The organism is Pseudothauera rhizosphaerae (assembly GCF_004801305.1).
GTDB lineage: Bacteria > Pseudomonadota > Gammaproteobacteria > Burkholderiales > Rhodocyclaceae > Pseudothauera > Pseudothauera rhizosphaerae.
In genome coordinates this window covers 109552-333479 of the sequence record NZ_SSOD01000001.1, presented here as the reverse complement: position 1 = coordinate 333479, position 223928 = coordinate 109552, and the positions used below count along the sequence as shown (strand labels likewise).

208 protein-coding genes and 1 pseudogene (2 of these 209 only partly in view) are annotated in these 223928 nt (G+C 69.5%); 104 read left to right on the top strand and 105 right to left on the bottom strand.

From position 1 onward, the window contains the following. Positions 1-351, bottom strand: partial view of a hydrogenase small subunit gene (locus E6O51_RS01605; RefSeq protein ID WP_136383216.1) — the beginning only. The gene continues 735 nt to the left of window position 1, outside the view; only the first 351 of its 1086 coding nucleotides appear in the window; it begins with the start codon at positions 349-351; the stop codon falls past the left edge of the window. 338 nt (positions 352-689) lie between these two features. Between E6O51_RS01605 and E6O51_RS01600 the strand changes: the two genes are divergently transcribed. The 4 genes from E6O51_RS01600 to E6O51_RS01585 all read left to right on the top strand — a co-directional run bounded on the left by E6O51_RS01600 (position 690) and on the right by E6O51_RS01585 (position 5191). Continuing rightward, positions 690-983 (top strand): ArsR/SmtB family transcription factor, encoded by a 294-nt coding sequence (locus E6O51_RS01600; protein WP_136383215.1) that lies wholly within the window; start codon positions 690-692, stop codon positions 981-983. A 35-nt stretch (positions 984-1018) separates the two neighbouring features. Then, entirely contained in the window at positions 1019-2131 is a 1113-nt protein-coding gene (locus E6O51_RS01595; protein ID WP_136383214.1) for an alkene reductase, read from the top strand. Positions 2132-2283: 152 nt separating this feature from the next. Further along, positions 2284-4380 (top strand): cation:proton antiporter domain-containing protein, encoded by a 2097-nt coding sequence (locus E6O51_RS01590; protein ID WP_211091294.1) that lies wholly within the window; start codon positions 2284-2286, stop codon positions 4378-4380. A gap of 1 nt (position 4381) precedes the next feature. Continuing rightward, a complete protein-coding gene (locus E6O51_RS01585) occupies positions 4382-5191 on the top strand; it encodes a helix-turn-helix domain-containing protein (RefSeq protein ID WP_136383213.1) in 810 nt (269 codons plus the stop codon). A gap of 50 nt (positions 5192-5241) precedes the next feature. Here the strand turns inward: E6O51_RS01585 and E6O51_RS01580 are convergent, their stop codons facing one another. The 6 genes from E6O51_RS01580 to E6O51_RS01555 form a co-directional block, all read right to left on the bottom strand. Then, a complete protein-coding gene (locus tag E6O51_RS01580; RefSeq protein WP_136383212.1) occupies positions 5242-6411 on the bottom strand; it encodes an ATP-binding protein in 1170 nt (389 codons plus the stop codon). Between the two features lie 118 nt (positions 6412-6529). Continuing rightward, complete coding sequence (locus tag E6O51_RS01575; protein WP_136383211.1) at positions 6530-7462, bottom strand: CysB family HTH-type transcriptional regulator; 933 nt, start codon at positions 7460-7462, stop codon at positions 6530-6532. Continuing rightward, the gene (locus E6O51_RS01570) at positions 7459-8544 is read right to left on the bottom strand and encodes a sulfate/molybdate ABC transporter ATP-binding protein (protein ID WP_136383210.1); all 1086 of its coding nucleotides are present in this window, start codon (positions 8542-8544) and stop codon (positions 7459-7461) included. The genes E6O51_RS01575 and E6O51_RS01570 overlap by 4 nt, the downstream gene beginning before the upstream one ends. Before the next feature lie 14 nt (positions 8545-8558). After that, positions 8559-9443: a sulfate ABC transporter permease subunit CysW gene (gene cysW / locus E6O51_RS01565; protein WP_136383209.1), complete on the bottom strand. Its 885-nt coding sequence runs from the start codon at positions 9441-9443 to the stop codon at positions 8559-8561. Continuing rightward, entirely contained in the window at positions 9443-10300 is an 858-nt protein-coding gene (gene cysT, locus E6O51_RS01560; RefSeq protein WP_136383208.1) for a sulfate ABC transporter permease subunit CysT, read from the bottom strand. Before cysT ends, cysW begins: the two co-directional genes overlap by 1 nt. Beyond that, positions 10300-11307, bottom strand: coding sequence for a sulfate ABC transporter substrate-binding protein (locus E6O51_RS01555; RefSeq protein ID WP_136383207.1), 1008 nt, complete (start codon positions 11305-11307; stop codon positions 10300-10302). Before E6O51_RS01555 ends, cysT begins: the two co-directional genes overlap by 1 nt. A 346-nt stretch (positions 11308-11653) precedes the next feature. On the opposite strand from E6O51_RS01555, the gene E6O51_RS01550 reads away from it, so the two are divergent. Next, a complete protein-coding gene (locus E6O51_RS01550; protein WP_136383206.1) occupies positions 11654-12670 on the top strand; it encodes a sulfate ABC transporter substrate-binding protein in 1017 nt (338 codons plus the stop codon). A gap of 146 nt (positions 12671-12816) precedes the next feature. Beyond that, positions 12817-14886, top strand: coding sequence for a cation:proton antiporter (locus E6O51_RS01545; RefSeq protein WP_136383205.1), 2070 nt, complete (start codon positions 12817-12819; stop codon positions 14884-14886). Between the two features lie 113 nt (positions 14887-14999). On the opposite strand, the gene E6O51_RS01540 is transcribed toward E6O51_RS01545, so the two are convergent. From E6O51_RS01540 to E6O51_RS01515, 6 genes are all read right to left on the bottom strand, one after another. Beyond that, a complete protein-coding gene (locus tag E6O51_RS01540; protein WP_136383204.1) occupies positions 15000-15644 on the bottom strand; it encodes a thioredoxin family protein in 645 nt (214 codons plus the stop codon). A 10-nt stretch (positions 15645-15654) separates the two neighbouring features. After that, positions 15655-16476 carry an ABC transporter permease gene (locus E6O51_RS01535; RefSeq protein ID WP_136383203.1) on the bottom strand — a complete coding sequence of 274 codons (822 nt, stop codon included), beginning with the start codon at positions 16474-16476 and terminating at the stop codon, positions 15655-15657. A 49-nt stretch (positions 16477-16525) separates the two neighbouring features. Beyond that, on the bottom strand, positions 16526-17320 hold the full coding sequence (locus tag E6O51_RS01530; RefSeq protein WP_136383202.1) for an ABC transporter ATP-binding protein: 795 nt from the start codon (positions 17318-17320) through the stop codon (positions 16526-16528). Next, positions 17317-18342, bottom strand: coding sequence for an ABC transporter substrate-binding protein (locus E6O51_RS01525; protein WP_136383201.1), 1026 nt, complete (start codon positions 18340-18342; stop codon positions 17317-17319). Before E6O51_RS01525 ends, E6O51_RS01530 begins: the two co-directional genes overlap by 4 nt. A 270-nt stretch (positions 18343-18612) precedes the next feature. Then, positions 18613-19890, bottom strand: a complete 1278-nt coding sequence (locus E6O51_RS01520; protein ID WP_136383200.1) for an NAD(P)/FAD-dependent oxidoreductase — start codon at positions 19888-19890, stop codon at positions 18613-18615. 18 nt (positions 19891-19908) lie between these two features. Next, positions 19909-20223, bottom strand: a complete 315-nt coding sequence (locus E6O51_RS01515; RefSeq protein WP_136383199.1) for a c-type cytochrome — start codon at positions 20221-20223, stop codon at positions 19909-19911. A gap of 305 nt (positions 20224-20528) precedes the next feature. On the opposite strand from E6O51_RS01515, the gene E6O51_RS01510 reads away from it, so the two are divergent. From E6O51_RS01510 to E6O51_RS01435, 16 genes are all read left to right on the top strand, one after another. Further along, a complete protein-coding gene (locus tag E6O51_RS01510; protein WP_168735149.1) occupies positions 20529-20867 on the top strand; it encodes a DUF2325 domain-containing protein in 339 nt (112 codons plus the stop codon). A 27-nt stretch (positions 20868-20894) separates the two neighbouring features. Next, on the top strand, positions 20895-21110 hold the full coding sequence (locus E6O51_RS01505; protein ID WP_136383198.1) for a TOBE domain-containing protein: 216 nt from the start codon (positions 20895-20897) through the stop codon (positions 21108-21110). An 86-nt stretch (positions 21111-21196) separates the two neighbouring features. Continuing rightward, positions 21197-22204, top strand: coding sequence for a sulfonate ABC transporter substrate-binding protein (locus E6O51_RS01500; RefSeq protein ID WP_136383197.1), 1008 nt, complete (start codon positions 21197-21199; stop codon positions 22202-22204). Positions 22205-22220: 16 nt separating this feature from the next. Continuing rightward, positions 22221-23387, top strand: a complete 1167-nt coding sequence (ssuD, locus tag E6O51_RS01495) for an FMNH2-dependent alkanesulfonate monooxygenase (RefSeq protein WP_136383196.1) — start codon at positions 22221-22223, stop codon at positions 23385-23387. Between the two features lie 216 nt (positions 23388-23603). Next, on the top strand, positions 23604-24476 hold the full coding sequence (locus E6O51_RS01490) for a TauD/TfdA dioxygenase family protein (RefSeq protein ID WP_136383195.1): 873 nt from the start codon (positions 23604-23606) through the stop codon (positions 24474-24476). Positions 24477-24493: 17 nt separating this feature from the next. Beyond that, a complete protein-coding gene (ssuC, locus tag E6O51_RS01485; RefSeq protein ID WP_136383194.1) occupies positions 24494-25279 on the top strand; it encodes an aliphatic sulfonate ABC transporter permease SsuC in 786 nt (261 codons plus the stop codon). Positions 25280-25295: 16 nt separating this feature from the next. After that, positions 25296-26324, top strand: coding sequence for an ATP-binding cassette domain-containing protein (locus E6O51_RS01480; RefSeq protein WP_136383193.1), 1029 nt, complete (start codon positions 25296-25298; stop codon positions 26322-26324). Between the two features lie 37 nt (positions 26325-26361). Next, entirely contained in the window at positions 26362-27795 is a 1434-nt protein-coding gene (locus E6O51_RS01475; protein ID WP_136383192.1) for an amidase family protein, read from the top strand. A gap of 51 nt (positions 27796-27846) precedes the next feature. Then, entirely contained in the window at positions 27847-28266 is a 420-nt protein-coding gene (locus E6O51_RS01470; protein ID WP_168735148.1) for a DUF2946 family protein, read from the top strand. A gap of 212 nt (positions 28267-28478) precedes the next feature. Continuing rightward, positions 28479-28979 carry a heavy metal-responsive transcriptional regulator gene (locus E6O51_RS01465; protein WP_136383190.1) on the top strand — a complete coding sequence of 167 codons (501 nt, stop codon included), beginning with the start codon at positions 28479-28481 and terminating at the stop codon, positions 28977-28979. Positions 28980-29065: 86 nt separating this feature from the next. Next, entirely contained in the window at positions 29066-29275 is a 210-nt protein-coding gene (locus E6O51_RS01460; protein ID WP_136383189.1) for a heavy-metal-associated domain-containing protein, read from the top strand. A gap of 74 nt (positions 29276-29349) precedes the next feature. Next, a complete protein-coding gene (locus E6O51_RS01455) occupies positions 29350-31551 on the top strand; it encodes a TonB-dependent siderophore receptor (protein WP_136383188.1) in 2202 nt (733 codons plus the stop codon). Then, positions 31538-33319, top strand: a complete 1782-nt coding sequence (locus tag E6O51_RS01450) for an ABC transporter ATP-binding protein/permease (protein ID WP_230976664.1) — start codon at positions 31538-31540, stop codon at positions 33317-33319. The genes E6O51_RS01455 and E6O51_RS01450 overlap by 14 nt, the downstream gene beginning before the upstream one ends. Positions 33320-33458: 139 nt before the next feature. Beyond that, entirely contained in the window at positions 33459-34190 is a 732-nt protein-coding gene (locus E6O51_RS01445; protein ID WP_230976663.1) for an energy transducer TonB, read from the top strand. A gap of 2 nt (positions 34191-34192) precedes the next feature. Further along, entirely contained in the window at positions 34193-34912 is a 720-nt protein-coding gene (locus E6O51_RS01440; protein WP_136383186.1) for a MotA/TolQ/ExbB proton channel family protein, read from the top strand. Beyond that, on the top strand, positions 34912-35340 hold the full coding sequence (locus E6O51_RS01435; protein ID WP_136383185.1) for an ExbD/TolR family protein: 429 nt from the start codon (positions 34912-34914) through the stop codon (positions 35338-35340). Before E6O51_RS01440 ends, E6O51_RS01435 begins: the two co-directional genes overlap by 1 nt. Before the next feature lie 123 nt (positions 35341-35463). Here E6O51_RS01435 and E6O51_RS01430 read toward each other — a convergent pair whose 3' ends face one another. The 9 genes from E6O51_RS01430 to E6O51_RS01390 all read right to left on the bottom strand — a co-directional run bounded on the left by E6O51_RS01430 (position 35464) and on the right by E6O51_RS01390 (position 44619). Beyond that, on the bottom strand, positions 35464-36114 hold the full coding sequence (locus E6O51_RS01430; protein ID WP_136383184.1) for a dimethylsulfonioproprionate lyase family protein: 651 nt from the start codon (positions 36112-36114) through the stop codon (positions 35464-35466). Then, a complete protein-coding gene (locus E6O51_RS01425) occupies positions 36111-37118 on the bottom strand; it encodes a class I SAM-dependent methyltransferase (protein ID WP_136383183.1) in 1008 nt (335 codons plus the stop codon). The genes E6O51_RS01430 and E6O51_RS01425 overlap by 4 nt, the downstream gene beginning before the upstream one ends. Beyond that, entirely contained in the window at positions 37115-38401 is a 1287-nt protein-coding gene (locus tag E6O51_RS01420) for an O-acetylhomoserine aminocarboxypropyltransferase/cysteine synthase family protein (protein ID WP_136383182.1), read from the bottom strand. Before E6O51_RS01420 ends, E6O51_RS01425 begins: the two co-directional genes overlap by 4 nt. Positions 38402-38420: 19 nt before the next feature. After that, positions 38421-39233 carry a class II aldolase/adducin family protein gene (locus E6O51_RS01415; RefSeq protein WP_269140094.1) on the bottom strand — a complete coding sequence of 271 codons (813 nt, stop codon included), beginning with the start codon at positions 39231-39233 and terminating at the stop codon, positions 38421-38423. An 87-nt stretch (positions 39234-39320) separates the two neighbouring features. Then, the gene (locus E6O51_RS01410) at positions 39321-40496 is read right to left on the bottom strand and encodes an acyl-CoA dehydrogenase family protein (RefSeq protein ID WP_136383180.1); all 1176 of its coding nucleotides are present in this window, start codon (positions 40494-40496) and stop codon (positions 39321-39323) included. After that, on the bottom strand, positions 40496-41596 hold the full coding sequence (locus E6O51_RS01405; protein WP_136383179.1) for an LLM class flavin-dependent oxidoreductase: 1101 nt from the start codon (positions 41594-41596) through the stop codon (positions 40496-40498). Before E6O51_RS01405 ends, E6O51_RS01410 begins: the two co-directional genes overlap by 1 nt. A gap of 138 nt (positions 41597-41734) precedes the next feature. Next, entirely contained in the window at positions 41735-42340 is a 606-nt protein-coding gene (gene ssuE / locus E6O51_RS01400) for an NADPH-dependent FMN reductase (protein WP_136383178.1), read from the bottom strand. Positions 42341-42414: 74 nt separating this feature from the next. Then, positions 42415-43572, bottom strand: coding sequence for an alpha-hydroxy-acid oxidizing protein (locus E6O51_RS01395; RefSeq protein WP_136383177.1), 1158 nt, complete (start codon positions 43570-43572; stop codon positions 42415-42417). A 120-nt stretch (positions 43573-43692) separates the two neighbouring features. Beyond that, positions 43693-44619, bottom strand: a complete 927-nt coding sequence (locus tag E6O51_RS01390; RefSeq protein ID WP_136383176.1) for a LysR family transcriptional regulator — start codon at positions 44617-44619, stop codon at positions 43693-43695. Between the two features lie 105 nt (positions 44620-44724). On the opposite strand from E6O51_RS01390, the gene E6O51_RS01385 reads away from it, so the two are divergent. Beyond that, positions 44725-46341, top strand: a complete 1617-nt coding sequence (locus E6O51_RS01385) for a rhodanese-related sulfurtransferase (protein WP_136383175.1) — start codon at positions 44725-44727, stop codon at positions 46339-46341. Positions 46342-46486: 145 nt separating this feature from the next. Here the strand turns inward: E6O51_RS01385 and E6O51_RS01380 are convergent, their stop codons facing one another. The 7 genes from E6O51_RS01380 to E6O51_RS01350 form a co-directional block, all read right to left on the bottom strand. Beyond that, positions 46487-46798 carry an STAS-like domain-containing protein gene (locus E6O51_RS01380; RefSeq protein ID WP_136383174.1) on the bottom strand — a complete coding sequence of 104 codons (312 nt, stop codon included), beginning with the start codon at positions 46796-46798 and terminating at the stop codon, positions 46487-46489. Positions 46799-46815: 17 nt separating this feature from the next. Continuing rightward, positions 46816-47733: an ATP-binding protein gene (locus E6O51_RS01375; protein ID WP_168735147.1), complete on the bottom strand. Its 918-nt coding sequence runs from the start codon at positions 47731-47733 to the stop codon at positions 46816-46818. Positions 47734-48072: 339 nt separating this feature from the next. Then, positions 48073-49404, bottom strand: coding sequence for an LLM class flavin-dependent oxidoreductase (locus tag E6O51_RS01370; RefSeq protein ID WP_136383172.1), 1332 nt, complete (start codon positions 49402-49404; stop codon positions 48073-48075). A 31-nt stretch (positions 49405-49435) separates the two neighbouring features. After that, a complete protein-coding gene (locus tag E6O51_RS01365; RefSeq protein ID WP_136383171.1) occupies positions 49436-50629 on the bottom strand; it encodes a c-type cytochrome in 1194 nt (397 codons plus the stop codon). Between the two features lie 6 nt (positions 50630-50635). After that, complete coding sequence (locus tag E6O51_RS01360; RefSeq protein ID WP_136383170.1) at positions 50636-51457, bottom strand: ABC transporter ATP-binding protein; 822 nt, start codon at positions 51455-51457, stop codon at positions 50636-50638. Continuing rightward, a complete protein-coding gene (locus tag E6O51_RS01355; RefSeq protein WP_136383169.1) occupies positions 51451-52524 on the bottom strand; it encodes an ABC transporter permease in 1074 nt (357 codons plus the stop codon). The genes E6O51_RS01360 and E6O51_RS01355 overlap by 7 nt, the downstream gene beginning before the upstream one ends. Positions 52525-52546: 22 nt before the next feature. Beyond that, positions 52547-53593, bottom strand: a complete 1047-nt coding sequence (locus E6O51_RS01350; protein WP_136383168.1) for an ABC transporter substrate-binding protein — start codon at positions 53591-53593, stop codon at positions 52547-52549. Positions 53594-53851: 258 nt separating this feature from the next. Between E6O51_RS01350 and E6O51_RS01345 the strand changes: the two genes are divergently transcribed. Further along, on the top strand, positions 53852-54085 hold the full coding sequence (locus E6O51_RS01345; RefSeq protein ID WP_136383167.1) for a DUF6364 family protein: 234 nt from the start codon (positions 53852-53854) through the stop codon (positions 54083-54085). Beyond that, a complete protein-coding gene (locus tag E6O51_RS01340; RefSeq protein ID WP_136383166.1) occupies positions 54075-54506 on the top strand; it encodes a PIN domain-containing protein in 432 nt (143 codons plus the stop codon). The genes E6O51_RS01345 and E6O51_RS01340 overlap by 11 nt, the downstream gene beginning before the upstream one ends. Before the next feature lie 109 nt (positions 54507-54615). Here the strand turns inward: E6O51_RS01340 and E6O51_RS01335 are convergent, their stop codons facing one another. From E6O51_RS01335 to E6O51_RS01310, 6 genes are all read right to left on the bottom strand, one after another. Beyond that, positions 54616-55221: a DJ-1/PfpI family protein gene (locus E6O51_RS01335; RefSeq protein WP_136383165.1), complete on the bottom strand. Its 606-nt coding sequence runs from the start codon at positions 55219-55221 to the stop codon at positions 54616-54618. Between the two features lie 201 nt (positions 55222-55422). Next, entirely contained in the window at positions 55423-56160 is a 738-nt protein-coding gene (locus E6O51_RS01330) for an alpha/beta fold hydrolase (protein ID WP_211091293.1), read from the bottom strand. Positions 56161-56319: 159 nt separating this feature from the next. Further along, the gene (locus E6O51_RS01325; RefSeq protein ID WP_136383163.1) at positions 56320-56634 is read right to left on the bottom strand and encodes a hypothetical protein; all 315 of its coding nucleotides are present in this window, start codon (positions 56632-56634) and stop codon (positions 56320-56322) included. 93 nt (positions 56635-56727) lie between these two features. Then, positions 56728-57312 carry a DinB family protein gene (locus E6O51_RS01320; RefSeq protein WP_136383162.1) on the bottom strand — a complete coding sequence of 195 codons (585 nt, stop codon included), beginning with the start codon at positions 57310-57312 and terminating at the stop codon, positions 56728-56730. Positions 57313-57364: 52 nt separating this feature from the next. Continuing rightward, positions 57365-57619, bottom strand: coding sequence for a YdeI/OmpD-associated family protein (locus E6O51_RS01315; protein ID WP_136383161.1), 255 nt, complete (start codon positions 57617-57619; stop codon positions 57365-57367). Positions 57620-57789: 170 nt separating this feature from the next. Then, entirely contained in the window at positions 57790-58308 is a 519-nt protein-coding gene (locus E6O51_RS01310) for a hypothetical protein (protein ID WP_136383160.1), read from the bottom strand. Between the two features lie 243 nt (positions 58309-58551). Here E6O51_RS01310 and E6O51_RS01305 point away from each other — a divergent pair, with 243 nt between their 5' ends. Continuing rightward, positions 58552-58809, top strand: a complete 258-nt coding sequence (locus tag E6O51_RS01305; protein WP_408003391.1) for a hypothetical protein — start codon at positions 58552-58554, stop codon at positions 58807-58809. Positions 58810-59083: 274 nt separating this feature from the next. Here the strand turns inward: E6O51_RS01305 and E6O51_RS01300 are convergent, their stop codons facing one another. The 10 genes from E6O51_RS01300 to E6O51_RS01260 all read right to left on the bottom strand — a co-directional run bounded on the left by E6O51_RS01300 (position 59084) and on the right by E6O51_RS01260 (position 70150). Continuing rightward, positions 59084-60115 carry a RelA/SpoT domain-containing protein gene (locus tag E6O51_RS01300; RefSeq protein ID WP_136383159.1) on the bottom strand — a complete coding sequence of 344 codons (1032 nt, stop codon included), beginning with the start codon at positions 60113-60115 and terminating at the stop codon, positions 59084-59086. Between the two features lie 131 nt (positions 60116-60246). Then, a complete protein-coding gene (locus E6O51_RS21730) occupies positions 60247-60411 on the bottom strand; it encodes a hypothetical protein (RefSeq protein WP_168735146.1) in 165 nt (54 codons plus the stop codon). Between the two features lie 309 nt (positions 60412-60720). After that, entirely contained in the window at positions 60721-61737 is a 1017-nt protein-coding gene (locus tag E6O51_RS01295; protein ID WP_136383158.1) for an SDH family Clp fold serine proteinase, read from the bottom strand. A 201-nt stretch (positions 61738-61938) separates the two neighbouring features. Continuing rightward, on the bottom strand, positions 61939-62466 hold the full coding sequence (locus E6O51_RS01290) for an L-2-amino-thiazoline-4-carboxylic acid hydrolase (RefSeq protein WP_136383157.1): 528 nt from the start codon (positions 62464-62466) through the stop codon (positions 61939-61941). Continuing rightward, positions 62463-63680, bottom strand: a complete 1218-nt coding sequence (locus E6O51_RS01285) for a M20 aminoacylase family protein (RefSeq protein ID WP_136383156.1) — start codon at positions 63678-63680, stop codon at positions 62463-62465. The genes E6O51_RS01290 and E6O51_RS01285 overlap by 4 nt, the downstream gene beginning before the upstream one ends. Before the next feature lie 58 nt (positions 63681-63738). Continuing rightward, positions 63739-65040 carry an NAD(P)/FAD-dependent oxidoreductase gene (locus tag E6O51_RS01280; protein ID WP_136383155.1) on the bottom strand — a complete coding sequence of 434 codons (1302 nt, stop codon included), beginning with the start codon at positions 65038-65040 and terminating at the stop codon, positions 63739-63741. Positions 65041-65065: 25 nt separating this feature from the next. Next, entirely contained in the window at positions 65066-66721 is a 1656-nt protein-coding gene (locus tag E6O51_RS01275; protein WP_136383154.1) for an ABC transporter ATP-binding protein, read from the bottom strand. After that, on the bottom strand, positions 66718-67548 hold the full coding sequence (locus E6O51_RS01270; RefSeq protein ID WP_136383153.1) for an ABC transporter permease: 831 nt from the start codon (positions 67546-67548) through the stop codon (positions 66718-66720). Before E6O51_RS01270 ends, E6O51_RS01275 begins: the two co-directional genes overlap by 4 nt. 3 nt (positions 67549-67551) lie before the next feature. Further along, positions 67552-68529, bottom strand: coding sequence for an ABC transporter permease (locus E6O51_RS01265; RefSeq protein ID WP_136383152.1), 978 nt, complete (start codon positions 68527-68529; stop codon positions 67552-67554). Positions 68530-68539: 10 nt separating this feature from the next. Beyond that, on the bottom strand, positions 68540-70150 hold the full coding sequence (locus E6O51_RS01260; RefSeq protein ID WP_136383151.1) for an ABC transporter substrate-binding protein: 1611 nt from the start codon (positions 70148-70150) through the stop codon (positions 68540-68542). Between the two features lie 387 nt (positions 70151-70537). Between E6O51_RS01260 and E6O51_RS01255 the strand changes: the two genes are divergently transcribed. The 23 genes from E6O51_RS01255 to E6O51_RS01145 all read left to right on the top strand — a co-directional run bounded on the left by E6O51_RS01255 (position 70538) and on the right by E6O51_RS01145 (position 92977). Continuing rightward, entirely contained in the window at positions 70538-71431 is an 894-nt protein-coding gene (locus tag E6O51_RS01255; protein ID WP_168735145.1) for a DUF1932 domain-containing protein, read from the top strand. 31 nt (positions 71432-71462) lie between these two features. Next, the gene (locus E6O51_RS01250; RefSeq protein ID WP_136383149.1) at positions 71463-72653 is read left to right on the top strand and encodes a mandelate racemase/muconate lactonizing enzyme family protein; all 1191 of its coding nucleotides are present in this window, start codon (positions 71463-71465) and stop codon (positions 72651-72653) included. Between the two features lie 60 nt (positions 72654-72713). Further along, positions 72714-73388, top strand: coding sequence for a 4-carboxy-4-hydroxy-2-oxoadipate aldolase/oxaloacetate decarboxylase (locus E6O51_RS01245; RefSeq protein WP_136383148.1), 675 nt, complete (start codon positions 72714-72716; stop codon positions 73386-73388). Positions 73389-73415: 27 nt separating this feature from the next. Continuing rightward, positions 73416-74402, top strand: a complete 987-nt coding sequence (locus tag E6O51_RS01240) for a tripartite tricarboxylate transporter substrate binding protein (RefSeq protein ID WP_136383147.1) — start codon at positions 73416-73418, stop codon at positions 74400-74402. Further along, positions 74399-75208 (top strand): RraA family protein, encoded by an 810-nt coding sequence (locus E6O51_RS01235; RefSeq protein ID WP_136383146.1) that lies wholly within the window; start codon positions 74399-74401, stop codon positions 75206-75208. Before E6O51_RS01240 ends, E6O51_RS01235 begins: the two co-directional genes overlap by 4 nt. Positions 75209-75247: 39 nt before the next feature. After that, the gene (locus E6O51_RS01230) at positions 75248-76183 is read left to right on the top strand and encodes an NAD(P)-dependent oxidoreductase (RefSeq protein WP_136383145.1); all 936 of its coding nucleotides are present in this window, start codon (positions 75248-75250) and stop codon (positions 76181-76183) included. Positions 76184-76227: 44 nt separating this feature from the next. Further along, positions 76228-77208, top strand: a complete 981-nt coding sequence (locus tag E6O51_RS01225; protein WP_136383144.1) for a Bug family tripartite tricarboxylate transporter substrate binding protein — start codon at positions 76228-76230, stop codon at positions 77206-77208. Positions 77209-77257: 49 nt separating this feature from the next. Further along, complete coding sequence (locus tag E6O51_RS01220; protein ID WP_168735144.1) at positions 77258-77935, top strand: GntR family transcriptional regulator; 678 nt, start codon at positions 77258-77260, stop codon at positions 77933-77935. A gap of 35 nt (positions 77936-77970) precedes the next feature. Next, complete coding sequence (locus E6O51_RS01215; RefSeq protein ID WP_136383142.1) at positions 77971-79122, top strand: aminotransferase class I/II-fold pyridoxal phosphate-dependent enzyme; 1152 nt, start codon at positions 77971-77973, stop codon at positions 79120-79122. 188 nt (positions 79123-79310) lie between these two features. After that, positions 79311-79769, top strand: a complete 459-nt coding sequence (locus E6O51_RS01210; protein ID WP_136383141.1) for a tripartite tricarboxylate transporter TctB family protein — start codon at positions 79311-79313, stop codon at positions 79767-79769. Positions 79770-79779: 10 nt separating this feature from the next. Beyond that, the gene (locus E6O51_RS01205; protein ID WP_136383140.1) at positions 79780-81285 is read left to right on the top strand and encodes a tripartite tricarboxylate transporter permease; all 1506 of its coding nucleotides are present in this window, start codon (positions 79780-79782) and stop codon (positions 81283-81285) included. Positions 81286-81339: 54 nt separating this feature from the next. Continuing rightward, positions 81340-82395 carry an ABC transporter substrate-binding protein gene (locus E6O51_RS01200; RefSeq protein ID WP_136383139.1) on the top strand — a complete coding sequence of 352 codons (1056 nt, stop codon included), beginning with the start codon at positions 81340-81342 and terminating at the stop codon, positions 82393-82395. 13 nt (positions 82396-82408) lie between these two features. Continuing rightward, positions 82409-84097 (top strand): GMC family oxidoreductase, encoded by a 1689-nt coding sequence (locus tag E6O51_RS01195; protein ID WP_136383138.1) that lies wholly within the window; start codon positions 82409-82411, stop codon positions 84095-84097. 32 nt (positions 84098-84129) lie between these two features. Next, on the top strand, positions 84130-85500 hold the full coding sequence (locus tag E6O51_RS01190; RefSeq protein WP_136383137.1) for a phenylacetate--CoA ligase family protein: 1371 nt from the start codon (positions 84130-84132) through the stop codon (positions 85498-85500). Between the two features lie 15 nt (positions 85501-85515). After that, a complete protein-coding gene (locus E6O51_RS01185) occupies positions 85516-85875 on the top strand; it encodes a hypothetical protein (RefSeq protein ID WP_136383136.1) in 360 nt (119 codons plus the stop codon). Then, positions 85872-86786 (top strand): epoxyqueuosine reductase, encoded by a 915-nt coding sequence (locus tag E6O51_RS01180; protein WP_136383135.1) that lies wholly within the window; start codon positions 85872-85874, stop codon positions 86784-86786. Before E6O51_RS01185 ends, E6O51_RS01180 begins: the two co-directional genes overlap by 4 nt. Before the next feature lie 26 nt (positions 86787-86812). Continuing rightward, entirely contained in the window at positions 86813-87805 is a 993-nt protein-coding gene (locus tag E6O51_RS01175) for a Bug family tripartite tricarboxylate transporter substrate binding protein (protein ID WP_136383134.1), read from the top strand. An 8-nt stretch (positions 87806-87813) separates the two neighbouring features. Then, complete coding sequence (locus E6O51_RS01170) at positions 87814-88761, top strand: glycine/sarcosine/betaine reductase selenoprotein B family protein (protein ID WP_211091292.1); 948 nt, start codon at positions 87814-87816, stop codon at positions 88759-88761. Beyond that, the gene (locus tag E6O51_RS01165; RefSeq protein WP_136383133.1) at positions 88758-89495 is read left to right on the top strand and encodes an enoyl-CoA hydratase/isomerase family protein; all 738 of its coding nucleotides are present in this window, start codon (positions 88758-88760) and stop codon (positions 89493-89495) included. The genes E6O51_RS01170 and E6O51_RS01165 overlap by 4 nt, the downstream gene beginning before the upstream one ends. A 50-nt stretch (positions 89496-89545) precedes the next feature. Further along, complete coding sequence (locus E6O51_RS01160) at positions 89546-90547, top strand: Bug family tripartite tricarboxylate transporter substrate binding protein (protein ID WP_136383132.1); 1002 nt, start codon at positions 89546-89548, stop codon at positions 90545-90547. 161 nt (positions 90548-90708) lie between these two features. Then, a complete protein-coding gene (locus tag E6O51_RS01155; protein WP_136383131.1) occupies positions 90709-91476 on the top strand; it encodes a class II aldolase/adducin family protein in 768 nt (255 codons plus the stop codon). Further along, the gene (locus E6O51_RS01150; RefSeq protein WP_211091291.1) at positions 91473-92405 is read left to right on the top strand and encodes a ketopantoate reductase family protein; all 933 of its coding nucleotides are present in this window, start codon (positions 91473-91475) and stop codon (positions 92403-92405) included. Before E6O51_RS01155 ends, E6O51_RS01150 begins: the two co-directional genes overlap by 4 nt. Beyond that, on the top strand, positions 92402-92977 hold the full coding sequence (locus tag E6O51_RS01145; protein WP_136383129.1) for a cysteine dioxygenase family protein: 576 nt from the start codon (positions 92402-92404) through the stop codon (positions 92975-92977). The genes E6O51_RS01150 and E6O51_RS01145 overlap by 4 nt, the downstream gene beginning before the upstream one ends. A gap of 107 nt (positions 92978-93084) precedes the next feature. On the opposite strand, the gene E6O51_RS22170 is transcribed toward E6O51_RS01145, so the two are convergent. The 9 genes and pseudogenes from E6O51_RS22170 to E6O51_RS01100 form a co-directional block, all read right to left on the bottom strand. Further along, on the bottom strand, positions 93085-95808 hold the full coding sequence (locus tag E6O51_RS22170) for a calcium-binding protein (RefSeq protein WP_136383128.1): 2724 nt from the start codon (positions 95806-95808) through the stop codon (positions 93085-93087). A 181-nt stretch (positions 95809-95989) separates the two neighbouring features. Beyond that, positions 95990-100681: pseudogene (locus E6O51_RS01135) on the bottom strand (calcium-binding protein); the annotation flags it as partial. Positions 100682-101884: 1203 nt separating this feature from the next. Next, entirely contained in the window at positions 101885-102562 is a 678-nt protein-coding gene (locus E6O51_RS01130; RefSeq protein ID WP_136383127.1) for a hypothetical protein, read from the bottom strand. Between the two features lie 12 nt (positions 102563-102574). Next, complete coding sequence (locus tag E6O51_RS01125) at positions 102575-102814, bottom strand: hypothetical protein (protein ID WP_136383126.1); 240 nt, start codon at positions 102812-102814, stop codon at positions 102575-102577. A gap of 15 nt (positions 102815-102829) precedes the next feature. After that, positions 102830-103528: a hypothetical protein gene (locus E6O51_RS01120; protein ID WP_136383125.1), complete on the bottom strand. Its 699-nt coding sequence runs from the start codon at positions 103526-103528 to the stop codon at positions 102830-102832. A gap of 25 nt (positions 103529-103553) precedes the next feature. Beyond that, positions 103554-104813, bottom strand: a complete 1260-nt coding sequence (locus E6O51_RS01115) for a glycosyltransferase family 4 protein (protein ID WP_136383124.1) — start codon at positions 104811-104813, stop codon at positions 103554-103556. A 235-nt stretch (positions 104814-105048) separates the two neighbouring features. Next, positions 105049-106464 (bottom strand): HlyD family type I secretion periplasmic adaptor subunit, encoded by a 1416-nt coding sequence (locus E6O51_RS01110; protein ID WP_136383123.1) that lies wholly within the window; start codon positions 106462-106464, stop codon positions 105049-105051. Between the two features lie 2 nt (positions 106465-106466). After that, on the bottom strand, positions 106467-108605 hold the full coding sequence (locus tag E6O51_RS01105; RefSeq protein ID WP_136383122.1) for a type I secretion system permease/ATPase: 2139 nt from the start codon (positions 108603-108605) through the stop codon (positions 106467-106469). Between the two features lie 257 nt (positions 108606-108862). Continuing rightward, positions 108863-111253: a molybdopterin-dependent oxidoreductase gene (locus E6O51_RS01100; RefSeq protein ID WP_136383121.1), complete on the bottom strand. Its 2391-nt coding sequence runs from the start codon at positions 111251-111253 to the stop codon at positions 108863-108865. A 306-nt stretch (positions 111254-111559) separates the two neighbouring features. Here E6O51_RS01100 and groES point away from each other — a divergent pair, with 306 nt between their 5' ends. The 8 genes from groES (at position 111560) to E6O51_RS01055 (ending at position 121244) form a co-directional block, all read left to right on the top strand. Next, positions 111560-111850, top strand: a complete 291-nt coding sequence (gene groES / locus E6O51_RS01095; protein WP_136383120.1) for a co-chaperone GroES — start codon at positions 111560-111562, stop codon at positions 111848-111850. 19 nt (positions 111851-111869) lie between these two features. Beyond that, complete coding sequence (gene groL / locus E6O51_RS01090) at positions 111870-113507, top strand: chaperonin GroEL (protein WP_136383119.1); 1638 nt, start codon at positions 111870-111872, stop codon at positions 113505-113507. A 68-nt stretch (positions 113508-113575) separates the two neighbouring features. Next, complete coding sequence (locus E6O51_RS22160) at positions 113576-114418, top strand: Fic family protein (protein ID WP_230976662.1); 843 nt, start codon at positions 113576-113578, stop codon at positions 114416-114418. Between the two features lie 406 nt (positions 114419-114824). Beyond that, a complete protein-coding gene (gene fdnG, locus E6O51_RS01075) occupies positions 114825-117878 on the top strand; it encodes a formate dehydrogenase-N subunit alpha (protein ID WP_136383116.1) in 3054 nt (1017 codons plus the stop codon). A 9-nt stretch (positions 117879-117887) separates the two neighbouring features. Continuing rightward, positions 117888-118775, top strand: a complete 888-nt coding sequence (gene fdxH / locus E6O51_RS01070; protein ID WP_136383115.1) for a formate dehydrogenase subunit beta — start codon at positions 117888-117890, stop codon at positions 118773-118775. Then, a complete protein-coding gene (locus E6O51_RS01065; protein ID WP_136383114.1) occupies positions 118772-119392 on the top strand; it encodes a formate dehydrogenase subunit gamma in 621 nt (206 codons plus the stop codon). The genes fdxH and E6O51_RS01065 overlap by 4 nt, the downstream gene beginning before the upstream one ends. 80 nt (positions 119393-119472) lie before the next feature. Further along, complete coding sequence (gene fdhD, locus E6O51_RS01060; RefSeq protein ID WP_136383113.1) at positions 119473-120372, top strand: formate dehydrogenase accessory sulfurtransferase FdhD; 900 nt, start codon at positions 119473-119475, stop codon at positions 120370-120372. Between the two features lie 38 nt (positions 120373-120410). Next, positions 120411-121244, top strand: a complete 834-nt coding sequence (locus tag E6O51_RS01055) for a formate dehydrogenase accessory protein FdhE (RefSeq protein WP_136383112.1) — start codon at positions 120411-120413, stop codon at positions 121242-121244. A gap of 13 nt (positions 121245-121257) precedes the next feature. Here E6O51_RS01055 and E6O51_RS01050 read toward each other — a convergent pair whose 3' ends face one another. Beyond that, entirely contained in the window at positions 121258-123282 is a 2025-nt protein-coding gene (locus E6O51_RS01050; RefSeq protein WP_136383111.1) for a methyl-accepting chemotaxis protein, read from the bottom strand. A gap of 344 nt (positions 123283-123626) precedes the next feature. On the opposite strand from E6O51_RS01050, the gene E6O51_RS01045 reads away from it, so the two are divergent. From E6O51_RS01045 to E6O51_RS01025, 5 genes are all read left to right on the top strand, one after another. Beyond that, on the top strand, positions 123627-124610 hold the full coding sequence (locus tag E6O51_RS01045) for an aliphatic sulfonate ABC transporter substrate-binding protein (protein WP_136383110.1): 984 nt from the start codon (positions 123627-123629) through the stop codon (positions 124608-124610). A gap of 21 nt (positions 124611-124631) precedes the next feature. Continuing rightward, on the top strand, positions 124632-125417 hold the full coding sequence (gene ssuC, locus E6O51_RS01040; protein ID WP_136383109.1) for an aliphatic sulfonate ABC transporter permease SsuC: 786 nt from the start codon (positions 124632-124634) through the stop codon (positions 125415-125417). Between the two features lie 186 nt (positions 125418-125603). Beyond that, a complete protein-coding gene (locus E6O51_RS01035; protein WP_136383108.1) occupies positions 125604-126389 on the top strand; it encodes an ATP-binding cassette domain-containing protein in 786 nt (261 codons plus the stop codon). Beyond that, on the top strand, positions 126389-127783 hold the full coding sequence (gene sauS, locus E6O51_RS01030; protein ID WP_136383107.1) for an acylating sulfoacetaldehyde dehydrogenase: 1395 nt from the start codon (positions 126389-126391) through the stop codon (positions 127781-127783). The genes E6O51_RS01035 and sauS overlap by 1 nt, the downstream gene beginning before the upstream one ends. Positions 127784-127801: 18 nt before the next feature. Beyond that, positions 127802-129322 carry an AMP-binding protein gene (locus E6O51_RS01025; protein ID WP_136383106.1) on the top strand — a complete coding sequence of 507 codons (1521 nt, stop codon included), beginning with the start codon at positions 127802-127804 and terminating at the stop codon, positions 129320-129322. Here the strand turns inward: E6O51_RS01025 and E6O51_RS01020 are convergent. The 3 genes from E6O51_RS01020 to xsc are packed head-to-tail and all read right to left on the bottom strand — an operon-like array spanning position 129310 to position 131902. Further along, positions 129310-129720, bottom strand: coding sequence for a DUF6691 family protein (locus E6O51_RS01020; protein ID WP_136383105.1), 411 nt, complete (start codon positions 129718-129720; stop codon positions 129310-129312). The two genes, E6O51_RS01025 and E6O51_RS01020, sit on opposite strands and share 13 nt — an antisense overlap. Next, positions 129717-130166, bottom strand: coding sequence for a YeeE/YedE family protein (locus E6O51_RS01015; protein WP_136383104.1), 450 nt, complete (start codon positions 130164-130166; stop codon positions 129717-129719). The genes E6O51_RS01020 and E6O51_RS01015 overlap by 4 nt, the downstream gene beginning before the upstream one ends. Positions 130167-130174: 8 nt before the next feature. Further along, a complete protein-coding gene (gene xsc / locus E6O51_RS01010) occupies positions 130175-131902 on the bottom strand; it encodes a sulfoacetaldehyde acetyltransferase (RefSeq protein WP_136383103.1) in 1728 nt (575 codons plus the stop codon). A 170-nt stretch (positions 131903-132072) separates the two neighbouring features. Between xsc and E6O51_RS01005 the strand changes: the two genes are divergently transcribed. The 9 genes from E6O51_RS01005 (at position 132073) to E6O51_RS00965 (ending at position 142659) form a co-directional block, all read left to right on the top strand. Further along, the gene (locus E6O51_RS01005) at positions 132073-133695 is read left to right on the top strand and encodes a GMC family oxidoreductase (RefSeq protein WP_136383102.1); all 1623 of its coding nucleotides are present in this window, start codon (positions 132073-132075) and stop codon (positions 133693-133695) included. A 75-nt stretch (positions 133696-133770) separates the two neighbouring features. Next, a complete protein-coding gene (locus tag E6O51_RS01000) occupies positions 133771-135108 on the top strand; it encodes an aminotransferase class III-fold pyridoxal phosphate-dependent enzyme (RefSeq protein WP_230976661.1) in 1338 nt (445 codons plus the stop codon). A gap of 35 nt (positions 135109-135143) precedes the next feature. Further along, on the top strand, positions 135144-136163 hold the full coding sequence (gene tauA / locus E6O51_RS00995; RefSeq protein WP_136383101.1) for a taurine ABC transporter substrate-binding protein: 1020 nt from the start codon (positions 135144-135146) through the stop codon (positions 136161-136163). Next, on the top strand, positions 136163-137005 hold the full coding sequence (locus E6O51_RS00990) for a taurine ABC transporter ATP-binding protein (RefSeq protein ID WP_136383100.1): 843 nt from the start codon (positions 136163-136165) through the stop codon (positions 137003-137005). The genes tauA and E6O51_RS00990 overlap by 1 nt, the downstream gene beginning before the upstream one ends. Then, positions 137002-137853 (top strand): ABC transporter permease subunit, encoded by an 852-nt coding sequence (locus E6O51_RS00985; RefSeq protein ID WP_230976660.1) that lies wholly within the window; start codon positions 137002-137004, stop codon positions 137851-137853. The genes E6O51_RS00990 and E6O51_RS00985 overlap by 4 nt, the downstream gene beginning before the upstream one ends. 81 nt (positions 137854-137934) lie before the next feature. Beyond that, positions 137935-139422, top strand: coding sequence for an efflux transporter outer membrane subunit (locus tag E6O51_RS00980; RefSeq protein ID WP_136383290.1), 1488 nt, complete (start codon positions 137935-137937; stop codon positions 139420-139422). Further along, a complete protein-coding gene (locus E6O51_RS00975; protein ID WP_136383098.1) occupies positions 139419-140696 on the top strand; it encodes an efflux RND transporter periplasmic adaptor subunit in 1278 nt (425 codons plus the stop codon). Before E6O51_RS00980 ends, E6O51_RS00975 begins: the two co-directional genes overlap by 4 nt. After that, entirely contained in the window at positions 140693-141442 is a 750-nt protein-coding gene (locus tag E6O51_RS00970; RefSeq protein ID WP_136383097.1) for an ABC transporter ATP-binding protein, read from the top strand. Before E6O51_RS00975 ends, E6O51_RS00970 begins: the two co-directional genes overlap by 4 nt. Then, positions 141442-142659, top strand: coding sequence for an ABC transporter permease (locus tag E6O51_RS00965; RefSeq protein ID WP_136383096.1), 1218 nt, complete (start codon positions 141442-141444; stop codon positions 142657-142659). The genes E6O51_RS00970 and E6O51_RS00965 overlap by 1 nt, the downstream gene beginning before the upstream one ends. A gap of 9 nt (positions 142660-142668) precedes the next feature. Here E6O51_RS00965 and E6O51_RS00960 read toward each other — a convergent pair whose 3' ends face one another. Both E6O51_RS00960 and E6O51_RS00955 read right to left on the bottom strand, forming a co-directional pair. Continuing rightward, positions 142669-143724, bottom strand: a complete 1056-nt coding sequence (locus E6O51_RS00960; RefSeq protein WP_136383095.1) for an HD domain-containing phosphohydrolase — start codon at positions 143722-143724, stop codon at positions 142669-142671. Further along, positions 143721-146792, bottom strand: a complete 3072-nt coding sequence (locus E6O51_RS00955; RefSeq protein ID WP_230976670.1) for a PAS domain-containing hybrid sensor histidine kinase/response regulator — start codon at positions 146790-146792, stop codon at positions 143721-143723. The genes E6O51_RS00960 and E6O51_RS00955 overlap by 4 nt, the downstream gene beginning before the upstream one ends. Before the next feature lie 98 nt (positions 146793-146890). On the opposite strand from E6O51_RS00955, the gene E6O51_RS00950 reads away from it, so the two are divergent. Further along, the gene (locus E6O51_RS00950; protein WP_136383093.1) at positions 146891-148327 is read left to right on the top strand and encodes an aldehyde dehydrogenase family protein; all 1437 of its coding nucleotides are present in this window, start codon (positions 146891-146893) and stop codon (positions 148325-148327) included. 19 nt (positions 148328-148346) lie between these two features. Here E6O51_RS00950 and E6O51_RS00945 read toward each other — a convergent pair whose 3' ends face one another. Next, complete coding sequence (locus E6O51_RS00945) at positions 148347-149045, bottom strand: winged helix-turn-helix domain-containing protein (RefSeq protein ID WP_136383092.1); 699 nt, start codon at positions 149043-149045, stop codon at positions 148347-148349. Next, complete coding sequence (locus tag E6O51_RS00940) at positions 149042-150448, bottom strand: ATP-binding protein (RefSeq protein WP_136383091.1); 1407 nt, start codon at positions 150446-150448, stop codon at positions 149042-149044. Before E6O51_RS00940 ends, E6O51_RS00945 begins: the two co-directional genes overlap by 4 nt. A gap of 175 nt (positions 150449-150623) precedes the next feature. Here E6O51_RS00940 and E6O51_RS00935 point away from each other — a divergent pair, with 175 nt between their 5' ends. After that, complete coding sequence (locus tag E6O51_RS00935) at positions 150624-151136, top strand: hypothetical protein (protein ID WP_136383090.1); 513 nt, start codon at positions 150624-150626, stop codon at positions 151134-151136. A gap of 51 nt (positions 151137-151187) precedes the next feature. Here E6O51_RS00935 and E6O51_RS21685 read toward each other — a convergent pair whose 3' ends face one another. The 3 genes from E6O51_RS21685 to E6O51_RS00920 all read right to left on the bottom strand — a co-directional run bounded on the left by E6O51_RS21685 (position 151188) and on the right by E6O51_RS00920 (position 153798). Beyond that, on the bottom strand, positions 151188-151820 hold the full coding sequence (locus tag E6O51_RS21685; protein ID WP_168735140.1) for an EF-hand domain-containing protein: 633 nt from the start codon (positions 151818-151820) through the stop codon (positions 151188-151190). Between the two features lie 284 nt (positions 151821-152104). Beyond that, on the bottom strand, positions 152105-153307 hold the full coding sequence (locus E6O51_RS00925; RefSeq protein WP_136383088.1) for an alpha/beta hydrolase family protein: 1203 nt from the start codon (positions 153305-153307) through the stop codon (positions 152105-152107). Continuing rightward, positions 153304-153798 carry a Spy/CpxP family protein refolding chaperone gene (locus E6O51_RS00920; RefSeq protein ID WP_168735139.1) on the bottom strand — a complete coding sequence of 165 codons (495 nt, stop codon included), beginning with the start codon at positions 153796-153798 and terminating at the stop codon, positions 153304-153306. The genes E6O51_RS00925 and E6O51_RS00920 overlap by 4 nt, the downstream gene beginning before the upstream one ends. Positions 153799-153949: 151 nt before the next feature. On the opposite strand from E6O51_RS00920, the gene E6O51_RS00915 reads away from it, so the two are divergent. Together E6O51_RS00915 and E6O51_RS00910 are read left to right on the top strand one after the other, a co-directional pair. After that, on the top strand, positions 153950-154666 hold the full coding sequence (locus E6O51_RS00915) for a response regulator transcription factor (RefSeq protein WP_136383086.1): 717 nt from the start codon (positions 153950-153952) through the stop codon (positions 154664-154666). A gap of 16 nt (positions 154667-154682) precedes the next feature. Then, on the top strand, positions 154683-155789 hold the full coding sequence (locus E6O51_RS00910; RefSeq protein ID WP_136383085.1) for a HAMP domain-containing sensor histidine kinase: 1107 nt from the start codon (positions 154683-154685) through the stop codon (positions 155787-155789). Positions 155790-155860: 71 nt separating this feature from the next. Here the strand turns inward: E6O51_RS00910 and E6O51_RS00905 are convergent, their stop codons facing one another. The 14 genes from E6O51_RS00905 to E6O51_RS00840 form a co-directional block, all read right to left on the bottom strand. Beyond that, positions 155861-157819 (bottom strand): anaerobic carbon-monoxide dehydrogenase catalytic subunit, encoded by a 1959-nt coding sequence (locus E6O51_RS00905; RefSeq protein ID WP_136383084.1) that lies wholly within the window; start codon positions 157817-157819, stop codon positions 155861-155863. Next, a complete protein-coding gene (locus E6O51_RS00900; protein ID WP_136383083.1) occupies positions 157816-158688 on the bottom strand; it encodes an ATP-binding protein in 873 nt (290 codons plus the stop codon). Before E6O51_RS00900 ends, E6O51_RS00905 begins: the two co-directional genes overlap by 4 nt. A 16-nt stretch (positions 158689-158704) precedes the next feature. After that, on the bottom strand, positions 158705-159463 hold the full coding sequence (locus E6O51_RS00895) for an ABC transporter permease (RefSeq protein WP_136383082.1): 759 nt from the start codon (positions 159461-159463) through the stop codon (positions 158705-158707). Then, entirely contained in the window at positions 159463-160701 is a 1239-nt protein-coding gene (locus E6O51_RS00890; protein WP_136383081.1) for an ABC transporter substrate-binding protein, read from the bottom strand. The genes E6O51_RS00895 and E6O51_RS00890 overlap by 1 nt, the downstream gene beginning before the upstream one ends. Positions 160702-160920: 219 nt before the next feature. Further along, complete coding sequence (locus E6O51_RS00885; protein ID WP_136383080.1) at positions 160921-161706, bottom strand: ABC transporter ATP-binding protein; 786 nt, start codon at positions 161704-161706, stop codon at positions 160921-160923. Next, positions 161703-162797, bottom strand: a complete 1095-nt coding sequence (locus tag E6O51_RS00880) for an acyl-CoA dehydrogenase family protein (protein WP_136383079.1) — start codon at positions 162795-162797, stop codon at positions 161703-161705. Before E6O51_RS00880 ends, E6O51_RS00885 begins: the two co-directional genes overlap by 4 nt. After that, a complete protein-coding gene (locus E6O51_RS00875) occupies positions 162794-163354 on the bottom strand; it encodes a carboxymuconolactone decarboxylase family protein (protein WP_136383078.1) in 561 nt (186 codons plus the stop codon). Before E6O51_RS00875 ends, E6O51_RS00880 begins: the two co-directional genes overlap by 4 nt. A gap of 128 nt (positions 163355-163482) precedes the next feature. Beyond that, on the bottom strand, positions 163483-164391 hold the full coding sequence (locus tag E6O51_RS00870; protein ID WP_136383077.1) for an AraC family transcriptional regulator: 909 nt from the start codon (positions 164389-164391) through the stop codon (positions 163483-163485). Positions 164392-164490: 99 nt separating this feature from the next. Further along, the gene (gene cuyA, locus E6O51_RS00865; protein ID WP_136383076.1) at positions 164491-165501 is read right to left on the bottom strand and encodes a D-cysteate sulfo-lyase; all 1011 of its coding nucleotides are present in this window, start codon (positions 165499-165501) and stop codon (positions 164491-164493) included. A gap of 23 nt (positions 165502-165524) precedes the next feature. Beyond that, positions 165525-166256, bottom strand: coding sequence for a cysteate racemase (gene cuyB / locus E6O51_RS00860; protein ID WP_136383075.1), 732 nt, complete (start codon positions 166254-166256; stop codon positions 165525-165527). Further along, positions 166253-167131, bottom strand: coding sequence for an ABC transporter permease (locus E6O51_RS00855; RefSeq protein ID WP_136383074.1), 879 nt, complete (start codon positions 167129-167131; stop codon positions 166253-166255). Before E6O51_RS00855 ends, cuyB begins: the two co-directional genes overlap by 4 nt. 7 nt (positions 167132-167138) lie before the next feature. Next, positions 167139-168074: an ABC transporter ATP-binding protein gene (locus E6O51_RS00850; RefSeq protein WP_211091289.1), complete on the bottom strand. Its 936-nt coding sequence runs from the start codon at positions 168072-168074 to the stop codon at positions 167139-167141. A gap of 3 nt (positions 168075-168077) precedes the next feature. Beyond that, entirely contained in the window at positions 168078-169112 is a 1035-nt protein-coding gene (locus tag E6O51_RS00845) for an ABC transporter substrate-binding protein (protein WP_136383073.1), read from the bottom strand. 110 nt (positions 169113-169222) lie between these two features. Continuing rightward, complete coding sequence (locus E6O51_RS00840; RefSeq protein WP_136383072.1) at positions 169223-170029, bottom strand: class II glutamine amidotransferase; 807 nt, start codon at positions 170027-170029, stop codon at positions 169223-169225. Between the two features lie 541 nt (positions 170030-170570). On the opposite strand from E6O51_RS00840, the gene E6O51_RS00835 reads away from it, so the two are divergent. Together E6O51_RS00835 and E6O51_RS00830 are read left to right on the top strand one after the other, a co-directional pair. Continuing rightward, positions 170571-171503, top strand: a complete 933-nt coding sequence (locus E6O51_RS00835; protein WP_136383071.1) for a family 2A encapsulin nanocompartment shell protein — start codon at positions 170571-170573, stop codon at positions 171501-171503. Then, positions 171478-173208: a family 2A encapsulin nanocompartment cargo protein cysteine desulfurase gene (locus E6O51_RS00830; RefSeq protein WP_211091288.1), complete on the top strand. Its 1731-nt coding sequence runs from the start codon at positions 171478-171480 to the stop codon at positions 173206-173208. Before E6O51_RS00835 ends, E6O51_RS00830 begins: the two co-directional genes overlap by 26 nt. A gap of 172 nt (positions 173209-173380) precedes the next feature. Here the strand turns inward: E6O51_RS00830 and E6O51_RS00825 are convergent, their stop codons facing one another. Further along, on the bottom strand, positions 173381-174082 hold the full coding sequence (locus E6O51_RS00825) for an MgtC/SapB family protein (RefSeq protein ID WP_136383069.1): 702 nt from the start codon (positions 174080-174082) through the stop codon (positions 173381-173383). 310 nt (positions 174083-174392) lie between these two features. Here E6O51_RS00825 and E6O51_RS00820 point away from each other — a divergent pair, with 310 nt between their 5' ends. The 8 genes from E6O51_RS00820 to E6O51_RS00785 all read left to right on the top strand — a co-directional run bounded on the left by E6O51_RS00820 (position 174393) and on the right by E6O51_RS00785 (position 182699). Continuing rightward, a complete protein-coding gene (locus tag E6O51_RS00820) occupies positions 174393-175154 on the top strand; it encodes a GntR family transcriptional regulator (RefSeq protein ID WP_136383068.1) in 762 nt (253 codons plus the stop codon). 110 nt (positions 175155-175264) lie between these two features. Next, positions 175265-176677, top strand: a complete 1413-nt coding sequence (locus tag E6O51_RS00815; RefSeq protein ID WP_136383067.1) for an ABC transporter substrate-binding protein — start codon at positions 175265-175267, stop codon at positions 176675-176677. A gap of 8 nt (positions 176678-176685) precedes the next feature. Continuing rightward, the gene (locus E6O51_RS00810) at positions 176686-177549 is read left to right on the top strand and encodes an ABC transporter permease (protein ID WP_136383066.1); all 864 of its coding nucleotides are present in this window, start codon (positions 176686-176688) and stop codon (positions 177547-177549) included. Then, on the top strand, positions 177546-178394 hold the full coding sequence (locus E6O51_RS00805) for an ABC transporter ATP-binding protein (protein ID WP_136383065.1): 849 nt from the start codon (positions 177546-177548) through the stop codon (positions 178392-178394). The genes E6O51_RS00810 and E6O51_RS00805 overlap by 4 nt, the downstream gene beginning before the upstream one ends. Before the next feature lie 89 nt (positions 178395-178483). After that, on the top strand, positions 178484-180211 hold the full coding sequence (locus E6O51_RS00800; RefSeq protein ID WP_136383064.1) for a fumarate reductase/succinate dehydrogenase flavoprotein subunit: 1728 nt from the start codon (positions 178484-178486) through the stop codon (positions 180209-180211). Positions 180212-180224: 13 nt separating this feature from the next. Beyond that, positions 180225-180458, top strand: a complete 234-nt coding sequence (locus E6O51_RS00795) for a 4Fe-4S dicluster domain-containing protein (RefSeq protein ID WP_136383063.1) — start codon at positions 180225-180227, stop codon at positions 180456-180458. A gap of 7 nt (positions 180459-180465) precedes the next feature. Continuing rightward, the gene (locus E6O51_RS00790; protein ID WP_136383062.1) at positions 180466-181431 is read left to right on the top strand and encodes a HEAT repeat domain-containing protein; all 966 of its coding nucleotides are present in this window, start codon (positions 180466-180468) and stop codon (positions 181429-181431) included. A gap of 5 nt (positions 181432-181436) precedes the next feature. Continuing rightward, complete coding sequence (locus E6O51_RS00785) at positions 181437-182699, top strand: 4Fe-4S binding protein (protein ID WP_211091287.1); 1263 nt, start codon at positions 181437-181439, stop codon at positions 182697-182699. A gap of 93 nt (positions 182700-182792) precedes the next feature. On the opposite strand, the gene E6O51_RS00780 is transcribed toward E6O51_RS00785, so the two are convergent. From E6O51_RS00780 to E6O51_RS00710, 15 genes are all read right to left on the bottom strand, one after another. Further along, positions 182793-183467: a helix-turn-helix domain-containing protein gene (locus E6O51_RS00780; protein ID WP_211091286.1), complete on the bottom strand. Its 675-nt coding sequence runs from the start codon at positions 183465-183467 to the stop codon at positions 182793-182795. Next, on the bottom strand, positions 183464-184414 hold the full coding sequence (gene epsC, locus E6O51_RS00775; protein ID WP_136383061.1) for a serine O-acetyltransferase EpsC: 951 nt from the start codon (positions 184412-184414) through the stop codon (positions 183464-183466). The genes E6O51_RS00780 and epsC overlap by 4 nt, the downstream gene beginning before the upstream one ends. A 3-nt stretch (positions 184415-184417) precedes the next feature. After that, the gene (locus E6O51_RS00770; protein ID WP_136383060.1) at positions 184418-185212 is read right to left on the bottom strand and encodes a MetQ/NlpA family ABC transporter substrate-binding protein; all 795 of its coding nucleotides are present in this window, start codon (positions 185210-185212) and stop codon (positions 184418-184420) included. A gap of 34 nt (positions 185213-185246) precedes the next feature. Then, on the bottom strand, positions 185247-185798 hold the full coding sequence (locus E6O51_RS00765) for a cupin domain-containing protein (RefSeq protein WP_136383059.1): 552 nt from the start codon (positions 185796-185798) through the stop codon (positions 185247-185249). A 10-nt stretch (positions 185799-185808) separates the two neighbouring features. Further along, a complete protein-coding gene (locus E6O51_RS00760) occupies positions 185809-186609 on the bottom strand; it encodes a MetQ/NlpA family ABC transporter substrate-binding protein (protein WP_136383058.1) in 801 nt (266 codons plus the stop codon). 37 nt (positions 186610-186646) lie between these two features. Next, a complete protein-coding gene (locus tag E6O51_RS00755; protein ID WP_136383057.1) occupies positions 186647-187300 on the bottom strand; it encodes a methionine ABC transporter permease in 654 nt (217 codons plus the stop codon). Beyond that, positions 187297-188526, bottom strand: a complete 1230-nt coding sequence (locus tag E6O51_RS00750) for a methionine ABC transporter ATP-binding protein (RefSeq protein WP_230976659.1) — start codon at positions 188524-188526, stop codon at positions 187297-187299. Before E6O51_RS00750 ends, E6O51_RS00755 begins: the two co-directional genes overlap by 4 nt. Positions 188527-188728: 202 nt before the next feature. Then, positions 188729-189307: a phasin family protein gene (locus E6O51_RS00745; protein WP_136383056.1), complete on the bottom strand. Its 579-nt coding sequence runs from the start codon at positions 189305-189307 to the stop codon at positions 188729-188731. A gap of 101 nt (positions 189308-189408) precedes the next feature. After that, positions 189409-190572, bottom strand: a complete 1164-nt coding sequence (gene metX, locus E6O51_RS00740) for a homoserine O-acetyltransferase MetX (protein WP_136383055.1) — start codon at positions 190570-190572, stop codon at positions 189409-189411. Beyond that, positions 190569-191897, bottom strand: coding sequence for an O-acetylhomoserine aminocarboxypropyltransferase/cysteine synthase family protein (locus tag E6O51_RS00735; RefSeq protein WP_136383054.1), 1329 nt, complete (start codon positions 191895-191897; stop codon positions 190569-190571). The genes metX and E6O51_RS00735 overlap by 4 nt, the downstream gene beginning before the upstream one ends. Positions 191898-192127: 230 nt before the next feature. After that, positions 192128-193120 (bottom strand): cysteine synthase A, encoded by a 993-nt coding sequence (gene cysK, locus E6O51_RS00730; RefSeq protein WP_136383053.1) that lies wholly within the window; start codon positions 193118-193120, stop codon positions 192128-192130. Between the two features lie 53 nt (positions 193121-193173). Next, entirely contained in the window at positions 193174-193680 is a 507-nt protein-coding gene (locus E6O51_RS00725; RefSeq protein WP_136383052.1) for a rhodanese-like domain-containing protein, read from the bottom strand. A gap of 192 nt (positions 193681-193872) precedes the next feature. Beyond that, on the bottom strand, positions 193873-194667 hold the full coding sequence (locus E6O51_RS00720; protein ID WP_136383051.1) for a CoA-transferase subunit beta: 795 nt from the start codon (positions 194665-194667) through the stop codon (positions 193873-193875). After that, positions 194664-195719, bottom strand: coding sequence for a CoA transferase subunit A (locus E6O51_RS00715; RefSeq protein WP_230976658.1), 1056 nt, complete (start codon positions 195717-195719; stop codon positions 194664-194666). Before E6O51_RS00715 ends, E6O51_RS00720 begins: the two co-directional genes overlap by 4 nt. Before the next feature lie 82 nt (positions 195720-195801). Then, positions 195802-196428: an RBBP9/YdeN family alpha/beta hydrolase gene (locus E6O51_RS00710; protein WP_136383050.1), complete on the bottom strand. Its 627-nt coding sequence runs from the start codon at positions 196426-196428 to the stop codon at positions 195802-195804. Positions 196429-196624: 196 nt separating this feature from the next. Between E6O51_RS00710 and E6O51_RS00705 the strand changes: the two genes are divergently transcribed. After that, positions 196625-197440 (top strand): EAL domain-containing protein, encoded by an 816-nt coding sequence (locus E6O51_RS00705; protein ID WP_168735138.1) that lies wholly within the window; start codon positions 196625-196627, stop codon positions 197438-197440. A 133-nt stretch (positions 197441-197573) separates the two neighbouring features. Here E6O51_RS00705 and E6O51_RS00700 read toward each other — a convergent pair whose 3' ends face one another. Both E6O51_RS00700 and E6O51_RS00695 read right to left on the bottom strand, forming a co-directional pair. Continuing rightward, positions 197574-197810, bottom strand: coding sequence for a DUF3079 domain-containing protein (locus E6O51_RS00700; RefSeq protein ID WP_136383048.1), 237 nt, complete (start codon positions 197808-197810; stop codon positions 197574-197576). Positions 197811-197881: 71 nt separating this feature from the next. After that, the gene (locus tag E6O51_RS00695; RefSeq protein WP_136383047.1) at positions 197882-198577 is read right to left on the bottom strand and encodes a hypothetical protein; all 696 of its coding nucleotides are present in this window, start codon (positions 198575-198577) and stop codon (positions 197882-197884) included. Positions 198578-198758: 181 nt separating this feature from the next. On the opposite strand from E6O51_RS00695, the gene E6O51_RS00690 reads away from it, so the two are divergent. Further along, entirely contained in the window at positions 198759-200510 is a 1752-nt protein-coding gene (locus E6O51_RS00690; protein WP_168735137.1) for a putative bifunctional diguanylate cyclase/phosphodiesterase, read from the top strand. On the opposite strand, the gene E6O51_RS00685 is transcribed toward E6O51_RS00690, so the two are convergent. From E6O51_RS00685 to paaN, 4 genes are all read right to left on the bottom strand, one after another. After that, positions 200507-200866: a cupin domain-containing protein gene (locus E6O51_RS00685; RefSeq protein ID WP_136383045.1), complete on the bottom strand. Its 360-nt coding sequence runs from the start codon at positions 200864-200866 to the stop codon at positions 200507-200509. The two genes, E6O51_RS00690 and E6O51_RS00685, sit on opposite strands and share 4 nt — an antisense overlap. 198 nt (positions 200867-201064) lie before the next feature. After that, the gene (locus tag E6O51_RS00680; protein ID WP_230976657.1) at positions 201065-201577 is read right to left on the bottom strand and encodes a YbaK/EbsC family protein; all 513 of its coding nucleotides are present in this window, start codon (positions 201575-201577) and stop codon (positions 201065-201067) included. A 53-nt stretch (positions 201578-201630) separates the two neighbouring features. Beyond that, positions 201631-202236 (bottom strand): phenylacetic acid degradation protein PaaY, encoded by a 606-nt coding sequence (gene paaY / locus E6O51_RS00675; protein WP_136383043.1) that lies wholly within the window; start codon positions 202234-202236, stop codon positions 201631-201633. A 105-nt stretch (positions 202237-202341) separates the two neighbouring features. After that, the gene (gene paaN / locus E6O51_RS00670; RefSeq protein ID WP_136383042.1) at positions 202342-204012 is read right to left on the bottom strand and encodes a phenylacetic acid degradation protein PaaN; all 1671 of its coding nucleotides are present in this window, start codon (positions 204010-204012) and stop codon (positions 202342-202344) included. Between the two features lie 226 nt (positions 204013-204238). On the opposite strand from paaN, the gene paaG reads away from it, so the two are divergent. The 17 genes from paaG (at position 204239) to E6O51_RS00585 (ending at position 220929) form a co-directional block, all read left to right on the top strand. Then, on the top strand, positions 204239-205066 hold the full coding sequence (gene paaG / locus E6O51_RS00665; protein ID WP_136383041.1) for a 2-(1,2-epoxy-1,2-dihydrophenyl)acetyl-CoA isomerase PaaG: 828 nt from the start codon (positions 204239-204241) through the stop codon (positions 205064-205066). 57 nt (positions 205067-205123) lie between these two features. Further along, positions 205124-206605 carry a 3-hydroxyacyl-CoA dehydrogenase PaaH gene (paaH, locus tag E6O51_RS00660; RefSeq protein WP_136383284.1) on the top strand — a complete coding sequence of 494 codons (1482 nt, stop codon included), beginning with the start codon at positions 205124-205126 and terminating at the stop codon, positions 206603-206605. Then, positions 206598-207062, top strand: coding sequence for a hydroxyphenylacetyl-CoA thioesterase PaaI (paaI, locus tag E6O51_RS00655; RefSeq protein WP_136383040.1), 465 nt, complete (start codon positions 206598-206600; stop codon positions 207060-207062). The genes paaH and paaI overlap by 8 nt, the downstream gene beginning before the upstream one ends. A 68-nt stretch (positions 207063-207130) precedes the next feature. Continuing rightward, positions 207131-208453, top strand: a complete 1323-nt coding sequence (gene paaK, locus E6O51_RS00650; protein WP_136383039.1) for a phenylacetate--CoA ligase PaaK — start codon at positions 207131-207133, stop codon at positions 208451-208453. Between the two features lie 54 nt (positions 208454-208507). Further along, positions 208508-209503 (top strand): 1,2-phenylacetyl-CoA epoxidase subunit PaaA, encoded by a 996-nt coding sequence (paaA, locus tag E6O51_RS00645; protein WP_136383038.1) that lies wholly within the window; start codon positions 208508-208510, stop codon positions 209501-209503. 174 nt (positions 209504-209677) lie between these two features. Next, on the top strand, positions 209678-209965 hold the full coding sequence (gene paaB / locus E6O51_RS00640) for a 1,2-phenylacetyl-CoA epoxidase subunit PaaB (protein WP_136383037.1): 288 nt from the start codon (positions 209678-209680) through the stop codon (positions 209963-209965). A 16-nt stretch (positions 209966-209981) separates the two neighbouring features. Next, positions 209982-210752: a 1,2-phenylacetyl-CoA epoxidase subunit PaaC gene (gene paaC, locus E6O51_RS00635; protein ID WP_136383036.1), complete on the top strand. Its 771-nt coding sequence runs from the start codon at positions 209982-209984 to the stop codon at positions 210750-210752. Between the two features lie 5 nt (positions 210753-210757). Then, the gene (paaD, locus tag E6O51_RS00630) at positions 210758-211249 is read left to right on the top strand and encodes a 1,2-phenylacetyl-CoA epoxidase subunit PaaD (RefSeq protein WP_136383035.1); all 492 of its coding nucleotides are present in this window, start codon (positions 210758-210760) and stop codon (positions 211247-211249) included. A gap of 36 nt (positions 211250-211285) precedes the next feature. Continuing rightward, a complete protein-coding gene (paaE, locus tag E6O51_RS00625; RefSeq protein WP_136383034.1) occupies positions 211286-212353 on the top strand; it encodes a 1,2-phenylacetyl-CoA epoxidase subunit PaaE in 1068 nt (355 codons plus the stop codon). A gap of 121 nt (positions 212354-212474) precedes the next feature. Next, a complete protein-coding gene (locus E6O51_RS00620; protein ID WP_136383033.1) occupies positions 212475-213110 on the top strand; it encodes a TetR/AcrR family transcriptional regulator in 636 nt (211 codons plus the stop codon). A gap of 73 nt (positions 213111-213183) precedes the next feature. Continuing rightward, complete coding sequence (gene pcaF, locus E6O51_RS00615; RefSeq protein ID WP_136383283.1) at positions 213184-214386, top strand: 3-oxoadipyl-CoA thiolase; 1203 nt, start codon at positions 213184-213186, stop codon at positions 214384-214386. Between the two features lie 310 nt (positions 214387-214696). Next, complete coding sequence (locus E6O51_RS00610) at positions 214697-215845, top strand: ABC transporter substrate-binding protein (RefSeq protein WP_136383032.1); 1149 nt, start codon at positions 214697-214699, stop codon at positions 215843-215845. A 228-nt stretch (positions 215846-216073) separates the two neighbouring features. Then, positions 216074-217111, top strand: a complete 1038-nt coding sequence (locus tag E6O51_RS00605; RefSeq protein WP_136383031.1) for a branched-chain amino acid ABC transporter permease — start codon at positions 216074-216076, stop codon at positions 217109-217111. Continuing rightward, positions 217108-218922, top strand: a complete 1815-nt coding sequence (locus tag E6O51_RS00600) for a branched-chain amino acid ABC transporter ATP-binding protein/permease (RefSeq protein ID WP_136383030.1) — start codon at positions 217108-217110, stop codon at positions 218920-218922. The genes E6O51_RS00605 and E6O51_RS00600 overlap by 4 nt, the downstream gene beginning before the upstream one ends. Further along, a complete protein-coding gene (locus tag E6O51_RS00595) occupies positions 218919-219680 on the top strand; it encodes an ABC transporter ATP-binding protein (protein WP_136383029.1) in 762 nt (253 codons plus the stop codon). The genes E6O51_RS00600 and E6O51_RS00595 overlap by 4 nt, the downstream gene beginning before the upstream one ends. A 122-nt stretch (positions 219681-219802) precedes the next feature. Then, positions 219803-220393 (top strand): hemerythrin domain-containing protein, encoded by a 591-nt coding sequence (locus E6O51_RS00590; protein ID WP_136383028.1) that lies wholly within the window; start codon positions 219803-219805, stop codon positions 220391-220393. Between the two features lie 257 nt (positions 220394-220650). Then, positions 220651-220929: an HU family DNA-binding protein gene (locus E6O51_RS00585; RefSeq protein ID WP_136383027.1), complete on the top strand. Its 279-nt coding sequence runs from the start codon at positions 220651-220653 to the stop codon at positions 220927-220929. A gap of 62 nt (positions 220930-220991) precedes the next feature. Here the strand turns inward: E6O51_RS00585 and E6O51_RS00580 are convergent, their stop codons facing one another. The 4 genes from E6O51_RS00580 to ribBA form a co-directional block, all read right to left on the bottom strand. Continuing rightward, entirely contained in the window at positions 220992-222155 is a 1164-nt protein-coding gene (locus E6O51_RS00580) for a GGDEF domain-containing protein (protein ID WP_211091285.1), read from the bottom strand. Between the two features lie 76 nt (positions 222156-222231). After that, the gene (gene nusB / locus E6O51_RS00575; protein WP_136383026.1) at positions 222232-222681 is read right to left on the bottom strand and encodes a transcription antitermination factor NusB; all 450 of its coding nucleotides are present in this window, start codon (positions 222679-222681) and stop codon (positions 222232-222234) included. Next, positions 222678-223148 (bottom strand): 6,7-dimethyl-8-ribityllumazine synthase, encoded by a 471-nt coding sequence (gene ribH / locus E6O51_RS00570; protein WP_136383025.1) that lies wholly within the window; start codon positions 223146-223148, stop codon positions 222678-222680. The genes nusB and ribH overlap by 4 nt, the downstream gene beginning before the upstream one ends. Positions 223149-223181: 33 nt before the next feature. Further along, a protein-coding gene (gene ribBA / locus E6O51_RS00565; protein ID WP_136383024.1) for a bifunctional 3,4-dihydroxy-2-butanone-4-phosphate synthase/GTP cyclohydrolase II crosses the window boundary here: on the bottom strand, positions 223182-223928 show its 3' portion. Its footprint extends 345 nt past the window's final position; the window shows 747 of its 1092 coding nt (coding positions 346-1092); its start codon lies off the right edge, out of view; it ends in the stop codon at positions 223182-223184.

Below are 223928 nucleotides of genomic sequence, written 5' to 3'. Positions count from 1 at the left end.
GGCGAGGATGTAGCGGCCCTTGTACTTGGCCTTTACCTCTTCCAGCACGGCCTCCGCCTGGTGGCCGGCGGCGGCCATGATGGTGTCGTCGTAGTCCAGCGACAGCATGGACAGCACCACGTCCTTGGTCAGCGGGTGCGCCGAGCGGATGAAGGACTCGGTGCAGCAGGTGCATTCCAGGCCGTGCAGCCAGACCACCGGCGTGCGCGGCTTGCTCTCCAGCGCGTGGGCGATGCGCGGCGCGGCCGCGGCACCCAGGCCCAGCGAGGTGGCGGTGAGGCTGCAGAACTTCAGGAAGCTGCGCCGGGTGATGCCCTGGCGGCGCAGCAGGTCGTAGAAGGTGTTGGTCATCGAGGCGTCTCCCCTGGCGCGGATGCCTTCGGCCCCGGCCGGGGCGGGCATGCGGTGCGCTGGGCTGTACAACTTCCGTGCCAGCGCGGCGGGCGGCGCCGATCCGGCGTGGAATCAGGGGGAGAGCCGGTCTCTTGCGGATACGGGGTGGAAAGCAGTTTTCCGGATCGGGACCGAGGTGAAAGCCTGTTGACCGGAGCCGGGGGTATCGACTATTTCAGATATAAGCATCGATGAAATTCGATTTATAGTTCGGAAAAATTCGATGTTTAATCCGCCTTCAGTCGATGCGTTTGCGCCGCATCGGCCCGGGGGCACGATGCACACGGTTGCCGGACATGGATCTCGACGAAGTCATCAAGGCGCTCGCCCACCCGGTGCGGCGCGAAATCCTGCAGTGGCTGAAGGAGCCGGAGAAGCACTTCGCCGACCAGGAGTATCCGCTCGAAGTCGGCGTGTGCGCCGGCAGGTTCGAGCGCTGCGGGCTGTCCCAATCCACCGTGTCCGCCCACCTGGCGGTGCTCGCCCGCGCCGGGCTGGTCACCAGCCGGCGCATCGGCCAGTGGGTGTTCTACAAGCGCAACGAAGAAATCATCGCCGAGTTCCTGCGCCAGATCGGCCAGCAACTCTGATGCCGTCCCTGCCACCCTGCCACGGAGAATCTGCCATGCCCACCCTGTTCGATCCGATCGCCGCCGGCGATCTGCAACTGGCCAACCGCATCGCCATGGCCCCGCTCACCCGCAACCGCGCCCGCGGGGCGGTGCCTGCGCCGCTGACCGCCACCTACTATTCCCAGCGCGCCAGCGCCGGCCTGCTGATTTCCGAGGCCACCGCCATCAGCCACCAGGGCCAGGGCTATGCCGACGTGCCCGGCCTTTACGCGCCGGAGCAGATCGCCGGCTGGAAACGGGTCACCGAGGCGGTGCATGCCGCCGGCGGCAGGATCGTCACCCAGCTCTGGCACGTGGGGCGCGTGTCGCACACCTCCCTGCAGCCGGGCGGCGGCGCGCCGGTGGCGCCGTCGGCGATCACGGCCAGGACCAAGACCTACATCATCAACCCGGACGGCAGCGGCGCCTTCGTGCCCACCTCAGGACCGCGCGCGCTGGCCATCGAGGAAATCCCCGGCATCGTGGAGGACTACCGGCGCGCGGCGCGCGCGGCGCTGGAGGCCGGCTTCGACGGCGTGGAAATCCATGCCGCCAACGGCTACCTGATCGACCAGTTCCTGCGCTCCGGCAGCAACCACCGCACGGACGCCTACGGCGGCTCCATCGAAAACCGCGCCCGCCTGCTGGTGGAGGTGCTGGAGGCGGTGACCGGCGAAATCGGTGCCGGCCGCACCGGCATCCGCATCTCGCCGGTCACGCCGGCCAACGACGCTTCCGACCCGAATCCGCAGCCCCTGTTCACCCACGTGGTGGAGCAGCTCGCGCGCCGGCCGCTGGCCTACGTACACGTCATCGAAGGCGCCACCGGCGGCGAGCGCGACTTCCAGCAGGGCGACCAGCCCTTCGACTACGCCGCGCTGCGGGCCGCCTACCAGCGGGCCGGCGGCAAGGGCGCGTGGATGGTGAACAACGGCTACGACCGCGAACTGGCGCTGGCCGCGGTGGAGCAGGGGCGCGCGGACATCGTCGCCTTCGGCAAGGCCTTCATCTCCAACCCCGACCTGGTGCGCCGCCTGCACGACAACGCTCCGCTCAACGAGTGGGACACCGGGACCTTCTACGGCGGCGGCGAACACGGCTACACCGACTATCCGGCGCTGGCCTGAGGCTGCGTAGCGGCCGGCAAGGCCGGGCGGGCGTCCGGCCGCGCTGCTTGACAGGGGATTACGGTGAAGTGTTAAGTTAGCACTTAACGCTTCACCGCCCCGGGCCGGCTTCCCCATGCGGAGGCCGGCCGCGGGCCTGAAAAGGACGCCGCGTGCCCAGTCTGGAATTCAACCCCCTCACCCTGCTGCTGCTGCAGATCGCCGCCGTGCTGCTCGTGTCCCGCTCCCTCGGGGTGGTGACGCAGTGGATAGGCCAGCCGCTGGTGATCGCCGAAGTGCTGGCCGGCATCGTGCTGGGGCCGTCGCTGCTCGGCTGGCTGTGGCCGGAGGCCATGGCGACGCTGTTCCCGCAGCAGTCGATGCCGGCGCTGCGGATGCTGAGCCAGGTCGGCCTGGTGCTGTTCATGTTCCTCGTCGGCCTGGAATTCGACCCCCGCCTGTTGCAGGGGCGCGCCCGCGCCTCGGTCATCATCAGCCACAGCAGCATCGTGGTGCCGTTCGCGCTCGGCGCGGTGGCCGGCTGGTGGCTGTACGACGCCTACGCGGCCGAAGGCGTGTCCTACGTCTCCTTCGTGCTTTTCCTCGGCGTGGCCATGAGCGTGACCGCCTTCCCGGTGCTGGCGCGCATCCTGTCCGAACGCAACCTGCTCGGCTCCCGGGTCGGCGCGCTGACCATGACCTGCGCTGCGGTGGACGACGTCACCGCGTGGTGCCTGCTCGCCTTCGTCGTCGCGGTGGCGCGTGCGCACGGATTGGAGCAGGCGCTGTGGACCACCGTGCTCGCGCTCGCCTACATCGCGCTGATGCTCAAGGTCGTGCGCCCCTTCCTCGGCCGCCTGGGCATGCGCGTGGCGAGCCGCGAGGGGCTGACATCCACGGTGGTGGCGCTGATCCTGCTGCTGCTCATCGCTTCCAGCACGATCACCGAGATGATCGGCATCCACGCCCTGTTCGGCGCCTTTCTGTTCGGCGCCATCCTGCCCAAGGAAGGGCGCCTGGCCGAGATGCTCGCGGAGAAGCTCGAAGCGGTCGCGGTAGTGCTGCTGCTGCCGCTGTTCTTCGCCTACAGCGGCCTGCGCACCGAGATCGGCCTGCTCCAGACCCCGGCCGAATGGCTGGTCGCCCTGGGCCTGATCGGCGTGGCCTCGCTGGGCAAGTTCGGCGGCAGCACTCTCGCCGCGCGGCTCACCGGCATGCGCTGGCGGGAGGCGAGCGCGCTCGGCATCCTGATGAACACGCGCGGGCTGATGGAACTCATCGTGCTCAACATCGGCCTCGACCTCGGCGTGATCTCGCCGACGGTATTCACCATGCTGGTCGTCATGGCGCTGGTGACCACCTTCACCACCACGCCCGTCCTGGCCCTGGTCTACCCGGACCGCGAACTGGCGCGCGACCGCCTGGCCGCGCCGCCGGAGACCGAAGTTGCCGGCGCGGCGCCCTTCACCGCGATGGTCAGCCTGTCCCACAGCGACCGCGGCCCCGGCCTGGCGCTGCTCGCCGGCGCGCTCGCGGCGCAGCGCCAGGCACGCGTCTATGCATTGCACCTGCGCCTGCCCAGCGACCGCCCCTCGGCCGTGCTGCGCGACGAGCAGGATGCCGACGAGGGGCCGCTCGGGGCCTTCCTGCGCCAGGCCGGCGAGCTTGCCCTCGCGGTGAAGCCGCTGAGCTTCGTCTCCGCCGAGCCGGCCACCGACATCTGCCGCACCGCGCGCGCCAAGCAGGCATCCCTGGTGCTGCTCGGCGCCCACAAGCCGCTGCTGCTGGAAGGCAGCTTCGGCGGCACCGTCAGCGAAGTGCTGGAGCAGGCGCCGGGCACCGTCGGCGTGCTGATCGACCACGGCCTGACGAAGATCGAGCGCGTGCTGGTGGCCTGCGCCGGCAGTACCGCGGACGTGGAGGCCCTGCGCCTGGCCGCCCGCATCGGCGCCGCGCCGGGCGTGCGGATCACGACCTTGTGCGTGGCGCCGCCCGGGGGCGGGAAGAACGCCGAGCCGTGCCCGGCCTGCGCGGCCGTGCCGGAGGTCGCCGCCGGCATGCGCACGGTCGAACATGCCTCCCCGGCCGCCGCAGTGCTCGACGAGGTCCGGCGCGGCTACGACCTGGTGATCCTCGGCATGCACGAGGACTGGGGGCTGTCCGGCAGCCGCTTCGGCTTCCGCCGGCGCACGCTGGCGGAATCCCCGGCATCCATCCTGGCCGTGCACAGCGCGGAGGCCGGGCAGATCTCCGCTGGCCGGAGTGCCTGACATGCATTTCGGTGCCACGCTCCGCCTGATCCGTCTCGATTCCGGCCTCAGCCTGCGCGACCTGGCGCGCCGCCTCAAGGTGTCCAGCACCTACCTGAGCCGGGTCGAGAAAGGGCTGGATGCCGTCCCCACGCCCGCGCGCCTGAGCGCGATGGCGCGCGAACTGGGTGTGCCGCCGACCGAGCTGATGGACCTGGCGCACCGCATCAGCCCGCTGGTGGCCGACTATGTGGAGCGGGTGCCGGAGGCCGGGTCCCTGTTCCTGGAGATTGCCCACCGTGGCCTGGACGCGGCCCAGCTCGCCGAAGTGCGGGCCTTCGTGGCCGAGCGTTTTCCACCCGCAGTCGGCGCACCGGCCCCGTCCGGGGGCGGGCTGGCCGCCATCCTGCGGCCCGACCGGGTGGTGTTGGGCCTCACCGGTTCCGGTATGGACGACGTCCTCGACCTGGCCGCCGGCCGGCTGGCCGATGCCTGCCCGCGCGTCGACGCGGCATACGTGGCCGCGGCGCTGCATGCGCGGGAAGCCGAGGTATCCAGCGCCATCGGCGGCGGCGTCGCGGTGCCGTGCGCCTACGTTGCCGGCGCCGAACCGGCGGCCGCGGTGATCGTGCTGGACGAGGCGCTGGCCTACGACACGCCGGACGGCCGGCCGCTGAAGGTGGTCATCGTGCTGGTCGGCCCCCGGGACGATCCGGGGCGCCGCCTGGTGCTGGCGCAGATTGCGCGCCTGGCCGGGCGGGGGCTGGCCGACCGGCTCGCCGGCGCGGATTCGGTGGAGGCGGTGCTGCGCTGCTTCGAGCGGGCGCGCTGAGCGCCCGCAGATATTGGTTGGTATCGGTGTCGTGTCCGGGCTGACGGCGTTCAGCCGAAGGCGAAATCGAGTGCCTGGCCGATGGTGCGCCAGCCGAACACGGTTGCCTCGGTGCGGGGCTGGCCGGATTCGCCGCCGTAGACGAGCAGGCGGCGCGGGTTGTCCGCCAGCGCGGAGAAGCGCGCAAGTGGCGGGAACCAGTCCTCGGCGACGGTGCGGCCCGACTTGCATTCCACGGCGGCAAGTACCTGTTCGCCGCGGGTGACGAGGAGATCGATCTCGTGGCCGGCGGTGTCGCGCCAGAAGTAAAGTTCCTCGCCGCGCAGGGCGTTGCGGCGGCGTTTGGCGAATTCACTCACTACCCAGGTTTCGAAGATCGGCCCGCGCAGATTGCCCGTCGCCAGTTCGTCCGCGCCGCGCACGCCGGCGAGCCAGGCAGCGAAGCCGGCATCGAGAAAATAGAGCTTGGGCGTCTTGGTCAGGCGCTTGCCGAAATTGCGATGGAAGGGCGCAAGGCGCAGCACGAGGTAGCTGGCTTCGAGCACGCCGATCCAAGCCTGCGCAGTATTGTGGGTGATGCCGCAATCGGCGGCGAGCGCGGACAGGTTGAGCAACTGGCCGGTGCGCGCGGCGCACATCAGCACGAAGCGGTGAAAGGCATCCAGGTCACGTACCTGCAGCAGGCGGCGCACGTCCCGTTCCACGTAGGTGGCGAGGTAGTCGGCGAACCATACGTGCGGCGGGATGTTGCGGTCGAAGAGCGGGGGATAGAAGCCGCGCCATAGCCAGTCTTCGAGACTGTCGTTCGGCCGCGTGGCGCCTACTTCATCGTAGGCGAAAGGCAGCAGATGCAGCAGGCCGACGCGTCCGGCGAGGGATTGGGAGATACCTTCCATCAGGCCGAACTGCTGTGAGCCGGTGAGGACGAACAGCCCCATGCGCCGTTCTCCGTCTACGCGCGTCTGCAGATAGGAGAACAGTTCCGGCACACGTTGCGCCTCATCGATGATGGCGCCGTCCGGGTATTGGGCGAGAAAGCCGCGCGGGTCGCCCATGGCGAACGCCCGCACGTCGGGGTCTTCCAGGCTGGAGTAGGGTTTGCCGGCGAAGACCGCGCGGGCGAGGGTGGTCTTGCCCGACTGGCGCGGTCCGGTGATGGCGACGATGGGATAGTAGCCGGCCAATTCGGCCAGCCGAGGGGCTGCGTGGCGGGGAATCATGAGGGGAGTCTAGGAATCTGCCGTGAAAATTGTCAATTGAATTCTCAATTTCCACTCCCCGCGCTCCTGTGGCCGGAGGATGCCGTGCCGGGGCACAAGCTGCGGGCACCGCGGCGGATCACTCCGCCACGGCGGGGAACAGGGCGGCCTTGATCTTGGCCTCGTTCAGTTCGGGGGCGCAGTACTCGATGAAGCGCAGCGCGTAGTCGCGCAGGTAGTGGCCGCGGCGCAGCGCGATGCGGGTGGTGTTGAGTTCGAACAGGCCCTTGCCGTCCAGCAGCACCAGGCCGGCGTCGCGCTGGGGATGGAAGGCCATGGCGGCGATGATGCCCACGCCCAGGCCCAGTTCCACGTAGGCCTTGATCACGTCGGCGTCGAGGGCCGACATGACGATGTCGGGCGTCAGCCCGGCCGCGGAGAAGGCCGCGTCGATGCGCGCGCGTCCGGTGTAGCCCTCGTGGTAGGTGATGATGGGGTAGTCGGCGACCGCCTCGATGGAAAGCCGCGGCTCGCGCGTGAGGGGATGCCCTTCCGGCACCACCAGCGAGTGCTGCCACTGGTAGAAGGGGAAGCTCACCAGGTCTTCCTCGTCGCCCAGGGCCTCGGTGGCGATGCCGATGTCCACCTGGCCGTCGCGCAGCATGGCGACGATCTCCCGCGGACCGCCCTGGTGCAGTTCCAGGTGCACCCTGGGATAGGCCTGCTTGAAGCGCGTGACCACCGGCGGCAGCGCGTAGCGCGCCTGGGTGTGGGTGGTGGCCACGGTCAGGTGGCCCTTGTCCTTCTGCGCGAACTGTTCGCCCAGGCGCTTGATGTTGTGCGTGTCGAGCAGAATGCGCTCGACGAAGGGCAGCAGTTCCTTGCCCGGCTCGGTGAGCCCCAGCAGGCGCTTGCCGCGGCGCACGAAGAGCTCCACGCCGAGTTCGTCCTCCAGGTCCTTGATGTGCTTGGAGACGCCGGACTGGGCGGTGAACAGCGCCCCCGCGACCTCGGTGAGGTTGTAGTTGCGCCGCACCGTTTCGCGCACGATGCGCAACTGTTGCAGGTTCATGCTGCCTCTCGCGGAAAGACGCGCAGCGACGAAGGCACCAGGCGCACCTGCTGGCCTTCGGTGAGCGCCAGTTCGGTCACTCGTTCCCGGGTCAGGACGACTTCGTAATGGGTCGGTTCGCCGCGCTCGGCCGCGCCTTCCAGGGCGTCCAGTTCCACCCGCGCGCTGGCGCCGAAGGCCAGTACGCGGCTGACCACGGCGGCCACGCCGGCGGTGGCCGCCGGGTCGGTGACGATGTCCAGTTCGTGGGGGCGGGCGAAACCCACCACCTCGGCGCCGTGGTCGGCATCGCGGCCGTCGTGGGGCAGCACGGCGTCGCCCACCTGGACGTGCTCGCCGTCCACGCGGCCATGGAAGAGGTTCACCGCGCCCAGGAAGCCGTACACGAAGGGTGTGGCCGGGTGTTCGTACACTTCCTGCGGCGTGCCCACCTGCTCCACGCGGCCCTTGTTCATCAGCACCACGCGGTCGGCCACTTCCAGCGCCTCTTCCTGGTCGTGGGTGACGAAGATGGAGGTCACGTGCAGTTCGTCGTGCAGGTGGCGCAGCCAGCGCCGCAGTTCCTTGCGCACCTTGGCGTCCAGCGCGCCGAAAGGCTCGTCCAGCAGCAGCACGCGGGGTTCCACCGCCAGCGCGCGGGCGAGCGCGATGCGCTGGCGCTGGCCGCCGGACAGTTGCGACGGATAGCGGTCGGCCAGCCAGTCGAGCTGCACCAGTTCCAGCAGGCGATGCACGCGCTTCCTGATCTCCGCCTCGTTGGGGCGCTCCTTGCGCGGCTTCACCCGCAGGCCGAAGGCCACGTTCTCGAACACGGACATGTGGCGGAACAGGGCGTAGTGCTGAAACACGAAGCCCACCTGGCGTTCGCGCACATGGGTACCGGAAGCGTCCTCCCCTTCCAGGATGACGCGGCCCGAGTCTGCGGTCTCCAGCCCGGCGATGACGCGCAGCAGCGTGGTCTTGCCGCAGCCGGAGGGGCCCAGCAGGGCCACCAGTTCGCCGGTGGGAAAGTCCAGCGTGACGTGGTCCAGTGCGGTGAAGTTGCCGAACTGCTTGTGGATGTCCTGTACCTGGATGCTCATCGGGGGTGTTTCCTTTAATCCGTTTCCTTGACGGCCTGGCTCGCCTTCCATTCGATGAAGGTCTTCAGGCCCAGCGTCACCAGCGCCAGCAGGGCCAGCAGGGAGGCCACCGCGAAGGCGGCGGCGAAGTTGTACTCGTTGTAGAGGATCTCCACGTGCAGCGGCATGGTGTTGGTCAGGCCGCGGATGTGGCCGGACACCACGCTCACCGCGCCGAACTCGCCCATGGCCCGCGCGTTGCACAGGATCACCCCGTACAGCAGGCCCCACTTGATGTTGGGCAGGGTCACGCGCCAGAAGGTCTGGAAACCGTTGGCGCCCAGCACCGTGGCGGCCTCTTCCTCCTCGCGGCCTTGGGCCTCCATCAGCGGAATCAGCTCGCGGGCGACGAAGGGGAAGGTGACGAACACCGTCGCCAGCACGATGCCCGGCACCGCGAAAACGATCTTGATGTCGTGCGCGGAGAGCCATTCGCCGAACCAGCCCTGGGCGCCGAACAGCAGCACGAAGATCAGGCCCGCGATCACCGGCGACACCGAGAACGGCAGATCGATCAGCGTGGTCAGGAAGTGCTTGCCGCGGAACTGGAACTTGGCGATGGCCCACGCGGCGGCCACGCCGAACACCAGGTTGAGCGGCACCGCGACGAGGGCGGTGATCAGCGTGAGCTTGATCGCCGCCAGCGCATCGGCGTCCGACAGCGCGGTGAGGTAGGTGCCCCAGCCCTTGCGCAGCGCCTCGAAGAACACCGCCACCAGCGGCAGCAGCAGGAACAGGGCGAAGAAGGCCAGCGCCGCGCCCAGGATGGTGCGCCGCACCCAGGGCGATTCGCGCGTGGCGGCATTGGTCTCGAAGCGGCGGGCGTCCACGCGCCCGTGCAACACGCCGGCGACGGCCATCAGCGGTTCCTCCCGGTGGCCTTGGCGCTCCACGCCTGCAGCAGGTTGATGACCAGCAGCAGCACGAAGGAGAGCACCAGCATCACCACCGCGATCGCGGTGGCGCCCACGTAGTCGTACTGCTCCAGCTTGGTGATGATCATCAGCGGGGTGATTTCCGACACCATGGGCATGTTGCCGGCGATGAAGATCACCGAGCCGTACTCGCCCACGGCGCGGGCGAAGGCCAGCGCGAAACCGGTCAGCAGGGCCGGGGTGAGAATGGGCAGGATCACGCGGCGGAAGGTGGTCCAGCGGTGCGCGCCCAGGCTGGCGGCGGCCTCTTCCAGCTCGGTTTCCAGGTCTTCCAGGATGGGCTGCACGGTGCGCACCACGAAGGGCACGCCGATGAACACCAGTGCCACCAGTACGCCCAGCGGGGTGAAGGCCACCTTGATGCCCAGCGGCTCCAGCAGGCTGCCGACCCAGCCGTTGCCGGCGTAGAGGGCGGTCAGCGCGATGCCGGCCACCGCCGTGGGCAGCGCGAAGGGCAGGTCCACCAGCGCGTCGATGAGCTTCTTGCCGGGGAATCTGTAGCGCACCAGCGCCCACGCCAGCGCCAGGCCGAACACCGCGTTGATGGCCGCGGCCAGCAGGGAGGCGCCGAAGGACAGCTTGTAGCTCGCCACCACGCGCGGCGCCGTGACCACGTCCCAGAACTGGGCCAGGCTCAGTTCGGCGCTCTTCAGGAACACCGCGGAGAGCGGGATCAGCACCAGCAGCGACAGGTAAACCAGGGTGTAGCCGATGGACAGGCCGAAGCCCGGCAACACCCGGGTCTGCCGGGTGGGGTTGAAGAAGGCGGCGACTGCGCTCATCAGCGATTCACCACGGTCTTGTCATACAGCCCGCCGTCGGCGAAGTGCTTGGGATGCACTTCCTTCCACGGCCCCAGCAGTTCCTCCACCTTGAAGGTCTTGATGGGCGGGAAGCGGTCGGCGAACTCGGCCAGCACCTTCTCGGAGCGGGGGCGGAAGTAGTGCTTGGCGATGATGCGCTGGCCGTCCTCGGAGAACAGGAAGTCCAGGTAGGCGCGCGCTTCCGCCGCGGTGCCGCGCTTGGCGGCCACGCTTTCCACCACCGCCACCGGGGCGCTGGCGTCGATGGAGATGGACGGATACACCACCTCGAACTTGTCCGCGCCCAGTTCCCGCGCGATCAGCGCCGCCTCGTTCTCGAAGGTCACCAGCACGTCGCCCACGTCGCGCTGGGTGAAGGTGGTGGTCGCGCCGCGGCCGCCGCCGTCCAGCACTGGCACGTTGGCGAACACCTTGCTGACGAAGGCCTGCGCGTCCGCGTCCGAGCCGCCCTGGGCCTTCACGCTGCCCCAGGCGGCGAGCCAGGTGTAGCGGCCGTTGCCGGAGGTCTTGGGGTTGGGCACGATCACGCCCAGGCCGGGACGGGCCAGGTCCGCCCAGTCCTTGATGTTCTTCGGGTTGCCCTTGCGCACCAGGAACACCGAGGTGGTGGTGTAGGGCGTGGCCTGATGGGGGTAGCGATCCCGCCAGTCGGCCGCCACCAGGCCGCCGCGCTCGACCAGGATGTCGATGTCGGTGGACTGGTTCATGGTCACCACGTCCGCTTCCAGCCCCGCGGCCACCGACATGGCCTGCTTGCTGGAACCGCCGTGGGACTGGTTCACCGTGACGTCCTTGCCCGTTTTGGCCTTCCAGGCCGCGCCGAAGGCCGGGTTCACGTCCTTGTAGAGCTCGCGCGAGACGTCGTAGGAGGCGTTGAGCAGCGTGCTCTGGGCGGCGGCGCCGAAGGACAGGGAGGCGATGGCGGCGGCCAGCAGGCTGCGCAGGGTGAGGGATCGGGTGTTCATGTAGACAGGTGCTCCATCAAGACGGATGTGCGGAGGGTATTGCAGCGCAAAAATAACTTGAAGCACTAATCTGTAATTTTGATATTACTAAATGGGTATATAGATCGGCACAGAAGCCGTTTTTATCCGCGTTTTTGCAGATTAGCTTTTGCACATCAATGCGTTACAAACTGCTGCCGGCAGGCTGGATGGGGATGGTGTGCTTGTGAGGTTTTCTACGTTGCTTCGCAGTTTTTCTGCTAAGCGGCTTGTCGGGCAGGCGGATAAGCAATGCAGATTTTGTTATTTCAGTTATAACCGGGTCGCCCCTAAATTCGTCCTCACTTATAACCAGCGAGGAATCGTCATGCACACCCCCTTCCGTCTCAAGACGCTGATCGCCGGCGCCGCGCTCGCCCTGGCGCTGCCGTTCTCGGCCGCCCACGCGCAGACCGAACTGCTCAACGTCTCCTACGACCCCACGCGCGAGCTCTACAAGGAGTTCAACGAGGCCTTCGCCAAGCACTGGAAGGCCCAGACCGGCGAGAACGTCACCATCAAGCAGTCCCACGGCGGCGCCGGCAAGCAGGCGCGCTCGGTCATCGACGGCCTGGAAGCCGACGTGGTGACCCTGGCCCTGGCCTACGACATCGACGCCATTGCCGAGAAGGCCAAGCTCTTCCCCGCCGACTGGCAGAAGCGCCTGCCCCACAACTCCTCGCCCTACACCTCGACCATCGTTTTCCTGGTGCGCAAGGACAACCCGAAGAACATCAAGGACTGGAACGACCTGGTGAAGCCGGGCGTGAGCGTGATCACCCCGAACCCGAAGACTTCCGGCGGCGCGCGCTGGAACTACCTGGCGGCCTGGGCCTACGCCCTCGCGCAGCCGGGCGGCACCGAGGAGAAGGCCAAGGAATTCGTCCGCCAGATCTACGCCAACGTCCCGGTGCTGGACTCCGGCGCGCGCGGTTCCACGACCACCTTCGTCGAGCGCGGCATCGGCGACGTGTTCCTGTCCTGGGAAAACGAAGCCTTCCTGGCGCTGAAGGAGCTCGGCCCGGGCAAGTTCGAGATCGTCGTGCCGTCGCTCTCCATCCTGGCCGAGCCGCCGGTGACCATCGTGGACAAGAACGTGGACAAGCACGGCACCCGCAAGGTCGCCCAGGCCTATCTGGAATACCTGTATTCCCCGGAAGGCCAGGAAATCGCCGGCAAGAACTTCTACCGTCCGAACGATCCGGCCGTCGCGGCCAAGTTCGCCAAGCAGTTCGTCAATGTCAAGCTCATCAACATCGACGACGTCTTCGGCGGCTGGCAGAAGGCCCAGAAGACCCACTTCGAGGACGGCGGCACCTTCGACCAGATCTACACCAAGCGCTGAGCGCGGCTGAACCCGGCCCCCGTGGATGCACGGGGGCTTTTTTTCGTCCGTGCCGTGCGTTTGCTGCGCCGCCGCAGGACGGGCATACTCCCCGCTCCGGCTTCGCCGGCGCCCGGCGCCGGCCACCCAACCATCCAGAAAGCCCCATGACCGACCACCTGCCGATCAACAACCCGGTCCTGGTTTTCGCCATCGTCGCCACGCTGATCCTGCTCGCCCCCATCGTCATGGGGCGCTGGCGGTTGCCGGGCATGATCGGGCTGCTGCTGGCCGGCGCCATCCTCGGGCCCAACGCCCTGGGCGTGCTGGCGCGCGACCAGTCCTTCGTGCTGTTCGGCACCGTGGGGCTGCTGTACATCATGTTCACCGCCGCGCTCGAGATCGACATGGCGGTGCTCAAGCGCTACCGCCTGCACAGCGTGGCCTTCGGCCTGCTCACCTTCAGCATTCCGATCGGCATCGGCCTGTTCGTCGCGCGCGTGCTGCTCGGCTTCGACTGGCCGGCGGCGATACTCCTCGCCAGCACCTTCTCCTCGCACACCCTGCTCACCTATCCCATCGCCAGCCGCCTGGGGATAACCCGCAACCAGGCGGTGACCACGGCGGTGGGCGGCACCATCATCACCGACACCCTGGCGCTGCTGGTGCTCGCGGTCATCGCCAGTTCCACGCGCGGCGAGGTGGACGATCTGTTCTGGTACAGGCTGGCGTTCAGCCTGGCCGTCTACGTCGGCGCCATCCTGATCGGCCTGCCCATCGTCGCGCGCTGGTTCTTCCGCAACGTGGCCCACGACGGCGTGGCCCAGTTCGTGTTCGTGCTCGCCACGGTGTTCGCCATCGCCGCGCTGTCCCACGTGGCGGGTTCCGAGCCCATCGTCGGCGCCTTCCTCGCCGGGCTGGCCTTCAACCGCCTGATCCCCCACCACGGCACGCTGATGAACCGCATCCAGTTCACCGGCGAGGCCCTTTTCATCCCCTTCTTCCTGCTCTCGGTCGGCATGCTGCTCGACCTGGGCATCTTCCTCGGCGGCCTGCGCGCCTGGCTGGTCGCCATCGCCATGGTGGTCACCATCCTGGTCACCAAGTGGCTCGCCGCCGAAGCCACGCGCCCGGTGCTGGGCTACAGCCGCGACCAGGCGCGGCTGGTGTTCGGCCTCAGCCTGCCGCAGGCCGCGGCCACGCTGGCCGCGGTGATGGTGGGCTACGACCTCGGGCTGTTCGACGATACGGTGGTCAACGGCGCCATCCTGACCATCCTGGTGAGCTGCGTGGTGGCGCCGGTCATGGTGGACCGCCACGGCCGCGCCCTTGCGCTGGCCGCCGCCGCGGAGCCGGCGGAGGTGGCAGTGGCGCCGCAGCGCATCGTCGTGGCCTGCTCGACGACCGCGGCGGCGCGGCCGCTGCTGGAACTGGCGGTGCTGATCCGCGACCCCGCCCAGCAGCAGCCGGTGTTCCCGCTCACGGTGGTGGAGGAGAGCGCGCACAGCGCCGCCGACGTGGCCCAGGCCGAGCGCACGCTGGCAGCCGTGGTGGGGCAGTTGTCCGCGGCCGAGGTGCCGGCCCAGCCGGTGACCCGCATCGCCTTCAACACCGCGACCGGCATCCTGCACGCCCGCCGCGAACTGCGCGGCTCCGAGGTGGTGATCGGCTGGCGCGGCCGCGCCACGCCGCACGAGCTGTTCTTCGGCTCCACGGTGGAGCAGTTGCTGCGCGACCGCCATTACACGCTGGTGCTGGCGCGCCTGACCGAGCCGCTCAACACCTGCCGCCGCATCCTGCTCGCGCTGCCGCCCCATGCCGAGCGGGAAGAGGGCTTCGCCGCCGCGCTCGCCATCGTCAAGCGCCTCGCCCAGCAGCTCGGCGCGCCGGTGACGCTGTTCGCCCAGCAGGCCGGCGACGAACGGCTGCATGCCGCCATGCAGCGCATCAAGCCGGTCGCCGAACTGCGCCCGGCGCCGCTGGCGCGCTGGGCCGACGTGATGGCGACGCTGCGCGCGCAGCATGCCGACGGCGACCTGGTGGTGGTGTATGGCGTGCGTCCCGGCGGCCTGGCCGCCGAGGCGGTGGGCGCCGCCCTGCCGCACCGGGTCGCGGAGCAACTGCACGCGGCCGGGCTGCTGGTGATCTATGCGGCCGAACCCCATCCGCAGGATGAGCCGGTGGTGGATACGGGCGAAGCGGCGGAGCCCGGCGGCGCGCCGATCAGGTGGGCGTGAGCGGTTCCTGTCTGCTTGGCAATCCGAGGCCGTAGGAGCGGGCTTGCCCGCGATGCGGCGCTCGTTCTCCCACAGGCCGCAATCGCGGGCAAGCCCGCTCCCACCTCATGGTCTCAGTCGGCCGGCTGCCAGTGGCTGAAGGGTGCGTCCTCGTAGCCCTGCTCGGCGACGTAGCGGCCCAGGCGCAGCCAGTCCGCCACTTCGCCGGCGCTGCCGAGCTGGCGCGTCACCGGCAGGCCGTCCAGATCGTAGAACACCAGCGTGGGCAGGGCGAAGACGCGCTCGCGGCGGGCGAATTCGGTCTGTTCGGTGGCCTGGCCGTCGAAATCCACCAGCGGCAGCGGATGGTCGGCGAGCAGGCTGGCGGTGACGAAGTGTTCCCCGTACCACTTGCGCAGCGTCCCGTCCTTGAAGGTGGTGGCGCGCAGCTTGGCGCATTCGCCGCAGCCTTCCATCTCGAACAGCACGGCCACGCCCTTGCGCCCGCTGCGGCGCGCCTCGTCCAGGGCGCGGACGAGATCGTCCCGCGGCGGGAAGAACCCGCCGTGGTCCTTGACGGCGGCGGGCGCGGCCGCCCCGCTCTGGCCGGCGGCCTGCAGTGCGCTGGCGGCCACGCCGAGCAGGAAGAGGCCCGCCAGCGCCAGCACGAACCACGGCACAGTGCGCGGGGGCCGCTGCGGCGGCGCGTCGGCGGCGTCGGGCACGGTGGGGTCGGCGAAGACTTCGCGGTGGGTTTGCGGCGCGGCGGGGCGGGTCATGGCGGCCTCCTCAGCGCAGCCAGAACAGCGCGCGGTGGCGCAGTTTGTCGAGCAGGCTCATGGCCGCCCAGGTCACCGCGCCGGTGTACAGGATGCCGGCCACCATGCGCGGGTAGTCGGCGAAGTCGGCGTAGTACTGTACGAAGCGGCCCAGGCCGGCGTTGGCGCCGAAGAGCTCGGCCACGGTGAGCAGGATGAAGGAGAAGCCCAGGCCGACCGCCATGCCGGAAAAGATGTGGGGCAGGCTGGCCGGGAAGACCACCTTGCGCAGGTATTCGAAGTGGGAGAAGCCGAGCACGCGGGCGTTGTCCCGGTGGCGGCCTTCCACGGACAGCGCGCCGGAGGCGGCGTTCTGGAAGATGGGCCAGAACGCGCCCAGGAAGACCACGAAGGTGGCCGACAGGTGAAAGGTGGGCAGCACCGCGATGGCGTAGGGGATGAACACCGTGGGCGGAATCGGCGCCGCGACCTTGGCGAAGGGGAAGAAAGCCCGCGCCAGCCGCGGCGTGGTGCCGGCCAGCAGGCCCAGGGCCACGCCGAGCACCAGGGCGAAGCCGTAGCCCGGAACCAGGATCAGGAAGGACGACACCGTGCCGCGCCCGAGTTCGGGCAGGGAATCCCACAGGGCGCGCAGCACCACCGCCGGCGGCGGCAGCAGCGGGTTGCCTTCGCCGGCGAGCGCGTTGCCGGTGATCTGCCAGGCCACCAGCAGCGCGGCGGCCAGCGCCCAGGGCTCCCAGGCGAAATCGGCGAAGAGCCTGCGGCGGGCGCCGCCGCCGGTGTCGCCGCGGACCGTGGAGGGGAGTTCAAGAGCCTTCTGTTCGGCGCTCATGGGGGATTCCTTCAACTGCTTGCTCGATGCAAAAAAGCGAGGCCGCGGGTCAGGCGGCTTCGAGATGCGCCAGGGTGTCGGCGTCGAGGGCGTCGGCGATCTCCTCGCGCAGATGGTGGAAACCCGCGTCCTTGAACAGCGCGGCGCGCTGGCGCGGGCGGTCGAAGGCCACCGGGTATTCGGCGATGACGCGCCCCGGGTTGGCGCCCATGACCGCGACGCGGTCGGCCAGCAGCAGGGCCTCGTCCACGTCGTGGGTGACGAACACCACGGTGCGCCGCGGGCTGCTGCCCCGCCAGACCTCGACCAGCAGGTCCTGCAGGCGCGCGCGGTTGATCGGATCGAGCGCGCCGAAGGGCTCGTCCATCAGCAGGAAGGGCGACTCCAGCGCCAGCGCGCGGGCGATCGCCGCGCGCTGCTGCATGCCGCCGGACAGTTCGAAGGGATGGTGGCGGCCGACCTCGCCCAGGCCGACGCGGGCCAGTTGCGCCTGCGCCCGCTCCCGGCGTTCACCGCGGGACAGCGTCGGATGCGCCTTGGCGACCGCTTCGGCGACGTTGTCGACGACCGTCATCCACGGAAACAGCGCGTAGTGCTGGAACACCACCGCGCGGTCGGTGCCGGGGCCGGCCACCGGCCGGCCGCCGGCCGACACCAGGCCGGCCGTGGGCGCCTCCAGCCCCGCGATGAGCCGCAGCAGCGTGGACTTGCCCGATCCGCTGGGCCCGAGCAGGGCCAGGAATTCGCCTTCATGCACCGACAGGTCGATGCCGTCGAGAATCGTGGCATCGCCGTAGGCGAACTTCAGCCGCTCGATGCGCAGCGAATGGCCGGCGTGGGTCACAGGGTGTTCCTCGCCGCGACTTCCTTCAGGCGTTCCTGCCAGAAGGGTTCGTTGGGCTGCTCGGCGGCCAGGCTCTTCAGCGCGCGGTCGTAGACGTCGAGGGCGAAGATGGGCCCGAGCTGGCGGGTGGAATCGATGAATTCGGAGGCCAGCAGCGTATCCCAGAACTTGGTCGTGCCCTTCACGTTGGCGTCGGAGCGCTGGTCCAGGTAGGGCGAGTAGTAGCCGGCTTCGAGGATGTCGCGGTCGAGCTTGACGTACTTGCCGATGGCGTCGATGGTTTCCTTGCGGTGGCCGGCGGTGTACTGCTCGGCACGCAGGATGGCGCGCAGGAACTTCTCCAGCGTGGCCGGGTTGTTGAGCTTGTCGGACTTCACCACCAGGCGGCAGCACGGGTGGCCGGGCTGCAGTTCGGTGGAGCGGATCACCACCTTCAGGCCCTGGCGTTCGGCGCGGATGTCGTGGGGACCCCACACCACGCCGGCGTCCACCTGGCCGGACTTGACCGCTTCGATCACGGCCGGCGGGTTCTTCAGTTCAAAGATCTGGGTCTGGGTCTTCCAGTCGATCTTGGCGTCCTTGAGCGCGCCGCGCAGCACGGCGTCGCCGGTCGCCAGGCGGATGGTGGCGATCTTCTTGCCCTTCAGGTCGGCGATGGTGCGCACCTTGCCGGCGTTCTCCGGCGTGACGACGATGGCCGCGTCTTCGCCCATGATGCCGCCGATGATCTTCAGGTCGGCGCCGCGGGCGTAGTGCACCAGCGGCGCGGTGGTGCCGAAGGCGCCGATGTCGAGCTTGCCGGAGGTGACCGCGTGCAGGCCGTCGGCGGAGTTGACGAACTCGACCAGTTCGACCTCCAGCCCTTCCTGCTTGAAGAAGCCCTGCTCCTGGGCGACGAAGAACTTGGCGTGGCCGGTCACCGGCAGGTAGCCGACCTTCAGTTGCTCGGCCTGGGCCAGGCCGGCGGCCGCGGCGAGAGACAGCGCAGCCAGTCCGGCGCGCAGCAAGCGGGTTGCTTTCATCGTCTATCCTTTGTCAATGGAAATAGGCGCCGCACGATGCAGCGCAGCAATGGCGGATGTTAAGAAGCGGTTCCGCTATAGCGAACCAAGAAAAATTCAGTTGGAAATCAGAAAAAAGACATAGGCCGGCCCAAGGGGCGGATTAGCAGGTTCCTTCCCCTTGAAGGGGAGGGAGGTTTCATGCCGTTCCATCGCCTATCGGCGCCCCCATGGCTTGCAGACGAAAAGGGGCGCCCGGAAAGGCGCCCCTCGTGAAACGAACGGCTCGTCCTACAGCAGCGCGTCGGCCCAGATGTTCTTCGCCCATGCGTGCGCGTACTTGCCTTCCAGCTCGTTGGCGGCCGACGACAGCCCGCCCGCGCCCTGCACGGCCACCAGCGTCTTCTTTTCGGCGTCGTACTTGTGCACCGAGGCCACGTGCACCACGTCGGTGTCCGAGACGAAGCTGTAGCAGGTGTTGGCGATGATGGGGCTGGGGTTCACCGCGCGCCCGGTCAGCAGCGCGATCACCGCATCGGCCGCGATCTTGGCGTGGTTGTTGGCCATGAAGCCGGACTTGGGCATGCCCGGTGCGGACAGGGTGGCGTCGCCGAGCACGTGGATGCCCTTGACCGCGAGGGACTCGGTGGTCAGCCAGTCGATGCCGGCCCAGCGGTTGTTGGCGGTGATCAGCCCGGCCTGCTTGGCGATGTCGCCGGCGCGCTGCGGCGGCACCACGTTGAGCACGTCGGCCTTGACGTCGCCGCTCACCAGCTTCGCCGTCAGCGTGCGCGCATCCACGTCGATCAGCTCGCTGTTGGGGCGGTACTCGACGATGCCCGGGTAGCGCTCGTTCCACGCCTTGAGGAACAGCCCCTTCTTGGAGGTGATGTCCGGGTTGGAGTCGAGGATCAGCACCTTGGAGCGAGGCTTGTGCTGCTTGAAGTAGAAGGCCACCTGGGCGGCGCGCTCGTAGGGCCCCGGCGGGCAGCGGTAGGGCGCCTTGGGGATGTGCAGCGCGTACACGCCGCCGTCGCGGATGGCTTCGAGCTGCTTGCGCAGGGCCACCGTCTGCGGGCCGGCCTTCCACGCGTGCAGCACGCGGGCCTGGGCGTCGGCGCCGGCCAGGCCGGGGATGTCGTCGTACAGGAACTCGATGCCCGGGGAGACGATCAGGCGGTCGTAGGCGAGCGGGTCGCCGTTCGCCAGGCGCACCTGGCGCTTGTCCGGGTCCACGGCGGTGGCGGTGTCGCGCACCAGCTTCACGCCGTAGCGCTTCACCAGGGCGTCGTAGCCGGTGGTCAGGTCCTCGATCGTGCGGCTGCCGCCCAGCACCAGGTTGGACAGGGGGCAGGACACGAAGGCCGGGTTGCGTTCCACCAGGACGACCTCGATCTCGGGCGCCCACAGGCGGAGGTACTTGGCCGCCGTGGCGCCGCCGTAGCCGCCGCCGATCACCACCACGCGGGCGATGGGCTTGCCGCTGCCGGGAGTGGCACAGGCGGTCAGGGACAGGGCGCCGGCCGCGGCCGCGGCTTTCAGAAAGTCACGTCGATTGAATGCGGTCATGGTCTGGATTCCTTGCGGTCACGGGCGCTGGCGCGAGAAATAGGCGGCGAGGCGCTGCAGCTCCTCGTCGGTGTAGCCCTTGGCGTGCTGGTGCATCACCGTGGCCGGGCGGGAGCCGTCCTTGAACTCCTGCAACAGCTTGTAGAGCTTGTCGCCGGGTTCGCCGGCGATGGTCGGCACGCCGCCGGCGCTGGCGCCATGGGTGCCGTGGCAGGTGGCGCAGGCGGCCGCCCACACGCGCACTTGCGGGTCTTCCGCCCCGTGGGCGGCGCCCGCGCCCAGCACCGCGGCGCCCAGCAGGGCCGCGGTCAGGGTCCGGTTGGTTCTGGTCATGGGTCTTACTCCTGGCACTGGAAAAAACGGTTGCCGGGCGGCGGAACAAGCATCCGCGCGGCATTTGCCGGCAATGCTAGGGAGGCGGACGGCGGGCGGGAACGAAGGAATCGTGAAATGTATAGCACGAATAGTAATAAGAAGTGCTTTCCCACCCCATGGTGCAGGCCGCAAAAGATGCTTTATTGGAATATACATCTCAAAAAATAGTATTGGAGGTTATATCCACGTCGCTGCAGAGTGTATTCCGTGCCGCGGCGCACAAAAGACGTGCGGGCCGCCGGCGGGATCTGGGGAGAGCGTCGATGAGAGCATTGGTGGTAGGGGCGGACCGGGTGCGCCCGATCTGTGCCGAACTGGAGCAGACCTCGCCCTTGGGCGTGACCTGCACCGAGTGCTGGTCCGGCCGCCAGCCCGGCGACGCGCGGCGCCCGCTGCCGGCCGACACGCGCGTGGTGGTGGTGCTGTGCGACCGGGTCAATCACAACCTGCTGTTCAGCGTGCGCCGCCAGGCCGAGGGCCGCGGCGTACCGGTGGTGTATTGCCGCCATTCGCTGGTGGACGTGCGCGCCAAGATCGCCCGTCTGGTCGTGGCCGACGCCGAGCGGCGCGAGCGCACTGGCGAAGTGCGCCGGCGCGCCTGAACCCGAACGAATCCAGGAGAGAAGTTCATGAGCATCCATTCCATCAACGTGCGCAACCAGTTCCGCGGCCGCATCAAGGAAATCATCCACGGCCCGGTGGTCTCCGAGATCGACGTGGAGACGCCCCACGGCATCGTCACCTCGGTGATCACCACGCGCTCGGTCGAGGAACTCGGCCTCAAGCCCGGCACCGAGGTGGTGGCGCTGGTGAAGTCCACCGAAGTGGCGATCGCCAAGATCTGAACCGGATTTTCATGCCGTACGCCGATGTCCCCGCCGCCGGGGTGGGGGGATCGGCCCGTCCATCGACACAAAGGGGAGTGAGCAATATGAGCATCGGGAATCTTTCGCTGCGCGGGCTGGCCGCGCGTCTGGGCATAGTCGCGGCGGCGGCGCTGGGCATCCTGGGCAGCACCCAGGTGCACGCCCAGCAGGACAAGGAATTCCGCATCGGCTGGCAGAAGGGCGCCAGCATCGCGCTGGTCAAGGCGCTCGGCTATCTGGATGAAAGGCTGACCCGCGAAGGTGTCAAGGTGCGCTGGATCGAGTTCACCGCCGGCCCGCAGATGCTGGAAGGGCTCAACGTCGGCAGCATCGACTTTGCCTCGGTCGGGGAAACGCCGCCGGTGTTCGCCCAGGCGGCCGGGGCCAATCTGGTTTACGTCGGCAACGAGCCGGCGGCGCCGCGTGCGGAAAAGCTGCTGGTGCCGAAGAACTCGCCGATCAAGTCGGTGAAGGAACTGAAGGGCAAGCGCATCGCGCTCAACAAGGGCTCCAACGTGCATTACCTGCTGGTGAAGCTGCTGGAACGCGAGGGCCTGAAGTATTCCGACGTGAAGGTTGCCTTCCTGCCGCCGGCCGATGCGCGCGCGGCCTTCGAAAGCGGGTCGGTCGATGCCTGGGTGATCTGGGATCCGTTCGGCGCCGCGGCCGAGGCGCAGATCGGTGCGCGCATCCTCGCCGACGGCACCGGCGTGGTCAATAACTACATCTTTTACCTGGCTGCGCGGCCATTCGCCGAAAAGCATCCGGAGGTCCTCGTCTCGGCCATCGAGGAGGTCAACCGCAGCGGTGCGTGGACGGTTGCCAACTACGACGAGGCGGCCAGGATTCTCGCGCCGCAGATCGGCCTGACCCCGGAGATCGCCAGGGTTGCGGTGGAGCGCTACGCCTACGGGTTGAAGCCGCTGACCGCCGACGTGATCAGGCAGCAGCAGGAGATCGCCGACGTGTTCTTCGAGCTGAAGCTGATCCCGAAGAAGCTCGACGTGGCCTCCGTGGTGTGGCAGCCGAAGAAGCTGGACGTGGCTGCCACGGCCGGGCAGAAGAAGAACTGAGGTGGGAGCGCGCGACATGAGCGACAAGAAGCTGAACGTCTTCTGGTTCCTGCCCACCCACGGCGACGGTCGCTATCTGGGCAGCGCCAAGGAGGCGCGCGTGGTGGACCAGGCCTACCTGCAGCAGGTGGCCCAGGCCGCGGACAACCTGGGCTACGGCGGCGTGCTGATCCCCACCGGGCGCTTCTGCGAGGATTCGTGGATCGTCGCCTCCAGCCTGATCCCGGTCACCAAGCGGCTGAAGTTCCTGGTGGCGCTGCGCCCGGCCACCATCTCGCCGACCGTGGCCGCGCGCCAGGCGGCGACGCTGGACCGCCTCTCCGGCGGGCGGCTGCTGGTGAACATCGTGGCCGGGGGCGACGCGGACGACCTGGCCGGGGACGGCATCTTCCTCGGCCACGACGAGCGCTACGACCACGCCGACGAGTTCATCGAAGTGTGGAAGCGCGTGCTGTCCGGCGAGACGGTGGATTTCGACGGCAAACACGTTCAGGTCAAGGGCGCGCGCCAGCTCTTCCCGCCGGTGCAGCAGCCCCATCCGCCGCTGTTCTTCGGCGGCTCCTCGGACCGCGCCCACGACACCGCGGCCAAGCACGTGGAGCTGTATCTGTCCTGGGGCGAGCCGCCCGACGAGGTGGCGCGCAAGTTCGCCGACGTGAAGAAGCGCGCGGAGAAGGAAGGCCGCCAGGTGCGCTTCGGCGTACGCCTGCACGTGATCCCGCGGGAGACCGAGGCCGAGGCCTGGGCCGCGGCCGACCGCCTGATCAGCGAACTGGACGACGAAACCATCGCCGGCGCGCAGCAGACCCTGGGGCGCATGGACTCCGAAGGCCAGCGCCGCATGCGCGAACTGCACGGCGGGCGGCGCGACAAGCTGGAAGTCTCCCCCAACCTGTGGGCCGGCGTCGGCCTGGTGCGCGGCGGGGCCGGCACCGCCCTGGTGGGCGACGGCAAGATCATCGCCGAACGGCTCAAGGAATACGCCGCCATCGGCGCCGACACCTTCGTGCTGTCCGGCTACCCCCACCTGGAGGAAGCCTACCGCTTCGCCGAACTGGTGTTCCCGCACCTGCCCCTGGCCGGCAGCGGGGACAACGTGGTCGGGCTGCGCACGCCCAAGCTGGTCAGCCCCTTCGGCGAGATCGTCGCCCACGACCGCTTTCCGAAGGCGGCGCAGAGCTAGGGGCTCCCGAGGTGCCGGCGCCTTAGTTCCTCCCCCTTCAAGGGGGAGGTTAGGAGGGGGATGGGTTTCGGTTCAGCACCGCAAGAAACCCATCCCCACCCCAACCCGGGAGCCTGCGCTTCGCTCCGTCGTTCAGCAGGCGGCAAGCATGCCTGCCGAAACCCCTGCTTCACCCCCTTGAAGGGGGGAGTACGTCATGAACCCAAGGAGCACCCCATGTCCGTTCGTGAAAACCCCGTCCCCGGCTACAAGCTGCTGGACCTCGAACCCTACACCCCCAACATCGGCGCCGTGATCCACGGCCTGGACCTGTCCCTGGGCGCGGACACTGCGCTGGCCGACGAGCTGCGCCGGGCGCTGGCGGAATTCCAGGTGCTGTTCCTGCGCCGCCAGACCCTGACCCCCGAGCGGCACGTCCAGGTGGCGCGCATCTTCGGCGATCCGGACAAGGCCAAGGCCTTTTTCCCCCGCCACGAGACCCAGAACCTGATCGAGCTGATCGAATCGAAGCCCGGCGGCCATCGCTACGGCACCGACGCCTGGCATGCGGACATCACCTTCCAGGCCAACCCGCCTACCGCGGTGGTGCTCTACTCCCGCGTGATCCCGGCCGTGGGCGGCGACACCGTGTGGTCGAGCGCCACGCGCGTCTACGATTCGCTGCCGGCCGAACTGCGTTCCTACCTGGAGACGCTGGAAGGCGTGCATTCCTTCGAGCACAGCGGCTGGCCGCGCTTCTTCCTGTCCCAGCCGGACGGCGAGGCGCTGTACCGCAAGGCGCGCGCCGAACACCTGCCGGTGGTGCATCCGGTGGTGCGCACCCACCCGGTCACGGGCCGGAAGCTGGTGTACGTGAACCCCAACTTCACCAGCCACATCAAGGGCCTGCCGCGCCAGGAGAGCGACCAGTTGCTGAACCTGCTGTTCGCCCGCTTCACCCGCCCGGACTTCCATGCCCGCCTGCGTTGGGAAAAGGACACCGTGGCGATCTGGGACAACCGCGCCACCGTGCACTACGCGGTCGCCGACTACGCCCCGCAGCACCGCCTGCTGCACCGCGTGACGGTGGGCGAAGAGCGCGCGTTCTGACGCCGGGGGATGGTGCAGTGAGTGCAAACGTCAATTGGCGCCGCGGCGCCCGCCAACTGCTGCCGTGGGCGGTGCCCATCGGCCTGCTCGTGGTGTGGCAACTGGCCGCCCAACTGGGATGGCTGTCCACCCGCGTGGCGCCGGCGCCTTTCGATGTACTGCGCGCCGGCTGGGAGCTGGCCGCCAGCGGAGAACTCTTCGTCCACCTGTGGGCGAGCTTCGTGCGGGCGGCCATCGGCTTCGCCATCGGCGGCGGCCTGGGGCTGGCCTTCGGCCTGCTCAACGGCGGCTTCCGCGTCTTCGAGCAGCTCTTCGATACCTCCATCCAGATGGTGCGCAACGTGCCGCACCTGGCGCTGATCCCGCTGGTGATCCTGTGGTTCGGCATCGATGAGGGCGGCAAGCTGTTCCTGGTCGCGCTGGGCACGCTGTTCCCCATCTACCTGAACACCTTCCACGGCATCCGCTCGGTGGACGCCGGGCTGGTGGAGATGGGGCGCTCCTACGGCCTCTCGAACTGGCAGCTCTTCCGCCGCGTGATCCTGCCCGGCGCGCTGCCCAACATCCTGGTGGGCGTGCGCTACGCGCTGGGCTTCATGTGGCTGACGCTGATCGTCGCGGAGACCATCTCCGCCACCTCCGGCATCGGCTACATGGCGATGAACGCGCGCGAGTTCCTGCAGACCGACGTGGTGGTGCTGGCGATCCTGCTCTACGCCCTGCTGGGCAAGGCCGCCGACGTGGCCGCCCGCGCCCTGGAGCGGCGCTGGCTGCGCTGGAACACCGGCTTCCAGCCGGCATGAAGGAGAAACGACGACGATGACCGCCCCCAACCAGGAAGAACTCGCCCGCGTGGCCGAGTCCGCCACCCTTTCCACCGCTCTTTCCACCACTCGTCCCGCCAGCGGGCTGGCCCTGCAACTGGACGCCGTGCAGCGCCGCTTCGGCGAACGCGTGGTGCTGGACGATCTCTCCATCTCCTTCGCGGCCGGCGAATTCGTCACCGTGGTGGGCAAGAGCGGCTGCGGCAAGAGCACGCTGCTGCGCCTGCTGGCGGGGCTGGACGCGGCCGACGGCGGCCGCATCGAGTCCGACGGCCGTGCGCTTGCGAGCCTCAAGGAAGACGTGCGCATCATGTACCAGGACGCCCGCCTGCTGCCCTGGCAGAGCGTGGCCGACAACGTGGCCCTGGGGCTGCCCGGCCGCCGTGCCACCGTGCGCGCCCTGGCCCTGGAAGCCCTGGCCCAGGTTGGCCTCGCCGACCGCGCGGACGAATGGCCCAGCCAGCTCTCCGGCGGCCAGCGCCAGCGCGTGGCCCTGGCGCGCGCGCTGGTACACCGCCCGCGCCTCTTGCTGCTGGACGAACCCCTGGGCGCCCTGGACGCGCTGACCCGCATCGAGATGCACCGCCTGATCGAGCAGATCTGGCGCGAGCATCGCTTCACCGCGGTGCTGGTGACCCACGACGTCAGCGAGGCGGTCGCCCTGGCGGACCGCATCGTGCTGATCGAGGACGGCCGCATCGCGCTGGACCAGGCCGTGGATCTGGCACGCCCGCGCTCCCGCGGCGACGCCGCCTTCGCCGCCCTCGAAGGCCGCGTGCTCGACCGCCTGCTGGCCGTGCAGGCGCTCAACCCGCGCAACCAGATCCGCGGCCGGGTGAGCGCGATCCGCGTCGGCGACGTGCTGGCCGAAGTGGAGGTCGCGGTTACCGACGTGTTCGGCAACCCCGGCACGGTCGTGTCCACGCTCACCGCGCGCAACCTGCAGGAGCACGCGCTGGAAGTCGGCGCCGAGGTGCTGGCGGTGTTCAAGTCCAACGAGGTAGCGCTGGCTACCCCGCGCTGACGGCGGTGCCCGCCGGCGGAGCCGGCGAGGAAACGGCATGTCCACCCATCCGGATCTCTGGCGCCTGTCCGCCGCCGAAATCGCCGCCCTGGTCCATCGCCGGGACGTCAGCGCCGAAGCGATCGCTTCGGCGGCACTGGCGCGCCTGGAGGAGGCCAACCCGGCCATCAACGCCATCGTCGAGCACCGCCCGGAGGAAACCCTGGCCCGCGCCCGTGCCGTCGACCGGGCCCTGGCGCGGGGCGAGGCGGTCGGCCCGCTGGCCGGCGTGCCGGTCACCATCAAGATCAACCTGGACCAGGCGGGCTACGCCACCTCCAACGGCCTGCGGACCCAGCGCGACCTCGTCGCCCGCGAGAACAACCCGGTGGTGGATGGTCTGCTGGCCTCCGGCGCCGTGCCGCTGGGGCGCAGCAACGCGCCGGCCTTCAGCTACCGCTGGTTCACCGACAATCTGCTGCACGGCGCCACCCGCAACCCGCGCAATCCGGCGCTGACGCCGGGCGGCTCCTCGGGCGGCGCGGCGGCGGCGCTGGCGGTGGGCATCGGCGCCATCGCGCACGGCAGCGACATCGCCGGATCGATCCGCTACCCGGCCTACGCCAGCGGCGTGCACGGCCTGCGGCCGACGCCGGGCCGGGTCGCGGTGCATAACGCCACCGCCGTCCAGGGGCGCAGCATCGGTGTGCAGATCATGGCCGTATCCGGGCCGCTGGCGCGCACCGTCGCCGACCTCCGCCTGGGCCTGCATGCCATGGCCCGCCCCGACGTCCGCGATCCCTGGTGGGTGCCGGCGCCGCTGCAGGGGCCGCCCGTGCCGCACCGCGCCGCGCTGTGCCTGGCCCCGGACGGCATGGACACGGCCGCGGAGATCCGCGCCGCGCTGCTCGACGCGGCCGACAAGCTGCGCGACGCCGGCTGGACCGTGGACGAGGTGGACGCCCTGCCGCCCCTGCGCGAGGCGGTGCCCATCCAGATCGCCCTGTGGATGGGCGGCGACTACGACAACCTGCTCGCCGCCGCGCGGCGCGAAGGCGATCCGGGCGCCATCGACGCACTGGCCGGGCAGGAGGACTTCATCCGCGGCCTCGGACTGCAGGACTACGCCCGGGCCCTCACCCGGCGGGAGATCGTCGCGCGGGCGTGGGCGCTGTTCGTCGAACGCTATCCGGTCGTGCTGCTGCCCAACTCCGCCGAGCTGCCCTTCCCCGACGGCCTCGACCTGCAGGGCCCGGAAGCCTACCGCCGCGTGTGGAACGCGCAACTGCCGATGATCGCCCTGCCCGTCACCGGCCTGCCGGCCCTGACCCTGAGCACCGGCCTGCTGCGGGACGGCACGCCGGTCGGCGTGCAGATCGTCGCCGGGCGCTTCCGCGAAGACCTGTGCCTGGAGGCGGCCGCCGCCATCGAGGCACGCGGCGCGGCCATTCCCCTCGCCGCGGCGCCGCCGTTGCCCCAATCCGTGTCGTGACATGATCCAGCTCAATGCTTCCGAGGGCGCGTCCTTGCTATCCTTGCGTCCGTGAAACCGAGCGGCGCACTGACTTCCCGGCAATGGCGGCTGGCCTTCAGGCTGGCGCTGCTTGCCGTCCTCGCGCACTGGCTGCTGGGTTTCGCCGCGGCCCAGCACTGGGCCCGCATGCTGGGTGCAAGCCCCGCAGCCTGGGCCGACATCTGCTCGCCCAGCGGCATCCAGTACGGTGCCGCCGATCTTCCGTTCGCCGCGTCGTCCCCCGGCGATGAAGAGGGCACGCGCCTGGCCGGCGGCACGTACTGCGCGGTGTGCGCGGCCACGCTGTCCGCGCCGCTGCCCGCGCCCACCGCACAGGCGGCCGTCCCGGCCGCTGCCGGGCCGGTGCGGGCGGGCCTGCCGTCCGTCTCCGCACTGCCTTCCCCGGCACTGCTGCGTCCGCCGCCGCGCGGACCTCCCGTCATCTCCTGACGCCTTTCCTTCGCCCGTTCCACTGATGCCGCCGGCCCCATGGCCGGTGCGCATCCGCGCAGCCATGCGCCGCGGCGACCGGTTCGTGCACGCCGTTTCCGCCGGCGCCGCACGGGCGGCATTGCCCGCGGTGCAAAGGGGAGTCCGGCTGATTTGCTTAGCAGGAATCGGTTGTTGACTCTGGAGTTCGGTCAGTTCTTACGCTGGATCCCATGAATATTCGCCACGCCACGTCCCACTTCACGATCGGCACGCTGTCCCGCGAGACGGGCGTGCCGGTCGACACCCTGCGCTTCTACGAGCGCGAGGGGCTGTTGCCGGCGGCGCGGCGGCGCTCGTCCGGTTACCGCGAGTACGACGACGAGGCGGTCAAGCGCGTGCGCTTCATCCTGCGCGCCAAGGAACTGGGGTTCAGCCTGGACGAGATCGCCGATCTGCTGAACTTCTCGGCCGATCCCGAGCACGGCGTGCAAGGCGTCAAGGCCAGGGCCAGCGCACGCCTGGCGGAAATCGAGCGGCAGATCGCCCACCTCGACACCATCCGCCAGCGGCTGACGCGACTGGTGGCCGCCTGCCCGGGCAGCGGTTCCCCGGAGTGCTGCCCGATCCTGGCCGACATACGGGCCGAGGAACAAGGTTCCGGCACGGCGGCCGCCGGATCGTCCTGCTGCGGTAACGGCGCTGCAGGGCGTTCCGATGCGGACAAGGGATGAGCGGGCCGCCCGTCGCCCGCACGCGCTTCGGCAGGTCGGGAGGCATGGTGGTTTCATCAACGCAGAAACATGACGGGGGGATTCATATGAGTTCGATAGTGCTGACCGTGGATGGCATGAAATGTGGTGGTTGCTCCGGGCGCCTGAAGCGCGTGCTGGAGGAAAGCGACGGCATCCATGCCGCCGAAGCCGTGCTCGAAACCCGCCGCGTCACGGTGGATTTCGACGAACGGCGGGTCGATCCGCAGGCCATCCGGCAACGCATCGAGGACAGCGGCTTCTCCGTGGTGGGGTAGGCCGCGTTGCAACCGGCATGCGGCGCGGCGGGGAGCCGTGCCGCATGTACGCAAACATGTTCAGGGAGTAGCTCATGCAGTACAAGAAAGCATCCAAAGGGGAATCCGTTCGTCGCCATTGCGCGCTGCCGCGCCTGCGCATCGTCGCAGCCATGCTGCTGATGGCGCAGGCCCAGGCCGGCCTGGCCCAATCGACGGACGGGACGGATGAAAAGGCGGACGGGAGCGCGCCCAAGCTGCTCGCGCCGGTCCTGGTCGAGGACGAGGCGGTGGGGGGCTACGTGGAAAGGGCCTCGGTCGGCAAGGTGCCCCTGACGGCACGGGAGATTCCCCAGTCGGTCTCCGTGCTGACCCGCAAGCAGATGGACGACCAGGACATGGTCACCATCACCGAGGCGATGCGCCAGGTGACCGGCGTCAACGTCATCGCCAACGATACGGTGAACAACCAGTATTTCGTCCGCGGCTACGGGCTCGGCGTCATGTATGACGGCGTACCCTCCTACAACGGCATGACCCCCTCGCACCAGCTCGACCTGGCTGCCTATGAACGCATTGAGGTGCTGCGCGGGCCGGCGGGCGTTCTGCGCGGCTCGGGCGAACCCGGCGGCGTGGTCAACTTCGTCAAGAAGCGGCCGCAGGACAAGTTCGGCTTCTCGTGGGAAGCGAGCGCGGGATCGTGGGACAACTACCGCGCCGCGGGCGATGTCACCGGGCCGCTGAACCAGGACAAGACCCTGCGCGGGCGGCTGGTGGTCTCGAACGAGGACCGCCGCTATTTCTACGACCATACGCAGAGCAAAAAATGGCTGGGCCTGGCCGCTTTCGAATACGACGTCACGCCGCGGACGACCCTGTCCCTGTCCTTCGTCGCGCAGGACCAGGACGTGGATGCGCCGTGGTCCGGCCTGCCCGCCTCCAGGAACCCGGACGGCAACGGAGTGTATCCGCTGCTGGATGTGCCGCGCTCCACGTTCAACGCTCCGGACTGGGGCAGGATGCGCTATCAGACTGAGGAAACCACGGCCGGTGCCGAGCACCGCTTCGACAACGGCTGGGTGGCCAAGGCGGTCGTCAATCATCGGAAGCAGAACCAGTACTACAAGTACGCCTTCACTTCCACGGGCGTGCACCCGGTCACCAATCTCGTCGATTACAGAAGCTTCCGCGGCGACTATCACTACACCCGCGACGGCCTGGACCTGTATGCCAGCGGCCCGTTCGAGTTCCTGGGGCGGACCCACAACTTCCTCGTCGGCTGGAATACGGAGGTCTACAACAGCAAGGGGAAATTCGGCAACGGCCCCAACTTCACCAACATTCCCTTCGGCGACACCAGCAGCCTGATCGAGCCGACCATCAATTACGCCTCCGGCAGCGAGAGCGAAACGGCCCAGCACGGCCTCTACTCCCAACTGCGTCTGAGCGTGGCGGACCCCGTGACCCTGGTCTTGGGTGCGCGCACCACGACGTTCAAGGCCAAGACCCGCAACCGGGCGCCCTCGACGCCGACCGCATGGCGCGATGGCGCCGAGGCCGACGACGAGATCACGCCCTATGGCGCCTTGCTCTTCGACCTGAACCGGTACGTTACGCTGTACGGCAGCTACACGAGCATCTTCGTACCGCAGACCCAGTTGAAGGCCGACGGCGGCACGCTGGAACCGCGCACCGGCCACCAGTACGAACTAGGCAGCAAGGCAGAGTTCTTCGACGGCAAGCTTGCCGCATCGCTGGCCCTCTTCAACATCCGCGACAAGGACCGCGCCTATGCCGACCCCGATCGCCCGACCGACAACTTTTACCTCAATGCCGGTGAGATCGAGAGCAAGGGCTGGGAGGCCGAAGTCAGCGGTTCGCCCCTGCCGGGCCTGGACCTCGTTGCCGGCTATACCCGCCTGACCACGCGCTACCTGAAGGATCGGAACAACCAGGGGAAGGACTACTCCATCGCATCCCCCAAACATCAGTTCAAGCTGTGGGCCAACTACCGCTTCGCCCCGGACAGCGACCTGGCCGGCGTCAGCGTCGGTCTCGGCCTGCTGGCGCAGAGCAAGGCGCAAAGCTCGCGCGGCTGGCGCGACGAGCTGCTGAACAGCGGCTACGGCGTGGTGAATGGGCGCATCGCCTACCAGATCGACAAGACCTACTCGCTGAGCCTGCTGGTCAACAACCTGCTCGACCGTAAGTACTACGCTTCCGTCGGTACCCCGAGCATGTACAACTTCTACGGTGAACCGCGCAATTTCCTGCTGACGCTCCGTGCCCAGTACTGAAAACGTGATCGGCAACGACCGGGGCGGGGCCGACATGGTCCAGCCCGCAGCGGCCGCCGACGTCGCGCGGCGGCCGCTGCGCCAGTGGCTCGGCGGCGCCTGGCAGTTGCTGCGGCCCTACTGGGTGTCGGAGGACCGCTGGCCGGCGCGGGCGCTGCTCGCGCTGATCATCGCCACCGATCTGCTGCGCACCTATGTCGCGGTGCGCGTCACCTACTGGCAGCGCGACTACTGGGATGCGCTGGCGGCCCACGATGTCGGCGCGTTCTGGCAACTGATGTGGGTTTTCGTGGTCATAATTTGCTTTAGCAGCGTGTTCGACACCGCGCGCATCTGGTTCTTCCAGATGCTGGAAATGCGCTGGCGGGCCTGGCTGACCGAGGTCTTCGTCGGCCGCTGGCTGGATGACAGGGCGTTCTACCGCATCGCTCGCGCCGGCGGCATCGACAACCCGGACCAGCGTATCGGCGAGGACCTGCAACTGCTGGCGAGCGACAGCCTGCGCCTGTCGCTGGGCATGCTCGACAGCCTGGTCAAGCTGTTCTCCTACTCGGCGATCGTGTGGAGCCTGTCGGGCAGCCTGTCCTTTGCCCTGGGCGGCATCGGCATCGAGATTCCCGGCTACCTGCTGTGGGTGGCGGTGCTCTACGCGCTGCTCGGCTCGCTGCTGCTGGAGAAGATCGGCCATCCGCTGGTGCGGGTGGATTACCACCAGCAGCGCTGCGAGGCGCATTTCCGCTACCTGATGATGCGGGTGCGCGAGAACGCCGAGCAGATCGCTTTCTATTCCGGCGGCCGCGCCGAGACCGTGCGCCTGCGCGCCGCGTTCACGACCATCCGCGAGAACTGGCGGCGCATCATGGATTACACCAAGCGCATCACCCTGTTCCACGAAAGCTACATCGAGCTCGGCGCCTTCCTGCCGCTGCTGATCATCGGCCCGCGCTACTTCGCCGGGGCTATCACGCTGGGCGCGGTGCAACAACTGACGCTGTCCTTCTCCCGCGTGCGCGGGGCGCTGTCCTGGTTCATCTTCGCCTACAAGGATCTGGCCCTGCTGCGCTCGGCCTTCCAGCGCCTGCTCGAATTCGAGGCGGCGATGGGTGAGCCCGAGCAAAGCGGCATCGCCCTCGCGCGCAGTCCGCGGCCGGACAGCCTGCGGGTCGCCGCGCTGAACCTGCGGCTGCCGGACGGCACGCCGCTGGCGCACATCGACGACCTGGAGATGCGCGCCGGCGAACGCTGGCTGATCCGCGGCCCCTCCGGCGTCGGCAAGAGCACCCTGCTGCGCGCCCTGGCCGGGCTGTGGCCCCACGGCAGCGGCGAGATCGCCATGCCGGCGGGGCGGGAGATGTTCCTGCCCCAGCAGAGCTATCTGCCCATCGGTTCGTTGCGCGCCTGCCTGTGCTATCCCAGCGACGAGCAGTGGTTCGGCATCGGCGAGTGCATCGAGGTGCTGCGCGCGGTGCGCCTCGAATCCCTGGCCGACGAGCTGGACGTGCACGACAACTGGACCAAGCGCCTGTCGCCCGGCGAACAGCAGCGCCTGGCCTTCGCCCGCGTGCTGCTGCACAAGCCGGACTGGCTGTTCCTCGACGAGGCCACGGCCTCCCTCGACCCGCGCAACGAGGCGCTGCTGTACCGGCTGCTGATCGAGCGCCTGCCCGGCCTGACCGTGGTCAGCGTGGCCCACCGCGAAAGCCTCGCGGCTTTCCATACCAGGGTACTGGAGCTTGCCGATGGGCACGCACGCATTGCCGATCTTTGAGATGCCGGCAGGCGGGGGTTTCGTTGCCGGGCAAGGCCGGGCTGCGCCCGTCGGTGGCAACGCCCCCGCGGGCGGAGCACCGCCGCGGGAAGACGGTCGCGCGCCGCACTCGCGGTACGGCTTGCGGCGCGCGGGGGAGGTGAGGGCCGCCGGACGCTGTCTGGCCGCCCTGCTGGCCTTGGCGCTGCACGGTGCCGGCCTGCTGGCGATCCTCGCCACGTGGCCGGAGCGGCAGACGGCGGGGGAGAGCAGCGTGATTGAGGTTGCGCTGATCTCCGCCCCGCTGCCCGCGCCCACGCCGGCTCCCGCCCCGGCACCGCCAGCCGCCGCGCCGGCTCCGCCCGAACCCCGGGCGGTGGCGACCCCGCCGCGGAAACGGGCACCGGCCCCGGTGCGGAAGCCGGAGGCGAAGGTGGAAAAGCAGGCGGAGGCGGTGGAGACGCCTTCGCCGACCGCACTGACGGCGGCCGATTCCGCCGCCCCGCCGGAGGAGGCGGCACCGGCGCCCGCCGCGGCGGATGCCGCGCCGGCCCCCGCCGGCGGCGGCGTGCCGTCCGCTCGCGGCACGCCGGCGGACGAGGCCCTGGTGGCGCCGCGCTTCGACGCCGACTACCTGAGCAATCCCGCGCCGGCCTACCCGCTGCCCGCTCGCCGGCAGCGGCACGAAGGACAGGTCACGCTGCGGGTCGCCGTGTCCGCCGAGGGGCGGCCGCTGCGCATCGAGGTCGTCGCCGGCTCGGGTTCCGAGCACCTGGACCGGGCGGCGCGCGAGGCGGTGGCCGGCTGGCGCTTCGTCCCCGCGCGGCGGGGCGGCCGGGCCGTGGAGGCGGCCGTCCTGGTTCCCATCATCTTCAGACTTGGAGCACGTTGAGCATGGAAAGCGGTTCTTTTGGCCTGGCCCACCTGTGGGCGCAGTCGGACGCGGCGATCCGCGCGGTGGCGGCGATGCTGCTGTCGATGTCGGTCCTGAGCTGGTACCTGATCGGCCTGCGCGTGCTGCACTCGGTGCGCGGCCGGCGCAGCGTCCGCGCGGTGGACCGCTTCTGGGCGGAAACCTCGCTGGGCGCGGCGCTGGCGGTGCTCGACGCCGAGGCGCGGCATTCGTCCTTCGCGGCCCTGGCCCGCCAGGGCGTGGCGGCGGCCGAGCATCTGGGCCGCCCCGTGGATTCACGGACGCTGGCCGCGACCCTGGATGCGGACGAATTCCTCGTGCGCGCGCTGCGCCGCTCCATCGCCGCTTCCACCGCGCACCTGGAATCCGGCCTGACCGCGCTCGCGTCCATCGGCTCCACGGCGCCCTTCATCGGCCTGTTCGGCACCGTGTGGGGCATCTACCATGCGCTGGTGAACATCAGCGTTTCCGGCATGGCGACGCTGGACAAGGTGGCCGGGCCGGTGGGCGAGGCGCTGATCATGACCGCCTTCGGCCTGTTCGTGGCGATCCCGGCGGTGCTGGCGTACAACGCCGCCAGCCGGGCGAACCGCCTGGAACTGTCCGAACTCGACGCCTTCGCCCACGATCTGCATGCCTGGCTGACCACCGGCGCGCGGCTCGCCGCCGCACCCGTCCGTACCCCGCGGGGGCAGGACTGATGGCGTTCGGCGGTCTGGGTCCCGGCAGCGGGACGGAGCCCGTGCGCGAGATCAACATGGTGCCGCTGATCGACGTGATGCTGGTGCTGCTGATCGTGTTCATGATCACCGCGCCCCTGCTCACCCACGCGGTGCGCATCGACCTGCCCCAGGCCGCCGCCACGGCGGACCCGGAGCGGCCGGAAACCGTGACGCTCGCGCTCGACGCGCAGGACAGGCTGTACTGGAACGGCGAGGAACTGCCCGCGGAGGTGCTCGACGCCCGGCTGGCGCAGGCCGCCGCCGCGCAGCCGCAGCCGGAGCTGCACCTGCGCGCGGACCGCGCCACGCGCTACGAGCGGCTGGCCCAGGTGATGGCGGCGGCGCGCAACGCGGGTGTGAGGAAGATGGGCTTCGTCACCGTCGCGGGCGAAGGGGATGACTATTAACCCGGCAACCATTCAGGCAACACCGTTCGCCCTGAGCCCTTCGGCTTCGCTCAGGACAGGCCTGTCGAAGGGCGTTGCATCAAGCGGGCTTCGACAAGCTCAGCCCGAACGGTTGTGGTGTATTCAGTTGCCGGGTTGATAGCTGACTTCTGCCGCCTGCGGATAGACCGACGGCGAGACGATGTCCCCGCTCCAGGTGTAGGCGGCCAGCAGGGGTTCGTCGCCGGTTTCCATGACGTGGATGATGTCCGAGGGGTGCAGGACCCAGTCTCCGGGCACGCGTTCGTGGGTGACGCCGGCGGCGGTCCAGCGGGCGGTGCCGCTGAGGACGAAGTAGGTTTCCACCGCCGGGTGGAAATGCTCCGGGTAGCGCGTGCGGGGGGCGATGAAGGTCAGGCCCAGGCATGCGCGGTCGCTGCGGAAGGGGGCCAGCGGTCCGACCAGCTCGGCCCACGCCATGCGCGTTTCCAGGCCGGGGAAGTCGGGCCGCGGGGTGTAGCCGTAGCGCCAGGGCAGGGCGGCGAAGAGGGGGCGGAAGGCGGCCACCACGTCGGCCACGCGGCCGTTGCGGGACGGCAGCTCGCCATCCAGCAGCGCGGCCACCGGATGGCCGCTGCCGTGGGCGAGGCCGTCGCCGAACCCGACTTCGCGCAGGTGGTGCAGGATGCCGGCCAGCTCGTGGCCGAGGGCGTCGTCGCCGGGCGCGCGCCGCTCCAGGTGGCGGCGCAGGACCTGGACCGCGGCGGCGGCGTGCGATAGCGAATACGTGCTCATGCGCTGCGCTCCGGTCGGGAGCGCAGCACGACGAAGGTGTGGCCGATGGGCTCGCCGCGCTGCAGCGCGTCCCAGGCCTGCTGCGGGTCCAGGCGGGCGGGGGCGAGGCGGGCCTCGATGGCGTGGGCCTGTTCGCCCGAGGTGGCCAGATCCACGCCGGCGAAGGCGTCGGCCAGGTGCCCGGCCCGGTAGAAGTGGAAGGGCCCGTAGCCGGCGCGCTGCTGGGCGGCGTGGCCCTGGAGCACGGCTTCCGCGTCGGCCTGGAGCTTCCAGCCGTAGGTGTAGATTTCGCCGCGATGGCCGGCCAGGCGCGCCATCTCCTCGTACACCGCGAGCGGGATGCGGCTGCCGAGCATGGAAAGCACGGCGCCGCCGGGTTCGAGGAAGTCGTGGGCCTGCTGCAGGGCGAGGTAGTGCAGGGACAGCAGTTGCGCGCGCACCAGCGCCGGGATCTCTTCCGTGCGGGGCGGCAGGTGGCTGGAACTGGTGCGGGCGTGGGCGATGCGCTCGGCGTCCTCGATGGGGATGTTGGGCAGGTTCTCGTAGATCAGGTCGTAGCGCGGACGCAGGTCGCGCAGGGGCTCGAACAGGTCGCCGTGGCCGGATTCGACGCGGACGGGATGGGTGGGCTGCAGGTTGGCGAGGATGTTGGCGCGGGCGGCGGCGACCACTTCCTCGTGCACGTCGGTGATGCCGACCCGGGTGGCGCCCAGGGTCTCGATGGCGGACAGGGCGTCCAGGCCGACGCCGGTGCCGATGGCGCAGAAGGCGGGCTGCACGCCCTGGCGCTGGCGGACCAGCTTGAAGGCCGGCACGGCCACGCTGGCTACCCAGTCGCTGCGCAGGTCGTCGATCTCGGGCAGGTAGGCGCGCGGGCTGACCGCGATGGACAGGCGCCGGGCGATGCGCTCGGGCGCCGCGGCGAGGCCGAGATAGTGCGCGCCGTCGATGTTCAGGCGCAGGGCCGCGCCGGTGGCGGCCACGTTTTCGAAGGGTTTGTTCATGGGGTCGGGTCCGTAGCCAGGGCCTGGGCGAAATCCGCGACGATGTCGGCGGTGTCCTCGATGCCCACCGAGACGCGGATCATCTCCGGCGCGATGCCGGCGCTGCGTTGCTGTTCCTCGTCGAGCTGGGCGTGGGTGCTGGACGCGGGATGCAGCACCGAGCTGCGGGCGTCGCCCACGTGGATGACCAGGGCCGCGAGCCGCAGCCGCTTGACGAAGCGGTCGATGGCCGGGAGCCCGCCGCGCAGGCCGAAGGTGAGCACGCCGCTGCCGTTGCGGGCGTTGAAATGGCGGGCGATGCGCCGCCGGCCCGCCGGGTTCAGGCCGGGGTAGTTGACCCACGCGACCTGCGGATGCTTTTCCAGGAAGCGCGCCAGGGCCAGCGCGTTGGCGCCGTGGCGTTCCATGCGCAGGTGCAGGGTTTCCAGCCCCAGGTTGAAGAAGAAGGCGTTGTGCGGGTTCAGGCAGGCGCCGAAATCGCGCAGGATCTGCGCCCGCGCCTTGATCAGGAAGGGCGAGTTCGGGAACTGCCCGGTGTAGCTGACGCCGTTGTAGCTGGGGTCCGGTTCGGTGAAGTCGGGGAACTTGCCGTTGTTCCAGTCGTAGTTGCCGCCGTCGATGACGATGCCGCCCACGCTGGTGGCGTGGCCGTCGATGTACTTGGTGGCCGAGTGGGTGACGATGTTCGCCCCGTGGCGCAGCGGGTTGCACAGCAGCGGTGTGGCCAGCGTGTTGTCCACCACGAAGGGCAGGTCGAAGCGGCGCGCCAGCGCGGACAGCTTGGCGAAGTCCAGCACGTTCAGGCCCGGGTTGCCGATGGTCTCGCCGAACAGCACGCGGGTGTTGGGCCGCACCAGGCGGGCGATGGCGCGGGGGCTGGCCTGCGGGTCGAAGAGGGTGGCCTCGATGCCGAACTTGGGCAACGTGGTGTGCAGCAGCGAGTACGAACCCCCGTACAGCGTGGCCGGCGCCAGGATGTGGTCGCCGGCGCGGCAGATGTTGGTCAGCGCGAGCAGGTTGGCGGCCTGGCCCGAGGCGGTCGCCACCGCGGCGGTGCCGCCTTCCAGGGCCACCATCTTCTGCTCGAAGCCGGCCACGGTGGGGTTGCCGGTGCGGCTGTACTTGAAGCCGAACTCCTGCAGCGTCATCACCCGCCGCACGTGCTCGATGTCGTCGTACTTGTAGGTGGTGCTCTGCACGATGGGCAGGATGCGGGGCTCGCCCACCCCGGGGCTGTAGCCGGCCTGGATGCACAGCGTGCCCTTGCCGAAAGCGGTGCTCATCGTGTCGTTTCTCCCTGCCTCAATCCAGGAAGTCCGGTTCCTCTTCCACCAGCGCCTCCCACAGGCTGTGGAAGCCCAGCGCCGCGCTGCGGTGTCCGCCCACCTGGCCGGCGGTGAGGCTGGCCACCTCGTGGGACAGGGGCTTCGGCGTGCCGGCGGCTTCGGCCAGCAGTTGGGTGTGGGCGGCGTTGTCCATGGAAATGAACCACCACGCCGCGGCCTCCACCGACGGGCCGGTGGTGAGCAGGCCGTGGTTGCGCAGGATGGCGGCCTTCTTGTTGCCCAGCGCGGCGGCGATGCGCTGGCCTTCCGACTGGTCCCACACCACGCCGGTGTAGTCGTCGAACAGCACGTGGTCGCCGTAGAAGGCGGTGGCGTCCTGGGTCAGGGGGTCGAGCAGCCGCCCCAGGCTGGACCAGGCCTTGCCGTAGGTGGAGTGGGTGTGGGCGGCGGAGACGATGTCCGGGCGCGCGGCGTGCAGGGCCGAATGGATGGCGAAGGCGGCCTTGTTCACCGGCTGGTCGCCCACCAGGATGTTGCCCTGGTGGTCCACCAGCAGCAGGTCGGAGACGCGGATGCGGCCGAAGTGCTTGCCGAAGGGATTGACCCAGAACCGGTCCGGGTATTCCGGGTCGCGGGCGGTGACGTGGCCGGCCAGGCCGTGGTCGTAGCCCTGGCGCGCGAACAGGCGGAAGGTGGCGGCCAGGCGTTCCTTGCGGTAGCGGCGCTCTTCCTCGATGGTGGTGCGCGGGGCCGGTTCGTTGAGGGTGAAGTTGCGTTCGGGGGCGTTCATGGGGGTCCTTCGGTGGCGTTTGCCTGGGAAAGCTTCGATCTGCTCGCCACCGTTCGGGCTGAGCTTGTCGAAGCCCTCTATTGCGGGCCAATCGCCCTTCGACAGGCTCAGGGCGAACGGTATCGGTTACAGCAGGCCGAGCGCGGCGCGGCCGGCCTGGATCAGGATCATGTCGTTCTGGGGCGAGTGGATGCGGCTGCAGAGCACGTCCCGGTGCAGGCGTTCGAGCGGGTTGGCGCGCATCAGCGCCGGGTTGCCGGCCGCTTCCACGGCCAGTTCCACGGCGCGGATGGCGTTGCCGGTGACGGCCTGCTTGACGAACCCGGCCTCGATGCTCGCGCGCACCGGGTCGCCGGGCCGGCCGGCGTCGAAGTCGGCGGCGGCGTGCTGCAGCAGGCGGCGGTTGACCGCGATCAGCGCCTCGATCTCGCCCACCACCTGCTGGAAGCGGTACAGGCTGGAGAGCGGTGCGCCCAGGTTGGTGGGCGTGCGGCCGTTGAGCCACTGCACCAGCCAGTCCCGCGCCGCTTCCGGGATGCCCGCGTAGGCGGCGGAGATCAGCACCGGGTTCCAGGTGGCGATGAGCGGGTCGGGCGCGGCCCATTCGGCGGCCGGGCGCAGGTCCACGGCGTGGTCGGCCGGCACCCGCACGTCGTCCAGCACCACGTCGTCGCTGACCGTGGCGCGCATGCCCAGGTGGTCCCAGGTGGGCACGATGCCGATGCCTGCCGCGTCCATCGGCAGCAGGAAGTAGCCCAGCAGCGGTTCGCCGCCATCCTCCGCGTCCGCCGCCGCCCACACCACGGCGTGGTGCAGCAGCGCGGCGCCGGTCGAATAGATCTTGCGCCCGCTGAGGCGCCAGCCGCCGTCGGCGCGCCGGGCGCGGGTGGCGGGCAGGCCGCCGCGCACCGGGGTGCCGAGTTCCGGTTCCACGCGCAGGGCGTTGATGAGGCCGCCATCCACCGCCACGCGCCCCACACGGGCGCGCAGGGCGGCCGGCCAGCGGGTCGAGGCGGCGATGAGCGCGTGCCACTGGTAGTGCAGGGACAGCAGCAGCGCGGTGGAGGCGTCGCCGCGGCTCACGGTGGTGATCACCGCGAGCGCGTCGGCGAGGCCCCCGCCCAGCCCGCCCTCGCTCTTCGGCACGGTCAGGCCGAGCAGGCCCGCGGCGTGCAGGTCGGCGATGTTCTCCAGCGGCAGGCGGTTGTCCCGGTCGTTGGCCGCGGCGCGGCCGGCGAAGGTCTCCACCAGCGCCGCGGCGCGGGCCGCGGGCGTGAGCAGGACGGTGTCGACGGCGCCCATCAGCCGACCTTGCGCAGGCCGCCGGTTTCCCGTGCGGCGACCAGGGCGCGGATGCGCGGAATCAGGTCCTGGCCGTATTCCACCGCGTCGCGCAGGGGGTCGTAGCCGCGGAACAGGAAGGTGTCCACGCCCAGGTCGTAGTACTCGGCCACCGCTTCGGCGACCTGGTCCGGCGTGCCCACCAGGGAGGTGGAGTTGCCGGTGGCGCCGGTCAGCGCGGCGATCTCGGTCCACAGGCGCTTGTCGTGCACCCTGCCGGCGTGGGCCAGGTCCACCAGGCGTTCGGAGCCCACGTTCTTGTTGTGGGCGCGGAAGCGGGCATGGCTCTCGGCCTTGATCAGTTCCTTGGCGCTGGCGAGGATGCGTGCCGCGCGCCCCCAGGCTTCCTCCTCGGTGGCGCCGAGGATGGGGCGGAAGGAGATGGAGAAGCGGATGTGCTTGTCGCGGCCGTACTTGGCGGCTTCGGCACGCACCTGGGCGACCCGGGTGCGGATCTGCTCCAGGGTCTCGCCCCACATCATGTAGACGTCCGCATGCTTGGCGGCGACGCGCACCGCGGCGTCGGAGGCGCCGGAGAAGAACACCGGCAGGTGCGGCTTCTGCACCGGCTTGACCAGGGTGTGGTTGTCCTGGATGCGGTAGTACTGGCCCTCGTGGTCGAAGGGCTTGTCGCTGGTCCACACCTTCCTGACCACGTCCAGGTATTCGTCGGTGCGGGTGTAGCGCTCGTCGTGGGGGAGGTAATCCCCGTCCCGCTGCAGGTCGCCGCCGTCGCCGCCGGTGATCACGTTGATGGAGGCGCGTCCGCCGCTCAACTGGTCCAGCGTGGCGAACTGGCGGGCGGCGAAGGTGGGGGCCTGGAAGCCGGGACGGTGGGCGACCAGGATGCCCAGGCGCTCGGTGGCCGCGGCCACCCAGGCGCCGATGGCGAAGGAGTCCGGCCACGCGGTGTTGACGGCGATCAGCGCCTTGTCGAAGCCGCCGTATTCCTGCGCCTGGGCGAAGGCCTTGATGAAGCCGGGGTCCACGTTGGGGCCGCGCGGGGCCAGGGATTCGCTGCTTTCCGTCGGGGCGATGAAACCGATGAATTCCAGGCTCATGATGTCTTTCCTCGCTTGAAGTGCGGCGGCCGGTCCGTGGCCGCCCACGGGTACATCCGCCATGTTAGGGATTTTGGATAATTAACCAATCGAATAAAGTTGCTATCGATATATGAGAACTACGGCTTTCCAGCCGTCTCAGGCGCTGTAGCGCACCGTGGGGCGTTCCCGGTCGCCGGCCGCTACGTGGTCCAGCACCTGGGGCGAGGCGGTGCGCTCGCGCACGGAGAGCGTTTCCTGCAGGCGGAACAGGCCCTCGCCGATGCGCTCGTCCACCGCCTGGTCCAGTTCCAGCAGTTCGCCGTCGATCTTCACTTGGCTGTCCACCACGTAGATGCTGGCGAGCAGATGCCGGGCGCCGAGGGCGGAGAGCACCGGCTTCAGCGCGTAGTCCAGCGCCAGCGTGTGGGCCAGGCTGCCGCCGGTGGCCAGCGGCAGGATGGTCTTGCCGGCCAGGCCGTCCTGGGGCAGCACGTCCAGGAAGGTCTTCAGCAGGCCCGAATAGGACGCCTTGTACACCGGCGTGCCCACGATCACCGCGCGGGCTTCCGCGACGCGGCCGATGGCCTTGGCGATGGCCGGGTCCCTGGTGTCGGCGGCCAGCAGCGCGGCGGGGGGCAGGTCGCGCACGGCGATGCTGTCCACGCGCTCGCCGCGGGCGCGCAGTTCGGCGGCGAGGTGCTGCAGGATGCGGTGGCTGCGGGAGGTGGCGGAAGGGCTGCCGGAAATGGTGAGGATGGTCATGAATCTTGCTCCGTTTGCGGGTTGTCCGGTGCGGATGGGTCCGGGCCGGGAATGGGGAGATCGGAAAGGGGCGCTTATCCGTACAGCCGGGTGCGCCGGATGTCGGCCACGGTGGCGGCGCCGGCGAGCTGCATGACGGTGCGCAGTTCGTCCTCCAGATGCTGGAACACCGACTGCACGCCCTGCCAGCCGCCCAGCGCCAGGCCGTACAGCACCGGCCGCCCGAGGGCGACCACGTCGGCGCCGCTGGCGAGCGCCTTGAACACGTCGGCCCCGCGGCGGATGCCGCCGTCGAGGATCAGCGGCACACGGCCCTGCACCGCGGCCGCCACTTCCGGCAGCACGGTGAAGGCGGCCGGCGCGCCGTCGAGCTGGCGTCCGCCGTGGTTGGAAACCTGGATCGCCGCGGCGCCGGCATCGAGGGCCAGCAGCGCGTCTTCCGCGGTGGCGATGCCCTTGACCACCACCGGCAGGCCGCCGTGGCGGCGCACGAAGGCGATGCTGTCCGCGTCCAGGCGGGGCTGGAAGGCGCGCTCGATGGGGCGCAGGCGGCCCGCTGCGTCGAGGAAGTTGCGCGGCGCGGCGGCCGGCGGATAGACGAAGCCGTTGCGGCGGTCGCGCTCCCGGTTGCCGACGATGGGCACGTCCACGGTGAGCACGATGGCGCCGTAGCCCGCGGCGCGGGCGCGCTGCAGCAGTTCGGCATTGAAGCCGTCGTCCCGGGTCAGGTAGATCTGGAACCACTTCGGACCATCGGCGGCGCGCGCCGCGTCCTCCAGGCTCAGGGTGGCGACGGTGCTGACCGTGTGCAGCGTGCCGGCCGCCGCCGCGCCGCGGGCGGTGCCGGCTTCGGCGCTGACGTGGGCGATGGCCTGGCCGCCCATGGGCGCGACGATGGTTGGCAGGGCGATGGGGGTGCCGAGGATTTCCGTGGCGGTGTCGGCGACCACCTTGCCGGTGAGCACGCGCTGGACGATCTGCCTGCGTTCGAAGGCGGCGCGGTTCTCCCGCAGCGTCCATTCGTCCCCGGCGCCGCCGGCGATGTAGTCGAAGCCGGCGGCGGGAATCACCCGGGCGGCGGCCTCTTCGAGTTCGAGCAGGTTGACGGGCTGCAGCGGACGTTCTGCGCTGCCGCTCCGCCACGGTGGAGCCGAGGCGTCGGCGGTGTAGTTCGCCCCGGTGGCGGCGCCGCCCTGCGCCCAGCCCGGGCGCGCCGGGAATGTGGCGGTCATGGCATCGCTCCTGAACAGGAAACGCGATGCTAGGAGTCGCCAGTCAATGAGGCAAACGAATTAAATGTATATCGTTATATGCAGCGATCGCATGATATGGCGTTTGCCATAGATGCTTATCTACGCCGCCAGCGCATCCGCGCCGCCCACGGTAAACGTCGCCACCGCCGCCTCGGCGAACAGCTCGATGGGCCGCTTCAGGTTGCCCGGCGCCGCGGTGTGGATCAGCCACATCTCGGTGGAGGGGTTGAAGTCGGTCACCGGTAGCACGCGGATGCGGTCCCGGTAGCGGCTGCGTTCGATCTGCGCGCGGGTCGCCAGGCCGAGGCCGAGGCCCTCGGCGACGAGCTGGAGCTGCAGCTCGGTGCCGAAGGCGTCCATGGCCACGTGGAAGGGCAGGCCCAGATCGGCCAGCGCGCGCTGCAGGCGGGCGCGGAAGCCGCAGCCGTCCGGGTTGACGATCCACTTGCTGTGGCGCAGGTCGTGCAGGCGGTAGGGCTCGGGCCGCTCCGGCCAACTGCCGGCCATGCTGACCACCACCATCTCCACGGCCATCAGGTGGCGGGCGGCGAGGGCGGGCGGGAAGTCGGTGCCGCGCGGCAGCATCACCGTGGCGGCGTCCAGGTCGCCGCGCTCCACCTGCTTCACCAGATCGCCGCTCCAGCGCGTGCTGACGGTCACGTCCAGCGCGGGATATCGGGCGCGGAAGGCTTCCAGCAGTTCGCCGATGCCGACCTCCGCCGCCGACTGGGTGACGCCCAGGCGCAGCCGGCCCTGGGGCACGGCTTCGGTTTCCACCAGCGCCTTGAGGTTGTCCACCTCGCGCAGCACCTGCTCGCACTGGGCGAACACGCGGCGGCCCAGCGCGTTGGGCTTGGGCGGCTTGGTGTCGCGGTCGAGCAGCACCGCGCCCAGGCTTTCCTCCAGGCTCTGGATGCGGCGGGTGACGGCGGGCTGGGTCAGCCCGAGCGCCTCCGCGGCACGCGACAGGGACTGGTGATGGACGGTGGCGACGAAGGAAACGAGGTCGTCTATCTTGATGTTCATGCGCGCTCGGTGGACGGATTGTTAGCAGAAAAACGAATATGGCTGATAGTTGAACATCTATATCATGCGAACCTTGCATGTTTATCCTACAGGATATCGCTACACATGAACGCACCCGCTAGCCGGCAGGAATCGCTTCGTGACATTCCCCGCGCCACCTACGCCGACGTTCGCGCTGCGCTGCTCGAACGCCGCGAGATCGCGCTCCTCGACGTGCGCGAGGAAGACCCCCACGCCCAGGCCCATCCGCTGTTCGCGGCCAACCTGCCGCTGGCGCGCATCGAGCTCGACGCCTGGTCCAAGCTGCCGCGGCGTGACGTGCCCATCGTCACCCTCGACGACGGCGAAGGCCTTGCCGAACTCGCCGCGCAGCGCCTGATCGGTCTCGGCTACACGGACGTGCGCGTGTTCCAGGGCGGCGTCGCTGGCTGGCGCGAGGCCGGCGGCGAGCTGTTCCGCGACGTGAACGTGCCCAGCAAGTCCTTCGGCGAACTGGTGGAGGCCGAGCGCCACACCCCTTCGCTCGCGGCCGAGGAAGTGCAGGCGCTGATCGACTCGAAAGCCGACGTGGTGATCGTCGACTCGCGCCGCTTCGACGAATACCAGACCATGAACATCCCCGGCTCCACCAGCGTGCCCGGTGCCGAACTGGTGCTGCGCATCGCCGAACTCGCGCCGCGCCCGGAGACGCGGGTCATCGTCAATTGCGCCGGGCGCACGCGCAGCATCATCGGCACCCAGTCGCTGGTCAATGCGGGCATCCCCAACCCGGTCGCCGCACTGCGCAACGGCACCATAGGCTGGACGCTGGCCGGGCAGAAGCTGGAGCAGGGCGCGGACCGGCGCTTCCCCGAAGTCTCCGCGGCCACCCGCGAACAGGCCGCGGCCCGTGCCCGCGCCGTGGCCGACCGGGCCGGCGTGCGCCGCACCACGCTGGCGGAAATCCAGGGCTGGCAGCGCCAGCAGGGGCGCACCACCTACTTCTTCGACGTGCGCACGCCCGAGGAGTACGAGGCCGGCCACCTGCCCGGCTTCCGTTCGGTGCCCGGCGGCCAACTCGTGCAGGAGACCGAGATGGTGGCGCCGACCCGCGGCGCCCGCATCGTGCTCGCGGACAGCGACGGCGTGCGTGCCGACATGAGCGCCTCCTGGCTGGCGCAGATGGCCTGGGACGTCCACGTGGTGGATGGCATCGCCGCGGCGGACCTAAGCGAGCGCGGCGCCTGGCGCGCCCCCGTGCCGCCCCCGCCGCCCGCCCGCCGCATCCTGCCGGAAACCCTGTCCCGCAGCCTCGCCGCCGGCGAGGACGTCGTGATCCTCGACTTCACCACCGGGGCCAACTACCGCAAGCGCCACATCCCCGGCGCCTGGTGGGCGCTGCGCTCGCAACTGGCCGACGTCCTGCGCCAGGTGCCCCGCGCCGCCCGCTACGTGCTGACCTGCGGCAGCAGCCAGCTCGCCAACTACGTGGTGCCGGAGGTCGAGGCGCTGGTGGACGGTGAAGTGTGGCTGCTGGAAGGCGGCAACGCCGCCTGGTTCGCCGCCGGCCTGCCGGAGGAGAGCGGCGAAACCCGCCTCGCCTCCCCGCCCATCGACCGCTACCGCCGCCCCTACGAGGGCACCGACAGCCCGCGGGAAGCCATGCAGGCCTACCTGGACTGGGAATTCGGACTGGTGGCGCAGCTCGGGCGCGATGGGACGCACCATTTCAGGGTAATCTGAGAGGCGCGCACCGCGCGCTTCCGGCAAACCCGCTAATAGAATAGGCGTTTGGCGCATGCGCCGACAAAGCGACGTTTATTTGCCGTAGGCCGCCAGGCAGGCGTGCAAAAGCCCGCAAGAAGCGGGCTGCCGACGAAATGCTGCGTTAGTGGACAGGTCGGCTCTGGCTGAGTTGGTCAAGCCGGTCGCTGACCACGAAATGCAGGATCGTCTGTGTATCGGGGGAGCAGTTCCTAAAAACGAGACTCTGGAGTACATCCTCCCCTCGTTCAAGCACCAGCACGCCGACCAATTCGTCAATGAACGACTGGGTGACGTCCGTCCCGGCAAAATCGAGCACTACTTGATCACCAGCTTGCAGCGTTGCTTCGATCAAATCTCGGATGGCGTGGGCAGATGGCCTGGACCCAAGCAAGCGGCCGCCGACGGCCCGCTCGGCAAGCATGACAGTGGTCATCGCGCGCTCCCTGTACGTTACTGAAAATGAAGTCCGGGCACCTGCCTGAACCCTGGCAAGGCCGCGACTACCTGTGATACGTCTATGGTCGGCAGTCGTTCGGAGCAGAACTCGATAAAGACACCGGTACCGTCCCACCCCGCCGTCCGCCAGGTTGCCGCACGCCCGTTAGCGTCTTCATTGTAGGCAGAATCGCCGGAATATATCGTGAATTCTCCACCGGATGCCAGCGCCAGCCGGGTGCTGACGGTGAGTCCCACCCCCTGGTTTGCCGAGTCATGCGCATAGCGGAGGTCACGATTGCAGCTTACCCGCGGTTCGAGCGCGAGGCGAATCGCGGCTTCATGAGAGTGTCCATCCTGCAAACGGGGGTGGCTTTGGAGCGACTGGAGCAGACCGCACCCGTCGTCCACAATGGCTATCTGGAGGCGTTTTCTTCGTGGGAAGTACTGGGCGGCGACCGTCGCCTGTGCATGGGTATAGCCTCTCCGGCGGCCATGAATGAGGGCGTTGTCGAGCAATTCGGAGAACACGTATGCGATGGATTTGTCGGCCTTCTCTGCATCTGACGGGCACATGCCGTCGGGGTCAGTGGCCGTCGAGATGGTGGGAATCTGAGCCACGATCGTTCGTGCGATCCGTAACGCAGTCGCGTCCGAATCGTCGACCCGGGTCACGTCATGCAGTTCGACCAGATTGCCTTGCAGATCGTTGCGGGCATAGCTCCCAGTCCGGTCATCGAATCGGAGATTTGGTGCATCAGCAAACAAATCCATGCGTCGCATGTAGGACTCCATCTCCAACGGCAGATCACGTAGATGGACGATGACATTGCGCTCGTTCAAGCTTTGAATCAGATGCCTGAGTAGGCATAGTCCCGCAGGATCAACCCACCTGAGGCCGGCACAATCGAGGCAGAGCTCTTCGTCGGTCATAGCTGAGGTGCGCGTCCGTATCTTAAGCATTTCGCCTAGCCGGCGATGGGTGATCATCGGAGGAATAGTCAGATTTGATCGCATCCGGCGGCCTTGATAGCGGATGTGGCAAATGCCGATGCCAATGCCTCAAAGACACTGGAAACGTGCTCAATGATAACCGCTTATCGAGCAAAGTAAGGAGTCTGTCATATGGCGAGAGACGGTTGAAGCGTCTGCTGGCCGATGGCAGTTGAGCAGGCCACTATTGATACCAACGACCTGCTGCAGATCGCCCCGCTCGATGGCCTGGAAATACTCGCTCCGGCACAGGCGCTGGAGCGAGTGGCGATGCCCTGATCACACGAAATGCCGGTTCGGCCGGTGCGGCAGGCCCAGGTTCTCGCGGAAGGTACGTCCCGTGTATTCCGTGCGGAACAGCCTGCGGCGCTGCAGTTCGGGCACCACCAGGTCCACGAAGTCGTTCACGCCGCCCGGCGCGGACGGGAACATGATGGTGAAGCCGTCGGAGGCGCCATTCGTAAACCAGTGCTCGAAGTCGTCGGCGATGCTCTCCGGCGTGCCCACCAGGATGCGGTGGCCGCCGATGGTGAAGCGGGAGTAGAGCTGGGCCACGGTGGGGCGGTGCTTGCGGATGTAGTCCAGGATCAGCGCCTGGCGGCTCTTGTGGCTGTTGGTCTCGGCGACCTTGTCGGGCAGCGGCACCAGGGCGTCCAGGGGCAGGCCGGCGAGGTCCACGCCCAGGCTGGCGTAGGCGGCCAGGGCCTGCAGCGTGGCGTTGCGGTCGCGGTAGCGCAGGAGTTCGCCGTACTTGTCCTCGGCCTCGGCCTGGGTGCGCCCCACGATGGGCGAAACGCCGGGCAGGATGTTGATGTGATTGGGGTTGCGGCCGATGCGGTCGGCGCGGGCCCGCACGTCGGCGCGGAAGGCCTGGGCGTGTTCCAGTTCGGTTTCGGCGGTGAACAGCACCTCGCCGACGCGCGCGGCCAGATCCTTGCCCGATTCGGACGAACCGGCCTGGGCGATCACCGGCCAGCCCTGGGGCGGGCGTGCGGCGTTGAGCGGGCCGCGCACGCGGAAGAACTCGCCCGCGTGGTCGAGGGTGCGCACCTTGGCCCGGTCCACCCACTGCCCGGTGGCCTTGTCGGCGACCACGGCGTCGTCGGCCCAGGTGTCCCACAGGCCGGTCACCACGTCGAAGAACTCGTGGGCGCGGCGGTAGCGCTCGGCGTGGTCCGGGTGGGCGTCCAGGTTGAAGTTCTCGCCGCCGGCGGTGGAGGTGACCACGTTCCAGCCCGCGCGGCCGCCGGAGAGGTGGTCCAGCGAGGCGAAGCGGCGGGCCACGTTGTAGGGCTCGCTGTAGGTGGTGCTGGTGGTGCCGATGAGGCCCAGGTGGCGGGTGGTGACGGCCAGCGCGGAGAGCAGCACCAGCGGGTCCCAGCGCGGGGAGATGGTGTGGAACGGCAGGGCGTCGATGTCCGCGTAGACGTTGTCGTAGAAGAAGATGGAGTGGAACCGGCCGCGCTCCAGGGCGGCGGCGATGTCCCGGTAGCGTTCGAAGTTGCGGTAGGCGTCCACGTCCACTTCGGGATGGCGCCAGCTGTCGCCCTGGACGCCGGAACCGCTCATGTAGGCGTTGAGCTTGATCTGACCGGTAGCGGGTTGGCTCATGGGGTTTCCTCGCGGGTGATGGGTGGGTGGGTCAATGGATGTAGGCGCCGCGTATTGCACGCACCGGTTCGGCATCCATGCGGGCGATCAACGCGCCCAGGCCGTCCTCGCCGGCGGCGGCTTTCGGCGCTGGGGCGGCATCGCTGCGGCACACCATGTCGGCATCGGACCAGCCCGCCAGGGGCGGTCGTCCGAGGGCACGCAGCCAGCCTTGGCGGTCGGCGATCCACTGGGTGCCGGCGAGCTGCTCGGGGGCGACGCCCGCGATCAGCGCGAAGGTCTTCCAGGCTTGCGCCGAGCGGCTGACGCAGTCGGCCGCCGCCGTGTCGGTGCCGGCATCCGCATCGGGGGGCAGCAGCAGCAGCGTGTCCAGGCGTGGATCGGGCAGCGGCACGTCCGGCCCGGCCACCACGCGCAGGCGCACGCCCGCGCGTTCCGCGAGCGCCGGGCCGCTGCCGCAATCCACGTCCAGCGCCGGCAGGGGCACCGGCGTCACCCAGCGTCCCGTGCGCAGCAGGCTCTGGCCGGCGGCGAGCGCCTGCAGGTAGGCCAGCGTGGCCCAGATATCCCGGTCGGACAGGGTGTCCGCGAAACCGTGCAGGGCGGATTCTCCCGCGCTCCCGGGCCGGCGGCCGGTGACCGTGCCGTGGCGGACGTGCCAGAACAGCTCGCCGTCGCTCTTCTGCCACAGCAGGCCGCGCGAGAGATCGGGCGGCCACATGGGCAGGCCGGCCGCGCGCGGCCCCTCGCCACGGCCGTCGCTGCCGTGGCAGGCGGCGCAGTGGGCGGCGTAGAGCGGCTCGCCGTCAGCGACGGCGGTGCTGTCGAAACTCAGCGGCGAGCGGTGGAAGTGGGTGGGTGCGGCCTCGGCCAGCACGGCGGCGCGGCTGGAAGGCTGGAGCAGCAGGGCGCCCAGGAAGCCCGCGCCGATGCCGGCCGCCAGCGCGCCGACGACGAGCGCCGGGCGCCGCAGCGGGCGCCACAGGGCGAGCAGCAGGGCGAGGGCGACGACGGCTGCCGCCGCCAGCGCCAGGGCCAGCCGGCGCGCCACGCCGAAGTCCACCCGCAGCATCTCGCTGGCGAAGCGCCACGGCAGCGGCCACAGGGGCTGGCCGTCCAGGCGCCGGGTCAGGCCGAGGGCATCGGCCAGACCCAGCAGTCCGGTCTGCAGGCCTTGCAGCAGCCAGAGCAGGAATTCCAGCCAGGCAGGGGCGGTGGCAGCCACCGCGCCTTACCAGGTGGCATCCAGCCCGAGCAGGCCGAGGGCGTGGTGACGCAGTTCGGCCAGGCGCGGGCTGCCGCGGTGGCGCGGGTAGGGCAGATCGACTTCGAAATCGGCCTTGATCTTCGCGGGCCGTTCGCTGAACACGACGACGCGCTGGGCGAGGAAGAGGGCTTCTTCCACGTCGTGGGTGACCAGCAGCACCGTGAAGCCGGTGCGCTGCCACATGGACACCAGTTCGCTCTGCATCGCGAGCCGCGTCAGGGAATCGAGCTTGCCCAGGGGTTCGTCCAGCACCAGCAGGCTGGGCTCGTTGACGATGGCGCGGGCCAGCGCCACGCGTTGCGCCATGCCGCCGGAAAGCTGGTGGGGATGGGTCTTGGCGAATTCGGACAGGCCCACCAGGGACAGGGCCTCGTCCACGCGGCTGCGCTCGCGGCTCAGCACGCCGCGGGCCTGCAGGCCGAGGGCCACGTTGTCCCACACGGTGCGCCAGGGGAACAGCGTCGGATCCTGGAACACCACGATGCGCGACGGGTCCGGCCGGGTGATGCTGCGGCCGTCCTGGCGGATGCTGCCGTCGCTGGGCGGCTCCAGCCCGGCCACCAGGCGCAGCAGGGTGGACTTGCCGCAGCCGCTGGGGCCGAGCAAGGCCACGAACTCGCCCGGCTTCACGTCCAGGCTCACGTCGTCCAGCACCGGCAGCGGCCCTTCCTTGAGGTCGAACCGGTGGCTGACGCCGCGGATGTCGATGTGGGAGCCGACGACGCCGGCCTTGTCCGCCGCCGGCGCTTCGTGTTCGCGCTTGCGTTCAATGACGGCGCTTACCATTTCAGGGTTCCTTTCTGCCACGACAGCACGCGGTCGCGCACCCCGAACAGCAGCGTGATGAGGCCCGAGCACAGCAGCGCCATGATGATCAGCGCGGCGTACATGTTGGTGTAGGAAGCCCAGCCTTGCGCCCAGGTGAGATACCAGCCCAGGCCGGACTTGACGCCCATCATCTCGGCCACGACGAGCACGGAGAACGCGCCGCCCAGGCCCATGAACAGGCCCACGAACACCTGCGGCAGCGCCGCCGGAATCGCCACCCGCAGCACCAGGAACCACTCGGAGGCGCCCATGGTGCGGGCCACGTCGTAGTAGTTGCGGTTGACGCTGGCCACGCCCGACCAGGTCAGCACCGCGACCGGGAAGCCGGTGGCGAGCGCGATCAGGAACACCGCGGCTGCGTAGCTGGAGGGCGAGAAGAAGAAGGCCAGCGGCAGCAGCGCCGTGGGCGGGATGGGGCCGATGAAGCGCACCAGCGGATGAACCCAGTAGCCCACCACGCGGGACCAGCCCATGCCCACGCCGGTCAGGAAGCCGATCGCGGCGCCCAGAAAGAAGCCGTGGGCGAGGAGCTTGAGGGAGTTCCAGAAACTGTCGGCGAGCCGGGCGTAGTCGTCCAGATAGACTTCCACCAGCGCCTGCGGCGGTGCGAAGAAGGGCGCGGGCAGCACGGCGTACTTGGCGGTGAGCAACTGCCACACGGCCGTGAGCGCCGCCAGGGCGATCAGCCACGGGCCGCTCCCGCGTACCGGCGCGACCGCCCCGAGACGGGGGCCGATCACCGCCAGGGCCAGCAGCAGGCCGCCCACGAGGGCGGTGCCGGTGCCGAACTCGGCGGTCAGGTTCCATTCGGTGAAGCCGATGGACGCGTTGGGGATGAAGCGGGTGACGGCGCCGACGGCGATCCAGATCAACGCGGCGATCGCCCCGCTCCACCAGACACCGGGGTTGCCGGCCGATGTACGGGCGCGCCGCGTTTCCTCGGCCGGCGCGGCGACAGCGGCGGGAGCCGCAGCCTCGGCGCCCGGCGGGACGACACCTGTGGAAGTAAGGGTGGCGGACGACATGGCCGGATTCCTCCCCACGGGCTCAGGCGAGTACGTCTACGAACACGTGGTCGGCCAGCTTGGCCGGACTGGTGCTCGCCTTGAGCACGCCGATGGTGCGGAAATCCTTGGCGTAGAACTCGATCTCGTCGCGCAGTTGCTTGCCCAGCGGATGGTGGTTGTGGGTGAGCGTGCCAAGCAGCTTGCGCAGGTCTTCCAGGCTCACCTTGGGCGAATACTTGGCGAACACCTCGGCCGACTCGTTGGGGTTGTGGGAGGTGAAGTCGGACGCCTCGACGATGGCCCGCGCAATGGCCGCCGCCACCGGCTTCTCTTCGCGCACCAGCTTGCCGCCGGCGCCGATGAAGCAGCACACCTTGTCGGCGTACTCGCCGGAAAGGTTGGTCGCCAGCTCCACGTACACGCCGGGCTTGCGCTTTTCCAGCAGGAAGAGGTTGGGGTCGCCATCGGCGATGGCCTGGATCTCGCCCTTGTCCACCGCCACGCCCAGCAGGTCGGCTGGGTACTGGCGCCAGGTCACGTCCTTGTCCGGGTCGATGCCGTTCTTGCCCAGCAGGATGGAGAAGAAGTTCTTGCCCGGCGCGGCCAGGTCGCTCACGCCGATGGTCTTGCCGCGCAGGTCCTTGAGCGTGGTCACGCCCGCTTCCTTGGCGCCGATCAGGCGCACGCAACCGCCGTGGGAGCTGCCGATGAGCTTCACGTCCAGCCCTGATTCCAGCGGCTTGATCCAGCGGTGGATCATGCCCACCGCGGCATCCGCCTTGCCGGTGGCCAGCGATTCCAGGAGCTGGTCGGTGGAGCCGGTGTAGTTGATCAGGTCTACCTCCAGGCCGTGCTTCTCGAAGAAGCCGCGCTCCTGCGCCACCACGATGGGGGTCAGGCAGAAGGCGTTGGCGTTCCAGGCGAAGGTGATCTTGCGCAGCTTGGGCGCGGCCCACACGCCCGTGGCGAACGGGGCGGCGGCTGCGCCCAGCGCGACGGCGCCGGCGGCACGCAGCAGGCGGCGCCGGCCGGGCGCCTGAACGGTTTCCTGCGGCAGGACGATGGAGGACTCAACGGGTTGCGTCATGGTGGCGGGCTCCGGGATGGGAATGGAACAAGGAAAAGCGCGCCGGCAAAGGGCGCACTAGATGCGATGGACGCATGATAGTGAAGCCCTAATATCAGGGAAGTGAATTTATCGGATAAGGATTGCGCCCTGAGGGATAACCATCGGGCGGGGAGGGGCAAGGGCCGCCGAGGTGGCGGGCTGCAGGCCTCCCGCCGTTTGTCCAACACGTAAATTACGTGCAAAATCCCCTCATCCTGACAAACGGGACCGGACACCATGAAGCAGAACATCACCGTCTCGCTGGACGCCACCACCCTCCAGCGCGCGAAGAAACTTGCCGCCCAGCGCAACCTGAGCGTCAGCAAGCTCCTCGCTGCCGACTTGGCCGAACAGGTCGATGCCGAGCAACGCTACGACCAGGCCCGGCGCCAGGCGCTCGCCTGGCTGAAACATGGCACTTTCGACCTCGGTGGCAAGTACCCGGGCCGGGACGAAGTCCATGAACGTTAAGGCGTCTCTCGCCTTCGTCGACACCAACATCCTGCTCTATGCCCACGACCGCAACGCGGGCGACAAGCAAGTCCGGGCGGCGGGCCTGCTCGCCAGCCTGTGGGACACGCGCAGCGGCGTCCTGAGCCCGCAGGTATTGCAGGAGTTCTTCGTCAACGTTACGCGCAAGCTCTCCCCGCCCGTGGGCATCGCCCAGGCGCGCGAGATCGTGCGCACCTACAGCCTGTGGGTGCGCCGCGACAGCACCCCGGCCGACATCCTGCGTGCCAGCGAAATCATGGAACTTACCGGCTACAGCTTCTGGGACAGCCTCATCCTCGCCGCCGCCGAAAAAGCCGGCGCCGAAGTGCTGTACAGCGAAGACATGCAGCATGGACAGCGGACGCTCGGACTTGCCATCGTCAATCCTTTCGCCGGATAAGGCCGAACGCCCACAGCCGCGCAGGACGCGGTAGGTGCAAGTCGTATTGCGCCGCATGGAAACTCGGTCATCCGGCGCACTACCCGCAGGTTTTGCGCCCTGTTCGGGCTCAGGCCTCCACCCGATACGGCACATCCATCTGCCGCGCCGTCGCCTCGGCCAGTTGCTGTCCCGCGAAGCGCGCCACCAGATGAAGGCTCATGTCCACGCCGGCCGCGATGCCGGCCGACGTGACCACCGCCCCCTCATCCACCCAGCGCACGTTCTCGCGCACGTCGAGCTGCGGAAACGCCCGCCGCAGGTCTTCCACATCTTCCCAGTGCGTCGTGGCCGCCTTGTCCGTCAGCAGCCCCGCCCTGGCGAGGATGAAGGCGCCGGTACACACAGAGGCGGTGAGTGCGGCGGCCCTGGATTGCGAAGCGACCCAGGCGACGAGTCCGGGGTCATCCACTTCCGCATCCACCACACCGCCCGGGATCAGCAGGATGTCCGGCTGCGGGCAGTCATGGATCGTGTGATCGGGCAGGACGCGCAGGCCGGCCCGTGCGGTGACCGGCTGTTCGGTCCGGGCGACGGTGAAGACTCGAAACGGGGCCGGATCGCCCGGTTTGCGCCGTCCATGAACCCGGCTGGCGGTCGTGAACACCTCGAACGGGCCGGCGAAGTCCAGGACTTCCACGTTCGGGAAGATGTAGATGGCGACGGTGAGGGTCATGGTGAGGCATCCAGCCCGGTTGATGGAAACGTCAGGCCGAAAGCCCGAAGGCACTGCCGTACTTATTAACCCGGCAATGAAATAAGTAACACCGTTCGCCCTGAGCTTGTCGAAGGGCGTTGGTCTCAACCGGGCTTCGACAAGCTCAGCCCGAACGGTATTTGATTGCCGGGTTAATAGTCCCCGGGCCGCCGCTGCATGTTACTGCGTGCCTTCCAGGATGAGCCGGACCACGCCTTCAGGATCGACCCACATGGGGACATGCCCCCAGTTGCGCGGGAAGACCCATCGCGTCTGCAAGGGGAGTTCGTCGCGCCTCTGCGATGATTTCGGGAGTATCCAGTCACGTCCCCCGAATGCGACAGTGACCGGGACGGAAATGGACTGCCCCGACGCAAACCGGTGAAGGTTGGCAAACGTGGCATCGAACGACCGGGCGCCGGAAAAATCCTCCATGACCCGGATCGCGTCGCTCGCAGGCATCTTCCTGCTGCCGGGGGAGAGAGGAATGGCAAGAATCGCTTCGCGCGTGAGGGAAAACCTCAGCGCCGCCCGCGCGAGGGCGGGAAATGTCTGGGCGCTCCACCGCAATCCCTGGAAAACATGCCGGACGTGGGGCGATATGCTCTCTTTCCATAGCCCCGCAGGAGAGAGGGCCACCACACTTCGCGCGATCCCCAGCTTCGCTGCTTCCAGCGCCATCAGGCCCCCCAGGGAATTGCCCGCGATGTCGACGGGAGTCGTTATCCCCAATTCGCCCAAGGAGTCGGCCAGCGTAGCGACCAGATTACGGACCGTGGGCACCACGCCGTCCGGCAGCGGCGGTGTGTCGCCGAAGCCGGCCGTGTCGAAAGCAATCACCTGCCGTTCCGCTGCCAGCAACGGGATGACGGGATTCCAGGCCGCGTGGGACATCCCGATCCCGTGCAGCAGTATCAACGGCCGCCCGTTTCCTTCTCGTCTATGGCGCCACATGGGCGGTTGACGTCCTTCGGCGCGTAACGGGAAATTGAACAGGGAGCAAATTGGGGGGCTGCTTGATCTTGCGGGCGGGGGAAGTGGTCTGGTTCTCCATATGTCCAATGACTTGATGGCTGGTTATTGGCTCTTCAACTCGGTCCTGTGGCCGGCCTTGCAGATGAGAATCAGCACGTTCCGCTCCTTGTCGAATTCCTTGTGAACGATCGATTCGCCACACTTTCGGCCCCTCAGCGGCCGGTGCTTCTGGCACGCCAGTTCCGAGCGGGCGCGGGGAGGATTCCAGTACGCGTACAAGGCCACCAGAAGCGACGTCAGGGCAATCGTCTCCGCAACCCCGAACGTTGCCACGACCTGTTGGATTTGCGCGCGGGTCGGGCGGCGTTTGGCCCCGTGCCTTTTCTCGATCTCGTCCAGAACGGGCTGAATGTCCATCTCTCCCTCCGCAGCGTTCCAATCGTGTCCGGAGCCGATTGATCGGGGGCCGCCAAGCACAGCCAGCAGAACCCTCAGAGACCAGGCGGCGCGCTATGGGTGCTCCTTCTGCATGCGCACGATGGCGTCCAACTGGCGACGATGGATCATCGTGTGCAGCGCCGCCAGCGTGTGCCACCCCTGGCCATCCAGCGGACCAAACCAAGGATGCGCGTGGCGGCGCACCGTATGCAGGTTCTCGACCGCCCCCACCCGCTCCAGGTAGGTCTTGAGGGCATCCTCCAGTTGCTCCAGTTGTTCCGGCCCCGCATCCGGGGTCGGCTTGACATCGGCGATGCGCACCTCACGCCCGAATGTCCTGTCCTCGCTCAAAGCGCCCAGGAGCTCGCCAATCCCGGTATCGACGATGACGAGATGCTGCAAGACCATTGCCGCGGACCAGTCCCGGCTATTGTCCTCGAGTCCGGTGAGCCTTGGAATGAGCACCTGACGCTTCATCTGCTCCAAAGGGAGCCTCCGCGCCGTCTCCAACACTCTTCCGGTTTCGGCGCACAACCAATCCTGGATTCTGTGCCGGGCGAGAGCGCTTCGCAGGAAGCGGAAGCCCAACCGGGACAGCAGAAGCTCCACGGTCGGCAGGCCGGCGCCGGGCGGAGCCAGCAGGGTCTTGTCATTCATGGCTGAGTCGTCGAGTGTGATGGGAACGGGTTGGTATTCCAGAGCCAGACGTTCATTGCTTTCGTGATGCCGCGTGCTTCATGTTCATATAGACGCCGCCGGCCTTGAGTTCATCAAGCATCCGGGCAAGCCTCTTCTCCTTCGTCTCCTGCCGTCTTGCCTGATTTATCCAGCCGATGTAGTCATTCTGCTGATACGCAGGCCGCTCCTCATAAGCACCCATCAGGCCACGGTCATTCAACGCCCGCTTGACGAATTCCGGCATTGGATGCCTGGGGCGCTTCAGGCTTGAAAAATCGGTACTCATCGTTTCCTCTACACTCCGCGATCCAACGCTCCGGTTCAGGCACGACGGCGCGTTGGCGCCGGGGTTGCCGGAGCCTGCCCCTATTGCCACGCTGACCCCTATTACCACTATTGCTACCGATGTCTGGCCAACGGAATCCCGTGGTCCGTTTCATCGCGCCCCGGCGGCGACTAGTGCTCGACATACTTCTCGCCACCGGGCAATTCATTGAAGTGGATGAATCGGATGAAGGCGTGTCCGAACTGATCGAGCTCTTCGTCGAAGAGTTCACGGACCCGCGGATGCCGGAACCCCTGCTTGATGTATCGCTGCCAGGCACGACCGTCGTCGGTAGTGCTTGCAAAGATACCCTGGGTGGCAAAGAAGACCTCTTCATAGATGTTGAGCCGGAAGAGGACATAACCGCGAAGTGCATAGTAGCCCTCGTCCCGCGGGATACCTATCGGCACGAAATATGGCGTGTCTCGGTGGGACTGGTCGAAGAACGCCTTCGCCACCTTGGGATGCTGAACCGCCAGTTTGTTCAGCTCCAGAAGCCGATCATGAACCTTGCCGATTAGGGTTCGCTTGTAGTACCAGCGTGCGGCAAGCAGCGCCACGAAAGCGACCGCGACGCCGGCTGCCGTCGCGATGGGGCCGGCGAGTGACGGTGACAAGAGACATGCATTGGCGGCCGAGGAGGTGGGCATGTTCGTGCTCCCTGTCAGGTGATAGTGGGAGGGATTATTAGAAGGAGGACCTTGGCATTCAAAACTCTAGAAGCTCAGATGACACTGACCCCTTTTGTCCCCTGATCCTGTCCGCGCTGCGGCTTTTATGCGCCCGATTCGGGCTGTCCATGCACGCGGTCATCGCCGCACTGAGCCCCGCTCCAGTCGATCACCGACCTGCCTGCGGCTGACAACGGAATTGTTCAGGGCGGACTATTGAGGATGCGGCTGACCCATGGCGCCCGGGCCGTGTTGCGGGCTGCGGTGCTGGCCCGCAACGCGAGTCGGCCGCTGGATCGCTTGCGCGCCTGGGTCACCGGGGTGCAGCAACGCACCAACCACAACAAAGCCGCCTGCGCGCTGGCGAACAAACTCGCCCGTATCTGCTACGCCGTGCTGCGTGACCACGCGCCCTATGGCAACCCCCAACCTCGTCCGAACAGGAAACTCGAACGTACCGCCTTCGCCATCGCAGCCTGATCGGCTCACCGTTCCTTCCTCACCCTTGCGTCGAGACTGATCGCTCATCATGGCAAACCGGGCCACACCCATACGAAACGACGCCGATAACTCTTCCGGCTCTCCAGCAGCCGCTTGTAACGATTGGCGCTTCGCGGGCAGATTCCATGTCGGCACGGGTCATGCAGAACCCACACCAGATGCCGGATATACGACTGCAGGTGATTCACCCCGGAAAGTCAAAACCACGATCAGACTTGATTTACGGGGGAGTCCATATATGAATTGTTAGACGTCATTTGATGGCCTGCTCAAGCGCTGCAAGGAAGGCTCGTGTGTCCAAAAAGTAGTTTGGATAAGCTTTCTTCAGAGCCGCGATTGAGTCGACAGATACGAGTACCGCCTCTGCACCCGCAGCCTCGTCGAGTGATTTTTCAACTGTGAGATAGTCTTTGGCAGCTCTGTCAAGATCGGCGCGTCGATAGCTGCGGATCGTAACGGTGTCGGCCTGCGGATCTAGGGCCATCAAGAAGTATTGACCATCAACAGTGGTCGTCTCTTCTAGTGCCTTTAGCGTATCTCCATAAGCTTGCAGACGCCTCCTAACATCAAGAGATGTTGAGAGCTTTCTCAGCTCCGCCTTTACCTCGCTTGGGGTTGTCGATGTCCCTGGAACGGTTGTGGACTTTTCTCTAAGAGCAATGGCGGAGCTCATGACAACAAAAAATCTAAGCCACTCGTCATGCCCTTGGCTCGACTTTAGAGACTGCTTCAAGAAGGTTCCAACTGTTTCCACCGCTGTAGCCCAGGCATGCTGCAGGATAGAGCGCATCTGTATCTCAATTAACAGCCCGTTGTAACTGTCACTGCGGTCACTGAAGTATCTGTAAATCAGATGGATGCCTCTGTAGCCAGAGGCCTTCGGTGCCGATATGTAGTCATCCGTTCTCAGAGCCTTATGTTTAATTGAAGACTTACGGTACGACTGCTCCAGTTCTCTGACATGAGCAATATTTTTTAGGACAGCGCGACATCCCCCAATGTCCTGCATTTGAGATACTTTCATCGTTGGGAAGCGCGAGAGCTTCAGTTCAATAGAGCTCAATCGCTTGATGCGCTGGGCAACCAATACCTGGTCATCTATCCGCCTGGCTTTAGTCCGCAAACTGACTTGAAAGGTATTGAGCGGGAAGCTGTGGGAAGCGCGCCAATTGTTAATAATTGTTAATGCGTTTTGAAGATCAGCCTCATAAACGCCCTCGGTAGTGAGCAATTTTCCGGCTCGATCAACTTCACTCTTGCTATGCTCTGGAACTGTCCAAGTCATGGTCTTTCCTGATGACGTTTAACGTGGAAGTATGCCGACGGCAAAAGCGTAGCTTTTGACGGTCGGCTTGACTGCAGGGTTAGGCTGATGGCTGCCCATAGAGGAAAGGTGCCAGCACAACGGCAAAGTGCTCATGAGTACTTGAACATAAGGTAAATGAGACCGGCGATAGTCACAATAAGGAGAAAACCGATGATTGCTCGGAGGATACGCACCCAACGATGTCTCTTCGCGGCCTTCTCGGCTTCGACATCAATTGCGGCTGCAACCGCAAACTCAACAACGTCGTCGATCATTTGGATAGCCTAACGTTTAACATCCACCATTCCGTTGGAGATGCCCCGCATCCGCTCCGTGTGAGGGGCGCCGTGCCTTGCAGGAGTCTAATATTGATTTCACAGGTTTCATCTAGCCGTGTGTCGCGCTGCATGACGCCTATCACGTTTACATCCGCCATTCCGTTGGGGATGCCCTGCACCCGCTCGGCGTGCGGCGCACCGTGCCTCGCAGGAGTCTCAGACCTGTCAAAGGGATCAGAATCATTTGCCCTGTAGTAGGCCAAGGGATTATGCCTAAGTCCTGCATGGTCCGTCATTCAAGCATACTCACGCCACATGCATGATCGTCCGCCGCAGTCGGCCGCGGACGTTTTCGATGCGGCGCCAACTGCTGTCGTCGTTCATGGTGATCCAGCGCCGTTCCTCGCTGCGGTAGAACCAGTCCTTGTCGTGCTGGTAGAAGACCTGCAGGTCCTTGCATTCGAGGATGTTCAGGATTTCGTTGCCGTGGGCGCGGAATTCGTCGAAGTCCGTGGTCGCCTTCTGCCCCATTTCGCTGTATAGGCCGTTGAGTTCGATGAGCTGGGTGTTGACCTCGGGGGCGAGGGGGACGGCGTTCAGGCCGATATTGCGGGCTTCGTTGAGCAGGATCGGGTAGCTGTGGGACGGGTATTTGGAGTTCAGCGTGGCGGCGATTTCGTGGGCGCGGGCTTCGTCGCTGATGTGGTAGGCGAGCAGTTCGCGGCACAGCATCACGGACAGGGATTCCGCCCGGTCCACGGCGCCGATCACCAGGGGATGCACGTACTCGAAAAGGCTCTTGTAGGGGTTGTCGGTGGCGTCGTGCTGCTCGTTGCGCCAGCGGCGGATCACCCGGTTCAGTTCGTCCAGACTCACGCTGACCCGGTCGTTGTCCCGGTCCAGCGGCGACAGGGCGTGGTTCAGCGAGGTGTCCACGGCGGTGAGATAGGCCGTCGGCCCCATGCGGATTTCGTCGGCGCCCAGGGTGATCATGGTGGCGGCGGAGGCGCATTCCAGGGGCACCAGGGCCACCAGCCGGCGGCAGTGCTGGCGCAGCAGGTTGACGAAGCGCAGGGCCACCTGGCCGCTGCCGCCGTCGGACTTGATGAAGAGGAAGACCGTGTCGTGGTGGCCGATCCGTTCGAGCACTTCGTAGAGGGCGACCACGTCGTCCGGGCACACGGAGCCGCGGGGATTGTTCCAGTAGGTGACGACCGGCCCGCCCAGCCGGGCGCTGAGTCTTTCGAGAACGGCCTGGGTCCGGGCGAAGAGGATGGGGGGCTGCTTGACCTTGCGGGGCGGGGGGGTGGGTTGGTTGTCCATGGGCTGTCGGGCTGTCGGGTGTGGGCAGTCATGGGGGCGCACGGGGCGGCCATGACCGATGGAGGCAGGACGCACGATACCCCATCCGGACCGCATGAATCCATACGCGTGGCATGGGTGCGGAACGTTTGCTGGCCCGAGGCGAGGGCGCTGCTACCAGCACGGGGCGGGCAGCCTTCCGCTGCGGGTTGGGGGGCTTTCTCAACTTTCCTTGTCCGCCCCGTCCCGATATCGGAAGTCGCAGTGCGTCGCCCCTTCCATGATGGTCTGCGTGCGGCCGAAGCGGATGTCCGGCGCGTAGCCGGCGATGAAGACGCTGTCGCGGTTGCAGGAGAGCAGGTGGCCGATCTTGCTCAGGCCCAGTTCGCGGTACATCTCGGCGTAGCGGCAGCGGGTGACGTTGAAGTCGTAGCGCTGGCCGTCGTTGGCGATCACGTCCACTTCCAGGGCGTTGTCGCGGGTCCACATGGGGAACAGGGCGACGAAGCTCTTCAGCGTGGCGCCGTCCGGTTCGCGGGCGGCGAGTTCGCGGGCGGTGCGGACGGCGGCGTTGGACACGGCTTCGTCGATGATGCGGGCGGCCCGGTCTTCGCCAAGTTCGCGCACCAGCACGTCGTAGATGGGCTTGATGATCTCCGCTTCGATCCGGCGCCGGGTGAGGATGCCGAGTTCGGCGGGAATGGGGACGGAGGAGGCGGCAGGCGCGGCGGGGTCGGTCTTGGCGGTCATGGCTGGGCTTCGGAAACTTCCGCGGGCTGGGTTTGGGACGTGGGGGTGCCGAAGGGCAGGGCGTGGCGCACGACCTGTACCCAGTAGCTGGCACCCACGCCCAGCACTTCGTCGTTGAAGTCGTAGCCCGGGTTGTGGAGCACGCAGCCGAGCTGGCCGATGCCGGCGCCGAGCCAGATGTAGGCGCCGGGGCGGGCCTGCTGCAGGAAGGCGAAGTCTTCCGCGCCCATGGAGGGGACGGGGTCCAGTTCGACCCTTTCGGCACCGACCAGCGCGGTGGCGGCGGCGATGGCGATGCGGGTGGGGGCGTCGGCGTTGATGGTGGGCGGGTAGCGCCGTTCGTAGCGCAGGTCCGCCTCGATGCCGAAGGTGGCGGCCACGCCGTGGGTGATCTCGCGGATGCGCTGTTCGGCGAGATTCTGCACGGCGGGCGAGAAGCTGCGCACGGTGCCGCGCAGCACGGCCTGCTGGGGCAGCACGTTCCAGGTGTCGCCGCCGTGGAGCTGGGTGACGCTGACCACCAAGGCGTCCAGCGGGTTGATGTTGCGGCTGGCGATGCTCTGCAGGGCGACGATGAGGTGGCCCGCGGCCAGCAGCGCGTCGCGGCCCAGGTGGGGCATGCCGGCGTGGGCGCCGCGCCCGTTCAGGGTGATCTCGAAGATGTCGTAGGCGGCCATCTGCGGGCCGTGGCGGATGGCGAAATGCCCTTCCGGCAGGCCGGGCCAGTTGTGCAGGCCGTACACCGACTCGATGGGGAAGCGCTCGAACAGCCCTTCCTCCACCAGCACGCGGCCGCCGCCTTCGTTCTCCTCGGCGGGCTGGAAGATCACCGCCACGGTGCCGGCGAAATCGCGCGTTTCGGCCAGGTGGCGGGCCGCGCCGAGCAGCATGGCGCTGTGGCCGTCGTGGCCGCAGGCGTGCATCTTGCCGGGGTGGCGGGAGCGGTGGGGGAAGTCGTTGGCCTCGTGCACGTCGAGGGCGTCCATGTCGGCGCGCAGGCCGATCCAGGGGCCGGGCTCGCGGCCCTGGATGATGCCGACCACGCCGGTTTTCGCCAGCCCGGTGTGCACCTCGATGCCGAAGGATTGCAGCAGTTCGGCGATGAAGGCGGCGGTGTCGACTTCCTCGAAGGCGGTTTCCGGGTGGGCGTGCAGGTGGTGGCGCCAGCCGCGCATGGTCTCGTGCAAGGTGGCGATTTCGGCGAGGACGCTCATGGGTGGGGCTCCCGACAGGTCGTTGCGGGGAAGGGCGGTGGGGCGGGCTTCATTGCTTTCAGACCTTGACTTCACGGAGGTCGCGCCAGCGGTAGCGCAGCAGTTCCAGGCCGGCGATGCGCTCGATGAGCCCGTGCAGGGGCAGCGGGCGCAGCGCGGTGGCAGGGATGTCCAGGTCGTCCACCGGATGGCCCTGGGCGGCCTGGGCGAGCACGCGCCCGGCGGCGACCGCAAGGGCCACGCCGCGGCCGTTGTAGCCGGTGAGGGTGATGAGGCCGGGCGCGAGCTGGTGCAGGTGGGGGAGGAAGTCGGCGGTCATCGCCACCTTGCCGTCCCAGGCGTAGTCGAAGCGCGTGTCGGCGGCCAGCGCCGGGAACATGCGCCGCAGGCGCTGCAGCACGTGCCCCGGCAAGCGCCGTCGCCAGGCCTGGCCGAACACCAGCGCGCCGCCACTGACGAGGCGGCCGTCCACGGTGGGGCGGGCGAAGTAGAGGTCCGCATGGGTGTCGGACAGGGCGTGCCCGCCCGGCAGCGCGGCGGTGCGCACGTCCTCGGGCAGGGGCGCGGTGGCGAGCTGGAAGAAGCGCACCGGCACGATGGAGCGCCGCAGGCGCGGCAGCAGGCGGTCGGCGTAGGCGTCGGTGGCGACGACCACGCTGCCGGCGCGCACCGCGCCTTGGGGCGTGTCGATGCGCCAACCCTCGTCCGTGGGGACCAGCGCCTGGGCGGGCGAGCGGGTGTGGATGCGCGCGCCGGCGTCGATGGCCGCGCGGGCCAGGCCGCGCACCAGCTTGAGCGGATTGACGTGGCCGCCGCTCTTGGCGAGCCAGGCGCCGTGGTAGAGGGGCGAGCCGGTGAGTTCGGCCGTGCGGCTGCGGTCCAGGTGGGCCACGTCCGCGCCCAGGGCGGCCCACTGCTCGTAGCGCTCGCGCACCTGCCAGGCGCGGCCGGGGGAATGGGCGGGCTGCAGCCAGCCGTTCTGCACCGCGTCGGCGGCGATGCCGTGGCGGCGGGTGAGTTCGAAGGTGTCGCGGGCGGCGTTCGCCACCAGGCGGGCGAAGCGCTCGCCGCGCTCGGGGCCGAAGCGGGCGCGCAGGTCGGCGGGGTAGGCGCGGCTCAGGGCCGGGATGACCATGCCGTTGTTGCGCCCGGCGCCGCCGTGGCCGATCTCGAAAGCCTCCAGCACCACCGCGCGGCGCCCCGCTTCGGCCAGGTGCAGGGCGGTGGAGAGCCCCGCGTAGCCGGCGCCGATGATGGCCACGTCGGCGTCGACGGGGCCGTCCAGCGCGGCGGTGGCCGGCGGCGGGGCGGCGGTGGCTTCCCACAGGGTCTGCGTACGTTCGGTGCCGGCGGCGGTCATCGTGGTCTCCGGTGGCGTGGTGGGTTCAGGCGGCGGCGAGAGCGTCGTCGGCCCCGGTGGTCGGCGGCGTCCAGTGGCGGCCGGGCACGGCATCCAGCAGGCTGCGCGTGTAGGGGTGGGTGGGCGCGCCGAAGACCTGGGCGGCGCTGCCGTACTCGACCACGCTGCCGTTCTTCATCACCGCGATGCGGTCGCAGATCTGTGCGGCCACGCGCAGGTCGTGGGTGATGAAGAGGAGCGACAGACCGAGGCGCTCGCGCAGGCTGGCGAGGAGATCCAGCACCTGGGCCTGCACCGAGACGTCCAGGGCGGACACCGGTTCGTCGGCCACCAGCACGCTGGGCTCCAGCGCCAGGGCGCGGGCCAGGCCGATGCGCTGGCGCTGGCCGCCGGAGAACTCGTGCGGGTAACGGCGGACGGCCTCCGGGTCCAGCCCCACCAGTTCGAACAACTGGCGCGCGCGGGCGAGCGCCTCGCGGCGCGGCACGCCGTGGGCGACCGGCCCCTGGGCGACCAGATCGCCCACCCGCCGGCGTGGGTTCAGCGATCCGTACGGATCCTGGAACACCATCTGCACATGGCGGCTGTGGGCACGCACGGCGCGATGGGACAGGGTGGCCAGGTCCAGCTCGCCGAAGCGGATGCTGCCGGCGTCCGGGTCCAGCAGGCGGACGATGCAGCGCGCCAGCGTGGACTTGCCCGAGCCGCTTTCCCCCACGATGCCCAGCGTGCCGCCCTTGGGCAGGGTGAGGCTGGCCTCGCGTACGGCGTGGGTAACGCGCTTGTGGCGCTTGAACAGGCCGCCGCTGCGGTAGGTCTTGGAGACCTTGTCGAGGGTCAGCACCGCCTCGCCCGCCACCGGGCGTTCCGGTGGCGGGGTGAGGGCCGGCACCGCGGCGATCAGGGCCCGGGTGTAGGGATGGCGCGGGGCGTTGAGGACGTCGGCCGCGGCGCCTTGCTCCACCAGCACGCCGTGCTGCATGACCGCGACCCGGTCGGCGATCTCGGCCACCACGCCGAAGTCGTGGGTGATGAACAGCACTGCGGTGCCGCGGCGTTCCTGCAGTTCGCGGATCAGGCGCAGGATTTGCGCCTGGGTGGTGACGTCCAGCGCAGTGGTGGGCTCGTCGGCGATCAGCACCGCCGGTTCCAGCGCCAGCGCCATGGCGATCATCGCCCGCTGGCGCTGGCCGCCGGACAGTTCGTGGGGATAGGCCCGCGCGGCGGCGGCGGGATCGGGGATGTGCACGTCGTCGAGCAGGGCCAGCACGCGCTTCGAAATCTCGCGCGAGGTCAGCGCGGTGTGGATGCGGAAGGGCTCGCCCACCTGGTCGGCTATGGTGCGCAGCGGGTTGAGCGCGGTCATCGGCTCCTGGAAGATCATGCCGATGCGCGCGCCGCGGATGCGGCGCAGTTCGTGCTGGCCGAGTTCGAGCAGGTTGCGGCTGTCGCCGGCCGCGCCCGTGGTCAACTCGATGCGCCCCTGGGTGGCGCGCACGCGCTCGGGCAGCAGCCCCATGACGGCGCCGGCGGTCATGGACTTGCCGGAGCCGCTCTCGCCCACCACGCAGAGGATTTCGTTGGCGCCCAGGTCGAGGGACACGTCCCGCAGGGCGTAGGGGCGGTCCGCGCCGGGCGGCAGGGCAACGCTGAGGTTGCGGATGGACAGCACCGGGTTCATCGGTTCTTCAGCTTGGGGTTGAGGGCGTCGTTGAGTCCCTGGCCGACCAGGGACACGGCGAGCACGGTGAGCAGGATGGCGAAGCCGGGGATGGCCGACACGTACCACTGGTCGCGCAGCACCGCGCGCCCGCCGCCGATGAGGTTGCCCCAGGAGGGCACGTTGGGGTCCGACAGGTTCAGGAAGGCCAGCGCGCTTTCCAGCAGGATGGCCACGGCCATGATCACGCTGGCATAGACGATGACCGGCGGCAGGGCATTGGGCAGGATCTCGCCGAAGATCAGCCGCGCGTCGCCCAGCCCCAGGGTGCGGCCGGCCTGGACGAATTCCCGGTTGCGCAGGGTGAGGAACTCGGCCCGCGTCAGGCGTGCGGCAGGCGGCCAGGACACCACGCCGATGGCGACCACGATGGTCTCCATGTTCGAGCCGAACACCGCCACCAGCACCAGCAGGAGCAGGAAGTTGGGCAGGATCTGGAAGGCTTCGGTGACGCGCATCAGCAGGTCGTCGATGACGCCGCCGTAGTAGCCGGCCAGCGCGCCGATCAGCACGCCGATGAGGATGGCGATGACGGTGGCGACGAAGCCGATCACCAGGGACACGCGCGCACCGTGGAAAATCTGCGCGGCGATGTCGCGCCCGGTGTGGTCGGTGCCGAGCCAGAAGCGGGGGTTGGAGAACGGCCATTGCAGCGGGCGGCCGGCGAGCCCCAGCGGGTTGTCGGGAAACAGCAGCCCGGCGGTGGCGGCGAGCGCGAGCACTGCCGCGAGCAGGACGAGGCCGAAGGCGGCGGCGGGGTTGCGCAGGTAGGCCTGGAGGAATTGCATGGTTCAGTGCGTGGCGTTGATGCGCGGGTCGAGACGCGCGTACAGCAGGTCCACGATGAAGTTGATGGCGATGACCAGCAGCGCGGAGATGAACACCACCCCGAGCAGGGTGTTGAGGTCGCGCTGCATGACCGATTCATAGGCCAGGCGCCCCAGGCCGGGGAGTGCGAACACGCATTCCACCACCACCGAACCGCCCAGCATGGTGCCGGTCTGCAGGCCGATCAGCGTGACCATGGGCAGCAGCGCGTTGCGCAGCACGTGGCGGGTGACCACGCGGCTCTCCGGCAGGCCCTTGGCGCGGGCGGTGCGCACGAAATCCAGCGTGGACACCTCCAGCATGGAGGCGCGCATGATGCGCAGGTAGATGGCGAGGAAGATCAGCGCCAGAGTGACCACCGGCAGGGTGAGGTGCCAGGCGATGTCGGCGATGTGGGCCCAGCCCGCGAGGCCGCTGGCGATAGTGCCGTAGCCCCCCGCGGGCAGCCAGCCCAGGTACACCGCGAACACGAAGATGCCCATGAGGCCGAACCAGAACGAGGGCGTGGCGTAGAACACCAGGCCCAGGGTGGAGATCAGCGTGTCCGGCCAGCGGTTGACGCGCAGCGCGGCGACGATGCCCAGCACCATGCCGAAGCCGAAGGCCAGCGCGAGCGCCGAGCCCATCAGCAGCAGGGTGGGCGGGATGCGCTCCACGATGACGTCGATGACCGGCTTGCCGTAGATGGCCGATTCGCCCAGGTCCAGGTGCACCAGGCGCCACAGGTAGTCGAGCAGGCGGGAGGACGCGGAGCGGTCCAGCGCGTAGTGGCGGCGCAGTTCCTCGATCACCGTGGCGTCGGCGCCGCCGATCTGGGCGACCAGCGCATCCACGGTGTCGCCGGGGGCGAGCTGCAGCAGCAGGAACAGGCCGGCCAGGATGATCAGCAGGGCCGGCAGGGCGGCGGCCAGCCGCCGCCCCGCGAGGGTCAGGAAGCGCATCGTTCCCGGATCAGGCGGACAGCCAGGTGTCGTGCCAGCTGCTGGAGGGCCAGCGCGCCACGTTGTGGCTGTTCTGCACCTTCTTGCTGACCACGGAGTAGAAGTCGCGCTCGGTGGCGAACCAGATCGGGAACTGCTCGTTCACCTCGCGCACCAGCTCGGCGTAGAGGGCGCGGCGCTTGGCCGGATCGACCTCGGAGGCCGCGTCGTCGATGAGCTTGTCCACCTTGTCCGACTGCCAGCCGTACTGGTTGGTCCACGGCGCGCCGGCCGGGCTGCCGGAGCGCAGCCACACGGTGGTGGACACCGCCGGGTCGCCCCGGTACTGGTGCCAGCCGGTGGCGATGTCGAAGTCGTGCGTCTTGTACACGGCGGCCAGCGACGCGGCGTAGTCGAAGTTGGTGATCTCCACCTTGATACCGATCTGCGCCAGGGACTGCTGGATGAAGGTGGCGAAGAGCGGCACGTCCTCGCCGTTGTTGATGGGCACCAGCTTCAGCGCGAAGCGTTCGCCGCGGGCGTTGCGCTTGTAGCCGGCCTCGTCCAGCAGGGCCTCGGCGCGGGCCTTGTCGTAGGCGTAGGGCACCTTGCTGTCGGCCGGGTAGAAGCTCTTGGACACAGAGGGGATCAGCCCGGTGGCCGGGCGGCCCTGGCCGTAGAGGAAGTTCTCGATGAAGAAGGGCACGTTGATGGCGTGGGCGAGCGCGCGGCGCACGCGCACGTCGGCGATCTCCTTGCGGCGGAAGTTGAATTCCAGCGTGTTGTTGAACTGGTTGGCTTCCGAGCCCTTGGGGGTGACGACGAAGTCCGGGTTCTTGCCCAGGCGGTCGATGTCCGACAGGGCGAGCTGGGAGTAGGCGCTCAACTGCACCTGGCCGGATTCCAGCGCCGCCGTGGCGGCGGTCTTGTCGGTGATGAAGCGCCACACGATGCGGTCCAGGTGGGGCTCGCCCTTGCGCCAGTAGTCCGGGTTGCGCTCCACGATGATGTACTGGCCGCGCTCGTACTGCACGAAGCGGTAGGGGCCGGTGCCGATGGGCGCGTTGTTGGCCGGGTTCTCCAGCACGTTGGTGCCCTCGAAGACATGGCGCGGCACCACGTAGCCCAGGTCGGCCAGCGCGCGCAGCAGCAGGTCGAGGGGAATGGGCCGCGAATAGCGGAACACCGCGGTGTGCGCGTCCGGCGTGTCCACCGCCTGCAGGTTGAGCTGCAGGGCGGTGGAGAAGTTGAGGTGCTTCTTCCACAGCTCCAGCGCGTTGTACTGCACGTCGGCCGAGGTGAAGGGCTTGCCGTCATGCCACTTCACGCCTTCCCGCAGCTTGAAGGTGATGGTCTTGCCGTCCTTGGACGACTCCCAGGCGGTGGCGAGCTGCGGCACGACGCGGCCCGCGTCGTCCAGGTCCACCAGGGATTCGATGATCTTGCTGGTGACGATGTACACGCCGGTGGAGGCGCGCAAAGAGGGGTTGAGGATGCGCTGCTCGGAGGCGACGTGCACGTTCAGCACGCCGCCCTTGCGCGGCTGGCCGGCGGCGGCGTGGGCCCAGGCCAGCGGCGGGAACAGCGCGGAGGTGGCCAGCGCGCCGGAGGACAGCAGCAGTTCGCGACGGGTGAGTTTCATGGGTTCTTGCTCCGGGGGAGGAATCGACCGGGCCGAGTCTAGGTCCGCCCCGCGCGGCGGCGGAACTGAGGAAAAGTGCAGTCCATATACAAATAAGCGCATCGCTGCTTTCGCCCGGATGCACCCGGACGGGCGACCCGGCCGCAAGGCGCCGGGGTGCCGGGCGCTCTGCCTTGCCCGGCGGTCCTGGTTCGGGCGGTACGGCCCGGTACGACGGGCTAATGATTTTTTTATGTATCCAAAGCAGAAAAAATTAGAGAAAAGCGCCGTAGAAAAGTACAAAAAAAAGCCAATAATGCCGCCCGTGTCTCATCGCCGGGCGGCCCGCGGGCCGCGGCGGCGGATGGGCGAGTGTGGATGGCGACACAGGGAGCACAAGGGAGCGGCATGGCAGCGAATCCGTCCATCGGTTTCATCGGTTTCGGCGAACTGGGCGAATGCCTGGCGGTCGGGCTGCGGGGCGCGGGCGTGGCGCAGCTGCTGGCGCTGGACCTGCTGGAGTCGCCCGTGAAGCGCGGCTGGGTGCTGGACCGCGTGGCGCGCACCGGGGTGGAGTTGCTCCCGGAACCGGCCGGACTGGTCCGCTGCGACGTGGTGCTCGCCTGCGTGCCGCCGGGCGCGGCGCTCGACGCGGCGCACCGCTGCGCGCCCTGGCTGAGGCCGGATGCGCCCTACGTGGACCTGGCCTCCGTGGACGGCGACACCAAGCGTGCGCTGGCGGGCGTGGTCGGCGGGGCGGGCCGCCTCTTTGCCGGCGGGGCGGTGACCGGCGTGCCGGCGGAATCCCTGCACCGGGTACCGATGCTGGTGTCCGGGCCGGGCGCGGAGCGGGCGATCGCGCTCCTCGCGCCGCTGGGCATGCGGCTCGACCCCTGCGGCGCCGATCCCGGCGCGGCGGCGGCGATCAAGATCCTGCGCAGCCTGCTCGCCAAGGGGCTGGAGGCCCTGTACGTGGAAGCCCTGGGCGCCGCGCGGCGCGAGGGGCTGGCGGAACGGGTGCTGGACAGCTTCTGCGCCTTTCTCGATGCCCGTCCGGCACGGGAGACGGCACGCCTGCTGGTGTGCTCCCACGTGGTGCACGCGGCCCGGCGCGCCGACGAGATGAATCTGTGCGCCGCCGCGCTGGAACGCGCCGGCCGCTCGCCGGTGCTGGCGCGGGCGGTGGCCGCCGTGATGGAACGCAGCGCCGCGGGCGGCGTGCGGGAGCGGCTTGGGGCGCGTCCGCCCGCGACGCTGGAAGAGGCGCTGGAAGTGCTGGCCGCGGCCGGGGCCGCGCCGTGAAGGCCGAATGAATCGAATGGAGTGTGCAGCGATGAAGATCGCCCGTATCGAGACTTTCCTGTTCCACCCGGGCAGCGGCAAGAACCTGCTGTTCGTGCGCATCGAGACCGAGAGCGGCCTGCACGGCTGGGGCGAGGCCTATGTCAGCGTCAACAAGGAGAAGGTGGTCGCCGAGTACCTGCAGGCGATGACGCCCTACCTGATCGGCCGCAGCGCCTTCGCCATCCGCCACAGCGGGCAGGTGATGTTCGACGACTTCGCCATCCGCCGTTCCTCGGTGGATTTCCTGTGCGCCTGGAGCGCGGTGGAACTGGCCCTGTGGGACATCGTGGGCAAGAAGGCCGGCCTGCCCCTGTACAACCTCCTCGGCGGCCCTTCGCGGGAGGCGGTGCGGGTGTATGCCAACGGCTGGTGGTACGGCGCGAGCGGCATCGACCAGAGCGTGGAGCGGGCGCTGGCGGTCAAGGCCCAGGGCTATACCGCGCTCAAGTGGGACCCCTTCCCCGGCCCGTGGCGCACCTTCGTCACCCAGGCCGAAGAGGATTACGCCGTGGACCACGTGCGTGCCATGCGCGCCGCGCTGGGGCCGGAGGTGGACCTGCTGATCGACGCCCACCGCCGCGTGGCGCCCTTCCACGCGGCGCGGGTGGCCCGCCGCATCGCCGAGTTCGGCGTGTATTGCTACGAGGAGCCCTGCCTGTCGGACAACCTGGACCTGGTGGCCGAGGTGCGGCGGCAGATTCCCGTTCCGGTGGTCACCGGCGAGACGCTCTACACGCTGGAAGACTTCAAGGAAGTGTTCGAGCGCCGCGCCGCCGACATCATCAACCCGGACATCTGCGCGGTGGGCGGGCTCACGGCCATGCTCGACATCGCCTCGGCGGCCCGCCCCCACGCCGTGGCGGTGAGTCCCCACAACTACAACAGCAGCATCGTCGGCCTGGCCGCCACCGTGCACCTGTCGGCGCTGATTCCCAACTTCACCATCGCCGAGCTGTTCGTGAACCTGCAGCCGGCCTGCGACGAGATCGTCGTGGAGCCCCTGCGGGTGGCCGACGGCTACGTGGAGCTGCCCACCGCGCCGGGCCTGGGCGTGGACATCGACCGCGAGCGCCTGCTGGCGCATCCCTACAAGGCTTTCCCCCACAAGGGCGTGCGCCAGTACTGGGAAGAGTTCCCGCGCAAGCACTACGTGTGGGGCGCGGCCAACGTCACGCGCTGAAAGCGCGCCCGCCATCCAACAGAAACACCGCCAAGAGTCCGCAACCATGAGTCCGCAGCCATGAGTCACATCGACCGAGACTTCCCCCGCCCGGCGCCCGAGCGCATCCGGGCCTACCACGGCGTCACCGCCGCCACCGCCCACGAAGCCTACGGGCGGCGCGGGGCGCTGGATTCGGCCATCAAGCCCCTCTACCCCGGCATGAAGCTGATCGGCCCGGCCTTCCCCCTGGGCTGCCCGCCCGGCGACAACCTCACCCTGCACGCGGCGCTGAAGCTCGCGCGCCCCGGCGACGTGCTGGTGTGCGACGGGGCCGGGTTCAGCGAGCAGGGCCTGTTCGGCGACGTGATGGCGAGTTGCGCCAAGGGCCTGGGACTGGCGGGCCTGGTGGTGGATGGCGGCGTGCGCGATGCCGAGACCATCCGCGGGATCGGTTTTCCCGTGTTCTCCCGCGCCATCTCGATCAAGGGCGCGGTCAAGGAGAACCTGGGCCCCATCGGCCGTGCGGTGGTGGTCGGCGGCATCACGGTGCATCCCGGCGACCTGGTGATCGGCGACGACGACGGCGTGGTGGTGATTCCGCTGGCCGAGATCGAACCCGTGCTGGCCGCCAGCCGGGAGCGCGAGGCCAAGGAGGTGCGCTTCCGCGAAGCCCTGCTGGCGGGCAAGACCACCTGGGACATGCTCGACCTGAACCGCATCCTGCAGGCCAAGGGTGTGGATTTCCAACTTTAAGGAACCCTTCCGAACCCGGAGTCCGGGATGAACGCAAGAACCCTGTTTGCCGCATCCATCCGCCTGCTGTCCGCCGCCGCGCTGGCCGCGGGCCTCGCCCTGCCGGCCCACGCCCAGGGCTACCCGGCCCGCACCGTGCACCTGGTGGTGCCCTTCCCGCCCGGCGGCAGCACCGACATCGTCGCCCGCGCCTTCGGCGAGGAACTGCAGAAGCGCCTGGGCCAGCCCTTCGTGGTGGAAAACCGCCCCGGCGCCAGCGGCAGCATCGGCATCGGCTCCGTGGCCCGCGCCGCGGCCGACGGCTACACGCTGCTGGTGACCTCCAACACCCTGGTCACCACCCCGGCGCTGAACCGCAAGCTGCCCTACGACGTGCTCAAGGACTTCGCCCCCGTCTCCCTGGTGGCGGACATGCCCATCGCACTGGCGGCCGTGCCCAGCCTGCCGGGGGCGAACCTGGCCGAGGCCATCGCCCACATCAAGAGCCATCCCGGCAAGTACAACTACGGCTCCGCCGGCATCGGCGCGCCCCAGCACCTGACCACCGAGTACCTGCGCGCGCTGGCGGGCATCGACATCATCCACGTGCCGCTGCAGGGGCAGGGGCCGATGATCAACGAGATGCTCGGCGACCGGGTGCATCTCTCCTTCCTGGTGCTCAGCACCGCCAAGCCCCACTTCGAGCGCGGCAGCCTGCGCAGCCTGGGCGTGGCCGGTGCCCAGCGCAGCCCGCTGGCGCCGGGCGAACCCACCATTGCCGAAGGCGGCGTGACGGGCTTCGCCGTGTCCTGGTGGCAGGGCCTGCTGGCCCCGGCCGGCACTCCCGCGGAGGTGGTGCAACTGCTGGAAAGGGAGATCCGCGAGATCGGCCGCCAGCCCGCATTCCACGCCCGCCTGGTGGAGCTGGGGCTGGACTTCGTCGGTTCCACGCCGGCCGAGTTCGGCCGCGCCATCGAGAACGACCTCAAGCTGTGGACCCGCATCGCGGACGACGCGGGACTGGTCGCCAAATGAATGTGCTGCCCTTCCTGCCCGCCACGCCCCATCCCGACGTGGCGCGCGACCTGGCGGCGCTGCAGGAACCCCTGCAGGGACTCCTGCCGGCGCGGCTGATCCGCCGCGTGCACATCGAACGTCCGCCGGCGGCCCTGGTGGAGGGCTACCGGGCGCTGCCCGACCTGTGCTCCCTGGTGGCCGACGTGCTCGACGGCCTTGGCTACGACACCGCCGTTCCCGCCGGCCGGCTGGCGCCCCTGGCGTCCGGCCAGCGGGTGGTCGGCCCGGCCGTCACCGTGCGCCACAGCCGGGTGCGCCGGGCCGCGGGCGTGGGTCTCGCCCGGGGCGACGTCCCGCGCCTGGGCGGGCTGGACCAGATCGCCCTGACCCGTTCCGGCGACGTGCTGGTGATCGATGCCGGGGGCGAAGGCGAGGCGTCCAGCTTCGGCGGCCTGATGGCGAACGCCGTCCGCCACGGTGGGCTGGCCGGCGTGGTGGTGGACGGCGCGGTGCGCGATGCCGCCAACATCCGCGCACTGGGGCTGCCCCTGTGGTCGCGCACGCTCACGCCCCGCACCGGCAAGCACCGGCTGGAACTGGTGGAGTTCAACGGGGTGGTGGACATCGGCGGCGTGCAGGTGTGGCCCGGCGACCTGCTGCTGGGTGACGACGACGGCCTGCTGGTGGTGCCGGCGGCCATCGCCGCCGACGTGCTGGACCGGGCGCGGGCCGCCGCCGGACTGGAGCACAGCGTGCTGGCGGCCATGGCGGCCGGCGCCTCGGCGGGGGAAAGCCTGGCCATCCTGCCGCCGGAAAAATGGTGACGCGGTGACGGGCGGCCAGCCGCCCCACGGGAACGGAACATGACGACAACGGATACTCCAAGAATCGGCATCATCGGCTTCGGCGAAGTCGGTTCGAGCTTTGCCCGCGGTCTGCGGGAGCAGGGCGCCTTCGACATCCTGGCCTACGACGAGCCGCCCGGGCCGCGGCAGAAGGAACTGGCCGAACGCCGCTCGGTGGAACTGGCCGTGCCCCTGCTGGCCTCGCCGTCGGGCTTCATGGACCGGGACATCGTGTTCAGCTCCGTGCCCCAGGACGCGGCGCTGGCGGCCGCCGGCTTCTGCGCGCCGCGCATCGGCCCGCGCCCGCTCTATGTGGACGTCAATTCCCTCAGCCCCGCCGTCAAGCGCCAGGTGGCCGAAGTGGTCGGCGGGGCGGGGCGGGACTTCGTGGACGCGGCCATCGTCGGCATGCCCATCCGCGACCTGCACCGCGCCCAGATCCTCGCTGCGGGCGCCCGGGCGGAGGCCTTCGCCGGGCTGATGACGCCCCACGGCATGCGCATCCAGGTGGTGGGCGATGCGCCCGGTGCCGCGGCCGGCATCAAGATCGTCCGCAGCCTGCTCACCAAGGGCCTGGAAGTGCTGCTGGTGGAAGCCCTGGTGGGCGCGCGCCGCTACGGCCTGACCGAGGACATCGTGGCGAGCTTCTGCCAGTTGTGCGAGGAGCGCCCCATGCGCGAGCTGCTGGAATTCCTGGTGCGCTCCCATCCCGTCCATGCGCGCCGCCGCAGCCTGGAAGTGGCCCAGACCGTGGAAACTCTGGAGGAGGCGGGGGTGGAGCCCCTGATGGCGCGCGCCGTGTTGCGCCGCCTGCAGGAGACCGCCCAGGGGGACTACGCCACCCTGGTGGGCGGCGTGCAGCCCGCCACGCTGGACGATGCCCTGGCGGTGTTCGACCGGAAGTGGGGAGACAGTCGCCAGGACGCCGCCTCCGCACCGGCGGTTGCCGGGTGAGCCGGCCGTCCCACGCCATTGACGGCGCCCCTGGAGAACATTCCATGAACATCGTGCAACTCTTCCGTGCCGCCGCGCTGGCGCTGCTGGCCGTTTCCGCAGTGGCGCACGGGCAGGCGCCGGCCGCCTACCCGAACCAGCCCATACACCTGCTGGTCCCGTTTTCCGCGGGCGGTGGGCAGGACATCTTCGTGCGCCAGTTGCTGCCCCGGCTGCAGGAAAGGCTGGGCCAGCCAGTGGTGGTGGAAAACCGTCCCGGGGCCAGCGGCAATATCGCCGCCGAGGCGGTGGCGCGGGCCGTGCCGGACGGCTATACGCTGCTGCTGGGCACCGCGGCGACCCACGGCATGAACCAGGCGCTGCAGCCGGTGCTGCCCTTCGACGCGCAGAAGAGCTTCGAGCCCGTGGCCCACATCGCCGACGTGCCGCTGGTGCTCGTCGTCCATCCGTCCGTGCCCGCCAGCAACGTGGATGAACTGGTGAGCTGGCTCAAGGCGGATCCGGGCCGGGCGACCTACGGCTCCTCCGGCACGGGCGCGCCCCTGCACCTGGCCGGCGAACTGTTCAAACGGGTGGCCGGCGTGGAAGCCCTGCACGTGCCCTACAAGGGTTCGGCCCCCGCCATCGTGGACCTGATCGCCGGGCGCATCCATTTCATGTTCGACACCTTCGCCGCCACCAACCCCCACGTCCGCTCCGGTGCCCTGAGGCGCATCGGCGTGGCCGCGCCCCGCCGCGCCCGCGGCGACCCGGACCTGCCGACGCTGGGCGAGCAGGGCTATGCGGTGGATGCCTATTCGTGGAGCGCGGTCTTCGCCCCCGCCGGTACGCCGCCGGCGGTGGTCGCCCGGCTCGCGGACGCCTTCGCCGTGGCGGCCAACGACCCCGCCCTGGGGCCGAAGCTGGGCGAGATCGGCTTCGAGCCGGTATCCGGTTCGGGGCCGGACGAGCTGCGCGCCTTCGTCGCCAGCGAACTGAAGAAGTGGGCGGACGTGGTGCGGGCCGCCGATATCAAGCGCGAATGAGCCCGGTGCGCATATGCTCCCACGATCCGCAACCGCACCGGGGGAACGCATGAGCAGAATCGGCGGCAACGTCTACACCACCATCCGCAAGCGCATCACGCTGGGCGAGTACCCGCCCGGCATGCAGCTCAAGGAGGAACACCTGGCGGCCGAGCTGGGCGTGAGCCGCAGCCCGGTGCGGGCGGCGCTGCGGCGCCTGGAGAGCGACGGGCTGATCTGCGTGGAGGCCCACCGCGGCGCCTTCGTCGCCGAATGGACCGACCGGGACGTGGACGAGGTCTTCGACCTGCGCGCCGTGCTCGAAGCCCACGCCGCCGCCCTGGCGGCGCGCCGCCGGCAGCCCGGGCAACTGGCGCGGCTGCAGGCGCTCAACGAGGAAACGGAGCGCCTGCTGGCGAACCGGGGGGAGGATTTCCTGGCGGAACTGCAGCGCATCAACCTGGCCTTTCACGAAACCATCCTGCAGGCGTCCTGCTCGCCGCGGCTGATGGCGATGGCCCGGCAGTTGCACGAAGTGCAGCGCGTCACCGGCTCCTTCTACTACTACGGCGAGGACGACCTCCTGCGCAGCCTGTTCCAGCACCGGGAACTGACCGAGGCCATCGAGCACCAGGACGAGCGCATGGCGGCCGACCTGATGGGCAGCCATGTGCGGGGCGCCTTCGCGCGCCTGCGCCGGCAGCGCAAGGGCGTGGCCGCGTCGGGCGGCAACGCGGGAGAAGACTGAACGATGGAATCCACGAGCATGGAGCGGCGTGCCGCATGAAACCTTTTGCCCACCGGACGGACCCGCTGCGGGAGTCCATCTTCACCACCATTTCCAACCGGGCGAGGGAACTCGGCGCCGTCAACCTGGGCCAGGGCTTCCCCGATTTCGACGGTCCGCAGTGGCTGGTGGAGGCTGCGCGGGCGAGCCTGGGCGGCGAGGGGCTGGCCAACCAGTACGCCCACACCAGCGGTGCCCCCGCGCTGCGCGCGGCCATCGCGCGCCAGCAGCGGGAGGACTGGGCGGCGGAGTTCGACCCCGACAGCGAGATCACCGTCACCGTGGGCGCCACCGAGGCCCTCTACGCCACCCTGCAGACCCTGGTGGACGCGGGCGACGAAGTGGTGGTGTTCGAGCCCTTCTACGATTCCTACGTGGCGACGCTGCAGATGATCGGCGCCGTGCCGCGGCCGGTCACCCTGCGCTGGCCGTCCTTCGGCTTCGACGACGGCGAACTCGCCCGCGCCTTCGGCCCGCGCACCAAGGCGGTGATGATCAATTCGCCCCACAACCCCACCGGCAAGGTGTTCAGCCGGGAAGAACTGGAACGCATCGGCGCGCTGGCCATCCGCCACGACTGCTGGATCGTCACCGACGAGGTGTACGAGTACCTGACCTACGAGCGCTCCCACCGGGAATTCGTGCAGTGGCGCTCGCAGCCGGCCATCCGCGAGCGCTGCATCGCCATTTCGAGCGCCGGCAAGACCTTCGGCATGACCGGCTGGAAGGTGGGCTGGGCCATGGCGCCGGCGGACGTGAGCCGCCGCCTGCGCCTGGTGCACCAGTTCATTCCCTTCTGCGCGCCGCACCCCTTCCAGCATGCCTTCGCCCACGCGCTGGAGCGGCGCCACGAGTACCTGGAGGATTTCCGGCGGGAATACCGCCACCGCCGCGACCTGCTGGCCGAAGGGCTGCGGGCGCTGGGCCACGCGGTGCTGCCGAGCGAGGGCACCTACTTCCTGCAGGTGTACGTGGAGGAGGGCACGGAAGCCTTCTGCCGGCGCCTGCTGGAACGGCATCGCGTCGCCGTGCTGCCCACCGCGCCCTTCTACCTGGACGCCGCCTCCCAAGGCGCGAATATCGTCCGTCTGTGCTTCGCCAAGCGGGAGGAAACCCTGCGCGAGGCCCTGCGCCGGCTGGGGGAGTGAAGGCGCTCCCGATCCCGGCCGGCGCGGTCTTCGGGGGCTATGACCTTGGGGATACGGGTCCGTGATAGCGCGAAACGCAGAATTTGTGGATAGCAGCGCCGAAATCCAGATTTGGCGGGCTTTCGCCGGGTGATAACTTCCCCGGTCGACCGCCCTCCGCTTCCATTTGCCATCACGCCCGAATCGCCATGAAACTCCGCATCCTCAATCGCCGCGACGCCTTCGCGGGGGCCCTGTTCCTGTCCTTCGGTCTGGCGGCCGGCTTCGTTTCCTCGTCCTATCCGCTGGGCAATGCGATGCGCATGGGGGCGGGGTATTTCCCGCTGCTGCTGGGTGCGGTGCTCGTGCTGCTGGGCAGCGCGATCCTGTGGCGCAGCCTGCGCCTGTACGGCGAGCGGGTGCCGGACGAGGAAGCGCCGGCGCTGCGTCCGGCGGCCTGCGTGGGGGCGGCGGTGGTGGCCTTTGCGCTGCTGGTGCCGCAACTGGGCCTGCTGATCGCCACCGTGGTGCTGACGCTGGTGAGCGGCCTGGCACGCAGCGATCTGCACGTGCGCGAACTGGCCGTGCTGAGCGCGGTGCTGGCCGCGTTCGGCGTGGCGGTGTTCTCCTACGGCCTGGGGTTGCCCTTGCCCGTGCTGCCGGCCTGAGGGGCGCGGGATGGAACTGCTGGAGCACCTGCAGGTCGGCTTCGCCTCGGCGCTGACCTGGAGCAACGTGCTGTACTGCTTTGCCGGCGTCACGCTGGGCACCCTGGTGGGCGTGCTGCCGGGGATCGGGCCGGTGGCGACCATCGCCATGCTGCTGCCCATCACCTACGGCCTGCCGCCCACGGCCGCGCTGATCATGCTGGCGGGCATCTACTACGGTGCCCAGTACGGCGGGTCCACGGCGGCGATCCTGGTGAACCTGCCCGGCGAGTCGTCGTCGCTGGTGACCTGCATCGACGGCCACGCCATGGCGAAGAACGGGCGCGCCGGCGCGGCGCTGGGCATCGCCGCCATCGGGTCGTTCTTCGCCGGCACCGTGGCCACGCTGGTGATCGCCGCGGCGGCCGCGCCGCTGGCGGAGCTGGCGCTGAAGTTCGGCCCGGCGGAGTACTTCTCCCTGATGGTGCTGGGGCTGATCGCCGCGGTGGTGCTGGCCCAGGGGGACATCCTCAAGGCGGTGGCGATGACGCTGCTGGGCCTGCTGCTGGGCCTCGTCGGCATCGACGTGAATTCCGGCGAGGAGCGCTTCACCTTCGGTATGCCCCAGCTCGCGGACGGCATCAGTTTCGTCGTGATTTCCATGGGCATCTTCGGCCTGGGCGAGATCATCTACAACCTGGAGCGGGAAAGGCAGAAATCCCGCGAGGTGGCTATCCGCGGCGTCGGCCGCGTGCTGCCGACGCGCGAGGACTATGCCCGCTCCTGGAAGCCGGTACTGCGCGGCACCACGTTGGGTACGGTTCTTGGCGTGCTGCCGGGCGGCGGCGCCATGCTGGGGTCGTTTACGTCCTACATGGTGGAAAAGCGCCTCGCCCGGGACCGTTCCCGCTTCGGCAAGGGCGCCATCGAAGGCGTGGCCGGGCCGGAGTCGGCCAACAACGCGGGCGCGCAGACTTCCTTCATCCCGCTGCTGGTCATGGGCCTGCCGTCCAACGCGGTGATGGCGCTGATGATCGGCGCGATGATGATCCACGGCATCGTGCCCGGTCCGCAGGTCATGGGCGAGCGCCCGGAGCTGTTCTGGGGCCTGATCGCCAGCATGTGGATCGGCAACGCCCTGCTGCTGCTCCTCAACCTGCCGCTGATCGGCGTATGGGTGAGGCTGCTGGCGGTGCCCTACCGCATGCTCTACCCGGCCATCCTGCTCTTGTGCTGCATCGGCGTGTTCAGCGTGAACAACAGCCTGTTCGATGTGCTGCTGATGGTGGGCTTCGGTTTCCTCGGCTACCTCTTCATCCGCCTGCGCTGCGAGCCCGCGCCGCTGCTGCTGGGCTTCGTGCTCGGCCCGATGATGGAAGAGAACCTGCGCCGCGCCATGCTGCTGTCCCGCGGCGACGCCACGGTGTTCTTCACCCGCCCCCTGAGCCTGACCCTGCTGCTGATGGCCCTGGCGCTGGTCCTGGTGATGGTTCTGCCCAGCATTCGCGCCACCCGCGAGGTGGCCTTCCAGGACTGAGGCGCCCGCGCTCCGCTGCGCCGGGCGTCCCCCGATCTTTTCAGGAGAAACAGCATGAACAATCACAAGAAAGGTATCGCGGTGCGGCTTTCCGCCGTCCGCCGCGCTTGTTACGCGCTGGCGCTGGTTCTGGCCCTGGGCGGGAGCACGGCGGCGGCGGCCGACACCCTCAAGGTGGGCTTCCTGCCCATCAGCACCCACGGCAAGTTCATGATCGCCCAGGAGAAGGGCTTTTACGCCCAGGAAGGGCTGGAGGTGGAGCTGATCGAGTTCCACAACTCCGCCGACGGGCTCCATGCGCTGACCTCGAACAAGATCGACGTGGGGGCCTTCGGCACCTCCGCGCCGCTGATCCACATCTCCAAGGGCGCCGACATCAAGATCATCGGCGGCATCACCAGCGGTGGTTCGTCCTTCATCGCCAGGCCGGAAGTGGCGGCCACGATCAAGACCCCGGCCGACCTCAAGGGCAAGAAGATCGCCACCGTGCGCCTGTCCACCGTGGACGCCATCCTGCGCGGCGCGCTGCAGGACGCCGGGCTGGACTGGAAGAAGGACGTGGAGATCTTCGAACTGAAGAACGCGCCGGCCGTCACCGCGGCGGTCAAGTCCGGCCAGGTGGACGTGGGCGCGACCTGGGGGCCCCACGACCTGCGCGCGGAGAAGGAAGGCATGAAGATCGTCTTCTACTCCCACGAACTCTACCCGTCCCACGTGTGCTGCCGGCTCATCGTCGGCGGCAAGGCCGATCCGGTGGTCAGCGAGAAGTTCCTGCGCGCCATCCTGCGCGCCGAGAAGTACGCCGCCGAGAACCGGGAAGGCACGCTGGACGTGCTCGCCAAGTACGTGCGCATCGACCGCGCCACGCTGGAAACGGACTTCTACGACCCCTACAAGGACAACAGCACCGACCCCTACCTGAAGGGCCTGCGCCAGTTCTGGACCGTCATGGACGGCAGCGGCTTCATCGAGGCCAAGGGGCGCAGCATCGACGGCGCGGTGAACCTCGACCTCTACCGGAAGGCCCTGCAGGGCCTGGTCCGCGAACAGCCCAACGAGCCCTACTGGCAGAAGCTGCTTGCCGACTTCAAGGCCAAGAACAGCGTCTGAGCGTGCCGCCGCCGTGAGCGAAACCTACGACTTCATCGTCATCGGCGCCGGCAGCGCCGGCTGCGTGCTGGCCAACCGCCTGTCCGCCGACGGCCGCCACCGGGTGCTGCTGGTGGAGGCGGGCGGCGCGGGGCGCCATCCGTCCTTCCACATCCCGGTGGGCTACGTGTGGAACCGCGCCCACTCGCGCGGCAACTGGCTGTACCGCACCGAACCGGAAGAGAGCAGCGGCCACCGCGCCATCCTGTGGCCGCGGGGCAAGGTGCTGGGCGGCTCGTCGGCCATCAACGGCCTGCTCTACATCCGCGGCCAGGCGCGGGACTACGACGAGTGGCGCGACCTGGGCAATCCCGGCTGGGGCTGGAACGACGTGCTGCCGTACTTCCGCCGCGCCGAGGACCAGGCCCGCGGCGAGGACGCCTGGCACGGCGTGGGCGGGCCGCTGGCGGTCACCGATCCCGGCGAGCGCCATCCCCTCTCCGACGCCTGGCTGGCCGCGGCGCGGGAGGCGGGCTACCCGGTGCTGGACGACTTCAACGGCGACCGCCAGGAAGGGCTGGGCTACTTCCAGATGACCGTGCGGAAAGGCATCCGTGCCAGCACCGCCAACGCCTACCTGCGTCCGGCGAGGAAGCGCCGCAACCTCACCGTGCTGACCGGGGCGCGGGCCACCCGGCTGCTGTTCGAGGGCCGCCGCGCCGTGGGCGTGCGCCTGCTGGTGCAGGGGCAGGCCCGGGAGTTCCGCGCGGGCCGCGAGCTGATCCTCAGCGCCGGTGCGGTGGCTTCGCCCGCGCTGCTGCAGCATTCCGGCGTCGGCGACGGGGCGCACCTGCAATCGTTGGGCATCCCGGTGACGGCCCACCTGCCCGGCGTCGGCCGCAACCTGCAGGACCACTACATGGTCAGCCTGGTGTACCGGGTGCAGGGCCTGAACACCTTCAACGAGGCGGCGCGCGGCTGGCGCGCGGTGCGGGAGGGGCTGCGCTACGCGCTCTTCCGCCGCGGCCTGCTGACGGTGTCGGCGGCACAGATCAACGCCTTCCTGCCGACCACCGCCGACCCGGCCCATCCGGACGTCCAGTTCCACGTCATGCCCGGTTCCTTCAACTTCGATACCGGCGCGGTGGAGCGCATCCCCGGCATGACCTGCGGCGTGTGCCAGCTGCGGCCCAGGAGCCGCGGCAGCATCCTCATCGCCGGCACCGACCCGCTCGCCGCGCCGCCCATCCGCCCGAACTACCTGGCCGCAGAGGAAGACGTCCGCGCGCTGATCGAGGGCCTGCGCCACGCCCGCCGCATCGCCGCCCAGCCGGCGCTGGCCCGCCATATCGCCGAGGAACGCCAGCCCGGCCCGGAGGCGGACGACGACGCGGCCCTGCTCGACTTCGCCCGCCGCACCGGCAAGACCCTCTACCACCCGGTCGGCACCTGCCGCATGGGCCGCGACGGGGATGCCGTGGTGGACGAATCCCTGCGCGTGCGCGGCGTGGACGGACTGCGCGTGGTCGATGCCTCCATCATGCCCACGCTGGTCTCGGGCAACACCAACGCGCCGACGATCATGATCGCCGAGCGCGCCGCCGATCTCATCCTCAACAGCCCCGCAATCGAATACACCACACCCGTTCGGGCTGAGCCTGTCGAAGCCCGCTCTGGGCAACGCCCTTCGACAAGCTCAGGGCGAACGGTGGGTGCCATCTGATTGGCGGCCCGACAATTCAGAGAAACCACTCCATGAGCACCATCCACGATTTCCAGGTCCCCACCCGCGACCCCGGCGAGTACCTCGCCATCCTCAACGCCCGCCGCTGGGAGAAGCTGCAGCACCAGATCCGCTACGTGTGGAGCAACGAGGACTACTTCCGCCTGCGCTTCCGCGAAGCCGGCATCGAATCGCCGGACGACATCCGCAGCCTGGACGACTTCCGCCGCCTGCCGGCCTTCATGGACAAGGCCAGCCACCGCCAGTCGCAGGAGGATTCGCTCGCCCGCTACAACCACCCCTTCGGCCTGCATCTCACCGCGCCGCTGGAAAGCGTGGTGCACCTGGCCGGCACCTCCGGCACCACGGGCAAGCCCACGTTCTACGCCTTCACCAAGCGCGACCTGGATACCTCGCACCAGACCCTGGCCCGTCTGTTCGCCGCCGCCGGCATCCGGCCGGGCGAAACCACCTTCCATGCCTTCGGCCTGTCCCTGTGGCTGGCCGGCGTCACCTACGTGCAGGCGCTGGAAGCCTACGGCGCGCGTCCGGTCGCCCTGGGGGCGGAGGCCGGCGTGCCGAAGATTCTCAACTACATCGATTTCACCCGGCCCACCACGCTGTTCGCCACGCCCTCGATGGTGAATCAGTTGATCGAACGCGCACCGCGCGAGATCGGCAAACCCGTCGGCGCGCTCGGCATCCGCCGCGTGCTGTGCGCCGGTGAACCGGGCGCCGGCCTGCCGGCGTTCCGCCAGCGGGTGCGCGAGCATTTCGGCGCCGAGGTGTTCGACATGATGGGGGGCGCCTGGCACAACGCGCTGATCTCCTGCGCCAGCCCGGACTACCACGGCATGCACTACCTCACCGATGACACCTGCTTCCGCTACGACCTGGTGGACCCGGAAACCAAGGCCCCGCTGCCGCTGGTGGACGGCACCGTGGGCGAGGCCCTGCATACCGCGCTGGACTATCAGGCGGCCCCCGCCTTCCGCTACGCCACGGGCGACATCATCAAGATCAACGTGGGCGAATGCCCCGGCTGCGGCACCTTCGGCACCCGCCTGCAGATCGTCGGCCGGGTGGACGACATGCTGGCGATCAAGGGCGTGAAGGTCTACCCGGCCGCCATCCAGAGCGTCGTGCTGCAGTTCCAGCCGGACATCTCCGGCGAGCTGCGCATCCGCCTCGACGGGCCGCCGCCCCGCGTGGAGCCGCCCCTGCGGCTGGCCGTGGAAGCCGGCGCGGACCTGCCGCAGGCGCACTGGGCCGACCTCGCGCAGCGCATCGAGCAGCGCATCCGCGAGCTGCTCACCTTCCGCCCCAAGGTCGAGATCCTGCCCTTCGGCAGCCTGCCCCGCAGCGGCGCCAAGACCAAGCTGATCGAGATCGCCCAGCCCTGAGGGACGGGCCCGACCATGACCCAGGCCACGACCTCCCCGCCGCCCATGCTCGACCGCCCTGCGGTGGTCGCCGCCATCGCCGACTACCTGATGGAAGCCAACCATGGGGGCTATCGGCCCGACGCGCGCAAGGTGCTGACCGTGCGCAAGTCCGACCGCAGGGCCACCGTGCGGGAGGCGGCGGCCCCGGTGCGCGGGGAGGTGTTCTACTTCATCGAGGGGGAACTCTTTTCCCGGGCCGAGGCGACGCGCCTGGGCGACGGGGAAAGCCCGCTCGAAGGCGCCGAGCGCCTGGTGGACGAAATCTGGGACCGGCTGTGGGTGTGGAACGCCTACGATTTCGCCCGTTCCACCAGCGGCTGGAAGGCACCGTGACGACCCCGCAGCAGACGGCCGCCACCGCGCCGCCCTCTCCGTGGCTGGACCTGCAATCGACCCCGGCCTCGTCTCCTTCCACGGCGCTGGCGCGGGAGGACGTTGCCGCCTTCCTCGCCGGCCTCGTCCGCGACGATCCGCGCAACGCCATCCCCGAAAGCGGGCATCCGCCCATCTGGGAAGCGCCGCTGGTCCACGTCGCCGCCGCGGACGACCCGCTGTGGGAGACGCTCAAACAGCCGGACGTGGTCGGCCCGCTGCACCGCTCGCCCGGCGAATGGCTCGCCGGGGCGAGATCGGTGATCGTCTATTTCCTGCCCTACACCACGGTGCTGCGGCGCGGCTACCCGAAGAAATCCTTCTTCCCCTCGCTGGAATGGGTATCGGGCCGCCGCAACGGCGAAGTGTTCAACAACGTCACCCGCCGCGCCCTCGTCCGCCTCGTGGAACGCCACGGGGGCCGCGCCGTCGCGCCCAGCAATGAGGAAGACTACCGCGCCGAGAAGATGCGGCCCATGTGGTCGGAGCGCCATGCCGGCTTCATCGCGGGCCTGGGGACTTTCGGCATCCACGGCGCGCTCATCACGGAGAAGGGCTGCTCGGGCCGCATGGGCAGCATCGTCACCGACCTGGAACTCGCGCCCACGCCCCGCCCCTACAGCGACATCTACGAATACTGCCCCTACCCGAGCTCGGGCAAGTGCGGCGCCTGCATTCCCCGCTGCCCGGCGGACGCCATCGCCCCGCAAGCGCGGGACAACCAGAAGTGCGTCGTGCACGGCCGCGACACCGTGGGCGAGCACTTCCGCCCCTGGGGCTACCACTCCTGCGGCCACTGTCTCACCTGGCTGCCCTGCGTCGACCGGATTCCGCCGGAATCGCTGCGGCTTTCCAAGACCCCGTCGGCATGACATTGCCTTTCACCAAGGATATTCCCATGCGTTCCTTCCGCCCCTTTGTCCGCACCCTCGTTCCGGCGCTCTTCGCCGCGGCCTTCGTCCTGCCCGGCGCCGGCTTCGCCCAGGACGCCGACTGGCCGCAGAAGCCCATCAAGCTCCTCGTGCCCTACCCGCCGGGCGGCGCTTGCGACACGGTGGGGCGGCTCTTCGCCGAGAAGCTCTCGGAGCGCCTGAAGCAGCCCGTCGTGGTGGAGAACAAGCCCGGCGCGGGCACCGCCATCGCCGCGGAGCAGATCGCCAAATCGGCCCCCGACGGCTACACGCTGGAAGTCACGCCCACGGGGCAGCTCACCATCCTGCCCCACGTGGCCAGGGAACTGCGCTTCGACGCGGCGAAGGATTTCACCCCCATTTCCCAGCTCGCCTACACCTCGGTGGTCATCGCCGCCGCGCCCAACTTCCCGGCTTCCAGCCTGCCGGAGGTGGTGACGCAGGCCAAGGCGCAGCCGGGCGGGATCAGCTTTTCCTCTTCCGGCAGCACGACCATCATCCACCTGGCGGGCGAGTATTTCGCCAACACGGCGGGCATCTCGCTGCTGCACGTGCCGTTCAAGGGCAGCGCGCCGGCGGTCACGGCGCTCCTGGGCAGTGAAGTGAATCTCTCCTTCGACACCCTCACCATCCTCGCGCCCCAGATCAGGGCGGGCAAGGTGAAGGGGCTGGCCATCGCCGCCGCGAAGCGCTCGCCGCTGCTGCCCGACGTGCCCACCGTGGCCGAGCTGGGCTATCCGGGCTTCGAGGTGCCGTCCTGGTTCGGCCTCATCGGCCCCGCCGGCCTGCCGCCCAGGGTGGTCGAGCGCCTGAACCGGGAAATCGCCGAAATCCAGAAGCTGCCGGAGGTGCAGGAAAAGCTCGCGGCCCAGGGCCTGGAAGCCTGGCCCTCCACGCCCGGACAGTTCGCCCGGCGCCTCGCGGACGACTCGGCCAGGTACGGCAAGGTCGTGCAGGCGGCCGGCATCCGCTTCGATTGAGCGCGGCCGTGGATAGCTCCCCCATCCCCTACATGGCCCGCACCCGCGCCTGGTACCTGGCGCTGGGCTACGACAACCCCTACGTGTGGGCGCACTACGCGGACGTGCCCTTCGCGCCGCTGAAGAAGCCGCTGGCGAAGAGCCGCGTGGCCATCGTCACCACCGCCGCGCCCTTCCAGCCGGGCAAGGGCGAGCAGGGGCCGGGGGCGCCCTACAACGCGGCGGTCAAGTTCTACCGCGTCTACACGGGCGACACGGCGCGGGACCACGACCTGCGCATCGCCCACGTGGGCATAGACCGCAAGCACGCGGACCTGGCCGACAGCGGCTGCTGGTTCCCGCTGCCGGCCCTGCGCCGCGCGGTGGCCGCTGGGCGGGTGGGGGAACTGGCACCGCGCTTCTTCGGCGCGCCCACCAACCGCAGCCAGCGCCACACGCTGGAGGTGGATGCGCCGGAGATCGTCGCCGGCTGCCTCGTGGACGGGGTGGATGCGGTGCTGCTGGTGCCCAACTGCCCCATCTGCCACCAGACCCTGAGCCTGGTGGCGCGCCGGCTGGAAGCGGCCGGCATCGCCACCGTGGTGCTGGGCGCGGCCAAGGACATCGTGGAGCACGCGGGGGTGCCGCGCCTGCTGTTCTCCGACTTTCCGCTCGGCAACGCCGCCGGCAAGCCGCGGGACGCCGCCTCCCAGGCCCAGACCCTGGAACTGGCGCTGCGGCTGCTGGAATCGGCGCCCGCGCCGCGCACCACGGTGCAGTCGCCCCAGCGCTGGTCGGCCGGTTCCGACTGGAAGCTGGACTACGCCAACCCCGGGCGCCTCTCCGCCGAGGAACTCGCCCGCCGCCGCGCCGAAGCCGAGGCCGTCCGCGTCGAGGCCCGCGCACTGCGCGTGGCGACCCTGGGCAGCGATCCCGAAGAGGCGCTCCCCCGACACAAACAAGGAAATCCCGCATGAGTACCGTCCGCTACACCTCGAACAACGGCGTCGCCGAAATCGTCATCGACCGCGCCGACAAATACAACGTGATCACCCACGACGTGGTGCGCGAACTCGCCGCCGCCTGGCGCCGCTTCCAGGACGGCGACGACCGCGTCGCCATCCTGTCCGGCGCGGGCGAGCGCGCCTTCACCGCCGGCGCCGACCTGCGCGACATTCCCCACGACCTGTGGAAGGCGATTCCCGGCGTGGGCGTGCAGGTGGAGAAGCCCATCATCGCCGTCACCGCCGGCCTGGTGGTGGGCGGCGGACTGGTCTTCGTGCAGATGGCGGATCTGGCCGTCGCCGCCGACAACACCGTGTTCTCCTACCCCGAGGCCAAGGTGGGTTTCGCCGGCGGGCTCATCAGCTCGCTCGCCGCGCGCATCCCGCACAAGGTGGCCATGGAGCTGCTGCTGGTGGGCGGTTCCATCACCGCCCAGCGCGCCTACGAGGTCGGCCTGGTCAACCGGGTCGTGCCCCTGGGCCAGCAGCTCGACACGGCGCGGGAACTGGCCGCGCAGATCGCCGCCAACGCGCCGCTGGTGCTGAAAGTGCTGAAGAACTTCGTCGGCCAGGTCATCCCCAAGGGGCCGACCGAAGCCGCCGGCATCGCCCGCGCCCATATCGAGACCATCAACACCTCCGAGGATTTCGCCGAAGGCATCGCCGCCTTCACCCAGAAACGCGCGCCGCAATTCACCGGGCGCTGAACCCGACCCGAACCCCGCACCCGACCCCCGTTCTTGCCCAGGAGCCTTCCATGTCCCTGCCTTCCACCGCCAAACGTCTTCTCGCCGCCGTCGCGGCCTTCGGCATCCTCGCCGGCCCGTTCGCCGCCGCGCCCGCCCATGCCCAGGCCGCGAACTGGCCCGCCAAGCAACTGACGCTGATCGTCCCCTTCCCGCCGGGCGGCGGCGCCGATACCATCGGCCGCTTCTACGCCGAGCAACTGTCCGCCGCACTGGGCCAGCCCGTGGTGGTGGAGAACAAGCCCGGCGCCGGCACCGCCATCGCCGCCGAGTACGTCGCCAAGGCGGCGCCGGACGGCTACACCCTGTCGCTGGCCACCGCCGGCCAGCTCACCATCCTGCCCAACCTGGCCAAGGAACTGCGCTTCGACCCGGAGAAGTCCTTCGCGCCGGTGTCGGTGGTGGCCTCCATCCCCAACGTCATCGCCGTCAACGGCAACCTGGGCGTCAACAGCCTGCAGGAGCTGATCGCCGCCGCCAAGGCCAAGCCGGGCGCGATCACCTACTCCTCGTGCGGCAACGGCACCCTGTGCCACCTGGCCGGCGAACTGTTCAAGAGCCTGGCCGGCGTGGACCTGCTGCACGTGCCCTACAAGGGCAGCGCCCCGGCCATCACCGCCCTGCTGGGCGGCGAGGTGGACGTGTCGGTGGATACGCTGACCATCCTCTCGCCGCAGATCCGCGCCGGCAAGGTCAAGGGCCTGGTGCTGAGCACTGCCGAGCGTTCCCCGCTGTTGCCGGACGTGCCCAGCGCCGCCGAAGCTGGTGTGCCCGACTTCATCACCTCGGGCTGGTTCGGCATCGTCCTGCCGGCGGGCACGCCGAACGCCATCGTCGAGCGCCTGAACGGCGAGATCGCGAAGATCGCCAAGGCGCCGAGCACCAGCGAGCGCTTCGCCCAGAACGGCATCACCGTGGAATACACCTCGCCGGCCCAGTTCGCGTCCCTCATCCACGACGACCGCGTGCGCTGGGGCAAGGTGGTGGCCGCCTCGGGCGCGAAGATCGAGTAAATCCGTGGCGCGGTGGTTTTTGCCCCTCCCCCTTCAAGGGGGAGGATGGGAGGGGGATGGGTTTCCGTTCAGCATGGCCACAAACCCATCCCCACCCCAGCCCTCCCCTTGAAGGGGAGGGAGTGCATCACCGCACCGGGCCTCACCACTGGAGCACGAACATGAACGCACCGCTCGACCCCGCCACGCACGAAGCGATCCACGCCGCCCGCGTCGACCTCGCCGCCGCCTGCCGGCTGATCCACCTCTTCGGCTGGACCGATCTCCTCGCCACCCACGTCAGCTACCGCGTGCCGGGGCGCAACGACCGTTACTTCATCAATCCCCTCGGCCTGCTGTACGAGGAAGTCACCGCTTCCAGCATTCTGGAGGTGGACCTGGACGGCCGGGTCGTGGGCGGCGAGGGCGACGTCAATCCCGCCGGCATCATCATCCACGGCGCCATCCATGCCTCGGCGCCCCAGGCCGAGGCGGTGATCCACCTGCACAGCCGCGAGGGCGTGGCCGTGTCCGCCCAGGAAGGCGGCCTGCTGCCGCTCACCCAGATGGCGCTGATGGTGTACGGCCAGATCGCCTACCACGACTTCCAGGGCGTGGTGCTGGACGAGCGCGAGCGTGCCGACGTGCTCGCCAACCTGGGCGACAAGCACACGCTGATCCTGCGCAACCACGGCACGCTCACGGTGGGCCGCGACATGGGCGAAGCCTTCGCCCGCATCTGGCGGCTGGAGCGCGCCTGCCGCTTCCAGCTCGCCGCCCAATCGGCCGGCGTGCCCCTGCGCCAGTTGCCGCCGGAGGTCATCGCCCGCACGCTGGAACAGGCCCAGGCCATCTATGGCCCGCAGGCGAGCTTCTTCCCCTCCGGCAAGCGCGAATGGGCGGCCCTGCGCCGCCGGCTGGACCGGGAACTGCCGGGTTACGAGCAGTGAGGGGCAAGTCCATCGCCGTGCTCGGCGGCGGCAGCCTGGGCCTCTACCTGGCCGGACGGCTCGCCCTGGCCGGCCACCGGGTGACGGTGGCCCTGCGCCCCGGCACGCCCGCACCGTCCGGCATCGTTGCGGAAGGTGACGAGCAGTGGAGCGCCGCGGTGGAGTACGCCGATATCGGGCGGCTGCGCGGACCCTATGCGCAAGTCATCGTGGCGGTGAAGTCCCACGACCTGCCGCCCCTGCTGCCGGCGCTCGCGGCGCTCGGCGACGGCGCCACGGAATACGTCTTCCTGCAGAACGGCATCCCCTGGTGGTGGCGGGGCATCGCCGGCGACGGCCTGCCCCGCGCGCGGCAGGTGGTGGGCGTGGTGGTGCAGCATTCCGCCGAGCGCACCGCGCCCGGCCGCATCCGCGTGCGCCGCACCGCCGGCGACCGCTACCTGTGCGGCCGCCCCGACGGTTCGGTGGACGCCGCGCTGGAGTCCCTGGCCGCGGACTGGCGGCATGCCGGAATCCCTGCCGAGACCACCCCGGCGCTGCGCCGGCAGGTATGGACCAAGCTGATGGGCAACGCCACCCTCAATCCGCTCTCGGCGATCACCGGCGCCACGGTCGGCGAACTCGCCACCGAGCCCGCCACGCGCGCGGTCCTGCTTGCCGGCATGGCGGAAATCGCCCGCCTCGCCGAGCGTGACGGCGCGGGCGTGGACAACACGCCGGAACAGCGCGTGGCGCGCTCCGCCGAGGTCGGCGGGGTGCGCACCTCCATGCTGCAGGACCGCCTGGCCGGCCGCCCGCTGGAAACCGAAGCCCTGCTCGCCGCGCCCATCGCCATCGCCGAGGAGTACGGTGAGGCGGTGCCGGTGCTGCGCACTCTGTACGGTTGTCTCGCCTTTTCTTCCACCTCCCCTGAAAGGAACCCGACATGAGCACTGTTGCCCCGCTGCGCGAATTCGTCGTCGCGCTCACCGACCTGATCGAAAGCGGCGCCGACGAGGCGCGCATCCTCAAGGACGGCCGCGAACTCGTCGGCAAGCTGGTCGCGAAGGACGACTGGCTGCCGGACGCCTTCGCCCAGCCCCATCCCCAGTACTACCAGCAGTACCTGCTGTACGCGGACCCGCGCGAACGCTTCTCCGTGGTGTCCTTCGTCTGGGGCCCGGGGCAGAAGACCCCGGTGCACGACCATACGGTGTGGGGCATCGTCGGCGTGCTGCGCGGCGAAGAACGCGAGGTGACCTACCGCAAGACGGCCGCCGGCGCCTACGAACAGAGCGGCAACGGCGTGCTCGGCGCGGGTGGGGTGACCGCGGTGTCGCCCACCATCGGCGACGTGCACACGGTGGAGAACGCCCTCACCGACCGCGCCTCCATCAGCATCCACGTCTACGGCGGCAACATCGGCCGCATCTCGCGCCACGTCTTCGACGCCGCCACGGGGGAGGCCAAGCCCTTCGTTTCCGGCTACGTCAGCGACGTGGTGCCCAATCTGTGGAGTTGAGGCGCTAGGGCACGATCGAGCGAAACGAACCAGGCCAGGCTGCGGGCAGCCTGGCCTGGTCTTTTTACGGCCGCGATCGGGTTTGAACCCGCCCGTGCAGCCCCTACCTACTGCCAGTTCGCCGCGATCACCGCGTTCAACTGGTCGCGCTGCACCGGCGTCAGCTCGATCTCGCCCCCGGCGGGCGCGCCGAAGGCGGCCATGGCGTTGACCAGGTTGTCCACCTGGCTGGCGTACAGCGCCGAGCCGCCGGCCTGGATCGCGTCGAGCTGCTGGGCCGGGCTGGCGTACCAGTCCTGGAGGGTGACGCTGTCCTCCGAACCCGTCACGTCGATCACCAGATCGTCCCCCTGCCGCGACAGCCACAGGTCTTCGCGCACGATGCCCTCGATGCTCAGCACGTCGGTGTCGGCAGCGGGCGTGTTGGACAGGTTGTTGATCACGTCCTGGCCGTCGCCGGCGGCGAACACGTAGGTATCGCTGCCGTCCCCGCCGATCAGGTAGTCGTTGCCGGCATTGCCGCGCAGGGTGTCGTTGCCGGCGCCGCCGTCGATCAGGTCGGCATCGGAGGAGCCGAGGATGATCTGGTCGCCGGCCCGTCCCGCCAGCAGGGTGCCGAAGGCGCGTTCGTCGGGCAGGTTCTGGTAGGCCGGCGAACCTGCCGGGTCGGGGTTGCCCAGGCCGAAAGCGCCGAACAACTGGTCGGCCGTGATCTGCCCGCCGGAGGCGAAGGTGATGGTATCCACCACGTAGTCGCCGCCCAGGAACCAGTTCCTGATCGTCACCTTGTCGCTGCCGCCGCTGACGTTGAGCACCAGGTCGTTGCCGCTCTTCATCAGGCCGCTGGCGACCTGGTTGAAGCTGATGCCCTCGAAGTGCAGCGTATCGGCGCCGCCGCCGCTGTTGTCGATCACGTCCTGCCCGCCGCCGGCGGAGAACACGTAGGTATCGTCACCGCGGCCGCCCACCAGCGTATCGTTGCCCGCGCCGCCGTCCAGCGTGTCGTTGCCGTTGCCGCCCTCCAGGCGGTCGGCCCCGGCATCGCCGAACAGCGCGTCGTCGCCGTTGAAGCCCTGCAGCAGGTCGTTCCCCGCGGTGCCGTCGAGCGCGCCGTCGTCGCCGGTCGAACCCTGGACGGTATCGTCGAAGGGCGCGGCTGGCGTCGGCACCGCCAGACCGAAAGCGCCGAAGATCTGCGCCGCGGTGATCTGGCCGCCGGTTTCGAAGGCGATGGTTTCCACCAGATTGTCGCCGCCGAGGAAGAAGTCCTTGAGCGTGACCTGGTTGGCGGAACTGCCGTTCACCCGCAGGATCAGGTCGTTGCCCGACTTCATCAGCCCGGAAGCCACCTGGTTGAAGGTGATGCCGTTGGCGAACACCAGGGTGTCGTCGCCGCCGATTTCCTCCAGCACGTCCTGGCCGGCGGTATACACGTAGGTGTCGTCGCCTACGCCGCCGATCAGCGTGTCGTTGCCGGCTGCGCCGTTCAGGGTGTCGTTGCCGGCGCCACCGAGCAGGATGTCGTTGCCGGCGGTACCGGTCAGGAGGTCGTCGCCACCGAGGCCGGGTGCCGGAGGTTCGCCCGGATCGGTCGGCTCTCCGGGGTCCCCCGGATCGCCGGGGTCCCCCGGGTCCTCGCCGCCGCTGCCGTCCGGCAGCGGCGTGAGCAGGCTGGCGATCTGCGCAGTGGTCAGGTAATAGCCGCCTTCGGGCTGCACGTAGTCGATGGCGTAATCGCTGCCGAGGAAGTGGCCGGTGACGCGCACCTGCTGGCCGAGGTCACCATCGACCAGGATCACCAGGTCGTCGCCGTCCCGGTGGAAGCCCAGGCGGTTCTGCGCGACGTCCAGGAAGAACACCCCGTCGAAGCCGCCGCCGCTGTTGTCGATGACGTCCACACCGCCGCCCGCACGGTAGTAGTAGGCATCGTCGCCGGCACCGCCGACCAGCGTGTCGTCGCCGTCCTCGCCAACCAGCACGTCGTTGCCGCCGCCGCCGATCAGCAGGTCGTTGCCCGAACCGTTGTGCTGGCCGTTGCCGCCCGACAGGTAGTCGTTGCCGTCGCCGCCTTCGATCTGGTCGTCGCCGCCCATGCCGAACAGCGTGTCGTTGCCCGCCAGACCGCGCAGCAGGTCGCGGCCGTCGTAGCCGGCCAGTTGCTCGCCAGCGGCGGTGCCTTCGATCAGCGCTTCGAAGTCGCCTTCCACGCCTTGCGCCGCGACGATGTGACCGATGCGTTCGGCGCTCAGCAGATAGCCGCCGGAAGGCTGCACGTAGCTGATCGCCTTGTCGCCGCCCAGGAAGTGGCCGAGTACGCGTACCGACTGCGCGGCGTCGTCATCCACCAGGATCAGCAGGTCGTCGCCGTCGCGGCTGAAGGTGAGGCGATCCTGGCCGATGCCGTCGGTGAAGAACACGCCGTCGTAGCCGCCACCGCTGTTGTCGATGGTGTCGGCGCCGTCGCCGGGGGCATGGACGTACTTGTCGTCGCCCGTGCCGCCCACCAGGAAGTCATCACCGGTGCCGCCGTCGAGCTGATCGTCGCCGCTGCCGCCGTAGAGGCTGTCGTTGCCGGTCTCCCCTTCCAGGTAGTCATCACCGCCTTCGCCATGAATCTGGTCGTTGCCGGCCCGGCCCCAGGCCAGGTCGTCGCCGTCGCCCAGGCGGATGTGGTCGTCCAGTTCGCGGTAGCCGATGAAGCTGTCGGCTTCGGCGGTGCCGTACCAGACCACGCGGTTTTCCACGTCGGCCTGGCTCAGCGAACCGCCGTCGGCAAACAGGAAATGCTCCAGCTTGAAATGATCGGTAGGTTCCTGGAACCAGTTCTGCACCGTGACCGAATCGGTGCCGTTGGCATGCTCGATGATGAGGTCGTTGCCGCGGGCGCACGAAGCCGAGGTCGGTTTCGCCGATGCCGGCGCCGAAGCTCAGCGTGTCGGTGCTCGGCTCGATGTTGCCGTAAGCCTCGCCCGGCCGGCGTTCGATCAGCAGATCGTGGCCGTCGCCCAGATTGAAGACGTAGGTGTCGTCACCGAACGAGCCGTAGAGCGTGTCGTTGCCGGTGCCGCCGGCCAGCGTGCTGGTGTTGTCGGCCCACGGGTTGCTGTAGGCCTCCAGCACATCGTCGCCCGCGCCGCCCAGCAGCGTATCGTCGCCCTGGCCGCGCAGGGTGTCGTTGCCCTCGCCACCGATCAGTTCGCCGCTGCCTTCGAGCAGGTCGTTGCCCGTACCTCCGTCGAGCAGGCCGTGGCCCTGCAACGTGTCGTTGCCGGCTTCGCCATGCAGTTCGTCAAAGCCGCCACCGCCGACCAGTACGTCATGCCCTTCGCCGCCATGCAGGGTGTCGCTGCCCCAGCCGCCATCGAGCACGTCGTCGCCGGCATCGCCGCTCAGCAGGTCGTCGCCATCGCCGCCGTACAGCGAATCGTTGCCCGCACCGCCGGCAAGCTGGTTCTGCCCGGTGATGCCGTACAGCACATCGTCCCCGTCACCGCCGCTGAGCGTGTCGTTGCCCCATCCGGCATCCAGGGTGTCGTTGCCGTCGCCGCCGCTCACCAGGTCGTCGCCATCCCCGGCATGGACTAGGTCATTGCCGGCGCCGGCATCGATCACGTCGTCGTCGGCGTGGCCCTGGATGGTGTCGTCCTGGGCCGTGCCCTCGATCGCCTTGAGCTTGATCGCTTCGAAGTCCCAGGTCGTGGTGCCGTCGAACACGAACTGTTCGATCGCCGTCGCACCCGCCTCGCCGGCCAGGTAGGAGAACTGCCCCTGGATGCGCAGCCGGTCGCCGGTGGCCTGGTTGAGCACCACCAGATCGGTGCCGTCGCGGCGCAGCAGCAGGTCGGCCGGAGCCACGCCGGTGAAGTGCACGCTGTCGCTGCCGGCGCTGTCGAGGATCGCGTCCTCGCCCCATCCGGCCGCGAGCAGGTACTGGTCGTCGCCGGCGCCGCCTTCCAGGCGGTCGTTGCCGCTGCCGCCGTCGAGCGCGTCGTCGCCGGCACCGCCCAGCAGGGTGTCGTCGCCGCTGCCACCCAGCAGCACGTCGTTGCCGTTGCCGGCGTTGATCAGGTCATCGCCCGCGCCGCCCTCGATCAGGTCTTCACCGTTGCCGGCGTGCAGGCTGTCGTTCCCGTCGCCGCCGTAGATGCTGTCGTCGCCATCACCGGCATGCACCACGTCGTTGCCGCCCAGAGCCTCGATCAGGTCGTTGCTGGAGTAGGCGTGGATCAGGTCGGCCGCCTCGGTGCCCGCCAGCGTCAGCAGCCGCAACTGCGCCGGGTCGATCACGGTTTCCAGGCCCTCGCCGTAGCGCAGGCGGATGCCGCTGAGCGGGATTTCGTCGCGGAAGAAGGCCGACAACGACAGCTTGTCATCGGGGCTGTCCGGGAAGGTGACTTCCAGGCTGGTGCCGTTGCGCCGGAACACCAGGGTCTCCAGCGGCAGGTCGGACAGGTAGATGGTCACCACGTCCTCATAGGCGTCCCGGATCACATCCTGCCCGTCCCCACGGGCGAACAGATAGCTGTTGGTGCCGGTGCCACCATCGAGCGTGTCGTTGCCCTGGCCGCCGGCGAGGAAATCGTCGCCCGCACCACCGATCAAGGTGTCTGCGCCGGCCCCGCCCCAGAGGCTGTCGCGGCCGGCGCCACCGTCCAGATGGTCGCTGCCTTCACCGCCAATCAGCGTATCGTCGCCGGCCCCGGCATCGAGCCGGTCATTGCCGTCGCCACCATCCAGATGATCGTTGCCTTCGCCTCCACGCAGGGTGTCGTTGCCGGCCTCGCCAAACAACTGGTCGTTGCCGACGCCCCCGTCGAGGGTGTCGTTGCCCTCGCCGCCTAGCAAGGTGTCGTTGCCGCCATGCCCGGCCAGGCTGTCATCGCCGCCCAGGCCGTTCAGCACGTCGTCGGTGGCATAGCCCACGAGCACGTCGTCGCCGGCCCCGGCTTGCAGCACCAGGTCCTTGACGTCCGCGATGGTCCAGACGGTGCCGTCGTGGAAGACGATCTCATCCACCGCCGTACCGTTCGCCGCTTCGCCGGCGAAGTAGTTGGTCAGATGGATGCTGTCGTCGGCCGAAGTGTGCAGCAGCAGGTGGTTGCCCACGCGCTTGGCGGTGACCGCGGCCGGGTCGATGCCGGCGCCGAACACCACGCGGTCGAGCTTGGCACCGGCCGCATCGGCAGCATTGTCGATCACGTCGTGGCCGTGCCCGGCTTCGAACAGGTAGGTGTCGCTGCCGCGCCCGCCGACCAGCGAATCGTTGCCGACACCGCCGGTCAGCGTGTCATTGCCGTCGTCCCCCATCAGCACGTCGTCGCCGGCCCCGCCGGACAACTGGTCGTTACCGCCCAGGCCGTGGACGCTGTCGTTACCTGCCAATGCGTCGATGGTGTCGCCCGCGGCGGTGCCGAACACCAGATCGTTCCCTTCCGTGAGGGAGGACGCGGTCAGAATGTTCAAAATCTGCTGCTGGCTCAGGCTGCTGCCGTCGGCGAAGCGGATCAGTTCGATGGCGCCGAAATCCACCGTGCCGTCGAAGTCGAAGAAGTTGTCGATGCGCAGCGAGCCCGCAGCGCTGCCGTCGGCGTTCTTGACGTGAATCCAGACCGTCGTAGCATTCCGCGAGAACACGAGGTCATCCAGGCCAATGCCCTCGCCAAACACCACCTGGTCCAGACCGCCGCGGTCGAGGATGGTGTCGTTGCCATGCTCGCGCGCAAAGTGGTAGCTGTCGCCGCCGGTGGAGCCATACAGGCGGTCGTCGCCCTCCAAGCCATAGAAGATGGTGCCGGCGCTCACACCGCTCAGCGTGTCCTTGCCGGACGTGCCGATGCGGCTGGAGAAGTCGAAGAACGGCGCCAGATCGGGGCTGGATGCGGCAACGGCTTGGAAAGCCGCATCGCGCTTGTCCCGATAGCTGGGTGAATAGGTGCCCAGATCGGTCAGCACCGTGATGACTTCCCGGATGCGATCGGTCTGGCCATCGGCGAGCAGCACGTTCAGCTTGCCTTGCAGTGCGTCCCAATCGACCGTGATGCCATGGGCGTCGGAGCCGAACGCGGACTTGATGATGTCCAGTTCCTGCGCGTATTCGGTCTGAACCAGAAGCTGCGCGGCCGTGAAGCGCTTGAACTCCAGATACTCGGCAACCAGGATCGGCGCGGCTTGCCCGTGCGGATTCGGGTCGCGCTCGCCCCAGCACCAGATGCCCATGTAGGGCCGGCCCACCAGGTTTTCCAGCGTCACCAACTGGCGGGCGTCCATCACGTGGCCATAAACCTTCTTCGGATCGCGGCTGTATGGGTCCACGTCGGCCGCGCCGGCCCAGCGGTAGATCAGGTCATCGAGCAGCGCGTCGCGGCTGGCGGTGTCGGTGGCCGACACGTACTGATTCAGCAGGTTCTTCAGTTCGGGGTCGAGCGCCATGGCTTGCCAGAGGTCGTGCACCTTGCCGAAGCCCTTGGCATTGGCGAGGAAATAGATGTCCGGCGTCAGTTCGATGGTGCCGCTGTTGACCCTGCTGGTCGCGTCCACCTTGAACCACACGTCGGCCGCGGTGGAGGCGGTACCGTCGGCCAGCATGACGGTACCGACCTGGCGGTGCTCATGGCCGTGGGCGTCCACATAGGTGGAGTTGCTATAGCCGGTGCTGATCGACACCACGCCGGCATCGGCCAGGCTCTGCAACTCGCCCACGTCGCTGATGCCGTTGCCGTTGAGATCGCGCCAGACCTGCAGCGTGGCGTAGGAGGCGTCCTGCGCGTCGATCACCCCGTCGCCGTTGTTGTCGTACTCTGCCAGCGCCTGGAAGCCGTTCTCGGCCGTCTCGCCGTTGTTCAGGATGCTGTGGTTGCCGAACAGTTCGGTACCGTTGCTGATGCGTCCGTCGCCGTTGCGGTCATGCACCAGCAACCCGTCGTCGGGGCTGACCCAGCCGGATAGCTCGCTCAGGCCATCGCCATCCAGGTCGAAGTAGCTTGAGCCCAGTTCCAGGGTTTCGATGCCGTCGCCGTCCAGGTCGATGACGATGGGGGAGGTGCGGGTTTCGGCTTCGCCAGTTTCGGGCTTTTCCTCTTCTTCCTCCTCCTCTTCTTCGCTCAAGACGATACGCAGGGAGCTTTTATCCTTGTCGTAATTGAGGATGGTAAGGCCACCATTGACGGTCAGCGTGCTTCCATTCAGCACATAGACGTTGCCGCCGCCGTAGTAGGTGTTCTCCGGGTCGTCTTCCTTCCGCGTTCCACCGGTCAGGAGCCGATTGCCGAGGACGACCTGACCACTGCCGGAAGCGTCATCCTCTACAACATCCTGTGCATCGACATAGTAGGTATCGAAGCCGGAACCTCCTCTCAGGACGTCCTGGCCTTCGCCGCCACGAAGGTAGTCGTTGCCTTCGCCGCCGTCGAGGGTGTCGTCGCCCCCTCCGCCGATCAGGGTGTCGTTGTCGTCGCCGCCATCAAGACGGTCGTCGCCCGCGCCGCCTTCCAGGTAATCGTTGCCCGCGTCCCCCGACAGCGTGTCGTTGCCGCCCATGCCATAGAGGCGGTCCGCGAGTTCTCCACCCGCTGCCGTATTGGCTTGCTCGTCGCCGAAGATGATGTGATGGCTTTCCAGGGTGGTGGGATTGACGCCGTCGATGTCCAGGGTCAAACCAGTAGCGAGATCCTGGTACAGGTAGTCGCCATCGACCGGCGTGGGCATCAAGCCGCCGAGACTGTTCAGGCGCTCGGTATAGGGGACGTTGCGCTGGTCGAACAGACTTTTCCAGGTCAACATCTCGGAACGGGCCTGTATCCACGATTCGGTGATCTGGCCGCTCCCGGTTTCGGGATCATACAGATCGAGTTCGCCGTTCTGGTTGGGTGCGATGCTCTCGAACGCCACGTAGCGCAACTGGCTCAGTGCATAGCGCCATGCCAGCCCTCCCGCATCGTCGGCCTGCGCGGCAGCAGCGATATCGGATACCGTGGAGGACAGCGCCTCGATGCTGCCGGCGTAGTCGGCCGGGGCGTCGACGCCCGCGGCAAGCTGCCCGGCATTCATCAGATGGCTGAGACCACCGCCCGTGCCAGCCGCAGGCATCGGGTTGTAGGGGTGCGCTCCGCCGCTGGTCCGGATGTTCCACAACTCCTCCATCTTGGCCTGCCCCAAGTTGATGAAGGTCACATAAAGGGCATCCTTGAATACTTGGGGCAGCGCGGACCAGTCGTCGCCATAGGCATTCTTCGACTCGAACCAGGCATCGGCCTCCCGGATGTAGAGCCCGTAGAGCTTGGCGGTGAGGCCGTTCGTGGGGTTGATCAGATCGGCGACGAGGCTTGGATAGTCGTTCAGGTAAATTTCAAGCCCCAAGGCCGGTTCGCTCGCCGCGTAGGTCTGTACCAACCGGATTGCGGTCCAGATCTTGAAATTGGCCGGCCCGACGTCCATCAAGACGGGGTTCAGCACCTTCTGATAGAGGCTCGAATCGGTATCGCCGTCGGTGTCGATCCAGGGCAGAAACGGATAGGCAGCATAGTTTGCCGCCCATTCGTCATGCGTTCGAGTTGTTTGCAGGGCTTCCGCGTGCAACTGCCGCCATGCTTCAATGGGCGGCGTCCCGACCACTCGTGCAGCCAACAAACTCGCCCAAAAATCTATGCCTGCGCCCGACGCCGAAGTGATCGACGAGCGCGCGAACTGATCCAGGGCATCGTCTTGCCATGCATGGGAGTAATAGCTGTTTGCTTCCTCCGCCATGGCGCCGGCAATAGCGGTGGCGGAGACGCCAAGAATGCTTGCGGTACTCGTTATGTGAGGAGATACCAATGGGTCTGAAATATAGGTAAGCGCAGCCGAGCCATACTGGATGCCTTTCCCTGTTGAAAAATAGGAAATCTGGAAACTCATGGCAATTCTCCTGGATCAGTAGAGGGTTCTGCACATTTGAACGAACCATTGCGGCTCGATCTGACGATAGGCACAGGTGTCGCGCTCCACATCGGGTGGTTCGTTGTTCAGCGTGGGGAAAACGCGTTGGTGGCTATGTCTGCCCAAGTGATCTATTGGACCAATCAGGATGCCATCCTCGATTCGAGGGGCGACAGGCATGAAAACAAGATCCTTCCATACCACATTGTGATAAAACCTCGTATCGAGTGGTCGGATGGCCAGGGTGCGGTACTTGGCGGCCTCACGCCAGTTGGCCACGATTCCCTTATCGCGTTGTCGCGCTTCCAGTGAATAGGGGTTTGGCAGCCACGTTGGGCTTATCTCTATCAAACGTTTCACGCCAGCCCGCTTAAAGAGTTCGGGTGTATCGCCCAGTTTCCTCCATTCGCCGTGCTGAGTCCCCGGCGGTGGCACATAATTTCGATAGCGACGTACCAGCTCTTCGATATCTGCCCGATGTTCGTAAAAATGGGTGATCAATTCCTCGTCGGGCGGCAGTGTGTTGATGCGTAGTGGCGGGGTAATGGCGAGCAGGAATAGGACGCGTATGACCCAAATGCCAAGCACGGCAAGAATCAGGGTGACGCCCCATCGCAGGATGCGCGGCCGTTTTCTCTTGGTTTCTGCACTTTGTATTATTTTATTGATCATCTCAAATTTCACTCATCCGATCTCAAGAATGTTTTCGAGCCTGATGTCAAACGGGAGGCGATCACGTGAATGTGTGTAATAACTGTTTGCTCCCGCCGTCATCGCGTCGGCAATGGCGGTGGCGGATACGCCAAGAGTATTTGCGGTATTCGTGATGTGAGGAGATACCGATGAGCCTGAAATATAGGCAAGCGCAGCCGAGCCATACTGGATGCCTTTCCCTGTTGAAAAGTAGGAAATCTGGAAACTCATGGCAATTCTCCTGGATCAGTAGAGGGTTCTGCACATACGAACGAACCATTGTGGTTCGATCTGGCGGTAGGCACAGGTATCGCGCTCCACATCGGGTGGTTCGTTGTTCAGCGTGGGGAAAACGCGTTGGTGGCTGTGTCTGCCCAAGTGATCTATTGGACCAACCAGGACACCATCCGCGATTCGAGGGGCGACGGGCATGAAAACAAGATCCTTCCATACCACATTGTGATAGAAGCTCCTGCTATCGAGTGGCACGATGGCTACGGTGTGGTACTTGGCCGCCGCACTCCAGCCGGCCACGATTCCCTTACCCTTATCGCGTTGTCGCGCTTCCAGCGAATAGGGATCGGGCAGCCACGTTGGGCCTATATATTTCAAACGTTTTACGCCAGCCCGCTTGAAGAGTTCTGGTGTATCGCCCAGTTTCCTCCATTCGCCGTGCTGAGCCCCCGGCGGTGGCACATAACTGCGATAGCGGTGCACCAGTTCTTCGATGTCCGCCCGATGCGCGTAAAAATGGGCGATCAACTCCTCGTCGGGTGCCAGTGTGTTGATGCGTCGTGGCGGGCCGGTGAGCAGGAGCAGGGTGTATATGACCAAAATGCCAAGCACGGAAAGAACCAGGTTGATGCCCCATCGCAGCATGCGTGGCCGTTTTCTCTTGCTTTCTGCGCTTTGTATTATTTCTTTGATCATGTCAATTTCACCCATGCGATCTCAAGACTGTTTTTCTTAGTCACGATATCTCCTCAATCTGGTGAACTTTGGCCTGAATAGTGGCGAAAGAATGACCAAGCAGCCGTTCCATCTCCGTCAGATACCCCCGGATACCTTTGTCAACCGAATAGTCCCGCACGCTACGCCGTGCCCGCTCCCTCAGTCCATTGCCGTCCCGCGGGTCGGCCAAGGCGTGCAGCATGCGTTCCACCAGCGCATCCCCATCAAAGAAATCCACCAGCCACCCGTTGTCCCCATGGCGGATGACCTCGCGCACCGGCGCGGTGTCCGAGGCGATGACCGGGCAGCCGCAGGCCAGGGCTTCGAGCAGCGACCAGGAAAGGACGAAGGGATAGGTGAGATAGACGTGCGCGGCGGAGACCTGCAGGGCGCTGCGGTAGGTGGCGTAGGGCACCTTGCCGAGGAAGTGCACGCGGGCGGGATCGACGGGGTTTTCCCGCAGCAGCTTGGTGCGCCAGTCGGGGGCGTCTTTGGGCCGGCTGCCGTAGCTGACGTCGTTGCCGCCGATGACCACGATCTGGCAGTCGGGGTGGGCTTGCAGCAGTTTGGGCAGGGCGCGCATGAAGCGGTGGAAGCCGCGGTAGGGTTCCAGGTTGCGGGCGACGTAGGTGATTACCGGGTCGCCGGCTTTGAGTTGCCGGCCGTCGGGCAGGGTGAGGACGGCGTTGGGGTTCGGCCCCAGGTTGGCGGTGTCGATGCCTTCGTGGATGACGCGGATCTTGTCGCGGTAGGCGGCGGGGTGCAGGCCGTGCTGCCAGCGGGTGGGGGTAACGCCCAGGTCGCAGTTTTCCAGGTTGAGCAGGTGCAGGGCGTTGCGGCTGTGGATGGCGGCGGCGCTGTGCAGGGCCAGGGGGAATTCGGGGTCGAAGCCGGCGTCGGCGCCCTGGGTGCGGTAGTAGTACTCGCAGAAGTGGATCAGTGGGGTGTGTGGGAAAGCCTGCTTGAGGTAGAGGGTTTCGCCCCAGCCGGGGTGGGCGATGACGAGGTCCGGGCGGTAGCCTTCCTGGCGTTGCAGGTCGAGCAGCAGACGCAACACCTGCTGGCCGTGCAGCACGCCTTCTTCGAAAGTGCGGGCGTAGGGGTGGGTGTTCTTGCCGGCGCGGCGGTGCGGGCGGTAGCGGTGCAGGCGGATGCCGGCGAGGCCGGGCGCCTGTTCGCGGCCGATGGCGCGCACGTGGATGCCGGGCTGGCGCGCCAGGTGGGCGGCCAGGTGGCGGAACTGGCCGGGGAAGTTCTGGTGGATGAAGAGGATGTTCATGCGGCGGGTTTGCTTTGTGTGCGGTTTCTTCATTGGGGGTACGGATTCCGTAGGCGCCAGCGCCTCGGACTCCACCCCCTCGCGCCCCTGCGGGGCGCCCCCCTCTCCCCGACCCTCCCCCGCGAGGGGGGAGGGAGATTGCCGCCCGGTCGTAGGGGGCAACTCCGACAAACTCCTCTCCCGCCTCACCGGATCTGGGGCCAAGTCCTTCTCCCCTTGCAGGAAGGAGCTTGTTTCAGCGTTCGGCCAGGCTTTCATCGACGTATTGCTTGAGTGGGCTGAGGAAGTAGTCGATGACGCGGCGGCGGTCGGTCTTGACTTCGGCGCGCACGGCCATGCCGGGGGAGAGGGCGATGTCCTGGCTGCCGACGCGGATGCGGTCCTGGGCGAGCTGGATGCGGGTGCTGTAGACCAGCCCCAGGCGCTCGTGCTCGATGGCGTCGCTGGAGATGCTGAGCACGGTGCCGGGCACCACGCCGTATTTGGTGAAGGTGAAGGTCTCGACCTTGATCTCGACTTCCTGGCCTGGGTAGACGAAGCCGATGTCCTTGTTTTCCAGCAGGGCTTCCACTTCCACCGGCTGGTCGCTGGGCACGACCACCATCAGCGGCTGGGCTTCGGTGACCACGCCGCCGGCGGTGTGGATGGCGAGTTGCTGCACGGTGCCGTCCACCGGCGCGGTGAGGCGGGTGAGGCGGTCGCGCTGTTCGGCCTTCTTGAGTTCCTGGGCGAGGCTGGCGGCGCGCTGGTCGGCTTCGTGCAGCAGGTCGAGCATGGCGCGGCGGTTCTGTGCGAGGATGCCGTGGCGCTGGCGTTCGGCGGCGCTGCGGGCGGCGGTGAGTTCCACTACCCGGGCCTGCTGCACGGCCAGTTCGCGTTCCTGGTCGAGGCGGGCGCGTTCCTTTTCCAGCCAGGCGTGCTTGGCGATGAAGTTCTTGTTCGTCAGGTTCTTGTAGTCGTCGGCCAGTTGGCGGGCGATGGGCAGGGATTCCTGCAGTTTGGCGACCCAGGCGCGGGCGGCCTGGATTTCCGCCTGGCGCTGTTCGATGGCGGCGTCGCTTTGCGACAGCAGGCTTTGCAGTTCCAGGTACTGGCCTTGCAGCCAGCGCTGGGCGGCTTGCAGGCGTTCGCCGTTGACGTGGGGAATGAGCGTGGCGAGCGAATCGGGTTCGCGCCCGTGGGCAATGGCGTCGAGCAGCGCACGGGCGCGGGCGCTGTCGATTTCGGCGGCGATCAGGTCGTTTCCGAGGCGGTCCACGTCGGCACCCGTCATGCTGGCGTCCAGTTCCACCAGAAGGTCGCCGGCCCGCACGCGCTGGCCGTCATACACGTGGATGGCCTTGACCACGGCCACTTCGCTGGGCTGGATGAGCTTGCTCTTGCCGCTGGGCACGATGCGCCCGGTGGCGGTGGCGACCACGTCGATGTGGCCGAACCAGGCCCACAGCAGGGCCAGCACGGCGAAGGCCATGATGGTCCATTGGATGAGGCGGGGCGCGGGATGCACCGGGGTGTCCTGCAGCGCCAGCGCGGGGGGCAGGAACTGCGCCTCGTGGGCGAAGCGCAGCGGCGCGTCCATGGTGCGGCGGCGTTGCCAGGCATGGCGCCAGGCGGCGGCGTAGCGGCGGAGCAGGTCGGTCCGGGCGCCCATGGTCAGCCGTGCTGCAGCCGGTGCAGGCGGGTGTAGTGCCCGGCCTGGTGGGTGAGGAGTTCGGCATGGGTGCCGCATTCGACGATCTGCCCGCGCTCCATGACGATGATGCGGTGAGCCTCGCGCACGGCGGACAGGCGGTGGGCGATGATGATGACGGTACGGCCCTGGCAGATGGCTTTCATGTTCTGCTGGACGATGCGTTCGGATTCGTAGTCCAGCGCGCTGGTGGCTTCGTCGAAGATGAGGATGCGCGGGTTGCCCATCAGCGCGCGGGCGATGGCGATGCGCTGGCGCTGGCCGCCGGAGAGCGAGGCGCCGTGTTCGCCGACCACGGTGTCGTAGCCTTCGGGCAGTTCGAGGATGAAGTCGTGCGCGCCGGCGAGCTGGGCGGCCTGCATGACCGTTTCGACGGGGGCGCCGGGATCGGTGAGCGCGATGTTCTCGCGGATGCTGCGGTTGAACAGCATGTTGTCCTGCAGCACCACGCCGATCTGCCGGCGCAGGGAGGAGACGTCGGCCAGGGCCAGGTCCATGCCATCCACCAGCACGCGGCCGCGCTCCGGGGTGTAGAGGCGCTGGATCAGGCGGGTGAGGGTGCTCTTGCCCGAGCCGGAGCGGCCGACCACGCCGATGATCTCCCCCGCTTCGATGGTGAGGCTGATGCCGCGCAGCACTTCCGGGCCGTCCGGCCGGTAGCGGAAATGCACCTGGTCGAATTCGACGCGGCCCTTGAGCGGCGGCAGGGTGCTGCGGGTGTTCTGCGCGGCTTCGGTGCGGGTGTTGAGGATGTCGCCCAGGCGCTGCACCGACACGCCGGTCTGCTGGAAGTTGGTCCACAGTTGCGCGAGCCGCATGATGGGCTGCGCGACGCGGCCGGCCAGCATGTTGAAGGCGATCAACTGGCCCACGGAAAGATGCCCTTCGATGACCAGCCGGGCGCCCAGCCACAGCGTGGCGACGGTGACCAGCTTGCCGACCAGGCCGACGCTTTCGTTGGCGAGCGTGGACAGCGTTTGCGTCTTGAAGCTGGCCGCCACGTAGGCGGCGAGCTGGTTGTCCCAGCGGCGGTTGATCTGCGGTTCCACCGCCATGGCCTTGAGGGTGTCGATGCCGTTGATGGTTTCCACCAGAAAGGCCTGGTTTTCCGCGCCGCGGTTGAAGCTTTCCTGCAGGCGGGCGCGCAGCAGCGGGGTGATGAAAAGCGAGATGACGAAGTACAGGGGGAGCGAAAGCACCACTACCAGGGTCAGCCAGCCGCTGTAGAAGAACATGACGGCGATGAACACCACGGAGAACAGCACGTCCAGTACCAGGGTGATGGCGTTGCCGGTGAGAAAGGCGCGGATGTTCTCCAGCTCGCGCACGCGCGCCACGGAGTCGCCCACGCGGCGGGCCTGGAAGTAGGCGAGCGGCAGGGTGACCAGATGGCGGAACAGGCGCGAGCCCAGTTCCACGTCGATGCGGCTGGCGGTGTGGGCGAAGACGTAGCTGCGCAGGCCCGAGAGCACCGTTTCGAACAGCATCACGCCCAGCAGGCCCAACGCGATCACGTCCAGGGTGGTGAGGCCGCGATGCACCAGTACCTTGTCCATCACCACCTGGAAGAACAGCGGGGTGAGCAGGGCGAAGAGCTGTAGCGCGAAGGAGGACAGCAGCACTTCGCCAAGCAGCTTGCGGTACTTGACGATGGCGGGGATGAACCAGGTGAAGTCGAAGCGTGCCAGATCGCCGGCCAGCGAGGCTTCGGAACGCACCAGGATCAGTTCGCCGTTCCAGCGCGCGTTCAGCGCGGCGAATTCGACGACCTCGGGGCGCTGCGCGGCGGGGTCGTGGATCAGCGCCTTGTCGCCGTCGATGCGGGCGATGATGAAGAAGCGGCCGTCGTGGCCCAGCGCGATGGCCGGCAGCGGGCTGTGGGACAGGCGTCCGGCGGTGCTGCGCACGGGTTTGGCCTTGAGCCCGAGTGCGCGGGCGGCCAGCAGCAGTTCGGCCTTGCCGAAGGGCTGGCCGGACTCGGTGTATTCATGCGCGAGTTGCTCGGGCGCAGCGGCGATCTTGTGGAAGCGCGCCAGCATGACCAGGCAGGCGAGGCCGGTGTCGGGGGCGTCTTGGTCGTGCTGCGCGGGGTCGTTTGCCATCGTCTTCCATGCATGAATGAAACGGCGTGCCGGTGCGCCCCCGCCGCTGCGCCGTGAGGCACAGACTGTCCATTCAAGATGACGTTTGGCTGTCGGTCAATCTTGTTTTTCAGTCGAAGAGAATTTCACGACGCCAAATGGATATGCCGATCGCGCTATATGGCGAGCAGAGGGATGCAGGTGTTTCAGGCCATCCGTGGCGATCGATCCGTCGATGGTCGTACGTGGCCGGTGGCGGCGAGAACCGGCTGCGGGACTCAGCCCATCCGGCGCGGCGGATCGAAGGCGCTCAACTCGGGCACCGGGCCGGCGTGGCGTTCCACTTCCACCAGGCAGGTGTGGGCGGTGCAGCCCTGGCCCAGGCGCGAGCTGCCCACGTCGCGGGTCAGCACGTTGGGGTTGCCGTGCTTGTCCAGGTTGGCCGGGTCGTGGGCGCCGGGGCGCAGCGGGTCGTACCAGGCGCCGGTGGACAGGCGCGCCACGCCGGGCATCACCGCCGCGTCCAGGCGCGCGCCGGCCAGGCAGGCGCCGCGGGCGTTGTGGACGCGTACCAGGTCGCCGTCGGCGATGCCGCGCGCGGCGGCGTCGGCGGGGTTGAGGTGGATGGGCTCGCGGCCGGCGATCTTGCTGGCGCGGCTGGCCGGGCCGTGGTCGAGCTGGCTGTGCAGGCGGGTGGCGGGCTGGTCGGAGATCAGGTGCAGGGGATACTGCCGCGCGGCGGCGGCGCCCAGCCATTCGCCCGGTTCCCGCCACACCGGGTGGCCGGGGCAGTCGGCGTAGCCGAACCCGGCCACGGTGGCCGAATGCAGTTCGATGCGTCCGCTCGGCGTGGGCAGCGGATGGGCCGTGGGGTTGCGGCGGAAGTCGGCCAGCAGCAGCACCGGCGCCTGGGCTTCGATCTCGCGCAGGTCCAGCCGGCCGGCGGCGCGGAATTCGGCGTAGGCCGGCCAGCGGCTGCCGCGTTCGGCAGCCCGCTGAGCCGCTTCGCCATACAGGTGGGCGAGCCAGGCGGCGGCGTCGCGGCCTTCGGTGAAGGCCTCCGCGATGCCCAGCCGTTCGGCCAGAGCGGCGAAGATGGCGTAGTCGTCCCGCGCCTGGCCGGGCGGTTCGACGATGCGGCGGGTGGCCGCCAGCACGGGTTCGCGGGTGGCGAACGCGATGTCGTCGCGCTCAGGCGCGGCGGTGGCCGGCAGCACCAGGTCGGCCATGCGCGCGTGGGCGTTCCAGAACTGTTCGTGGGCGATGACCGTCTGCGGCCGCTTCCAGGCGCGGACCAGGCGGTTCAGGTCCTGATGGTGGTGGAAGGGGTTGCCGCCGGCCCAGTACACCAGGCGGATGTGGGGGTAGGGCTGGCGCTTGCCGTTGTAGTCGAAAGGCTCGCCGGGACGTTCCAGCATGTCGGTGAGGCGTGCCACCGGGATGAAGGCGTCTACCCCGTTGCGCCCCTGGGGCAGCGTGGGGCCGGGCACGCGGGCGTGGGGGCTGCCCATCTGGTTGAGGGCGCCGTAGGCCAGGCCGAAGCCGCCGCCGGGCAGGCCGATCTGGCCGAGCACGGCGGCCAGCGCGATGGTGGCCCAGAAGGGTTGTTCGCCGTGCTCGGCGCGCTGCAAGGCCCAGGCGCAGTTGATCAGGCAGCGCGTGGCGGCCATCTCGGCGGCCAGCGCGCGCAGCCGCGCCGCCGGCACGCCGGACAGGGCCGCCGCCCACTCGGCGTCCTTGGCCACGCCGTCGTCGGCGCCGAACAGATAGGCCCGCCAGCGCTCGAAGCCCACGCAATGGCGGGCGAGGAAGTCCTCGTCGTGGCGGCCCTCGGCGATCAGCGTGTGGGCCAGCGCCAGCATGACCGCGGTGTCGGTGTTGGGGCGGATGGGAATCCATTCCACCGCGTGGGCCGGGGCGTCCAGGTTGTCCGCCACCGGGCTGAAGTTCACGAAGCGGCAGCCCGCCGCGGCCAGTGCGGCCAGGGCGGGGCGCAGGCGGTGTTCGAGGGCGCCGCCGGCTGCCACCTGGGCGTTCTTGGCCGGCACGCCGCCGAAGGCGACGAAGAGCCGGGTGTGGGCGGCGAGCACGTTCCAGTCGCTGTGGCTGGCCATCAGCTCGTCCATATCCATGACCACGTGGGGCAGCAGTGCACGGCCGGCGCCCAGGCTGTAGCTGTCCACGTGGCGCACGTAGCCGCCGAAGCAGTTGAGGAAGCGGTGCACCTGGCTCTGGGCGTGGTGGAAGCGCCCGGCACTGGACCAGCCGTAGGAGCCGCCGAAGATCGCCGCGTTGCCGTACTCGCCGCGCACGCGGGAGAGTTCGCGCGCGGCCAGGTCCAGGGCTTCGTCCCACTCCAGTTCGACGAATTCCTCGGCCCCGCGCCGTGGGCGGTCGTCGTCCGCGGCGGCGCGAGCCGGATCGCGCAGGCGTGCCAGCCAGCCGGCGCGCGCGGCCGGGCGCAGCACGCGCAGGGGCGAGCGGTAGGCTTCCAGCATGCCTTCGCCGATCAGGGAGGGGGCGGGGTCGCCGGCGTCGGGGAGCAGTTGGGGCGCGGCGGGCGTGCCGGCGGCGCGGTACAGGCCCCAGTGGAAGGCGGTCAGCCGGGCATCCGCCGCGGGAGGGGCGCCGTGGGTGTCGTTGGCGGTGTGCTGGTCGGTCGGGGGCATGCCTGTCAGGGGAAAGGAGGCCGGCGGGATGGGGCCGCGCTGCTGCGTCGGGCGCGACTTTGCCGGTAACGGGTTGGCGGGCCAACCAATCTATTCTGCGGAGCATTTCGCCGTCCGCGCTCGTATATCAAGCAGCGTTCTACGCAATTCAGAATTTCTCGATTAGGTCCGGGGCCGTGCTGCGCTAAGGTGTGCGGCCTTGGCACTCGCCGGTTGCGAGTGCTAACAGGCGCGGGTGGAGATTCCGCCGCGCCGCTTCCCAAGACCTCCGCGCCGCTCGGCGTGCTCAACGATGGAGAATTCGACATGGCCCTGCGCCCCCTGCACGATCGCGTGATCGTCAAACGGCTGGAAGCCGAACGGACCACCGCGTCCGGCATCGTCATCCCCGATTCCGCCGGCGAGAAGCCCGACCAGGGCGAAGTCCTGGCCGTCGGCAACGGCAAGATCCTCGAAAACGGCCAGGTCCGTCCGATCGCCCTGAAGAAGGGCGACAAGGTGCTGTTCGGCAAATACGCCGGCCAGTCCGTCAAGGTGGACGGCGAGGAACTGCTGGTGGTGCGCGAAGAGGACATCTTCGCGGTGATCGAGAACTGAGAGCAAAAGGGAGACACAGATGGCAGCCAAACAAGTACTGTTCGCTGACGACGCGCGCGCCAAGGTTGTGCATGGCGTCAATATCCTGGCCAACGCGGTCAAGGTGACCCTGGGCCCCAAGGGCCGCAACGTGGTGCTGGAGCGTTCCTACGGCTCGCCCACCGTGACCAAGGACGGTGTGTCCGTGGCCAAGGAAATCGAACTGAAGGACAAGTTCGAGAACATCGGTGCGCAACTGGTCAAGGAAGTCGCTTCCCGCACGTCCGACAACGCCGGTGACGGCACCACCACCGCCACCGTGCTGGCCCAGGCCATCGTGCGCGAAGGCTTCAAGTTCGTCGCCGCCGGCTTCAACCCGGCCGACCTCAAGCGCGGCATCGACAAGGCCGTCGCCACCATCGTCGAAGAACTGAAGAAGATCGCCAAGCCGACCACTACCAGCAAGGAAATCGCCCAGGTGGGCGCCATCTCCGCCAACTCGGACGCCGACATCGGCCAGATCATCGCCGACGCCATCGACAAGGTGGGCAAGGAAGGCGTGATCACCGTGGAGGACGGCAAGAGCCTGAACAACGAGCTGGAAGTGGTGGAAGGCCTGCAGTTCGACCGTGGCTACCTCAGCCCCTACTTCATCAACAACCCGGACAAGCAGGTCGCGGAAATCGACAACCCCTACATCCTGTTGTTCGACAAGAAGATCTCCAACATCCGCGACCTGCTGCCGGTGCTGGAACAGGTGGCCAAGGCCGGCCGGCCGCTCTTGATCATCGCCGAGGACGTGGAAGGCGAGGCGCTGGCGACCCTGGTGGTGAACACCATCCGCGGCATTCTCAAGGTGGTGGCCGTGAAGGCGCCGGGCTTCGGCGACCGCCGCAAGGCCATCCTGGAAGACATCGCCATCCTCACCGGCGGCCAGGTCATCGCCGAGGAAGTGGGCCTGACCCTGGAGAAGGCCACCCTGGCCGACCTGGGCCAGGCCAAGCGCATCGAGGTGGGCAAGGAGAACACCACGGTGATCGACGGCGCCGGCAGCGTGGACGCCATCAAGGCCCGCGTGACCGCCATCGACGCCCAGATCGGCGCGGCCACCAGCGACTACGACCGGGAGAAGCTGCAGGAACGCAAGGCCAAGCTCGCCGGCGGCGTGGCGGTGATCAAGGTCGGCGCGGCCACCGAGGTCGAGCTGAAGGAGAAGAAGGCCCGCGTCGAGGACGCGCTGCACGCCACCCGCGCCGCGGTCGAGGAAGGCATCGTGGCCGGCGGTGGTGTGGCGCTGCTGCGCGCCCGTTCCGCCATCACCAGCCTGAAGGGCGACAACCACGACCAGGACGCCGGCATCAAGATCGTGCTGCGCGCGATCGAGGAGCCCCTGCGCCAGATCGTCGCCAACGCCGGCGACGAAGCCTCGGTGGTGGTCGCCAAGGTGCTCGAAGGCAAGGGCAACTTCGGCTACAACGCTGCCACCGGCGAGTACGGCGACCTGGTGGAGCAGGGCGTGCTCGACCCCGCCAAGGTCACCCGCTCCGCGCTGCAGAACGCCGCCTCGGTGGCCTCGCTGATCCTCACCACCGACGCCCTGGTGGCCGAGCAGCCCGACGACAAGCCCGCGCCGGCCCTGCCGCCGGGCGGCCCGGGGGGCTTCGGCGGCGATTTCTGACATCGATTGATAGCTTTGCCCGGAGAAGCAGGAAAAGGAACAGCCCGCATGTTGCGGGCTGTTCCTTCATGGAAATCACCCCTGGCAAACCATTGGGCGAATTCACCGTATCTCCGCAGTCGGGCTGGCGCAGAATTGGCCGCGAGATGGTGCCCGGCGAAATCGCGCTGATCGAAGGCGGTTCTGCCCTTGTTGCGAGCACCACCGCGTGCGACGATGCCACCCATGACACCCCAACAGATTCACCGGATCGATCAGCGACTCAAGGAATGGCGCGCTCGCCACGCGGACGCGGCCAGCCTGCGCGCCGCCTATCGGGCGAAGGTGCTGGAGTTCACGCTGAACTCGATGGCGCTGGAGAACGAACAGGTGGACCGGGAACGGGTACAGGCATGGCGGACTCGACCCAGCCGCTAGACGCCACCCGCGCACTCGCCAGTTCGGAGGGCGTACTCACCTACACCGAGGTATCCGAGCGGCTTGCCGCCAAGGTCGCCGACTGTATCGACGAATTGCTCGATGCCGAGCCTGCCGCCATGGAGTTCTCGGCGGACTGGCTGCGCGACGTCCATCGCCGCGTTGCCGGCGACCTGTTCCCCGATTGGGCCGGGCGTTTCCGCACGACCGCCGTGCAAGTCGGCACTCATACCCCACCGTCCGCCCACGACGTGCCCGTGCGCGTGCGGGACTTCTGCCTCGACCTTGAAGAGCGGTTGCGGCATGTCGATAACGCCGAATCCATCGCGGAATTATTCATTCGCCTGGGCCGACTGGCGGTTCCAGTGGATTCATCCGTTCAAGGATTTCAATGGCCGGGTTGGGCGCATTCTGCTGGTCGCGTTGGCCTTCAGATTGGGATTGCCGCCCATGGATCCCGCAGGCAACGCAAGAAAGAGGCAGAAGTATTTTGAAGCGCTGCGTACTGCGGATGCGGGCGACTTGCGGCCATTGGCAGCAATCTGGCTGGGCAGGCTCTGAAGTGTAAGGTGTAAGCGATACCAACCCATTTCCGCTCTGAGCCGCCGCACGGTTCGCCGTCAGCAGAAGGCCGGATGCCCCACGGGCATCCGGCCTTTTTCGTCGGTGCGGCAGCAGGGCCATGCCGTCCCCGAAACGGGGTTCTCGGCGTGGGACAAAATGTCCCATTCGACCTCTTGATCGGGACATAAAGTCCCAGCAGATATGCTGTTGCGTTGCAGCAAAACCATATCCCTATTGGAGTAGTGGTCATGGTCCGGAATTTGCTGTCCACAGCGACGACAGCACCTTTGGAGTGGCCGGTCCGGTCTACGGGTAGCTGGAGAGGGGGTTATAAAAATGCACGTCTCACGACGGCAGTTCTTTAAGATTTCGGCGGCGGGTTTCGGGACTTCCAGTCTGGCGGTGCTGGGCGCTGCGCCCTCCGAGGCGCGCGCCGAGGTGCGCCAGTACAAGCTGGCGCGGGCGCGGGAAATCCGCAACATCTGTACCTACTGTTCGGTGGGCTGCGGCCTGCTGATGTACAGCCTGGGCAGCGGCAGCAAGAACGCCCGGGCGGAGATCATCCACATCGAGGGCGATCCCGACCACCCGGTCAGCCGCGGCGCGCTCTGTCCCAAGGGTTCGGGCCTGCTGGACTTCATCCACAGCCCGAACCGCGTCAAGTACCCGGAAGTGCGCGAACCCGGCAGCAAGGAATGGAAGCGCATCTCCTGGCACGAGGCCGTCGAGCGCATCGCCCGCCACATGAAGGACGACCGCGACGCGAACGTGGTGGCGAAGAACGCGGACGGCGTGCCGGTGAACCGCTGGCTCTCCTGTGGCGTGCTGACCTGTTCGGCCGCCTCCAACGAAACCGGCATCCTGACGCAGAAGGTCATCCGCGCGCTGGGCGTCGTCGCCACCGACACCCAGGCGCGCATCTGCCACTCGCCCACGGTCGCGGCGCTGGCGCCCTCCTTCGGGCGCGGGGCGATGACCAACAACTGGGTGGACATCAAGAACGCCGACCTGGTGCTGGTGATGGGCGGCAACGCCGCCGAGGCGCACCCGGTCGGTTTCCGCTGGGCCGTGGAGGCCGTCAAGCAGCGCGGCGCCAAGCTCGTGGTGGTCGACCCGCGTTTCAACCGCACCGCCGCGGTGGCCGATCTCTACGTGCCGATCCGTGCCGGCACCGACATCGTCTTCCTTGGCGGCGTGATCAACTGGCTGATCGCCAACGACAGGATCCAGAAGGAATACGTCCTGGCCTACACCAATGCCAGCTCCATCATCGCGGAGGGCTACGGCTTCGAGGACGGCCTGTTCTCCGGCTTCGACAAGGAACAGGGCCGCTACGACCGCAGCACCTGGAACTACGAGTTCGACGCCGACGGCAAGGTCAGGACCGACCCCACGCTCCAGCATCCGCGCTGCGTATGGAACCTGCTCAAGGCCCACTACGCCCGCTACACCGAGGACGTGGTCGCCAACCTGACCGGCAGCCCCAGGGAAGGCTTCCGCAGGATCTGCGAACTGCTGGGCGCAACCTCCGCGCCGGACAAGGTGGCCACCGTGCTCTACGCCCTGGGCTGGACGGAGCACACGGTGGGCGTGCAGAACATCCGCACCATGGCCATCATCCAGTTGCTGCTGGGCAACATCGGCATGGCCGGCGGCGGCATCAACGCGCTGCGCGGCCACGCCAACGTGCAGGGCATCACCGACCTGGGCCTGCTTTCCACCAACCTGCCGGGCTACGTCCCGCTGCCCAGCGAAAAGAACCATCCGACCTTCGCCGACTACGTCAGGAAGGTGACGCCCGCGCCGCTGCGCGACGGCCAGCTCAACTACTGGAGCAATACCTCCAAGTTCTTCGTCAGCCAGCTCAAGTGGTTCTGGGGCGACAAGGCGACGCAGGAGAACGACTGGGGCTACGACTGGCTGCCCAAGTGGGACAAGCTCTACGACACGCTGCACCTCACCGAGCTGATGCAGCAGGGCAAGATGAACGGCCTGATCGTGCAGGGCTTCAACGCCATGGGTTCGTTCCCGGATTCGAACCGCGTGGTGCAGGCCTTCTCCAAGCTCAAGTACATGGTGGTGATCGACCCCATCGCCACCGAGACGGCGAGCTTCTGGCAGAACCACGGCGCATCGAACAACGTGGATTCCTCGCAGATCATGACCGAGGTCTTCCGCCTGCCCTCCACGCTGTTTGCCGAGGAGGACGGCTCCACCGTCAATTCCGGCCGCTGGATGCAATGGCACTTCAAGGGCGCGGAGCCGCCGGGCGAGGCCAAGCCCGACCTGGAATTCCTCGCCGAGCTGTTCCTGAGGCTGCGGGAGATGTACGAGAAGGAAGGCGGCAGCGTGCCCGAGCCGATCCTGAACCTGGCCTGGCCGTACAAGGATCCGCTCTCGCCCTCTCCCGAGGAGCTGACCAAGGAAATGAACGGCCGCGCGCTGGCCGACGTGGTGGACGCCAAGAGCGGCGCCGTGCTGGCGAAGAAGGGCGAGCAACTGGCCTCCTTCGCCCACCTGCGCGACGACGGCAGCACCCTGTGCGCCTGCTGGATCTACACCGGGAGCTGGACCCAGGCGGGCAACATCATGGCCCGGCGCGACAACACCGACGTGGGGCTGGGCAACACGCCCGGCTGGGCCTTCTCCTGGCCGGCCAACCGGCGCGTGCTCTACAACCGCGCCTCCTGCGACCCGTCCGGCAAGCCCTGGGACCCGAAGCGCAAGATCATCGGCTGGAACGGCGAACGCTGGACCGGCGGCGATGTGCCGGACTTCAAGGTGGATGCCGCGCCGGGCAGCGGCATGGATCCCTTCATCATGACGGCGGAGGGCCAGGCGCGCCTGTTCGCGGTGGACAAGCTGGCCGACGGCCCCCTGCCGGAACACTACGAACCGATGGAGTCCCCCATCGGCACCAATCCGCTGCACCCGGAGGTGGTCACCAGCCCGACGGTGCGCCTCTTCAAGGGCGAGAAGGAGCGCCTGGGCACCTCGGCGGAGTTCCCCTACGTCGCCACCACCTACCGCCTCACCGAGCACTTCCAGTTCTGGACCAAGCAGGTGCGCCTGAACGCCATCGCCCAGCCCGAGCAGTTCATCGAGGTCGGCGAGGCGCTGGCCAGGGAGAAGGGCATCGCCGCCGGCGACACGGTCAGGGTCAGCTCCAAGCGCGGCCACATCGAGGCCAAGGCCGTGGTCACCAAGCGCATCAAGGCGCTGACGGTGAACGAGCAGACCGTGCACCAGATCGGCATCCCGGTGCATTGGGGCTGGGAAACCCTGGCGAAGAAAGGCTACCTGACCAACGTGCTGACCCCCGCCGTGGGCGACAGCAACACCCAGTGCCCGGAATACAAGGCCTTCCTCGTCAACATCGAGAAGGCATGAGGAGATGACATGGCTCTGCAATCGCTCGACATCCAGCGCCGTTCCGCCACCACCACGCCCCAGCCGGGTGCGCGCAACCCGGTGGAAGTGGCCAAGCTGATCGACGTCACCACCTGCATCGGCTGCAAGGCCTGCCAGGTGTCCTGTTCCGAGTGGAACGACATCCGCGCCGAAGTGGGCAGCAACATCGGCGTCTATGACAACCCCATCGACCTCGACGCCAAGGCGTGGACGGTGATGCGCTACAGCGAGGTGGAAGAGAACGGCAAGCTCGAATGGCTGATCCGCAAGGACGGCTGCATGCACTGCAGCGACCCCGGCTGCCTCAAGTCCTGTCCCTCGCCCGGCGCCATCATCCAGTTCAAGAACGGCATCGTCGATTTCCACCAGGAGAACTGCATCGGCTGCGGCTACTGCGTCACCGGCTGCCCGTTCAACGTGCCGCGCATCTCCAAGGACGACGGCAAGGCCTACAAGTGCTCCCTGTGCTCGGACCGCGTCGCCGCCGGCCAGGAACCCTCCTGCGTCAAGACCTGCCCCACCGGGGCGATCAGCTTCGGCAGCAAGGCGGACATGAAGGAGGTCGCCGCCCGGCGCATCGCCAACCTCAAGGAGCGCGGCTACGCCAACGCGGGGCTGTACGACCCGCCGGGCGTGGGCGGCACCCACGTCATGTACGTGCTGCACCACGCGGACAGGCCGGAGCTGTACGCCGGCCTGCCCAAGGACCCGTCCATCAGCCCGCTGGTGGGCCTGTGGAAGGGCGTCGCCAAGCCGCTCGCCACGCTCGCGCTGGCCGGCGTCGCGCTGGGCAGCCTGTTCCACTACGTGGTCAAGGGGCCCAACGAGATCTCCAAGGAGATCGAGGACGAAATCGAGAAGGAGGACGCGCAATGATCCGCGATCCGAAAGACCTGCAACGCTACACCGCGTCCGAGCGCGCCAACCACTGGGTGGTGGGCATCTGCTTCATCCTGCTGGCGCTCTCCGGGCTGGCCTTCTTCCATCCGGCCTTCTTCCCGCTCTCGCAGTTCTTCGGCGGGCCGGTGTGGGCGCGCATCCTGCACCCCTTCATCGGCGTGGTGCTGACGATCTCCTTCCTCGGCCTGTTCTTCCGCTTCTGGAAGCTGAACAGGATCGGTGCGGCGGACCGGGAATGGCTGAGCCGGGTGGGCGAGATGGTGAATGGCGACGACCACGGCATGCCGGAACAGGGCAAGTACAACGGCGGGCAGAAAGTGATGTTCTGGGCACTGGCCGTCTGCGTGCTGCTGCTCTTCGTCTCCGGCATCCTGCTGTGGCGCGCGTACTTCAGCTTCCCGGTGGACGCGGTGCGCCTCGGCGCCGTGGTGCATGCGGCGGCGGCGGCGCTGATGATCGGCTTCATCCTCGTGCACGTCTATGCCGCCATCTGGGTCAAGGGCACCATCCGCGCCATGTGGTACGGCACGGTCACCCGCGCCTGGGCCAAGCAGCATCACCGCGGCTGGTATCGGCAGGTGACGGGCAAGTGAGCCGCTTCTGAGCCACGGTGCCGGGGCGGCGGCGCGCCGCCCCGGCACCGGCCCTCATCACCGGATAGCGGAGACCACCGATGCTGACACCCGAGCAGAACCCTTTCCGTCCGGCGCCGCCGGACGACGAACTGCCCGCCGCCACCGCCCTGTGCGAGGTGCTGCGCAGCCGCCACGACGACACGGTGCAGGAGGAAGACCAGGTCATCGAGGAGGTGCCGGTGGCGCTGGCCTACAACGGCATCTCCCACGCGGTGATGCTGGCCTCGCCCGCCGACCTGGAGGATTTCGCCGTGGGCTTCAGCCTCGGCGAAGGCATCGTCGGGCACGCCGGCGAGATCCACGACCTGGAGATCGAGGCCGGCTGCCACGGCATCACCGTGGACATGACCATCGCCACGCCGCGCTTCCTCGCCCTCAAGGAGCGCCGCCGCAGCCTGGCCGGCCGCACCGGCTGCGGCCTGTGCGGCATCGACAGCCTCGCCGCGCTGGCGGCGCACGCCGCGCCGTCCGCGGTGCGCGATGCCGGCGCACGGCTGAACACGGCGGCCATCGACGAGGCCCTGCGCCAACTGCCCCACTGGCAACCGCTGCGCGAGCGCACCGGCGCCAGCCACGGCGCCGCCTGGGTGGATGCCCGGGGCAACATCCGCTGCCTGCGCGAGGACGTGGGCCGCCACAACGCCCTCGACAAGCTGCTTGGGGCGCTGGCGCGCACGGGCGAGGGGGCGCAGAGGGGGGGCGGGGGTTTCGTCCTCATCACCAGCCGCGCCTCCTACGAGATGGTGCAGAAAGCCGCCCGCGCCGGCGTGTCCGCCCTGGTGGCCGTGTCCGCCCCCACCGCGCTGGCGATCCGCCAGGCCCAGGCCGCCGGCCTGCTGCTGGTGGGTTTTGCCCGCGACGGCCGGCGCGTCGCCTACAGCCATGCCGAACGCCTCGACTGCACGCCGTCCGCGGTGGCCGCCCAGTCCTTCATGTGAGCGCCCGCGCTCCATCCTTCCATTCGAGACCCACACCGATGCTCGCCGAACAGACCCTGCCGTCCCGCATTGCGCCGCCCCTGCTGCTGGCGCCGCCGGCCGACCTCTTCATCCGCCGCGCCGCCCGCCTGCGCCATCTGGCGGCCGGCCACGCACTGGCGCCCTGGCTCGGCTGGCTGGCCGAACTGTGCACCGCCCAGCAGCAGGTGCTCGACCAGCTCTCCGTCGCGGCAGGCGCCGCCCCCGCGGCACTGCGGGAAGCGGTGCCGGCCGCCTATGCCGCGCTGCTGTCCGCCACCCCCGACGCCCCGCCCGCGCTCGCGCCCGAGGCGCTGGGCCGGCGCATCGAGCGCAACCTGCTGCTCGCCGCCGGGGAAGCCGTCGCGGCCGGGCGCGATCTCGACGACCTGGTGGTCGCCGCCGCCATGCAGGCGGTGTGGACCGCCGCCGCCCGCCGCGCGGGCGAACCCGCCGCCAACCCCTCCAACGCCGAATCCTGTCCCCACTGCGGTAGCGCCGCGGTCGGCAGCATCGTGCTCGCCGGCGACGGCAAGGAGGGCCTGCGCTACCAGGAGTGCTGCCTGTGCGCCACGCGCTGGAACGTGGTGCGCGCCCGCTGCACCCTGTGCGCGGACGGCGCCGTGGTGGATTACCTGAGCCTGGACGGCGGCAACGGCGCCATCGCCGCCGAGACCTGCGACCACTGCCACGGCTACGCCAAGATCTGCTTTGCCGCCAAGGATCGGGACGCGGACCCCTTCGCCGACGACCTCGCCACGCTGGCGCTCGACGTGCTGGTCGGCGAACAGGGCCACGCGCGGGCGGCGCCGAACCTCTTCCTGTGCGAAGGCGAGGTCGTCGCGCGGGACTGACCCGGGGGCGCCGTCACACCCGGAAGCGCTCCACCTTGGCGGTCAGGCTGGCCGCCAGGTCCTGCAGCGAGGTGGCGGTGCCGGCGGTCTCCCGCACCGCCAGGCTGTTCTCCTCCGCCATCTGCGCGATGCGCTCCACGTTGCGGGCGATCTCGGCGCTGGCGGTGCTCTGCTCGCGCAGGGCCGCCGAGATGTCGGCCACCGCCAGCAGCACCTCGCCGGCGCGCCCGCCGATCTGGCCCATGGACTCGCCGGCACGCTCGGTCAGGGCCATGCCGCCCTCCACCTGGGCCACCTCCGCTTCCATGCGCCTCACCGCCTGGTCGGTGCCCTGCTGGATGGACGCGGCCACCACGGTGATTTCCTCGGTGGCCCGGGCGGTACGTTCGGCGAGCTTGCGCACTTCGTTGGCCACCACCGCGAAGCCGCGCCCGGTTTCCCCGGCGCGGGCGGCCTCGATGGCGGCATTGAGGGCGAGCAGGTTGGTCTGGTCGGCGATCTCCTTGATCGCCCCTACCATGCCGCCGATGCTGCGGGCGCGCTCGCCCAGCTCGCGCACCACCGCCGCGGAGGTGTTGGCCTCGCGCACGATGCCGTGCATCTCGGCGGTGGAGCGCGCCATCACCCGCCCGCCTTCTTCCGCCAGCCGGCCGGACAGCTCGGCCAGTTCGTGGGCGGTGGCCGCATGGCGGCTGATCTCGTCGATGCCCACGGTCATCTGCTCCACCGCCGCGGCCATGCCGGAGGCGGCCTCGCTCTGGGTGCCGGAGCCGCCGGCCACCTGCTGCGCAGATACCGACAGCCGGGTCGATGCCTCGTCCACCTGGCGGGCGCCGCCCTGGATCTCGCCGATCAGCGCGGCCACGTCGCGGGCCATGGCGTTGAAGCGGTCGGCGACGTCGCGCAGCTCGTCGCGGGCGGAGAAGGCGACGCGGGCGCGGTAGTCGCCGCTCGCCAGGCGCTGCGCGCCCGCGCCCAGTTCGCGCACCGAGCGCAGGATGGACAGGTAGATGCCCGCCAGCAGGTAGGCCACCACCAGCAGGGCCGCCGCCGCGAGGGCGATGCCGGCCAGCATCTGCCGGTGCAGTTGCCCCAGGCGGGCGTCGAGCAGCGCCGCCAGGGTCGGATGGAACTGCCGCCGGTAGCCCTCCACCACCTTGTCGATGGCCGCGGTGCCGAGGGCGAAGAAATCCCCCGGCTGCATGCCGAAGCGGCCGCCCAGCAGTTCGCTGCGGATGGCGCCCGTGAAGGCGTCGAGGCCGGTGCCCACCTCGCCCAGGACGCGGCCGAGGCCGGCGGCCAGCGCCGGCGAGGCGGCCGCGGCGCGGTCCAGGCGGTCGCGCAACTGCCCGTGGCCCAGTTCCAGTTGCCCGGACAGCACGAGCAGCGCGTGTTCCTCCTCGCGGGTCATGGCGGCCCGCGCCATGATGCCCGTGCCGCGGGCGCGCAGGCGTCCGAGCTGCTCGGTGAGGTCCGGCACCGCATGCAGCATCACGCCGCCCAGCGCCACGCCCTCCGCATCCGGGTCCCGCGAGAGGCCGGAGACGTCGCCGAGGCGGCCCAGCCATCGGAGGAGGACTTCGATGGTCCCCGTGTGGCGGGTGAAGTTCTCCGCCGCGGTGAGGCTCAGGCCGTCGGCGGCGAGCGCTTCGAGCTGGCCGCGCACGCCCGTCCAGTCGTCCTGCAGCGGCCGCCAGCGTATGTCCGCCGCGAGCGCCCGCGACACCTCGGCGAGCGCCTCGCGCAGCGCCGCCGCTTTCTCCTCGCGCGGGGCCTTCAGCGCCGCGCTGCCCCCCAGCACGCCGGCCGAGAGGCCGCGGTGCTGCTGCGCCAGCAACAGCGCGTTCAGCGAGCGGTCCAGCAACTGCAGGCCGGCGACTTCGCGCTCGGTGGCGACGATGCTGTCGTTGAGCCTGCTGTACACCTGGTACAGCAGGGAGGCCGAGGCCAGTACGAAGACCAGGGCCACGAGCAGGAACTTGAAGGGGTAGCGCAACCTGTCGAGCAGCAGGATGGCCGGCGCGAAAAAGGTAGTCATGACATCTCCGGTGACGGTCCGCCGCGAACGGCAACGGCATTTACGGAAAGATGTCTCCTGCTGCCCTGCTTCCTTGTTCTTGTAGGCACGGCCGGATGCTGGGCTGCCTGCCGTGGGGCGTCATTGACTGGCATCAAGGCGCCCATGGCGCCTGATGGCCGGCGCTTCCGCCCGGTGCCGCTCCCGCGGGCGGGCGGATAAGGTTTGCAGATTTTCTTCGTTCTGCGCCCTCTAGCCCTTTCGTACTATCCATGGCGTCTTCGCTGGCGGACACCCGTCCGTTCCGGCGGGCCGGTCCGCCCGGTCCGGCGAGCTTCCATCCCCTTTCCAGACGGAGCGTCATCATGAGCAAACACACAATCAATCCGCTGCGCCGCAAGGTCCTGGGCGCGGCCGTGGCGGCCGGTGCGGCAGGCCTGGCGCTTCCCCTGCGGAGCTTCGCGGCGGGCGACGAAGTCCTGCGCATCGGCTTCCAGAAATCCTCCAGCCTGCTGATCATCCAGAAGGGCCAGGGCTCGCTGGAAAAGGCGCTGGCGCCGCTGGGCGTCAAGGTGCAATGGACCGAGTTCTCCTCCGGCCTGCCCATGCTGGAAGGGCTCAACGTGGGCAGCATCGACCTGTCCGCCGACGTGGCCGAGACGGTGCCGCTGTTCGCCCAGGCCGCCAAGGCCCAGCTCACCTACTTCGTGCAGGAAACCCCGTCGCCCCCGGCCCAGGCCATCGTGGTGCCGGACGAATCGCCGATCAGGAGCCTCGCCGACCTGAAGGGCAGGAAGGTCGGCTTCGCCAAGGCCGCCGGCGTGCATTACCTGACCGTGAAGGCGCTGGAGAAGGCCGGGCTGAAGTTCACCGACATCGAGGCCGCCTACCTGCAGCCCGCCGACGGCCGCGCCGCCTTCGAGAAGGGCGCCATCGACGCGTGGGCGATCTGGGACCCGCATCTCGCCAACATCCAGGGCAAGCGCAAGGTGCGCGTGATCGCCGACGGCAACGACGTGGGCGTGGCCTATCGCCGCTTCTACCTGGCCTCCACGCCTTACGCCAAGCGCCGCCCGGACGTGCTCGCCGTGGTCGCCGAGGAACTGCGCAAGACCGGCGAATGGGTCAAGAACAACCCCAGGGAAGCGGCCGCAATCCATGCCCCGCTGGTGGGCCTGGACCCGGCCACGGTGTCCGTGGTCAACGGCCGGCGCAGCTATGCCGTGCGCCCGGTGGACGACGTGGCGCTGGACGAGCAGCAGGTCATCGCCGACGTGTTCGCCCGCGAGAAGCTGCTGCCGGTGCGCCTGGACGCGCGCGCCAACGACGTGTGGAAGAAGTCCGCCTGAGGGCGGGCGGCGGGGGCGGGCATGAACCTCCAGCGCCATCCCCTGCTGTATGGCAGCATCCCCTGGGTGCTGCCGGTGCTGCTGCTCGCGGTGTGGGAGGCGGGCACCCGCGTCGGCTGGATCTCCGACCGGGTGCTGCCCGCGCCCTTCGCCATCGTGCAGTCCTTCGTCGCGCTGACCCTGTCCGGCGAGCTGTGGGGCCACCTGAAGACGAGCTGTTGGCGGGCGCTCAGCGGCTTCGGCATCGGCGCTGGGGTGGGCATCGTGCTGGGCTTCTGGACCGGCACCTCGCACCTCATGGAGCGCTTCCTCGACACCTCGGTGCAGATGATCCGCAACGTGCCCCACCTGGCGCTGACGCCGCTGGTGATCCTGTGGTTCGGCATCGGCGAGGAGGCCAAGATCTTCCTGATCGCCCTGGGCGTGATGTTCCCCGTGTACCTCAACACCTTCCACGGCATCCGCTCCGTGGACCGGCAACTGATCGAGATGGGCCGCGCCTACGGCCTGGACCGCTGGAAACTCTTCCGCGACGTGATCCTGCCCGGCGCGCTGCCCTCCATCCTGGTGGGCATCCGCTTCGGCCTGGGCGTCATGTGGCTGACGCTGATCGTCGCCGAGACCATCGCCGCCAGCAGCGGGCTGGGCTACATGGCCATGAACGCCCGCGAGCTGCTGCAGATCGACATCGTCGTGCTCGCCATCCTGCTCTACGCCCTGCTGGGCAAGCTGGCCGACTATCTCGCCCGGGTGCTGGAGGAGCGCTGGTTGCGCTGGCATCCGAACTACCAGCGCGCAGCCGGTTGAGATGAAACGACCTCCACGTCTCGAGGCTCGGCTCCCCTCTCCCCGACCCTCCCCCGCGAGGGGGGAGGGAGAAAACCCGTGCCCGGCTGGACGTCGCGGGAGCGAATCCCCCCTCTCCCCCTGCGGGAGAGGGGTTGGGGGAGAGGGGAGCGGCCGTGGGGGCCGCCACTGCTGGTGGCATCCGGCATGAAGATGAGCGAAACCGAGGAAGCCCGCCTGGGCGAGGCCGGCTCCGCCCACGGCGTGGCCGTGGACGCGCGCGCGCTGTGCAAGCGCTACGGCGCGCTGACGGTGCTGCACGAGCTGGAACTGAACATCGCCCCCGGCGAGTTCGTCGCCATCGTGGGGCGCAGCGGCTGCGGCAAGAGCACGCTGCTGCGCCTGCTCGCCGGGCTGGAGGCGCCGGACGGCGGCCGCCTCGAAGTCGCCGGCGAGGAGCGCCGCGGCCTCAGCGACCACACCCGGGTGATGTTCCAGGAAGCGCGCCTGCTGCCGTGGAAGACCGTGCTGGCCAACGTGGGCCTGGGCCTGTCCGGTGACTGGCGCACGAAGGCGCTGGACATCCTGACCCAGGTCGGCCTGGCGGAGAAGGCCAGCGAATGGCCCGCCGTGCTCTCCGGCGGCCAGCGCCAGCGCGTGTCGCTCGCCCGCGCGCTGATCCACACCCCCCGCCTGCTGCTGCTCGACGAACCCCTGGGCGCGCTGGACGCGCTCACCCGCATCGAGATGCAGAGCCTGATCGAGGATCTGTGGCGGCGCTACGGCTTCACCGCGGTGCTGGTCACCCACGACGTGTCCGAGGCCGTGGCCCTGGCCGACCGGGTGGTGCTGATCGAGGAGGGCCGCATCACGCTCGACCGCCGCGTGCCCCTGGCGCGCCCGCGGGAGCGCGGCAGCCCCGAGTTCGGCGCGCTGGAAAAGGAAGTGCTCCATCGCGTGCTCGGCCGGACCGCGCCGGGCGGAGAAGCCTGATGGCTGGGGGCATCGTCGCCGGACTGCTGGCCCGCGCCCGCGCCGCCCAGGCCCTGTTCGCCGACGCCGACCAGCGCCGCGCGGACACCGCCGCGGCGGCCGCGGCCTGGGCCATCCTGGAGCCGGCGCGCAACCGCCGTCTGGCGGAACTGGCCGTGCGCGACACCGGCTTCGGCGACGTGGAAGACAAGGTGCGCAAGAACCACCGCAAGACCCTGGGCCTGCTGCGCGACCTGCACGGCGCGGCGAGCGTGGGCGTGCTGCGGGAGGACCCGGCCCTGGGCCTCACCGAGATCGCCCGGCCGGTGGGCGTGGTGGCCGCGGTCACGCCCTCCACCAACCCGGCGGCCACGCCGGCCAACAAGGTCATCAACGCGCTGAAGGGGCGCAACGCCATCGTGCTTGCCCCCTCGCCCAAGGGCGCCTCCACCTGTGCGCTGCTGGTGGGCTACATCCGCCACGAACTGGAAAAGGCGAGCCTGCCGGCCGACCTGGTGCAGCACCTGCCGCCGCCGGGCTCCAAGGAGCAGGTGGCCGAACTGATGGCGGGTGCCGACCTGGTGGTCGCCACCGGCTCGCGGGCCAACGTGCGCGCCGCCTACGCCAGCGGCACACCGGCGCTGGGCGTGGGCGCCGGCAACGTGGCCGCCATCGTGCTGCCGGGCGCGGACCCGGCGACGACGGCGCGGCGCATCGCCGCCTCCAAGACCTTCGACAACGCCACCAGTTGCTCCTCGGAAAACGCCCTGGTGCTGGTGGGCGAGGCCGCGCAGCCGGTGCTGGACGCGCTGCAGGAGGAGGGTGCGGTGCTGCTGGACGCGGCGCAGAAAGCCCGCCTGCAGGCCACGCTGTTTCCCGCCGGCAGGCTGTCCGCCGAATGCGTCGCCCGCCCGGCCGCCGAGATCGCCGCGCGCGCGGGCCTGGAGGGCGAAGCCTTCCGCAACGCGCGCATCCTGCTGGTGGAAGAAGAGGGCGTGGGGCCGGATTTCCCCTTCTCCGGGGAAAAGCTCTCGCCGGTGCTGACCCTCTACCAGGTAGCGGATTTCGCCGCCGCCCGCGATCTGGTGGGGCGCATCTACGACTACCAAGGCAAGGGCCATTCGGTGGGCATCCACGGCGGCAGCGCGGACGAGATCCGCGCGCTGGCCGAGACCCTGCCGGTGTGCCGGGTGATCGTGGACCAGGTGCACTGCGTGGCCGTCGGCGGCGCCTTCGACAACGGCCTGCCGTTCTCCCTTTCCATGGGCTGCGGCACCTGGGGCGGCAACGGCTTCTCGGACAACCTCAACTACCGCCATTTCCTCAACGTCACCCGCATCGTCCGGCCGATCCCCGAACGCGTGCCGCGCGTGGAAGACCTGCTGGGGGAGTACTGGCGGGAGCATGGCAAGTGAGCGGGAAGTAAGCGGGAAATGAGCGGCGTGGACAGCCTGCGCGCGCTGCTGCACGCGCGTGCCGCAGCCCATCCGGCGCGGGTCTTCGCGCGCTTTCCCGAAAGCGGGCGGCAGATCGACTTCGCCGGCCTGCGCGCCAATGCCCTCGGCCTGGCCGCCGAACTGGCCGCGCGCGGCATCGCGCCGGGCGAGCGGGTCGCCTTCCTGCTGCCCAACGGCTATCAGGCGCTGAGCCTCTTCATAGGCCTGCAGGCCGCGGGTGCGGTGGCCGTGCCCCTCAGCCTGCTGGCCCAGGGCGCGCAACTGGCCCACGTGCTGGAGCATGCCCGGGTGCGGCGGGTGTTCGTCGCCCCCGATCTGGAAGAACGCCTGCGGGAAGCCCTGGCGCTGGTGGCGGACGGCGCCGCGATTCAAGTGACCACCCTGGACCCGGACGCGCCTGCGCCCTGGGACGGCACTCAGGCTGCCGCCTGGCCCTGGCCCGCGCCGGCCGCGGGGGACGACGCCCTGCAGATGTACACCTCGGGCACCACCGGCAAGCCCAAGGGCGTGGTGCTCAGCCACGCCAACCTGCTCGCGGGGGCGCGCTTCGTCAGCGAGGCCCATCGCCTCGGTGCGGACGACCGCGTGCTGGCGGTGCTGCCGCTCTACCACATCAACGCCCAGGTGGTCACCGCGCTCGCCCCCCTGTGGCACGGCGGCAGCCTGGTCATGCCGCGGCGCTTCAGCGTGCACGCCTTCTGGGAACTGGCGGAGGATCACGCCTGCACCTGGATCAACCTGGTGCCGACCATGATCGCCTACCTGCTCGCCGCCCCCGGGGCCGCCGCGCCCGACCCCCGCCTGCGCTTCTGCCGCTCGGCCTCGGCGCCGCTGCCGCCGGCGCAGCATCGGGCGTTCGAGCAGCGCTTCGGGCTGGGCATCATCGAGACCATGGGGCTCACCGAAACCGCCGCGCCCTGTTTCTCCAACCCCCTCGATCCGGCGCAGCGCCGCATCGGCAGCCCCGGCCGGCCCTGGGGCAACGAGGCGCGCATCGCCGACCCGCGCACCGGCGAGGTGCTGGGCGACGAACGGACCGGCGAGATCCAGGTCCGCGGCCCCAACGTCATGAAGGGCTACCACCGCGATCCGCAGGCCACCGCGCTGGCCTTCGCGGACGGCGGCTGGCTGCGCACCGGCGACCTGGGCCACCGGGACCATGAGGGCTACTACTTCGTCACCGGGCGCATCAAGGAGCTGATCATCAAGGGTGGGGAGAACATCTCGCCGCGGGAGATCGACGAGGCCCTGTTGCGCCACCCGGCCGTGCTGGAAGCGGCGGCCGTGGGCATTCCCGATCCGCTCTACGGGCAGGACATCGGCGCCGGCATCGTGCTGCGCGCGGATGCGCGCTGCGAGTTGGAGGAACTGCTGGATTTCTGCCGCGCCGAACTGGGCCCCTTCAAGACCCCGCGTGTCTTGCGCGTCCTCGCCGAACTGCCGAAAGGCCCGTCCGGCAAGGTGCAGCGCCTGCGTTTGCTGCCTTATTTCGACTGATCCCGCGCCGCTCCGCGCGCCAGCCAGCGCTCGGTGATCCACAGCCCGGCGAGCAGGGCGGGCAGCATGACCAGCGCGGCAGGGGAGAGGGCGCCGGCGGCGACCACCACCGGGCCGGGGCAGTAGCCGGCCAGGCCCCAGCCGAGGCCGAACAGCACGCTGCCGAGGATCAGGCGCCCGTCCGCCCTGCCTTCCCGGGCGAGCCGGCCGGTGGCGCGGAAACCGATGTGGGCCACGGCGATGGCGCCGGCCATCACCAGCGCGAGGGACGGGTCCCAGGCACCCGCGAAGTCGAGGAAAGCCAGCACCTTGGCCGGGTCGGTCATGCCGGAGACGATGAGCCCCACGCCGAACAGCAGACCGGCGGCCAGCGCCCCCAGGGTTTCCCGCGCCTTCATGCGCCGGCCCCCGGCACATGGCGCACGGCGAACACCACCAGCCCCGCCGTGCCCATGAACACCGCCACCGCCCACAGGGAGCGCAGGGACAGGCGGGCCAGGCCGCACACGCCGTGGCCGCTGGTGCAGCCGTTGGCGAGCCGGGTGCCGATGCCGACCAGCAGGCCCGCCACGATCAGGCGCGGGTAGTCCGCCGCCGACCAGTGCGTGCCGACGAGCGGCCATTGCGGCGCCAGCGCGCCCACCAGCCAGGGCGCGGCCAGCAGGCCGGCGACGAAGGCGATGCGCCAGGCGGAAAACCCGTCGCGCCGCGCGAAGCCGGCGAGGATGCCGCTGATGCCGGCGATGCGTCCCGCGCTCCACACTAGCAGTGCGGCGGCCGCGCCGATCAGCAGCCCGCCGGCCAGCGCGGACCAGGGGGTGAAGACCTGCCAGTCCACAGTCATGGCGGGTTTCAGCCGCGTGCGCTGTAGGCGGCGTACTTGGGCAGCAGGCGGCGCGGCGGCTTGAAGGCGTCGCGGCGGAAGGGGTCGCCCAGGGCGCGGGTCAGGCGCAGGTTGATGACCGTGGGGCGGTTGGAGGCGATGGCGGCGCGCAGGGCGTCGCCCACCTGGTCCTCGTGCTCCACGGTGATGCCGTGGCCGCCCATGGCCCTGGCGACTTCGGCGAAGTTGGGGTTGGCCAGTTCGGTGCCCAGGAAGCGGCTGTCGAAGTAGTCGATCTGGTTGCGCTTCTCCGCACCCCACTGGGCGTTGTCGAACACCACCGCCACCACCGGGATGTTCTCCCGCACGCAGGTCAGCACCTCGGCCAGGCTCATGCCCCAGGCGCCGTCGCCCACGTAGGCGATGGAGGGGCGGTCCGGGCGGCCCACCTTGGCGCCGATGGCGGTGGGGAAGGCGTAGCCGCAGTTGCCGAAGCTCATGGCGGCGAAGAAGGAGTTCGGCGCGTCGAACTGCAGGTAGCTGTTGGACACCGAGCACACGTTGCCGATGTCGGTGGCCACCATGGCGTCGGCCGGGCGGGCGCGGGCCAGCGCGGCGAGCGCGCGGCGCGGGTCGACGCGGCCCGCTTCGTTGGCGCCGGCCTGGGCGTCGAGTTCGGCAGCCCAGGCTGCACGCTCGGCGGCGATTTCGGCGATGCGCGCGACGTCGGGCGCGCGGGCGGGCAGTTCGGCGGTGATGGCCTGCGCGGCGGCGCGGGCGTCGCCGTGGATGCCCAGGGCAATCTTCTTCACCAGGCCCAGGACGCGGGCGTCGGCATCCACCTGGATGATCTTCGCCTGCGCCGGCCAGTAGTCCAGGCCGTACTGCGGCAGCGTGCCGAAGGGCCCCAGCCGGGTGCCCAGGGCGAGCACCGCGTCGGCCCTGGCGAGCAGGCGCATGGCGGCTTTCGAGCCCTGGTAGCCGAGCGGCCCGGCGGCCAGCGGGTGGCTGGCGGGGAAGCTGTCGTTGTGCAGGTAGGAATTGACCACCGGGGCGGACAGGCGCTCGGCCAGCGCGGTCAGTTCGGCCACGCCGCCGGCCATGGCCACGCCGCCGCCGGCGATGATGACGGGGAACTTCGCCTCAGCGAGCAGGCGGGCGGCCTGGCGGATCGCCCCGGCGTCGCCGGGGCCGCGGTCCACCTTGAAGGGGCGGGGGATCTCGGTCTCGATCTCGCCGTAGAAGTAGTCGCGGGGGATGTTCACCTGCACCGGGCCGCGTTCGAGCTGGGCGTAGTGGAAGGCGCGCCCGGTGAGTTCGGCGATGCGCGCCGGGCTGTTCACGTGGGTCTGCCACTTGGTGATCTTGGAGAAGATCGGCAGTTGCTCGGTTTCCTGGAAACCGCCCAGCCCGGCGGTGGCGCTGCCGGCTTCCGGGGTGATCGCCACCACCGGCGAGTGCGCCCAGTAGGCCGCGGCGATGGCGGTGACGAAGTTGGTGATGCCCGGCCCATTCTGCGCGATGCACACGCCGTGGCGCCCGGTGGCGCGGGCGTAGCCGTCGGCCATGTGGGCGGCGTTCTGCTCGTGGGCCACGGAGATGAAGCGGATGCCGGCGAGCGGGAAGAGGTCGTGGGCGTCCATGTAGGCCGAGCCGACGATGCCGAACACGTCGGTGACGCCCTGCGCCACCAGGGTCTCGACGAACGCCTCGGAGGGCGTCACGCGCTGCCTGCCTTCGTATACGGATGCGGACATCTTTCCAGGCTCCCGAGCCATGCAAAAGGCGGAAGTCTAGGCAGGGGTGCGGGGTGCCGGAACGAAGGAAAAGTGCGTAGCTAAGACGAATTAGTGCATGAAGCGGGCGGGGGCATTGCTTAGAGTGGGCCCCTTGTTTCAGGGGCCGGCCCCTGAATGGAGAGAACGGTTTGAGTGACGAAACCTGCGACTACGTCATCGTCGGCGGCGGCACGGCCGGCTGCGTGCTGGCCGAGCGCCTGTCGGCCGGCGGGCGCTTCGGCGTGGTGGTGCTGGAGGCGGGGCCGGCCGACCGCTCGCCCTGGATCCACCTGCCCATCGGCTACGGCAAGACCATGGTGCACGAGGAACTGAACTGGGGCTTCCACAGCGAGCCGGAGCCCTTCCTCGACCAGCGCCGGGTATATACCCCGCGCGGGCGCTGCCTGGGCGGCAGCAGTTCCATCAACGGCCTGATCTATATCCGCGGCCAGGCGGCGGATTTCGACGCCTGGGCGCAGGCGGGCAATCCCGGCTGGGCGTGGAAGGACGTGCTGCCCTACTTCCGCCGCGCGGAAGCCAACGTGCGCGGCGAAGACGAATGGCACGGCGGCAACGGCCCCGTACACGTGGACGACATCGGCGAGCGCCATCCGCTGATGGACGCCATCGCGGCCGGCGCGCGGGAACTGGGCGTGGCCCACAACCCGGATTTCAACGGCGCCGCGCAGCAGGGCGTGGGCTATTACCAGCTCACCAAGCGGCGCGGCCTGAGGGTATCGGCGGCCACCGCCTACCTGCGGCCGGCGCGGCGGCGGGCCAACCTGCGCGTCGTCACTGGTGCCCACGTGGGCCGCATCGAGTTCGACGGCGGGCGCGCCACGGGTGTGCGCTACCGCCGCGGCGAGCATGAATTCCGCGTCAACGCGCGGCGCGAGGTGATCCTCGCCGCCGGCGCGCTGCAGACGCCGCAACTGCTGCAATGCTCGGGCGTGGGTGATTCCGGGCTGGTGTCCGCGCTGGGCGTGCCTCTGGTGCATCACCTGCCGGGGGTGGGCGAGAACCTGCAGGACCACCTGCAACTGCGCCTGATCTACCGCGTGGCGCGGCCCATCACCACCAACGACGACCTGCGCACCCTGCACGGCCGGCTGCGCATCGGCCTGCGCTGGCTGTTCGCGCGCAGCGGGCCGCTGGCGGTGGGCATCAACCAGGGCGGGCTGTTCGTGCGCGTGCTGGCCGAATCGGCGTCGCCGGACGTGCAGTTCCACTTTGCCACCCTGTCCGCCGACACGGCCGGCGGGCAGGTGCATCCCTGGTCCGGGTGCACCTTCTCCGTGTGCCAGTTGCGTCCGCGCTCCCGCGGCCACGTGCGCGCGCGCAACGCCTCCACGCGCCATGCGCCGGCCATCCTGTTCAACTACCTGGAGCATGAGCTGGACCGCCGCGCCGCGGTGGCCGGCATCCGCTTCGCCCGCCGCCTGGCCGCCACCGCGCCGCTGCGCGAACTGCTGGAAGGCGAATACCGCCCCGGCCCGGAGTGCGCGGACGAGGACGAGGCCCTGCTCGCCTTCGCCCGCGCCCACGGCCAGACCATCTTCCACCCGGTGGGCACCTGCCGCATGGGCGACGACGAACTGGCGGTGGTGGATGCGCGCCTGTGCGTGCACGGCCTGGCCGGGCTGCGGGTGGTGGATGCCTCGGTGATGCCGACGCTGGTCTCGGGCAACACCTGCGCGGCCACGGTGATGATCGCGGAGAAGGCCGCGGACCTGATCCTGGAGGACGGCGCCGCTTCGCGGGCGGCCGCATAAGCAAAGCACAATTGCTTGGTTCCGGCGCGCGGCGCGGCTCCCTAGCATGGCGCCATTCCGCTGCCGGAGCCGATCGTGAGCCTTTCCGCCGCTGCGCCGAACGGCGCGTTGCCGACGCTGGACAACTACTGGCTGCCCTTCACCCCCAACCGGGACTTCAAGCGCGCGCCCAGGCTCTTCGCCCGGGCGCAGGGCCTGTACTACTACGATCCGGCGGGGCGGGCCATCATTGACGGCGTGTCGGGCCTGTTCGCCACCGCCGCCGGGCACGGGCGGGAGGAGATCGCCCAGGCCGTGCACGACCAGCTCCGGGAACTGGACTTCACGCCCAACTTCCTGCGCAGCCACCCGCTGGCCTTCGAGGCCACCCGGCGCCTGGCGGCGCTGCTGCCCCAGGGGCTGGACCGCCTGTTCCTGGTCAATTCCGGCTCCGAGGCGGTGGACACGGCGATCAAGATCGCGCTGGCCTGGCACCGCGCCCGCGGCGACGGACGGCGCTCCCTGCTGGTGAGCCGCGAGCGCGCCTACCACGGCGTCAACATCGGCGGCACGGCGCTGGGCGGCATCCTCAACAACCGCAAGGCATTTGCGGACGTATTGCCGGCGGTGGCCCATCTGCGCCACACCTGGCGCGCGGAGAGCGTCTTCTCGCGCGGGCAGCCGGAGACCGGCGGCGAGGAACTGGCCCACGACCTGCAGCGCATCGTCGAACTGCGCGGGGCGGAGAACATCGCCGCGGTGTTCGTGGAGCCCATCGCCGGCTCCACCGGCGTACTGGTGCCGCCCAGGGGCTATCTGGAGAACTTGCGCGCGATCTGCGACCGGCACGGCCTGCTGCTGGTGTTCGATGAGGTGATCTGCGGCTTCGGCCGCACTGGCAAGGCTTTCGCCGCGCAGAGCTTCGGCGTGCGCCCGGACATCATCACCGTGGCCAAGGCCATCACCAACGGCACGATACCCATGGGCGCGGTGGCGGTGGACCGCCGCATCCACGACGACATCCTGGCCGCAGCGCCGGAGGACGGCATCGAGTTCTTCCACGGCTACACCTGGGGCGGCAACCCGGCCGCGTGTGCGGCCAGCATCGCGGCACTGGACATCTTCGAGCGCGAGCGGCTGTTCGAGCGCGGCGAGGCGCTCGCGCCCCGATTCGCCGAACGCCTGCACGCGCTCGCCGACCTGCCCGCGGTGGCTGACATCCGCAGCTACGGGCTGCTGGGCGCCGTGGAGCTGAAGCCGGAGGGGCAGCCCGGCCGGCGCGGCTACGAAGTGCAGAAGACGCTGTTCGACGCCGGCCTGCACCTCAAGAGCACCGGCGACGCGCTGATCCTGGCGCCCGCGCTGGTGGCGGAAACCGCCCACCTGGACGAGATCTTCTCGATCCTGCGCCGCGTGCTGGCGACGCTGCGCTGACCTTTCCTCTTTCCCCCCTTGTACGGAGCAAGCAGATGAACAGCAGACGGCAGTTCCTGATCGGTGCCGCGGCACTGGCGGCCAGCGTGGGCATCGCCGCGCCGGCGCTCGCCCAGCAGAAGGAAGTCACCATCGCCTACCAGGACATGCTGGTGCCCTGGCGCGTGGCCCACGCGGCCGGCGAGGTGGAGAAGGCCACCGGCTACAGGATCAACTTCCGCCAGTTCTCCGGCGGCGGCGACGTGATCCGCGCGCTGGCCTCCGGCCAGGTGCACATCGGCGAGGCCGGCTCCGCGCCCATCGCCTCCGGCCTGTCCCAGGGCCTGCCGGTGGAGCTGTTCTGGATTCTCGACGACATCAACGATGCCGAGGCGCTGGTGGTCAGGAACGGCAGCGGCGTGAACACCGTGGCGGACCTGAAGGGCAAGCGCATTGGCGTGCCCTTCACCTCCACCACCCACTTCCACACCCTTGTGGCCCTCGAACACGCGGGCGTGAATCCGTCCGACGTGCGCATCGTGAACCTGCGCCCGCCGGAGATCGCCGCCGCCTGGGAGCGGGGCGACATCGACGCCACCTTCGTCTGGGAGCCGGTGCTGTCCCGCGTCAAGGCCAGCGGCAAGGTGCTGGTGTCCTCCGGGCAGATCGCCAAGCAGACCGGCAAGAGCACCTTCGACGGCATCGTCGTCAATCGCGACTGGGCGAAGCAGAACGGCGCCTTCCTGGAGAAGTTCGTCCAGGTGCTGGCCGCGGCCGACGAGCGCTACCGGCGCGACCGCGCGAAATGGACGCCGGCCTCCGCCGAGGCCGCCGCGGTGGCGAAGATCACCGGCGCCAAGCAGGAGGACGTGCCGGCCGGCCTCGCCCTGTACCGCTTCCCGACCCCGGCCGAACAGGCCTCGGCCACCTGGCTGGGCGGCGGCGCCAGGAGCGGCGCGGCGCAGTCCCTGGCGGCCACGGCGGCCTTCCTGAAGAGCCAGGGCACCATCGCCAACGTGCTCGGCGACTACTCCGTCGGCGTCAACCCGTCCTACGTGGAGCGGGCGGCGCGCTGATGCCGGCGTCCGCCCTGGCGCTCGCGGCCGCGCGGCCCGCCGTCGAGGCCGCCGTGCCGTCCGCCACGGGCGGGCTCGCCGTGCGCGGCCTTTCCGTGCGCTTCGAGGGCCAGGGCGGGGCGCTTGCCCTCGACGGCATCGACCTGGAGATCGGCGCGGGCGACTTCGTCGTCGCGCTGGGAGCCTCAGGCTGCGGCAAGACCACGCTGCTGTCCTGCATCGCCGGCTTCCTGCGCCCGTCGGCGGGGGAGATCCTGCTCGACGGACGGCCGGTGGCGGGGCCGGGCGCGGACCGGGGCGTGGTGTTCCAGAAGCACGCGCTGATGCCCTGGCTGAACGTGCAGGAGAACGTGGAGCTGGGCCTGCGCCTGCGCGGCATTTCAAAAGCGGCACGGCGCGAACTGGCGCTGGCCAAGCTCGCCGCCGTGGGCCTGGAGCACGTGGCGCAGCGCCCGGTGTGGCAGCTCTCCGGCGGCATGCAGCAGCGCGTCGGCATCGCCCGCGCGCTGGCCTGCGATCCGGCGGTGCTGCTGATGGACGAACCCTTCGGCGCGCTGGATGCGCTCACCCGCGAGCAGATGCAGGAACTGGTGCTGCGCCTGTGGGCGGCGGAGAAGAAGATCGTGCTCTTCATCACCCACGGCGTGGAGGAGGCGCTCTTCCTCGCCACCCGGCTCATCGTCATGACGCCCTCGCCGGGGCGCATCGCCCACCGCTTCGAGCTGCCCTTCGCCCGGCGCTACGTGGAATGCGGCGACGCGCGCAAGGTCAAGTCCGACCCGGAGTTCATCGCCTGGCGCGAACGCCTGGTCCGCCTGATCCAGCACGAGGGCGGGGCGTGAAGCCCTTCGACGGGCCAGGGCCGGCCACGGCGGAAGGCGGCCCCGCCGCCCTGCCGGCCGCGCGCTTCTACCTCTTCCCCGAGCCGGGGCGGGCGAGCGCCATCTCGGCGCTCACGGTGCTGGCGCTGCTGCTGTCCTGGTGGCTGGCCACCGCGTGGGGCTGGCTGCCGCCGCTGGTGCTGCCCGCGCCCGCGGCGGTGGGCGAGGCGTTGCTGGCCGCGCACCGGGGCGAACTGCAGGGCGGGCGCACGCTGCTGGAGCACTTCCTGTGGAGCTTCGGGCGCGTGCTGGCGGGCTTCGGGCTGGCCTGCGCCACGGCGATTCCACTGGGCATTCTGATGGGCGTGTCGCGGGTGGCGCGGGGGGTGTTCGACCCGCCGCTGGAGTTCTACCGCCCGCTGCCGCCGCTGGCCTACCTGCCGCTGATCGTGATCTGGTTCGGCATCGACGAGACCTCCAAGATCCTGCTCATCTACCTCGCCTGTTTCGCCCCGCTGGCGGTGTCGGCCCGCGCCGGCGTGCGCGCCGCCCATCCGGAGCAGATCCACGCCGCCCTGTCCATGGGCGCCTCCCATGCCCAGGTGGTGCGCCACGTGATCGTGCCCGCGGCGCTGCCGGAGATCCTCACCGGCATGCGCATCGCCGTCGGCTTCGGGTGGACCACGCTGGTGGCCGCGGAACTGGTCGCCGCCACCGTCGGCCTCGGCCAACTGGTCATGAACGCGTCCAACTTCCTGCGTACCGACGTGGTGGTCATGGGTATCTTCGTCATCGGCGCGGTGGCCTGGCTGTTCGACCTCGCCATGCGCGGGCTGGAATCCCGCCTGGTGCCGTGGAAGGGACGCTGAGCGCCGCCATACTCTTCAAGCTTTCTCCACATTTGCGGTCTACGGTGGCGGGCATTCCCTCGCCGGACTCACGACGTGTCGATGTTCGTTTCCCCACCCCCGGCTGCGCGCCGGACTCCAGGCTGCCTGGCGGCCGCCCTGCTCGTGGCCCTGGCCGGCTGCGCCACCCGGCCCTATGCGCCGGCCGCGGGCGATCTGCCCGCGGTGCCGCCGGCCTGGACCGAGTCCGCCGTCCCGGCCGGTGGCGATGAAGAGCGCCTGGCCCTGTGGTGGCGCCATTTCGGCGATGCCGAACTGAGCGCGCTGGTCGAGCTGGCCCTGGCGCGCAACACCGACGTGCGCAGCGCCCGCGCCGCGCTGCGCCAGGCCCGCGCGCAGCGGACGGTGAGCGCCGCGGGCCTGCAGCCCACGCTGGATTTCACCGGCTCCGCCCAGCGCGCCCGCACGGACAGCCAGCCCGCCAGCAACCAGTTCCAGGTCGGCGTGGATGCCGGCTGGGAGCTGGACCTGGCCGGCGGGCTGCGCGCCGGGCTGGCCGCGGCCGAGGCCGACCTGGGCGCCAGCGCCGCGTCGCTGGAGGACACCCGCGTGTCCATCGCCGCCGAGGTGGCGCTGGCCTACATCGACCTGCGCGGCAACCAGCGGCGCCTGGCGGTGGCCCGCGCCAACCTCGCCAACCAGGAGGAGACCCTGCAGATCACGCGCTGGCGCGAGCAGGCCGGGCTGGTCACCCTGCTGGAAGTGGAGCAGGCCCGGGGCACGGTGGAAGAGACACGGGCGAGCCTGTCCAGCCTGGAGTCGGCGATCGTGCAGGCCCTCAACAGCCTGGCGGTGCTCGGCGCGCAGACGCCCGGCAGCCTGCACGCGCGCCTGGATGCACCGGGCGAAACTCTGCCGGCCGTGCCGCGGCCGGTGGCCGCCCTGGCCGTGAGCCTGCCGGCCGACACCCTGCGCCAGCGCCCGGACGTGCGCGCCGCCGAGCACCGCGTCACCGCCGCCCGCGCCCGGGTGGACGAAGCCCAGGCCGCGCGCTACCCCAGCCTGAATCTCACCGGCTCCCTCGGCCTGTCCGCGCTCACCTTCGGCGCGCTGGACAGCGCCGGGGTGGCGAGCAGTCTGCTGGCCAGCCTCGGCCTGCCGCTCTTCGACGGCGGCGCGCGCGCCGCCCAGGCCGAAGTCCGCGACGCCGAACTGGAACAGGCCTACCACGCCTACAGCGCCGCGGTGCTGGAGGCATTGCGCGAGGTGGAGAACGCCCTGACCGCCCTGCGCACCTCGCGGGACGCGCTGGCCAGCTTGGAGCAGGCCGCCGAGGCCGCCGCCACCGCCGACACCCTGGCCGGCCAGCGCTATGCCAGCGGCCTGGTGGACTTCCAGGTGGTGCTGGACACCCAGCGCACCCGCCTGAACGCGGAGGACGCCGTCGCCAGCGCCGCCGCCCAGCTCGCCGCCAACCACGTGCAGCTCTACAAGGCGCTCGGCGGTGGCTGGTCCGCCCAGGCCGAGTCCCCCGCCGCGTCCACTCCCGCGCCGCCTTCCACAACCGGAACCCCATCCCCCGCGCCATGAACGCCACCCGCTCCGACGCCTCCGCAAGCCTTCCGCTCGACGCAACCTCCGGCCGCCCCTGGTGGCGGCGCCCCGGCACATGGATCGCCGCCGCGCTGATCCTGCTCGTGCTGCTCGCCGTGCGCCTCTGGCTGGGGGGCGGCGGCCCTGTGGCGCCCCAGTACGTCACCGAGGAGATCGTGCGCGGCACCCTGCGCCTGTCCATCAACGCCACCGGCACCCTGCAGCCGACCCGCACCGTCGAGGTCGGCAGCGAGCTGTCCGGCACCGTGGCGCGCGTGCTGGTGGACGTCAATGACACGGTGAAGGCCGGCCAGGTGCTGGTGGAGCTGGATACCGCCAAGCTGCGCGACGAGGTGGCGCGTGCCCGCGCCAGCCTGACCAGCGCCCGGGCCGCCGTGGCCGAGGCGGTCGCCACGGTGGGGGAGAACCGCAGCACGCTGGCGCGCCTGGAAGAGGTCGCGCGCCTGTCCGGCGGCAAGGTGCCCTCGCGCACCGAACTGGATACCGCCCGGGCCGCGCTGGCCCGCGCCGAGGCCGCCGAGCAGTCCGCCCGCGCCGACGTGGTCGAGGCCGAGGCCGCACTGGCCACCAACGAAACCAATCTCGCCAAGGCGTCGATCCGCTCGCCCATAGACGGCGTGGTGCTGGCCCGCGCCGTGGACCCCGGCAACGCCGTGGCCGCCTCCCTGCAGGCCGTGACGCTGTTCACCCTGGCCGAGGACCTGTCGCGCCTGAAGCTGGAGGTGAACGTGGACGAGGCGGACATCGGCCAGGTCGCGGTGGGGCAGCAGGCCACCTTCACGGTCAGCGCCTGGCCCAACCGGCGCTACCCGGCGACCGTCACGCGGGTGGATTTCGGCTCCACCACCACCGACAACGTGGTCACCTACACCACCACGCTGGAGGTCGCCAATGCGGACCTGTCCCTGCGCCCCGGCATGACCGCCAGCGCCATCATCACCGCCACCGAGCGGGAGAACGTGATCCTGGCGCCCAACATGGCGCTGCGCTTCACGCCCCCGCCGGCCGCGAGCGCCGGTGAGGGGCGCGGCCTGGTCGCCAGCCTGCTGCCGCGCCCGCCCCAGCAGACCACCGTGCCCCGCGCGGGCGGCGCCGATGCGCGCCAGGTGTGGGTGCTGCGCGACGGGCAGGCCGTGGCCGTGCCCGTGACCACCGGGCTATCGGACGGGCGCATGACGGAGATCGTGGACGGCGACCTGCAGCCGGGCCTGCAGGCCATCGTGGACCAGCGCAGCGGAGCCGCGCGGTGAGCGGGACGCCCGGCGAGGCCGTGCCGCTGATCCGCCTGCGCGGGCTGACCAAGGTCTACGGCCAGGGCCAGGCCGCCTTCCAGGCCCTCAGGGGCGTGGACCTGGACATCGAGGCCGGCGAGTTCGTCGCCATCATGGGGCCGAGCGGCTCGGGCAAATCCACCGTGATGAACACCCTGGGCTGCCTGGACACGCCCACCGGCGGGGAATACCTCTTCCACGGCCTGCACGTGGAACGCCTGGGCCGCGACCAGCGCGCGCTCCTGCGCCGGCGCTACCTGGGCTTCGTGTTCCAGGGCTTCAACCTGCTGGCGCGCACCTCGGCGCAGGAGAACGTGGAACTGCCGCTGCTCTACCGGGGCGAGCCCGCCGCCGCCCGCCATCGCGCGGCCCGCGCCGCGCTGGCCTCGGTGGGCCTGGCGGGCTGGGAGCACCACACCCCGGCCGAGCTCTCCGGCGGGCAGCAGCAGCGCGTGGCCATCGCCCGCGCCATCGTCACCGCGCCGGAAGTCCTGCTCGCCGACGAGCCCACCGGCAACCTGGACACCCAGCGCAGCCACGAGATCATGGAACTCCTGTGGCGGCTCAACGACGAGCGGGGCATCACCGTGCTGATGGTGACCCACGAGCCGGACATGGCCCGCTACGCCCGCCGCATCGTGCATTTCGTCGACGGGCGCATCGACAGCGACACGCGCAATCCCGAACCCGCGGCGCTGGCGGACCATGCGGCGGAGGCCCGCTGATGCTGCTCAACACCCTGCTCCTGGCGCTGCGCGAGATCCGCCGCAACCTGCTGCGCTCCTTCCTCACCATCCTCGGCATCGTCATCGGCGTGAGCGCGGTGATCACCATGGTCACCCTGGGCAACGGCGCCACCCTCGCGGTGCAGCAGCAGATCGCCGCGCTGGGCACCAACCTGCTGATGATCATGCCGGGCCAGCGCCTGGGGCCGGGACGCAGCAGCGCCGGCGCGCCCACCTTCAAGGAGGCCGACGTGGAGGCGATCCGCCAGCAGATCGGCGGCGTCCATGTGGTCGCCCCGCAACTGATGTCCAGCGTGACGCTGGTGGCCAGCGGGCGCAACTGGTCGTCCACGATCAACGGCACCAGCAACGAGTACTTCATCTCCAACAACTGGAAGCTCGTCTTCGGCCGCCAGTTCGAGGAGGCCGAGGAGCGCGCCGGCAGCGCCGTGTGCGTGATCGGCGAGACCGTGCGCCGGGAACTGTTCGGCGCCGCCAGCGCCGTGGACGTGCTGGGCCAGCCGCTGCGGGTCAGGAACTTCTCCTGCGAGATCATCGGCGTGCTGCTGTCCAAGGGCCAGTCCGGCATGGGCAGCGACCAGGACAACATGGTGGTCATGCCGCTGCGCACCGTGCAGCGGCGCGTCTCCGGCAGCCAGCGGGTGGACGTGCTGCTGGTGTCCCTGCAGGACGGCAGCGACAGCGAGCGCGTCAAGGCCAGCCTGACCCACCTGATGCGCGAACGGCGCAAGCTGTCCGACACGGACGAGGACAACTTCAACATCCTCGACACCCGCCAGTTCGCCGACGCCATGGCCGGCACCACCCAGGTCATGACCATGCTGCTCGGCGCGGTGGCCGGCGTGAGCCTGCTGGTGGGCGGCATCGGCATCATGAACATCATGCTGGTGAGCGTGACCGAGCGCACCCGCGAGATCGGCATCCGCCTGGCCATCGGCGCGCTGGAGCGGGAGGTGCTGCTGCAGTTCCTCATCGAGGCGGTGGCCCTGGCCGCCCTGGGCGGGCTGATCGGCATCGCGCTGGCCACGCTGGCCTCGCTGGCGCTCTCCGCCGTGATGCAGGTGCCCTACGTGTTCGATGCGGGCATCAACGTGCTGTCCTTCGTGTTCTCCGCCGCCATCGGCGTGGTGTTCGGCTACTTCCCCGCCCGCCGCGCCGCGCGCCTGGACCCCATCGAGGCGCTGCGGCACGAGTAGCCGCCCGGTTCAGCCGGGTTCCCGGTAGCGTTCCCGGATGTGCTGGACCTCTTCCAGGCTGGACAGGAAGGCCTCGATGACGTCGGGATCGAAATGCTGCCCCGCCTGGTCCCGCATGTGGGCCACCGCCCGCTCGACGGACCAGGCTTCCTTGTAGGGGCGGGCCGAGGTCAGCGCGTCGAAGACGTCGGCCACGGCGGCGATCCGTGCCGAGTGCGGAATGCCGATGCCGGCCAGGCCGCCGGGGTAGCCGCTGCCGTCCCATTTCTCGTGGTGGCCGAGGGCGATCTCCCGCGCCATGCGGAGCAGGCTGGAATCGTCGCCGGCCAGGAGTTCGGCGCCGATCACCGCGTGCCGCTTCATGATTTCCCATTCCTCGCCGTCCAGCTTGCCCGGCTTGAGCAGCACGGCGTCGGGGATGCCGATCTTGCCGATGTCGTGCATCGGGCTGGCGTGCAGCATCAGTTCGACTTCGGCGCCCTCCCAGCCCAGCCTGCCGGCGAGCAGGGCGGCGATGTTGCTCATGCGCAGGATGTGCTGGCCGGTCTCGTTGTCGCGGTATTCGGCGGCCCGCCCCAAGCGCTGGACGATCTGCAGGCGGGTGGCGACGACTTCCTCGGTGCGCAGGTGGACCATCTCCTCGAGGAAGGCCTTCTGCTCGTGGGTGCTGCGGTGCGCCCGCCGGGCGTCGAGCAGGTTGCGCACGCGCATCAGCAGTTCGGTGCGGTCGAAGGGCTTGCTCAGGTAGTCCCGTGCGCCGGCGGCGAGCGCCTTGAGCAGATGCCCGCGGCCGTGCTCGGCGGTGAGGATGACGATGGGCGGCAGCAGCGGGTCTTCGAGCGCGCGCAACTGTTCCATGACCTGGTAGCCGTCCAGGTGGGGCATGTTGATGTCGAGCAGGATCAGGTCGGGGCGCTGGCGGAGGTAGAGCGGCAGGACCTCGCGCGGGTCCTCGACGCAGCTCAGCCGGGTGTAGCCCTGTCCGCTCAGCAGCTTGTCCAGGAGCTTGAGGTTGGCCGGTTCGTCGTCGACGATCAGAATCGGCGAGTCGTCGGGGGTGCTCATGGGTGTTCTCCCTCGGGAAGATGCCGGTCGATGCTGGCCAGGAAGCGTCCGACGTCGAGCGGTTTGGTCAGGTAGTCGGCGAATCCGGCCGCGATGCCGCGCTCGATGTCCCTCGGCATGGCGTTGGCCGACACGGCGAGGACCGGCACGTGGCGCAGTTGCAGGTCGGCCTTGAGCACCTGCAGCATCTCATAGCCGTCCATGCCCGGCAGGTTGATGTCGAGCAGGATCAGGTCGGGCTTGCCAGCCAGCGCCAGCTCGATGCCCAGCTCCGGCGTATGGGCGGTGACCAGGCGGATGTGGCGCAGCCTGCCGAGAATCTGCGCGACCAGCTTCAGATTGACCGGATTGTCGTCCACGTAGAGGATGTGCCGCTGCAGGCCGTCGGCGCCGGACTCCGCCCGGCGCGGCGCGTCCTGCCCGCCGGCTTGCGCCGTTTCCGGGGCGGCCTGCGGCAGTTCGACCCAGAACCGGCTGCCCTCGCCCGGCGCGCTGTCGACGCCGATCCTGCCGCCCATGGCCTCGATCAGCCGGCGCGAGATCGCCAGGCCGATGCCGGTGCCCTCGATCGTGCCGTGCTCGGCGCCCAGCCGGTTGAAGGGCTGGAACAGCCCGGCCAGATCCCCGGCGGCGATGCCGGGGCCGGTATCGGCCACCGTGATGCGCAGGCGCGGCCCGGCCGTGTCCACGGTCAGGCGGACCTCACCCTGCGAGCGGTTGTACTTGATGGCGTTCGACAGCAGGTTGAGCAGCACCTGCTTGAGCCGCACCTTGTCCGCCCGCACGGCCCCCGGCGGGCCGGCCGGCACGTGCAGGGAAATCTCCCGCTCGGCGGCCAGCGGCCGCAGCAACTGCTCGCATTCCTCGACCACGGTGCCCAGCAGGACGGTTTCGAGGGACAGGGCGATGCGGCCGGATTCGATCTTGGCCAGGTCCAGCACCTCGTTGATCAGCCCCAGCAGGTGGCGCGCCGCTTTGAGGATTTCCTGCACGCTGTCCTGCTGGTCCGCGTCCAGGCGCTCGTCGAATTCGAGTATCTGGGCGAAGCCGAAGATGGCGTTCATCGGCGTGCGCAGTTCGTGGCTCATGCTCGACAGGAACTCGGATTTCGCCTGGTTGGCGCGTTCGGCCTCGGTCTTCGCCGCCTGCACGGCGAGTTCGTTCTCCTTCTGCCGCGAGATGTCGAGAATCGAGGTCAGGCGCAGCTCGCGGCCGCCGAATTCCAGATTGCGCCCGCGCACGACGGCGGGAAAGGTCGTGCCGTCGTGGCGCAGCATCACCGATTCGTAGGATTCGGCCCACCTATCCCCGATCAACTGCAGCGCCATCGGCACCGCGCTCGGCGCGGTGAAGGACATCACCGGCCGGCCCAGCGCGTCGTCGCGCCGGCAGCGGAACAGTTCGAGCCAGCGGTCGCTGACGTCCACGATCATGCCCTGGTCGCAGACGACGACGCCCTCCTCCACGTTGTCGGCAAAGAATTTCAGGCGCTCCGTGATCTCCCGCAGCTTGCGTTCGGTCTCCTTGAGATCGGTGATGTCCAGATAGGCGCCGAGCACGCCGGTGACCTGGCCCTGGTCGTCGAACTGCGGCATCTTGCCGGTTCTCAGCCAGCGCTCGCCGCCGCCGGGCAGCACCAGCCTTTCCTCGAACGGCGGCAGCGGCCGCCCGCTTTCCAGCACCTCGCGGTCGCACCGGCGGTAGGTCTCGGCCACCTCCGGCGCGAACAGCCCGGTATCATCCAGACCGTTCAAATGTTCGGGATCGGCCACCCCCACGTCGTCCAGAAAGCGCCGGTTGGCGCCGCGATAGCGCAGTTCGCGGTCCTTCCAGAAGATGCCGACCGGCAGGCTGTCGAAAATGGCCTGGATGCGCTGGGCGTCGTGCGCCGCCTGCTGCCGGCTGGCGAGCAGTTCGTCCTGGATCTTCTTGAGCAGCGTGATGTCGGTGCGGGTCGACACGTAGCGGAGCGGTTTCCCGGCTTCGTCCATGACCGGCACGATGGTCGCGCTGACCCAGTACGGCTCGCCGTTCTTCTTGCGGTTGCAGACCTCGCCGTGCCAGATCTCGCCGCGCGTGATGGTGCGCCACAGATCGGCGTAGAACTCGCGGGAATGCCGGCCGGACTTGATGAGGCTGTGGTTGGCGCCGAGCAGTTCCTCGCGGCTGAAGCCGCTCAGTTCGCAGAACCTGTCGTTGGCATAGGTGATGCGGCCGTCCGCGTCGGCCATGCTGATGATGACATGCTGATCGATGGCTCCGCGCAGCAGTGTGAATTCCTGGTGCTGGATCGCCAGTTGCCGCAGGAACAGCCGTTCGAGCCGCGCCCGGGCGCGCGCGGCGCGGACCACCGGGCGGACCAGCGCGGCGAGTTGGCCGGCGGCAGCGGGCACGTGCAGCCAGAATTCGTCCTCGGCCGTCGTTTCCGGCACCGCCGGCCACGTTTCGGCCGGCGCCAGGAAGATCAGCGGCAATCCCCGGCGGGCCGCCGTCGCGCGCGCCGCCTCCACCAGGGCCCGTCCGGCCTCTCCCGGCGCCACATCCACGATCAGCGCCACGGCCTCCGGCACCCCGGGCAGTGTCGCCAGATCGTCCGCCGCCAGGAAATGCGCCGTGCAGCGCGCGGCCTGCAGTTCCCGCTCGCGTGCCGGCACGGCGTCGGCCGGGCAGGCGATGACGGCGGCCGGCAGCGGGCGGCCGAGCAGGTCGTCGCGGAGGCCGTCGATCAATTGCGCCACGGCCATGGCCTCGGCCGGTGCCTGCAGGACGCGGCGGCAGGAGGGCAGCGGCTCCACCGCGCCGGCATCGCCGAGCACGATCAACGCCGCCGCTCCGGCCAGGCTTTCCCGCAAGGCGGCCCGCGCGGCCGCGGGCTGTTGCGCCAGCCAGGCCGAATCGGCCACGGCAAGGTCCGCGGCGCCCGCGCCGGCGGGCATTTCCGCCGGCGACGCGGCGTCGACGAAGCTGAAACGCCCGTCCGCGAGCAGGCCCCGCAGTGCCATCCGCAGCGATGGCGCGAGGCCGAGCAGCACCAGCCGCATGGTTTCCGATCCCCGGTCGTCCGACATACCTTCCACGTTTCTTCCCTTCACCCACATTGGGAAACGTCGGGTGCGATCGCTATGATGCATGGGCGGGCTGCTCACCGCCAGCAAGGGAGAACATCATGACCGCATATCATGAACTTTTCGCAGACCGTTTCGCCCGCCTGCGCATCGGCAGCGCCGGCATCCGCACGCCGGCGCGCCGGCCGGTGATCAATCCGGCCACCGGCGCCGCCTTCGCCAGCGTACCGCTGGCCGCCCCGGAACACCTGGAAAGCGCCGTCGCGGCCGCCCGTGCCGCCTTCCCGGCCTGGCGCGCGCTGCCCTGGGAAGAACGCCAGGCGCGGCTGGAGGGCCTGGCCGGGCGCATGGCGCAGGCGCGCGGCGAACTCGCCGATCTGCTCACGCTGGAACAGGGCAAGCCGCGCCATTCGGCCGCCGCCGCCGAGGTCGACTACGCCATCGGCTGGCTGCGCGAGGTCGCCGGACGGCGCCTGGCGGACGAAGTGCTCGAAGACGCGCCCCAGCACCGGGTGGAGAAATCCTACGTCCCGCTCGGCGTGGCCGGCCTGATCGTGCCGTGGAATTTTCCGCTCTGCCTCGCCGCGTGGAAGTTCGCCCCTGCGCTGATCACTGGCAACACGGTCATCCTGAAACCCTCGCCCTACACGCCGCTGACCGCCCTGCGGCTGGCCGAACTGGCCGAGGACGTCCTGCCGCCGGGGGTATTCACCGTGCTCACCGGCGACGACGAACTGGGCCAGTGGATGGTCGATCACCCCGGCATCGCCAAGATCAGCTTCACCGGCTCGGTCGCCACCGGCCGCCGGGTCATGGCCGGCGCCGCCGCCGGCCTCAAGCGCGTGACGCTGGAACTGGGCGGCAACGACCCGGCCATCGTGCTGCCCGACGCCGATCTCGACGCCTGCATCCCCAAGCTGTTCTGGGGCGCCTTCGGCAATTCCGGCCAATGGTGTGTCGGCATCAAGCGGCTCTACGTGCATGACGACATCTACCCGCAGTTGCTCGATGGGCTGGTCGCCTACGCCCGCGGCGTGCGCATGGGCGACGGCATGGACCCGGCCAGCCAGCTCGGGCCGCTGCAGAACGCCCGGCAGTATGAAAAGGTGCTCGGCATCCTGGCCGACTGCGCCGAACGGGGCCTGCGCATCGCGCTCGGCGGCGGGGCCGCTCTCGGCCCCGGCTATTTCGTCCCGGTCACCATCGTCGACAACCCGCCGGACGACAGCCGCGTGGTCGCGGAGGAGGCCTTCGGCCCGGTCCTGCCGGTGCTGCGCTACCGCGATTTCGACGACGTGGTGCGCCGCGCCAACGATACCGAGTACGGCCTCGGCGCCTCGATCTGGGGCCGGGACACGGCGCTGGCCGAGGCACTGGCCGACCGCCTCGAAGCCGGTACGGTCTGGATCAACGAAGTCTATGTCCATGGGGTGGATTTCCCGTTCGGCGGCCACAAGCTGTCGGGCCTGGGCGTCGAGCACGGCGCCGAGGGGCTGGCCGCCTACGCCAATCTGAAGATCCGCATGACGGCGCGCTGAGCCCGGCGTCGTCCAGGCCCTAGGCCTCGAAGCGGTAGCCGACGCCATAGACCGAGTGAATCCACTCGCGCCCCGGCGTCACCGCGTCGAGCTTGCGGCGCAGGTTCTTGACGTGGCTGTCCACGGCGCGGTCGGTCACCGCGCGCTGGTCGTCGTGCACGTGGTTGAGCAGGCTGTCGCGGGAGAACACCCGCCCCGGCGCGTTGGAGAAGGCCCTCAGCAGGCGGAATTCCACCGGCGTCAGGTCCAGCGCGACGCCGTTCAGGGTGGCGCGGTGGCCGGCGTCGTCGATGACGAAGGGCGCGGCGCCGCCGTCCGGCGCGGGCTTGCGGCGGCTGCGGCGCAGCAGCGCGTTGACGCGGGCGACCACCTCGCGGGGGCTGAAGGGCGTCTTGCAGATGTAGTCGTCGGCGCCCGCGTCCAGGCCGGCCAGGCGGTCCACCTCTTCGACCCGCGCCGTGAGCATGATGATGGGCACTTCGCTGAAGCCGCGCAGTTCGTGGCAGATGTCCATGCCGTCGCGGCCGGGCAGCATCAGGTCGAGCAGGAGCAGGTGTGGTGGGCGGGCGCGCACGGCCGGCACCACCTCCCGCCCGTCGGCGATCCACTGGGTGGCGTGCCCCCCGGCGTGCAGGTAGTCGATCAGCAGGGCGGCCATCTTGGGCTCGTCCTCGGCGATGTAGATCAGGGCCGCGTCGGGCTGGGCGGGCAGGGTCATGGCCGGGCCCGCGGCAGGTGGATGGTCAGGCGCAGGCCGCCCAGCGGCGAAGGCGCCGCATCGATGGCGCCGCCGTGGGCCTCGACGATGTTGCGGCAGATCGCCAGCCCCAGGCCGGCGCCGCCGCTGGCGCGGTTGCGCGAGCTGTCCACGCGGTAGAAACGCTCGAACAGATGGGGCAGGCGCTCGGGCGGCACCGCCGGGGCCGTATCGTCCAGCACCACGCGCAGCGGCTCTCCACCATCTTCCACCGCGATCCGCAGCACGCCGCCACGGTCGGTGTAGCGGCAACTGTTCTCGAACAGGTTGCCGAAGAGTTGCCGCAGGCGCACCGCATCGGCAAACAGCGTCACGGGTGCTGCGGGCAGCGCCATCTCCAGGGCGATGCCGGCATCGGCCAGGCGCTCCCGGTACTGCTCGGCGGTGGCGGAGAGGACATCGCGCAGATCCACGTCCTGCTTGCGGTAGGCCAGCGCGCCCACGTCGGCCAGGGACAGATCGTACAGGTCGCTGACCAGCTTGGAGAGCATGGCCACTTCCCCCTGCAGGGAAGCCAGGGCGTGGGCGTCGAAAGGGCGCAGGCCGTCCTCGATGGCTTCCAGTTCGCCGTGCAGCACGCCCAGCGGGGTGCGCAGTTCGTGGGACAGATCGGCCATGAAGTCGCGCCGCATGCGTTCGTTGCGCTGCAGGGTTTCCGCCAGGTGGTTGAAATCTTCCGCCAGGCGGCCCACTTCGTCGCGCGAGCCCACCGGCACCCGCAGGGCGTAGTCCCCGCCGGCGAGGCGGTGGGTGGCCCCGGCCACCTCGCGCACCGGGCGCAGCAGCGTGCGCGCCAGCCACCACGCGATGGCGGCCGCCAGCGCCGCCGCCGCCAGGCCGATGGCCGCCAGAGCGTGCTTCTGCGCGATCTCGAAACGGGACGCGCCGGCCGCCGCCACGCTCTCGAACTGGGCCAGGGACACCCAGCCCACGGTGCGCCCTTCCACGATCACCGGGCGTTCCTCGGTGCGCGCGTCGGCAATGACGAAACCGGCCAGCAGCTTGCGGTCGGCATCCAGCAGCGCCATGCGCATCACCACCCCGGTCAGGTCGGAGACGGGCGGCGACGGGGGGCCGGACGGAGGGCCGCTGGCCGCCGGAACGTCCAGGCCCGGCACCGGGCGCAGGATTTCCATCCAGCGCATGCGTTCCCCGCGGATGAAATCCCAGTCGCCGTGCGCCGCGTAGGCGCTGGCCGTGCGCGCCACCACCGCCTCCATGCGGGCCAGGGCCAGATCGTTCAGGTAGCCGAGAAAGCCCTGCGAAAAACTCCAGCGCGCGGCCTCCCCGGCGGCGGCGACCAGGACGATCGCGGTGGCGAACACCGCGAGGAAGATGCGGGTGGTGAGCCCCGGCCGCTTCATGCCCGTTGCGGGGCGCCGCCGTTCGAGGCGGGCATGTCACAACCGGAAACTTCTTCCCGCGGCATCTCCACTTTTCCTCCACGGTTCGCCCGCATCGTCAAACCGGCGCCGAAACGCGTCCGGTGCCCGGCGAAACGCCGAGGTCTTCAATGCTACAACGAACGGGAGGTGCATCATGCGAGCATCCACAGTCAGCCGCCGGCTCGTCACCCTGCTGGCCGTCCTTTCCATCGCCGTGCTGGTCGCGGGCCCGGCCGGCGCACGGGAACCCGATCAGCGCCACCATGCCGCCGAACGCGGCGGACACGATCACGAGCAGGGCCGCGGCCAGCGCGGCGAGCGCCGGAGCGCGGAGCAGCGGCCGCGCCAGGCCGAACCGCAGCGGGCCGCTCATCCGGGTGCGCAGGGCTATGCCTTCCGCGCCCAGGACCGGGAGCGCCTGCAGCGGCACTACCGCCGCGCGCTGGACCGTACCGACAGGCACCATCGCCCGTCATTCGTGGCCGGCCAGCCCATCCACAAGTCCTACCGCGGCTACATCACTCCCGCGCCGGCCGGTGTCGTGCATCACCTGCCTCCGCTTCCGCACGGCCATGCCGTGGGCTATTACCGGGGCTACACGGTGGTCTACGACCCCGTGAGCTTCATCATCCTGGGCATCATCGACCTGCTCGACGACCGGCGCTGACGCGGGCATCGAGCGTATCGCGCCGCCCGGCATGCCGGGCGGCGCCGCGCTTTATGCGCTCACCGAGAGGAGCGGCAGGCCGGACTGCCAGCTCGATGCGTCGTAGGTCTGCGCCAGCCGCAGGATCTGCGCCAGCACCTGCTCCTGCTCCACGGTACCGCTCCCGGTTGCCGCGGTCGCCGCACCGGTGCCGCTGGTGCTGCCGGAGAGCGATTCCTGCAGGGCGATCGCTTCCTCGAACGTCACCTTGCCGTCGCCGTCGCTGTCGGCCGTGTCGAAATTCTCGATCACGCTGGACAGCAGGCCGGCACGTGCCGAATCGGTGTCGCCGGTTTCCTCCAACTGGGCGGTGAGTTCATCCAGCGTGAAGCCGCTGTCCTCACCGGCCTGCGGCGGCGGGGGCGGCGGCATGCCGCCCGCCCCGCCGGGGCCCTGCGCGGGGCCGCTGCCGAGCTGGCCGTTCAGTTGCGCCAGCACGCTGGACAGCGCGTCGCTGAACTCCTGCTCGCTCACACTGCCGTCGCCGTCGCTGTCCAGCGTGGCGTACAGCTCGCTGGCCGCGTCGGTCTGCGCCGTTTCGTCGGCGTAGGTGCCGGTGGCGGCGCTGCTGCGGCTGTTCTGCAGATAGGCGGTGGCCAGCGTGCCGTAGCTGCCGGTGCTGCCGATGCCATAGATGCTGCTCATGATGATCTCCAAAGATGGAAAGGGCTGTGCGCCGTACCGCGCGCACATCCGCCTTATGCAAATTAGCGGCCGGAAACCCCGGAAAACAGAGGGTGGAGAGGTAAAACCGGGTAAAAACGGGTTAACGGATATGCATGTCCGATGACCCCGGGCCGTTCCCGCGTGCCGGATGGGAGGGCCCGGGCGCCGCGCCGGCAGGTTCTGCCTCCCCCGTTGCCGGCGGCAAACCCGCCCGGGCACGGGGCCGCACGCGGGCGGGCGGCGAAATCTGCCGCCCCGTCCGCTCACTTGGCCTGCCACGTACCCGCATCGCCGATCCAGTGCGATACGTCGCGCGCCAGCCATTCGCGTGCCCTCCCGCCGTCCTTGAGCGCGGCATCGAGAAAGGCCAGCGAGACCTGGGTGAGGATGGTCTGCTCGCGCCGCGCGTCATCCGCGCCGTCCGGGGCGCCACCCCCGGGCGGCCTGCCGCCGCGCGAGCCACCGGGGCCGCCCGCCCCGCCGCCGAAGCCGCCTGCGCCGCCACCGGGAGGACCGCCCGCCCCGCCGCCAGGGCCCCGCCCGCCGGAGGGGCCGCCGGCCGGCCGTTCGTCCCGGCCGGCCGTGGGCTGGGCGGAGCCCGACAGGGTGCGGTGCGCGCCCTGGGCGAGCACCAGCAGGTACTTGTCGCCGGGCGGCAGGTAGCGGTAGGGCAGTTGCCGCTGCTGCGGCGCGAGGGCGGGGTCGAGGGGGTCGGCATCGTCCCGGCCGGTGAGCAGCAGGAGCGGCAGGCGGATGGCGCCGAAGCGCCCTTCCGGTTCGTCCTGCGCGCCGCGTACCGGGGGACTGAGGGCGATGACCGCGTCCAGGGCCGGCAGCGCCAGTGCGGCGTTCGCCTCCTCCGTCAGCCCGGTGTGGCGCTCGCCGGCGAAGGCCAGCGCGGTCTGCGCGCCGAGGTCGAAGCCGGCCAGGGCGATGTGCCGCAGGTCGATGTGCCGGTAGGGCGGCTGGCCGGAGCGCTGGGCGATGCCGTCGAGGACGAGGCGGGCTTGCCGGATGCGCCGGGCCAGTGCCGCGCTGCCGAACTGCTCGCGCGCGATGGCGGAGAAGTCTCCCCGCCGGGCCGCCGGCGAGGACCACACGCCCGTGCCGGCGGCGCTGTGGAAGCTGGCGACGGCGTAGCCCGCCTGCGCCCAGGACTGCCGCCACGCCTGGCCGGCGCCCGGCGGCTCGCCGAGCCCCGGCAGGTACAGGACCAGCGGGGCATGGCCGAGGCCGCGCGGCAGCAGCAGTTCCAGCGTGAGGTCTTCGCCGTCCACCTGCCAGGTGTCGCGGAAGGACTCTTCGCGATGCGGCAGGGTCGGCAGGTAGCCGCGTTCGGTGAAACGGCGCCGCGCCTCTTCGTCGTCGGGGCGTTGCGGCGGCCGTCCGGCGCAGGCGGTGAGCAGCAGGGCGGAGGCGAACTGCAGCAGGCGCCGCCGGCCGGGCAGAACGGTCGGCGCGCTCATGGGCGTTGCGGTGGCGCGCCCCGGGGGCCGCCCCTGTCATCGCGTGCTTGGTCGTGCGCAGCGGAAGCTGCCGCGAGGGCCCTGCGCTGCTCGGGCGTCAGCACCGCGCGCGAGCGCGCCTCCAGTTCGGCGTGCGCCAACTGCAGCGCGGCCACCGCGCGGCCGTGGCGGTCGGCGAGCGTGCGGGCCTTGGCGGCGTCGAAGGTCTCGGCCCCGGCCAGCGCCCGCAGGGCTTCCCGGGTCGCGGAAATTTCACGCTGCAACTGGCGCAGGCGCGGCGCCTGGGCGTGGGTGAGTTCGAAGAGCTGGTCCTGCTGCGCTTCGCTCAGATCGGGCAGGCGGACAAAGTGCGGCGGCGCCTGGAAGGGCGCTTCGAAGGCGCCCTCGGGGCCGGGCTGGGGGCCGAACGCGGCGGCGGGGCCTGCGCCCAGCAGGGCGACGGACAGGGCCGCGGCCAGCCAGTGCAGCGGGGGGCGGAGGTACTTGGGCATGGTGTCGTTCCTGTATGAAGTCATGCGCCGGCCGGGAAAGGCGGCGCCGGGCGGATTCTCGCCACGGCTGCCGTCAAGCGCGGTTGCGGCGGCGTAAAAACGGGTAAAGGGGCATGGTTCCGCCCGCCGCGCCTGGCCTATGATGGGCGGCATGAAATCCATGGAATCCGCCGCCGTCCGCCAGGCCAGGGTGCTGCTGGTGGACGACGACGCCGAACTGCTCGAACTGCTGCGCGACTATCTCGAAGGCGACGGCTTCGCGGTCGACTGCGTGCACGACGGCATCGGCGGCGTGGCCGCGGCCCTGTCGGGGCACCACGACATCGTGGTGCTGGACGTGATGCTGCCGGGCCTGGACGGCATCCAGGCCCTCAACCGCATCCGCGCGTCCAGCCCGGTGCCCGTGCTGATGCTGACCGCGCGCGGCGACGACACCGACCGCATCGTCGGCCTGGAACTGGGGGCGGACGACTACGTGCCCAAGCCGTGCACTCCGCGCGAACTGTCGGCGCGGCTCAAGGCCATCCTGAAACGGGTCGACGCCGCGCCGAAGGCCGAGGGCGGGCGATTGCTGGTCGCCGGCGAGCTGCGCCTGCGCCCCGACCGGCGCAGCGCCGAGCTGGGGGGCGTGCCGCTGGAACTCACCAGCACCGAGTTCTCGCTGCTGGAAACCCTGGTGCGCCACGCCGGACGGCCGGTGGGCAAGCAGACCCTGTCGGAGGAGGCGCTCGGCCGGCCGCTGGCGCGCTTCGACCGCAGCATCGACGTGCACATCAGCCGCATCCGCCACAAGCTGGGCACCCTGGCCGACGGCCGTTCGCGCATCCAGACGGTGATCCGCCGCGGCTACCAGTTGATCGGCGAGTAGCGGGGGCGCGGGCGGCATGGGGCGTCTGTTCTGGAAGTTCTTCTTCTTTTTCTGGCTGGCGCAGTTGATCACCTCCGCGGGGGTCGGAGTGACCGTCTGGCTGCTGCGGCCGGAGGGCGACGGGCCGCGCCCGGTGTTCCAGCCACCGCCGCCCGGCGGGTTCGGCGTGCCGGGCGAGCACGCCGGGCCCCCGCCACCGCCGCCCATGGCGCCGATGCGTCTGCCGCCGTGGGTGCCGCCGCTGATGCCGCTGACGGCCGGCAGCGTGGTCAGCCTGCTGTTCGCCGCGCTGCTGGCCTGGTATTTCGCCCGTCCCATTCGCAAGCTGCGCGGCGCCTTCGAGGCGGTGGCGGGCGGACGGCTGGAGACCCGCATCGGCGCCTCGCTGGCCAACCGGCATGACGAACTGGCCAGCCTGGGGCTGGATTTCGACCGCATGGCGGAGCGCCTGCAGAGCCTGCTGGACAGCCGCCAGCGCCTGCTGCACGACGTCTCCCACGAGCTGCGCTCGCCCCTGGCGCGCCTGCAGGCCGCCGCCGATCTGGTGCGCCAGCGTCCTGAACGCGGCGAGTCCTTCGTGGACCGGGTGGAGCGCGAGACCGTGCGCATGGACCGCCTGGTGGGCGAGCTGCTGACCCTGGCGCGCCTGGACGCCGGCATGGCGGAAGGCCTGGGCGGGCGCGTGGATCTGGCCGAACTGATCGCCCGCATCGCCGAGGATGCCCGGCTCGAAGGGCAGCCGCGGCACTGCGCCGTGGACACGGCGGTGGACGAGCCGCTGTGGGTGACGGGCCACCGCGACCTGCTCCACCGCATGCTGGAGAACGTGGTGCGCAACGCCCTGCGCCATTCTCCCGACGGCTGCCATATCCGCATCGAGGCGCATGCCGATGCCGCCCGCCGGGCGGTCCTGATCGGCATCGCCGACGAGGGGCCGGGAGTGGCCGAAGGCGACCTGGAGCGCATCTTCCAGCCCTTCCAGCGCGGCGCGGCCGGCGGCGGCCATGGGCTCGGCCTAGCCATCGTCCGGCGGGTCGCCGAGGCCCACGGCGGCAGCGTGCAGGCGGCCAACCGGCCGGGCGGCGGGTTGGTGGTGTCGATCACTTTGCCGGCCTTGTCCTAGCCTGGCTAGATACTGCCCCCTCTCCTGCGAGGGGAGAGGGGCTTGCCGGGCTTGACTGAACCGTATTGTGGTCAGCCGGCCGTGGCTTGCGTGGCGATGGCGCGGCGGCGTGCTTCCAGGTCGGCGACGATGGTTGCGCCCAGGGCCACCGGGTCGGTATCCACCACCATGCGGCCGCCCAGCAGCGCCGTGGTGTCGTGCTCGAAGAAGGACTGTACGGCCTCCGAGCCGGCGATGGGGGCGGGGATGCAGTGGTAGGAGTCCAGCCCCAGCAGGCGGAAGCCGAGGGCGGCGCCGACGCCCTTCTCGTTGCTCCACTCGGGGCTGGAGAAGGCGAAGGGCATGGCTTTCAGGGGCTGGCCGCAGGCGTCGGCCAGCGCGCGGAACAGGCCCGAGGCGCGGGCGTTGTCCAGGCATTCGCCCATGTGCCACACCGGCGGCAGGTCCAGTTCTTCGAGCAGGGCGCGCAGCGCCGGGCCGGTCTTGGCGGCCGCGGCGCGGCGGCAGTAGCCGAGGTTGAGGAGCGGGAAGGAGGCGCAGCCGTTGGTGAGGATGATGACGTCGTGGGCCAGCAGCACGTCGGCCACGTCGGTGATGGCCTTTTCATACACCACCTTGGGGTTGTTGCAGCCCACCAGGTTGACGATGCCGCGGATGGTGCCTGCGCGCAGGTGGCGGAGCAGGCCGTCCGCGCCGCCGAACTCGGGCAGGATGTTCTCGATGGAGAAGCCGACCTCGGCCTCGATGGAGGTGCGCGGGATGAACACGTTGGCCTTGCGGCGCAGGGGAAAGTTGTCGATGCCCACGCGCACGATGGTCTCGGCCAGGTGATGCACTTCGCCCAGGTTGGAATTGGCATGGTCGAAGCCGATGTGCAGCGCGCCGGGCAGGCGACCGGAGTCGCTGGTGGTGATGACCTGGGTGTGGAAGCACTTGGCCACTTCCATGATGCTCGGGTAGACGTCCTGCACGTCCGCCACCCAGGCGTCCAGCGCGCCGGTGCCGAGCACCAGTTCCGCGCCGATGGCGTTGGTCAGCGGCGAGACGCCGCCGTAGCGGTACAGGCTGGAGAGCCCGGAACAGCAGATGCCGTAGAAGCGGATGCCCTGGGCGCCCTTGCTGCGCGCCAGGGCGGCCAGTTCGGGCGATTCGCCGGCGTGCACGATGGCCGAGGGCAGGATGGGCGAATGGCCGTGCAGGGCAATGTTGACGCAGTCCGGGTCGAGGGCGCCGAAGCCCGCGTCGATGCGTGTGCGCTGGGGCGGGCCGTACAGGCAGTCCTGGGCGATGGCCGAGCCGAGCACGCTGCTCCAGGCGAAGGCCAGCCCGCAGCGCAGCAGTTGCTGCATCAGGTTGCGCCAGTCGCCGTCGGTGCCGATGCCGGTGCGGTGATAGGCTTCAAAAACTTCGTGGTAGGCGCTGATGGGCAGGATGTCGAGGCTGCGCCACAGGGCGATCCGCTCCGGCGGGGCCATGGCTTCGAGGGTGCGGTGGGCGGCCGGGTGGGTGCGCGACAGGTCTTCGAGGAGGATGTCGGCGATCTGGCCGGCCAGTTCGGTGGTGCCCTGTTCCGGGTCGAGGCGGAAGGCGCGGGCCACTGCGCGGACCTTGGCTTCGCCGCGGATCGGCAGGTCCACCCGGCCTGCGGCGGCGGCCTTGAGCGCCAGCATCACCTCGCGCCCGCGCGCGCCGTGGGCGGCCACGCCGGCGGCGATCCAGCGCAGGATGTTGCGCGCCACGATGACGTGCTCGTCGGCGCCGCAGATGCCGCGCGGGCTGCGCGGGGTGATCTGGCAGGGCCCCATGTTGCAGATCTGGCAGCACACGCCCTTGAGGCCGTGGCCGCAGTGGGTGACGGTGTCGAAGCGGTCGAACACGGTTTCCATGCCGCGCTCGGCCATGTGGCGCAGCATCACGCGCACGTTGGGGTCCGGGGTGTGGGCGAGCACGTCCGCCTTCCTGGGGTAGACAGGGCGCTGCCATTTTTTCTTGTCCGGCGCGGGCGGCGGGGTGTCCGTGGGTTCGCTCATGGCTGTTCTCCGTCGAGGATGCGCGCGGCGATGCGTGCCAGCGGGGCGCGCAGGGCGTCGGTCAGGGCGGGGGGACGGCCGGCCAGGTCGGCGCGGCGCAGGGCGTCGTCGTAGGGCAGGGCGGCGGCCAGGGGCCAGGGGGCCAGGGCCTCGGCGACGAAGGCCCGTTCCTCGTCCGAGCGGTGGCCGCACAGCACCGGGAAGACATCGGCGATGCCCAGGTCGGCCGCCAGCCGGCGGATGTCGCGCGCGGTGTCCAGGCTGCGCTGGCCGGGCTCCACGACTACCGCCACCGCGTCGCAGGCCGCCGGCATGCCGCGGCTGAAGTGCTCCAGGCCGGCTTCGCTGTCCACCAGCACCACGTCACCGGGCTGGGCCAGCACGGCGTCCAGCACGCGCCGCAGCACGCCGTTTTCCACGCAGTAGCAGCCGGCGCCGCCGTGCTTGTGCCAGCCCAGGGTGACCAGGCCCTGGCCTCTACCCCAGGGCAGGCGCAGTTCCGGCAGCACCGCGGAAACGTCCGGGTTGAGCAGGAACATGCCGCCGGGCAGGCCGTCGTCCTGCCCGGCGAGGCGGCGGAGGGTGGCTTCCTGGGCGGCCAGCGGCACCACGGCGGCGGCATCCACCGGCAGCATGGAGGCCAGATTGGCGTCCGGGTCCGCATCCACCGCCAGCACCCGGTAGCCCTGTTCGTCGAGCAGGCGCGCCAGCAGGCCGCACAGGGTGGTCTTGCCCACGCCGCCCTTGCCGGCGATGGCGAGTTTGACCCCGCGGCGCGGCGGGAGGGCATGTGTCCGCGTGCCGGCCGGTGCGGGGCGTGGCCGTTTCAGTGGGCGGTAGGCCGTGGTGCAGCCGCAATCCAGGCACATGGGGCGGCCCTCCCGTTCATCGGCCGTGCAGCCACAGCCGGTGCAGCCAGCGGGCGGCGAAGTCGAGCAGGAAGCCCAGGCAGCCCACCAGCACCACGGCGGCCATCAGTTCCGCGTAGGCCAGGCGATCGCGGGTGTCGAGGATGAAGTAGCCCAGACCGGCATCCACCCCCAGCATCTCCGCCGGCACCAGGATGATCCAGATGATGCCGATGGCCAGCCGCACGCCGGTGAGGATGTGGGCGGTGATGCCGGGCAGGATGACCCGCGCTACGGTCTCGAAGCGGGTGGCGGACAGGCTCCGCGCCAGCAGCAGCCAGTTGCGGTCGAGCTGGGCCACGCCGGCGGCGGTGTTGAGCAGGATGGGCCACACGGCCGCGAAGGCCAGCAGGAAATACACGGGCGCGTCGCCGATGCCCAGCACCATGACCGCGATGGGCATCCACGACAGGGGCGAGACCATGCGCAGGAACTGGAACAGGGGGCCGCTGGCCTGGGCGAACAGGGTGGAGAGGCCGGTGAGCACGCCCAGCGGCACACCCATGCCCACCGCGAAGGCCAGCCCCACCGCGACTCGCTTCAGGCTCACCGCGATGTGCTCCCACAGCAGCGCTTCGCCCAGCAGGCCCACGAGCGCCCGCAGGGCGCCCAGGGGCGCGAAGTGGGTGGCGATGGGCACGCTGCGGGCCAGCAGCGCGGTGCCCAGGGACCACAGCGCCACCGCGGCGGCGAGCCCGCCCAGCGGCAGGAGCAAACGCAGGCGGCGGGAGGCCATCAGACCACGATGGTTTCGCGGCGGGTGAAGTCCGCCGACAGGCCGAAGGCGGCCGGTCCGCCCAGGTCGGCGATGGCGCGGCGCACGAAGCGGTCGTCCACCAGGTCGAGGGCGGCGAAGGCCGGGTCCAGCTCGCGCAGGAAGGCGTTGTCGCCTTCCACGTGGGTCTCGCGCAGGGCGCGCACCAGCTCTTCTGTGTAGGAGGGGAAGGGATAGGGCTGGAAGGTGATGCGGCGCTGGTGCCAGCCCTTGTTGCGCACGATGCCGCTGGCCTCGTAGCGGGTGTAATCGGCGGTGGAGAACACCTTGGCGAGGGTGTCCACCGGATGCGGGGTGTAGCGGTCCGGGCCGTCGGCGGACAGGGCCTTGGCGGTTTCGAGCTGGTTGTCCCGCGCCCAGAGCTGGGCCTTGACGATGGCGCTGGTGACCCGCTGGGCCCATTCTGGGCGCTCGGCGATGTCGCGCTCGGCGAGGAAGGTGACGCAGCAGGCGTGGTCCTTCCACACGTCGCCGGAGAAACGCAGGATCTTGCCCACGCCCTTGACCTCGGCCGCGGCGTTGAAGGGTTCGGCGACCACGTAGCCGGCGATGGCGCCGCCGGCCAGGGCGGAGACCATCTCCGCGGGCGGCTGCACCACCAGGTTCACCTCGTTGGGCGCGATGTTGCCGCCGCGCGCACGGCTCACCGGGGTGAGGCCGTTGGCCCGCAGCAGCTTCTGCAGCAAGATGTTGTGGATGGAGTACCAGAACGGGATGGCGAAGCTCTTGCCGCCCAGGTCGGTGATCTTGTCGATGTTGTTGGCCACGGTGATGCCGGAGCCGTTCACGTGGTTCCAGGCCACCACCTTGGCGGGGAACCTGGTGCCGTAGCGCACCCACAGCGTGGACGGCGACAGCAGGTGGATGACGTTGACCTGGCCGGCGACGAAGGCTTCCACGATCTGCGCCCAACTGCGGAACAGCCGCGGCTTCTCGGTGCTGAGCCCTTCGGCCTCGTACAGCTTGCGGGCGTGGGCGATCAAGAGCGGCGTGGCGTCGGTGATCGGCAGGTAGCCGATCCGCACCGGCACGTCGTCGCCGCGCGCGGACTGGGCCAGCACGTCGCCGGCGCGCAGCAGCGGTGCGGCCACGGCGGCCGTGGTCAGCGCGGACAGGCGCAGGAAGTCGCGCCGGGTCAGGCCGCAGCCGCAGTCGGGGGAGGTGCAGATGTGGGGGCGGTCGGATTTGCGTTGGCTCATGGTCGGGACCTCATGCGGATTGAAGGGGCGAGGGTGTTCTCCCTCCCCCCTCGCGGGGGAGGGTCGGGGAGAGGGGGGCGCCCCGCAGGGGCGCAAGGAGGGCGCTGGCCGAACCAAGCCCGGTATTGCCGCCGCACCCCCTCTCCCCCAGCCCCTCTCCCGCGAGGGGAGAGGGGAGTGTCCAGGGTGGAAATGAGCGGTTTCCGCACGGCGGGCGCATCAGGCGACGTCGGCTGTTGGTTGAACGAAGGTGTCGCGCAGCGCGGAGAGGATGTCCAGGCGCAGCGCGGTCACCGCGCCGGGGTGATCCTCGCGCGGGCGCGGGATGTCCACCGTCCATTCGGCGAGGAGCGTGCCGGGCCGGCCGCCCATCAGCAGGATGCGGTCGGCCACCAGGATGGCCTCGTCGATGTCGTGGGTCACCAGCAGCACCGCGGCGTGCCAGCGGTGCACCACCTCCACCAGCAGGTTCTGCATCTCGGCGCGGGTGATGGCGTCCAGCGCCGAGAAGGGCTCGTCGGCGAACAGCAGCTCGGGTTCGCGCGCCAGCGCCCGGGCCAGGGCCACGCGCTGGGCCTGGCCGCCGGAGAGTTCCGCCGGCCAGGCGCTCTCGCGCCCGGCCAGGCCCACCGCGGCCAGCGCCTCGCGCACCCGCTCGCGCCGGGTCGCGGCGGCGATGGCCGGTTGGTGGCGGAAGTCCAGCCCGAAGGCGGCGTTGGCCTCCACCGTGAGCCAGGGCAGCAGGCTGGCTTGCTGGAAGATCAGTGCGCTGCGCGGGTGGGGGCTGGCGAGGGCCTGGTCGAGAAAACTCACCTGCCCGGCCGCGGGCGATTCCAGCCCGGCGAGCGCGCGCAGCAGCGTGGATTTGCCGCAGCCGCTGCTCCCCAGCAGGGCGACGATTTCGCGCCGCCGAATCGCCAGGGCCACACCGGCGAACACGGGTTGCGCGCCGTAATGGAACGCGAGCCCGCGGGCGGCGAGCAGGTGCTCGGCCGGCGCGTTCATCCCTGCCCTTGCGCGGCGTGGCGCGCCAGTTCGCCCTGCAACTGGGTCAGGCTGGGGGTGATCACCGGCACGAAGGCGCCTTCGGTCCAGCGCCGGGCGAAGTCGCGGTTCTGGTCGAGCAGGTAGGCGCGCCCGCCGGTGGCGTCCAGTTCCAGGCCCAGGGCGGTCTGCACCAGCTCGGCGAGGCGGATGCGGAGGCGGAACAGCGCCGGCGCATCCGCCAGGAAGCGGCCTGCGGCGAGGCCGGCATGGAGGGTGCCCACCAGGGCCTCCAGTTCGGTGGAGACCTCTTCCACCCGCGGCAGCACGACGCCGTGGGCCGCCCCGGCCAGTTCGCGGGCGGTGCGCAGCGCCACCCGCGCCAGACCGATGGACATGCCCAGTTGCAGCGACAGGAAGGCCGGGCGCACGGCCGGGCAGAAGTTGCGTGCGTCCGGATGGATCAGCCATTCCGGGCCCAGGTCCACCGCGTCCACGTCGATCGCGGCGGTGTTGCTGCCGCGCAGGGCCACCAGGTTCAGGTCCTCGCTGCGCCGCACGCCGGGCAGGGTGTCGGCGATCGCGACGATGGCCGCGCCGCCGTCCTCCCGCGCCACCGCGGCGGCGGCCAGGAAGCCGGCGCGGCGCAGGTTGGTCACCCAGGGCAGGCGCCCGCTCACCCGCAGGCGGTCGCCGTGGGCGGTGGCCGCGAGTTGCAGCGACTCGATGCCGGAGAGGTACTTCATGGCGTTCGACAGCCCGGTGGCGCCGGCGAACTCGCCCGCCAGCAGCGCGGGCAGCCAGCGTTCGCGCAGGGCCGCGTTGGGGCTGGCGAGCAGGTATTCGATGAAAGTGCGCTGGCCCCAAAACACGAAGGCCGCCGTCAGGGAACGCTCGGCCACCGCGGCGATGGCTTCCAGCGCGTCGGAGGTCGTGCCCCCAGCACCGCCCAGGGCCGTGGGCACGCCGATGCGCAACAGGCCGCGGCGGCCCAGTTGCGGCAGCAGTTCCTCCGCGTGGGCCGCGCCGTTGTTCAGGGCCTCGGCGTGTTCGGCGAACCAGGCGAGCTCGGTGCCCTGGGCCGGGGCGAGGGTGGCGGCAGGGGCGCTCATGGCTGGAAGACTCCGGGGCGGAAGGGCTGCAATTCGGCGTTGATGTCGTTGCGTGCCAGGTTGTTGGCGAAGTTGCACAGGGTGGCGAGGCTGACCCCCAGCACCACTTCCAGCGCCTGTTGGGCGTCGAAGCCGGCGCCGTAGAAGGCTTCCAGTTCGCCGTCGCCCACGTTGCCGCGGGCAACGATGAGCGCGCGGGTGAAGTCCGCCACCGCGTCCAGGCGGGTGTCGCCGGTGCGCCCCCGTTGTTGCAATGCCTGTGCGGCGGCCGGCGCGAGGCCGGCCTTCTTCACCGCCAGTGCCGTGTGGCCGCTGACGCAGAATTCGCAGCCGTGAATGCCGGCCGCGGTGATCTGCACCACCTCGCGCTCGGCCAGGGTCAGGCTGGCGCGGCCGTTGATCTCGCCGACGGTGAGATAGGTTTCCAGCGCCACGGGCGCATTGGCGAGGGCGGCCACCAGGTTGGGGAGGAAGCCGTTGTTGGCGATCACGCGCTCCACCAGCGCACGGCTGGCTTCGGGCGCGCTGGCGGCGGTTTGTAGGGGCAGGCGGGACATGGTCGTGGAACGTGATGGGAGACGGGGCCATTGTCCGCGGCTGGGGTATGGCCCTCTATGCCGCGGCGTCGCGTTGTTTTGTCCGATCGTCCAGCCTTGCGCGTGCGGCGCTGCTGGTGCCGACGGCGTCAATGCAGGTCGCGCCGCGCGCGCTGGTAGGCGCCGGGCTGCTCGCCGATGACCTTCTTGAACGCGCGGGTGAAGGCGGCCTGGGACTGGTAGCCCACGTGCTCGGCCGCGCGCAGCACGCTGTCGCCGCTGCGCAGGCGGCGGGCGGCGATGCGCATGCGCAGGCCCAGCAGGAACTGCGCCGGGGGCTGGCCGCAGGCGTCCACAAAGTGTTTGAAGAAGCTCGCCCGCGACATGTTGGCGATGCGCGCCATGTCTTCCACCGACCAGTCCCGCCCCGGCTCGCGCAGCAGGCGTTCCACCAGCGGGGCGAACTGGGGCTTGCGCCACACCGCCCACAGGCCGGCTTCCACGTCCCGGTGGTGGGCGAGTTCGCGCACCAGGTAGAAGAACAGCAGTTCGGTGAGGCGTTCCATGAGGGGCGAGGCGGCGGCGTCGCGCTCGGCCTCGGCCAGCAGCAGGTCGAAGAGCGGCGCCACCGCGGCCAGGGCGGGGTTGCCGGCGCGCAGCAGCAGGCAGTCCGGGAAGGAGGCGACGAGCATGTCGCCCGGCAGTTCGCGGAAATCGAAAAAGCCGCAGGCCAGCGTAGTGCCACCGTCCATGGCCGGCCGCGCGGGCAGCATGGGGCGCGGGCCGCAGGCGGGGCCGGGGTCGCGCTCGGCGGTTAGGGAGTGGGGCAGGTCCCGCAGCAGGAACACCGCTTCGCGCGGACCGAGCTGCAGCGGTTCGGCGCCGGGGCGGTGCAGCCAGCAGTGGCCGCGCAGCACCAGATGGAAGCTCGCCCGTGCCCGCCCGGCGGTGGAGGCGCGCCAGTCACTGCCGCAGTACTGGCCCACGTGGAACACCGAGGCCTGGGGCTCCAGGCCGCTGACCAGCCAGTCGACGATGCGGTCGGTCTCGGCGTGCATGGGAGGCGTCTCCGCTAGCTTGGACGGAGAGCGATTGTCGTGCGCGGGCGGCGGCCGGCGAACCAAGAAATTCGGCTGAGCTTTGCAGCTTTCCGGCGGCTAGGAGGCGTGCAGCGCATCAAAGGTGTCGCGATAGCCGAACAGGCCCACGGCGCCGCCGGTGTGCACGAAGACCACGTTCTCGTCCTTGCCGAAACGGCCTTTGCGGATCAGGTCGAGCAGGCCGGCGAAGCCCTTGCCGGAGTACACCGGGTCGAGCAGGATGCCTTCGGTGCGGGCGAGCAGCTTCACCGCGTCCACCATCTCCGGGGTGGGGCGGCCGTAGCCGGGGCCGACGTAGTCGCTGTTGGCCCGCACGGCCTCGCGCGCCAGGGGGGTGGCGACGCCGAGCAGTTCCAGTGTGCGGCCGGCGAGCTGCCAGACCTTGTCCTCCTGCACGCTGCGTTCGGCGCGCACGCTGATGCCCAGCACCGGCACGCCGCTGCTGTGGCCCTGGAAGCCGGCCACCAGCCCGGCCTGGGTGCCGGTGCTGCCGGTGGCGTGCACCACGTGGTGCACGACGATGCCGGCGGCGTCCGCCTGCTGCAGGATTTCCTGGGCGCAGGCGACGTAGCCCAGCGCGCCGACGGGGTTGGAGCCGCCGCCGGGGATGGCGTAGGCGGCCTCGCCCCGGTCGTGCAGGCGGGCGGCGTGGGTTTCGACCTCGGCGTTCATGTCCAGCCCGGCGGGGCGGGCTTCCAGCGTGGCGTCGAACAGGCGGTCCAGGAAGACGTTGCCGCTGTTGCGGTATTCCACGCTGCCGTCGGCGATGCGGGCTTCCAGCAGCGCGGTGCACTTCAGCCCCAGGCGGGCGGCCGCAGCGGCGGTCTGGCGCACGTGGTTGGACTGGGTGGCGCCGTGGGTCACCACGTGGGTGGCGCCGCGCGCCAGCGCGTCGCCGAGGAGGAATTCCAGCTTGCGGGTCTTGTTGCCGCCGGTGGCGAGCCCCGTGCAGTCGTCGCGCTTGATGTACAGGCGCGGGCCGCCGAGCAGTTCGGTCAGGCGCGGCAGAGGCTCCAGCGGGGTGGGGGCGTGGACGAGGCGGACGCGGGGGAAGCGGGCGAGGTGCATGGGGGCTCCGGAAATATCGGGATTCAGGCGGGATGGTGGTGTTCCTGCCACCAGCGCACGCAGGCACGCGCGAGCGCCCGGGTGGCGTCCACCTGCGGCGGCAGGGTGGTGGCATCGAGGCGGGCCAGCGCGGGTGGGACCTCGGTGCAGGCCAGCACCAGGCGTTCGGCGCCGCGCTCGGCCAGGTGCGCCGCGGCTTCGCCCAGCAGGCGGGCGGCGCGGGGGAGGTCGCCGGCCTTCACCGCGTAGCAACCGGGGGTGAACAGGGTGTCGAATTCCTCGTCGCTGTTGGTCAGCGCAAGAATGCCTCGCGCGGCGAAGCGGTTCTGGTAGAAAGCCGCCCGCAGCGTGCCCTGGGTGGCGAGCAGGCCGACGCGGGTCACCGGTGCACCGTCGTGCAGGTCTTCCGCGGCGGCGTCGGCGATGTGGATCAGCGGCGCGCGGCTGCCGGCGGCCAGTTCGTCGAACCAGATGTGGGCGGTGTTGCAGGGGATGGCGATGCAGCCCGCGCCGATGGCGTCGAGGCGGGCGATGCCGGCCAGCATGGCGGGCAGCGGCGAAGGGCCGGTGCCGGCGACGAAGCGCTGGCGGTCAGGGATCTGCGCGACGTTGTGGGCGACCACTGGTACGTGGTCCTGGTCGAACGTGGCCGGGGTTTCCTCGATGATCTTGGCCAGCAGGTCCACGGTGGCGAGCGGCCCCATACCGCCGAGCACCCCGACAAAAGGCCCGAGGCCCGCGAACGCTGCGCTCATCCCTGCCGCTGCATGCCCCAGCGCCGCACGGTGAGGCGTTCCAGGCTGTTGAACACCAGGTTCTCCACCACCAGGCCGATGATGATCACCGCCACCAGGCCGGCGAACACCCGGTCGGTGTACAGCTCGTTGCGATTCTGGAAGATGTACCAGCCCAGCCCGCCCTGTCCCGACGAGGCGCCGAACACCAGCTCGGCGGCGATCAGCGTGCGCCAGGCGAAGGCCCAGCCGATGCGCAGCCCGGCCAGGATGGAGGGCAGGGCGGCCGGCACCAGGATCTGCAGCACGTAGCGCAGGCCGGTGAGGCCGTAGTTGCGCCCGCCCATGCGCAGCGTCTCCGATACGCCGAGGAAGCCCGCGTAGGTGTTCACCGCCAGTGCCCACAGCACCGAGTGCACCAGCACGAAGATCAGGCTGCCTTCGCCCAGGCCGAACCACAGCAGCGCCAGCGGCAGCAGGGCGATGGCCGGCAGCGGGTTGAACATGGCGGTGAGCGTGGACAGCAGGTCGCGCCCGAGCTGGGTGGAGACCGCCAGCGTGGTCAGCACGAAGGCCGCGACGATGCCGGTCAGGTAGCCCTTGAGCAGCACCAGCAGCGAACGCCCGGCGCGGTCGGGCAGCTCGCCGCTGGCGAGGCTGTCCACGAAGGCGGCGGCGGTCTGCAGGAAGCCGGGCAGCAGCAGGTCGTTGTCCTGCCAGCGCGCGGCGAGTTCCCACAGCAGCGCCAGCACGGCCAGCACCAGCGCGGTGCGCAGCCAGCCCTGCTGCCACAGGCGCTCGCGCAGGGTCAGCGGGCGCTCGGCGGGCAGGTCGTCCAGGGGTTCGAGGGGCAGTTCGTATTCCGGCCGCTGGGCGGCGCTTGCGGGTGTGGTCATGGGCTGATCAGATGGCGAAGCGCAGGTCGGTGGGTGAGAGCGTCCGCCCCTCTGCACCTTCTCCGCCCTGGCCGGGTGGGGGCGAATCGGGAAACAGCAGGTGGTGGATGCGTTGCACCGTGGCCTGGAAGCGGCTGCTGCCCAGCCCGGCGAGGCCGAAGCCGGCGGTGTCGAGCTCCGCCCGCACCCGCCCCGGGTGGGGCGAGAGCAGCAGCACGCGGTTGCCGATCACCACCGCCTCCTCGATGGAATGGGTGACGAAGAGCAGCGTGAAGCGCACCTCCTCCCACAGGGCCAGCAGTTCTTCCTGCATGCGGCGCCGGGTCAGGGCGTCCAGCGCGGCGAAGGGCTCGTCCATCAGCAGGATCTTGGGCTGCATGGCGAGCGCGCGGGCGATGGCCACGCGCTGCTTCATGCCGCCGGACAGGGTGTGCGGGTAGGCGTCGGCAAAGGCCGCCAGCCCGACCTTGTCCAGGTAGTGCAGGGCGCGCTCGGCGGCTTCGCGCCGGCCCAGCGTGCGCGAGGCCAGCAGCGGGAACATCACGTTCTGCTTGACCGTCTTCCACGGCGGAAGCTGGTCGAATTCCTGGAACACGACGATGCGGTCCGGGCCGGGGCCATGCACCGGCTTGCCTTCCAGGCGGATTTCGCCGTCGCGCGGGGTGAGGAAACCGGCTACCGCTTTCAGCAGTGTGGATTTGCCACATCCGGACGGGCCCAGCAGCACGAAGCGGTCGCCGGGCAGCACGTCGAAGCCGACCCGGTGGGTGGCGCGCACCACGCTCCGGGCGGTGCGGTATTCCAGGCTGACGCCATCCACCTGCAGCAGCGGGGCGGTCGTCACCGCCGCCGCGCTGGCGGGAACGCTGCGCAGCGCGGCCTGGGGCGCGGCGGCGGGTACCGCATGAAGGGCGGTGCTGGTGCGCAGGAGCGGGGCGGACACCGCTCAACTGCCGGCGGCGGTGAGCGGGTCGTCGAAGAAGTAGTCCTTCCACGAGGCCGGCTTGTTCTTGATGGCGCCCACTTCGTGGAGGAATTCGCCCAGCACGTAGGTGTTGCGCGGCGCGGTGTTGAAGCGGATCTCCGGGTTTTCCAGGATGCGCAGCAGGAAGTCGCGGTCGATCTTGGCGCCGGTGACGCGGATGTAGGCGTCGGCGGCGGCCGGCTTGTTGGCGGCGGCGAATTCGGCGGCTTCCTTCAGCGCGGCCTGGAAGGCGGCGTAGGTCTTGGGGTTTTCCTGACGGAATTTCTCGGTGGAATACAGCACCGTGGGCGAGTTGGGTCCCAGCACGTCGTAGGACTTGAGCACCACGCGTATGTTGGGGTTCTCCAGTTCCTGGTACTGGAAGGGCGGGTTGGAGAAGTGGCCGGTGAGTTCGGTGCCGCCGGAGATGATCGCCGCGGTGGCGTCCGGGTGGGGGACGGCGACGGTGAACTTGTCCAGGCGGTTGTACTGGTCCTTGCCCCACTGTTTGGCGGCGGCGTACTGCAGGAAGCGTGACTGCACCGACACGCCGACGGCGGGCACGGCGATGCGGTCCTTCTCCGAGAAGTCGGAGATGCTCTTGACGTTGGGGTTGTTGGTCACCAGGTAGTACGGGAACTCGCCCAGCGAGGCCACGCCGCGCACGTTCTGCTTGCCGTGGGTGCGGTCCCAGATGGTCAGCAGGGGGCCGATGCCGGCCCCGGCGATGTCGATGTTGCCCGACAGCAGGGCGTCGTTGACCGCCGCGCCGCCGGAAAGCCGCGTCCATTCCACGGCGATGTCCAGCCCGGCGGCCTTGCCGTGCTTCTCGATCAGCTTCTGGTCGCGGGCGACGTTGAGCAGCAGGTAGACGATGCCGAACTGCTCCGCGATGCGGATCTTGCCTTCGGCGTGGGCCGGCGTGGCGGCGCCCAGGGTGCCGGCGGCCAGCGTGAGGCTGAGGCCGAGGGCGCCGAACAGGCGGCCGAGCTTGCGCGAGGGGGTCGAGGCTTGCATTGGGCTGGTGCTCCTGCGTTGAGAGTGCGGCCGATTCTAGGAGCGGACAAAACCTGTCTTCCAGCAATAAAAAGAGCGCTTGTTATATCTCTGCGTGATTTGCAGCCGGTTCACACCGCGAGCAGCAGCGGCGCCGCGACGGGCACGCCGTCCGGCAGGTCCTGGCCACCGCGGAAGTATTTCAGTTCGCCGGGGCGCAGCGCGGTCCAGTCCTCGTCCTCGGTCAGGGGGGCGGTCGCCGCCAGGACCATGCGGTCGTCCAGGTGATTGTGGCGGCCCAGGTCTATGGTCACGCCGTCGTCGATCCGCCGCGCGCGGGCGAAGGGGTAGCGGCGCTGCAGGGTGTGGAGCTGGGTCGAGCAATGGGCGAACAGCCCGTCGCCGTTCGAGAGCAGGAAGTTGAAACTGCCGAAGCCGGAGATTTCGCACGCCAGTCCGGCCAGGGCTTCGAACAGTGCCGGCGTGGGCGGGGGCGTGTGGCCGAAGCGGCGGAAGAGCGCTTCGAGCAGGTAGCAGAAGGCGTGCTCGCTGTCGGTGCTCCCCACCGGAGTGAAGCGCCCGCGCAGGGGCAGGTCGAAGTCCTTGAGGTGGCCATTGTGGGCGAAGGCCCACTGGCGGCCCCACAGCTCGCGCACGAAGGGGTGGCAGTTTTCCAGCGCCACCGCGCCGCGGGTGGCCTTGCGCACGTGGGCGATGATGTTGCGCGAGCGCAGCGGCTGCTCGTGCAGCCAGCGCGCCAGCGGCGAATTGGCGGAAGGCCGGCTTTCCACCAGCAGGTGGCAGGCGTGCCCCTCGAAGTAGGCCGCACCCCAGCCGTCGCTGTGCTCGCCGGTACGCCCGCCGCGGCACATGAAGCCGGCCAGCGAGAAGTGCAGCGAGGCGGGTTTGTTGGCGTTCATGCCGAGCAACTGGCACATGAGGATTGCTCCCGGGGGCGTGCACCGGATTCTTGCGCGCACGCGCGGCGCGGCAAACGAAGCAATCGCGCATTCCATATTCCGTAGGCCGAATTGGAAGGCGGGTGCCCGCCGCGGAGCCCTCCGGGCATTGCGCCGTCGCGGCATTGCTTATCCGAAATCATTGGTTCAGGCGCGGCCGCCGTCAGGGGAATACTGGGGCGTGCCTGCGGTTGCCGCGAACCTCGCGGCGAGCGCGGGCATGCCCTGACGGGCCTCTTCCTCCCCACGTGCCCGTGCACGTGTTCGTCCGGCGGCCGCGGGGGCCGCCGGCTCTTTTCGCCGCAGGGGGAGATTCCGCGATTGCGGAGGTGCGGACGAGCGCCGCGAAGGCGAGTCCGCGATACCGGAAATTTGTCCGGTATCGCGGATGAAAATGCTTATAAAACAATGAGATAAGCTTTACACTAAAAATTCTTAGGCATATCCTGAAATTCGCATTTGATCCCCCGCACGACCCGTGTCGGGGGGCCGAACATCGTGACCGTAACGGAGCAACATCATGGCCCAAGGACCGCTGATCCACCACACCGCGCTGGGCGACGTCGCCGCCCGCCAACTTGCGAATGCGACCAAGACCGTACCGCAGATGTCCAGCATCACCCCGCGCTGGCTCACCCATCTGCTGCACTGGCTGCCGGTGGAGGCCGGCATCTACCGCGTCAACAAGGTCAAGGACGCCACCGCGGTGGAAGTGGACTGCTCCGCCCGCGACGAGCGCGAACTGCCGCAGACCTTCGTGGACTACGTGGAGAACCCGCGCGAATACATGCTCTCCGCGGTCAACACCGTGCTCGACGTGCACACCCGCGTGTCCGACCTCTACAGCAGCCCGCACAACCAGATCGCCGAGCAGCTGCGCCTGACCATCGAGACCATCAAGGAGCGTCAGGAAAGCGAGCTGATCAACAACAAGGAATACGGCCTGCTGAACAACGTGCATCCCAACCAGCGCGTGAGCGCCCGCACCGGGGCGCCCACGCCGGACGACCTGGACGAGCTGCTGACCAAGGTGTGGAAGGAGCCCGGCTTCTTCCTCGCCCATCCGCGCACCATCGCCGCCTTCGGCCGCGAATGTACCCGCCGCGGCGTGCCGCCCCCGACGGCTTCGCTGTTCGGCTCCCAGTTCATCACCTGGCGCGGCGTGCCGCTGATCCCCTCGGACAAGGTAGGCATCGAGGACGGCAAGAGCCGCATCCTGCTGATCCGCACCGGCGAGTCCCGCCAGGGCGTGGTCGGCCTGTACCAGCCCAACCTGCCGGGCGAGCAGAGCATCGGCCTGTCGGTGCGCTTCATGGGCATCAACGACCGCGCCATCGCCTCTTATCTGGTCTCCCTGTACTGCTCGCTGGCGGTGCTGACCGACGACGCGCTGGCGGTCCTCGATGACGTCGAAGTGGGCAAGTACCATGTCTACGACCATACCTACGCTTGATTCCGCGGGCTTCGGCCTGCCGGACGTGGACACCCTGGCCCGCCTGGCGAACGAGTTCTTCGCCGCGCTGCCGGGGGGCGCGGCCGGGCAGGTGCCGGCGCCGGAACGCTTCGCCCAGGTGCCGCAGCCGGCCGTGCCGGGCGCCGACGCGCTGACGCCCGACGCGCCCGGCCCCCTGCCGGCCGTCCCCGACGCCATCGGCCTGGAAGGGCGGCGTGCGGTGGATGCCCCGTCGCAGCTCGATGCCCACCAGCCCGCTTCGCCTCCGTCCCTCGGCGGCGCGCCCGGCGAAGCCGAACTGCGCAGCCTGCTCGCCCCGGTGCTGTCGCCGGGTTTCGGCGCCCTCACGCCGCAATCGGCGGCCAGGCCGGCCTACTACTTCCTGGAAACCGCGCAATACGGCAATCCCGGCATCCGGGTGCCGGGGCAGGTGTTCTCGCCCGCTGCGGTGCCGGAGCTGGCCGGCGCGCGTCCGCCCTTCGACGTGAACCTGATCCGGCGCGACTTCCCCATCCTCGGCGAGCGCGTCAACGGCCGTCCGCTGGTGTGGCTGGACAACGCCGCCACCACGCAGAAGCCCCAGGCGGTGATCGACCGTCTCGCCCACTTCTACCGCCACGAGAACTCCAACATCCACCGCGCCGCGCACGAACTGGCGGCGCGCGCCACCGATGCCTACGAGGAGGCGCGGGAGAAGGTGAGGGGCTTCCTCAACGCGCGCTCGGCCAACGAGATCGTGTTCGTGCGCGGCGCCACCGAGGCCATCAACCTGGTGGCGCAGAGCTGGGGCCGGGCCAACGTGGGCGAGGGTGACGAGATCGTCCTCACCCAGTTGGAGCACCACGCCAACATCGTGCCGTGGCAGCAACTGGCGGCGGAGAAGGGGGCGAAGCTGCGCGTGGCGCCGGTGGACGACACGGGCCAGATCCTGCTCGACGAGTACGCCAGGCTGCTGGGGCCGAAGACGAAGCTGGTGGCCTTCACCCAGGTCTCCAACGCGCTCGGCACCATCACGCCGGCCAGGCGCATGGTGGAGCTGGCCCACGCGGCCGGCGCCACGGTGCTGGTGGACGGGGCCCAGTCGGTGTCCCACATGGCGGTGGACGTGCAGGCGCTGGACGCGGACTTCTTCGTGTTCTCCGGCCACAAGGTGTTCGCCCCCACCGGCATCGGCGTGGTATACGGCAAGGAGGCGCTGCTCAACGCCACCCCGCCCTGGCAGGGCGGCGGCAACATGATCCGCGACGTCACCTTCGAGCACACCGAGTACCACGACGCACCGGGCCGCTTCGAAGCGGGTACCGGCAACATCGCCGACGCGGTGGGGCTGGGCGCGGCCATCGACTACGTGACCGCGCTGGGGATGGACAACATCGCCCGCTACGAGCACGAGTTGCTGGCCTATGCCACCCGCCTGATCCGCGACGTGCCCGGCCTGCACCTGGTGGGCACGGCGGCCGACAAGGCCAGCGTGCTGTCCTTCACCCTGGACGGCTACAAGACCGAGGACGTGGGCGCCTTGCTGAACAAGGAAGGCATCGCGGTGCGGGCCGGCCACCACTGCGCCCAGCCCATCCTGCGCCGCTTCGGCCTGGAGGCCACGGTGCGTCCGTCGCTGGCGTTCTACAACACCTGCGCGGATGTGGATGCGCTGGTGGCGGCCCTGTACCGGCTTGCCGGCAGCCGCAATCCGCTGCGTAGCTGAGGCTTCGGGGCAGCGGTCCATGAACGGCGCGCGGGAGCGATCCCGCGCGCCGTTCGTTTCACTTCCAGCAGCGAGCCTGTAGGAGCGGCCTTGGCCGCGATGGGGCGGTTCCGGGCGCAAATGACGCTGCCATCGCGGGCAAGCCCGCTCCCACGGCCCGCAGGCCGCGCCCTCAGTCCCCCGTGGGCGAGATGCGGAAGGAGCGTACCCGCTCCAGGCCGAGCAGATACTCCGACAGGGCGGTGGAACCGGCGCCCTTCGACGAGCGGATCACCATGCGGTACTCGAAGGCCGTGCCGTCGTCGTCCAGGCGGTAGCTCAGGTTGTGCAGCGTGAAGCCGTGGCGGGTCAGCAGTTCCCGCAGCTCCGGCTCGGACATCACGTCGTCGCGGGCGAAGCGGAGCATGCAGTGGGCGTAGGCCTGGGACGGCATGCGCGCCTCGATCCAGCGGAACGCCGAGAGGATGCCCAGCGTCATCACGGTGGCGAGCAGGGCGGGGAACAGGAAACCCACGCCGAACAGGATGCCGATGGCCGCGGTCATCCAGATCGACGCCGCCGTGGTCAGCCCGCGCACGGAGAGCCCCTCCTTGAAGATCACGCCGGCGCCGAGGAAGCCGATGCCGGTCATGATCCCCTGCGCCATCCGCGTCGGGTCCGTGCGCACCGTGTCCAGCGGCACTCCCGGCAGCCACTGCCACTGGAACAGCGTCACCAGCATCAGCAGGCTCGATGCCAGGCACACCAGCGTGTGGGTGCGGAATCCCGCGGGACGGGCGTGGAAGCTGCGTTCCAGCCCGATCACCGCCCCGGCGGCGAGGGCGGCACCGAGGTGAAGCGCGACGACCGGGTAATCGGCGAAATTCGTATTCATGGCGTGCTCCGTACGGCAGGCGATGAATCTCCGCCCGGGGATGGGTGGGGTCGGCGGGTAATGGAACTGCACATACGATATTACCTTATTACCATTCTATCGACCCGGCAACCGAATACCGTTCGGGCTGAGCCCGTCGAAGTCCGTTCGCAACCATCGCCCTTCGACAGGCTCAGGGCGAACGGTATTCGGTTGCCTCATTGCCCGGTATTTCTCCGTACGGAATTAGCTTCGCAGAACTTCTTGGTTCGGCCGGAAAACCGGCCTGCCTACACTCGCGGCATCTTGTCATTACAAGTTATGCCAGAAAGTGCAAAGCAAATCGAAACTCCAGCTCGTCTCCGGTGCGCCGACGCCCCTGTACACCCAGCTCAAGGACCTGCTGCGCGGGCGCATCCTCGACGGCACCTATCCTCCCCACAGCCGCATGCCGTCCGAGCACGAGCTGTGCGCGAGCTTCGGCGTGAGCCGCATCACCGTGCGCCAGGCCCTCGGCGATCTGCAAAAGGAAGGGCTGATCTTCCGCATCCACGGCAAGGGCACCTTCGTCTCGCGCCCCAAGGCCTTCCAGAACGTCACTTCCCTGCAGGGCTTCGCGGAGGCGATGTCGTCCATGGGCTACGAAATCATCAACCGGGTGCTGGATTTCTCCTTCGTGCCGGCCGATGCGCGCGTGGCAGCACGCCTGGACATCGCCGAAGGCGACGAGGTGGCGGCGATCCGTCGCGTGCGCCTGCTCAACCGGGAGCCGGTATCCCTCGAACTGACCTGGATTCCATCGCCCCTGGCGCGCCGCCTGGAACATGCCGACCTGGTGACGCGCGACGTCTTCCTGATCCTGGAGAACGACTGCGAGACGCCCCTCGGTCACGCCGACCTGGCCATCGACGCGGTGCTCGCCGACGACGAGCTGACCGAAGCCCTGCGCATCGAGGAAGGCGCGCCGGTGCTGCGCATCGAGCGCCTGACCCACGACGCCGCGGGCAGGCCGATCGACTTCGAATACCTCTACTTCCGCGGCGATGCCTTCCAGTACCGCCTGCGCACCGACCGCCAGCGCAACGGAGCCTGATCATGTGCGAGACCGAATCCTGTCCCCGCCGCTGTCCGACCGGCACCGCCGCGCGGTGTCGGTAGGCCTCACCCAACTCGACGACGAACCATCGCATTCAGGGGATTTCCATGAAGATTCGCTTGCTGCTCGCCGGCGCGACGCTGTCGCTGACCGCGCTCTCGGCCTCCGCGGAGACCATCCGCGTCGCCATCGGCACCCAGGACACCACCATCAACTGCGCCACCGCCGGCCTGCTGGTGCGCGAACTGGGCCTGCTGGAGAAGTACCTGCCGCGCGACGGCAAGTACAAGGACGCCCAGTACGACATCCAGTGGAAGAACTTCACCTCCGGCCCGCCGCTGACCAACGAGATGGTGGCCGACAAGCTGGACCTGGGTGTGATGGCGGAATTCCCCGGCACCCTCAACGTGACCGCCTTCCAGAAGGCCGGCAAGCGCAGCTACTTCATCGCGCCGATCTCCGGCAGCGTGATCGGCAGCGGCAACGGCGTGGTGGTGCCGGCCGACTCGCCGGTGCAGTCCTTCGCCGAACTGAAGGGCAAGACCATCTCCGTACCCTTCGGCTCCACCGCCCACGGCGTGCTGCTGCGCGCCATCGACGCCCAGGGCTGGGACCCGGCGCGGGATGTGAACCTGATCTCCCAATCGCCCGAAGTCGGCGGCTCCGCGCTGCAGAGCGGCAAGGTGGATGCCCACGCCAACTTCGTGCCCTTCCCGGACCTGTTCCCCTTCCGCGGCTTCGCGCGCAAGATCTTCGACGGCTCCCAGACCAATGCGCCCACCTTCCACGGCGCCCTGGCGAGCGCCGCCTACGCGGAGAAGTACCCGGAAGTCGTGGTCGCCTACCTGCGCGCGGTGCTGGAAGCCGAGCGCCTGTTCGTGGCCGAGCCGGAGAAGTACAGCGAGCTGATCGCCAAGGTGACCGGCATCGACGCCGAGGTGAACTACCTGTTCCACGGCCCGGTCGGCCTGCAGACCCGCGACTACACGTGGAAGCCGGAGTTCTACACGGCCATCGGCACCGCCATCAAGACGCTGCGCCTGCTCGACCGCCCGGTCACCGACCTGAAGCCGCAGGAACTGGTCAACGAGCGCTACATCCGCGAAGCCTACCGGCTCTCCGGCCTGGACTACGACGCCCGCCTCAAGGTCTATGACAAGCTCCCGCTGCGGGCCAAGGATGCTTCCAGCGGCGCCCCCATCACCGACTTCAGGAACGCCGCCCACCTGTGGCTGAAGGGCGAGGCCACCGCGCAGCACTACGCCTCCCCGCAGGCAGCCTTCGCCGCGCTGAAGAAGGCGGAAGCGGCCGGCAAGGAAGCGCGCGTGGTGTTCGTGCATGACCGCAACACCGGGCTCAAGCTCTTCGCCAACCAGGCGTGGTACGTGCGCGACGGCCAGGGCGGGATCGCCGCCTTCCTGCTCAAGGCGGATGCCGATGCCTGGGCGCAGGCCCATGGCGGGCAGGTGAACGGCTACGCCGACGCCCGCAACGCCGCGCTGGCCGTCGCCAGCAAGTGAGGCGGGGGATGGGCAGCGCGAAACTCGCCATCGCCCCGGCCGTCCCGCTGTCCCTGCCCGCCGGTGGCGCCAAGGCGCCGCCGGCCTGGGTGGGTGGCGCGCTGCGCTGGCTGCTGCGGCTGGGCTCCCTGCTCGCCTGCGTGGCGCTGTGGGAGCTGGCCGCAGCCAAGCGGCTGGACCTCGGCTTGGTGACCTTCGCCCACGTGCCGCCGCCCAGCGAGGTCGGTCCGGCGATCTGGAAACTGGTCAATTCGCCCAAGTTCTTCAACCACGTGAACAGCAGCCTGCTGCGGGTGTTCTCCGGCTTTCTCGCTGCGGCCGTGGCCGGCGTGGCCCTGGGCCTCATCATCGGCCGCTCCCGCGCGGCGGAGGACGCGGTGCTGCCGCCCCTCGAGGCGCTGCGGCCGATCCCCGCGGTGTCGTGGATTCCGCTGGCGATATTGATGTTCCCGTCCTCGGAGCTGTCGATGATCTTCATCACCTTCATCGGCGCGCTGTTCCCGGTGCTGCTCAACACCATCCACGGCGTGCACGCGGTGGACGGCCGTCTGGTGGCCGCCGCCCGCAGCCTGGGGGCCGGGCGCCTCGCCACGCTGCGGGAGGTGATCCTGCCGGGCGCCGCGCCCAGCATCGTCACCGGCCTGACCATCGGCATGGGCACCTCCTGGTTCTGCCTGGTCACCGCGGAGATGATCGCCGGGCAGTTCGGCATCGGCTACTACACCTGGGAGTCCTACACCCTGCAGAACTACGCCGACATCGTCGTCGGCATGGTGTTCATCGGCCTGTTCGGCATGGCCAGCAGCGCTGCGCTGCGCCGCCTGGGCACGCTGGCCATGCCGTGGTACCGGCTGCGGGAGAAGCAGTCATGAGCGCGAACGAAGCGGTGCAGGGCCACATCGACATCCGCCGTCTCGACATCCACTTCGGCCGCGGCGCGGCGCGCTTCCAGGCCGTCAGCGACGTGAACATCACCGTGCCGGGCGGGCAGTTCGTCTGCCTGCTGGGGCCCTCGGGCTGCGGCAAGTCCACGGTGCTGGGCGCGCTGGCGGGGCATCTCGCCCCCAGCCGCGGCGAACTGCTGCTCGACGGCGCGCCGATTTCCGGGCCGCACCCGGAGCGCGGGCTGGTGTTCCAGCACCACACCCTGTTCCCGTGGAAGCGGGTGCTGGACAACGTTGCCTTCGGCCTCAAGATGAAGGGGCTGGCGCGCGCCGAGCGGGAGACGAAGGCGCGCGAACTGCTGCACCTGATGGGGCTGGAAGGCTTCGAGCGCCACTACCCGGCGCAGTTGTCCGGCGGCATGCAGCAGCGCGTGGAGATCGCCCGCTCGCTGATCAACCGCCCCCGCGTGCTGCTGATGGACGAGCCCTTCGGCGCGCTCGACGCCCAGACCCGGCTGCTGATGCAGGAACTGCTGCTCGACGTGTGGACCCGGGTGCGCACCACGGTGCTGTTCGTCACCCACGACATCGACGAGGCGCTCTTCCTCGCCGACCGCATCCTGGTCATGAGCGCGCGCCCGGGGCGCATCATCGAAGACCTGGCGGTCGATTTCCCGCGCCCGCGGGATGCCCTGCTGACCACCACCGAAGACTTCAACCGCCTCAAGCGCCACTGCATGGACCTGCTCCACCACGACCGCGGCGAGCGGGTGCTGGAACGCCTGTCGCCCATCGGCGATGGCGGGGCGGCATCCGTGAGCTTCGCGGTGTGAAACTGCCACCCCGTTCGCCCTTCGACAGGCTCAGCCCGAACGGACTTGGGTTGTCGGATCCATAACATCCCCACCGGAACCACAGAAACATGGAAACACGCCACATCGACGCCGACATCCTCGTGATCGGCGGCGGCACCGCCGGCCCCATCGCGGCCATCAAGGCCAAGGCGAAGAACCCGCAGCTCAAGGTGCTGCTGCTGGACAAGGCCAACGTCAAGCGTGCCGGCGCCATCGCCGAGGGCATGGACAGCGTCAACAACGCCATCGTCCCCGGCTACGCCACGCCGGAGCAGTACGTCAAGGAAATCACCATCGCCAACGACGGCATCGTGAACCAGGCCGCCATCAACGCCTACGCGGTGCGCAGCTACGCCATGATCCGCGAGCTGGACGAGTGGGGCGTGAAGTTCGAGAAGGATGAAACCGGCGACTACGCGGTCAAGAAGGTGCACCACCTGGGCGCCTACGTGCTGCCCATGCCGGAGGGCTACGACGTCAAGAAGGTGATCTTCCGCCAGTTGCGCAAGCACGGCGTGCAGGTCTCCAACCGGCTGGTCACCACGCGCCTGCTGGTGGGCGAGGGGGGGCGAGCGGCCGGTGCGATGGCGCTGGATTCGCGCAGCGGCGAATTCGCCGTCATCCGCGCCAGGGCCGTGGTGTTATGTACCGGCGCCGCCGGGCGGCTGGGGCTGCCCAGTTCCGGTTATCTCTTCGGCACCTACGAGAACCCCACCAACGCCGGCGACGGCTACAGCATGGCCTACCACGCCGGCGCGGAGCTCTCCGGCCTGGAGTGTTTCCAGATCAACCCGCTGATCAAGGACTACAACGGCCCGGCCTGCGCCTACGTCACCGGCCCGTTCGGCGGCTACACGGTCAATGCGAAGGGCGAGCGCTTCATCAAGAGCGACTACTGGAGCGGGCAGATGATGCTGGAATTCTGGCGTGAGCTGGAAGGCGGCAACGGCCCGGTGTTCCTCAAGCTCGACCACCTCGCCGACGAGACGGTGACCCGCATCGAGAACGTCCTCCACGTCACCGAGCGCCCCACGCGCGGGCGCTTCCACGAGGGGCGCGGCACGGACTACCGCAGCGACCTGGTGGAGATGCACATCTCCGAGATCGGCCTGTGCGGCGGCCACAGCGCTTCCGGGGTGTGGGTGGACGAGCACGCGCGCACCACGGTGCCGGGCCTGTACGCCGCGGGCGACCTGTGCAACGTGGCCCACAACTACATGCTGGGCGCCATGGTGTACGGCCAGATCGCCGGCGAGGACGCGGTGGATTTCATCGCCGGCAGGGACTTTGCCGCCTTCGACGCGGCCCAGGTCGAGCGCGAGCGGGAGCGGGTGTTCGCACCCCTGCTGCGCGAGGACGGCCTCGCGCCCACCCAGGTGGAGTACAAGCTGAGGCGCATGGTCAACGACTACCTGCAGCCGCCCAAGGTGACGCGCAAGATGGAGATCGGCCTGCAGCGCTTCGCCGAGATCCGCGCCGACCTTGGCCGCCTGAAGGCGAACAATCCCCACGAGCTGATGCGCGCCATGGAGGTGTACGCCATCCTCGACTGCGCCGAACTGGCCGCCGCGGCCTCCCTGTACCGCACCGAGAGCCGCTGGGGTCTGTACCACTATCGCGTCGAATACGAGGGGCGCAACGACGCCGACTGGTTCGCCTTCGTGCAGGTGAGGAAGGGCGCCGACGGGCGGCCCGAATGCTTCAAGCGCGAGGTCCCGCCCTACCTCTACCCCATCGATGCAGCCGAGCGCGACGCCTACGACCGCCTGCGCTTCGAGCAACCCGCAACCGTTTGAGCGAGAATTCCGCATGTCCGTCATCGTGAATCAAAGCGTCGTCTCGGTGATCGTCGATCACGACAAGTGCATCGCCGGCAAGGGCTGCCGGGTGTGCATCGACGTCTGTCCCACCGACATCCTCGCCCTCGACCCCCAGGACGGCAAAGTGAAGATGGTGTACGACGAATGCTGGTACTGCCTGCCCTGCGAGCACGACTGCCCGACCAAGGCCATCCACGTCGAAATCCCCTACCTGCTGCGTTGAGGCGGGCATGAGGCGATTCGAAGATCATCCGCAGCTCGGCGGGCTGGTGGCGCTGCTGGCCCACGAGGACGCCGAAGTGCGCCGCATCGGCCTGCTGCAGGCCGCCGAACTGGCGGACGAGGGCGACGTGGCAGTGTTCGTCCGCGCCAGCCGCGATACCGACCCGGGAGTGCGCCTGGAGGCGCTGCGTGCGCTGGAAGGCACGGCTGCACCCGACGGCGTGGCGGCGCTGCTCGCCGGGCTGGACGACGCCGATGCCGAGGTGCGCGAGGCGGCTGCGGCGTCATTGGGGGAAATCCGTGACCCGTCCGCCGGCGCCGCCCTCGCCGCCGCCTTCGCCACGGCCCGTTCGCCGGCGCGTGGGGCCATCCTCGCCGCCCTGCGCAAGCTGCGCCTGCCCGCGGCGCTGCCGCTGGCGCTGGAAGCCCTGGCCGATCCGGCCCCGGATACCCGCCGGCAGGCGGTGGGCGTGCTGGCCTGGCTGCGCGATCCCACCGCTTTGCCGGTGCTGGCCGAGGCCCTGCGCGACCCGGCCGCCGTGGTGCGGCGCGCGGCCGCTGGTGCGCTGGGCTATGCCGGCGAGGCCGGCGGGGCGGACGTGTTGCCGGCGCTGCTCGCCGCCCTCGCCGACGAGGACTGGCAGGTGCGCGAGGAGGCCGCCGAGACCCTGCGCAAGCTGGGCAGCGCGCGCGCGGCCGACGGCCTGATCGCCGCCCTCGCAAGTGACTCCTTCTGGCAGGTGCGCCTGAAGGCCGCCGCCGCGTTGGGCGAACTGAAGGCGCCCGCCGCGCTGCCCGCGCTCGTCGAGGCGCTGGGCCACCCCATCGGCAACCTGCGCAAGGAAGCGGCTGCCGCGCTGGGACGCATCGGCTGTGCGGACGCGGCGCCGGCCCTGCGCGTGGCGCTGGACGATGCCGACGTGGACGTGCGCAAGGTGGCCGCCCACGCCCTCACCCTGCTGCAGGGCGCGTGAGGGGGATGGACGCCGCCGCTGCGTCTCGCGTGCAGGGCCTGTTGCAGGCCGCCGGCGACGCCCTGCGCCGCCGCCAGGACATCGTGCGCGCGGTGCAGTGGGGCTTCGTCGCCCTCTACCTGTTCCTGCTCCTGGCGCCGCTGCTGCGGCCCCTCGCGCCGGCCCACGGGGCGCTCTTCGCGCGCATCGCCGGGTGGGCCGAGGCGCTGTTCTGGGGCTTCTGGTGGCCGGCGGTGATCCTCGGCATGATGCTGTTCGGCCAGTTCTGGTGCGGGGTGCTGTGCCCGGACGGGGCGGTGACCGAGTTCGCCAGCCGGCACGGCCGGGGGCTGAAGATTCCGCCCTGGATGCGCCGCGCGGCGCTGCCGCTGGTGCTGTTCGCGCTGATCGTGCTGTACGAACATCTGAGCGGCGCGCGCCACAGCCACGGGGGCACGCTGCTGGTGCTGGGCACGGTATCGCTGGCGGCCCTGCTCACCGGCCTGCTGTACGGGCGCGGCAAGCGGGTGTGGTGCCGCTACCTGTGCCCCACGGCGAGCATCTTCTCCATGCTGGCGCGCTGCGCGGTGCTGCATTTCAAGGTGGACCGGCAAGCCTGGGACGCCGCCCCGCGTCCGCTGCCCGGCGCGGTGGACTGCCCGCTGCTGCTGGACGTGCGCCGGCTCAGGTCCAACGAGAAATGCAGCATGTGCGGGCGCTGCAGCGGCCACCGCGACGCGGTGCGGCTGGCCCTGCGCGCGCCGGGCCACGAACTTGCCACGCTGGGCGACGACGAGGTACGGGTCTGGGAGGCGGCCGGCATCCTGTTCGTGCTGATCGGCCTGTTCTACGGCGCCATGCACTGGCAGGGCAGCGTCTGGCACGGCTGGCTGTCCGGTCTCGTGACCGGCGTGCCGGCCGGGCTGCTCGCCATCCTGGGTGCCGCCGGTGCGCTGGGGGGGAGCATCGCCCTGCTGTTGCTCGGCGCGGCGCGCGGGCGCGGTCTTCCGGCCTGCAAGCTCGCCTACGCGCTGATCCCCCTCGGCGGCGCGGGGCTGATGCTGGGCGCCATGGAGCACTCCTTCGCCATCCTGCAGCGTGAAGGCGTGGCGTTGGGCGCCGCGCAGTTGTATGGGCTGCGCGCCGCGGTGCTGGCGCTGGCGGCAGCGTGGAGCGGGGCGATCGGGCTGCGCCTGTGCGCGGCCGGCGGTCTCGCGCGGGTGCCCTGCCTGGCGGCGGTGCTGGCGCTGGCCGGCGCCTATCTGCTGGCGCCGGTCGCGCTGGGTTGAAATTTCCGGTAGGAGCGGCCTTGGCCGCGATGCGGCCTACGGGAAAAACGACTGCCGCATCGCGGCCAAGGCCGCTCCTACAGGGGCGTCCGTTCAGCCTTCGGCGCGCGGGAAGGTCTTCACCAGGTAGAGCAGGGCGTCGCTGTCCGCCAGGTTGCGGAAGCGGTGCGCGGCGTCGGCGGTAAACTGGATGGCGTCGCCGGTGGCCAGCGTGTACTCCTCGTCGCCGACCGCCACCGTGATGGAGCCGTGCACCACCACCAGGTTGGCCCGCGTACCGGGCGGACACGCGGCCAGGCGCTCTTCGGCCAGGCGCGCGAGGCGCAGTTCGAAGAATTCCGTGCGCGTGGGCTGGTGGGCGGCGAAGAGCGCCCGGGTGCTGACCTGGCCGCGGGCGGACAGCTCGACCCGCGTTTCGGCCGCGCGCAGCACCACGTTGCCGGGTTCGCGCTGGGCGCCGAGGAAGCTGGTGACGGGCACTTCCAGCGCGCGGGCGACCTTGTACAGCACGGTGATGGACGGCACGCTGCGGCCCAGTTCCACCTGGCCGAGCATGGCGCGGCTGACGCCGGACAGCCTGGACAGGGCATCGAGGGAGAGCTGGTGCTGGGTGCGCAGGCGGCGCAGGTTGGTGCCGACCGCCTGGGCGATTTCGGCATCCGGGTCGCCCGCCGTTGCCGTCTGCGGCGCGCTGCGCCGGAATACCGGCGTGGGCGGTGCCGCAGCGTTGAGGGTGGCCGCGATGCTGGGTTCGCCGAGCATGTTCATGGATTGGGCACCTCGTGCTGGGAGTGAGCCTGGGTCACGTTGCTGCCGGGCGGCACGCTGCGGGTGAGCCAGACGTTGCCGCCGATGGACGAGCCGCGGCCGATGGTGATGCGCCCGAGGATGGTGGCGCCGGCGTAGATCACCACGTCGTCCTCGACGATGGGATGGCGGGGCTGCCCCTTTTCCAGCCCGCCATCGGCGCCGACCGGGAAGCGCTTGGCGCCCAGGGTCACGGCCTGGTAGATGCGCACGCGCTCGCCGATGACCGCGGTCTCGCCGATCACCACGCCGGTGCCGTGATCGATGAAGAAGCTGTTGCCGATGGTCGCGCCCGGATGGATGTCGATGCCGGTTTCCGAATGGGCGATCTCGGCGATGATGCGCGCCACCAGTGGCGCGCCCAGGGTGTACAGGGTGTGCGCGATGCGGTGGTGGATGATGGCGAGCAGGCCCGGATAGCACAGCACTACTTCATCCACGGTGCGCGCCGCGGGGTCGCCGCGGAAGGCGGCCTCCACGTCCGTGTCGAGCTGTTCGCGGATGCCGGGCAGGGCGTCGGCGAAGTGCTGCAGGATGCGGCCGGCCTGGACGTCCGGGTCGTCACCGGCGTTGCCGTTGTGGCGCGCGGTGTTGTGCAGTTCCAGGCGCACCTCGTGGAGCAGCCCGTACAGGGCGGCGTCCAGGGTGTGGCCCACGTAGTAGTCCTCGCTTTCCTGGCGCAGGTCGGCCGGCCCCAGGCGCATGGGGAAGAGCGCCCCGCTGAGCTTGAGCGCGACGTCGCGCAGGGCATCGCGGGAGGGGAATTCCCGTCCGCCCCACAAGCGGTCGCGTTGCTGGCCTTCGCGCCAGCGTCCGCGGATCGCGCGCAGGCGGGTGACGATGCGGTCCACGTTCCAGTACACGGTGGGCTCGTCCTTGTCCGGGCGTTTGTGCAGGGGTGCGTTCATGGCTTACCAGGCAGTGACGATGGAGTTCTGGAACTCGCGCTCGACGAAGGCCTTCACCTCCGGAGTGTGGTAGGCGCGCACCAGTTTCGCCACCGCGGGCTTGTCCTTGTCCCTGGCGCGCACGGCGATCACGTTGGCGTAGGGCGAATCCGGGCTTTCCAGCGCGATGGCGTCGCGGGTGGGCACGAGCCCGGCCGGGATGGCGTAGTTGGTATTGACCGTGGCGGCATCCACCTCGTCGAGCACGCGCGGCAGTTGGGCGGCGTCCAGCTCGACGATGCGCAGCTTCCTGGGGTTGTCCACGATGTCCACCGGCGAAGCCTTCAGGCCGGCACCCGCCTTGAGCTTGATGACGCCGTTGGCTTCGAGCAGCAGCAGCGAGCGGCCGCCGTTGGTGGGGTCGTTGGGGATGGCGACGCGCGCGCCCTGGGGCAGGTCGGCCAGCTTCCTGTACTTTTTCGAGTACAGGCCGATGGGGAAGATGATGGTCTTGGCCACCGAGACCAGGTCGTAGCCCCGGTCCGCGTTGGTGTTGTCCAGGTAGGGCTGGTGCTGGTAGCTGTTGGCGTCCAGGTCACCGGCCGCCAGGGCGGCATTGGGCTGCACGTAGTCGGAGAATTCGACGATGCGGATCTCCAGCCCATCGCGCGCGGCCACGCGCTTGACCACCTCCAGGACCTGGGCGTGCGGGCCGGCGGTGACGCCGACCTTGAGCGTTTCGCCGGCCAGGGCCGGGGTGTGGACGAGGGCCAGGCTCGCGGCGGCGGCCAGCGTGGCCAGGGCGGTTCTGCGCTGCATGGGGGCGTTTCCTTGTCGTTGTACGTCGCGGGGTTCAGGCCGGCACCAGGGCCGGATCGATGCGGTGCACGGAAGGGATGGCGACCCATTCCTGCTGGGTGGCGAAGTAGCGCACCGCCTTCAGGCGCGGGTCGGCGCCCAGGGTGAACCAGTGCTCCGCGCCCCGCGGCACGTTGAGGTAGTCGCCGGCCTTGACCTCCAGCAGGCTCTGGCTGCCGTCGGTTGCGACGAAGCCGAAATAGCCGGTGCCCGTGAGGATGTAGCGCACTTCGTCGTCCGGGTGGCTGTGGATGCTGGCGAATTTGCGGCGCAACTCGTCCAGCCCCGGCAGGTGGGCGTGGAACTCCGCCAGGTCGCGGGCGGTGTAGCTGTCCCGCGGCAGCCATCCGGCCACGTGGGCGTCGATGGCGGCGAGCAGGGCGGCCTGACCCGCCGCGTCCAGTTGGTCGTGGCCGAGCAGGGCGTCGATCTCGCCGCCGCCGGGCAGCGGCAGGTGGCGCAGTTGCGCGCCGAGTCCGGCCACCGCGGCGGCGACCGCGGCGCGGTCCCGTTCCTCGGTGCCGTCGGGGAAGATCAGGCGGGCCATGGCGGTCTCCTTACCAGGATGCGGTGTAGGCGCCCTTGAACTGCTCGTTGACGAAGGTCTTGACCTCGGGCGAGCGGTACAGGCGCACGAAGCGGGCGAGCGTGGCCGAACCCTTGTCGGCCTCGCGGGCGGCGATGACGATCTGGGCGAAGGGGATGGGGCTGTCCGCGCGTTCCAGCGCCAGCGCGTCGCGGCTGGGGACCAGCCCGGCGGGCACGGCGTAGTTGCTATTGACCGCGGCGGCGTCCAGGTCCTCCAGGGAGCGCGGCAGTTGCGCCGCTTCCAGTTCCACGATGCGCAGCTTCTTCGGGTTCTCGGCGATGTCCAGCGGCGTGGCGCGGGCGCCCACGCCGGCCTTCAGGCGGATCAGGCCCTGGTCTTCCAGCAGCAGCAGGCCGCGGGCGCCGTTGGAGGGATCGTTGGGGATGCCGACGCGGGCACCGGAGGGCAGGTCGGCCAGTTTCTTCACCTTGCGCGAATAGATGCCGAACTGCTGGCGCACGGCGTCGCCGATGACCGCCAGCTTGTAGCCCCGGTCGCGGATCTGGGCGTCCAGGAAGGGTTTGTGCTGGAACACGTTCACGTCCAGTTCGCCGGCGTTGAGCGCTGCGTTGGGCTGGACGTAGTCGGAGAATTCGACGATCTGCAGCTTGAGGCCATCCCGTTCGGCGACCTTCTTCACGGCTTCCAGGATCTGGGCGTGGGGGCCGGCGGTGACGCCGACGCGCAGCGGCTTGTCGTCGGCGGCCGCGAGCGGGGCGGCGAGCGCGGTGGCGAGGGTGACCAGGGCGAGGCGGGCAAAGTGCTTCATTTCGTGGACGGTCCTGTGTGGAGGAATGGGAAGGAAATCAGCGATGGTCCAGTCGGCGCGCGAGGCGGTCGCCGGCGGACTGGATGGCCTGCACCAGCAGGATCAGCACGACCACCACGGCGGCCATCACTTCCGGCAGGAAGCGCTGGTAGCCGTAGCGGATGCCCAGGTCGCCCAGGCCGCCGCCGCCCACCGCGCCGGCCATGGCGGAGTGGCCGATGAGGCTGACGATGGTGATGGTGAGCGCCGAGACGATGCCGGGCAGGGCCTCGGGCAGCAGCACCTTGCGCACGATCTGCCCCGGCGTGGCGCCCATGGCCAGCAGGGCTTCGATCAGGCCGCGGTCCACCTCGCGCAGGGCGGCTTCCACCAGGCGGGCGATGAAGGGCGTGGCGGCGATGGACAGGGGCACGATGGCCGCCGTGGTGCCGATGGAGGTGCCCGCCACCCAGCGCGTGAAGGGGATGATGGCCACCAGAAGGATGATGAAGGGGGTGGAGCGCACCGCGTTGGCGACCGCGCCGAGTACGCGGTTGAACGCCACGTTCTGCAGCAGTGCCCCCCGGTCGGTGATCACCAGCAGGATGCCCAGCGGCAGGCCGAAGAGCGTGCCGACCAGGCCCGAGATGCCCACCATCCACAGGGTTTCCACCAGCGACTGGCCGAGCAGGTCGAGCATCTCCGGACTCATGCCGCAATTTCCTCGATGCGCACGCCGCGGGTGGTGAGCCAGGCGGCCGCGTCCGCCAGATCGGCCTCGCTGCCGTGCAGGGCCGCCACCAGCGAGCCGAAGGGCACGCCGCGCACCTCGTCGATGTAGCCGTGCAGCAGGTGGGCGCGCACGGAGAAGAGGGAAGACAGTTCGGCCAGCAGCGGCGCATCCACCGCCTCGCCCCGCAGGGACAGGCGCCACAGGGCGCCCCGGCTGCCCCAGCCGCGGGCCAGCGCCGCGACGCGCTCATGCACGCCGGGCGGGATGTCGTCGCCGATCACCTCCCGCAGCAGGGTGCGGGTGAGTGTCTCCCGCGGCGCGGTGAACACGTCGGCCACGTCGCCGGCTTCCACGATGCGCCCGTCTTCCAGCACCGCCACCCGGTGGGCCACCGCCTTGATGACCTGCATCTGGTGGGTGATGAGCACGATGGTGAGATTGAGGCGGCGGTTGATGTCCGCCAGCAGTTCCAGGATGGACTGGGTGGTTTCCGGGTCCAGGGCCGAGGTGGCTTCGTCGCACAGCAGCACGCGGGGCTCGTTGGCCAGCGCCCGGGCGATGCCCACGCGCTGCTTCTGCCCGCCGCTGATCTGCGCCGGGTAGCGGTCGCGCTGGGCGGTGAGGCCGACCAGTTCCAGCAGTTCGTCCACCCGCGCACTGACGCGCGCCCGCGGCACGCCGGCCAGCTCCAGGGGCAGGGCGATGTTGTCCGCCACGGTGCGGGAGGCGAGCAGGTTGAAGTGTTGGAAGATCATGCCGATGCGCCGCCGCACCGCGCGCAGGGCCGGCGCGGGCAGGGCGGTGAGTTCCTCGCCGTCCAGCAGCACGCTGCCCGCGGAGGGGCGCTCCAGCAGATTCAGCACGCGCAGCAGCGTGCTCTTGCCGGCGCCGCTGCGGCCGATGACGCCGAACACCTCGCCTTCGCGGATGTCCAGGTCGATGCCGTCCAGGGCCGTGACCGTGCCGTGCTTGCCGGGAAAGGTCTTGCCGACGCCCTGCAGCCGGAACAGGGCCGGGGCGGCAGTCGGCGTGGCGGGTGCGGGAAAGCGCAGGATGTCCGTGGCCGGAGCGTCGTGGGCCGCCGCATGGGTCACGAGGTCGCCCTGGGCCAGTTCGCCGTAGCGGGCGAGCGCCTCATGGCAGAAACGCAGGAATCCGCCGTCGGGGCGGCTGCCGGCTTGGGACGCTGGGGTGGCCGTGAGCATGTCGGTTCGCAAGGGAGGGGACGGTTCGGGGGGCGACGGACGCCACCCCACGCATGCGGCACACGATAGCCGCTGGCCGCCGCCCGGCGAACCAACAAAAATTCACAAGGAATTCAGTTGCCGCGCATAGGACGGACGCGGCTCCGCGTAAACGGACGACGGGAACGCCGGGGGCGTTCCCGTCCGGGGCAGGAGGCCGGTATCAGGCGACCTTGCGGCTCGACGAGCGGGACGAAGAGGAGCCGGACGAAGAACCCGACGAACTCTTGATCGCCGCCTGGGAAGCCGCCGCCACGTTGGCGTCGGCGATCTCGGCCACCTTGCGGCTGGCCTGGCTGATGTTGTCCAGCGTGCTGCGGGTGGCGGACAGGGCCGACTTCACCGCGGCGATGCCGTGCTCGGAACCGGAGGGAGCGTGGCGCGCCGCCTGGTCGAGCAGGCCGGAGAGGGACTTGCTGATCTCGCTCAGCAGGCTTTCGCCGTGACGGCCGAGTTCCTGCTGGGTGCGGGAGGCGATCTCGTACAGGCCCTGGGACCAGGACACCAGATGCTCGATGCCGGGCTGCGCCAGCGCCGGGGCCGAGGACCAGTAGGCGGACGCGTCGCCGGATTCGGACAGGCCGCGGACGCTGGACAGGCTGTGTTCGAAGAGGCTGCGGGCGGTCTGCAGGTGCAGGCCGAGGGACTGCTCGGCGGCCTTCAGCACGGAACTGCCGATGGCTTCGAGGCTTTCCAGGGACTGGCGGCCGATGGCGCTGAAGTGTTCGTTGCTGGAAGACATGAGGAACTCTCCGAGGGTTGGGTGACGGCGGCGTCGGTTGCGGCGCGACCCACGGCTTGAGTATCGGCGCCCCGTCGCGCCTCGTGAAATATGACTTTCTGCTATCGATTGCAGGCGTTCGCGGAGCGTGCCGAAGGCCGGCCGTGGACGGCGGGCAGGGCGTGCCGGCGGGCGGGTGCGGGAAAGGCACGGGGGGCGTGGCGTTCCTTGAATTCGCGCAGGGTGCGCTGGAAGTTCGCCGCGTCGATCAGGAAGCCGTCGTGGCCGTGCTGCGAATCGATGGTCAGCAGCTCGGCGCGGGGGATCAGGCGCACCAGCTCGAACTGGTCGGCCGGCACGTAGAGGGCGTCGCTGGCGATGGAACCCACCAGCACCGGCTGGCGGATGCCCCGCAGCACGGTTTCGTAGTCGCCCCGGCCGCGGGCGAGGTCGTGGCTGTCCATGGCGTCGATCAGCATGCGGTAGGTGTGGGCATCGAAGCGCTCCACCAGGGCCTTGCCGTGGTGGCGCAGCCAGCCCCGTGCCGCCAGTTCGCCGGGCGAGTGGGCGCGGTCGCCGAAGGCCTCGGCGCCGCTGGCGCGGCCGAAACGGCTGGCGAGCGAAGCCGGGCTGCGGTAGCTCACCATGGCCATGGCGCGGGCCGCGGCCAGACCGGCGTGGGGCGGATCGGCCGGGTCGTAGTGGCCGTCGCGGTACTTGGGGTCGGTGGCCAGGGCCTGGCGCTGGGCCTCGCTCCACACCGCGCACCAGGCCGAATGGCGGCCGCTGGCCGCGATCGTGGCCACCGCATCGACCCGCTCCGGGTCCAGCAATGCCCATTCGAGGGCCTGCAGGCCGCCCATGGAGCCGCCCAGCACCAGCGCGATGCGGCGGATGCCCAGCGCGTCGGCGAGCGCGATCTGGGCGCGCACCTGGTCGCGGACGGTGAGCGCGGGAAAGCGCCCGCCCCAGGGCCGGCCATCCGGCGCGGGGGAAGTGGGGCCGGTGCTGCCGTAGCAGCCGCCCAGCACGTTGCTGCAGACGATGAAGTCGCGCTGCGGATCGAGCACCCGGCCGGGGCCGAAGAGCGGCGCCCACCAGTTGTCGGCATCGGCCGAGCCGGTGAGGGCGTGGCAGACCACGACGGCGTTGTCGCCCGCGGGCGCTAGCCGCCCCCAACTGCGCCAGGCGATTTCCAGGCCGGGCAGGGAGACGCCGGATTCGAGCAAAAACGGCTGGTCCAGGACCAGCCGCCGGGTCTCCCTGGAGAGCGGGAAGCCCGTCATGCAGCGGCTTCCAGCCCGGCGCGCCGCAGCGCGTGGTCGAAGTCTTCCTTGATGTCCTCGATGTGCTCGATGCCCACCGACACCCGTACCAGGTCCGGGCGCACGCCGGCGCTCTTCTGTTCCGCCTCGGAGAGCTGCTGGTGGGTGGTGGAGGCCGGGTGGATGACCAGCGTCTTGGCGTCGCCCACGTTGGCCAGATGGCTGGCCAGCTCCACGCCGTCGATGAAGCGCTGGGCCGCGTTGGCGCCGCCCTTGATGCCGAAGTTGAGCACGGCGCCGAAGCCGTTGCGCAGGTACTTTTTTGCCAGCGCGTGGTAGGGGCTGTCTTCCAGGCCGTTGTACTCCACCCACGCCACCTGCGGATGGGCCTTGAGCCAGCGCGCCAGTTCCAGCGCGTTGTCCGCATGGCGCTGCACGCGCAGGGACAGGGTCTCCAGCCCCTGCAGGAACTGGAAGGCGTTGAACGGCGACAGGCTGGGTCCGATGTCGCGCAGCCCTTCCACGCGGGCGCGGATGGCGAAGGCGATGTTGCCGAACGGACCCTGCGGCCCGAACACTTCCCAGAACTTGAGGCCGTGGTAGCCGGGCGCCGGGTCGGTGAACAGGGGGAACTTGCCGTTGCCCCAGTCGAACTTGCCGGAATCCACGATGACTCCGCCGATGGAGGTGCCGTGTCCGCCGATCCACTTGGTGGCCGACTGCACCACGATGTCCGCGCCGTGGTCGATGGGGCGGGCGATGTAGCCGGCCGCGCCGAAGGTGTTGTCCACGATCAGCGGAATGCCCGCGTCGTGGGCGATCTTGGCGAGCGCGTCGAAGTCCGGGACGTTGAAGCGCGGGTTGCCGATGGTCTCGACGTAGATGGCCTTGGTCTTGTCGTCGATGGCGCGGCGGAAGTCCTCCGGGTTGTCGCCGTCCACGAACTTCACCGAAATCCCCAGGCGCGGCAGCGCGACCTTGAACTGGTTGTAGGTGCCGCCATACACGTAGCTGGTGGACACGATGTTGTCCCCGGCCTGGGCGATGGTGGTGATGGCCAGGAACTGCGCCGCCTGCCCCGAACTGGTAGCCACCGCCGCCGCACCGCCTTCGAGCGCGGCGATGCGCTGCTCGAACACGTCCGTGGTGGGGTTCATGATGCGGGTGTAGATGTTGCCGAACTCCTTCAGCGCAAACAGGCGCGCGCCGTGGTCGGCGTCGTTGAAGGTGTAGGACGTGGTCTGGTAGATCGGCACCGCGCGGGCATTGGTGCCCGGCGCGGGACTCTGGCCGGCATGGACCTGCAGGGTTTCGTAGCGGTACTTGCGCGGCGTCGTCTCGCTCATGGTGGGATTCCTTTCGTTGTGGACGTGGCGGTAAACAGTCGGGCAACGATAGCAACCGGGTGCGGGGCGACGAACCAAGAAAAACGGCATTGCATATCAGCAATGCCGGGCTGGAGGGGATGTGGGAGCGGGCTCGCCCGCGATGGCGGCCTTCGCTTTCCCCCGGGCGGATCGCGGGAAACAAAAAACCGGCACGAGGCCGGTTTTTCGCGGGGCTGGATAGGGCCGGTTCAGATCGTCACCGGCTCGCCCACCGGCAGGCCCGAGGCGTCGAAGATGCCTTCGAACAGCACCGAGCTGAGGTAGCGTTCGCCCGAATCGGGCAGGATCACCACCAGGGTCTTGCCGGCGTTTTCCGGCTTTTGCGCCAGGCGGGCGGCCACGGCCACGGCGGCGCCGCTGGAGATGCCGGAGAGGATGCCTTCCTCGCGGGCGAGGCGGCGGGCGTAGGCCACGGCGTCTTCGTTGCTGACCTGCTCGACGGCGTCCACCAGGGACAGGTCCAGCACGTCCGGCACGAAGCCGGCGCCGATGCCCTGGATCTTGTGCGGGCCGGGCTTGAGCTGTTCGCCGGCGAGCTTCTGGGTGAGGATGGGGCTGGCGGTGGGTTCCACGGCCACGGAGAACAGGGGCTTGCCGCGGGTCTTTTCGAAATAGCGCGACACGCCGGTGATGGTGCCGCCGGTGCCGACGCCCGAGACCAGGATGTCCACCTTGCCGTCGGTGTCGTCCCAGATTTCCGGGCCGGTGGTGGTTTCATGGACGGCCGGGTTGGCGGGGTTCTTGAATTGCTGCAGCAGCACGTACTTGGAGTCGGAGGCGGCGATTTCCTCGGCCTTGGCGACGGCGCCGCTCATGCCCTTGGGGCCTTCGGTGAGCACCAGCTTGGCGCCGTAGGCGACCAGCAGCTTGCGGCGCTCCAGGCTCATGGTTTCCGGCATGGTCAGCGTCAGCGGAATGCCCTTGGCGGCGGCCACGAAGGCGAGCGCGATGCCGGTGTTGCCGCTGGTGGGCTCCACGATTTCCTTGCCCGGGCCGAGCAGGCCGCGCTGTTCGGCGTCGGCGATGAGGGAGTAGCCGATGCGGTCCTTGACCGAGTAGGCCGGGTTGCGGCCTTCGATCTTGGCGAGCACGGTGGCGTTGGCGCCATCGAGGATGCGGTTGAGTTTGATCAGCGGCGTGCGGCCGATGGACAGGGCGTTGTCGTCGTACCTGTTGGACATGGGGGTTTCCTCTCGGGCGGGGGTGGTCGGGTGAAGGATGGCGGGCGGGGCGTTCAGCCCTGCACCCACGGCAGGCCGCGCTGCTGCCAGCCGTTGGCGCGTTCGATGGCGCGGTCGCCCTCGAAACCTTCCAGCACGTTGAAAACCAGGCTGTAGCCCGCCTCGGTCGCGGCGCGCGCGGCGGCCACCGAGCGCTTGCCGCTGCGACACAGCAGCAGTACCGGTTCGTCGCGGGCGGCGAGGTCGGCGAGTTGGTCGAGGAAGTAGACGTTGCGTTCCATGCGTTCGCCGATCAGCCAGGGCAGATGCCGGGCGCCTTCCACGCGTCCCACCACCTTCAGTTCTTCGGCGGTGCGCACGTCGATCAGCAAGGCGCCGCCGCTCTGGTGCAGGGCCAAGGCTTCGGCGGGGGTGACGTTGCCGGCGTAGCCCAGGCCGGACACGGTGGCGGCGTGGCGGGCGCCTTCCAGCACCGGGTTGAGTTCCGCAACCGGGCCGGCGCCGTGAGCGGCGGCGGGAATGCGGGAGGGAGCGGCGAGCGGGGCAGCGGCGATCGGCATGGTGTCCTCCTGTGTGGGGTGCCGGCCGTCCGCCCCCGCACGAAGGACGGGGCTTGCGCTCGATTCTGCTTACGCGGCGGAACGGCCGTTGCGTTCAACCATAACGGCGTGCCGTCCCCGTGCGAAGCAAGATTTGACGCTAAGAATAGTAATGAAAGTGATATGGTTTTTGGGGCTTAGACCTTCCGGGCCTTAGCTCTTGCGCCGCAGCATGCCGGTTTCGTCCACCCGGCGCAGGGCGGCCAGTTCCGCCGCGCTGGGCGGCGGAATCTGTCCGGCGTGGGGAAAGACCTGCAGATCCCAGCCGGTGGCGGCGCGGATTTCGTCGGCGCTGGAGAAGGCGAACCAGCCGTCCAGCCAGAATTCCCGCGTTTCCGGGTGGGGGCGCAGGATGCCCAGGGTGGTGACGATGGCGCCCGGCCCGCCGCCGACGAAGCCCCAGCGCTCGCGCGCGTCGCCGCCGTCGAGGTAGCCGGGTGAGGAGACGTAGTCCACCCGCTCGACGAAGCGCTTCTTCTCGTGGCTGACCATGATCACCGTGCGCTTCGCGCCGCTGGCGATCTCGTTGGCGCCGCCGCTGCCGGTGAGGCGGGTGCGGGGCGGGCGGTAGGGCTCCGGGCGCTCGCCCCAGATGCCGGTGGTGTTGACGTTGCCGTAGCGGTCCACCTGGGCGGCGCCGATCAGGCCGAAGTCGCAGCGCCCCGAGGCGACCAGAAAGCCGAGGGCGTCCAGTCCGCTGGTGAAGCTGGTGGCGTTGACGGCCAGGCGGTTGCATTCGATGCCCCAGGGCATGCCGCCCACCGGGGTGGCGCCGAAGACGCCGCCTTCGGTGATGGCGCGCACGTTGGGGGCGTGGTGGGCCTTGGCGAAGTAGCCGGCGAGGAGCGACAGGCCGACGCCGAAGATCGCCAGTTCGCCGTCGCGCACCTCGCGCCCGGCGGCGACGGCCATCATTTCCTGCTGGGTGTAGTCGAGGGCCGCGCTCATGCCGGCACCCCTTCCGCCTGCCCGGCGGACGCGCTGGCGGCATTGGCCGCGGTGAGTGCTTCGACACGCTCGGGGGGCAGGAACCACTGGCGGTAGGGGTCGAGCAGGAAAGCGGTGGCGGTGTCGGCTAGGCGGCGGGCGTTGTCGTCGCCGATCAGGGCCAGGTAGGCGGACAGGTCTTCGTAGCTGTATACGTAATCGGCCAGATAGCGTTCGGTGCCCTCGGCGGTGGCCAGCGCCTCGTTCATCAGCTTCATGTGCGCCTCGTCGGCGTCATGCACGCCGGGCGAGGCCGCGGGCCAGGCGGAGAACGGCCACCACACCACGGCCTCGACGACCACGTCGGGGATGCGCACCAGGTTGGGAAACTGGCGCATGCAGTCGGTATCCACGATGTGGTCGGCCACCAGCACCACGCGGCGGGCGGCGCGGGACAGTTCGAAGCGGCTCCATTCGCTGCCGATGACGATGCCGTTGCCGCGCGGGTCGGCCAGGGTGACGTGGATGGCGGCCAGGTCCGGGCGCAGGGGCGAGAGGGCGCCGATCTCGCGCCCCCCGAAGGGATCGCGCACGGCGGGAATCTTGCTGCGCGCCGGCACCTCGTCGGGGGCGAAGGCGCTGACGGCCTGGATGTCCGAGCCGATGCACGAGGTGGTCGGCACGAAGGGCCAGTTCAGCGCGCCGCCGAGGAAGCGCAGCGGCATGGCCAGGTTGGAGTAGTCCTCCAGCAGCAGTTGGCCGCTTTCCACTGCGCGCCGCAGGCCGTTGGCGAAGCCGAAGCCTTCCAGCCCGGAGAAGCCGCATTCCAGCCGGTCCAGCGCGCCGGCAGCGGCGAGCAGGTTGGTCTGCTGCGTGTTGCAGTGGAACACCGCATGCAGTCCACGCCGCCCCTGGCGCAGCAGTTCGCGGCCGAAGGCGATGGCGTCGGCGCCTACCGGCAGGCCGGCGCCGCCGGCGTACTGCATGCCGTCGAAGGCGTAGCGGCGCACGGCGGTGGGGAGGTCGATGAGGCGGTTGTCCGCGGGCAGGGGCGGGAGGTGGGGCTCGGTCACGATGGGGAGAGGTGGGGAGAAGGCAGGCGCGCCGGTCCGCCTCCCGGCGCGGGGCCAGGGGGCGCCGGGGCGCGGATGGGGATTACAGGGGGGCGAATCGTTGCCGGATGCCCGGCAGGCCGGTCTTGAAGTCCTGGGTGCGATACCGGTTCGGCGAAGCGGGGCGACGGCCGGCGGCGACACCCGCCGGGCGCAGGATGGTGGCGACCAGCGACTCGTACAGCTCGAAGCCTTCGGGCCAGGGGCCGAAGCCGGAATCCACGTTGATGTGGCCCCGGGCGCCCACGTTGATGAAGCGGCTCGCCCAGCGGCCGGCCCAGTGGCGGGCGGTGGCCAGGGACACCCAGGGATCGTCGGTGCTGGCCACGACGATGCTGGGGAAGCCGAGATGGCCGGAGGGCAGCAGGTGGCCCACGCCGAACTTGCGCGGATCGGCCGGTGCCACCAGCAGCGCGCCGGCGATGCGGTCGGGCTGCTCGGCCGCCGCGGCCACGCTGGCCAGACAGCCGAAGCTGTGCGCCACCAGCACCACGCGGCCGACGGAACCGTCGATGCGGGCCAGCACGCGGTCGCGCCAGCGCGCCAGTTCGGCGGTGCTCCAGTCTTCCTGTTCCACGCGGCGGGCTTCGGGCAGCAGGGTCTCGAACCAGCTCTGCCAGTGCGTCGGGCCGCTGCCGTTCAGCCCCGGTACGATCAAGGTGCTCAGCATGCTCGCTGCTCCCGATGGATGTTCCGCGAGTATCGTCAGGGCGGGCTCCGCTGCGAAGGAAGAAATTCTGCTTTGCTTATCCGTCGCGGTGTGCTCGGCTGCCGAAATCCTTTGCAGTATTTCCTGTTTGGGCGGACGTGCGCCAATGGCTAGACTTTGCAGCGTCAACGGAAATACGCATGGCATGGGGTGTGCGATGAATACTCGCGCGGGCAACAACAAGACGACCGACCGCTTCGACTGGCTGCCGCTGGACTGGCAGCCGGGGCAATCGCTGCGCCGCCATGAGTCGGGCGTGGTCCTGGGGCGCTTCCTGGGTGCGGAGCTGTCCAGCGTCTATCAACCCATCATCGACGTGGCGAGCGGGCAAGCCATCGGCTACGAGGCCTTCGTGCGCTGCCATGCCGGCGGCGAGGCCGCGCTGTCGCCGTGGAACCTGTTTTCCCTGGTCGCCGACGACGCGACCCTGGTGGGCCTCGACCGCCTGTGCCGCACCCTGCACGTGCTCAACGACCTGCGCACGGAGGAGGACGAACTGCTCTTCCTCAACGTCCATGGGCGGTTGCTCGCCGCCGTGAGCGAGGATCACGGCGCCGCCTTCCGCCGCGTGCTGGACGTGCTGCAGGTGCGTTCGGGCAACGTCGTCATCGAGACGCCCGAAGTGGCCTGCCGCGACCTGCGCCTGTTGTCCTTCGTGCACGCCAACTACCGCATCAACGGCTTTCGCGTCGCGGCCAACGTGGCCTCGCTGGCGGATGCGGAGGCGGTGTTGGGCCAGATGCGCCCCAACTTCATCAAGATCGACGTGCGCTACCTGCGCAACGGGGACGAACGCGGACGCCTGGTGGAACTGGCCGCTGTCCACGGTACGAGCGTGGTGTTCACCCGGGTCGCGCAGGGGGAACTGCTGGACGAGCTGAGGGCGGCCACGGGTGTGCTGGCGCAGGGCCACGCCATCGCCGAGGCCGCGCCGCCGCGGCGGGAGTCCATCCGCCAGTTCCGCGCCGCCTGAAGGGCCAATACTGTTTAGATAAGCTAGCCGTGCTGCGGGTGTCGCTGTGCACCCTCCCCCCTTGCGGGGGAGGGCCGGGGAGAGGGGGCGCCCCGCAGGGGCGGCGGCGCACCATCCGCTACCGCGCCGGCGGTCACTTCTTCGCTACCGGCGAGGGCTTCGAGGCTTGAGCGCCGGCGTCTGGCTCGGGCGCCTCGACGTCCAGCCCCCAGTCGCCATAGGTGTACCAGTCCTCCCCCAGCAGTTCGGCCGGATGCTGGGTGCGGCCCGAACCGTTGCCGCAGGCCAGGGAATCCGCCGGGCAATACTTGTCGCACCCCCAGCAGATACGCTCGGGGTGTCTGGGATGCAGGGGAAACTTCTTCGCCATCGGCCGGGAAAGGGTGTGCTGGGGGACGCAACCAACGTTAGACGATCCGCGGGGCAAGGGAATGATCCCGGTCAAATGCGGCGCCGGCGTTCGAGCGGCCGGGGATGGCTGTAGAGGGCGACGGCGAGGATCGTACAGTCCGCCGTGACCGGCCGTGCCGGTTCGCCGCCGGCATTGGTGACGAGCTGGCGGGCGCTGCCCATGCCGGTGATGCGGCGCAGCAGCGGGCGCTGCCTGCCGATGCGGACCAGCACCACGTCGCCCGGTTCGCATTCGACGGTGGCGTCGAGCACCACCCACTGCCCGCGCGGCGCCGGCACGATGCCGCCGGGCATCATGTCGTCTTCGGCCTCCCAGATGAAACGCTCCGGCAGTTCGCCGCCGCCCTGCACGATCTCCTCGGCCGCGAGCACCGGCAGGCCGTGCGCGGCAACCGGCGCGGTACGGAAGGTCCGCACCGCGCCGCGCGCATCTTCCGCCGCGGCGGCTGCCGCCGGTGTGCCGTCGTCGAGGCGGTCCAGCCAGCCGGCCTCCTTGCCGCCTATCCTCTCCAGCCGGCGTGCGGCCTTCTCGCCCAGGTTGCGGGTCGGGGCGCTGCGCTTGGGGACGATCTGGCGGATGTAGGTCGGGCTGATCGGCGAATCGTCCGCGTCGCGAAACGAGAACTGGCTGTAGTGGTTGCACCAGGACGTCACGTTGCCTTTGGAGCAGGGGTCTTCGTCGATCCATTGGCGGAGTCGGAGGCGACGGATCTGGGCAATTTCCATGCGGATGATAGTGCCGGAGCGACAGCAGTTGCTAAACAAGCGAAAGCTTGTTGTTTAAAACAGCAAGTGCTATCTTCATCGGTTATCCGATAGTCATCCCCTGGCGGCCATGCCGGGAACGAAGCGGACAATGACAAGAGAAAGGCGGGGAAGCGGAAAGGCGACCTGGCGGGAAGCGCCCGTGGAGGCGGGGAGCACTGCGCCCGTCCGCGCCGGCACGCGGCGGCGGACGGAAGCGGCGCAGCCCGGGAACGGGCGCGACGGCCTGCTGGAGATCATCGCCGAGTCGCCGGACTGGGTCATACAGGCCGACGGCGGGCTGCGTCTGGTCTATCTGAATCCCGCCGCGCAGGCCGCCTTCGCGGCGGCCGGAGATGCGGCGCCGGTGCATCGGCTGCCCGATCTGTTCGAGCCCGCCGTCCACGACGAGCTGGCCTGCATGCTCGACATCGCGCGCCGCCAGCGGGTGTTCGTCGGCGAAAGCCGCATGGTGGCGGCCGACGCCATGGTGCCGGTGTCGCTGGTCCTGATCGCCCACCCCGGCGTCGATGGCGGCACCGCGCGCTACTCCGTGGTCGCGCGCGATCTGAGCGAACGCGCCGGGCTGGAGCGCCGGCTCGCGCATCACGCCACCCACGACGCGCTGACCGGGCTGCCCAACCGCGTGGCGCTGGTGCGGCGCATCGACGAGGCGATCGGCCTGGCCGGGCGCAACGGCCGGCTCGCGGCGGTGATGTTCATCGACTTCGACGACTTCAAGCGGGTCAACGACAGCTTCGGCCACAGCGCCGGCGACGAACTGCTCGCGGTGTGCGCGCGCCGCCTGCAGACAGCCTTGCGCCAGGGCGACATGCTGGCCCGCTTCGGCGGCGACGAGTTCGTCGTCGTCGCCCAGGACCTGAACGGCGAGCGCGATGCCGCGGCGGTTGCGCGCAAGCTGCTGCTGGCGCTCGACGCGCCGGTGCCCCTGGGCGGCGGGCGGCAGGTGCCGGCCCACGCCAGCATCGGCATCTGCCTGGTGCCGCGCGACGCGGTGCATGCCGAAGCGGCGCTCGGCCACGCCGACCAGGCGATGTACCGCGCCAAGCGCGAAGGCCGCGGATACTACTGCTTCCATGCCGCCGGGCAGGAGCCGGCCGCCGAGGTGTCGCCGGCCGCGGCGTTGAAGGAGGCGCTGCACGGCGCGGACGGGCGCTTGAGCCTGCATTACCAGCCGCAGGTCTCGGTGCCGCAGGGGCGCATCATCGGTATCGAATGCCTGGTGCGCTGGGCGCATCCGCTGTTCGGCGGCGTCGGGCCGGGCCGTTTCGTGCCGCCGGCCGGAGAGTCGGGGCTGATCCTGGCGCTCGGCGACTGGGTGCTGCGGGCGGCCTGCCGCCAGGCCGCGCAATGGCGCCAGGCCGGTTTCGGGATGCCGCTGGCGGTCAAGGCGTCACCCCATGAATTGCGTCAGGCGGGCTTCGCCGAGCGCGTCGGCGCACTGCTGGCACACCATGGACTGCCGCCCGATGCGCTTGAAGTGGAGATCACCGAAACCGCGCTGATGGGCGGCCTGGACGAGGTCGTCGGCAATCTGGACGGGCTGCGGCGCGTCGGCGTGCGCATTGCGCTGGATGATTTCGGCAGCGGCCATGCCTCGCTCGCCCACGTGCGCACCCTGCCGCTCGACCGCCTCAGGATCGGCCGCGGCTTCGTGGACGGCGTCGGCGTCAGCGGCGGCAACCGCGCCGTCGTCGAGGCGATTCTGACCCTGGGCCGGCGGCTGGGGCTGGAAGTGATGGCCGAAGGAGTGGAGCACGTCCGGGATCTCGAGGTGTTGATGGAACTCGGCTGCAGCCAGATACAGGGCAGGCTGTTCCATCCCGTGCTGTCGGCCGGGGAATGCTTCGCGGTGCTGAGCGAGGAGCGTGCCGTGCATGACAACCGACCCTAGGGCATGGGTTCCCGGGGTGGCGGTGTCCGGGGGCGGCAATGGACGGCGAGCCACACCGTGACCGGGCCGGTCGCGTTCACCCGGTGCCGGCGGCGGGCCGGGATCAGCACCCAGTCGCCCGGGGCCAGCGCCTGCGTGCGGCCGTCGTCGTAAGCCAGTTCCGCGCTGCCCTGCACCAGCATCACCCATTCGTCGTCCGCCTGGTCGTACCAGAACCCGGGCGGGCTGGCGTGGCCGTGGGAAACGATGCGCTCGATGCGGCAGTGGGGCGTCTCGAACAGGGTCTCGAAGCGCTCCTCGCCGCCCGGCGGCGGCAGGGAGGCGAGGAGATTGCCCAGGCGTGGCGGGGTGGTCATCTCAGTTGCTCCACCGCGCCCGGCGCGACCCACGACGCATGAAACGGGATGGCTGTGCTCCCTCTCCCCTCGCGGGAGAGGGGTTGGGGAGAGGGGGCTGGGACGGGCGCCGTGCCTGCATCGAGCGCCCCCTCTCCCCGGCCCTCTCCCGCGAGGGGAGAGGGGCTTGCGCACGGTGCAGGCATGGTGTGTTTCATTTCAGATTTGGCGCACGTCCACGACGCGGATGCCGGGGATGCGGTGCAGGTCGTCGGCCGACAGGCGGAACACCGCGTTGGGCGTGCCGGCCGCGGCCCAGATCGGGTCCAGCGCCCACAGGGCGCGGTCCACCAGCAGCGTGACCTCGCCCGCGTGACCCACCGGCGCCACCCCGCCGATGGCGAAGCCGGTGCGCCGGCGCACGAAATCCGCATCCGCCCGCCCGACCTTCTCGCCGATCTCGGCGGCGAGCTTCTTCTCGTCGATGCGGTCCGCGCCGCTGGCGATGACCACGACGCAGGCGTCCGAGGTCTTGCCGCGGAACACCACCGACTTGGCGATCTGCGCCACCTCGCAGCCGATGGCCGCGGCGGCCTCGGCGCTGGTGCGCGTGAGCGTGCCGAACTCGACGATGTCGGCGGGCATGCCGAGCGTGCGCAGGGCGGTCTCGACGCGGGTGCGGGAAGAGGTGGAGGAGACGGGGGCGGAGGAGGGGGCTTCGGTGTTCATCATTCCGGCAGGCTGGCGACAAGGCCCGCAGTGTAGCGCGGGGCTCCGTGCCCGCGTCAGCCGCCCTTCTTCACATCCACCAGCGGCACCACGCCGGGGAACTCGAAGCGTTTGCGGCCCGGCTCCATCCCGGTCAGCGGCGCGCAGGACTTCAGCGTGGACAGGCTGCGCAGCGTGAGGTCCTGGTAGCAGCGCGTGCCGTCCACCTTCCAGGCCATCTCCTGCTCCGTCAGCGCGCGCATGAGCTTGGCGGGCATGCCGGCGGCGAGCCAGCGCGGCGGGATTTCCATGCCGGCCTTGACGAAGGCGCAGGCGCCGACGATGGCCGATTCGCCCACCACGGCGTTGTCCATGATCACCGCGTTCATGCCGATGAGCGCGTTCCTGCCCACGCGGCAGCCGTGCAGCACGGCGCCGTGGCCCACGTGGCCGTCGGCCTCGATCACCGTGTCGGTGCCGGGAAAGCCGTGCATGACGCAGGTGTCCTGCAGGTTGCTGCCTTCCTCCAGCACGATGCGGCCGAAGTCGCCGCGCAGGGACGCCAGCGGCGCCACGTAGCAGCGCGGGCCGACGATGACGTCGCCGATCAGCACCGCGTCCGGGTGCACGAAGGCGTCCGGGTGGATGACGGGCCGCAGGCCGTCGATTTCGTAGCAGGGCATGGGTTGTTGCTCCTTGCGGGGACCAGTGCTTGACGCGTGGCGATATCACTCCTCCCCTTCAAGGGGAGGGGGAAAACCCGCCGGCGCCTGGACCGTGGTCGGAACCTATTCGACGTGATACCGCCGCTGCACCACACGGAAGCGGTTGGCGACGAAGGCCGCGTCCGAGTAGGAAGCGTTGGCGGCCGGGTTCATGCCCACGCCGTGGTAGTCGGAGAAGGCCGCCGACTGGTTCACGAACACGCCGCCGGTCAGGTTGATGGACAGGGCCACGCCGGCGGCGAGCGTCGCCTCGGTCATGGCCTCGATCACGTCCGCCCGGGTGGAATACACGCCCACGGTCAGCGCGCCGTGCTCGCGCACGATGCGTTCCGACAGCCGCACCGCTTCCGCGCCGTCCGCCACCTTGACGACGAAGGCGATGGGGCCAAAGCGCTCTTCCATGTAGCTCGCCTCGTCGGCCGCGTCGCAGGCGAGCAGCACGGGTGTGCGCACTTCGGCAGCGGGGAATTCCGGGTGGGCGATCTTCGTGGAGGCCAGCACCACCTTGCCGTACTCGCCGGACTGGCATTCCTCGATGCGCGCCAGCGTGGCCTCGGACTGGATGGCGCCGAGCACCGCGGTGGCCACGTTCACATCGGAAAGGAACTTGGTGATGGCCGCACCCAGGTCGGCGGCGACTTCGTCAAAGCTCTTGTGGCCCTGGTCCGTCGCTATGCCGCCGGCCGGCACCAGGATGGCCTGGGTGGTGGTGCACATCTGGCCGGAGTACAGGCTCAGCGTGAAGGCCAGGTTGCGCAGCATGGCCTTGTACTCGTTGGTGGATTCGATGACCACGTTGTTCACGCCGGCCAGTTCCGCATACACCTGGGCCTGCCTGGCATGGTCCAGCAGCCACTGGCCGAAGACGTTGCCGCCGGTGAAGTCGATGGATTTCACCGCCGGGTGGGTGGCCAGCGCCTGGGTGGCGGCGCGTTTTTCCACCACCGCCAGGCTCACCAGGTTGGGGTCCAGGCCGGCTTCCGCCAACACCTCGCGGGCGATCTTCACGGTGATGGCCGCGGGCAGGACGGCGTTGCCGTGGGGCTTGACGATGACCGGGTTGCCCGTCGCCAGCGCGGCGAACAGGCCCGGATAGGTGTTCCAGGTGGGGAAGGTGCCGCAGCCGATCACCAGCGCCACGCCGCGGCCGACGATCTCGTAGTGTTTCTGCATCTTCAGCGCCGGGTTCTTGCCCTGGGGCTTTTCCCAGACGCTGGTCGCCGGGATGCGGCGCTGCTCGTCCCAGGCGTAGGCCACCGCCTCCAGGCCCCGGTCCTGGGCGTGGGGTCCGCCGGCCTGGAAGGCCATCATCCAGCCCTGGCCGGTGGTGTACATCACCGCGTGGGCGATCTCGAAGCTCTTCTTGTTGAGGCGGTCGAGGATTTCCAGGCACACGCCCGCGCGGCCTTCGGCGCCGATCCGGCGCCAGCCCGGCATGGCGGCCTGGGCTGCGGCGATCAGCGCCTCCACCTCGCAGACCGGATAGCGCACGTCCAGCTTCACGCCGTAGGGACTCTTCTCCGGCGCGGCCCAGCCGCTTGTGCCCGGCTGGTCCAGCGCGAAATCCCGCCCGGCCAGGGCCTCGACGGCCGCCTTGCCGTCGGCAAGGGCGGTTTCGCCATAGACCTTGGGGCTGGGCATCTCGGGGTAGGGGGTCCAGTAGCCGCGGTTGTGGATGGCCTCCACGGCGGCGTCCAGCGTGGCGCGATGTTTTTCGAACAGGGGGTGAGCCATGGTGTCTCCTCCAGGGGCGGCGTCTGACGCACCGCCTTGTCTCGGGGTGGCGGAACAAGTCCGCGGGGGGTGAAAAAATGTGCTTGTTTTTTGATCTGGATCAAGATTACTATTGATTGACCGGTCGGTCAAACAACGAAAACACCCGGCCGCAAGAGGGCGAAAAGCCCCGCGCAAGAGACGAAGCGTGCCCCACAGCGCGCGAAAGAACAAGGATGGAGGAGACATGAGCACGACCAGCGGCGCCCCAACCCAGCCGTTCGAAACCATCGTCTTCGGCGTCGAGGCCGGCGTGGCCACGCTGACGCTGAATCGGCCCGAACGCCTGAACAGCTTCAACGACCGGATGCACGCGGAAGTGCGCGAAGCCCTCGCCGCGGTCAGGGCCGGCCGGGCCGACGGCAGCATCCGCGTGCTGGTGCTGACCGGCGCCGGGCGCGGCTTCTGTGCCGGGCAGGACCTGTCCGACCGGGCCGTGGCCGCGGGCGACGAGGCGCCGGACCTGGGCGCCTCGGTGGAGCGCAACTACAAGCCCCTGGTGCTCGCCCTGCGTGCGCTGGACCTGCCGGTGATCGCCGCGGTGAACGGCGTGGCGGCCGGTGCCGGCGCCAACCTGGCGCTGGCCTGTGACCTGGTGTTCGCCGCCCGCTCGGCGAGCTTCATCCAGTCCTTCGCCAAGCTGGGGCTGATCCCGGACACGGGCGGCACCTGGATACTGCCCCGCCTGCTGGGTCCGGCCCGCGCCCTGGGCCTGGCCCTGCTGGGCGACAAGCTGCCGGCCGAGCAGGCCGAAGCCTGGGGCCTGATCTGGAAGTGCGTGGACGACGAGGCCCTGCTGCCCACCGTGCAGCAGGTCGCCGCCGGCCTCGCCCAGGGGCCGACCTTCGGCTACGCCCAGACCAAGCGCCTGATCTGGACCAGCGACGGCGAGGACTTCGAGTCCCAGTTGAACCGGGAGCGGGACGCCATGACCGTGTGCGGGCGCTCCAAGGACTACCGGGAAGGCGTGGCCGCCTTCATGGAAAAGCGCGCGCCGCGCTTCCAGGGGGACTGAGCCGTGTCGCTTGCGCTTTCTCCCGACGTGAAGGTGCTGGTCGTCGGCGCCGGCGCCATGGGCAGCGGCATCGCCCAGGTGGCGGCCGTGGCCGGTCACACCGTCTACTTGTATGACTCCCGCGCGGAAGCCGCCGACCGGGGCCGCGCCGGCATCGCCGCGGCGCTGGACAAGCTCGCCGCCAGGGGCCGCCTGACGGCCGAAGCCGCGACCGCCGCCGCGGCACGGGTGCAGCCGGTGATGGACCTGGCCGCGGCCCGCGACGCCGGCTTGGCGGTGGAAGCCATCGTCGAGGACCTGGCGGTCAAGCGCGCCTTGTTCGCGGAACTGGAAAGCCTGCTGTCCGGGGACGCCATCCTCGCCAGCAACACCTCGTCCCTGTCGATTACCGCCCTGGCCGCGCCCCTGGCCCGCCCCCAGCGCGTGGCCGGCCTGCACTTCTTCAATCCGGCGCCGGTCATGAAGCTGGTGGAAGTGGTCTCGGGCCTCGCCACCGATCCCGCCGTGGCCGCCACGCTGCACGCCACGGCCGGGGCCTGGGGCAAGGTGGCGGTGCATGCCAAATCCACCCCGGGCTTCATCGTCAACCGCGTCGCCCGGCCCTATTACGCGGAAGGCCTGCGCGTGCTGGGCGAAGGCGCGGCGGACGTGGCCACGCTGGACGCGGTGCTTCGGGAAGGCTGCGGCTTCCCCATGGGGCCCCTCGAACTGATGGACCTGATCGGCCACGACGTGAACTTCGCCGTGACCTCGTCCGTGTTCGAGGCCTGTTTCAACGACAAGCGCTTCACCCCCAGCCTGATCCAGCAGGAACTGGTGCTCGCCGGCCGCCTCGGGCGCAAGAGCGGGCGCGGTTTCCACGATTACGCCGAAGGCGCCGCGCGCCCCGCGCCGGCGGCCGAAGCGCCCCAGGGCGCGGAAGGCCGCGTGGCCGTGGTGGGCGACCTGGGCGTGGCCGGCGGGCTGATCGCCCGGCTGGAAGGGGCCGGCATCACCATGGAGCGCAAGCCCGGTGAATCCGGGCACGGTGCCGGCTGGCTGGAGATCGGCGGCGCGCGTCTGGTGCTGTCCGATGGCCGTACCGCCACCCGTCGCGCGGTGGAGGAGGACGTGCCCAAGCTGGTGCTGTTCGACCTCTGCCTGGACTACGCCGCCACGCCGCGCCTCGCGGTTGCCGTGGCCGACCAGTGCGGCCAGGGCGCCTGGCGTGCCGTGGTCGGCACGCTGCAGGCGGCCGGCCTGGCGGTGACGCGGCTGGACGACGTGGCGGGCCTCCTGGGCCTGCGTACCGTGGCCATGCTCGCCAACGAGGCCGCCGACGCGGTGCTGGCCGGCATCGGTACGGCGGCCGACATCGACACCGCCATGCGCTACGGCACCAATTACCCGAAGGGGCCGCTGGCCTGGGCCGACGAACTGGGCACTGCCTTCGTCGCCCGCGTGCTGACCAACCTGTGCGCCCACTATTTCGACACCCGTTACCGCGTCTCGCCGCTGTTGCAGCGCAAGGCCATTACCGGAGCCAATTTTCATGAGTGAAGCTTCCTACCGCGACATCAGCGAGGGACTCGATCCGCAGACCCTGGCCGAGCGGGTGCGCGACGGCATGTTCGCCAAGGACCAGGCCGCCCAGAGCCTGGGCATGACGATCACCGCCGTCGGACCGGGCCGCGCCACCCTCACCATGCCGGTGCGCGAGGACATGCTGAACGGCTTTCGCATCGCCCACGGCGGCCTCATCACCACGCTGGCCGACACGGCCTTCGCCTACGCCTGCAACAGTGGCAACGAGCAGACCGTGGCCTCGGGCATCAGCGTGGATTTCATGGCGCCGGGCCGGCCGGGCGACCTGCTCACCGCCGCGGCGCAACTGGTGTTCGAGGCCGGGCGCACGGGCGTGTACGACATCACGGTCACCAACCAGAAGGGCGAGCTGATCGCGGTCATGCGCGGCAAGTCCTACCGGCTCAAGGGCCGGCCGGTGGTCGAACTCTAGCCAGACAGGAATATGCTGACGGCGGACGCAGAGCCGCTGCAGCAGACGGAAACCAGGAGGAGACAACAATGCCCATCAACAGCTTCACCCCACCCCAGCTCGACCCCATCGAAAAGGCCAGCCAGGACGAGTTGCGCGCGCTGCAGCTCGAACGCCTGAAGTGGAGCCTGCGCCACGCCTACGACAACGTGCCGCACTACAGGAAGAAGTTCGACGAGAAGGGCGTGCACCCGGACGACCTCAAGTCCCTGGCCGACCTGGCGAAGTTCCCCTTCACCAGCAAGCACGACCTGCGCGACAACTATCCTTTCGGCATGTTCGCGGTGCCCATGGAGAGGATCGCCCGCGTGCACGCCTCCTCCGGCACGACCGGCAAGCCGACGGTCGTCGGCTACACGCTGAAGGACATCGACACCTGGGCCACCGTGGTGGCGCGCTCCATCCGCGCCTCGGGCGGGCGGCCGGGCGACATGGTGCACGTGTCCTACGGCTACGGCCTCTTCACCGGCGGCCTGGGCGCCCACTACGGCGCCGAGAAGCTGGGCTGTACCGTGGTGCCGATGTCGGGCGGCCAGACCGAGAAGCAGATCCAGATCATCCAGGACTTCAAGCCGAAGATCATCATGGTGACGCCGTCCTACATGCTGACCATCCTGGACGAGATGGAGCGCATGGGCATCGATCCCAGGAGCACCTCGCTCAAGATCGGCATCTTCGGCGCCGAGCCGTGGACGCCGGCTATGCGCGCGGCCATGGAGGAGCGCTCCGGCATGGACGCGGTGGACATCTACGGCCTCTCCGAAGTGATGGGTCCGGGCGTGGCCAACGAATGCGTGGAAACCAAGGACGGCCCGACGATCTGGGAAGACCACTTCTATCCGGAGATCATCAACCCGGAAACCGGCGAGGTGGTGCCCGACGGGGAGGAGGGCGAACTGGTGTTCACCTCGCTGACCAAGGAGGCCATGCCGGTCATTCGCTACCGCACCCGCGACCTCACCCGCCTGCTGCCGCCCACCGCCCGCAGCATGCGGCGCATGGCCAAGATCACCGGGCGCTCGGACGACATGCTGATCATCCGCGGCGTGAACGTGTTCCCGACCCAGATCGAGGAGCTGATCTGCAAGATCCCCAAGCTCGCGCCCCACTACCTGCTGGAGGTGGACAAGCAGGGCCACATGGACACGCTCACGGTCAAGGTGGAGATCAACCCGGAGGCCGGCGTCGGCCGCCACCCGGAGCAGAAGGAGGCGCTGGCGAAGGAGCTCACCCACCACATCAAGAGCCTGATCGGCGTGTCCGCCAAGGTGGTCGTGGGCGAGCCCTTCAGCATCGAGCGGGTCACCGTCGGCAAGGCCAAGCGCGTCATCGACCGCCGGCCCAAGGGGTGAGTCCGCACGCGGCGGTTCCTGCCGCCGCACCCCACAGAGAGAGCGAGCACATATATGTATACCCAATCACTCAGCATCCCGGACGGCGAGGCCAGGGGCCCGAAGAAGGTGGAGAACCCCGCCTACCAGGCCGAGTTCGACGCGAAGATCGCCGCGGGCGGCTTCATCGAGGCCAAGGACTGGATGCCCGAGGCCTACCGCAAGACCCTGATCCGCCAGATCAGCCAGCATGCCCATTCGGAAATCGTCGGCATGCTGCCCGAAGGCAACTGGATCACCCGTGCCCCCAGCCTCAAGCGCAAGGCCATCCTGCTCGCCAAGGTGCAGGACGAGGGCGGCCACGGCCTCTATCTGTACGCCGCCGCGGAAACCCTGGGCGTATCCCGCGACGAGCTCTATGAGGCGCTGCTGTCGGGCAAGGCCAAGTACAGCTCCATCTTCAACTACCCCACGCTGAACTGGGCGGACATCGGCGTGATCGGCTGGCTGGTGGACGGCGCGGCGATCATGAACCAGATCCCCCTGTGCAAGTGCAGCTACGGCCCGTACTCCCGCGCCATGGTGCGCATCTGCAAGGAGGAATCCTTCCACCAGCGCCAGGGCTACGACCTGCTGCTGGCGATGATGCGCGGGACGCCCGAGCAGCGCGACATGGTGCAGGACGCGGTGAACCGCTGGTGGTGGCCGTCCATCATGATGTTCGGCCCCCACGACAAGGACAGCGTGCACACCGAGACCACGCGCTGGGGCATCAAGCGCATCTCCAACGACGACCTGCGGCAGAAGTTCGTGGACGCCACCGTGAAGCAGGCCGAGGTGCTGGGCGTGAGCCTGCCGGACCCGGACCTGAAGTGGAACGCGGAGCGCGGTCACTACGATTTCGGCGCCATCGACTGGGACGAGTTCTGGAACGTGGTCCAGGGGCACGGCCAGTGCAACGTGGATCGGCTGGCGGCACGGGTGAAGGCCTGGGAGGACGGCGCCTGGGTGCGGGAGGCAGCGCTGGAGCACGCACGTAAGCGGGCTGTGAGGGAGAAGGACGCCGCCTGAGGCGTCGACAAAGCGAATGAAGAGGGTCCCCTCCCCTTCAAGGGGAGGGACAGGGTGGGGATGGGTTTCTTGCGGGTGGAGGCGGACTGAACCGAAACCCATCCCCCCTCCCGGCCTCCCCCCTTGAAGGGGGGAGGAGGTTATAGCGCCGCCTTCGGCGGCAAGGAGAGCACGATGGAACGCAAGGAATGGCCGCTGTGGGAAGTCTTCGTCCGCAGCCGCAACGGACTCGACCACAAGCATTGCGGCAGCGTGCATGCGCCCGATGCGAAGCTCGCGCTGCAGGTGGCGCGGGACGTCTACACCCGCCGCCAGGAAGGGGTTTCCATCTGGGTCGTGAAGGCGAGCGACATCGTCGCCTCGGACCCGGACGCCAAGCCCGAGCTGTTCGATCCGGCGGAGGACAAGATCTACCGCCACCCGACCTTCTACACCTTGCCCGAAGAAGTCGATCACATGTGAAGCGGGGGAGACACTCATGACCCAACGGAACACCGCCGCCCCCGGGCACATCGAGTACGTGCTGCGCCTGGGCGACAACGCCCTGATCCTCGGCCAGCGCCTCTCCGAATGGTGCGGCCACGCGCCGGTGCTGGAAGAGGACATGGCGCTCGCCAACACCGCGCTCGACCTCATCGGCCAGGCCCGCCTGCTGCTGACCCACGCCGGCAGGCTGGAAGGCCGCGGCCGGGACGAGGACCAGCTCGCCTTCCTGCGCGGGGAGCGGGACTACCGCAACCTGACCCTGGCCGAGCTGCCCAACGAGGACTTCGGCCGCACCGTGGTGCGCAACTTCCTCTTCGCCGCCTTCCAGGTGCCGCTCTACCAGCGCCTGACGGCGAGCAGCGACGCGGAACTGGCCGCCGTCGCCGCCAAGAGCCTGAAGGAGGCGCGCTACCACCTGAGCCACGCCGGCGAATGGGTGATCCGCCTGGGCGACGGCACCGACGTCTCCCACGACAAGGCCCAGGCCGCGCTGGACTACCTGTGGCCCTACACGGCCGAGTTCTTCGCCGCCAATCCCATCGACGATGCGGTGTCCGCCGCGGGCATCGGCCCCGCCTGGCACAACCTGGAAGCCGACTGGGAAGCCGCCGTGGTGCCGGTGCTCGTGGAGGCCACGCTCACCGTGCCGGCGCGCACGCCCTTCGCCAGCTACGGCAAGTTCGGCCGCCATTCCGAGCACATGGGCCACCTGCTGGCGACCATGCAAACCATGCAGCGCACTTACCCCGGCGCCCAATGGTGACGGTGATGCTGACCGAATCCCAGGCCTGGCAGGTGCTCGGCGACGTGCCGGACCCCGAGATCCCGGTGGTCTCGGTGGTCGAACTCGGCATCGTGCGCGAGGTGGCCTCCCGCGCCGGCGGCCTGCGGGTGGTGGTCACGCCGACCTATTCCGGCTGTCCGGCCACCGAGGTCATCGCCGACAGCATCCGCGCCGCGCTCGCCGCGGCCGGCGCCGGAGCGGTGGACATCGAAACCCGCCTCGACCCGGCGTGGACCACGGACTGGATGGGCGATGCCGCCCGCGACAAGCTGCGCGCCTACGGCATTGCCCCGCCGTCGGGCACCGCGGCGGCCGGCGGCGTGCAGCCGATCCGGTTCGTGGCGAAGTCGCAGACCTGCCCGCACTGCGGCTCCACCGACACCGAACGCCTGTCCGAATTCGGCTCCACCGCCTGCAAGGCCCTGTACCGCTGCCGCGCCTGCCGCGAGCCCTTCGAATACTTCAAGCCCATTTGAGCGAGACCGCGCCAGACGGTCGCCGGAGACGACGAAATGACCCCCAGATTCCATCCCCTGAAAGTGGCCGAAGTGCGGCGCGAGACCGCCGACGCGGTGAGCCTGCGCTTCGACGTGCCGGCGGAGCTGGCCGATGAATACCGCTTCGTGCAGGGCCAGCACCTGACGCTGAAGGCCCGCGTGGACGGCGAGGAAGTGCGCCGCTCCTACTCCATCTGCGCCGGCGTGGACGACCACGAACTGCGCGTCGCCATCAAGAAGGTGGCCGGCGGGCGCTTCTCCACCTGGGCCAACGGCGGCATCCGGGTGGGCGACGTGCTGGAGGTGATGACCCCGGAAGGGCGCTTCCACACCCCCCTGGACCCGGCCCACGCCAAACACTACGTGGCCTTCGCGGCGGGCAGCGGCATCACCCCCGTCCTGTCCCTGATCAAGACCACGCTGGCCGCCGAGCCGAAGAGCCGCTTCACGCTGGTCTATGGCAACCGCCGCCAGGCCAGCGCCATGTTCGGCGAGGCCCTGGAGGACATCAAGAACCGTTACCTGGCCCGCTTCACGCTGTACAGCCTGTTCTCCCGCGAGGAGCAGGAGGTGCCGCTCTTCAACGGCCGGCTGGACGCGGCCAAGGTCCGCGCCTTCCTCGACACCCTGCTGCCGGTGGAGGACATGGACGATGTCTTCATCTGCGGCCCCGGCGCCATGATCGACGAAGTGGAGTTGGCCCTGCTGGAGGCCGGCATGGCCGCCGACCACGTGCACCTGGAACGCTTCGGCGTGCCGGACGCCGCCCCGGCCCACCACGTCGAGCCGGGCGACGCGCCCCAGGCCACCGTCGTCGTCGTGGCCGACGGCCTGCGCCGGGAGATGGAGTTCCACGCCAGCGATCCGTCCATCCTGGACGTGGCCCTGCGCGCCGGCATGGACCTGCCGTACTCCTGCAAGGGCGGCGTGTGCTGCACCTGCCGCGCCAAGGTGGTGGAGGGCAAGGTGCGCATGGACAAGAACTACACGCTGGAACAGCCGGACGTGGACGCCGGCTACGTGCTGACCTGCCAGGCCCATCCGCTCACCGAGCGGGTGGTCATCAGTTTCGACGAGCGCTGAGGGATTCCCCAGTGGAGCAAGGGCTTGCAAGCGTGTATGGTCGCGGGCGAAGCGGAATGGATTTCCGCAGCGCGCCGTCATGCGCGGCCCCCTTCATGCAACGCTGGCAACCGGTGTAACCATGGCCCGAGGAAAAGCCCCCACCTTCGAACTGCAGCGCGCCGCCATCCTGGCGGAAGCCGCGCGCCTGTTTGCCGCGCACAGCTTCCCCAGCGCGTCCATGGCGGAGCTGGCCAAGGCCTGCGGCGTGTCCAAGCCGCTGCTCTACCACTACTACCGCGACAAGGAACACATCCTGTTCGACATCGCGGACAGCTACATGGACCAGTTGCTGGCCATCATCGCCGGCGTGGAAGCCGAGGCCCTCGAACCGGAAGCCCACCTGGCGGCGCTGCTGACGCGCTTCCTGGAAGAGTACGAACATTCCCAGAACCAGCACATGGTGCTGGTGCAGGACGTGAAGTTCCTCTCGCCCGAACAGGGGGAGCGCGTGGTCGCCAAGCAGCGCCGCGTGGTGGCGGCCTTCGCCGACGCCATCGAGCGCGTGGAGCCGGGTCTGAAGCGCCGCCACCTGGACAAGCCCGTGGCGATGATCCTGTTCGGCATGATCAACTGGACCTTCACCTGGCTGCGGGCCGAAGGCCGCTTCACCCACGCCGACATGGCGCCGGTGATCACCGCCATCGTGCTCAACGGCGTCAAGGGCCTGGTGAACAAGGAAAAGCCGAAACCGAAGGACAAGGCCCCGGCGCACTAGCGGCGGGGAAACGAAGAACGGGCGCAGGCGGCACAGACCGCCGTGCCCACCAAGGAGGAGAGACATGACAGGCCTGACCGACGCCTACATCTGCGACGGCATCCGCACCCCCATCGGCCGCTATGCCGGCGCCCTTGCCGGCGTGCGCGCCGACGACCTGGGCGCACTGCCCATCCGCGCCCTCATGGAACGCAACCCGGGCGTGGACTGGGCGGCGGTGGACGACATCTACTACGGCTGTGCCAACCAGGCCGGCGAGGACAACCGCAACGTGGCGCGCATGGCGGGGCTGCTGGCGGGGCTGCCGGTGGACGTGCCCGGCGCCACGATCAACCGCCTGTGCGGCTCCGGCATGGACGCCGCCGGCACCGCGGCGCGGGCCATCCGCGCCGGCGAGGCGGACCTGATGATCGCTGGCGGCGTGGAATCCATGAGCCGTGCGCCCTTCGTGCTGGGCAAGGCCGAATCGGCCTTTTCCCGCAGCGCCAGGATCGAGGACACGACCATAGGCTGGCGCTTCGTCAATCCGCTGATGAAGGCGCAATACGGCATCGACTCCATGCCCGAAACCGCGGAGAACGTGGCCACGGACTTCGCCGTCTCCCGCGCCGACCAGGACGCCTTCGCGCTGAGGAGCCAGGTGCGTTATGCGGAAGCGGCCGGGCGCGGCTTCTTCGCCGGCGAGATCGTGCCCGTGCCCATTCCGCAGAAGAAGGGCGAGCCGCTGCTGGTCTCCGCAGACGAGCATCCCCGCGCCACCACTCTGGAGGCCCTGGCGAAGCTGAAGGGCGTGGTGCGCCCGGACGGCACGGTGACCGCCGGCAACGCCTCGGGTGTCAACGACGGCGCCGTGGCCCTGCTGCTGGCTTCCGAAACCGGCCTCGCCCGCCATGGGCTGATTCCGCGGGCGCGCATCGTCGCCATGGCCACCGCCGGCGTGGCGCCGCGCATCATGGGCATCGGCCCGGCGCCGGCCTCGCGCAAGGTGCTGGAAAAGGCCGGCCTCACGCTCGACCGCATGGACGTCATCGAGCTCAACGAGGCCTTCGCCGCGCAATCGCTGGCGGTGCTGCGCCAGCTCGGCCTGCCGGACGACGCGGCCCACGTGAACCCCAACGGCGGCGCCATTGCCCTGGGACATCCGCTGGGGGCCTCGGGGGCGCGCCTGGTGCTCACCGCGCTGCGCCAGCTCGAAGCCACGGGCGGGCGCTACGGGCTGTGCACCATGTGCATCGGGGTGGGGCAGGGCATCGCCATGGTCATCGAGCGGGTGTAATCGCATGAACGGACCGAGACGGCCCCCGGCGGCCGCCCCCCTCTTCCCCAACCCCTCTCCCGCAAGGGGAGAGGGGAGTCTTGCCCCGGAACGTTCGTCCGGGTACCGGTTTTCTCCCTCTCCCCTCGCGGGAGAGGGCCGGGGAGAGGGGGCGCAGCGGCAAAAGCAAACCGCGGTTTCATGCGATTGCCCCGGCCCTCCAGATATTTGTTATTTTCAAACGAATTAGTGATGTGATAATTTCGTGCCACAGGCAGCCGGGCAACCCCTCAGGCCCGTTTGCTCATACAAACCAAGAGGAGGAGACACCATGAAGCTCAAGAAGACGCTGTTCGCCGCCATCGGCCTCGCCTTCGCGGCCACCGCCGCCCAGGCCGACCTCACCGTGGGCGTGGTCGTGTCCGCGACCGGCCCCGCGGCCTCGCTCGGCATCCCGGAAAAGAACACCCTGGCCCTGCTGCCCTCCACCATCGCCGGGGAGAAGGTCAATTACATCGTGCTCGACGACGCCTCCGACACCACTACCGCGGTGAAGAACATCCGCAAGCTGGTGTCCGAGGACAAGGTGGACGTGGTGCTGGGCTCCACCATCACGCCGAATTCCCTCGCCATGATCGACGTGGCCGCGGAGAGCAAGACGCCGCTGATCTCCATGGCGGCCTCCGCGCGCATCGTGGAGCCGGTGGACGACAAGAAGCGCTGGGTCTTCAAGACGCCGCAGAACGACGCCCAGATGTCCACCGCCATCGTGGAGCACATGACCGACAACGGCGTGAAGACGGTCGGCTTCATCGGCTTCGCGGACGCCTACGGCGAAGGCTGGTACGAGCAGTTCAAGGCCATCGCCGAGGCGCGCGGCATCAAGGTCGTCGCCAACGAGCGCTTCAACCGGGTCGACACCTCGGTGACCGGCCAGGTGCTCAAGCTCATGTCGGCCCGCCCGGACGCCATGTTCATCGCCGGTTCCGGCACTCCGTCCGCCCTGCCCCAGAAGGCGCTGGTGGAGCGGGGCTGGAAGGGCAAGGTCTACCAGACCCACGGCGTGGCCAACAACGACTTCCTGCGCGTGTGCGGCAAGGACTGCGAAGGCACCTTCCTGCCCGCCGGCCCGGTGCTGGTGGCCGAGCAACTGGCCGACAGCAACCCGGTCAAGAAGTCCGCCCTGGACTACATCGCCAAGTACGAGGCGGCCCACGGCAAGGGCAGCGTGTCCACCTTCGGCGCCCACGCCTGGGATGCCGCCCTGCTGATGCAGGCCGCGGTGCCGGAGGCGCTGAAGACGGCCAGGCCGGGTACGGCCGAGTTCCGCGCCGCCATGCGTGACGCCCTGGAAGGCTTGAAGGAAGTGGCGGGCGCCCACGGCATCTTCACCATGAGCCCCACCGATCACCTGGGCCTGGACCAGCGCGCCCGCGTCATGGTGCAGATCCAGAACGGCGCCTGGAAGCTGGTGAAGTAATCCCGTCCGTCCGGCCCGCGGGTTGTCGAACCGCTGCCGGTCATCTAGCGGCACCGTTCGCCCTGAGCCTGTCGAAGGGCATTGGCAGTAATCGGGCTTCGACAGGCTCAGCCCGAACGGTATCTGGTTGCCGGATCGCGCCGTCTTCGGTTCGCCGGCACCGTCCTTCAGAGTTCACACACCGCACCCCGGAGCGACGCGGCCCCGGTGGGGCGGGAGGGTTCGTCCATGGATTTGCAGATCGCCCTGATCCTGGGGCAGGACGGCATCACCAACGGGGCCATCTATGCCCTGCTGGCGCTCGCGCTGGTACTGGTGTTCGCGGTCACGCGGGTGATCTTCATCCCGCAGGGGGAGTTCGTCGCCTACGGCGCGCTGACGTTGGCGATGATGGACGCCGGGCGGCTGCCGGGCACCATCTGGCTGCTGCTGATCGCGGGCTGCGCGGTGGCCGTCCTCGACGGCTACGCGGCGCTCAAGGCGGGGCAGCAGCGGCGCCTGGCGGCCATCCTCGGCCTCAACCTGGCCTATCCGCTGGCGCTGCTGGGCCTGCTCAAGGCCTTGCCGCTGCCCGATCTGCCGCTGGCCGTGCAGGTCTTCGCCGCGCTGCTGGTGGTGGTGCCCCTGGGACCCATGATGTACCGCCTGGTGTACCAGCCCATCGCCGAGGCCTCGGTGCTGGTCCTGCTCATCGTCTCGGTGGCTGCCCACGTGGCCATGGTCGGGCTGGGGCTGGTGTTCTTCGGCGCCGAAGGCTACCGCACGCCGCCCTTCTCCGAAGCGCGCTTCGAACTCGGGCCGATGCTGATCTCCGGCCAGACCCTGTGGGTGGTGCTCGCCTCCCTGCTGCTGATCGTGGCCCTGGCGCTCTTCTTCGACCGCACCCTGTACGGCAAGGCCCTGCGCGCCACTGCCATCAACCGCACCGGCGCGCGCCTGATGGGCATCTCGCCGGCGCTGGCGGGCAAGCTGACCTTCTTCCTCGCCGCGTTGATCGGGGTGCTCTCGGGCGTGTTGATCTCGCCCATCACCACCATCTACTACGACACCGGCTTCCTGATCGGGCTCAAGGGCTTCGTCGGCGCCATCATCGGCGGCCTGGCGAGCTACCCCATCGCCGCCGGCGGCGCGCTGCTGGTGGGCCTGCTGGAAGCCTTCAGCTCCTTCTGGGCCAGTGCCTACAAGGAAGTCATCGTGTTCACGCTCATCATCCCGGTGCTGCTGTGGCGGTCCCTGAAGAGCCACCACCTGGAGGAGGAAGAATGAAGTTCGCCCTCTCCCCCCGCCTGGTGCTCGGGGTGTTCATGGTGCTGCTGCTGGCGGCACCCCTGGCCCTGTCGCCCTTCTACGTCACGCTGCTCAACTACATCGGCCTGTACGCCCTGGTGGCCCTGGGCCTGGTGCTGCTCACCGGCGTGGGCGGGCTCACCAGCTTCGGCCAGGCCGCCTTCGTCGGCATCGGCGCCTACACCACCGCGGTGCTGACCACGGCCACCGACCTGCCGGCCTGGCTCGCGTGGCTGGGCTGGTCGCCCTGGCTGGCGCTGGGGGCCGGGCTGGTGATCACCGCCGCGGTGGCCATCGTGCTCGGGTCCCTCACGCTGCGCCTGTCCGGCCACTACCTGCCCCTGGGCACCATCGCCTGGGGCATCAGCCTGTACTTCCTGTTCGGCACCATGGCCACGCTGGGCGGGCACACGGGGCTCACCGGCATCCCGCCCATCGGCGTGTTCGGCTACGAGCTGACCCAGGGCCACGAGATCTACTACCTGATCTGGGCCTTCCTGCTGATCGGCGTCTACACCGCCAGCAACCTGCTCGACTCGCGGGAAGGGCGTGCCATCCGGGCGCTCAAGGGCGGCATGGTGATGGCGGAGGCCATGGGGGTGGATACGGCGCGCTCGCGCATGGTGATCTTCGTCATCGCCGCGCTGCTCGCCTGTGCCTCGGGCTGGCTGTATGCCCACATGCAGCGCTTCGTGAACCCCACCCCCTTCGGCCTGCACATCGGCATCGAATACCTGTTCATGGCCGTGGTGGGCGGCGCCGCCCACGTGTGGGGGGCGCTGGTGGGCGCGGGCGTCATCACCGTGCTCAAGCAGTGGCTGCAGGACCTGCTGCCCAGGCTCTTCGGCCAGAGCGGCAACTTCGAGGTGATCGTCTTCGGCTTGATGCTGGTGCTGATCCTGCACAAGGCCCGGGGCGGGCTGTGGCCCATCGCGGTGAGCCTGGCCGGCCGCGTGGTGCCCCTGCAGGCCGTGCAGCGCAAGGTGGATGCCGGTGCCGAGCCGCTGCCGCGGCGCGCCCAGCCCGCCGCGGGGGAAGTGCTGCTGGAGGCGAAGGACGTCACGCGCAAGTTCGGCGGGCTCGTCGCCAACAACAACATGAGCCTCACCGTGCGCGCGGGCGAAATCCTCGCCCTGATCGGCCCCAACGGCGCCGGCAAGAGCACCATGTTCAACCAGGTCTCGGGCGTGGATACGCCCACCTCCGGCGAAGTGCTGTTCCGCGGCCAGTCCGTGGTCGGGCTGGGGTCGCGGGCCATCGCCCGGATGGGCATGAGCCGCACCTTCCAGCACGTGAAGCTGCTGCCCGCCATGAGCGTGCTGGAGAACGTCGCCATCGGCGCCCACCTGCGCGGGGGCAAGGGCGTGCTGAGCGCGGCCTGGCGCTTCGACCGCGGCGAGGAGGCCCGCCTGCTGGCCGAGGCCGCGCGCCAGATCGAGCGCGTGGGCCTGGCCGAGCACATGTTCGACGAGGCGGGTGCCCTCGCCCTGGGCCAGCAGCGCATCCTGGAGATCGCCCGCGCGCTGTGTTCCGACCCCTGCCTGCTGCTGCTGGACGAGCCGGCCGCCGGCCTGCGCCTGAAGGAGAAGGAGGCGCTGGCCAGCCTGCTGAAGAAGCTGCGTGCCGAGGGCATGGGCATCCTGCTGGTGGAGCACGACATGGACTTCGTCATGGGCCTGGTGGACCGGGTCGTGGTGATGGAATTCGGCGAGAAGATCGCCGAGGGCCTGCCGGAAGAGGTGCAGCAGGACCCGGCGGTGCTGGAAGCCTATCTGGGAGGGGTGGAATGAACGCCACGGCCGTGAACAAGGTTCTGGAAGTGCGCGACCTGTGCGTGTCCTACGGCAAGGTCGAGGCCCTGCACAACGCCAACGTCAGCGTGGGCGAAGGGCAGATCGTCACCGTCATCGGCCCCAACGGCGCCGGCAAGACCACCATGCTGTCGGCCATCATGGGCGTGCTCGGCTCCCGCGGCCGGGTGGATTTCGACGGCAGCGTCGAGGGCGTGCCCGAGGTCGAGCGCATGGTGGCCCGCGGCATGAACCTGGTGCCGGAGAAGCGCGAGCTGTTCGGCGAGATGAGCGTGGAGGACAACCTGGTGCTGGGCGCCTTCCAGCGCTACCGCATGGGCCGGCGCGACCATGGGCAGACCATGGAGGAGGTCTACGACATCTTCCCGCGCCTGAAGGAGCGCCGCACCCAGCTCGCCGGCACGCTGTCCGGCGGCGAGCGTCAGATGCTGGCGGTGGGCCGCGCGCTGATGGCCAAGCCCAAGCTGCTGATGCTGGACGAACCCAGCCTGGGCCTGGCGCCGCTGATCGTGCGCGAGATCTTCCGCATCATCGCCGAACTGCGCCGCCGCGGCGTGTCCATCCTGCTGGTGGAGCAGAACGCCCGCGCCGCCCTGCAGGTGGCCGACTACGCCTACGTGCTGGAGACCGGCGAGATCGCCATGGAAGGCCCGGCCCACAAGCTCGCCGACGATCCGCGCGTGATCGAGGCCTACCTGGGCCTGGGCGGGAAACATCAGGACAAGCTGGCCCACTGATATTTCGAGCCAATAACCGTTCGCCCTGAGCTTGTCGAAGGGCAAGCGCGCCAAAAGGGCTTCGACAGGCTCGGCCCGAACGGTTGCGGGCGAGCCGGACAGCCCAAAGAGGAACACGGATCATGGAAGCCCTACGCATCATCGAGGACGAACACCAGTCGCTCGCGGCCATTCTGCACGCGGTGCGCTACATGCTGAAGGAGATCGGCCAGGGCAAGCTGCAGCCGGACTTCCGCCTGCTGCGCGCCATGGTGCATTACCTGGATGCCTACCCGGAGCAGCGCCACCACCCCAAGGAGGACCAGTACCTGTTCGCCCGCCTCAAGGCGCGCACGAACGAAGGGGCGGATGCCATCGCCCGCCTGGAGCAGGAACACGCCGGCGGCGAGGCGCGCATCAAGGCCCTGGAAGCCGCGCTGCACCAGTACGCCAGCGGCGACAGGGACGGTTTCGACGCCTTCGGCCGCGCCTTCGAGAACTTCGCCGACTTCTACCGCAACCACATGCTGCTGGAAGAGCGCGAAGTGCTGCCCCTGTGCCGCAAGCACTTCACCGAGGAGGACTGGGAGGCCGTGGCCGCGGGCTTCCGCGACAACAACGACCCCATGGGCGGCACGCGCGAGACCGAGGATTTCCGCCGCATCTTCTCCAAGCTTGTCGCCGCCGCGCCGCCGCCCATCGGCCTGGGCGGCGGGCCGTACGAGGACGACTGATGCCGTTGCCGGCCGCTGCGGGCGCCCTGGGCGCTTGTGCGACTTTCGACAACATCCCCGCGGCGGCCTCGATGCGGGGGCGTTTGCCGTGCAACGGCGGGCAGGCGAGGTGTTGTCGGATTCTGCCCAAAGTCGAATAAAGTCTGTATGCTTTGCGCCACGCCCATTGCATTGCGCGATGCCCAAAAGCCGCGACGGTGCTAGAATCCGGCGCGCAGAACCGTATCCGATCCCACTCACACGTTCGAGGATAAAGCATGAACAAAGGTGAATTCGTCGAAGCCCTGGCCGACCGTCTGGATGTTTCCCGCGCTCAGGCCGACCGCGCCCTGTCCGGCGTGCTCGAGATCATTGCCGAGCAACTCGCCAAGGGCGAAAAGGTTGCCTTTACCGGCTTTGGCTCCTTCGAGGTCTCCAAGCGCGCCGCCCGTACCGGCCGCAACCCGCAGACCGGCGCCACCATCAAGATCGCCGCGTCCAGCGTGCCCAAGTTCACCGCCGGCGCCACCCTCAAGGCGACCGTGAACGGCAAGTAAACCGGGGCTTCAACGCTTCCGCAGAGCCCGGTGCCGCAAGGCCCCGGGCTTTTTTTTCGTCCTCACTGGGACGCGCGGCTCCTGCCTCTCGTGCGCTTGACGCCGTACATGGCGGTATCGGCCTGGCGCAAGGCGGCGTCGATGTCGGTACCGTCCCGGCTCACCTTCGCCACGCCGACGCTGGCCCCCACGGTCACCGTGGCGCCCTGCGGGAGCAGGAAGGGCGACCTGATCGAGCCGGCGATGGCCTCGGCCAGGTGTTCCTGCGCCGGGTCGTCGTCCGCGATCTCGTCGATGACCACGAATTCGTCGCCTCCCATGCGTGCGACCAGGGCCCGCGGGCCTGCCAGCGCCCGCAGGCGCGCGGCGACCTGCATCAGCAGCATGTCGCCGATTTCATGGCCGTGGGCGTCGTTGACGGCCTTGAAGCCGTCCAGGTCCAGATAGAGGAGCTTCATGTCCGCCCCGGTGGGGGCGGCGCCCAGCCCTTCCAGGGCCTGGAACAGGCCCTCCCGGTTGAGCAGGCCGGTGAGCGGGTCGTGGCGAGCCCGGTGGCTGTATTCGCGTTCGGCCTTCATGGTCGAGATCAGCATGGCGTTCAGCCGCCGGGCGGCCACGTTCATGGAGAACAGGTAGAAGGGGAACTGCAGCAGCACGAGCAGGAACACGGGTTCGCCGGACAGCAGCGCGCCGGCGCTGCACGGCCCCAGCGAACAGACGATCATCACCACGACGAGACGCGGCGCGGCGAAGTTGCGGAAACAGATCCCGCCCACCATGGCGGCCGCGGACAGGAAAGCGAGCGTCGCCGCGACCCAGTCGCCGCTGGTGGCGCTGATGAACCCCCCGTAGCCCACCGCGCTCCCCCACAGGGGGGCCAGCATCAGGTAGAGGTCCGTAGGCGTCGCCCTGCCTTGCGCCGCCCGGCGCCGCGACACCAGGAACGCGGCCAGCCGGGCGACACCCACGGCGATCTCCAGGACGAGCCACAGGAGAAAGGGCAGGGTGGGGTGACGGTACGCGAGCACCGCCGCCACCGCGATGGTGTTGAACACGCCCCCGAAGAAGATGGGCAGGGTGCCGAAGAGCGTGCCCACGAGGGCGGCCCGGATCTCGGGCGGCGTTTCCCGGCTCGGGGCGGCCAGCCATCTGCCGGCCGGGCTCGTCGGCAATGAATACGAATGCATTTCGTGGTCCTGCCGGCCGGAGACGGAAGCCTTGCTCATTCTTCAGGGCTGCGAAAACGGCAAACCCGCCGGCGGGCGGGTTTGTTCTCTCTGTCCTGCGTCGGCGTCGGCGTGTTCAGCGCCTGCCCTCGCTCTTCAGCGCCGCGATCTCGGCGGCGCGCAACTGGCCGGCGAGCTTGTCGAGCACGCCGTTGACGAAGCGGTGCCCGTCCGTGCCGCCGTAGCTCTTGGCCAGCTCGATGGCCTCGTTGATGATCACCCGGTAGGGGGTTTCCAGGCAGCTCTTCAGCTCGTGGGTGGCCAGCAGCAGGATGCCGCGCTCCACCGGCGACAGTTCGGCCAGGGGGCGGTCCAGGAGGGGGGCGAACTCGTACTGCAGGTCGGCCACGTTCTCCAGCGTGCCGCGCAGCAGGGCGACGAAAAGTTCCCGGTCGGCCTTGTCGAAACCGGACACCTGTTCCAGGTGGGCCTCGATCACCGGCACGCTGTTGCCCGACAGCAGCCACTGGTAGATGCCCTGCAGGGCGAATTCGCGCGCCCGGCGGCGGGAGGACTTGCTGCTCATCGGAGCGCCTTCAGCAGATTCGCCATCTCGACGGCGGCGCGCGCGCAGTCGGTGCCCTTCTCCTGCATGCGGGCCAGGGCCTGGTCGTCGTCCTCGGTGGTGAGCACGCCGTTGGCGATGGGCACGCCGGTGTCCAGCGTCACGCGGGTGATGCCCGCGCCCATCTCGTTGGAGACCAGCTCGAAGTGGTAGGTCTCGCCGCGGATCACCGCACCCAGGGCCACCAGGGCGTCGAAGCGCCCGCTCTTGGCCAGCGTCTGCAGCGTGAGGGGGATTTCCAGCGCGCCGGGCACGGTGGCGATGCGGGTCAGTTCGGGGGATACGCCCAGGTTCTTCAGTTCGGCCACGCAGGCCGACAGCAGGCCTTCGCACACGTCCTGGTTGAAGCGGCTCATGACGATGCCGACGCGCAGGCCTTGGCCTTCCAGGTCGATGTCGTATTCGGTGATGTCGTCGAAGCGGGACATGGGTCTCAGTTCAGAAAAGGGAAAAGGGGGCGCTCAGGCGTCCGCGTCCACGAAGCCGGTGATCTCCAGGCCGAAGCCGGCCATGCTGGGAATCTTGCGCGGGTTGGCCAGCAGGCGCATGCGGCCCACGTTGAGGGCGCGCAGGATCTGGGCGCCGACGCCGAACAGACGCGGGTCCCACTTCACCGGGCGGGCGGTTTCGCCGTTGAGGTTGGCGAGCAGGTCGCGTCCGCTCTGGGGGCGGTAGAGCAGCACGATGACGCCGGCCTCGGCGGCGGCGATGTCGGCCATGGCGCGATTGACCGGGAAGCTGTGGCGCGCGCTGTCCGGGTCGAGGAAATCCACCACCGAGATGGGTTCGTGCACGCGCACCAGGGTTTCGCGCTCCGGGCGGATATCGCCCCGGGAGAGGGCGAAATGCACGTCGCCCGAGGTCTTGTCCTCGAAGGCGTAGAGGCGGAAGCGGCCGTGGGGGGTGTCCACTTCCTTCTCGGCGACCTGCTCCACCAGATGCTCGGTGGCGGCGCGGTATTCGATGAGGTCGCGGATGGCGCCGATCTTCAGGCCGTGTTCGGTGGCGAACTTCACCAGATCGGGCAGGCGGGCCATGGTGCCGTCGGCCTTGAGAATCTCGCAGATCACGGCGGCCGGCTCCAGGCCGGCGAGCTGGGCCAGGTCGCAGCCCGCCTCGGTGTGGCCGGCGCGGATCAGCACGCCGCCCTTCTGCGCGGTGAGCGGGAAGATGTGGCCGGGCATGACGATGTCGTCCGGCTTGGCGTG

What these genes read in the sequence shown, in the direction of transcription:
- E6O51_RS01600 (WP_136383215.1), top strand. Translation starts at nt 690, where the DNA reads ATGGATCTCGACGAAGTCATCAAGGCGCTCGCCCACCCGGTGCGGCGC.
- E6O51_RS01595 (WP_136383214.1), top strand. Translation starts at nt 1,019, where the DNA reads ATGCCCACCCTGTTCGATCCGATCGCCGCCGGCGATCTGCAACTGGCC.
- E6O51_RS01585 (WP_136383213.1), top strand. Translation starts at nt 4,382, where the DNA reads ATGCATTTCGGTGCCACGCTCCGCCTGATCCGTCTCGATTCCGGCCTC.
- E6O51_RS01580 (WP_136383212.1), bottom strand. Translation starts at nt 6,411, where the DNA reads ATGATTCCCCGCCACGCAGCCCCTCGGCTGGCCGAATTGGCCGGCTAC.
- E6O51_RS01575 (WP_136383211.1), bottom strand. Translation starts at nt 7,462, where the DNA reads ATGAACCTGCAACAGTTGCGCATCGTGCGCGAAACGGTGCGGCGCAAC.
- E6O51_RS01570 (WP_136383210.1), bottom strand. Translation starts at nt 8,544, where the DNA reads ATGAGCATCCAGGTACAGGACATCCACAAGCAGTTCGGCAACTTCACC.
- cysW (WP_136383209.1), bottom strand. Translation starts at nt 9,443, where the DNA reads ATGGCCGTCGCCGGCGTGTTGCACGGGCGCGTGGACGCCCGCCGCTTC.
- cysT (WP_136383208.1), bottom strand. Translation starts at nt 10,300, where the DNA reads ATGAGCGCAGTCGCCGCCTTCTTCAACCCCACCCGGCAGACCCGGGTG.
- E6O51_RS01555 (WP_136383207.1), bottom strand. Translation starts at nt 11,307, where the DNA reads ATGAACACCCGATCCCTCACCCTGCGCAGCCTGCTGGCCGCCGCCATC.
- E6O51_RS01550 (WP_136383206.1), top strand. Translation starts at nt 11,654, where the DNA reads ATGCACACCCCCTTCCGTCTCAAGACGCTGATCGCCGGCGCCGCGCTC.
- E6O51_RS01545 (WP_136383205.1), top strand. Translation starts at nt 12,817, where the DNA reads ATGACCGACCACCTGCCGATCAACAACCCGGTCCTGGTTTTCGCCATC.
- E6O51_RS01540 (WP_136383204.1), bottom strand. Translation starts at nt 15,644, where the DNA reads ATGACCCGCCCCGCCGCGCCGCAAACCCACCGCGAAGTCTTCGCCGAC.
- E6O51_RS01535 (WP_136383203.1), bottom strand. Translation starts at nt 16,476, where the DNA reads ATGAGCGCCGAACAGAAGGCTCTTGAACTCCCCTCCACGGTCCGCGGC.
- E6O51_RS01525 (WP_136383201.1), bottom strand. Translation starts at nt 18,342, where the DNA reads ATGAAAGCAACCCGCTTGCTGCGCGCCGGACTGGCTGCGCTGTCTCTC.
- E6O51_RS01520 (WP_136383200.1), bottom strand. Translation starts at nt 19,890, where the DNA reads ATGACCGCATTCAATCGACGTGACTTTCTGAAAGCCGCGGCCGCGGCC.
- E6O51_RS01515 (WP_136383199.1), bottom strand. Translation starts at nt 20,223, where the DNA reads ATGACCAGAACCAACCGGACCCTGACCGCGGCCCTGCTGGGCGCCGCG.
- E6O51_RS01510 (WP_168735149.1), top strand. Translation starts at nt 20,529, where the DNA reads ATGAGAGCATTGGTGGTAGGGGCGGACCGGGTGCGCCCGATCTGTGCC.
- E6O51_RS01505 (WP_136383198.1), top strand. Translation starts at nt 20,895, where the DNA reads ATGAGCATCCATTCCATCAACGTGCGCAACCAGTTCCGCGGCCGCATC.
- E6O51_RS01500 (WP_136383197.1), top strand. Translation starts at nt 21,197, where the DNA reads ATGAGCATCGGGAATCTTTCGCTGCGCGGGCTGGCCGCGCGTCTGGGC.
- ssuD (WP_136383196.1), top strand. Translation starts at nt 22,221, where the DNA reads ATGAGCGACAAGAAGCTGAACGTCTTCTGGTTCCTGCCCACCCACGGC.
- E6O51_RS01490 (WP_136383195.1), top strand. Translation starts at nt 23,604, where the DNA reads ATGTCCGTTCGTGAAAACCCCGTCCCCGGCTACAAGCTGCTGGACCTC.
- E6O51_RS01480 (WP_136383193.1), top strand. Translation starts at nt 25,296, where the DNA reads ATGACCGCCCCCAACCAGGAAGAACTCGCCCGCGTGGCCGAGTCCGCC.
- E6O51_RS01475 (WP_136383192.1), top strand. Translation starts at nt 26,362, where the DNA reads ATGTCCACCCATCCGGATCTCTGGCGCCTGTCCGCCGCCGAAATCGCC.
- E6O51_RS01465 (WP_136383190.1), top strand. Translation starts at nt 28,479, where the DNA reads ATGAATATTCGCCACGCCACGTCCCACTTCACGATCGGCACGCTGTCC.
- E6O51_RS01460 (WP_136383189.1), top strand. Translation starts at nt 29,066, where the DNA reads ATGAGTTCGATAGTGCTGACCGTGGATGGCATGAAATGTGGTGGTTGC.
- E6O51_RS01455 (WP_136383188.1), top strand. Translation starts at nt 29,350, where the DNA reads ATGCAGTACAAGAAAGCATCCAAAGGGGAATCCGTTCGTCGCCATTGC.
- E6O51_RS01440 (WP_136383186.1), top strand. Translation starts at nt 34,193, where the DNA reads ATGGAAAGCGGTTCTTTTGGCCTGGCCCACCTGTGGGCGCAGTCGGAC.
- E6O51_RS01435 (WP_136383185.1), top strand. Translation starts at nt 34,912, where the DNA reads ATGGCGTTCGGCGGTCTGGGTCCCGGCAGCGGGACGGAGCCCGTGCGC.
- E6O51_RS01430 (WP_136383184.1), bottom strand. Translation starts at nt 36,114, where the DNA reads ATGAGCACGTATTCGCTATCGCACGCCGCCGCCGCGGTCCAGGTCCTG.
- E6O51_RS01425 (WP_136383183.1), bottom strand. Translation starts at nt 37,118, where the DNA reads ATGAACAAACCCTTCGAAAACGTGGCCGCCACCGGCGCGGCCCTGCGC.
- E6O51_RS01420 (WP_136383182.1), bottom strand. Translation starts at nt 38,401, where the DNA reads ATGAGCACCGCTTTCGGCAAGGGCACGCTGTGCATCCAGGCCGGCTAC.
- E6O51_RS01410 (WP_136383180.1), bottom strand. Translation starts at nt 40,496, where the DNA reads ATGGGCGCCGTCGACACCGTCCTGCTCACGCCCGCGGCCCGCGCCGCG.
- E6O51_RS01405 (WP_136383179.1), bottom strand. Translation starts at nt 41,596, where the DNA reads ATGAGCCTGGAATTCATCGGTTTCATCGCCCCGACGGAAAGCAGCGAA.
- ssuE (WP_136383178.1), bottom strand. Translation starts at nt 42,340, where the DNA reads ATGACCATCCTCACCATTTCCGGCAGCCCTTCCGCCACCTCCCGCAGC.
- E6O51_RS01395 (WP_136383177.1), bottom strand. Translation starts at nt 43,572, where the DNA reads ATGACCGCCACATTCCCGGCGCGCCCGGGCTGGGCGCAGGGCGGCGCC.
- E6O51_RS01390 (WP_136383176.1), bottom strand. Translation starts at nt 44,619, where the DNA reads ATGAACATCAAGATAGACGACCTCGTTTCCTTCGTCGCCACCGTCCAT.
- E6O51_RS01385 (WP_136383175.1), top strand. Translation starts at nt 44,725, where the DNA reads ATGAACGCACCCGCTAGCCGGCAGGAATCGCTTCGTGACATTCCCCGC.
- E6O51_RS01380 (WP_136383174.1), bottom strand. Translation starts at nt 46,798, where the DNA reads ATGACCACTGTCATGCTTGCCGAGCGGGCCGTCGGCGGCCGCTTGCTT.
- E6O51_RS01375 (WP_168735147.1), bottom strand. Translation starts at nt 47,733, where the DNA reads ATGACCGACGAAGAGCTCTGCCTCGATTGTGCCGGCCTCAGGTGGGTT.
- E6O51_RS01370 (WP_136383172.1), bottom strand. Translation starts at nt 49,404, where the DNA reads ATGAGCCAACCCGCTACCGGTCAGATCAAGCTCAACGCCTACATGAGC.
- E6O51_RS01360 (WP_136383170.1), bottom strand. Translation starts at nt 51,457, where the DNA reads ATGGTAAGCGCCGTCATTGAACGCAAGCGCGAACACGAAGCGCCGGCG.
- E6O51_RS01355 (WP_136383169.1), bottom strand. Translation starts at nt 52,524, where the DNA reads ATGTCGTCCGCCACCCTTACTTCCACAGGTGTCGTCCCGCCGGGCGCC.
- E6O51_RS01350 (WP_136383168.1), bottom strand. Translation starts at nt 53,593, where the DNA reads ATGACGCAACCCGTTGAGTCCTCCATCGTCCTGCCGCAGGAAACCGTT.
- E6O51_RS01345 (WP_136383167.1), top strand. Translation starts at nt 53,852, where the DNA reads ATGAAGCAGAACATCACCGTCTCGCTGGACGCCACCACCCTCCAGCGC.
- E6O51_RS01340 (WP_136383166.1), top strand. Translation starts at nt 54,075, where the DNA reads ATGAACGTTAAGGCGTCTCTCGCCTTCGTCGACACCAACATCCTGCTC.
- E6O51_RS01335 (WP_136383165.1), bottom strand. Translation starts at nt 55,221, where the DNA reads ATGACCCTCACCGTCGCCATCTACATCTTCCCGAACGTGGAAGTCCTG.
- E6O51_RS01325 (WP_136383163.1), bottom strand. Translation starts at nt 56,634, where the DNA reads ATGGACATTCAGCCCGTTCTGGACGAGATCGAGAAAAGGCACGGGGCC.
- E6O51_RS01320 (WP_136383162.1), bottom strand. Translation starts at nt 57,312, where the DNA reads ATGAATGACAAGACCCTGCTGGCTCCGCCCGGCGCCGGCCTGCCGACC.
- E6O51_RS01315 (WP_136383161.1), bottom strand. Translation starts at nt 57,619, where the DNA reads ATGAGTACCGATTTTTCAAGCCTGAAGCGCCCCAGGCATCCAATGCCG.
- E6O51_RS01310 (WP_136383160.1), bottom strand. Translation starts at nt 58,308, where the DNA reads ATGCCCACCTCCTCGGCCGCCAATGCATGTCTCTTGTCACCGTCACTC.
- E6O51_RS01305 (WP_408003391.1), top strand. Translation starts at nt 58,552, where the DNA reads ATGCGGCTGACCCATGGCGCCCGGGCCGTGTTGCGGGCTGCGGTGCTG.
- E6O51_RS01300 (WP_136383159.1), bottom strand. Translation starts at nt 60,115, where the DNA reads ATGACTTGGACAGTTCCAGAGCATAGCAAGAGTGAAGTTGATCGAGCC.
- E6O51_RS21730 (WP_168735146.1), bottom strand. Translation starts at nt 60,411, where the DNA reads ATGATCGACGACGTTGTTGAGTTTGCGGTTGCAGCCGCAATTGATGTC.
- E6O51_RS01295 (WP_136383158.1), bottom strand. Translation starts at nt 61,737, where the DNA reads ATGGACAACCAACCCACCCCCCCGCCCCGCAAGGTCAAGCAGCCCCCC.
- E6O51_RS01290 (WP_136383157.1), bottom strand. Translation starts at nt 62,466, where the DNA reads ATGACCGCCAAGACCGACCCCGCCGCGCCTGCCGCCTCCTCCGTCCCC.
- E6O51_RS01285 (WP_136383156.1), bottom strand. Translation starts at nt 63,680, where the DNA reads ATGAGCGTCCTCGCCGAAATCGCCACCTTGCACGAGACCATGCGCGGC.
- E6O51_RS01280 (WP_136383155.1), bottom strand. Translation starts at nt 65,040, where the DNA reads ATGACCGCCGCCGGCACCGAACGTACGCAGACCCTGTGGGAAGCCACC.
- E6O51_RS01275 (WP_136383154.1), bottom strand. Translation starts at nt 66,721, where the DNA reads ATGAACCCGGTGCTGTCCATCCGCAACCTCAGCGTTGCCCTGCCGCCC.
- E6O51_RS01270 (WP_136383153.1), bottom strand. Translation starts at nt 67,548, where the DNA reads ATGCAATTCCTCCAGGCCTACCTGCGCAACCCCGCCGCCGCCTTCGGC.
- E6O51_RS01265 (WP_136383152.1), bottom strand. Translation starts at nt 68,529, where the DNA reads ATGCGCTTCCTGACCCTCGCGGGGCGGCGGCTGGCCGCCGCCCTGCCG.
- E6O51_RS01260 (WP_136383151.1), bottom strand. Translation starts at nt 70,150, where the DNA reads ATGAAACTCACCCGTCGCGAACTGCTGCTGTCCTCCGGCGCGCTGGCC.
- E6O51_RS01255 (WP_168735145.1), top strand. Translation starts at nt 70,538, where the DNA reads ATGGCAGCGAATCCGTCCATCGGTTTCATCGGTTTCGGCGAACTGGGC.
- E6O51_RS01250 (WP_136383149.1), top strand. Translation starts at nt 71,463, where the DNA reads ATGAAGATCGCCCGTATCGAGACTTTCCTGTTCCACCCGGGCAGCGGC.
- E6O51_RS01245 (WP_136383148.1), top strand. Translation starts at nt 72,714, where the DNA reads ATGAGTCACATCGACCGAGACTTCCCCCGCCCGGCGCCCGAGCGCATC.
- E6O51_RS01240 (WP_136383147.1), top strand. Translation starts at nt 73,416, where the DNA reads ATGAACGCAAGAACCCTGTTTGCCGCATCCATCCGCCTGCTGTCCGCC.
- E6O51_RS01235 (WP_136383146.1), top strand. Translation starts at nt 74,399, where the DNA reads ATGAATGTGCTGCCCTTCCTGCCCGCCACGCCCCATCCCGACGTGGCG.
- E6O51_RS01230 (WP_136383145.1), top strand. Translation starts at nt 75,248, where the DNA reads ATGACGACAACGGATACTCCAAGAATCGGCATCATCGGCTTCGGCGAA.
- E6O51_RS01225 (WP_136383144.1), top strand. Translation starts at nt 76,228, where the DNA reads ATGAACATCGTGCAACTCTTCCGTGCCGCCGCGCTGGCGCTGCTGGCC.
- E6O51_RS01220 (WP_168735144.1), top strand. Translation starts at nt 77,258, where the DNA reads ATGAGCAGAATCGGCGGCAACGTCTACACCACCATCCGCAAGCGCATC.
- E6O51_RS01215 (WP_136383142.1), top strand. Translation starts at nt 77,971, where the DNA reads ATGAAACCTTTTGCCCACCGGACGGACCCGCTGCGGGAGTCCATCTTC.
- E6O51_RS01210 (WP_136383141.1), top strand. Translation starts at nt 79,311, where the DNA reads ATGAAACTCCGCATCCTCAATCGCCGCGACGCCTTCGCGGGGGCCCTG.
- E6O51_RS01205 (WP_136383140.1), top strand. Translation starts at nt 79,780, where the DNA reads ATGGAACTGCTGGAGCACCTGCAGGTCGGCTTCGCCTCGGCGCTGACC.
- E6O51_RS01200 (WP_136383139.1), top strand. Translation starts at nt 81,340, where the DNA reads ATGAACAATCACAAGAAAGGTATCGCGGTGCGGCTTTCCGCCGTCCGC.
- E6O51_RS01190 (WP_136383137.1), top strand. Translation starts at nt 84,130, where the DNA reads ATGAGCACCATCCACGATTTCCAGGTCCCCACCCGCGACCCCGGCGAG.
- E6O51_RS01185 (WP_136383136.1), top strand. Translation starts at nt 85,516, where the DNA reads ATGACCCAGGCCACGACCTCCCCGCCGCCCATGCTCGACCGCCCTGCG.
- E6O51_RS01175 (WP_136383134.1), top strand. Translation starts at nt 86,813, where the DNA reads ATGCGTTCCTTCCGCCCCTTTGTCCGCACCCTCGTTCCGGCGCTCTTC.
- E6O51_RS01165 (WP_136383133.1), top strand. Translation starts at nt 88,758, where the DNA reads ATGAGTACCGTCCGCTACACCTCGAACAACGGCGTCGCCGAAATCGTC.
- E6O51_RS01160 (WP_136383132.1), top strand. Translation starts at nt 89,546, where the DNA reads ATGTCCCTGCCTTCCACCGCCAAACGTCTTCTCGCCGCCGTCGCGGCC.
- E6O51_RS01155 (WP_136383131.1), top strand. Translation starts at nt 90,709, where the DNA reads ATGAACGCACCGCTCGACCCCGCCACGCACGAAGCGATCCACGCCGCC.
- E6O51_RS01145 (WP_136383129.1), top strand. Translation starts at nt 92,402, where the DNA reads ATGAGCACTGTTGCCCCGCTGCGCGAATTCGTCGTCGCGCTCACCGAC.
- E6O51_RS01130 (WP_136383127.1), bottom strand. Translation starts at nt 102,562, where the DNA reads ATGATCAATAAAATAATACAAAGTGCAGAAACCAAGAGAAAACGGCCG.
- E6O51_RS01125 (WP_136383126.1), bottom strand. Translation starts at nt 102,814, where the DNA reads ATGAGTTTCCAGATTTCCTACTTTTCAACAGGGAAAGGCATCCAGTAT.
- E6O51_RS01120 (WP_136383125.1), bottom strand. Translation starts at nt 103,528, where the DNA reads ATGGGTGAAATTGACATGATCAAAGAAATAATACAAAGCGCAGAAAGC.
- E6O51_RS01115 (WP_136383124.1), bottom strand. Translation starts at nt 104,813, where the DNA reads ATGAACATCCTCTTCATCCACCAGAACTTCCCCGGCCAGTTCCGCCAC.
- E6O51_RS01110 (WP_136383123.1), bottom strand. Translation starts at nt 106,464, where the DNA reads ATGGGCGCCCGGACCGACCTGCTCCGCCGCTACGCCGCCGCCTGGCGC.
- E6O51_RS01105 (WP_136383122.1), bottom strand. Translation starts at nt 108,605, where the DNA reads ATGGCAAACGACCCCGCGCAGCACGACCAAGACGCCCCCGACACCGGC.
- E6O51_RS01100 (WP_136383121.1), bottom strand. Translation starts at nt 111,253, where the DNA reads ATGCCCCCGACCGACCAGCACACCGCCAACGACACCCACGGCGCCCCT.
- groES (WP_136383120.1), top strand. Translation starts at nt 111,560, where the DNA reads ATGGCCCTGCGCCCCCTGCACGATCGCGTGATCGTCAAACGGCTGGAA.
- groL (WP_136383119.1), top strand. Translation starts at nt 111,870, where the DNA reads ATGGCAGCCAAACAAGTACTGTTCGCTGACGACGCGCGCGCCAAGGTT.
- E6O51_RS22160 (WP_230976662.1), top strand. Translation starts at nt 113,576, where the DNA reads ATGGAAATCACCCCTGGCAAACCATTGGGCGAATTCACCGTATCTCCG.
- fdnG (WP_136383116.1), top strand. Translation starts at nt 114,825, where the DNA reads ATGCACGTCTCACGACGGCAGTTCTTTAAGATTTCGGCGGCGGGTTTC.
- fdxH (WP_136383115.1), top strand. Translation starts at nt 117,888, where the DNA reads ATGGCTCTGCAATCGCTCGACATCCAGCGCCGTTCCGCCACCACCACG.
- E6O51_RS01065 (WP_136383114.1), top strand. Translation starts at nt 118,772, where the DNA reads ATGATCCGCGATCCGAAAGACCTGCAACGCTACACCGCGTCCGAGCGC.
- fdhD (WP_136383113.1), top strand. Translation starts at nt 119,473, where the DNA reads ATGCTGACACCCGAGCAGAACCCTTTCCGTCCGGCGCCGCCGGACGAC.
- E6O51_RS01055 (WP_136383112.1), top strand. Translation starts at nt 120,411, where the DNA reads ATGCTCGCCGAACAGACCCTGCCGTCCCGCATTGCGCCGCCCCTGCTG.
- E6O51_RS01050 (WP_136383111.1), bottom strand. Translation starts at nt 123,282, where the DNA reads ATGACTACCTTTTTCGCGCCGGCCATCCTGCTGCTCGACAGGTTGCGC.
- E6O51_RS01045 (WP_136383110.1), top strand. Translation starts at nt 123,627, where the DNA reads ATGAGCAAACACACAATCAATCCGCTGCGCCGCAAGGTCCTGGGCGCG.
- ssuC (WP_136383109.1), top strand. Translation starts at nt 124,632, where the DNA reads ATGAACCTCCAGCGCCATCCCCTGCTGTATGGCAGCATCCCCTGGGTG.
- E6O51_RS01035 (WP_136383108.1), top strand. Translation starts at nt 125,604, where the DNA reads ATGAAGATGAGCGAAACCGAGGAAGCCCGCCTGGGCGAGGCCGGCTCC.
- sauS (WP_136383107.1), top strand. Translation starts at nt 126,389, where the DNA reads ATGGCTGGGGGCATCGTCGCCGGACTGCTGGCCCGCGCCCGCGCCGCC.
- E6O51_RS01025 (WP_136383106.1), top strand. Translation starts at nt 127,802, where the DNA reads ATGAGCGGCGTGGACAGCCTGCGCGCGCTGCTGCACGCGCGTGCCGCA.
- E6O51_RS01020 (WP_136383105.1), bottom strand. Translation starts at nt 129,720, where the DNA reads ATGAAGGCGCGGGAAACCCTGGGGGCGCTGGCCGCCGGTCTGCTGTTC.
- E6O51_RS01015 (WP_136383104.1), bottom strand. Translation starts at nt 130,166, where the DNA reads ATGACTGTGGACTGGCAGGTCTTCACCCCCTGGTCCGCGCTGGCCGGC.
- xsc (WP_136383103.1), bottom strand. Translation starts at nt 131,902, where the DNA reads ATGTCCGCATCCGTATACGAAGGCAGGCAGCGCGTGACGCCCTCCGAG.
- tauA (WP_136383101.1), top strand. Translation starts at nt 135,144, where the DNA reads ATGAACAGCAGACGGCAGTTCCTGATCGGTGCCGCGGCACTGGCGGCC.
- E6O51_RS00990 (WP_136383100.1), top strand. Translation starts at nt 136,163, where the DNA reads ATGCCGGCGTCCGCCCTGGCGCTCGCGGCCGCGCGGCCCGCCGTCGAG.
- E6O51_RS00980 (WP_136383290.1), top strand. Translation starts at nt 137,935, where the DNA reads ATGTTCGTTTCCCCACCCCCGGCTGCGCGCCGGACTCCAGGCTGCCTG.
- E6O51_RS00975 (WP_136383098.1), top strand. Translation starts at nt 139,419, where the DNA reads ATGAACGCCACCCGCTCCGACGCCTCCGCAAGCCTTCCGCTCGACGCA.
- E6O51_RS00965 (WP_136383096.1), top strand. Translation starts at nt 141,442, where the DNA reads ATGCTGCTCAACACCCTGCTCCTGGCGCTGCGCGAGATCCGCCGCAAC.
- E6O51_RS00960 (WP_136383095.1), bottom strand. Translation starts at nt 143,724, where the DNA reads ATGAGCACCCCCGACGACTCGCCGATTCTGATCGTCGACGACGAACCG.
- E6O51_RS00955 (WP_230976670.1), bottom strand. Translation starts at nt 146,792, where the DNA reads ATGTCGGACGACCGGGGATCGGAAACCATGCGGCTGGTGCTGCTCGGC.
- E6O51_RS00950 (WP_136383093.1), top strand. Translation starts at nt 146,891, where the DNA reads ATGACCGCATATCATGAACTTTTCGCAGACCGTTTCGCCCGCCTGCGC.
- E6O51_RS00945 (WP_136383092.1), bottom strand. Translation starts at nt 149,045, where the DNA reads ATGACCCTGCCCGCCCAGCCCGACGCGGCCCTGATCTACATCGCCGAG.
- E6O51_RS00940 (WP_136383091.1), bottom strand. Translation starts at nt 150,448, where the DNA reads ATGAAGCGGCCGGGGCTCACCACCCGCATCTTCCTCGCGGTGTTCGCC.
- E6O51_RS00935 (WP_136383090.1), top strand. Translation starts at nt 150,624, where the DNA reads ATGCGAGCATCCACAGTCAGCCGCCGGCTCGTCACCCTGCTGGCCGTC.
- E6O51_RS21685 (WP_168735140.1), bottom strand. Translation starts at nt 151,820, where the DNA reads ATGAGCAGCATCTATGGCATCGGCAGCACCGGCAGCTACGGCACGCTG.
- E6O51_RS00925 (WP_136383088.1), bottom strand. Translation starts at nt 153,307, where the DNA reads ATGAGCGCGCCGACCGTTCTGCCCGGCCGGCGGCGCCTGCTGCAGTTC.
- E6O51_RS00920 (WP_168735139.1), bottom strand. Translation starts at nt 153,798, where the DNA reads ATGCCCAAGTACCTCCGCCCCCCGCTGCACTGGCTGGCCGCGGCCCTG.
- E6O51_RS00915 (WP_136383086.1), top strand. Translation starts at nt 153,950, where the DNA reads ATGAAATCCATGGAATCCGCCGCCGTCCGCCAGGCCAGGGTGCTGCTG.
- E6O51_RS00910 (WP_136383085.1), top strand. Translation starts at nt 154,683, where the DNA reads ATGGGGCGTCTGTTCTGGAAGTTCTTCTTCTTTTTCTGGCTGGCGCAG.
- E6O51_RS00905 (WP_136383084.1), bottom strand. Translation starts at nt 157,819, where the DNA reads ATGAGCGAACCCACGGACACCCCGCCGCCCGCGCCGGACAAGAAAAAA.
- E6O51_RS00900 (WP_136383083.1), bottom strand. Translation starts at nt 158,688, where the DNA reads ATGTGCCTGGATTGCGGCTGCACCACGGCCTACCGCCCACTGAAACGG.
- E6O51_RS00895 (WP_136383082.1), bottom strand. Translation starts at nt 159,463, where the DNA reads ATGGCCTCCCGCCGCCTGCGTTTGCTCCTGCCGCTGGGCGGGCTCGCC.
- E6O51_RS00890 (WP_136383081.1), bottom strand. Translation starts at nt 160,701, where the DNA reads ATGAGCCAACGCAAATCCGACCGCCCCCACATCTGCACCTCCCCCGAC.
- E6O51_RS00885 (WP_136383080.1), bottom strand. Translation starts at nt 161,706, where the DNA reads ATGAACGCGCCGGCCGAGCACCTGCTCGCCGCCCGCGGGCTCGCGTTC.
- E6O51_RS00880 (WP_136383079.1), bottom strand. Translation starts at nt 162,797, where the DNA reads ATGAGCGCCCCTGCCGCCACCCTCGCCCCGGCCCAGGGCACCGAGCTC.
- E6O51_RS00875 (WP_136383078.1), bottom strand. Translation starts at nt 163,354, where the DNA reads ATGTCCCGCCTGCCCCTACAAACCGCCGCCAGCGCGCCCGAAGCCAGC.
- E6O51_RS00870 (WP_136383077.1), bottom strand. Translation starts at nt 164,391, where the DNA reads ATGCACGCCGAGACCGACCGCATCGTCGACTGGCTGGTCAGCGGCCTG.
- cuyA (WP_136383076.1), bottom strand. Translation starts at nt 165,501, where the DNA reads ATGCACCTCGCCCGCTTCCCCCGCGTCCGCCTCGTCCACGCCCCCACC.
- cuyB (WP_136383075.1), bottom strand. Translation starts at nt 166,256, where the DNA reads ATGAGCGCAGCGTTCGCGGGCCTCGGGCCTTTTGTCGGGGTGCTCGGC.
- E6O51_RS00855 (WP_136383074.1), bottom strand. Translation starts at nt 167,131, where the DNA reads ATGACCACACCCGCAAGCGCCGCCCAGCGGCCGGAATACGAACTGCCC.
- E6O51_RS00845 (WP_136383073.1), bottom strand. Translation starts at nt 169,112, where the DNA reads ATGCAAGCCTCGACCCCCTCGCGCAAGCTCGGCCGCCTGTTCGGCGCC.
- E6O51_RS00840 (WP_136383072.1), bottom strand. Translation starts at nt 170,029, where the DNA reads ATGTGCCAGTTGCTCGGCATGAACGCCAACAAACCCGCCTCGCTGCAC.
- E6O51_RS00835 (WP_136383071.1), top strand. Translation starts at nt 170,571, where the DNA reads ATGGCCCAAGGACCGCTGATCCACCACACCGCGCTGGGCGACGTCGCC.
- E6O51_RS00830 (WP_211091288.1), top strand. Translation starts at nt 171,478, where the DNA reads ATGTCTACGACCATACCTACGCTTGATTCCGCGGGCTTCGGCCTGCCG.
- E6O51_RS00825 (WP_136383069.1), bottom strand. Translation starts at nt 174,082, where the DNA reads ATGAATACGAATTTCGCCGATTACCCGGTCGTCGCGCTTCACCTCGGT.
- E6O51_RS00815 (WP_136383067.1), top strand. Translation starts at nt 175,265, where the DNA reads ATGAAGATTCGCTTGCTGCTCGCCGGCGCGACGCTGTCGCTGACCGCG.
- E6O51_RS00810 (WP_136383066.1), top strand. Translation starts at nt 176,686, where the DNA reads ATGGGCAGCGCGAAACTCGCCATCGCCCCGGCCGTCCCGCTGTCCCTG.
- E6O51_RS00805 (WP_136383065.1), top strand. Translation starts at nt 177,546, where the DNA reads ATGAGCGCGAACGAAGCGGTGCAGGGCCACATCGACATCCGCCGTCTC.
- E6O51_RS00800 (WP_136383064.1), top strand. Translation starts at nt 178,484, where the DNA reads ATGGAAACACGCCACATCGACGCCGACATCCTCGTGATCGGCGGCGGC.
- E6O51_RS00795 (WP_136383063.1), top strand. Translation starts at nt 180,225, where the DNA reads ATGTCCGTCATCGTGAATCAAAGCGTCGTCTCGGTGATCGTCGATCAC.
- E6O51_RS00790 (WP_136383062.1), top strand. Translation starts at nt 180,466, where the DNA reads ATGAGGCGATTCGAAGATCATCCGCAGCTCGGCGGGCTGGTGGCGCTG.
- E6O51_RS00785 (WP_211091287.1), top strand. Translation starts at nt 181,437, where the DNA reads ATGGACGCCGCCGCTGCGTCTCGCGTGCAGGGCCTGTTGCAGGCCGCC.
- E6O51_RS00780 (WP_211091286.1), bottom strand. Translation starts at nt 183,467, where the DNA reads ATGAACATGCTCGGCGAACCCAGCATCGCGGCCACCCTCAACGCTGCG.
- epsC (WP_136383061.1), bottom strand. Translation starts at nt 184,414, where the DNA reads ATGAACGCACCCCTGCACAAACGCCCGGACAAGGACGAGCCCACCGTG.
- E6O51_RS00770 (WP_136383060.1), bottom strand. Translation starts at nt 185,212, where the DNA reads ATGCAGCGCAGAACCGCCCTGGCCACGCTGGCCGCCGCCGCGAGCCTG.
- E6O51_RS00765 (WP_136383059.1), bottom strand. Translation starts at nt 185,798, where the DNA reads ATGGCCCGCCTGATCTTCCCCGACGGCACCGAGGAACGGGACCGCGCC.
- E6O51_RS00760 (WP_136383058.1), bottom strand. Translation starts at nt 186,609, where the DNA reads ATGAAGCACTTTGCCCGCCTCGCCCTGGTCACCCTCGCCACCGCGCTC.
- E6O51_RS00755 (WP_136383057.1), bottom strand. Translation starts at nt 187,300, where the DNA reads ATGAGTCCGGAGATGCTCGACCTGCTCGGCCAGTCGCTGGTGGAAACC.
- E6O51_RS00750 (WP_230976659.1), bottom strand. Translation starts at nt 188,526, where the DNA reads ATGCTCACGGCCACCCCAGCGTCCCAAGCCGGCAGCCGCCCCGACGGC.
- E6O51_RS00745 (WP_136383056.1), bottom strand. Translation starts at nt 189,307, where the DNA reads ATGTCTTCCAGCAACGAACACTTCAGCGCCATCGGCCGCCAGTCCCTG.
- metX (WP_136383055.1), bottom strand. Translation starts at nt 190,572, where the DNA reads ATGACGGGCTTCCCGCTCTCCAGGGAGACCCGGCGGCTGGTCCTGGAC.
- E6O51_RS00735 (WP_136383054.1), bottom strand. Translation starts at nt 191,897, where the DNA reads ATGAGCGAGACGACGCCGCGCAAGTACCGCTACGAAACCCTGCAGGTC.
- cysK (WP_136383053.1), bottom strand. Translation starts at nt 193,120, where the DNA reads ATGTCCAACAGGTACGACGACAACGCCCTGTCCATCGGCCGCACGCCG.
- E6O51_RS00725 (WP_136383052.1), bottom strand. Translation starts at nt 193,680, where the DNA reads ATGCCGATCGCCGCTGCCCCGCTCGCCGCTCCCTCCCGCATTCCCGCC.
- E6O51_RS00720 (WP_136383051.1), bottom strand. Translation starts at nt 194,667, where the DNA reads ATGAGCGCGGCCCTCGACTACACCCAGCAGGAAATGATGGCCGTCGCC.
- E6O51_RS00710 (WP_136383050.1), bottom strand. Translation starts at nt 196,428, where the DNA reads ATGCTGAGCACCTTGATCGTACCGGGGCTGAACGGCAGCGGCCCGACG.
- E6O51_RS00705 (WP_168735138.1), top strand. Translation starts at nt 196,625, where the DNA reads ATGAATACTCGCGCGGGCAACAACAAGACGACCGACCGCTTCGACTGG.
- E6O51_RS00700 (WP_136383048.1), bottom strand. Translation starts at nt 197,810, where the DNA reads ATGGCGAAGAAGTTTCCCCTGCATCCCAGACACCCCGAGCGTATCTGC.
- E6O51_RS00695 (WP_136383047.1), bottom strand. Translation starts at nt 198,577, where the DNA reads ATGGAAATTGCCCAGATCCGTCGCCTCCGACTCCGCCAATGGATCGAC.
- E6O51_RS00685 (WP_136383045.1), bottom strand. Translation starts at nt 200,866, where the DNA reads ATGACCACCCCGCCACGCCTGGGCAATCTCCTCGCCTCCCTGCCGCCG.
- E6O51_RS00680 (WP_230976657.1), bottom strand. Translation starts at nt 201,577, where the DNA reads ATGATGAACACCGAAGCCCCCTCCTCCGCCCCCGTCTCCTCCACCTCT.
- paaY (WP_136383043.1), bottom strand. Translation starts at nt 202,236, where the DNA reads ATGCCCTGCTACGAAATCGACGGCCTGCGGCCCGTCATCCACCCGGAC.
- paaN (WP_136383042.1), bottom strand. Translation starts at nt 204,012, where the DNA reads ATGGCTCACCCCCTGTTCGAAAAACATCGCGCCACGCTGGACGCCGCC.
- paaG (WP_136383041.1), top strand. Translation starts at nt 204,239, where the DNA reads ATGAGCACGACCAGCGGCGCCCCAACCCAGCCGTTCGAAACCATCGTC.
- paaH (WP_136383284.1), top strand. Translation starts at nt 205,124, where the DNA reads ATGGGCAGCGGCATCGCCCAGGTGGCGGCCGTGGCCGGTCACACCGTC.
- paaI (WP_136383040.1), top strand. Translation starts at nt 206,598, where the DNA reads ATGAGTGAAGCTTCCTACCGCGACATCAGCGAGGGACTCGATCCGCAG.
- paaK (WP_136383039.1), top strand. Translation starts at nt 207,131, where the DNA reads ATGCCCATCAACAGCTTCACCCCACCCCAGCTCGACCCCATCGAAAAG.
- paaA (WP_136383038.1), top strand. Translation starts at nt 208,508, where the DNA reads ATGTATACCCAATCACTCAGCATCCCGGACGGCGAGGCCAGGGGCCCG.
- paaB (WP_136383037.1), top strand. Translation starts at nt 209,678, where the DNA reads ATGGAACGCAAGGAATGGCCGCTGTGGGAAGTCTTCGTCCGCAGCCGC.
- paaC (WP_136383036.1), top strand. Translation starts at nt 209,982, where the DNA reads ATGACCCAACGGAACACCGCCGCCCCCGGGCACATCGAGTACGTGCTG.
- paaD (WP_136383035.1), top strand. Translation starts at nt 210,758, where the DNA reads ATGCTGACCGAATCCCAGGCCTGGCAGGTGCTCGGCGACGTGCCGGAC.
- paaE (WP_136383034.1), top strand. Translation starts at nt 211,286, where the DNA reads ATGACCCCCAGATTCCATCCCCTGAAAGTGGCCGAAGTGCGGCGCGAG.
- E6O51_RS00620 (WP_136383033.1), top strand. Translation starts at nt 212,475, where the DNA reads ATGGCCCGAGGAAAAGCCCCCACCTTCGAACTGCAGCGCGCCGCCATC.
- E6O51_RS00610 (WP_136383032.1), top strand. Translation starts at nt 214,697, where the DNA reads ATGAAGCTCAAGAAGACGCTGTTCGCCGCCATCGGCCTCGCCTTCGCG.
- E6O51_RS00605 (WP_136383031.1), top strand. Translation starts at nt 216,074, where the DNA reads ATGGATTTGCAGATCGCCCTGATCCTGGGGCAGGACGGCATCACCAAC.
- E6O51_RS00600 (WP_136383030.1), top strand. Translation starts at nt 217,108, where the DNA reads ATGAAGTTCGCCCTCTCCCCCCGCCTGGTGCTCGGGGTGTTCATGGTG.
- E6O51_RS00595 (WP_136383029.1), top strand. Translation starts at nt 218,919, where the DNA reads ATGAACGCCACGGCCGTGAACAAGGTTCTGGAAGTGCGCGACCTGTGC.
- E6O51_RS00590 (WP_136383028.1), top strand. Translation starts at nt 219,803, where the DNA reads ATGGAAGCCCTACGCATCATCGAGGACGAACACCAGTCGCTCGCGGCC.
- E6O51_RS00585 (WP_136383027.1), top strand. Translation starts at nt 220,651, where the DNA reads ATGAACAAAGGTGAATTCGTCGAAGCCCTGGCCGACCGTCTGGATGTT.
- E6O51_RS00580 (WP_211091285.1), bottom strand. Translation starts at nt 222,155, where the DNA reads ATGAGCAAGGCTTCCGTCTCCGGCCGGCAGGACCACGAAATGCATTCG.
- nusB (WP_136383026.1), bottom strand. Translation starts at nt 222,681, where the DNA reads ATGAGCAGCAAGTCCTCCCGCCGCCGGGCGCGCGAATTCGCCCTGCAG.
- ribH (WP_136383025.1), bottom strand. Translation starts at nt 223,148, where the DNA reads ATGTCCCGCTTCGACGACATCACCGAATACGACATCGACCTGGAAGGC.